The organism is Allobosea sp. Root670, from assembly GCF_001429415.1.
GTDB classification, from domain to species: Bacteria; Pseudomonadota; Alphaproteobacteria; order Rhizobiales; family Beijerinckiaceae; genus Allobosea; species Allobosea robiniae.
In genome coordinates this window covers 52,335-279,050 of the sequence record NZ_LMJU01000015.1, presented here as the reverse complement: position 1 = coordinate 279,050, position 226,716 = coordinate 52,335, and the positions used below count along the sequence as shown (strand labels likewise).

The 226,716-nt window shown below is 66.3% G+C and carries 207 protein-coding genes, 1 tRNA gene and 7 pseudogenes (2 of these 215 running past the window's edge); 99 read left to right on the top strand and 116 right to left on the bottom strand.

Annotation, left to right across the window (positions count from 1 at the left end; all coding sequences use genetic code 11):
* A protein-coding gene (gene tyrS, locus ASE61_RS13730) for a tyrosine--tRNA ligase (protein WP_061967761.1) crosses the window boundary here: on the top strand, window positions 1-530 show its end. It extends 724 nt beyond the left edge of the window; only the last 530 of its 1,254 coding nucleotides appear in the window; the start codon falls outside the window, past its left edge; the stop codon is at window positions 528-530.
* Between the two features lie 162 nt (window positions 531-692).
* Here the strand turns inward: tyrS and ASE61_RS13725 are convergent, their stop codons facing one another.
* Entirely contained in the window at window positions 693-4,097 is a 3,405-nt protein-coding gene (locus ASE61_RS13725) for a hypothetical protein (RefSeq protein ID WP_061967759.1), read from the bottom strand.
* 254 nt (window positions 4,098-4,351) lie between these two features.
* On the opposite strand from ASE61_RS13725, the gene ASE61_RS13720 reads away from it, so the two are divergent.
* Complete coding sequence (locus ASE61_RS13720) at window positions 4,352-4,816, top strand: peroxiredoxin (RefSeq protein WP_061967758.1); 465 nt, start codon at window positions 4,352-4,354, stop codon at window positions 4,814-4,816.
* A gap of 96 nt (window positions 4,817-4,912) precedes the next feature.
* Window positions 4,913-6,211: a M23 family metallopeptidase gene (locus ASE61_RS13715; protein WP_061967756.1), complete on the top strand. Its 1,299-nt coding sequence runs from the start codon at window positions 4,913-4,915 to the stop codon at window positions 6,209-6,211.
* Between the two features lie 72 nt (window positions 6,212-6,283).
* Here ASE61_RS13715 and prfB read toward each other — a convergent pair.
* From prfB to ASE61_RS13700, 3 genes are all read right to left on the bottom strand, one after another.
* A protein-coding gene (prfB, locus tag ASE61_RS13710; protein WP_113586906.1) for a peptide chain release factor 2 occupies window positions 6,284-7,412 on the bottom strand; the annotation gives its coding sequence in 2 pieces (ribosomal slippage) (window positions 6,284-7,342 and window positions 7,344-7,412; 1,128 coding nt in all).
* Window positions 7,413-7,585: 173 nt separating this feature from the next.
* Window positions 7,586-10,036 (bottom strand): penicillin-binding protein 1A, encoded by a 2,451-nt coding sequence (locus ASE61_RS13705; RefSeq protein ID WP_061967753.1) that lies wholly within the window; start codon window positions 10,034-10,036, stop codon window positions 7,586-7,588.
* 215 nt (window positions 10,037-10,251) lie between these two features.
* A complete protein-coding gene (locus ASE61_RS13700; RefSeq protein WP_082617419.1) occupies window positions 10,252-11,322 on the bottom strand; it encodes an N-acetylmuramoyl-L-alanine amidase in 1,071 nt (356 codons plus the stop codon).
* Window positions 11,323-12,170: 848 nt separating this feature from the next.
* On the opposite strand from ASE61_RS13700, the gene ASE61_RS13690 reads away from it, so the two are divergent.
* Window positions 12,171-14,930: an Rne/Rng family ribonuclease gene (locus ASE61_RS13690; RefSeq protein WP_061967749.1), complete on the top strand. Its 2,760-nt coding sequence runs from the start codon at window positions 12,171-12,173 to the stop codon at window positions 14,928-14,930.
* An 84-nt stretch (window positions 14,931-15,014) separates the two neighbouring features.
* On the opposite strand, the gene ASE61_RS13685 is transcribed toward ASE61_RS13690, so the two are convergent.
* Entirely contained in the window at window positions 15,015-17,324 is a 2,310-nt protein-coding gene (locus tag ASE61_RS13685) for a mechanosensitive ion channel family protein (protein ID WP_061967747.1), read from the bottom strand.
* Window positions 17,325-17,412: 88 nt separating this feature from the next.
* On the bottom strand, window positions 17,413-18,603 hold the full coding sequence (locus tag ASE61_RS13680; protein WP_061967746.1) for a pyridoxal phosphate-dependent aminotransferase: 1,191 nt from the start codon (window positions 18,601-18,603) through the stop codon (window positions 17,413-17,415).
* Between the two features lie 186 nt (window positions 18,604-18,789).
* Here ASE61_RS13680 and ASE61_RS13675 point away from each other — a divergent pair, with 186 nt between their 5' ends.
* The 4 genes from ASE61_RS13675 (at window position 18,790) to accC (ending at window position 22,112) form a co-directional block, all read left to right on the top strand.
* Window positions 18,790-19,596, top strand: coding sequence for a DsbA family protein (locus ASE61_RS13675; RefSeq protein ID WP_061967744.1), 807 nt, complete (start codon window positions 18,790-18,792; stop codon window positions 19,594-19,596).
* A 120-nt stretch (window positions 19,597-19,716) separates the two neighbouring features.
* On the top strand, window positions 19,717-20,172 hold the full coding sequence (gene aroQ, locus ASE61_RS13670) for a type II 3-dehydroquinate dehydratase (protein WP_061967742.1): 456 nt from the start codon (window positions 19,717-19,719) through the stop codon (window positions 20,170-20,172).
* A 72-nt stretch (window positions 20,173-20,244) separates the two neighbouring features.
* A complete protein-coding gene (gene accB, locus ASE61_RS13665) occupies window positions 20,245-20,709 on the top strand; it encodes an acetyl-CoA carboxylase biotin carboxyl carrier protein (RefSeq protein ID WP_061967741.1) in 465 nt (154 codons plus the stop codon).
* A 41-nt stretch (window positions 20,710-20,750) separates the two neighbouring features.
* On the top strand, window positions 20,751-22,112 hold the full coding sequence (gene accC, locus ASE61_RS13660; RefSeq protein ID WP_061968307.1) for an acetyl-CoA carboxylase biotin carboxylase subunit: 1,362 nt from the start codon (window positions 20,751-20,753) through the stop codon (window positions 22,110-22,112).
* 220 nt (window positions 22,113-22,332) lie between these two features.
* Here accC and ASE61_RS13655 read toward each other — a convergent pair whose 3' ends face one another.
* Window positions 22,333-23,445 (bottom strand): M20 family metallopeptidase, encoded by a 1,113-nt coding sequence (locus ASE61_RS13655; protein WP_061968305.1) that lies wholly within the window; start codon window positions 23,443-23,445, stop codon window positions 22,333-22,335.
* Window positions 23,446-23,793: 348 nt separating this feature from the next.
* On the opposite strand from ASE61_RS13655, the gene ASE61_RS13650 reads away from it, so the two are divergent.
* A tRNA-Gln gene (locus ASE61_RS13650) sits at window positions 23,794-23,867 on the top strand.
* 100 nt (window positions 23,868-23,967) lie between these two features.
* Here the strand turns inward: ASE61_RS13650 and ASE61_RS13645 are convergent.
* Window positions 23,968-24,612: a TetR/AcrR family transcriptional regulator gene (locus ASE61_RS13645; protein ID WP_244492832.1), complete on the bottom strand. Its 645-nt coding sequence runs from the start codon at window positions 24,610-24,612 to the stop codon at window positions 23,968-23,970.
* Between the two features lie 107 nt (window positions 24,613-24,719).
* Between ASE61_RS13645 and ASE61_RS13640 the strand changes: the two genes are divergently transcribed.
* The 4 genes from ASE61_RS13640 (at window position 24,720) to ASE61_RS13625 (ending at window position 29,808) form a co-directional block, all read left to right on the top strand.
* On the top strand, window positions 24,720-25,943 hold the full coding sequence (locus tag ASE61_RS13640; protein WP_061967737.1) for an efflux RND transporter periplasmic adaptor subunit: 1,224 nt from the start codon (window positions 24,720-24,722) through the stop codon (window positions 25,941-25,943).
* A gap of 4 nt (window positions 25,944-25,947) precedes the next feature.
* Window positions 25,948-29,079 carry an efflux RND transporter permease subunit gene (locus tag ASE61_RS13635; protein WP_061967736.1) on the top strand — a complete coding sequence of 1,044 codons (3,132 nt, stop codon included), beginning with the start codon at window positions 25,948-25,950 and terminating at the stop codon, window positions 29,077-29,079.
* 159 nt (window positions 29,080-29,238) lie between these two features.
* Window positions 29,239-29,505, top strand: coding sequence for a hypothetical protein (locus tag ASE61_RS13630; RefSeq protein WP_061967734.1), 267 nt, complete (start codon window positions 29,239-29,241; stop codon window positions 29,503-29,505).
* Between the two features lie 18 nt (window positions 29,506-29,523).
* Entirely contained in the window at window positions 29,524-29,808 is a 285-nt protein-coding gene (locus ASE61_RS13625) for a hypothetical protein (RefSeq protein WP_061967731.1), read from the top strand.
* Here ASE61_RS13625 and ASE61_RS13620 read toward each other — a convergent pair.
* A complete protein-coding gene (locus ASE61_RS13620; protein WP_061968303.1) occupies window positions 29,805-30,860 on the bottom strand; it encodes a sugar phosphate isomerase/epimerase family protein in 1,056 nt (351 codons plus the stop codon). The two genes, ASE61_RS13625 and ASE61_RS13620, sit on opposite strands and share 4 nt — an antisense overlap.
* Window positions 30,861-30,970: 110 nt before the next feature.
* Here ASE61_RS13620 and ASE61_RS13615 point away from each other — a divergent pair, with 110 nt between their 5' ends.
* The 5 genes from ASE61_RS13615 (at window position 30,971) to ASE61_RS13595 (ending at window position 36,990) form a co-directional block, all read left to right on the top strand.
* Window positions 30,971-32,266: an ROK family protein gene (locus tag ASE61_RS13615; RefSeq protein ID WP_200959637.1), complete on the top strand. Its 1,296-nt coding sequence runs from the start codon at window positions 30,971-30,973 to the stop codon at window positions 32,264-32,266.
* Window positions 32,263-33,771, top strand: coding sequence for a sugar ABC transporter ATP-binding protein (locus ASE61_RS13610; protein ID WP_061967729.1), 1,509 nt, complete (start codon window positions 32,263-32,265; stop codon window positions 33,769-33,771). The genes ASE61_RS13615 and ASE61_RS13610 overlap by 4 nt, the downstream gene beginning before the upstream one ends.
* On the top strand, window positions 33,758-34,771 hold the full coding sequence (locus tag ASE61_RS13605) for an ABC transporter permease (protein ID WP_156407095.1): 1,014 nt from the start codon (window positions 33,758-33,760) through the stop codon (window positions 34,769-34,771). Before ASE61_RS13610 ends, ASE61_RS13605 begins: the two co-directional genes overlap by 14 nt.
* Window positions 34,772-34,796: 25 nt before the next feature.
* Window positions 34,797-35,759 (top strand): substrate-binding domain-containing protein, encoded by a 963-nt coding sequence (locus ASE61_RS13600; protein WP_061967726.1) that lies wholly within the window; start codon window positions 34,797-34,799, stop codon window positions 35,757-35,759.
* A gap of 64 nt (window positions 35,760-35,823) precedes the next feature.
* Window positions 35,824-36,990 carry a Gfo/Idh/MocA family protein gene (locus ASE61_RS13595; protein ID WP_061967724.1) on the top strand — a complete coding sequence of 389 codons (1,167 nt, stop codon included), beginning with the start codon at window positions 35,824-35,826 and terminating at the stop codon, window positions 36,988-36,990.
* Here the strand turns inward: ASE61_RS13595 and glpK are convergent.
* Window positions 36,982-38,484: a glycerol kinase GlpK gene (gene glpK / locus ASE61_RS13590; protein WP_061967723.1), complete on the bottom strand. Its 1,503-nt coding sequence runs from the start codon at window positions 38,482-38,484 to the stop codon at window positions 36,982-36,984. The genes ASE61_RS13595 and glpK overlap by 9 nt on opposite strands.
* 218 nt (window positions 38,485-38,702) lie before the next feature.
* Between glpK and ASE61_RS13585 the strand changes: the two genes are divergently transcribed.
* From ASE61_RS13585 to ASE61_RS13575, 3 genes are read left to right on the top strand one after another with little or no spacing between them, the layout of a single operon-like run.
* Window positions 38,703-39,821, top strand: a complete 1,119-nt coding sequence (locus ASE61_RS13585; protein ID WP_413813537.1) for a Ppx/GppA phosphatase family protein — start codon at window positions 38,703-38,705, stop codon at window positions 39,819-39,821.
* A gap of 10 nt (window positions 39,822-39,831) precedes the next feature.
* Window positions 39,832-40,575 (top strand): RlmE family RNA methyltransferase, encoded by a 744-nt coding sequence (locus ASE61_RS13580; RefSeq protein WP_061967720.1) that lies wholly within the window; start codon window positions 39,832-39,834, stop codon window positions 40,573-40,575.
* Window positions 40,572-41,525, top strand: coding sequence for an aminoglycoside phosphotransferase family protein (locus ASE61_RS13575; RefSeq protein ID WP_061967718.1), 954 nt, complete (start codon window positions 40,572-40,574; stop codon window positions 41,523-41,525). Before ASE61_RS13580 ends, ASE61_RS13575 begins: the two co-directional genes overlap by 4 nt.
* A gap of 34 nt (window positions 41,526-41,559) precedes the next feature.
* Here ASE61_RS13575 and ASE61_RS13570 read toward each other — a convergent pair whose 3' ends face one another.
* The gene (locus ASE61_RS13570) at window positions 41,560-42,180 is read right to left on the bottom strand and encodes a hypothetical protein (RefSeq protein WP_061967716.1); all 621 of its coding nucleotides are present in this window, start codon (window positions 42,178-42,180) and stop codon (window positions 41,560-41,562) included.
* Between the two features lie 36 nt (window positions 42,181-42,216).
* Window positions 42,217-43,656, bottom strand: coding sequence for a DHA2 family efflux MFS transporter permease subunit (locus ASE61_RS13565; RefSeq protein ID WP_061967714.1), 1,440 nt, complete (start codon window positions 43,654-43,656; stop codon window positions 42,217-42,219).
* Between the two features lie 300 nt (window positions 43,657-43,956).
* Between ASE61_RS13565 and ASE61_RS13560 the strand changes: the two genes are divergently transcribed.
* From ASE61_RS13560 to ASE61_RS13525, 8 genes are all read left to right on the top strand, one after another.
* Window positions 43,957-44,274 (top strand): hypothetical protein, encoded by a 318-nt coding sequence (locus ASE61_RS13560; protein WP_061967712.1) that lies wholly within the window; start codon window positions 43,957-43,959, stop codon window positions 44,272-44,274.
* 184 nt (window positions 44,275-44,458) lie between these two features.
* Window positions 44,459-45,952 carry an IMP dehydrogenase gene (guaB, locus tag ASE61_RS13555; RefSeq protein WP_061967710.1) on the top strand — a complete coding sequence of 498 codons (1,494 nt, stop codon included), beginning with the start codon at window positions 44,459-44,461 and terminating at the stop codon, window positions 45,950-45,952.
* A gap of 70 nt (window positions 45,953-46,022) precedes the next feature.
* Window positions 46,023-46,433, top strand: a complete 411-nt coding sequence (locus ASE61_RS13550) for an MAPEG family protein (RefSeq protein WP_061967708.1) — start codon at window positions 46,023-46,025, stop codon at window positions 46,431-46,433.
* A 146-nt stretch (window positions 46,434-46,579) separates the two neighbouring features.
* Complete coding sequence (locus ASE61_RS26505; protein WP_061967707.1) at window positions 46,580-47,680, top strand: DUF2865 domain-containing protein; 1,101 nt, start codon at window positions 46,580-46,582, stop codon at window positions 47,678-47,680.
* A 352-nt stretch (window positions 47,681-48,032) separates the two neighbouring features.
* Window positions 48,033-49,043 carry an extracellular solute-binding protein gene (locus ASE61_RS13540; protein ID WP_156407094.1) on the top strand — a complete coding sequence of 337 codons (1,011 nt, stop codon included), beginning with the start codon at window positions 48,033-48,035 and terminating at the stop codon, window positions 49,041-49,043.
* A gap of 95 nt (window positions 49,044-49,138) precedes the next feature.
* Window positions 49,139-50,725, top strand: coding sequence for an ABC transporter permease (locus ASE61_RS13535; RefSeq protein WP_244492831.1), 1,587 nt, complete (start codon window positions 49,139-49,141; stop codon window positions 50,723-50,725).
* 96 nt (window positions 50,726-50,821) lie between these two features.
* Window positions 50,822-52,576 (top strand): AsmA family protein, encoded by a 1,755-nt coding sequence (locus tag ASE61_RS13530; RefSeq protein ID WP_061967703.1) that lies wholly within the window; start codon window positions 50,822-50,824, stop codon window positions 52,574-52,576.
* A gap of 80 nt (window positions 52,577-52,656) precedes the next feature.
* Window positions 52,657-53,835 (top strand): E22 family MetX-like putative esterase, encoded by a 1,179-nt coding sequence (locus tag ASE61_RS13525; RefSeq protein WP_061967702.1) that lies wholly within the window; start codon window positions 52,657-52,659, stop codon window positions 53,833-53,835.
* A 141-nt stretch (window positions 53,836-53,976) separates the two neighbouring features.
* On the opposite strand, the gene ASE61_RS13520 is transcribed toward ASE61_RS13525, so the two are convergent.
* From ASE61_RS13520 to ASE61_RS13510, 3 genes are all read right to left on the bottom strand, one after another.
* Entirely contained in the window at window positions 53,977-54,588 is a 612-nt protein-coding gene (locus ASE61_RS13520; RefSeq protein ID WP_061967701.1) for an ATP-dependent Clp protease proteolytic subunit, read from the bottom strand.
* A 67-nt stretch (window positions 54,589-54,655) separates the two neighbouring features.
* Window positions 54,656-55,009: an SRPBCC family protein gene (locus ASE61_RS13515; RefSeq protein WP_061967700.1), complete on the bottom strand. Its 354-nt coding sequence runs from the start codon at window positions 55,007-55,009 to the stop codon at window positions 54,656-54,658.
* Complete coding sequence (locus ASE61_RS13510) at window positions 55,006-55,320, bottom strand: ArsR/SmtB family transcription factor (RefSeq protein WP_061967699.1); 315 nt, start codon at window positions 55,318-55,320, stop codon at window positions 55,006-55,008. Before ASE61_RS13510 ends, ASE61_RS13515 begins: the two co-directional genes overlap by 4 nt.
* A gap of 340 nt (window positions 55,321-55,660) precedes the next feature.
* Here ASE61_RS13510 and ASE61_RS27175 point away from each other — a divergent pair, with 340 nt between their 5' ends.
* On the top strand, window positions 55,661-55,828 hold the full coding sequence (locus ASE61_RS27175; protein WP_244492830.1) for a hypothetical protein: 168 nt from the start codon (window positions 55,661-55,663) through the stop codon (window positions 55,826-55,828).
* Window positions 55,829-55,868: 40 nt separating this feature from the next.
* Here the strand turns inward: ASE61_RS27175 and ASE61_RS13500 are convergent, their stop codons facing one another.
* Together ASE61_RS13500 and ASE61_RS13495 are read right to left on the bottom strand one after the other, a co-directional pair.
* A complete protein-coding gene (locus ASE61_RS13500) occupies window positions 55,869-57,053 on the bottom strand; it encodes an acyltransferase family protein (RefSeq protein WP_061967696.1) in 1,185 nt (394 codons plus the stop codon).
* A gap of 234 nt (window positions 57,054-57,287) precedes the next feature.
* A complete protein-coding gene (locus tag ASE61_RS13495; RefSeq protein ID WP_061967694.1) occupies window positions 57,288-57,920 on the bottom strand; it encodes a MarC family protein in 633 nt (210 codons plus the stop codon).
* A gap of 292 nt (window positions 57,921-58,212) precedes the next feature.
* Between ASE61_RS13495 and gyrA the strand changes: the two genes are divergently transcribed.
* Both gyrA and aat read left to right on the top strand, forming a co-directional pair.
* Window positions 58,213-60,936 (top strand): DNA gyrase subunit A, encoded by a 2,724-nt coding sequence (gene gyrA, locus ASE61_RS13490; RefSeq protein ID WP_156407112.1) that lies wholly within the window; start codon window positions 58,213-58,215, stop codon window positions 60,934-60,936.
* A 292-nt stretch (window positions 60,937-61,228) separates the two neighbouring features.
* On the top strand, window positions 61,229-61,849 hold the full coding sequence (aat, locus tag ASE61_RS13485; RefSeq protein WP_244492853.1) for a leucyl/phenylalanyl-tRNA--protein transferase: 621 nt from the start codon (window positions 61,229-61,231) through the stop codon (window positions 61,847-61,849).
* A gap of 25 nt (window positions 61,850-61,874) precedes the next feature.
* On the opposite strand, the gene ASE61_RS13480 is transcribed toward aat, so the two are convergent.
* Together ASE61_RS13480 and ASE61_RS13475 are read right to left on the bottom strand one after the other, a co-directional pair.
* Window positions 61,875-62,501: a DUF2155 domain-containing protein gene (locus tag ASE61_RS13480; RefSeq protein ID WP_061967689.1), complete on the bottom strand. Its 627-nt coding sequence runs from the start codon at window positions 62,499-62,501 to the stop codon at window positions 61,875-61,877.
* Window positions 62,502-62,706: 205 nt separating this feature from the next.
* Entirely contained in the window at window positions 62,707-63,117 is a 411-nt protein-coding gene (locus ASE61_RS13475; protein WP_061967688.1) for an NADH:ubiquinone oxidoreductase subunit NDUFA12, read from the bottom strand.
* An 840-nt stretch (window positions 63,118-63,957) separates the two neighbouring features.
* Here ASE61_RS13475 and ASE61_RS13470 point away from each other — a divergent pair.
* Window positions 63,958-67,689 carry a vitamin B12-dependent ribonucleotide reductase gene (locus tag ASE61_RS13470; protein ID WP_061968298.1) on the top strand — a complete coding sequence of 1,244 codons (3,732 nt, stop codon included), beginning with the start codon at window positions 63,958-63,960 and terminating at the stop codon, window positions 67,687-67,689.
* A gap of 374 nt (window positions 67,690-68,063) precedes the next feature.
* Here the strand turns inward: ASE61_RS13470 and ASE61_RS13465 are convergent, their stop codons facing one another.
* From ASE61_RS13465 to ASE61_RS13385, 17 genes are all read right to left on the bottom strand, one after another.
* Window positions 68,064-68,510 (bottom strand): hypothetical protein, encoded by a 447-nt coding sequence (locus tag ASE61_RS13465; RefSeq protein ID WP_061967686.1) that lies wholly within the window; start codon window positions 68,508-68,510, stop codon window positions 68,064-68,066.
* Between the two features lie 41 nt (window positions 68,511-68,551).
* Complete coding sequence (locus ASE61_RS13460; RefSeq protein WP_061967684.1) at window positions 68,552-69,493, bottom strand: HlyD family secretion protein; 942 nt, start codon at window positions 69,491-69,493, stop codon at window positions 68,552-68,554.
* Window positions 69,490-69,750: a DUF3302 domain-containing protein gene (locus ASE61_RS13455; protein WP_061967682.1), complete on the bottom strand. Its 261-nt coding sequence runs from the start codon at window positions 69,748-69,750 to the stop codon at window positions 69,490-69,492. Before ASE61_RS13455 ends, ASE61_RS13460 begins: the two co-directional genes overlap by 4 nt.
* Before the next feature lie 9 nt (window positions 69,751-69,759).
* Window positions 69,760-70,794, bottom strand: coding sequence for a DUF1254 domain-containing protein (locus tag ASE61_RS13450; RefSeq protein ID WP_061967680.1), 1,035 nt, complete (start codon window positions 70,792-70,794; stop codon window positions 69,760-69,762).
* 18 nt (window positions 70,795-70,812) lie between these two features.
* Window positions 70,813-72,222 (bottom strand): DUF1254 domain-containing protein, encoded by a 1,410-nt coding sequence (locus ASE61_RS13445; protein ID WP_413813536.1) that lies wholly within the window; start codon window positions 72,220-72,222, stop codon window positions 70,813-70,815.
* A 173-nt stretch (window positions 72,223-72,395) separates the two neighbouring features.
* Window positions 72,396-73,652, bottom strand: coding sequence for a BatD family protein (locus tag ASE61_RS13440; RefSeq protein WP_061967676.1), 1,257 nt, complete (start codon window positions 73,650-73,652; stop codon window positions 72,396-72,398).
* Window positions 73,649-74,131 (bottom strand): tetratricopeptide repeat protein, encoded by a 483-nt coding sequence (locus ASE61_RS13435; protein ID WP_200959636.1) that lies wholly within the window; start codon window positions 74,129-74,131, stop codon window positions 73,649-73,651. The genes ASE61_RS13440 and ASE61_RS13435 overlap by 4 nt, the downstream gene beginning before the upstream one ends.
* A gap of 146 nt (window positions 74,132-74,277) precedes the next feature.
* The gene (locus ASE61_RS13430) at window positions 74,278-75,186 is read right to left on the bottom strand and encodes a VWA domain-containing protein (protein ID WP_244492829.1); all 909 of its coding nucleotides are present in this window, start codon (window positions 75,184-75,186) and stop codon (window positions 74,278-74,280) included.
* On the bottom strand, window positions 75,183-76,199 hold the full coding sequence (locus ASE61_RS13425) for a VWA domain-containing protein (RefSeq protein ID WP_061967670.1): 1,017 nt from the start codon (window positions 76,197-76,199) through the stop codon (window positions 75,183-75,185). Before ASE61_RS13425 ends, ASE61_RS13430 begins: the two co-directional genes overlap by 4 nt.
* 2 nt (window positions 76,200-76,201) lie before the next feature.
* Window positions 76,202-76,681, bottom strand: a complete 480-nt coding sequence (locus tag ASE61_RS13420; protein ID WP_061967668.1) for a DUF4381 domain-containing protein — start codon at window positions 76,679-76,681, stop codon at window positions 76,202-76,204.
* Window positions 76,678-77,676 carry a DUF58 domain-containing protein gene (locus ASE61_RS13415; RefSeq protein WP_061967667.1) on the bottom strand — a complete coding sequence of 333 codons (999 nt, stop codon included), beginning with the start codon at window positions 77,674-77,676 and terminating at the stop codon, window positions 76,678-76,680. Before ASE61_RS13415 ends, ASE61_RS13420 begins: the two co-directional genes overlap by 4 nt.
* 9 nt (window positions 77,677-77,685) lie before the next feature.
* Window positions 77,686-78,669: an AAA family ATPase gene (locus ASE61_RS13410; RefSeq protein ID WP_061967665.1), complete on the bottom strand. Its 984-nt coding sequence runs from the start codon at window positions 78,667-78,669 to the stop codon at window positions 77,686-77,688.
* Between the two features lie 103 nt (window positions 78,670-78,772).
* On the bottom strand, window positions 78,773-79,732 hold the full coding sequence (locus tag ASE61_RS13405; protein WP_061967663.1) for a formylglycine-generating enzyme family protein: 960 nt from the start codon (window positions 79,730-79,732) through the stop codon (window positions 78,773-78,775).
* Window positions 79,733-79,772: 40 nt separating this feature from the next.
* Entirely contained in the window at window positions 79,773-80,777 is a 1,005-nt protein-coding gene (locus tag ASE61_RS13400) for an HAD family hydrolase (protein ID WP_061967661.1), read from the bottom strand.
* Between the two features lie 71 nt (window positions 80,778-80,848).
* Window positions 80,849-82,444, bottom strand: coding sequence for an arylsulfatase (locus tag ASE61_RS13395; protein ID WP_061967659.1), 1,596 nt, complete (start codon window positions 82,442-82,444; stop codon window positions 80,849-80,851).
* 139 nt (window positions 82,445-82,583) lie between these two features.
* On the bottom strand, window positions 82,584-83,402 hold the full coding sequence (locus ASE61_RS13390; protein WP_156407093.1) for a hypothetical protein: 819 nt from the start codon (window positions 83,400-83,402) through the stop codon (window positions 82,584-82,586).
* Window positions 83,403-83,523: 121 nt separating this feature from the next.
* Complete coding sequence (locus ASE61_RS13385; protein ID WP_061967656.1) at window positions 83,524-83,769, bottom strand: hypothetical protein; 246 nt, start codon at window positions 83,767-83,769, stop codon at window positions 83,524-83,526.
* Between the two features lie 314 nt (window positions 83,770-84,083).
* Between ASE61_RS13385 and ASE61_RS13380 the strand changes: the two genes are divergently transcribed.
* Window positions 84,084-84,959 (top strand): transporter, encoded by an 876-nt coding sequence (locus ASE61_RS13380; RefSeq protein WP_244492828.1) that lies wholly within the window; start codon window positions 84,084-84,086, stop codon window positions 84,957-84,959.
* 177 nt (window positions 84,960-85,136) lie between these two features.
* Here the strand turns inward: ASE61_RS13380 and ASE61_RS13375 are convergent, their stop codons facing one another.
* On the bottom strand, window positions 85,137-85,718 hold the full coding sequence (locus tag ASE61_RS13375; protein ID WP_061967652.1) for a hypothetical protein: 582 nt from the start codon (window positions 85,716-85,718) through the stop codon (window positions 85,137-85,139).
* 716 nt (window positions 85,719-86,434) lie between these two features.
* Window positions 86,435-86,857 carry a hypothetical protein gene (locus tag ASE61_RS13370; RefSeq protein WP_162260101.1) on the bottom strand — a complete coding sequence of 141 codons (423 nt, stop codon included), beginning with the start codon at window positions 86,855-86,857 and terminating at the stop codon, window positions 86,435-86,437.
* A gap of 318 nt (window positions 86,858-87,175) precedes the next feature.
* Here ASE61_RS13370 and ASE61_RS13365 point away from each other — a divergent pair, with 318 nt between their 5' ends.
* Window positions 87,176-88,570 carry a porin gene (locus tag ASE61_RS13365; protein ID WP_162260100.1) on the top strand — a complete coding sequence of 465 codons (1,395 nt, stop codon included), beginning with the start codon at window positions 87,176-87,178 and terminating at the stop codon, window positions 88,568-88,570.
* 458 nt (window positions 88,571-89,028) lie between these two features.
* Here ASE61_RS13365 and ASE61_RS13360 read toward each other — a convergent pair whose 3' ends face one another.
* The 5 genes and pseudogenes from ASE61_RS13360 to ASE61_RS13345 all read right to left on the bottom strand — a co-directional run bounded on the left by ASE61_RS13360 (window position 89,029) and on the right by ASE61_RS13345 (window position 93,465).
* The gene (locus ASE61_RS13360; RefSeq protein WP_061967646.1) at window positions 89,029-90,342 is read right to left on the bottom strand and encodes a sensor histidine kinase; all 1,314 of its coding nucleotides are present in this window, start codon (window positions 90,340-90,342) and stop codon (window positions 89,029-89,031) included.
* Entirely contained in the window at window positions 90,339-91,079 is a 741-nt protein-coding gene (locus ASE61_RS13355; protein ID WP_061967644.1) for a response regulator, read from the bottom strand. The genes ASE61_RS13360 and ASE61_RS13355 overlap by 4 nt, the downstream gene beginning before the upstream one ends.
* A 335-nt stretch (window positions 91,080-91,414) precedes the next feature.
* Window positions 91,415-92,705, bottom strand: a pseudogene (locus ASE61_RS13350) (epoxide hydrolase family protein).
* A 142-nt stretch (window positions 92,706-92,847) separates the two neighbouring features.
* Entirely contained in the window at window positions 92,848-92,997 is a 150-nt protein-coding gene (locus ASE61_RS26500) for a hypothetical protein (RefSeq protein ID WP_156407089.1), read from the bottom strand.
* A gap of 51 nt (window positions 92,998-93,048) precedes the next feature.
* The gene (locus tag ASE61_RS13345; RefSeq protein WP_061968296.1) at window positions 93,049-93,465 is read right to left on the bottom strand and encodes an organic hydroperoxide resistance protein; all 417 of its coding nucleotides are present in this window, start codon (window positions 93,463-93,465) and stop codon (window positions 93,049-93,051) included.
* 320 nt (window positions 93,466-93,785) lie between these two features.
* Here ASE61_RS13345 and ASE61_RS13340 point away from each other — a divergent pair, with 320 nt between their 5' ends.
* Together ASE61_RS13340 and ASE61_RS13335 are read left to right on the top strand one after the other, a co-directional pair.
* Window positions 93,786-94,838 carry an alpha/beta fold hydrolase gene (locus ASE61_RS13340; RefSeq protein WP_061967643.1) on the top strand — a complete coding sequence of 351 codons (1,053 nt, stop codon included), beginning with the start codon at window positions 93,786-93,788 and terminating at the stop codon, window positions 94,836-94,838.
* Window positions 94,839-94,917: 79 nt separating this feature from the next.
* Window positions 94,918-95,373: a cytochrome P460 family protein gene (locus tag ASE61_RS13335; protein WP_061968294.1), complete on the top strand. Its 456-nt coding sequence runs from the start codon at window positions 94,918-94,920 to the stop codon at window positions 95,371-95,373.
* A 108-nt stretch (window positions 95,374-95,481) separates the two neighbouring features.
* On the opposite strand, the gene ASE61_RS13330 is transcribed toward ASE61_RS13335, so the two are convergent.
* Window positions 95,482-97,248 carry a cytochrome c biogenesis protein DipZ gene (locus ASE61_RS13330; RefSeq protein WP_061967641.1) on the bottom strand — a complete coding sequence of 589 codons (1,767 nt, stop codon included), beginning with the start codon at window positions 97,246-97,248 and terminating at the stop codon, window positions 95,482-95,484.
* 162 nt (window positions 97,249-97,410) lie between these two features.
* Complete coding sequence (locus tag ASE61_RS13325) at window positions 97,411-98,115, bottom strand: winged helix-turn-helix domain-containing protein (RefSeq protein WP_244492827.1); 705 nt, start codon at window positions 98,113-98,115, stop codon at window positions 97,411-97,413.
* Window positions 98,116-98,713: 598 nt separating this feature from the next.
* On the opposite strand from ASE61_RS13325, the gene ASE61_RS13320 reads away from it, so the two are divergent.
* Window positions 98,714-99,955, top strand: coding sequence for a Calx-beta domain-containing protein (locus ASE61_RS13320; protein ID WP_082617414.1), 1,242 nt, complete (start codon window positions 98,714-98,716; stop codon window positions 99,953-99,955).
* 95 nt (window positions 99,956-100,050) lie between these two features.
* Here the strand turns inward: ASE61_RS13320 and ASE61_RS26495 are convergent, their stop codons facing one another.
* The 4 genes and pseudogenes from ASE61_RS26495 to ASE61_RS26490 form a co-directional block, all read right to left on the bottom strand.
* Window positions 100,051-100,689 (bottom strand): hypothetical protein, encoded by a 639-nt coding sequence (locus ASE61_RS26495; protein WP_156407088.1) that lies wholly within the window; start codon window positions 100,687-100,689, stop codon window positions 100,051-100,053.
* Between the two features lie 36 nt (window positions 100,690-100,725).
* On the bottom strand, window positions 100,726-102,036 hold the full coding sequence (locus tag ASE61_RS13315; RefSeq protein WP_061967635.1) for an HlyD family type I secretion periplasmic adaptor subunit: 1,311 nt from the start codon (window positions 102,034-102,036) through the stop codon (window positions 100,726-100,728).
* Between the two features lie 6 nt (window positions 102,037-102,042).
* Complete coding sequence (locus tag ASE61_RS13310) at window positions 102,043-103,803, bottom strand: type I secretion system permease/ATPase (protein WP_162260099.1); 1,761 nt, start codon at window positions 103,801-103,803, stop codon at window positions 102,043-102,045.
* A 390-nt stretch (window positions 103,804-104,193) separates the two neighbouring features.
* A pseudogene (locus ASE61_RS26490) lies at window positions 104,194-104,448 on the bottom strand (MBL fold metallo-hydrolase); the annotation flags it as partial.
* A 318-nt stretch (window positions 104,449-104,766) separates the two neighbouring features.
* Here ASE61_RS26490 and ASE61_RS13300 point away from each other — a divergent pair.
* The 19 genes and pseudogenes from ASE61_RS13300 to ASE61_RS27580 form a co-directional block, all read left to right on the top strand.
* Entirely contained in the window at window positions 104,767-105,474 is a 708-nt protein-coding gene (locus tag ASE61_RS13300; RefSeq protein WP_061967630.1) for a Crp/Fnr family transcriptional regulator, read from the top strand.
* Window positions 105,475-105,657: 183 nt separating this feature from the next.
* Window positions 105,658-106,110 (top strand): c-type cytochrome, encoded by a 453-nt coding sequence (locus ASE61_RS13295; protein WP_061968293.1) that lies wholly within the window; start codon window positions 105,658-105,660, stop codon window positions 106,108-106,110.
* Between the two features lie 40 nt (window positions 106,111-106,150).
* Window positions 106,151-107,497 carry a nitric-oxide reductase large subunit gene (locus ASE61_RS13290; protein ID WP_061968291.1) on the top strand — a complete coding sequence of 449 codons (1,347 nt, stop codon included), beginning with the start codon at window positions 106,151-106,153 and terminating at the stop codon, window positions 107,495-107,497.
* 65 nt (window positions 107,498-107,562) lie between these two features.
* Window positions 107,563-108,384, top strand: coding sequence for a CbbQ/NirQ/NorQ/GpvN family protein (locus ASE61_RS13285; protein ID WP_061967628.1), 822 nt, complete (start codon window positions 107,563-107,565; stop codon window positions 108,382-108,384).
* A 9-nt stretch (window positions 108,385-108,393) separates the two neighbouring features.
* A complete protein-coding gene (locus ASE61_RS13280) occupies window positions 108,394-110,286 on the top strand; it encodes a nitric oxide reductase activation protein NorD (protein ID WP_061967626.1) in 1,893 nt (630 codons plus the stop codon).
* A 70-nt stretch (window positions 110,287-110,356) separates the two neighbouring features.
* A complete protein-coding gene (locus ASE61_RS26925; protein WP_089175364.1) occupies window positions 110,357-110,512 on the top strand; it encodes a hypothetical protein in 156 nt (51 codons plus the stop codon).
* Between the two features lie 103 nt (window positions 110,513-110,615).
* Window positions 110,616-110,924, top strand: a complete 309-nt coding sequence (locus ASE61_RS13275) for a DUF2249 domain-containing protein (protein WP_082617412.1) — start codon at window positions 110,616-110,618, stop codon at window positions 110,922-110,924.
* A 27-nt stretch (window positions 110,925-110,951) separates the two neighbouring features.
* The gene (locus ASE61_RS13270; protein ID WP_061967624.1) at window positions 110,952-112,349 is read left to right on the top strand and encodes a hypothetical protein; all 1,398 of its coding nucleotides are present in this window, start codon (window positions 110,952-110,954) and stop codon (window positions 112,347-112,349) included.
* Window positions 112,312-112,851, top strand: coding sequence for a DUF2249 domain-containing protein (locus ASE61_RS13265; protein WP_061967622.1), 540 nt, complete (start codon window positions 112,312-112,314; stop codon window positions 112,849-112,851). The genes ASE61_RS13270 and ASE61_RS13265 overlap by 38 nt, the downstream gene beginning before the upstream one ends.
* A complete protein-coding gene (locus tag ASE61_RS13260) occupies window positions 112,851-113,135 on the top strand; it encodes a metal-sulfur cluster assembly factor (RefSeq protein ID WP_061967620.1) in 285 nt (94 codons plus the stop codon). The genes ASE61_RS13265 and ASE61_RS13260 overlap by 1 nt, the downstream gene beginning before the upstream one ends.
* Window positions 113,136-113,248: 113 nt before the next feature.
* The gene (gene nirK / locus ASE61_RS13255; RefSeq protein WP_061967618.1) at window positions 113,249-114,376 is read left to right on the top strand and encodes a copper-containing nitrite reductase; all 1,128 of its coding nucleotides are present in this window, start codon (window positions 113,249-113,251) and stop codon (window positions 114,374-114,376) included.
* Between the two features lie 61 nt (window positions 114,377-114,437).
* Window positions 114,438-115,325, top strand: coding sequence for an SUMF1/EgtB/PvdO family nonheme iron enzyme (locus ASE61_RS13250; protein ID WP_061968290.1), 888 nt, complete (start codon window positions 114,438-114,440; stop codon window positions 115,323-115,325).
* Window positions 115,322-115,873, top strand: coding sequence for a hypothetical protein (locus ASE61_RS13245; protein ID WP_061967616.1), 552 nt, complete (start codon window positions 115,322-115,324; stop codon window positions 115,871-115,873). The genes ASE61_RS13250 and ASE61_RS13245 overlap by 4 nt, the downstream gene beginning before the upstream one ends.
* A 1-nt stretch (window position 115,874) precedes the next feature.
* Window positions 115,875-116,144: a hypothetical protein gene (locus tag ASE61_RS13240; protein ID WP_061967615.1), complete on the top strand. Its 270-nt coding sequence runs from the start codon at window positions 115,875-115,877 to the stop codon at window positions 116,142-116,144.
* Window positions 116,145-116,244: 100 nt separating this feature from the next.
* On the top strand, window positions 116,245-116,937 hold the full coding sequence (locus ASE61_RS13235; protein ID WP_061967613.1) for a Crp/Fnr family transcriptional regulator: 693 nt from the start codon (window positions 116,245-116,247) through the stop codon (window positions 116,935-116,937).
* Window positions 116,938-117,006: 69 nt separating this feature from the next.
* On the top strand, window positions 117,007-117,270 hold the full coding sequence (locus ASE61_RS13230) for a hypothetical protein (RefSeq protein WP_061967610.1): 264 nt from the start codon (window positions 117,007-117,009) through the stop codon (window positions 117,268-117,270).
* 1 nt (window position 117,271) lies between these two features.
* A complete protein-coding gene (locus tag ASE61_RS26485) occupies window positions 117,272-117,442 on the top strand; it encodes a hypothetical protein (RefSeq protein ID WP_156407087.1) in 171 nt (56 codons plus the stop codon).
* Window positions 117,439-117,504 (top strand): annotated as a pseudogene (locus ASE61_RS27585) (hypothetical protein); the annotation flags it as partial. The gene ASE61_RS26485 and the pseudogene ASE61_RS27585, both read left to right, overlap by 4 nt.
* A 31-nt stretch (window positions 117,505-117,535) precedes the next feature.
* Window positions 117,536-118,273 (top strand): annotated as a pseudogene (locus tag ASE61_RS27580) (NnrS family protein); the annotation flags it as partial.
* Window positions 118,274-118,462: 189 nt separating this feature from the next.
* Here ASE61_RS27580 and ASE61_RS13220 read toward each other — a convergent pair.
* The 6 genes from ASE61_RS13220 to ubiT all read right to left on the bottom strand — a co-directional run bounded on the left by ASE61_RS13220 (window position 118,463) and on the right by ubiT (window position 123,107).
* The gene (locus ASE61_RS13220) at window positions 118,463-119,668 is read right to left on the bottom strand and encodes an NnrS family protein (RefSeq protein ID WP_061967608.1); all 1,206 of its coding nucleotides are present in this window, start codon (window positions 119,666-119,668) and stop codon (window positions 118,463-118,465) included.
* A gap of 58 nt (window positions 119,669-119,726) precedes the next feature.
* Window positions 119,727-120,173, bottom strand: a complete 447-nt coding sequence (locus ASE61_RS13215; protein ID WP_061967606.1) for a pseudoazurin — start codon at window positions 120,171-120,173, stop codon at window positions 119,727-119,729.
* 114 nt (window positions 120,174-120,287) lie between these two features.
* Window positions 120,288-120,659 carry a hypothetical protein gene (locus tag ASE61_RS13210; protein ID WP_244492826.1) on the bottom strand — a complete coding sequence of 124 codons (372 nt, stop codon included), beginning with the start codon at window positions 120,657-120,659 and terminating at the stop codon, window positions 120,288-120,290.
* Window positions 120,660-120,686: 27 nt separating this feature from the next.
* The gene (gene ubiV / locus ASE61_RS13205; RefSeq protein WP_061967605.1) at window positions 120,687-121,592 is read right to left on the bottom strand and encodes a ubiquinone anaerobic biosynthesis protein UbiV; all 906 of its coding nucleotides are present in this window, start codon (window positions 121,590-121,592) and stop codon (window positions 120,687-120,689) included.
* 19 nt (window positions 121,593-121,611) lie between these two features.
* Window positions 121,612-122,589, bottom strand: a complete 978-nt coding sequence (gene ubiU, locus ASE61_RS13200) for a ubiquinone anaerobic biosynthesis protein UbiU (protein WP_061967603.1) — start codon at window positions 122,587-122,589, stop codon at window positions 121,612-121,614.
* Entirely contained in the window at window positions 122,580-123,107 is a 528-nt protein-coding gene (ubiT, locus tag ASE61_RS13195; protein ID WP_061967601.1) for a ubiquinone anaerobic biosynthesis accessory factor UbiT, read from the bottom strand. The genes ubiU and ubiT overlap by 10 nt, the downstream gene beginning before the upstream one ends.
* A gap of 125 nt (window positions 123,108-123,232) precedes the next feature.
* Here ubiT and ASE61_RS13190 point away from each other — a divergent pair, with 125 nt between their 5' ends.
* Window positions 123,233-124,753: a UbiD family decarboxylase gene (locus ASE61_RS13190; protein ID WP_244492825.1), complete on the top strand. Its 1,521-nt coding sequence runs from the start codon at window positions 123,233-123,235 to the stop codon at window positions 124,751-124,753.
* Window positions 124,750-125,337 (top strand): UbiX family flavin prenyltransferase, encoded by a 588-nt coding sequence (locus ASE61_RS13185; RefSeq protein WP_061967597.1) that lies wholly within the window; start codon window positions 124,750-124,752, stop codon window positions 125,335-125,337. Before ASE61_RS13190 ends, ASE61_RS13185 begins: the two co-directional genes overlap by 4 nt.
* A 105-nt stretch (window positions 125,338-125,442) precedes the next feature.
* Here the strand turns inward: ASE61_RS13185 and hemN are convergent, their stop codons facing one another.
* The gene (hemN, locus tag ASE61_RS13180) at window positions 125,443-126,786 is read right to left on the bottom strand and encodes an oxygen-independent coproporphyrinogen III oxidase (RefSeq protein WP_061967595.1); all 1,344 of its coding nucleotides are present in this window, start codon (window positions 126,784-126,786) and stop codon (window positions 125,443-125,445) included.
* 609 nt (window positions 126,787-127,395) lie between these two features.
* On the opposite strand from hemN, the gene ASE61_RS13175 reads away from it, so the two are divergent.
* The 7 genes from ASE61_RS13175 (at window position 127,396) to ASE61_RS13145 (ending at window position 133,821) form a co-directional block, all read left to right on the top strand.
* Window positions 127,396-127,641 (top strand): hypothetical protein, encoded by a 246-nt coding sequence (locus ASE61_RS13175; protein WP_061967594.1) that lies wholly within the window; start codon window positions 127,396-127,398, stop codon window positions 127,639-127,641.
* A gap of 595 nt (window positions 127,642-128,236) precedes the next feature.
* Entirely contained in the window at window positions 128,237-128,773 is a 537-nt protein-coding gene (locus tag ASE61_RS13170) for an OsmC family protein (protein ID WP_061967592.1), read from the top strand.
* A 50-nt stretch (window positions 128,774-128,823) separates the two neighbouring features.
* Window positions 128,824-129,846, top strand: a complete 1,023-nt coding sequence (locus tag ASE61_RS13165; protein WP_082617411.1) for an ABC transporter substrate-binding protein — start codon at window positions 128,824-128,826, stop codon at window positions 129,844-129,846.
* Complete coding sequence (locus ASE61_RS13160) at window positions 129,833-130,852, top strand: ABC transporter permease (RefSeq protein ID WP_082617410.1); 1,020 nt, start codon at window positions 129,833-129,835, stop codon at window positions 130,850-130,852. The genes ASE61_RS13165 and ASE61_RS13160 overlap by 14 nt, the downstream gene beginning before the upstream one ends.
* Window positions 130,846-131,652, top strand: coding sequence for an ABC transporter ATP-binding protein (locus tag ASE61_RS13155; RefSeq protein ID WP_061967590.1), 807 nt, complete (start codon window positions 130,846-130,848; stop codon window positions 131,650-131,652). The genes ASE61_RS13160 and ASE61_RS13155 overlap by 7 nt, the downstream gene beginning before the upstream one ends.
* A gap of 38 nt (window positions 131,653-131,690) precedes the next feature.
* On the top strand, window positions 131,691-132,044 hold the full coding sequence (copC, locus tag ASE61_RS13150; RefSeq protein ID WP_061967589.1) for a copper homeostasis periplasmic binding protein CopC: 354 nt from the start codon (window positions 131,691-131,693) through the stop codon (window positions 132,042-132,044).
* 178 nt (window positions 132,045-132,222) lie between these two features.
* Window positions 132,223-133,821 (top strand): CopD family protein, encoded by a 1,599-nt coding sequence (locus tag ASE61_RS13145; protein WP_156407086.1) that lies wholly within the window; start codon window positions 132,223-132,225, stop codon window positions 133,819-133,821.
* A 97-nt stretch (window positions 133,822-133,918) separates the two neighbouring features.
* Here ASE61_RS13145 and ASE61_RS26920 read toward each other — a convergent pair.
* Window positions 133,919-134,044, bottom strand: a pseudogene (locus ASE61_RS26920) (PLP-dependent transferase); the annotation flags it as partial.
* A gap of 228 nt (window positions 134,045-134,272) precedes the next feature.
* Here ASE61_RS26920 and ASE61_RS27575 point away from each other — a divergent pair.
* Both ASE61_RS27575 and ASE61_RS13135 read left to right on the top strand, forming a co-directional pair.
* The gene (locus tag ASE61_RS27575) at window positions 134,273-134,536 is read left to right on the top strand and encodes a cytochrome P460 family protein (RefSeq protein ID WP_082617446.1); all 264 of its coding nucleotides are present in this window, start codon (window positions 134,273-134,275) and stop codon (window positions 134,534-134,536) included.
* Window positions 134,537-134,604: 68 nt separating this feature from the next.
* A complete protein-coding gene (locus ASE61_RS13135; RefSeq protein ID WP_061967583.1) occupies window positions 134,605-135,150 on the top strand; it encodes an ureidoglycolate lyase in 546 nt (181 codons plus the stop codon).
* 472 nt (window positions 135,151-135,622) lie between these two features.
* On the opposite strand, the gene ASE61_RS13130 is transcribed toward ASE61_RS13135, so the two are convergent.
* Window positions 135,623-136,999 (bottom strand): PleD family two-component system response regulator, encoded by a 1,377-nt coding sequence (locus tag ASE61_RS13130; RefSeq protein WP_061967581.1) that lies wholly within the window; start codon window positions 136,997-136,999, stop codon window positions 135,623-135,625.
* 18 nt (window positions 137,000-137,017) lie between these two features.
* A complete protein-coding gene (locus ASE61_RS13125) occupies window positions 137,018-137,386 on the bottom strand; it encodes a response regulator (protein WP_061968283.1) in 369 nt (122 codons plus the stop codon).
* Between the two features lie 129 nt (window positions 137,387-137,515).
* Here ASE61_RS13125 and ASE61_RS13120 point away from each other — a divergent pair, with 129 nt between their 5' ends.
* Window positions 137,516-137,806, top strand: a complete 291-nt coding sequence (locus ASE61_RS13120; protein ID WP_061967579.1) for a DUF3572 family protein — start codon at window positions 137,516-137,518, stop codon at window positions 137,804-137,806.
* Window positions 137,803-139,152 carry a DNA polymerase IV gene (locus tag ASE61_RS13115; protein ID WP_061967577.1) on the top strand — a complete coding sequence of 450 codons (1,350 nt, stop codon included), beginning with the start codon at window positions 137,803-137,805 and terminating at the stop codon, window positions 139,150-139,152. Before ASE61_RS13120 ends, ASE61_RS13115 begins: the two co-directional genes overlap by 4 nt.
* On the opposite strand, the gene ASE61_RS13110 is transcribed toward ASE61_RS13115, so the two are convergent.
* A complete protein-coding gene (locus ASE61_RS13110; RefSeq protein WP_082617445.1) occupies window positions 139,109-139,954 on the bottom strand; it encodes a cell envelope integrity EipB family protein in 846 nt (281 codons plus the stop codon). The genes ASE61_RS13115 and ASE61_RS13110 overlap by 44 nt on opposite strands.
* Window positions 139,955-140,148: 194 nt before the next feature.
* On the opposite strand from ASE61_RS13110, the gene ASE61_RS13105 reads away from it, so the two are divergent.
* The 7 genes from ASE61_RS13105 to ASE61_RS13075 all read left to right on the top strand — a co-directional run bounded on the left by ASE61_RS13105 (window position 140,149) and on the right by ASE61_RS13075 (window position 145,369).
* Window positions 140,149-140,622, top strand: coding sequence for a RidA family protein (locus tag ASE61_RS13105; RefSeq protein WP_061967573.1), 474 nt, complete (start codon window positions 140,149-140,151; stop codon window positions 140,620-140,622).
* Window positions 140,622-141,401 carry a glycerophosphodiester phosphodiesterase family protein gene (locus ASE61_RS13100; protein WP_061967571.1) on the top strand — a complete coding sequence of 260 codons (780 nt, stop codon included), beginning with the start codon at window positions 140,622-140,624 and terminating at the stop codon, window positions 141,399-141,401. The genes ASE61_RS13105 and ASE61_RS13100 overlap by 1 nt, the downstream gene beginning before the upstream one ends.
* A complete protein-coding gene (locus ASE61_RS13095; RefSeq protein ID WP_061967569.1) occupies window positions 141,398-142,636 on the top strand; it encodes a GNAT family N-acetyltransferase in 1,239 nt (412 codons plus the stop codon). Before ASE61_RS13100 ends, ASE61_RS13095 begins: the two co-directional genes overlap by 4 nt.
* The gene (locus tag ASE61_RS13090; protein WP_061967567.1) at window positions 142,629-143,405 is read left to right on the top strand and encodes a 2'-5' RNA ligase family protein; all 777 of its coding nucleotides are present in this window, start codon (window positions 142,629-142,631) and stop codon (window positions 143,403-143,405) included. The genes ASE61_RS13095 and ASE61_RS13090 overlap by 8 nt, the downstream gene beginning before the upstream one ends.
* Before the next feature lie 89 nt (window positions 143,406-143,494).
* Window positions 143,495-143,923, top strand: coding sequence for an HIT family protein (locus ASE61_RS13085; RefSeq protein ID WP_061967566.1), 429 nt, complete (start codon window positions 143,495-143,497; stop codon window positions 143,921-143,923).
* A gap of 62 nt (window positions 143,924-143,985) precedes the next feature.
* Window positions 143,986-144,456 (top strand): carboxymuconolactone decarboxylase family protein, encoded by a 471-nt coding sequence (locus tag ASE61_RS13080; RefSeq protein WP_061967564.1) that lies wholly within the window; start codon window positions 143,986-143,988, stop codon window positions 144,454-144,456.
* A 19-nt stretch (window positions 144,457-144,475) separates the two neighbouring features.
* Window positions 144,476-145,369, top strand: coding sequence for a sigma-70 family RNA polymerase sigma factor (locus tag ASE61_RS13075; RefSeq protein WP_061968281.1), 894 nt, complete (start codon window positions 144,476-144,478; stop codon window positions 145,367-145,369).
* Here the strand turns inward: ASE61_RS13075 and ASE61_RS13070 are convergent.
* The 5 genes from ASE61_RS13070 to clpS form a co-directional block, all read right to left on the bottom strand.
* Window positions 145,366-145,728, bottom strand: a complete 363-nt coding sequence (locus ASE61_RS13070) for an AzlD domain-containing protein (RefSeq protein ID WP_061967563.1) — start codon at window positions 145,726-145,728, stop codon at window positions 145,366-145,368. The genes ASE61_RS13075 and ASE61_RS13070 overlap by 4 nt on opposite strands.
* Complete coding sequence (locus ASE61_RS13065; protein ID WP_061967561.1) at window positions 145,725-146,447, bottom strand: AzlC family ABC transporter permease; 723 nt, start codon at window positions 146,445-146,447, stop codon at window positions 145,725-145,727. Before ASE61_RS13065 ends, ASE61_RS13070 begins: the two co-directional genes overlap by 4 nt.
* A gap of 148 nt (window positions 146,448-146,595) precedes the next feature.
* Complete coding sequence (locus tag ASE61_RS13060; protein WP_061967559.1) at window positions 146,596-146,895, bottom strand: hypothetical protein; 300 nt, start codon at window positions 146,893-146,895, stop codon at window positions 146,596-146,598.
* Between the two features lie 6 nt (window positions 146,896-146,901).
* A complete protein-coding gene (clpA, locus tag ASE61_RS13055; protein WP_061967557.1) occupies window positions 146,902-149,427 on the bottom strand; it encodes an ATP-dependent Clp protease ATP-binding subunit ClpA in 2,526 nt (841 codons plus the stop codon).
* 46 nt (window positions 149,428-149,473) lie between these two features.
* The gene (gene clpS, locus ASE61_RS13050; protein WP_082617444.1) at window positions 149,474-149,833 is read right to left on the bottom strand and encodes an ATP-dependent Clp protease adapter ClpS; all 360 of its coding nucleotides are present in this window, start codon (window positions 149,831-149,833) and stop codon (window positions 149,474-149,476) included.
* Window positions 149,834-150,101: 268 nt separating this feature from the next.
* On the opposite strand from clpS, the gene kdsA reads away from it, so the two are divergent.
* Window positions 150,102-150,974, top strand: coding sequence for a 3-deoxy-8-phosphooctulonate synthase (gene kdsA, locus ASE61_RS13045; RefSeq protein ID WP_061967555.1), 873 nt, complete (start codon window positions 150,102-150,104; stop codon window positions 150,972-150,974).
* Window positions 150,967-152,190: an MFS transporter gene (locus ASE61_RS13040; RefSeq protein ID WP_082617409.1), complete on the top strand. Its 1,224-nt coding sequence runs from the start codon at window positions 150,967-150,969 to the stop codon at window positions 152,188-152,190. Before kdsA ends, ASE61_RS13040 begins: the two co-directional genes overlap by 8 nt.
* Here ASE61_RS13040 and queF read toward each other — a convergent pair.
* The gene (gene queF, locus ASE61_RS13035; protein ID WP_061967552.1) at window positions 152,175-152,630 is read right to left on the bottom strand and encodes a preQ(1) synthase; all 456 of its coding nucleotides are present in this window, start codon (window positions 152,628-152,630) and stop codon (window positions 152,175-152,177) included. The genes ASE61_RS13040 and queF overlap by 16 nt on opposite strands.
* Window positions 152,631-152,905: 275 nt before the next feature.
* On the opposite strand from queF, the gene ASE61_RS13030 reads away from it, so the two are divergent.
* Together ASE61_RS13030 and eno are read left to right on the top strand one after the other, a co-directional pair.
* Window positions 152,906-153,229 carry a hypothetical protein gene (locus ASE61_RS13030; RefSeq protein WP_061967550.1) on the top strand — a complete coding sequence of 108 codons (324 nt, stop codon included), beginning with the start codon at window positions 152,906-152,908 and terminating at the stop codon, window positions 153,227-153,229.
* A 200-nt stretch (window positions 153,230-153,429) separates the two neighbouring features.
* Window positions 153,430-154,713 (top strand): phosphopyruvate hydratase, encoded by a 1,284-nt coding sequence (gene eno, locus ASE61_RS13025; RefSeq protein ID WP_061967549.1) that lies wholly within the window; start codon window positions 153,430-153,432, stop codon window positions 154,711-154,713.
* Between the two features lie 23 nt (window positions 154,714-154,736).
* On the opposite strand, the gene ASE61_RS13020 is transcribed toward eno, so the two are convergent.
* Complete coding sequence (locus ASE61_RS13020; RefSeq protein WP_156407085.1) at window positions 154,737-155,306, bottom strand: hypothetical protein; 570 nt, start codon at window positions 155,304-155,306, stop codon at window positions 154,737-154,739.
* 219 nt (window positions 155,307-155,525) lie between these two features.
* Between ASE61_RS13020 and ASE61_RS13015 the strand changes: the two genes are divergently transcribed.
* A complete protein-coding gene (locus ASE61_RS13015) occupies window positions 155,526-156,515 on the top strand; it encodes a DMT family transporter (RefSeq protein ID WP_061967546.1) in 990 nt (329 codons plus the stop codon).
* Here the strand turns inward: ASE61_RS13015 and ASE61_RS13010 are convergent.
* The 5 genes from ASE61_RS13010 to ASE61_RS12990 all read right to left on the bottom strand — a co-directional run bounded on the left by ASE61_RS13010 (window position 156,429) and on the right by ASE61_RS12990 (window position 160,236).
* Window positions 156,429-157,214 carry a hypothetical protein gene (locus ASE61_RS13010; protein WP_061967544.1) on the bottom strand — a complete coding sequence of 262 codons (786 nt, stop codon included), beginning with the start codon at window positions 157,212-157,214 and terminating at the stop codon, window positions 156,429-156,431. The genes ASE61_RS13015 and ASE61_RS13010 overlap by 87 nt on opposite strands.
* Entirely contained in the window at window positions 157,211-158,374 is a 1,164-nt protein-coding gene (gene tgt / locus ASE61_RS13005; protein WP_061967543.1) for a tRNA guanosine(34) transglycosylase Tgt, read from the bottom strand. The genes ASE61_RS13010 and tgt overlap by 4 nt, the downstream gene beginning before the upstream one ends.
* Before the next feature lie 82 nt (window positions 158,375-158,456).
* On the bottom strand, window positions 158,457-158,813 hold the full coding sequence (locus ASE61_RS13000) for an ArsC family reductase (protein WP_082617408.1): 357 nt from the start codon (window positions 158,811-158,813) through the stop codon (window positions 158,457-158,459).
* A 12-nt stretch (window positions 158,814-158,825) separates the two neighbouring features.
* Window positions 158,826-159,533, bottom strand: coding sequence for a glutathione S-transferase N-terminal domain-containing protein (locus ASE61_RS12995; RefSeq protein WP_061967541.1), 708 nt, complete (start codon window positions 159,531-159,533; stop codon window positions 158,826-158,828).
* Window positions 159,534-159,651: 118 nt separating this feature from the next.
* Window positions 159,652-160,236, bottom strand: coding sequence for a 2'-5' RNA ligase family protein (locus tag ASE61_RS12990; protein ID WP_061967539.1), 585 nt, complete (start codon window positions 160,234-160,236; stop codon window positions 159,652-159,654).
* Between the two features lie 204 nt (window positions 160,237-160,440).
* Between ASE61_RS12990 and ASE61_RS12985 the strand changes: the two genes are divergently transcribed.
* Entirely contained in the window at window positions 160,441-161,820 is a 1,380-nt protein-coding gene (locus ASE61_RS12985) for a M20/M25/M40 family metallo-hydrolase (protein WP_061967538.1), read from the top strand.
* A 248-nt stretch (window positions 161,821-162,068) separates the two neighbouring features.
* Here ASE61_RS12985 and ASE61_RS12980 read toward each other — a convergent pair whose 3' ends face one another.
* The 3 genes from ASE61_RS12980 to ASE61_RS12970 form a co-directional block, all read right to left on the bottom strand.
* Window positions 162,069-162,851: an enoyl-CoA hydratase/isomerase family protein gene (locus ASE61_RS12980; RefSeq protein WP_061967536.1), complete on the bottom strand. Its 783-nt coding sequence runs from the start codon at window positions 162,849-162,851 to the stop codon at window positions 162,069-162,071.
* 12 nt (window positions 162,852-162,863) lie between these two features.
* Entirely contained in the window at window positions 162,864-164,057 is a 1,194-nt protein-coding gene (locus ASE61_RS12975; RefSeq protein WP_061967534.1) for a CaiB/BaiF CoA transferase family protein, read from the bottom strand.
* A gap of 150 nt (window positions 164,058-164,207) precedes the next feature.
* The gene (locus tag ASE61_RS12970; RefSeq protein WP_244492824.1) at window positions 164,208-165,524 is read right to left on the bottom strand and encodes an aspartate aminotransferase family protein; all 1,317 of its coding nucleotides are present in this window, start codon (window positions 165,522-165,524) and stop codon (window positions 164,208-164,210) included.
* A 134-nt stretch (window positions 165,525-165,658) separates the two neighbouring features.
* Here ASE61_RS12970 and ASE61_RS12965 point away from each other — a divergent pair, with 134 nt between their 5' ends.
* A complete protein-coding gene (locus ASE61_RS12965) occupies window positions 165,659-166,450 on the top strand; it encodes an IclR family transcriptional regulator (protein ID WP_061967532.1) in 792 nt (263 codons plus the stop codon).
* Between the two features lie 62 nt (window positions 166,451-166,512).
* Here the strand turns inward: ASE61_RS12965 and ASE61_RS12960 are convergent, their stop codons facing one another.
* From ASE61_RS12960 to ASE61_RS12910, 11 genes are all read right to left on the bottom strand, one after another.
* Window positions 166,513-167,460 (bottom strand): ABC transporter permease, encoded by a 948-nt coding sequence (locus tag ASE61_RS12960; protein ID WP_061967530.1) that lies wholly within the window; start codon window positions 167,458-167,460, stop codon window positions 166,513-166,515.
* Window positions 167,457-168,335, bottom strand: a complete 879-nt coding sequence (locus ASE61_RS12955) for an ABC transporter permease (RefSeq protein ID WP_061967528.1) — start codon at window positions 168,333-168,335, stop codon at window positions 167,457-167,459. Before ASE61_RS12955 ends, ASE61_RS12960 begins: the two co-directional genes overlap by 4 nt.
* 79 nt (window positions 168,336-168,414) lie before the next feature.
* Window positions 168,415-169,956, bottom strand: a complete 1,542-nt coding sequence (locus ASE61_RS12950) for an ABC transporter substrate-binding protein (protein ID WP_061967526.1) — start codon at window positions 169,954-169,956, stop codon at window positions 168,415-168,417.
* Window positions 169,957-169,988: 32 nt separating this feature from the next.
* Window positions 169,989-171,497, bottom strand: a complete 1,509-nt coding sequence (locus tag ASE61_RS12945) for a M81 family metallopeptidase (protein ID WP_244492823.1) — start codon at window positions 171,495-171,497, stop codon at window positions 169,989-169,991.
* 175 nt (window positions 171,498-171,672) lie between these two features.
* Complete coding sequence (locus ASE61_RS12940; protein WP_061967522.1) at window positions 171,673-172,635, bottom strand: ABC transporter ATP-binding protein; 963 nt, start codon at window positions 172,633-172,635, stop codon at window positions 171,673-171,675.
* Window positions 172,632-173,444, bottom strand: a complete 813-nt coding sequence (locus tag ASE61_RS12935; protein ID WP_061967520.1) for an ABC transporter ATP-binding protein — start codon at window positions 173,442-173,444, stop codon at window positions 172,632-172,634. Before ASE61_RS12935 ends, ASE61_RS12940 begins: the two co-directional genes overlap by 4 nt.
* On the bottom strand, window positions 173,441-174,295 hold the full coding sequence (locus tag ASE61_RS12930; RefSeq protein ID WP_061967519.1) for an ABC transporter permease: 855 nt from the start codon (window positions 174,293-174,295) through the stop codon (window positions 173,441-173,443). Before ASE61_RS12930 ends, ASE61_RS12935 begins: the two co-directional genes overlap by 4 nt.
* Before the next feature lie 8 nt (window positions 174,296-174,303).
* Window positions 174,304-175,245, bottom strand: coding sequence for an ABC transporter permease (locus ASE61_RS12925; RefSeq protein WP_061967517.1), 942 nt, complete (start codon window positions 175,243-175,245; stop codon window positions 174,304-174,306).
* A 34-nt stretch (window positions 175,246-175,279) separates the two neighbouring features.
* Window positions 175,280-176,884, bottom strand: coding sequence for an ABC transporter substrate-binding protein (locus ASE61_RS12920; RefSeq protein ID WP_244492822.1), 1,605 nt, complete (start codon window positions 176,882-176,884; stop codon window positions 175,280-175,282).
* 216 nt (window positions 176,885-177,100) lie between these two features.
* Window positions 177,101-178,405: an alanine racemase gene (locus ASE61_RS12915; RefSeq protein WP_061967513.1), complete on the bottom strand. Its 1,305-nt coding sequence runs from the start codon at window positions 178,403-178,405 to the stop codon at window positions 177,101-177,103.
* Complete coding sequence (locus ASE61_RS12910) at window positions 178,396-179,856, bottom strand: M81 family metallopeptidase (RefSeq protein ID WP_061967511.1); 1,461 nt, start codon at window positions 179,854-179,856, stop codon at window positions 178,396-178,398. The genes ASE61_RS12915 and ASE61_RS12910 overlap by 10 nt, the downstream gene beginning before the upstream one ends.
* A 186-nt stretch (window positions 179,857-180,042) precedes the next feature.
* On the opposite strand from ASE61_RS12910, the gene ASE61_RS12905 reads away from it, so the two are divergent.
* Both ASE61_RS12905 and ASE61_RS12900 read left to right on the top strand, forming a co-directional pair.
* Window positions 180,043-181,527, top strand: a complete 1,485-nt coding sequence (locus ASE61_RS12905; RefSeq protein WP_061968275.1) for a M81 family metallopeptidase — start codon at window positions 180,043-180,045, stop codon at window positions 181,525-181,527.
* 213 nt (window positions 181,528-181,740) lie between these two features.
* Complete coding sequence (locus tag ASE61_RS12900) at window positions 181,741-184,062, top strand: heavy metal translocating P-type ATPase (protein ID WP_061967509.1); 2,322 nt, start codon at window positions 181,741-181,743, stop codon at window positions 184,060-184,062.
* 85 nt (window positions 184,063-184,147) lie between these two features.
* Here ASE61_RS12900 and ASE61_RS12895 read toward each other — a convergent pair whose 3' ends face one another.
* Window positions 184,148-184,384, bottom strand: a complete 237-nt coding sequence (locus tag ASE61_RS12895; protein WP_156407084.1) for a hypothetical protein — start codon at window positions 184,382-184,384, stop codon at window positions 184,148-184,150.
* Between ASE61_RS12895 and ASE61_RS26475 the strand changes: the two genes are divergently transcribed.
* From ASE61_RS26475 to ASE61_RS12885, 4 genes are all read left to right on the top strand, one after another.
* Complete coding sequence (locus ASE61_RS26475; protein WP_156407083.1) at window positions 184,383-184,772, top strand: hypothetical protein; 390 nt, start codon at window positions 184,383-184,385, stop codon at window positions 184,770-184,772. The genes ASE61_RS12895 and ASE61_RS26475 overlap by 2 nt on opposite strands.
* 276 nt (window positions 184,773-185,048) lie before the next feature.
* Complete coding sequence (locus tag ASE61_RS25960; RefSeq protein ID WP_082009515.1) at window positions 185,049-185,204, top strand: DUF1127 domain-containing protein; 156 nt, start codon at window positions 185,049-185,051, stop codon at window positions 185,202-185,204.
* A gap of 184 nt (window positions 185,205-185,388) precedes the next feature.
* The gene (gene trmFO / locus ASE61_RS12890) at window positions 185,389-186,792 is read left to right on the top strand and encodes a methylenetetrahydrofolate--tRNA-(uracil(54)-C(5))-methyltransferase (FADH(2)-oxidizing) TrmFO (protein ID WP_061967506.1); all 1,404 of its coding nucleotides are present in this window, start codon (window positions 185,389-185,391) and stop codon (window positions 186,790-186,792) included.
* Between the two features lie 123 nt (window positions 186,793-186,915).
* Complete coding sequence (locus ASE61_RS12885) at window positions 186,916-188,226, top strand: MFS transporter (protein ID WP_061967504.1); 1,311 nt, start codon at window positions 186,916-186,918, stop codon at window positions 188,224-188,226.
* A 19-nt stretch (window positions 188,227-188,245) separates the two neighbouring features.
* On the opposite strand, the gene ASE61_RS12880 is transcribed toward ASE61_RS12885, so the two are convergent.
* The 5 genes from ASE61_RS12880 to yajC form a co-directional block, all read right to left on the bottom strand.
* Window positions 188,246-189,157: a phytoene/squalene synthase family protein gene (locus ASE61_RS12880; RefSeq protein ID WP_244492821.1), complete on the bottom strand. Its 912-nt coding sequence runs from the start codon at window positions 189,155-189,157 to the stop codon at window positions 188,246-188,248.
* 80 nt (window positions 189,158-189,237) lie between these two features.
* Complete coding sequence (locus ASE61_RS12875) at window positions 189,238-189,615, bottom strand: Mth938-like domain-containing protein (protein WP_244492820.1); 378 nt, start codon at window positions 189,613-189,615, stop codon at window positions 189,238-189,240.
* Between the two features lie 8 nt (window positions 189,616-189,623).
* Window positions 189,624-190,586 (bottom strand): protein translocase subunit SecF, encoded by a 963-nt coding sequence (gene secF, locus ASE61_RS12870; RefSeq protein ID WP_061968272.1) that lies wholly within the window; start codon window positions 190,584-190,586, stop codon window positions 189,624-189,626.
* A gap of 33 nt (window positions 190,587-190,619) precedes the next feature.
* Window positions 190,620-192,230, bottom strand: a complete 1,611-nt coding sequence (secD, locus tag ASE61_RS12865; RefSeq protein ID WP_061967500.1) for a protein translocase subunit SecD — start codon at window positions 192,228-192,230, stop codon at window positions 190,620-190,622.
* A gap of 61 nt (window positions 192,231-192,291) precedes the next feature.
* A complete protein-coding gene (yajC, locus tag ASE61_RS12860; protein WP_061968270.1) occupies window positions 192,292-192,567 on the bottom strand; it encodes a preprotein translocase subunit YajC in 276 nt (91 codons plus the stop codon).
* 339 nt (window positions 192,568-192,906) lie between these two features.
* Between yajC and ASE61_RS12855 the strand changes: the two genes are divergently transcribed.
* A complete protein-coding gene (locus ASE61_RS12855; RefSeq protein WP_061967498.1) occupies window positions 192,907-193,785 on the top strand; it encodes an ATP-binding protein in 879 nt (292 codons plus the stop codon).
* A 213-nt stretch (window positions 193,786-193,998) separates the two neighbouring features.
* Here the strand turns inward: ASE61_RS12855 and ASE61_RS12850 are convergent, their stop codons facing one another.
* The 16 genes and pseudogenes from ASE61_RS12850 to ASE61_RS12780 all read right to left on the bottom strand — a co-directional run bounded on the left by ASE61_RS12850 (window position 193,999) and on the right by ASE61_RS12780 (window position 210,264).
* Complete coding sequence (locus ASE61_RS12850; protein WP_061967495.1) at window positions 193,999-195,228, bottom strand: LysM peptidoglycan-binding domain-containing M23 family metallopeptidase; 1,230 nt, start codon at window positions 195,226-195,228, stop codon at window positions 193,999-194,001.
* Between the two features lie 245 nt (window positions 195,229-195,473).
* Window positions 195,474-196,136 carry a protein-L-isoaspartate O-methyltransferase family protein gene (locus tag ASE61_RS12845; RefSeq protein ID WP_061967494.1) on the bottom strand — a complete coding sequence of 221 codons (663 nt, stop codon included), beginning with the start codon at window positions 196,134-196,136 and terminating at the stop codon, window positions 195,474-195,476.
* Between the two features lie 19 nt (window positions 196,137-196,155).
* On the bottom strand, window positions 196,156-196,917 hold the full coding sequence (gene surE / locus ASE61_RS12840) for a 5'/3'-nucleotidase SurE (RefSeq protein WP_061967492.1): 762 nt from the start codon (window positions 196,915-196,917) through the stop codon (window positions 196,156-196,158).
* Between the two features lie 3 nt (window positions 196,918-196,920).
* Window positions 196,921-197,538, bottom strand: a pseudogene (gene serS, locus ASE61_RS27495) (serine--tRNA ligase); the annotation flags it as partial.
* Window positions 197,539-197,646: 108 nt separating this feature from the next.
* Window positions 197,647-198,405 (bottom strand): annotated as a pseudogene (locus ASE61_RS27490) (serine--tRNA ligase); the annotation flags it as partial.
* A 115-nt stretch (window positions 198,406-198,520) separates the two neighbouring features.
* Window positions 198,521-199,333 carry a twin-arginine translocase subunit TatC gene (tatC, locus tag ASE61_RS12830; protein ID WP_061967488.1) on the bottom strand — a complete coding sequence of 271 codons (813 nt, stop codon included), beginning with the start codon at window positions 199,331-199,333 and terminating at the stop codon, window positions 198,521-198,523.
* Window positions 199,330-200,031 (bottom strand): Sec-independent protein translocase protein TatB, encoded by a 702-nt coding sequence (gene tatB, locus ASE61_RS12825; RefSeq protein ID WP_061967486.1) that lies wholly within the window; start codon window positions 200,029-200,031, stop codon window positions 199,330-199,332. Before tatB ends, tatC begins: the two co-directional genes overlap by 4 nt.
* A gap of 47 nt (window positions 200,032-200,078) precedes the next feature.
* Window positions 200,079-200,324: a twin-arginine translocase TatA/TatE family subunit gene (locus ASE61_RS12820; RefSeq protein ID WP_061967485.1), complete on the bottom strand. Its 246-nt coding sequence runs from the start codon at window positions 200,322-200,324 to the stop codon at window positions 200,079-200,081.
* Between the two features lie 81 nt (window positions 200,325-200,405).
* Complete coding sequence (locus ASE61_RS12815) at window positions 200,406-201,512, bottom strand: ABC transporter ATP-binding protein (protein ID WP_244492819.1); 1,107 nt, start codon at window positions 201,510-201,512, stop codon at window positions 200,406-200,408.
* 46 nt (window positions 201,513-201,558) lie between these two features.
* Window positions 201,559-202,257 carry an SMC-Scp complex subunit ScpB gene (gene scpB / locus ASE61_RS12810; RefSeq protein ID WP_061967483.1) on the bottom strand — a complete coding sequence of 233 codons (699 nt, stop codon included), beginning with the start codon at window positions 202,255-202,257 and terminating at the stop codon, window positions 201,559-201,561.
* Window positions 202,254-203,081 (bottom strand): segregation and condensation protein A, encoded by an 828-nt coding sequence (locus tag ASE61_RS12805; RefSeq protein WP_061967481.1) that lies wholly within the window; start codon window positions 203,079-203,081, stop codon window positions 202,254-202,256. The genes scpB and ASE61_RS12805 overlap by 4 nt, the downstream gene beginning before the upstream one ends.
* Before the next feature lie 48 nt (window positions 203,082-203,129).
* Window positions 203,130-204,140 carry a beta-N-acetylhexosaminidase gene (nagZ, locus tag ASE61_RS12800; RefSeq protein WP_061967479.1) on the bottom strand — a complete coding sequence of 337 codons (1,011 nt, stop codon included), beginning with the start codon at window positions 204,138-204,140 and terminating at the stop codon, window positions 203,130-203,132.
* Window positions 204,141-204,273: 133 nt separating this feature from the next.
* The gene (locus tag ASE61_RS12795; RefSeq protein ID WP_061967477.1) at window positions 204,274-205,368 is read right to left on the bottom strand and encodes a TRAP transporter substrate-binding protein; all 1,095 of its coding nucleotides are present in this window, start codon (window positions 205,366-205,368) and stop codon (window positions 204,274-204,276) included.
* 184 nt (window positions 205,369-205,552) lie between these two features.
* The gene (locus tag ASE61_RS12790; protein ID WP_162260097.1) at window positions 205,553-207,121 is read right to left on the bottom strand and encodes an SPOR domain-containing protein; all 1,569 of its coding nucleotides are present in this window, start codon (window positions 207,119-207,121) and stop codon (window positions 205,553-205,555) included.
* A gap of 99 nt (window positions 207,122-207,220) precedes the next feature.
* Entirely contained in the window at window positions 207,221-208,987 is a 1,767-nt protein-coding gene (gene argS / locus ASE61_RS12785) for an arginine--tRNA ligase (RefSeq protein ID WP_061967473.1), read from the bottom strand.
* 35 nt (window positions 208,988-209,022) lie between these two features.
* A complete protein-coding gene (locus ASE61_RS12780; protein ID WP_061967471.1) occupies window positions 209,023-210,264 on the bottom strand; it encodes a deoxyguanosinetriphosphate triphosphohydrolase in 1,242 nt (413 codons plus the stop codon).
* Window positions 210,265-210,364: 100 nt separating this feature from the next.
* On the opposite strand from ASE61_RS12780, the gene ASE61_RS12775 reads away from it, so the two are divergent.
* On the top strand, window positions 210,365-210,715 hold the full coding sequence (locus ASE61_RS12775) for a HesB/IscA family protein (protein WP_061967469.1): 351 nt from the start codon (window positions 210,365-210,367) through the stop codon (window positions 210,713-210,715).
* Window positions 210,716-210,831: 116 nt separating this feature from the next.
* Here the strand turns inward: ASE61_RS12775 and ASE61_RS12770 are convergent, their stop codons facing one another.
* Window positions 210,832-211,449: a cold-shock protein gene (locus ASE61_RS12770; RefSeq protein ID WP_061967468.1), complete on the bottom strand. Its 618-nt coding sequence runs from the start codon at window positions 211,447-211,449 to the stop codon at window positions 210,832-210,834.
* A 92-nt stretch (window positions 211,450-211,541) separates the two neighbouring features.
* Window positions 211,542-212,306, bottom strand: coding sequence for an SIR2 family NAD-dependent protein deacylase (locus tag ASE61_RS12765; RefSeq protein WP_061967466.1), 765 nt, complete (start codon window positions 212,304-212,306; stop codon window positions 211,542-211,544).
* Window positions 212,307-212,412: 106 nt separating this feature from the next.
* On the opposite strand from ASE61_RS12765, the gene ASE61_RS12760 reads away from it, so the two are divergent.
* Window positions 212,413-213,597, top strand: coding sequence for an aminotransferase (locus tag ASE61_RS12760; protein WP_061967464.1), 1,185 nt, complete (start codon window positions 212,413-212,415; stop codon window positions 213,595-213,597).
* Window positions 213,598-213,727: 130 nt separating this feature from the next.
* On the opposite strand, the gene ASE61_RS12755 is transcribed toward ASE61_RS12760, so the two are convergent.
* The 3 genes from ASE61_RS12755 to ASE61_RS12745 form a co-directional block, all read right to left on the bottom strand.
* Entirely contained in the window at window positions 213,728-214,120 is a 393-nt protein-coding gene (locus ASE61_RS12755; RefSeq protein WP_061967462.1) for a hypothetical protein, read from the bottom strand.
* Between the two features lie 96 nt (window positions 214,121-214,216).
* Window positions 214,217-215,746: a UxaA family hydrolase gene (locus ASE61_RS12750; RefSeq protein WP_061967460.1), complete on the bottom strand. Its 1,530-nt coding sequence runs from the start codon at window positions 215,744-215,746 to the stop codon at window positions 214,217-214,219.
* A gap of 216 nt (window positions 215,747-215,962) precedes the next feature.
* Complete coding sequence (locus ASE61_RS12745) at window positions 215,963-219,130, bottom strand: autotransporter outer membrane beta-barrel domain-containing protein (protein WP_061967458.1); 3,168 nt, start codon at window positions 219,128-219,130, stop codon at window positions 215,963-215,965.
* Between the two features lie 580 nt (window positions 219,131-219,710).
* Between ASE61_RS12745 and ASE61_RS12740 the strand changes: the two genes are divergently transcribed.
* Entirely contained in the window at window positions 219,711-220,409 is a 699-nt protein-coding gene (locus tag ASE61_RS12740) for a L,D-transpeptidase (protein WP_061967457.1), read from the top strand.
* 92 nt (window positions 220,410-220,501) lie between these two features.
* Window positions 220,502-220,963, top strand: a complete 462-nt coding sequence (locus ASE61_RS12735) for a GNAT family N-acetyltransferase (protein ID WP_061968267.1) — start codon at window positions 220,502-220,504, stop codon at window positions 220,961-220,963.
* A gap of 104 nt (window positions 220,964-221,067) precedes the next feature.
* Here the strand turns inward: ASE61_RS12735 and ASE61_RS12730 are convergent, their stop codons facing one another.
* Window positions 221,068-221,415 (bottom strand): phasin family protein, encoded by a 348-nt coding sequence (locus ASE61_RS12730; protein WP_061967455.1) that lies wholly within the window; start codon window positions 221,413-221,415, stop codon window positions 221,068-221,070.
* A gap of 383 nt (window positions 221,416-221,798) precedes the next feature.
* Here ASE61_RS12730 and ASE61_RS12725 point away from each other — a divergent pair, with 383 nt between their 5' ends.
* On the top strand, window positions 221,799-223,346 hold the full coding sequence (locus ASE61_RS12725; protein ID WP_244492818.1) for an SPOR domain-containing protein: 1,548 nt from the start codon (window positions 221,799-221,801) through the stop codon (window positions 223,344-223,346).
* A 58-nt stretch (window positions 223,347-223,404) separates the two neighbouring features.
* Here the strand turns inward: ASE61_RS12725 and ASE61_RS12720 are convergent, their stop codons facing one another.
* Both ASE61_RS12720 and ASE61_RS12715 read right to left on the bottom strand, forming a co-directional pair.
* Entirely contained in the window at window positions 223,405-224,124 is a 720-nt protein-coding gene (locus tag ASE61_RS12720; protein WP_061967451.1) for a molecular chaperone DnaJ, read from the bottom strand.
* Window positions 224,121-224,873: a hypothetical protein gene (locus tag ASE61_RS12715; protein WP_061967449.1), complete on the bottom strand. Its 753-nt coding sequence runs from the start codon at window positions 224,871-224,873 to the stop codon at window positions 224,121-224,123. Before ASE61_RS12715 ends, ASE61_RS12720 begins: the two co-directional genes overlap by 4 nt.
* A 93-nt stretch (window positions 224,874-224,966) precedes the next feature.
* Here ASE61_RS12715 and panC point away from each other — a divergent pair, with 93 nt between their 5' ends.
* The 3 genes from panC to ASE61_RS12700 form a co-directional block, all read left to right on the top strand.
* Entirely contained in the window at window positions 224,967-225,815 is an 849-nt protein-coding gene (panC, locus tag ASE61_RS12710; RefSeq protein ID WP_413813535.1) for a pantoate--beta-alanine ligase, read from the top strand.
* A gap of 134 nt (window positions 225,816-225,949) precedes the next feature.
* On the top strand, window positions 225,950-226,402 hold the full coding sequence (locus ASE61_RS12705) for a hypothetical protein (RefSeq protein WP_061967446.1): 453 nt from the start codon (window positions 225,950-225,952) through the stop codon (window positions 226,400-226,402).
* Between the two features lie 5 nt (window positions 226,403-226,407).
* Window positions 226,408-226,716: the 5' portion of a MarR family winged helix-turn-helix transcriptional regulator gene (locus ASE61_RS12700; protein ID WP_061967444.1), read on the top strand. Its footprint extends 189 nt past the window's final position; only the first 309 of its 498 coding nucleotides appear in the window; it begins with the start codon at window positions 226,408-226,410; its stop codon lies beyond the right edge, outside the window.

Below are 226,716 nucleotides of genomic sequence, written 5' to 3'. Positions count from 1 at the left end.
ATGGCGCCGTCTGGCTCAATGCCGACGTCTTCAGCCCCTATGATTTCTGGCAGTATTTCCGCAACACCGAGGACGCCGATGTCGGCCGCTTCCTCAAGGTGTTCACGCGCTTGCCGCTGGACGAGATCGCCCGGCTCGCTGCGCTCGGCGGCGCCGAATTGAACGAGGCGAAGAAGATCCTCGCGACCGAGATCACCGCCATCGTCCATGGCCGCGAGGCGGCCGAGGCCGCTGCCGAGACCGCGCGCAAGACCTTCGAGGAAGGCGGGCTTGCCGCCGACCTGCCGAGCGTCGCGATCGCGCGGGCCGAAATCGAGCCGGGCATCGGCATGCTCACCGCCTTCGTCAAGGCGGGGCTCGTGCCCTCGACCGGCGAGGCCCGTCGTCAGGTCAAGGCCGGGGGCTTGCGCGTCAACGACGTGGTCGTGACCGATGAGCGCGCGCTGCTCGGCCTCGGCGATCTGACGTCAGAAGGCGTGATCAAGCTCTCCTTCGGCAAGAAGAAGCACATCCTGCTGCGCCCGGAGTAAGGGCGCGCCGGCGGCGCTCCTGTCATCCCGCACGCGCTGTGGCACGATAGTGCTGCTGCGCAGAGGCGGGACCGTTCCCAGGATAAGGCGCCCTCTCGTCACGCGGTCCCGTGTCAGCGGCGCACCGCTGCGTGCTGCACCGCGCACGGGATGACAGGCGCCTCAGCGCGGCTGCGTCTGCCTCGGCTTCTGCGCCGGCGCGCCGCCGAGCGGATCGACGAAGCGGCGCAGGATGCCGGGCGCCAGAGCCGAGAGCGGATTGATCGACATGGTCGGTGCGCTGGCGGCGCCGGAGATGCGGAAATTCACCGCGAAGAGCCCGCCATACTGGCTGCCGCCGCCGAGCAGCGCGCCGACGACGGGCACCTGGGCGAAGGCGTTGTTGAAGGCATAGCCGGGCACGAAGGTCCCGCCGATATCGACGCGGTCGCGGCCATAATCGACATGCCCCTGCAAGGTGAAACCGACCTGCTGGCCCCAGATCACCATGTCGGAAACGTCGAGCCGGCTGGCCGAGCGGGTGAATTCGGCCTTGAGCTTGGTGAAGGCGACCTCGCTCACGTCGATGCGCTGCTCGGCCGCGCCATCGCCCGCGAAGGCCCGCGACGACTGCGCCCCGACCACGCGGCGCAGCGCCGGCTCATCCCGGACCATGAAGTTGCGGAACAGCAGGTCGCCGCTCTGGTTCTCGCCCGGCCCCAGCGTGAGCACGAGATCGCCGCCATGGGCCTTGTTGTAGAGGTCGAGGAAGCGCAGCAGCGAGCCGCCGTTCTCCGACTGGACGACCAGTTGCCCGCCCTCGCCCTGGCGGCCCTGCCGGGCGGAAACATCGGCCTTGCCGATCCGACCCTGGAAATTGGCGGAGCGGATATCGCCCCCGCGCTTCACGAGTTTCAGCGTACCGCTGGTGATCGCCTCGCTGTTGAAGCCGGTCAGGATCGGCACGTCGAGATCGACGTCGTAATCGCCGCCCTTGGCCCCGGACTTAGCCCCCTTGCCTGACGATCCCGGGCGTTGCAGGTCCTTGATGAAGGGGCGCAAGTCGGCGACCGCGCCCCGCACCGTCAGCTTGACGACGCTGCCGTCCCGCCGTGCATCGACCTTCAGGTTGTCGCCCGGCGACAGGCGGAACTGGGAAAAACTCGCACTGTCCAGCCCGTTCTGCTTGTTCAGCTCGATCCGTCCCTTGATCAGGGCCGAGCCCGCCTCGAGCGAGAAATCCTCCAGGTCGGGGCCATCCGCATCCGCGACATAGGCGAAACCGATCTTGCCAGGCCGCCCCGACGGCTTGCTCAGCCCGGGAACGACACCGTCGAGCGCGACCTTGGCGAGGTCGATCTCGACGCGCGGCGGCTGCTCCGCGCCCTTGCCGAGCGACTTGACCACTTTCACCGGTAATGTCCCGGAAATCCCGCTATCGGTGCCGAAGCCGCGTCGCTGCCGGGCCGCGGCATCGAGCGCGAGCTGCAGGACCGCTTCGCCCTGCCCCTTGCCGTTCTGCTTGAGCTCGACCTGCGCCTTGTCGCCGCCGACCCGCGCATCGCCACGCAGCGACAGCCCGTTGCGATCGAGATTGACGGCGAAGCTGCCGGCGTCGAGCTTCTCGGTTCCCAGAAGCGTGTCGGAAGCGACGCTCGCGAGCGATCCGGTGCCGGTCACGACGACCTCGTCCGGCTTGAGGTCATCGGCAAGCGGCAGGGTGATGCCGACCTTGAGGTCGCTCGTGCCCTTGATCGCAGCCGGATCGATCTTGCCGGGGTTGAACTCCTTCAGGGCCGGAAAGGCGAAGAGCGCCGCCAGCGCATCCATCGAGCCGACCGAGCGGAAGCCGATCCGCGCCTGTGCGCGGTGCACATGGTAGTCGGGCATGGCGAAGCTACCCTCGCTCAACTCGAGCTTGCGACCACCACCGAGCTCGGCCGTTGCCTTGCCGATGGCGAGCTGGACGGTGCTGCCACCGACCCGGCCGGACACGGTCGCATCGACCAGAGGCGGCAGGCCGGGATCGGGGAGATAGCGGACGCGGTCGGCATCGATCATCACCGAGAGCGCGGCATCCGGCATGCCCTCGCCCCTGAGCAGGCGGGCGTGATCCTCCGGTGCCAGGTCGAGATCGACCGACAGCGACTTGATGCGGCCCGCCGCGAGCTGCCGCCGCAACGTGCCGTGCACATCGGGCGAAGTGAAAGCAGGCCAGATCGCGAGCAGCGCGCGGGGATCGGAATCGCTCGCCTTGATCGCGAAGCGCTGCAATGGCGAGCCGTTCACCCGCTGAACCATGGCAGACATGTCGACGGTGGCGAGCGGCCCGCGCAACGAAACGGAGTCGATGGTCACGGCATTATTGGCAGGGTCGAGCTTGACCGCGGCCTTCAGGCTGTCGATCTGGACCGGCGGATCGGCGTCGACGCCGGCAAGCTGGCCCTTGGCATCCAGCGCAATGCGCCAGCCGCCATTATCCTCGCGCAGCGAGCCCGTCGCCGAAAGCTGCGTCGCCCCGGCCTTGATCTCGCTGCGGACGATGTTGAGCTCGGACAGGTCGGCGCCGCTCGCCATCTCGATATCGGCAGAATCCAGGGCGAAGGACGAGACCGGGCTTTCGGGAAAGCGCAACGTGCCGGACCGAACCGCGATCCGGGCGGTGATAGACTTCTTGCCGTCCGGGGACTGCCGCAAGATGGCGCGCCCCTGCAGCGGCAGGCCCTCGACCAGAACGCCGCCCTTTCCAAAGGCGAGCGCGACCGCTTCCGCCGGCTCGAAGCGCAGGATATCGATATCGGCGCGCTGCGTGCCGTCGGCCTCGGTCGACAGATCGACGGCGAGCTCCTTCCAGCGCTGGCCGGTGCGCCCCTTCATCGTCATCCGCGTGCCGCGGTCGGCGATGCGGGTCAGCTTGATCTCGACATCCTCCAGCCCGGCCTTCTGGCGCCCTTCCGGGTCGACCAGCGAGAGCCGCGCCCCGTTCATGCCGGCTTCCTCGAGCGATCCGAGAATGCCGTCGCCGCGCGCCAGCGTCGAAATCGCCCCCATGATGCCGGTGAAGGCGTTCCATTGTGCCGCATCCGGGACGCTCGGCTGCGGCGGCGTCTCGGCCGGCGCCGAATCGGCGTTGACCACGAGGGCGCCGTCCTTGGTGACGCCGAGGCGGACATTGACGCCGCGCAGGTCGACCGAGACGAGCTTGATCTCGCCCCTGAGCAGTGCGAGCGGCGCATAGCCCAGAACCGCTTCCGGCGCCCGGATCACGGCGCCGCTGACATGCTGGAACGAAACCTGCCGGACGCGCAGTTGCGAATGCCCGTCGATGCGGCCGAGCTCGGCCGAGGCTGCCGTGACCTTCCAGTCCGGTCCCAGGCGCGCCTCGATGGCAGCCGTGATGCGCCCTTCCAGCCCCGACAGCGGTACGATGCCCGTGACCATGAGCGTCGCTGCCGCCCCCGCCAGCACCAGCACGGCGACCGTGACCGCGACGCAGATGGTGACGAGACCCGCCTTGGCGCGCCGCTTCACGATCGCGACATCGCAGGCTTCGCTCTCGGGCAGCGCTTCGCCTTGCCCCGCAGCCACAGCCCTTGCTTCCTGGTCTGCCAAAATCCGCGGGTCCTCTTCGGCGCCTGCGCCGGCTCGTGTCAGGGTGCGGCCGATCGCCCCTTGCCGCAATCCCTGAAGGCGGCATGCATGTCGATGCGGTCAGACGAAGCGATTCGGCAATCCGGAAACGGAATCACCCGACGATTCGCAGGTTTTTGCCGCGAGCCGTCCCGCCATGCCGGGTCACGCGCTCCATGCAGCGAGAAGGCGACGAAAGGAAGGCGGCGGCCATGGCATTGCAGGAAGGCGACAAAGCGCCGGATTTCACGCTGCCCCGCGACGGCGGTGGCGAGATCGACCTTAGCGCGCTGCGCAGCCGCAAGGTCGTGCTCTACGCCTACCCCAAGGACAACACCCCCGCCTGCACCGAGGAGGCCATCGCCTTCAATCGCCTGCGCCGGGAATTCACGGCCTGCGGCACCGAGATCATCGGCGTTTCGCCCGATTCGGCGAAGAAGCACGGCAATTTCAAACGCAAGTACGAGCTCGACTTCCCGCTCCTCGCCGACGAGACGCAGGCTCTGGCGAACGCCTACGGCATCTGGGTCGAGAAGAGCCTGTATGGCCGGAAATACATGGGGGTCGAACGCTCGACCTTCCTGATCGATGCCGAAGGGCGCCTCGCCCGGATCTGGCGCAAGGTGAAGGTTGCCGGCCACGCCGAAGAAGTGCTCGCGGCGGCCCAGAAACTTTGAAGCATCGCAGGAGCGTTGTGCGTGCCGGGATTTGCGAAAGATTAACCCTAACAATGTCTGATGAGGGTATCGGCAGCGTGATTACCGGTTCCGCGTATGCATCATCAGTCCCAGACAGCTCCCGCCCTCCCGACCGTCGGCCTGGTCTCCCACAAGACCTATACGCTGCGCCGTTCCACCATGCTCGCAGGGCTCGCCTGGCTCGCCCTGAGCACGGCCTGCAGCGGCGGCGCCGGCTGGTACATCCTCAGCAGGGATGATCTCGCCGCGAGGCTGATCGCCCGCGAGACATCGCGCCAATACGCCTATGAGGATCGGATCTCCGCGCTGCGGGCCGATATCGACCGCTACGCCAGCCGCGCCCTTCTCGATCAGGACGGTGTCGAATCGCGCGTCGACGAACTTGCCAGCCGGCAGGCCGAGATCGAATCGCGCCAGTCGCTCGTGGCGGCGCTCACCGACACGTTGCAATCCAATGGCCTGATGCCGGCCGCGAAGCTGCCGCTGCGCTCGCAGGTCATCAAGCCCGGCGAACCGATCCGCGCCTCCGGCGTGACCAGTTTCGCCCCCATCCTGCCGGGCAAGCCGACGCCCGCACCCGAGACACCTTCGCTGCGCGGCGCCGATAGCGGCTGGCAGTCCGGCGAAACACCGGCCGAGCCCCCGGCGAAGCGTGTCGATGCCGCCTTGACGAAGCTTGACGGCGCCATGGCCAGGACGTCCAACGCGCAGCTCTCGACGCTGAAGGAGATGGACGAGACCCTCGCCGTGACGCAGAAGCGCCTGCGCAGCGCGCTCGCCGAAACCGGGCTTGACGCCGATCGCCTCGCCGCACCGGCTGCCTCGGCCGGCGGCATGGGCGGCCCCTTCGTGCCGGTGAAGCTCGACCCGTCGGAGAGCCCCTTCGCGGCCACGCTCAGCGCCCTCCAGCCGCGCGTGGCGTCGGTCCTGCGCCTGCGCGGCGTGATCGAACAGTTGCCGCTCTCCCGGCCGATGGCCGGCGATCACGACTTCACCTCGAATTTCGGCTACCGCACCGATCCCTTCACCCGCGGCCTCGCCATGCATACCGGCGTCGATTTCCGGGCCGAGACCGGCTCGTCGGTCCTGGCGACCGCACCGGGCAAGGTCGTGGTGGCCGAGTACAATGGCGGCTACGGCAACATGGTCGAGGTCGAACACGCCAATGGCCTGAGCACCCGCTACGCCCATATGTCGGCGATCTCGGTCTCGACCGGGCAGATGGTCAAGGCGGGGACCGTGGTCGGCCGGGTCGGCACCACCGGTCGCTCGACCGGACCGCACCTGCATTATGAAACCCGCATCAACGACGAGCCGGTCGACCCGACCCGCTTCCTGCGTGCCGGCGGCAAGCTGTTCGCGAAAGCGCTCTGACAGGACCAGCCCGAAATGAAAAAGGCCGCGCTTCGGGCGCGGCCTTTTTTTTGTTCGCCTTGGCAGCCGAGACTAGTCGATATCCTCGACTTCAACCTCGGTGCCATAGACGCGCTGTGCCAGCGACGCCTCCATGAAGGCATCGAGATCGCCATCGAGCACCTCCGATGGCGCCGTCGAGCTGACGCCGGTGCGCAGGTCCTTCACCAGCTGGTAGGGCTGCAGCACATAGGAGCGGATCTGGTGGCCCCAGCCGATATCGGTCTTGGAGGCCTGCTCGGCATTGGCCTTGTCCTCGCGCTTCTTCAGCTCGACCTCGTAGAGGCGCGCGCGCAGCATGTCCCAGGCCTTGGCCCGGTTCTTGTGCTGTGAACGCTCCTGCTGGCAGGACACCGCGATTCCGGTCGGGATATGCGTGATGCGCACCGCCGAATCCGTCGTGTTGATGTGCTGGCCGCCGGCTCCTTGCGCGCGGTAGGTGTCGATGCGGCAGTCGGATTCGTTGACGTCGATGACGATGCGGTCGTCGACGACCGGATAGACCCAGATCGACGCAAACGATGTCTGCCGCCTGGCATTCGAGTCAAAGGGCGAGATGCGCACCAGCCGGTGCACGCCCGATTCGGTCTTCAGCCAGCCATAGGCGTTATGACCCTTGAACTGCAGCGTCGCCGACTTGATGCCGGCCGTATCGCCGTCCTGGTATTCGAGCGTCTCGACCTTGAACTTCCGCCGTTCGCCCCAGCGCCGATACATGCGCAGCAGCATCTCGGCCCAGTCCTGGCTCTCGGTGCCACCCGCGCCGGGATGAATCTCGACATAGGTGTCGAGCATGTCGGCCTCGCCCGAAAGCAAGGTCTCGACCTGCAGCCGCGCCGCTTCGTCCTGCACGGCCTTGATCGCCTGCTCGCCCTCGGTGACGGTGGCCTCGTCGCCCTCCATCTCGCCGAGTTCGATCAGCGTCAGCGCGTCGTCGAGCTCGCGCTCGAGCTTGCCGATGCCCTCGATCTGGGTTTCCAGCGAGGTGCGTTCGCGCATCAGCTTCTGCGCGGTTTCAGCATCATTCCAGAAATCGGGTCCCTCGGAGAGGGCGTTGAGTTCCGCTAGGCGGCGTTGAGCGACATCCCAGTCAAAGATGCCTCCTCAGCAGTCCGATCGACTGCTTGGCGTTATCGAGTTGCGTCTGGATTTCGGGGCGCATGATTCCGTCTGGACGTCCTTGTGGGCTGAACTTGAGCGCTGAGATAGGGGCGAAAGCCGGCGCTGTAAACGCCCGAGCGATCATCAGCTCGCCGGGTCGAGGCGACTATGATCGTCGGCCCGAAAGGAAAAACGCCCGGAGTCATCTCCGGGCGTCAAAAACCTGCTGTCAGCTCAGTAGAGCCCACCAGTGCCGGAACCGACAGCGCGGCCGCCGCCTCCCGGCCCGACATTGAGCGGCGCGCTGCCGTCGCCGGCAGCACCGATCACCGAATAGCTGTCCGGCGGCGCCGTACCCGGCTTGAAGGCTTCGAGAATGCCGCCCTCGCCGCCGGCGCGCATGCCCGTGCGGGGGTCGACGCGGATCAGCTTGATGCCGGCCGGCACGCGGAACGGCGTCGCCGGCTTGTCCTTCAGCGCCGCGCTCATGAAGTCGCGGAAGATCGGCGCGGCATACTGGCCGGCCGTCGCCGAGGTGCCCAGCGACTTCGGCTTGTCGAAGCCCATATAGACGCCGACGGCGAGGTCGGGCGAGAAGCCGACGAACCAGACGTCCTTGGCATCGTTGGTCGTGCCGGTCTTGCCGGCGAGCGGCTTGCCGACCGACTTGACCACCGTCGCCGTACCGGCGTTGACCACGCCCTCGAGGATCGAGACCATCTGGTAGGCGGTCAGCGGGTCGAGGACCTGCTCGCGGTTGTCGACCAGGCGCGGCTCCTGCTGATTGGCCCATTTCTCGGCGTTGCAGCCCTCGCAGACCCGCTGGTCGTGCCGGAAGATCGTCGAGCCCGAGCGGTCCTGGATGCGGTCGATCAGGGTCGGCCGGATTCGCTTGCCGCCATTGACCAGCATCGAATAGCCCGCGGTCATCCGCATCACGGTCGTCTCGCCGGCGCCGAGCGACATCGACAGCACCGGCTGGAGATCGTCATAGACGCCGAAGCGGCGTGCATATTCGGCGATCAGCGGCATGCCGACATCCTTGGCGAGCCGCACCGTCATCAGGTTCTTCGAGAACTGGATGCCGTAGCGCAGCGTGCGCGGCCCGGTCGATTTGCCGTCGTAGTTCTCCGGGCGCCACATGCCGAGCCCCGCCCCCTGATCGATCTCGATCGGCGCGTCCAGGATGATGCTGGACGGGGTGTAGCCGTTGTCGAGAGCGGTCGCGTAGACGAAGGGCTTGAACGAGGAGCCGGGCTGGCGCAGCGCCTGCGTCGCGCGGTTGAACTCCGACTGATCGTGGCTGAAGCCGCCGACCATCGCGAGCACGCGGCCCGAGAACGGGTCCATCGCGACGATGGCGCCGTTGACCTCGGGCAATTGCCGCAGCCGCGCATAACCCGGCCGGCTCTCCATCGGCTCGACATAGACGACATCGCCGACGGAAACGACCTGCGAGATGCGGCCGCGCCGGGTCCATTTGATGCCGTCGGCGGCGAGCGTCAGGATCTGGCGCTCCTTGTTGAGATGGCCGGCAGTATCGCGCAGTGGATGCAGGCCGAGCTTGGCGCTGTCGCCGTTGACGTCGAGCACCACCGCGAGCCGCCATGGCGCCACGTCGCCGAGCACCGGCAGTTCGCCGACCACGGCACCCCAGTCCTTGCCGCCAAGGTCGATCTTCTGGATGGCGCCGCGCCAGCCGCGCGCTTCGTCGAAGCGCACCAGCCCATCGACCAGCGCCTTGCGGGCCATCAACTGGGTCTTCGGGTCGACGGTGGCGCGGACCGAGAGGCCGCCTTCGAGCAGCTTCTTCTCGCCATAGCGATCCTGCAATTCGCGCCGGATCTCCTCGGCGAAGTAGCCGGCGGCGATGTTGTTGGGCGAAACCGTGCGTGGGTTGACGCCGAGCGGCTGCTTCTTCGCCTCTTCACCCGCCTCGCGCTTGGCATAACCGTTCTCGACCATGCGATCGATGACGTAGTTGCGACGCTCGATTGCGCGGTCGCGGTTGCGGAAGGGATGGAGGTCGGAGGGCGCCTTCGGCAGCGCTGCAAGGTAAGCAGCTTCCTGCAGGTTCAGCTCATGCACCGACTTGCCGAAATAGTTCAGTGCCGCGGCGGCGATGCCATAGCTACCCTGCCCCGGCGCCGGGGCGCCGAGATAGATTTCGTTCAGGTAGAGCTCGAGGATCTTGTCCTTCGAATAGGTCGATTCGAGCTTCAGCGCGACGAGCGCCTCGCGGATCTTGCGTTCGATCGACTGCTCGGGGCTGAGGAAGAAGTTCTTCGCGACCTGCTGGGTGATCGTCGAGGCACCCTGCGGCCGACGATTCGCGCCTCGGTTGCGGAAGTTCGAGATCGCGGCACGAACCAGACCTTCCGGATCGACGCCGATATGCTTGTAGAAATTCTTGTCCTCGGCCGAGAGATAGGCGTCGATGAGCAGCTTCGGCACGGCCTGGATCGGCAGATAAAGGCGGCGTTCGCGCGCATATTCGGCGATCAGGCTGCCGTCGCCCGCATGGACGCGCGTCATCACCGGCGGCTCGTAGTTCCTAAGCTGGGCATAGTCCGGCAGATCTTGCGAGTAATGCCAGATCAATCCGCCGGCGATGGCAGCGCCGATCACGAAAGCGATCGCACCGGCGGCGAACAACCATCCGAAGATTCGCAGAATGAACCGCATCTCAGGCCCTGGACCCCGTAATTCTCACCGGCGGGCGCCGGATCGGGGCGCTTCGCAAATCAAAGCTATAACATGACGGAGATGGCGGAACCGTGGCTTCGCGACCACATTCCGCACCATCCGGCAGTCCTCGGAACGCTACGCAGGCACGCCGCCGACGATTCGGCCGCTTCCCCATCCCTGCCGCCGATCCCGGCCGGGCGCAACCGGAGCGGCTAGTTCCGGTTCTCGGCCGCCTTGCCGACGGAAGCCCGCTCGCGGGCGAAATAATCCTCGATCGCGGAAGAAACGGCGGTCACCGCCTTGCCTCGCCATTCCGGCGAATTGAGCAGTTCGGCATCCTTCGGGCTCGACATGTAGCCGAGCTCGATCAGCACCGACGGCACATCCGGCGCGCTCAGCACCCAGAACCGTGCCGAGCGCAGCGGGACCTTGTGCATCTTGATCGAACCGCCGAGCTTCTCGACAAGATTGCGCGCGAAGACACCGGTGAAGGTCCGCGTCTCGCGCCGGGCGAGATCCTGCAGGATGCCGGCGACATCCTGCAGTTCCTCGCTGGTTTCCAGTCCTGCGGCGGCATCCGCCTCGTTTTCCTTGGCCGCAAGCCGGGCGGCCTCGGCGTCCGTCGCACGCTCCGAGCGGGTATAGACGGTGGCGCCGCGGACCTCCTGGGCCTGGGTCAGCGAATCGGCATGAATCGAGACGAACAGGTCGGCCTGCTCGCCGCGCCCGATCTGCACGCGATCGCCGAGCGAGACGAAACGGTCGTCGTCGCGGGTCATGACGACGCGATAGCGGCCGCTGGCCTCGAGCTGCTCCTTGAGTGCCTTGCCGAAGGCGAGAACCACCACCTTCTCGGCGATGGCAGCGACCGTCGCACCCGGATCGATACCGCCATGGCCGGGATCGATCACGATGGTGCGGCGCGTCTCGCCGGCAGCCTTTGCGGGCGCCGTAGCAGGAGCAACCGGTCCCGGCCTGCGCACCTTGTCGGCCTCGGCCAGGAACTCCGCCCGCGCGACCTTCTTCAATTCGATCGTCAGTTCGCCGAAGCCGCCCCGCACCGTCTTCACCTCGGCCTTCGCGATGACGGCGGGATGCGACAGGTCGATGATGATTCGGGCCTTGTCGGCGGTGAACAGGCCGTAGCGATAGCCGCTGACGAAGCCGGCGCTGCGCTTTACCGAAGGCCGGATCTGGAAATTGGTCGAGGGCAGTTCGACGATGACGCGGTCCGGAGAGACCTGCACCCAGGCATCGACCGCGACGGCCGAGGACAGCATCATCGAAAGGCTTACGGTCTCGCCGTTCTGCTCGATACGGGCGTCGGTCGCGACCGGATACTCGCTCTGCGACCGCGGCTCGGCCTTCGTCTCCGCCCGGGCCGGCGAAAAGCCGGTCGCCAGCAGGCAAGCGACGGCGAGCGCGCACCGCAGCGCCCGGGATCGCCACGGCGCATCGCAACGGCTCGAATCGGCGCGGCGGATGCACGAGAACAGGTGAAAGATCCCGCTTATTGTTACGAGGGTTTAACCATAACGGGGCTGAAATCCTAACAGCCCGTTACCATCTCTTCCCGGGACCGTGAACCGCCCTGCCGAGGGCGGCGTGAGATGCACGCGTCATGTGACTTGCAAATCACTATCACCTGTCTGTAATGGAACAGGTTGCTTGTCAGCCTGCCCGAGGGACACATCCGGATCGTGCGATCCGTCGGCGTCCGAAGCAGGCTGGGCTACCGCTCCGGACCGGAGTGGCGGCAACAAGACGACCGCAACGGATCGTCCGCAGACGGTTGGCATCGGGATTGCGTGTTTTCTGCGCCCTGCCCTGTCTTGCGAGCGTGCAAACGCGATGCGCCTGGCCGCCCGGCCGGAGCATCGCAGGTCAGGACAGATGACGGGGCATAAGACGCCGCTAGCACCATCGGTGAACCGTCCGAACCTGCGGAACCGCGCCGGGCTTTGCGCCCGGGTGGCTGTTCCGAACCGCCTTCCTGTCTCGACCGCTTCCTTCTCCCTCCTGCAACATGCCGGCTCATCCCGGTCTTTTCGCGGCGCCCCTGCCCGCGGCGGCGGACTAGCATCCGTAGCCGCGCGGCCCTGGTTGGCGGCCGCGCCAATGGAAACGACTTATGGCCAACAAGATGCTTATCGATGCCACCCACCCGGAGGAGACCCGGGTCGTGGTGGTCCGCGGGTCCCGCGTCGAAGAATTTGATTTCGAATCCGCCAGCCGCAAGCCGCTGCGCGGCAATATCTATCTCGCCAAGGTGACGCGGGTGGAGCCTTCGCTCCAGGCCGCCTTCGTCGAGTATGGCGGCAACCGCCACGGCTTCCTCGCCTTCTCCGAGATCCATCCCGACTACTACCAGATCCCGGTCGCCGACCGGCAGGCGCTGCTCGACGACGAGGCCCGTGCCGAGCGTGACGAGGAGCGCGACGAGGAGAAGCGCGAGAAGCGCGGTCGCCGCGACCGTGGCCGCCGCGGCGATCGCGACAACCGCGCCAAGAAGGCCGCCGCCGACGAGACCGTTTCGGCGGAAGTCGAAGCGACCGGCGAGGACGTCCAGGTCGAGACCGACGGCAAGGAAGCCGCCATGGTCAATGAGGGCGCGCCCGCCTTCGGTGAGTATTTCGCGCCGGATGTCGCCGAATCGACCACCGAGGACGCCGCTGCGAACGCTGCGCCGCTGACCTTCGAGACCGTCTCCGTCGACGCCGTCGAGGTTTCGGTCGAAGAGCCGGAGGGCTCGGACACCGAAGCCCGCAAGCCGTCCGAGGACGAGGGCGACGACGAGAACGGCAACGAGGAGGCCGAAGAGGCTCCCGAGCAGCTCGGCGGCGGCGACGCCCTCGACGACATGCCGGAGCGGCGCCAGCGCAGCCACCGCCGCCAGTACAAGATCCAGGAGGTGATCAAGCGCCGCCAGATCATCCTGGTCCAGGTCGTCAAGGAAGAGCGCGGCAACAAGGGCGCGGCGCTCACCACCTATCTCTCGCTGGCCGGCCGCTATTCGGTGCTGATGCCCAACACCGGCAAGGGCGGCGGCATCTCGCGCAAGATCACCAATGCCGAGGACCGCAAGCGCCTCAAGGAGATTGCGACCGAGCTCGAGGTTCCCGAGGGGATGGGCCTGATCCTGCGCACGGCCGGCGCCTCGCGCACCAAGGTCGAGATCCGGCGCGACTACGAATACCTGATGCGGATGTGGGAGAGCGTGCGCGAGCTGACGCTGGCCTCGGTCGCTCCGGCGCTGGTCTATGAGGAGGGCAACCTCGTCAAGCGCTCGATCCGCGACCTCTACAACAAGGATATCGACGAGGTTCACGTCGCCGGCGAGGAGGCCTATCGCGAGGCCAAGGACTTCATGCGCATGCTCATGCCGAGCCAGGCCAAGAGCGTGAAGGCCTATCGCGAGCAGACCCCGCTCTTCGCCTCCTTCGGCGTCGAAAGCCAGCTCGACGCGATGTTCTCGAACACGGTCACGCTGAAATCCGGCGGCTATATCGTCATCAACCAGACCGAAGCGCTGGTCGCGATCGACATCAACTCCGGCCGCTCGACCCGCGAGCACAATATCGAGGACACCGCCCTCAAGACCAATCTCGAGGCGGCGGAGGAAATCTCCCGCCAGCTGCGCCTGCGCGACCTCGCCGGCCTCATCGTGATCGATTTCATCGACATGGAGGAGAACCGCAACAACCGCGCCGTCGAGAAGAAGCTGAAGGAGTGCCTGAAGGACGACCGCGCCCGCATCCAGGTCGGCCGCATCTCGGCCTTCGGACTGCTCGAGATGTCGCGCCAGCGCATCCGCACCGGCGTGCTCGAATCGTCCTCGGTGCCCTGCCCGCACTGCGCCGGCGCCGGCATGATCCGCTCGACCTCTTCCGTCGCGCTGCAGATCCTGCGCGCGCTGGAGGAGACGCTGATCAAGAGCGCCGCACACAATCTCACCGTCCGGACCCGTCCGGAGGTGGCGCTCTATGTGCTGAACCAGAAGCGCGCCCATCTCGCCGATCTCGAGACCCGCTTCGCCATCGCGATCACGATCTCGACCGACGCGAACCTGCTGGGCACGCGCTATTTCGAGGTCGAGCGCGGCGAATTCGTCGGCAATGAGGGGCGCGTCGTCCCGACCAGCTTCAAGGCCGAGGCGATCGCGTCGGATGTCGATGACGAGGCGCTGGATGCCGCCGCGGAAGCGGCCGCTCTCGACGCCGAGACCGGCGGCACCGAGACAGCCGCCGCCGAGGCTCAGGACCAGTCCGAGCGTGGCGAGGGCGAGAATGGACGCCGTCGCCGTCGCCGTCGCCGCCGCCGGCGTGGCGGCGAGCGTGACGAGCAGGGCCAGCAGCTCGACGGCGCGCAGGGTGACGACGAAGGCGACGAGAGCGAGGAAGACGGCGACGACGCCGCCATCCCGGCCACGGCAACGGCCGAGCCGGCTGCCGAAGCCGCCGTCGAAGTCGCCCCGGAACCGGTCGTCGAGGAGCCTGCGGCCGAGCCCGCCAAGCCGAAGCGCAGCCGCGCCCGCAAGCCGAAGGCCGAGGCTGCCAAGGAGACCGAAGCCAAGACCGAGACGGTCGCGGCCGAAGTTGCTCCGATCGAGGCCGAGAAGCCCAAGCGCAGCCGCTCGCGCAAGAAGGTCGTGCCGATCACCGAGGGGGGCGAAGCCGCTGCGGACGCTGCTCCGGCTCCTGTCGAGACCAAGGCCGAGGCGCCGGTCGCTGCTCCCGAGACCGCGGCCGCCCCGGCCGAGCCCGCTCCGGCGCCGGAACCCGCCCCCGTTCGCGCACCTGCCGAGGAGCCCGTCGCGGTCGTGCTGACCGAGCCGGACCCGGACCGGCCGAAGCGTGGCGGCTGGTGGAACAGGCTCGCCGGCCGCTCCTGATCGCGCCGCCGAATTCCAACGCATGAAAGAAGCCCGCTGCATTGCGCAGCGGGCTTTTCCGTTTCACGGGTTCGGCAAATCCGCTCAGCCCGCCGCCGGCACCAGCGGGGTCGGCGGCGGCACGGTCGAGATCGCCGCAGCCGCGTGGCTCTGGGCGCCGCCCTCGCCGCCGCGCACGGTCACCGCATTCGAGGCAAAAGGCACGCGAGCATCGTTCAGGGCGCGGTAGACCCGCTTCAGCGCCTCGCGCTGCAGCATCGATGACTGGTTCGGCTTGCCGGTGAATTTCAGGCGGATGACGATGGCGCTATCGGTGATGTCGGCGACGCCCTGCATCTTCAGCGGGGCGATGAAATGCGGCCCGTACTCGGGGTCCTCCATCAGCGCGATGCCGGTCTTCTTGATCGCCTTGCGGGCCTGCTCGATATCGGCGGAATGGTCGAGGCGGACATTGAACTTGATGGTCGCCCAGTCGCGGCTGGCATTGGTCAGTGACTGGACCTGGCCGAAGGGCACGGTGTGGATCTGACCGCTCTGGTGGCGCAACTGCATCGAGCGCAGCGAAATCTTCTCGACGGTGCCCTTGAGCCGGCCGGTATCGACATATTCTCCGACCCGGAACGCATCCTCGAGCATGAAGAACACGCCCGAGACGATGTCGCGCACCAGCGCCTGGGAGCCGAAGGAGAGGGCGAGACCGAGGATGCCAAAGCCGGCGAGCAGCGGGCCGATATCGACGCCCAGCCGCGACAGCACGATGAGGATGGTGAGGCCGAGCACCGCGCCCAGAACGACGCCGCGCAAGACCGGCAGCACCGTCGCCAGCCGGCTCGGCACGCTCTCCTCATGCGGAACGTCCTCGTCGCCGGGTCCGACGACGTGTCGCCGCGGCGTATAGGCGTCGAAGAATGCATGCAGGAAGACCAGCGCCACCCAGCCGACGAAGGCGAAGATCGCGACACCGGCCGTCTGGCGCATCACGGCGGCGAACTGCGCCGAACTGACGCCGAGCAGCAAGCCGGCCCAGAGGCGCGACAGCACGAAGAAGCCGGCGGCCCATAGCACGCCGACAGCCGCCGCACGCAGGGCCGCGCCACTTGCGCGCGTCATCGGGGTGACACCTTGCTCCGCCTCGCGCCGCATCGCATGGCAGCGCAGCAGGCTGGCAACGCCGACGGCAAGGATCGGGATCAGGACGATCGCCACCTGCGTCATCGCCGAGGCCTCGGCCCAGCGCCCGCCATTCGACATCATCGCGGCGGCGCTGCTGACCATCCACAACAAGGCCGTCGTGGCGATGTAGAACCAGGCCGTACCGCTCGCGATCAGCCGCCGGATCGGGCCCGGTTCGGAGGAACCCGACAAGACCAGCGCGGCCAGATCGTGCCGCCCGTCATGGAACCACCAGATCTTGAACAGCGTGATGAGAAGGCCTGTCAGCGCAATCAGCCCCGTCACGGGCCGAGGCCCCGCGCTGACGTGATGGGAGAGCAGGATGCCAGTCACGATCAGCGGCGTCAGGATCGCGTAGACGACGAGCCGCCGGAAATGCACCTCGGCGCGCGGCAGCGGCATGATCCGCCGTTCCGGCGCGCCGGGTGCGAGCAGGAAGCGGCCGACGGCCATATAGAGCGCGCCGATCGCCGCCCCGTTCGCGCCGGTTGTGAGGGCGATATTGGCGAGATCGCTCTCCGGGAGCCAGGCATTGCGGGCGACCCGCGCCACAGCCAGAGCGATCAGAATGGTCGCGACATCCTGGAGCAGGCCCCAGGACGAGGCGATGAGGCGGGGCGTGAACTCCGGCCCCGCAGGCTGCATCTTGCGCGCGAACCAGCGGGCGCTCGCGATCCGGAAGGTGAAAGCGGCCGCGAGCGCCAGGCAGATGATTCCGAAGACGCGCCAGCCGGCGGTTGCTCCTTCGCGGCCATTGAGATTGCGCAGCCAGACACGTCCCCAGCTGTCCGGCAATTCGCCGATCGCGGGAATGGAGGCGCCGCCATATTCGACGCCGTCGATAAAGCGGTCGACGAGGGCACTGACCTCGGCCTGGAAGCCCTCCTCATCCGCCATCGACGGAGCGGGCGCGGGCTGAGCGGCGGGCTTTGCCTTGCCGGCGGGCTCCGCTGGCGCTGTCGTAACGGGCGTGGCCGTAGCGGCGCCTCCGACCCGGATCTCGACCTGCCGTCCAGGAGCGGACAGGGCATCGACCATTTTGCGGATCGCCTCGGGCGTCTCGTCGCCGCGCAGGTTGAGAACGACCGAGGATTGGCCCTGAGCCAAAGCGGGAGTGATCGGCAACAGGAACGCGAAAGCAAGCGCCAGCCAGCCGAGAAGAACGGCCCATCGGATAACGCTTCGCCGCGGGACGGATGCGCCCGGTGCAGCGACGTTCATGACAAGCCTCCACGCTATCCCACAGCGGCAGAATGTGAGGCTTCCCTGAAATCTGGCAAGCGGTTTCCGAGGCCGCGCGCGCCGTCGCTCAGCGCTTTTTCATCCAGGCGCCGATGCGCGTCACCGCCTCCTCGCATTCACCGAGCGAACCGGCAAAGGAGAGCCTGATCGTGCGCGCCCCGCGGGCCTCGTCGAAATCGAGCCCGGGCGTGATCGCGACGCCGGCTTCTTCGAGGACGCTGCGGCAGAAGGCCATGGAATCGTTCGAGTGCCGGCCGATGTCGAGATAGATGTAGAAGGCTCCGTCCACGGGCAGGAAATCGCCGAGACCGATCTCCGGCAATGCCTTCAGCAGGAAGCTGCGGTTCGCGGCATAGCCGGCCTTGATCGCCTCGCATTCCGCGGTCGCGTCGAAAGCCGCCTCGCCCGCCACCTGGCTGAGATAGGGCACCGAGATCGAGAAATTCTGCTGCAGCCGTTCGATCGTACGCACGAGGCGCTGCGGCACCACGAGCCAGCCGACGCGCCAGCCGGTCATGCAATAATACTTGGAGAAGGAGTTGACGACGATCGCGTCGGGGTCGGCGGCGAGCGCCGTCGTCGCCGGCGTCTCGTAGGTCAACCCGTGATAGATCTCGTCCGAGATGTACCAGAGCCCGAGCTTGCGGCAGCAGGCGGCGACATCGGCAATGGCTTCAGGCGTCATCACCACGCCGGTCGGGTTGGCCGGGCTCATCGTCAGCACGCCGGCAAGCGGCTTTTCGCGATGGGCGCGCTCGATCAGGTCCGGCGTCAGGGCGAAGCGCGTCTCGGGGCCAACCTCGATCGCCACCGGCTCCAGCCCGAGCGCGATCAGGATGTTGCGATAGGCCGGATAGCCCGGCGCCGTGATCGCAATCCGCGCGCCCGGCTGGAAGCAGGCGAGGAAGGCGAGGATGAAACCGCCGGACGAACCCGTCGTCACGACGACGCGCTCGGCCGCCACCGCGACGCCATAAGCATCCTGATAGTGGCGCGCGATGCGATCCCTCAGCGAATCCGTGCCAAGCGCCTGCGTATATCCGATCCGGCCGTGTTCCAGAGCCCGGCTGGCGGCAGCGCGGATCGAGGCCGGCGTCGGCGCCGAAGGCTGTCCGACCTCCATATGCACGACCGAGCCACCGCGGCGCTCGATCGCTGCCGCCTGGTTCATCACATCCATGACGATGAAGGGCGCGACGCGCTCGGCGCGTTCGGCCAGGGCGGGCAAGGCGGCGGGCACGATCAAGGGCTTCGACATCGGCTTGTCCGGTTTCGCGAGGAGGCGTGATCGCGTAGCCGAGCCGAAGGCGGCCTGCAACCATCGGCCGCGACCGCTGGCAGAGCTGTGATTTGACCTTCACCCCGCGAGGACCCACAAGCTCGCGCCCAGACGCATTGCTTCCGCCGGCGTAATCCAGGCCGGCGGCTCTGAAAGGATGACGAGATGGCTTTCCCGACCCTGACCAGCCTGGCACGCGCCTGCCTGCGGCCTGCCGCCGTCGCGCTGAGCCTCTGGCTCGCGGCCTCTGCCGCGCCGGCCATGGCGCAGGGCCAGCCGCTCTCGCCCGAGCAGCGCAAGGCGGTGACCGACCTGATCCGCGAGACGATCCTGAAGAACCCCGAGATCATCCAGGACGCCCTGATCGAGCTGGAGCGGCGCAACACGGTCGCCCAGGCCGATGCCCAGCGCAATGCGGTCGCCGCCGAGAAGGCCCGCATCACCGATCCCGCGACCTCGGTCATCATCGGCAATCCCGAGGGCGATATCACCCTGGTCGAGTTCATGGATTACAATTGCGGCTTCTGCAAAAGGGCGATGGAGGACGTTACCGCGCTCTCCAAGGCCGATCCGAAGCTGCGCGTCGTGCTCAAGGATTTCCCGATCCTCGGCCCTGATTCGGTCGAGGCCAGCCGCGTCGCCGTCGCCGCGAAGAACCAGCTCCAGGGCCCGAAATATTTCGAGTTCCACAACAAGCTGATGGCCGTGAAGGGCAAGGTCAACGCCGCCAAGGCACTCGAGATCGCCAAGGAGGCCGGTGCTGATCTCGCCCAGTTGAAGAAGGACATCGAGGCTCCCGCCACCAAGGCCGCGATCGCCGACACCGTCGCGCTCGGTGACCGTCTCGGCCTCACCGGCACGCCCGCCTTCATCATCGGCGACGAGATCGTCTTCGGCGCGGTCGGCCAGGCCGCCCTCAAGGCGAAGATCGATTCCGTGCGCCGCTGCGGCAAGACCGACTGCGCCGGCTGATCAGCCATTTCAATATGATCCAGTGGGCCGGCAGGGTGCTTCAGGCTTCCCCTGCCGGCTTTCAACGTTTATGAGGGCGGCTCCTGCCGCCCGCGCGCGGTGCCGGAATCAACGCCCCCGATGGTCGCCGTCCACGTCCTGAACGGACCCAACCTCAACCTGCTCGGAACCCGCGAGCCCGGAACCTATGGCGCGGTCACGCTGGCCGGCGTCGAGGAACGTTTGCGCCGCAGGGCCGAGGCGGCCGGCGTGGAGCTGACCTTCCGCCAGACCAATTTCGAGGGCGAGCTCGTCACCTTCATCCAGCAAGCGGGGCTGGCCGGCGCCGGCGTCGTCATCAACGCGGGCGCCTATACCCATACGTCGGTCGCCCTGCGCGACGCGATCAAGGGCGTCGATGCACTGGCGATCGAGGTCCATATTTCGAACGTACATGCGCGCGAGGAATTCCGGCACCATTCCTACATGGCGCCGGTTTGCGTCGGGGTGATCTGCGGCTTCGGCGTCGCGAGCTATGACCTGGCTTTCGACGCGATCGTGCCGCTGCTGGAAAAGCGGGCGGCGAAAGCCGCCTGAAGCCCATTGAACGGGAGGCGGCTAAGGCCGCCGCTCCCATCCGAATATCCGAAGAAGACGGTGATACCCGCCATGGCGACCAAGAGCCCGATCGACCCCGAACTTGTCCGCGAGCTCGCCGAGCTTCTGAATCAGACCGATCTCACCGAGATCGAGGTCGAGAAGGGCGATCTGCGCGTCCGCGTTGCCCGCAACATCACCGCGACCGTCCAGGTCCCGGCCGCCGTCGCCGCTCCGGCGATGGCAATGCCGGCTCCGGTCGCGGCGTCCGCCTCGGCCGAGGCCAAGCCGACCGCCGCCCATCCCGGCGCCGTGCCCTCCCCGATGGTCGGCACCGCCTATCGCCGCCCCTCGCCCGATGCCAAGCCCTTCGTCGAGATCGGCAGCGTCGTGAAGCAGGGTGAGCGCATTCTGCTGGTCGAGGCGATGAAGACCTTCAACGACATCGTCGCGCCCCGCGCCGGCAAGGTCACGGCCATCATGGTCGAGGACGGCCAGCCGGTGGAATACGGTGAGCCGCTGCTGGTGATCGAGTGAGCGTGGCGCCGCGCGCCGTCGGGTCCGATTTGGGTTTCAAGATGTTCGACAAGATCCTGATCGCCAACCGTGGAGAGATCGCGCTGCGCGTGCTGCGCGCCGCCAAGGAGCTCGGTATCGCGACCGTCGCGGTGCATTCCACCGCCGACGCCAACGCCATGCATGTGCGCCTCGCCGACGAGAGCGTCTGCATCGGCCCGCCGCCGGCCCGCGAGAGCTATCTCAACATCCCCGCCCTGATCGCGGCCTGCGAGATCACCGGCGCCGATGCGGTCCATCCCGGCTACGGCTTCCTCTCGGAGAACGCCCGCTTCGCCGAGATCCTGGAGCAGCACAACATCGCCTTCATCGGCCCCAAGGCCGAGCATATCCGCAGCATGGGCGACAAGATCGAGGCCAAGCGTACCGCCAAGCGCCTCGGCATCCCCTGCGTGCCGGGCTCCGAAGGCGGCGTCGCGGATGACCAGGAGGCGCTGAAGATCATCCGGGAGATCGGCTTCCCGGTGATCATCAAGGCCGCTTCAGGCGGCGGCGGCAAGGGCATGAAGGTCGTTCGCAGCGAGGATGAGCTGTCCGTGCTGCTCTCCACCGCCCGCAGCGAGGCCAAGGCCAATTTCGGCGACGATGCCGTCTATATCGAGAAATATCTCGAGAAGCCGCGCCATATCGAGATCCAGGTGCTCGGCGACGGTCGCGGCCATGCGATCCATCTCGGCGAACGCGACTGCTCGCTGCAGCGGCGCCACCAGAAGGTCTGGGAGGAAGGCCCCTCGCCTGCCCTCAACGCGGGCGAGCGCGACCGCATCGGCGAGGTCTGTGCCAAGGCGATGCGCGAATTGCAGTATCGCGGCGCCGGCACGATCGAGTTCCTCTACGAAGACGGCGAGTTCTACTTCATCGAGATGAACACACGCATCCAGGTCGAGCACCCGGTCACCGAGATGATCACCGGGATCGACCTCGTCAACGAGCAGATCCGCATCGCCGCCGGCGCGCCGCTCTCGCTCAAGCAATCGGACATCGTCATCGAAGGCCACGCCATCGAATGCCGGGTCAATGCCGAGCATCACGCAACCTTCCGCCCCTCGCCGGGCAAGATCGCCTCGTTCCACACGCCGGGCGGCCTTGGCGTGCGTGTCGATTCCGCCGCCTATCAGGGCTACACGATCCCGCCGCATTACGATTCGCTCGTCGGCAAGCTGATCGTCCACGGCCGCAACCGCGACGAGTGCCTGATGCGCCTGCGCCGCTCACTCGACGAGTTCGTCGTCGACGGCGTCGACACGACGCTGCCGCTGTTCCGCACGCTGGTGCGCAACCCGGACATCCTGAACGGCGACTACAACATCCACTGGCTCGAGAAATTCCTCGCCGCCGGCGGCATGGGCGAGCCGGAAGCCTGAGGCTCCGGCAGTTCCGAAACGACAAAGCCCCCCGCATCGCGAGGGGCTTTTTTTTGCATTGCTGTTCCTTCAAACCTGAAGCGCGGGTCATCCCGGGCGGAGCGAAGCGCAGACCCGGGATCCATGCCGGAGCGCTTCCAGGAAAGGTTCAGGCATGGATCCCGGGTCTCCCTACGGTCGCCCGGGATGACAGCGCGTTCCTGGAAAGCGCCACGGCGCTTCAGATCGTCTCCAGCAAGCCCTTGATCAGCGCCTGGCGCGGCGCGATCGACGAGATCAGCCCGTATTCCTGCAGCGTATGCGCGCCATCGCCATCGATGCCGAGCCCGTCCAGGGTGGGCACGCCGAGCGCCGCGGTGAAGTTGCCGTCCGAGCCGCCGCCGGTCATCGGGCAATCCTGCAGGTCGAAGCCGGCGTCAGCGGCGACCTTGCGGGCCAGCGCGAACAGCTCCGCCACCGCGGCCGACTTCTCATAGGGCGGCCGGTTCATGCCGCCGGTGATGCGCAGCGCGACATCGGGATCATGCGGCTTCAGGCTGAGGATCCGATTCTCCATCATCGTGCCGTCGGCGAGCGTGGTGACGCGGCAATCGACGCTGAACCAGGCGTGCTGCGGGATGACGTTGGCCGCCGTGCCGCCACCGACCAGCGCGACGCTGGTGGTGATGCCGCGCGCATAGTCGGTCATGCCCTCGACGGCGAGGATCTGGTGCGCAGCCTCGCGGATGGCGCTGCGTCCATCGGCATGGCGCGAGCCGGCATGGGCCGGCCGGCCCTCCAGCCTGACGTCGAAGCGGCCGACGCCCTTGCGCGCGGTCACGATCTTGCCGCCCTCGCGGGCCGGCTCGGTGACCAGCACCGCCTTCGATCCCCGGCCGATCTCCTCGATCAGCCCCCGGCTGGTCGGCGAACCGATCTCCTCGTCGGGCGTGAACAGGAAGACCATCGGCCGTTTGGCCGAGCCGGCAGCCGCGACCTGCTTGAAGGCCTGCAGGGCGAGCCAGGCGCCGCCCTTCATGTCGTAGACGCCGGGACCGTAGAGCCGGTCGCCATCGACCCTGACGGGCAGTTCCTTGGCGCTGGTCCCCACCGGATGCACCGTGTCGAGATGCGACATCACCGCGACGGCGGGCTGGCCGTTGTCGAGCCCGGCGCGCAGCACGACCATATCGCCGAGGCCGTCACGGCCGGGAATGCGCTCGACCGCGATCGGCAGCCCCGCAACATCTTTCTGGACAAGGTCCATCATGCCGTTCACGCCGGCTGGATGGCTGGTGGGACTTTCGAGCGCGACCCAGACGGAGAGCGCGGCGGCGGAATCTTGCTGTTTCATGGGGCGATGTTCACCGAAGAAGCCCTTGCCACGCAAGGCGGTTCGCATGCGTCTTGCGCAGGCCGGAAACGCAAGCCGGGGTAGCGAGCGGGCGGACGAGGTCGCAGCGGGAGGCGCAAGCCTCTCCACCTGGCCCCGTCGGCCGATGACCGGAGGTCCCCAATGGAAGCCCTGCGATGGCCTCTCGCTGCCCGCAACCGAAAACCCGCGAATTCTCCCGAGGCGGACACGTGAAGCCCTTTTCCGGTGATCGTTTCGCAGAGACGATGAATTCTGCTCTTGCCAAGCCGGATCGCATTGATTAGACCCCGGCTCACCAACGCGGCGCGGCCCAAAGCGCCCTGTCGTTGGGGGATCGTCTAACGGTAGGACCCCAGACTCTGACTCTGGTTGTCTAGGTTCGAATCCTAGTCCCCCAGCCACTCGCGTGGCTCGGCCAAGCCGAAATCACCATTTGCAAGCGGGTCAACAGGCGCGTTTCGGCCTGCCTCGATCACCGGTCGCAGGGCGCTTCCCTTCCGGTCATGAAACCGTCGCCGCGGCGCCCTCCAGGAACACGTCGAGGCAAAGCCGTGCGTGACGGGCGCGCTCCTCGACGGTCAGCAGCCGGTCGCCGGGAAAGCGCTTGATCAGCACGGAGAAGATCATGTCCATCAGCATCCGGGCCAGCGCATCGGCCGGAAAGGCGCGAAGCCTGCCCTTCGTCTGCTGAGCGACGAGCCAGTCCTCCAGAAGCCGCAGGGCCGGTTCGGAGCCCTCCTGCACGATCATCTCCCCGATCTCGCTGAAACGGTCGGAATCGGCGAGGACGAGCCTGACGAAGGCCAGCCGCTCGCGATTGTCGATCTCGTCGATATCGAGCCGGAAGATCGCAGCCAGCGCATCCGGCAGCGGCAGGTCCTCGTCGGGATCGCGCGGCAGCGCCAGCATCGAGCGCCGGTGATCGGCCACCATCACGCGGAAGAGGTCGGTCTTGGCCGGAAACAGCCGGTAGAGCGTCCGCTTCGAGACGCCGCAGCGCGCCGCAACCGCATCCATCGTCGTGGCGCCATAGCCGGCATCGAGGAACAGGTCGCGGGCGGATTGCACGATTCGCTGCCGCTCGGCCTCGTCGGAACGCGTCTTCGGGCGTCCGCGCGCCCGGGTCGACGCGGATTTTTCACTCATTTCGCAGCTTGTCTCGATCATGTCCGTCATCAAGCCGCATTCTTGGGTTTGACAGTGGCGGAAATCAAGAGATAAGAAACCCTTCAGTTTCCAAAAAGAGATTCCGCATGCCGGCCGAGCGCGCTTCTTCCTCTTCCCGCCACGCCTTGCCGAGCGCGCTGCTCCTCGCAGCGGTGCTGGCCGCCTGCAATTCCGAGAAGGCGGCGGCCCCCCCGCCGCAACCGCAGATCCAGGTCAGCGTCGTCACATTGCATCCGCAGCCCGTGGCGATCACGGCCGAGCTGCCCGGTCGCGTCTCCGCCAGCCTGATCGCCGAGATCCGGCCGCAGGTGAACGGCATCATCAAGTCGCGGCTTTTCCGCGAGGGCAGCGAGGTCAAGACCGGCGACGTGCTCTACGAGATCGACCCCTCCCCCTATCAGGCCGCTCTCGACAGCGCCGTCGCCGCCCAGCACAAGGCCGAGGCCGCCGTCGCCAATGCGCAGGTGCGGGCCGATCGCTATCGCGAACTGCTCCAGCGCAACGCCGGCAGCAAGCAGGACGCCGACGACGCCGCGGCGACGCTAGGCCAGGCCCAGGCCGATGTCGCGGCCGCCAAAGCCAATGTCGAGGCCGCCCGGATCAACCTCGCCTATACCAAGGTGACGGCGCCGATCGACGGGCGCATCGACAAGTCGGCACTGACCCAGGGCGCGCTGGTCACCGCCAACCAGGCGGCGGTACTGACCACGATCCGCAAGCTCGACCCGATCAATGTCGACGTCACCCAGTCGAGCACCAACCTGCTGAAATTCCGCAGCGACATCGCCTCGGGGCGCCTGAAATTCACCGGCCCGAATGTCGCGGTGAAGCTCAAGCTCGATACCGGCGACGCCTATGCCCAATCCGGCAAGCTCGAATTCGCCGAGGCTAACATCAACGAGACCACCGGCACCTTCAGCGTCCGCGCCGAGTTCCCCAATCCGGAGCGGCTGCTGCTGCCCGGCATGTTCGTGCGGGCGGAGATCCAGGAAGGTATCGCCGAGAACAATTTCCTGCTGCCCCAGCGCGCCGTCGGGCGCAACACCAAGGGCGAGGCGACCGCAAAATTCGTCTCGGCCGAAGGCAAGGTCGAGGAGCGCGTGCTGGTGACCCGCCGCAATATCGGCAACAACTGGCTGGTCGACAGCGGCGTCAAGGACGGCGAGCGCATCATCGTCGAGGGCGGCCAGCTCGTGCGGCCGGGACAGACCGTGACGGCGAACGAGGTCAGCGTCGACGAGGCCACCGGCGAGCTGAAATCAGCCAATCGCCGGGCCGAACTGCCGGCCGGCAACACGGCGAAGAACTGACCCCATGTCGCGCTTCTTCATCGAACGGCCGATCTTCGCCTGGGTCGTCGCCATCGTCATCATGCTGGCGGGCCTGCTCGCCCTGCGTACCCTGCCGATCTCGCAATATCCGCAGATCGCGCCGACGACCGTCCAGATCAGCGCCAACTATCCCGGCGCCGACGCGCAGACCGTCGAGAACTCGGTGACCAAGGTCATCGAGCAGGGCATGACCGGCCTCGACAACCTGCAATACATGACGGCGACCTCGACCTCGACCGGCAACGCCCAGATCACCCTGACCTTCAACAGCCAGGCCGATCCCGACGTCGCGCAGATGCAGGTGCAGAACAAGCTGCAGCTCGTCACCCGGCAATTGCCCTCGGTGGTGCAGAGCACCGGCATCTCGGTCGCCAAGGCCTCCACCGGCTTCCTGATGGTCGTCGCCTTCGTCTCGAAGGACGGGCGGATGTCGACGACGGATCTCGCCGACTACGTCGACTCGACCCTCAACGACACGCTGAAGCGCGTCGAGGGTGTCGGCACGACCCAGCTCTTCGGCGCCGGTTACGCCATGCGCATCTGGCTCGACCCGGACAAGCTGCGGAAATATGCGCTGATGCCCGCCGACATCGCCGCGGCGATCGAGGCGCAGAACACGCAGGTGTCGGCCGGCCAGCTCGGCGGCCTGCCCCAGGTCAGCGGCCAGCAGCTCAACGCCACCGTGACCGCGCTGTCGCGGCTCCAGACGGTCTCGCAATTCGAGAACATCATCCTCAAGAGCGGCGCTTCCGGCTCGATCGTCCGGCTGAACGACGTCGCCCGCGTCGAGCTCGGCGCCAAGAGCTACGACACCGTCTCGCGCTATAACGGCCAGCCGACGACCGGCCTCGCCATCAGCCTCGCGACCGGCGCCAATGCGATCGACACCGCCAAGGCGGTGACCGCGACGATCGAGCGGCTGAAGCAGACCCTGCCGGAAGGCGTCGAGGTCACCTACCCTTACGACACCACGCCCTTCGTGACGCTCTCGATCGAGAAGGTCGTGCACACGCTGTTCGAGGCGATCATCCTCGTCTTCATCGTGATGTACGTCTTCCTGCAGAACCTGCGCGCGACCTTCATCCCGATGCTGGCGGTGCCGGTCGTGCTGCTCGGCACCTTCGGCGTGCTGGCGCTGGCCGGCTACTCGATCAACACGCTGACGATGTTCGCGATGGTGCTCGCCATCGGCCTGCTCGTCGACGACGCCATCGTCGTGGTCGAGAATGTCGAGCGCGTGATGCAGGAGGAGAAGCTCTCGCCCAAGGAAGCCACCATCAAGTCGATGGGCGAGATCACCGGCGCGCTGGTCGGCATCGCTACCGTGCTCTCGGCCGTGTTCGTGCCGATGGCCTTCTTCGGCGGCTCCGTCGGCGTGATCTACCGGCAGTTCTCGGTGACGATCGTGACCGCGATGGCGCTCTCGGTCGTCGTCGCTCTGGTGCTGACGCCTGCGCTTTGCGCCACCCTGCTCAAGCCGGTCGGCGATCATGGCCCGCGCAAGGGCTTCTTCGGCTGGTTCAACCGCAATTTCGAGCGCACCACCAACGGCTACCGCTCCGGCGTCGCCGGGATGATCGGGCGGCCGCTGCGCTTCCTGCTCCTCTTCCTGGTGATCACCGGCGGCATGGTCTGGCTCTTCGCCCGCATGCCCTCCTCCTTCCTGCCCGATGAGGACCAGGGCATCCTCCTGACCAGCGTGCAGTTGCCCGTCGGCGCCACGCAGGACCGGACGCTGCGCGTGCTCGACGAGGTCCAGAAGCATTATCTCGAAAAGGAGAAGGACCTCGTCGAGGGCGTGCTGACGGTCGCCGGCTTCGGCTTCGGCGGCCAGGGCCAGAATGTCGGCCTCGCCTTCGTCAGGCTGAAGCCCTTCGCCGAGCGCGTCGGCAAGCAGGCGACGGCCCAGGCCATAGCCGGCCGCGCCATGGGTGCGTTCCGCTCGATCAAGGACGGCACGGTCTACGCTCTGGCTCCGCCGGCGATCCAGGGCTTCGGCAACACCGCAGGCTTCGATTTCTACCTGCAAGATATCGCCGGCGCCGGCCATTCGCGCCTGATGGAGGTCCGCAACCAGTTGCTCGGCCTCGCGGCGCAGAGCAAGCAGCTCACCGGCACCCGCCCGAACGGGCAGGAGGATACGCCGCAATACGCGGTCGAGATCGACCAGGAGAAGGCGAGCGCGCTGACCCTGCCGCTCGCCGCCATCAACAACACCCTGTCGACGGCCTGGGGCTCGGCCTATGTCAACGACTTCATCGACCGTGGCCGGGTGAAGTCGGTCTATGTCCAGGCGGATGCGCCCTTCCGCATGCAGCCCGGCGATATCGGGCGGTGGTATGTGCGCAACCAGGGCGGCGAGATGGTGCCGTTCTCGGCCTTCTCCAGCGGGCGCTGGGACTACGGCTCGCCACGGCTGGAGCGCTATAACGGCGCCGCCGCCGTCCAGATGCAGGGCGCAGCCGCAGCCGGCGTCAGCTCCGGCGCTGCGATGGACGAGATCGACCGCCTGATGACGCAACTGCCGAACGGCTTCAGCCATGAATGGACCGGGCTGTCCTTCCAGGAACGCCTCTCGGGCAGCCAGGCCGTGGCGCTCTACGCCCTCTCGATGCTGGTCGTGTTCCTCTGCCTCGCCGCGCTCTACGAAAGCTGGTCGGTCCCCTTCGCCGTCATGCTGTCGGTCCCGATCGGCATCTTCGGCGCCCTGCTCGCGGCGACGCTCTTCGGCCAGACCAATGACGTCTATTTCAAGGTCGGCCTGCTGACGACGATCGGCCTGGCAGCCAAGAACGCGATCCTCATCGTGGAGTTCGCGATCGAGCAGGAAGCCAAGGGCAAGGGCCTCGTCGAGGCGACGCTGGAGGCGGCCCGCCAGCGCCTGCGGCCGATCCTGATGACCTCGCTCGCCTTCGTGCTCGGCGTGACGCCTTTGGCAGTCGCCACGGGCGCTGGCTCGGGGAGTCAGAACGCGATCGGCATCGGCGTGATGGGCGGCATGATCGCCGCGACCGTCCTTGGCGTGTTCTTCGTGCCGCTGCTCTATGTCGGCGTCGTGCGCCTTGTCCGGCGCTGGCGCCGCACGGAGCCCGCGGCAGTGACCACCGCCGAATGAATGGGGGCGCGGCCGGCAACGGCTGCGCCCTCCCGAGGAAGCTGCTGGAGGCATTCCGCAATTCTCCGAATCGCGGAATGCCTCCAGCTCTCTATCCTGCCGCATTTTCTTCACGCGAACCGGTGTCCACTTCGCTCGAAAATGCTCTAGACTGACGCGATGACTGAATTCCCCCACATCATTCGCTCGCCTCTGTCGCAGTCCTTCACCCATGACGGCCTGACCGTGCGGGTGGAAATCTACAAGATCGAGGGCACCGACGGCTGGACCCTCGAACTCATCGACGAGGATGGCGGTTCGACCGTCTGGCAGGACGCTTTCGCCACCGATGCCGACGCCTTCACCGAGTTCACCGATGGTGTCGAGCAGCTCGGCCTCGACCGGCTGATCAATCCCGACGACGACGACCTCGCCACCGTGCACTGAACGGGGCGCCGCCTCACCATGCGCTATACCGACGAACTCGATGCGCTCCGGGCCGCCCGCGACGCGCTGCGCCGCCGGATCGCGGAGCGCCTTGCTCTGGAAGCTGGCGCACCTGTCGAAGGCGCGTCGCTGGAAGCCTGGCTGACCGCCGCCGACGAAGCGATCGAGACCTGGGAGAGCGAGGGCGAGGAAGCGCAGGATTCCCGCGCCTTCCGCCCGATCGGGCCGCTTCAGGACCTGCTGACGGACCATGCCGCGCTCGTCGAGCGGATCGCCGAGACGCTCGACCGGCGCCTGTCCTAGTTCAGCCCCAGCATCCGCCGCGCCAGCCCCGGATCCCCGCCGCCGGCGAAATCGTCGAAGGCCGTCTCCGTCACGCGGATGATGTGGTCGGCGATGAAGCGGGCGCCCTCTCGCGCGCCGTCCTCGGGATGCTTCAGCGCGCATTCCCATTCGAGCACGGCCCAGCCCTCGAAGCCGTATTGCGCGAGCTTGGAGAAGATCGCCTTGAAATCGACCTGCCCGTCGCCGAGCGAGCGGAAGCGCCCGGCCCGGCCGATCCAGGGCGAGAAGCCGGAATAGACGCCCTGCCGGCCGTCCGGGCGGAACTCGGCATCCTTCACATGGAAGGCGCTGATGCGCTCGTGGTAGATGTCGATGAAGGCGAGATAGTCGAGCTGCTGCAGCAGGAAATGCGAGGGATCGTAATTGATCCGGCAGCGCTGGTGCCCGCCGAGCCGGTCGAGGAAGAGCTCGAAGGTGGCGCCGTCGAAGACGTCCTCGCCGGGATGGATCTCGAAGCCGACATCGACGCCCTGCTCCTCATAGGCATCGAGGATGGGCCGCCAGCGCCGCGCCAATTCGCCGAAGGCTTCCTCGACGAGCCCCGCCGGCCGCTGCGGCCAGGGATAGAGGAAGGGCCAGGCGAGCGCGCCGGTGAAGCTGACCGAGCCGGCCAGCCCGAGCCGGCGCGAGGCTTTCGCGGCGAGCTTCATCTGCTCCACCGCCCAGGCCTGCCTCTCCTTTGGCTTGCCGCGCAGTTCCACGGGCGCGAAGACGTCGAAGGCGGCATCGTAGGCTGGATGGACCGCGACGAGTTGGCCCTGGATATGGGTCGAAAGCTCGGTGATCGTGACGCCATTCTCGCGCGCCACGCCCGCGATCTCGTCGCAGTAATCCTGAGACGCAGCCGCCTTCTCCAGATCGAAGAAGCGCTTGTCGCCGCTGGGCAATTGCACGCCGCGATAGCCGAGCCCGGCGGCCCAGGCCGTGATGCCGGTCCAGCTGTCGAACGGCGCCTTGTCGCCGGCGAACTGGGCAAGAAAGATCGCGGGGCCCTGCATCGTCGCCGGCATCGTCTGCTCCTTCATCATTGGGCGCAGCTTCGCCAAGGATCGACCGCACGTCCAGATCACGCTCGCGCGATCTCCGTCTCACCTTCAATTTAACTTCCGCCTGAATTAGGTTGAAGTTCGGTCTTGAGCCATTTCGAGACCATCCCATAGCCTGCATCGCAACGGCCACTACAAGGCCGAGCGGGAAACGACAGGAGGCTGCGATCGCCCTGCCCTGGAACAGGCTGAGCCCGGACGAGCTTGCGCTGCTCGAGGCCACCTTCTGGTCCGGGGGCGCCGCCCGCCATGCGCTCGCCGACAGCCTGCAGTTCTCGCGCAGCAAGACCAATGCGATCGCCGCCGGATTGATCGAGGAAGGCCTGCTCGACGAGGCCGGCGTCCAGCATTCCACCGGCGGCCGGCGGCCTGAAACCCTCTGCGTCCATCGCCGCATCGGCGTGCTCGTCGGCATCGATATCGGCGCGACCAGCCTCGACATCGCGCTGCTCCGCCCCGATCTCGGCATCATCGCCCGCCACGCGCAGGAAGCCGATGTTCAGGCCGGCCCCGGCCCGATCATGGCCCGCCTGCGCACTTTGTTGCCCGCAATGCTCGCCCAGAACGGTATCGCGCCGGATCGCGTGCTCGCCGTCGGCATCGGCGTGCCCGGCCCGGTCAATTTCGCCGCCGGCCAGCTCGTCAACCCGCCACTGATGCCGGGCTGGGACAGCTATGCCATCCGCGAGGACCTGCGCGAGATCACCGACGCGCCGATCTTCGTCGACAACGACGTGAACCTGATGGCGCTCGGCGTGCTCTGGCGCCAGCGCAAGCAGATCGAGAACTTCCTCGTCATCAAGGTCGGCACCGGCATCGGCTGCGGCATCGTCTGCCATGGCGAGCTGTATCGCGGCTCGAACGGTTCGGCCGGCGATATCGGCCATATCTGCGCCGATCCCGAAGGCCCGCTCTGCCGCTGCGGCAATCGCGGCTGCGTCGAGGCCATGGCCGCCGCCCCTGCCATCGTCGCGATGGGACTGGAAGCGGCCCAAGCCGGCCGCAGCCCCGCTTTGGCAGACCGTCTCGTCACGAAAGGCCAGCTCGAAGCGGCCGATATCGGCGCCGCCAGCCGCGCCGGCGATGCCGAGGCTGACGCGATCGTGCGCCGCTCCGGCCGCCTGATCGGCCAGGTGCTGGCAGCACTCGTCAATTTCTACAATCCCTCGCATATCTTCATCGGCGGCGGCGTCTCCGCGATCGGCCCGATGTTCCTCGCCGCGATCCGCCAGAGCGTGAACCAGCGCTCGCTCGCCCTCTCGACGCGCCATCTCGAGATCACCTCCGCCCCGCTCGGCCCTGAGACCGGGCTGATCGGCGCCGGCGTGCTCGCCATGCGCGAGGCGCTCCGTGCGGGAGGCCCGGCATGAGCGCTACCGCAGGCCTCGCTGTCGGTTTCGACGGCATCGTCAAGCGTTTCGGCCCGGTCGAGGTGCTGCATGGCGTCTCCTTCGATCTCGAGCCTGGCAAGGTCTACGGGCTGCTCGGCGAGAACGGCGCCGGCAAGTCGACACTGATGAAGATCCTCGCCGGCTACGAGCAGCCGAGCGAGGGGCGCGTCCTGATCGACGGCGAGCCAGCAGCCTTCGCCGGTTCGCGCGAAGCCGAGGCGAAAGGCATCGTCCTGATCCATCAGGAGTTCAACCTGGCCGATGACCTGACGATCGCCGGCAACATCTTCCTTGGGCATGAGCGCCGCAAGGGCTGGCTGCTCGACGAAGACGCGATGCGCACCGGGGCACAGACCGCCCTTGATCAGGTCGGGCTGGCGCGGGCCCCCGATACGCCGGTGCGGCGCCTGATCGTCGCCGAGAAGCAGCTCGTCGAGATCGCCAAGGCTTTGTCGCGCAAAGCCCGCCTGCTGATCATGGACGAACCGACCGCCACGCTGACGCCGTCGGAGGCCGGAAAGCTCTTCGCCTTGATCGAGCGGATGCGGGCCGAGGGCATCACCGTCATCTACATCTCGCACAAGCTCGACGAGGTCGAACGCATCACCGACGAGGTCATCGTCATGCGCGACGGCCGCTTCGTCGGCCGCGCCCCGACCGCCTCGCTCACCCGCCACGCCATGGCGACGATGATGGTCGGGCGCGAGATCGCCGATCTCTTTCCCGAGAAGATCGCTGCCGATTCCGCGTTGCCGCCGGCCCTGGCGGTCGAGAATTTTTCAGTGCCCGGCTGGGCCAGCGACATCTCGTTTACGGTGCGGCCGGGCGAAATCCTCGGCTTTGCCGGGCTGGTCGGCGCCGGGCGGACCGAGCTTTTCGAGGGCATACTCGGCCTGAGGCCGGGCGCCGGCACAATCAAACGCGACGGCAAGCTGATCCAGCTCGGTTCGCCGCGCGAGGCCACCCAACACGGGCTCGCCTATCTGAGCGAGGACCGCAAGGGCAAGGGCCTGCATATCGACTTCCCGCTGCGCCCCAATCTCACGCTGATGGCGCTGGAGCGCTACGCCAAGCCGCTGCTCGACCACGAGGCAGAGCAGCGAGCGCTGGAAGCCGCCATTGGCGAATTCGGCATCCGCGCCGGTTCGCTCGGCATGAAGGCGGCCTCGCTCTCGGGCGGCAACCAGCAGAAGCTGGCGCTCGCCAAGGTGCTGCATCCCGAACCGCGCGTACTGATCCTCGACGAGCCGACGCGCGGCGTCGATGTCGGCGCCAAGCGCGAGATCTATTTCCTGATCCAGAAGCTCGCGGCCCAGGGCCTTGCCCTTATCGTCATCTCCTCGGAGCTGATCGAACTGATCGGCCTCGCCCATCGCGTCGCGGTGATGCGCGAGGGCCGGCTGGTCGCGACGGTCGAGGGCGACGAGATGACCGAAGCGACGATGATCGCCCATGCCACAGGGACCCGCCATGTCGCAGCTTGACACCGCAGAGCGAGCCGAGGCCCGCGCCCGCGAGGCGACCGTCCCGCTCGGCGACCGCATTGCCGCCTTCGGCCCGATCATCGGCCTCGTGCTGCTCTGTGCGGCTGGCGCCACGTTGAACAGCGATTTCGCCACGCTCGACAACGCGCTGAACGTGCTCACCCGCACCGCCTTCATCGGCATCATCGCGGTCGGCATGTGTTTCGTCATCATCCTCGGCGGCATCGACCTCTCGGTCGGCTCGATGGCAGCGCTGATTGCCGGCTGCGTCATCCTCTTCATCAACTGGGCGGCCGGTGCCTTCGGCTCGCCGCTGATGGCGGTGATCGGTGGGGCTGCGCTCGCAGTCGTGCTCGGCGGCGTCTTCGGGCTGCTGCACGGCATCCTGATCGCAAAGGGCCGCATCGAGCCCTTCATCGTCACCTTAGGAACGCTCGGCATCTACCGGGCATACCTCACCTATTTCGCCGATGGTGGAGCGCTGACCCTCGACAACGCCTTGGCCGATCTCTACGCGCCGGTCTATTATGGCAGCTTCCTCGGCGTGCCGATCCCGGTCTGGGTCTTCCTGCTGGTCGCGCTGCTGGGCGCACTGGTCCTGAACCGCACGATCTTCGGCCGGCATGTCCAGGCGATCGGCTCGAACGAGACCGTGGCCCGCTACGCCGCTGTCGATGTCGAGCGCGTCAAGATCCTCACCTACATGCTGCTTGGCCTCTGCGTCGGCGTCGCCACGCTGCTCTATGTGCCGCGCCTGGGCTCGGCCTCGCCGACGACCGGCCTGCTCTGGGAGCTGGAGGCCATCGCCGCGGTCATCGTCGGCGGCGCGGCGCTCAAGGGCGGCCATGGCAGCATCACCGGCACGGTCATCGGCGCGATCCTGCTGTCGGTGATCAGCAACATCCTCAACCTGACGAGCCTGATCAGCGTCTATCTCAACGCCGCCGTGCAGGGCTTCGTCATCATCACCGTCGCGTTTTTGCAGAAAGGCCGCCGCTGAAGGCGGTCAACCAGGGAGAGAAGCGATGTCCACGCAGACCAGACGCAGCCTCATGCTCGCCACCGCCGCGGGCCTCGCCTTCGCCGCGACGAGCGCGGCAGCCGAGCCCGTCAATCTCGGCGTTTCCATTCCCGCCGCGACGCACAGCTTCATGGGCGGGATCAACTACTGGGCGAACCAGGCGAAGAAGGATCTCGAGGCCAAGCACAAGGACCTCAAGATCACCATCCGCACCGCCGCCAACGCCGTCGAGCAGGCCAACCAGCTCCAGGACCTGAGCACGGTCACCAAGATCAACGCGCTCGTCGTCTTCCCGTTCGAATCGGCGGCGCTGACCCGGCCGGTCGCCAATGTGAAGGCGAAGGGCGCCTATGTGACGGTGGTCGACCGCGGCCTGACCGACACCTCGGCGCAGGATGCCTATGTCGCCGGCGACAACACCGCCTTCGGCAAGATCCCGGCCGAGTACATCGCCAAGACGCTCGGCGGCAAAGGCAATGTCGTGGCGCTCCGCGGCATCCCGACGACGCTCGACAACGAGCGCATGGACGCCTTCAACGCCGTGCTGAAGGGCCATCCCGACATCAAGCTGCTCGACGCCAAATACGCCAACTGGAACCGCGACGACGCCTACAAGGTCACGCAGGATTTCCTGACCCGCTTCAAGGATATCGACGCCTTCTGGGCGGCCGATGACGACATGGCCTTCGGCGCGATCCGCGCCATCGACCAGGCCGGGCGCAAGGACATCAAGGTGATCTTCGGCGGCGCCGGGGCCAAAGACATGGTCAAGATCATCCTTGACGGCAAGGACCCGCGCATCCAGGCCAATGTCAGCTACTCCCCGAAATTCATCTATGAATCGATCAAGTTGACGGCGGAAGCTCGCCTGAAAGGCGAGAAGCTGCCGGCGACCACGATCATCCCCTCGGTGCTGATCGACAAGAGCAACGCCAAGGACTTCTACCACCCCGACTCGCCGTTCTGAGCGGCAGCACCCTCGGGCCGCCGCTCCGGCGGCGGCCGTATCTCCAAGAACATCAGGTCACGCGATGAACGACGAACCCGCGCCAAGGCTGCGCTATGCCATGATCGGCGGCGGCCGCGATGCCTTCATCGGCGCCGTGCACCGCCATGCCATCGCGCTCGACGGGCAGGCGGAGCTGGCTGCGGGCGCCCTCTCCTCGACGCCTGAGCGCGCCCGCGAATCCGGCCGCGCGCTGGGCATCGCCGATGCGCATAACCACGCAAGCTGGCAGGCCCTGCTCGAAGCCGAGCTCGCCCGCCCGGCCTCCGAGCGCGTCGATCTCGTCGTCATCGTCACGCCGACCGACACGCATTTCCCGATCGCGCAGGCCTTTGCGGAAGCCGGCTTCCACGTCGTCTGCGACAAGCCGCTGACCCATACCGGCGCACAGGCCACGGCACTGGTCGAGACGGTCGCCAGGCGCGGCACCGTATTCGGCGTCACCTACAACTATACCGGCTATCCGATGGTCCGGCAGGCACGCGAGATGGTGCGCTCGGACGCGCTAGGCCGCATCCGCAAGGTCGTGGTCGAGTACAATCAGGGCTGGCTCGCGACCGCGCTTGAGGCGACCGGCAACAAGCAGGCGAGCTGGCGCACCGATCCGGCCCGCAGCGGCATCGCGGGAGCGCTCGGCGATATCGGCTCCCACGCCGAGAACCTCGTCTCGTCTGTGACCGGACTTCAGATCGAGGAACTGGTCGCCGATCTCGGCGCGCTCGTGCCCGGCCGTGCGCTCGATGACGATGCCAGCATGCTGCTGCGCTTCAAGGGTGGCGCACGCGGCGTGCTCGTCGCCTCGCAGATCAATGCCGGGCTGGAGAACGATCTCCGCCTGCGCGTCTCCGGCGAGAACGGCACGCTGGAATGGCGGCAGGAGGAGCCGAACCGGCTCGTCCATTACCGCCGCGAGGGGCCGACCGAGATCTTCACGCGCGCCTCGCCCTGGCTCTGCGAATCGGCCCGCCGCGCCGGGCGCATCCCGGCAGGCCACCCCGAAGGCTTCATCGAGGCCTTCGCCAACATCTATCGCGGCGTCTTCGCCGATATCCGGGCGCGCAAGGCCGGCACGACAGCCGACCCGCTCGACGCGGACTATCCGAAGGTCGGCGACGGCGCGCGCGGCGTGCGCTTCATCGAATGCGCCGTGGCGTCCTCGGCTGAGCGGCGCTGGCTGCCCTTCTCAGGTTGAACTCAACGTCCGCCTGACGCTGTCGCGCCAGCCGGCGACCTTGCGCTTGCGCTCGCTGGCGGCCATGGCCGGCGAGAAGCGCCGTTCCAGCCGCCACATGTCGGCGAATCGATCGGGCTCCGGCAGCAGGCCGGCATCGAGCCCGGCGAGATAGGCCGCGCCGAGCGCCGTCGTCTCCAGAACAGTCGGCCTGTCGACGGGCAGGTCGAGGATGTCGGCGAGCCGCTGCATCGTCCAGTCTGAGGCGACCATGCCGCCGTCGACCCGCAGCACCGACTGCTTGCCCGCGCCGGCGTCCGGCCAGTCGGCCCGCATCGCCTCGATGAGGTCGAGCGTCTGGTAGCAGACGCTTTCCAGCGCGGCGCGTGCGAACTCGCGCGGCCCGGAATTGCGGGTCAGTCCGAATAGCGCTCCGCGCGCATGCGCGTCCCAATGCGGAGCGCCCAAGCCCACGAAGGCCGGCACCAGATAGACGTCCTGCTCGGGATCGGCAGACTCGGCCAGCGGCCCGGTCTCGCTCGCCTTTTCGATGATGCCGAGCCCGTCGCGCAGCCACTGCACCGCGGCACCGGCGATGAAGATCGAGCCTTCCAGCGCATAGGTCCGTTGGCCGTCGAGTTGGTAGGCGACGGTGCTGAGCAGGCGATGTTTCGAGCGCACCGGCGTGTCGCCCGTATTGAGCAGCGCGAAACAGCCAGTGCCATATGTCGATTTCACCATGCCGGGCGAGAAGCAGGCCTGCCCAATCGTCGCCGCCTGCTGGTCTCCGGCAATGCCGCGCACAGCGATCGGCGCCCCGAAAAGCTCCGGCGCGGTATCACCGAAATGCGCGGCGCAGTCGCGCACTTCAGGCAGCAGCGCTGCCGGGATGCCGAACAGGTCGAGCAGATCGGAATCCCAGATGCCGCGGCCGATGTCGAACAGCATGGTGCGTGCGGCATTGGTGGCGTCGGTCGCATGTACAGCCCCGCCGGTCAGCCGCCAGAGCAGGAAGCAGTCGACCGTGCCGAAGGCAAGCTCACCCGCTTCCGCACGGCGCCGGGCTCCTGGAACGTTGTCGAGCAGCCAGGCGATCTTGGTCGCGGAGAAATAGGGGTCGATGCGCAGGCCGGTCCGCTCCGCGACAAGCTCTTCATGACCGGCAGCGACGAGCGCCGCGCAGGCCTGCGCCGTGCGCCGGTCTTGCCAGACGATGGCGCGGTGGATGGCCCGGCCCGTCCGGCGGTCCCAGATCAGCGTCGTCTCGCGCTGGTTGGTGATGCCGATGCCGGCGATGTCCGCGGCGCTCGCGCCGCCCTTGGCAAGGGCCTCGCGTGCCGTGGCCAGCACGCTCTCCCAGATATCCTCCGGCTCGTGCTCGACCCAGCCCGAGGCCGGGAAATGCTGCGGGAACTCGCGCTGGGCGCTGGCCACCACGCCGAGCGACGCATCGAACAGGATCGCCCGCGAGGAGGTCGTGCCCTGGTCGATGGCGAGGATATGTCTGGCGGCCATGTCGGTTCCCTGCCCTGTCTTGCGTCAAGCCGGCGGAGACTGGCCGATCAGCCGGTTCCCGCGCAAGCGGTCCGGTGTCCGGCAAGTCTCCCAGCGGGCAAGGTTCTGCTTGGCATGTCGTCTGCCCTGTAGTTAGCTTGATCACGAAGCAGGGCCGCGCCGTGTTGCGGCCCCTGTCCGTGCTCCAGGGCATAGGACAGGTTGAGGGATTGGGATCGGTGGCGGTCGAGGACCGGCAACAACGGGACGTCACGTCAGTGGCGCCTCCGCAAAGAAGCAACGCCGATCCGCAGCGGGCCGGTGCGGTTCCGTCTGTCACGCCGTTCAGGAGCTTCGAGCAGCCCTCTGCCCCGCGTCCACCATCCGCGACCTATGCGGCGCTCGATCTCGGCACCAATAATTGCCGCCTGCTGATCGCCCGGCCGGCGCAGCACGGCTTCCGCGTTGTCGATGCCTTCTCCCGCATCGTACGCCTCGGCGAGGGCCTGGCCGCGAGCAGCCGCCTCGCCGATGCCGCGATGGACCGCGCCGTCGAGGCGCTGAAGATCTGCCGCGGCAAGATGGCGAATCGCGGCGTCACCCGCGCCCGGCTCGTCACCACCGAAGCCTGCCGCGCCGCCACCAACGGGCTGGAGTTCATCCGCCGCGTCGCGGCGGAGGCGGAACTGGCACTGGAGGTCATCGACCAGCGCACGGAAGCCGCGCTTGCCGTCTCCGGCTGCGCTGCTCTGACCGATCCGGCCGCCGAGAGCGTCATCGTCTTCGACATCGGTGGCGGCTCGACCGAGATCGTCTGGCTCGGCGGCCGCAGCGAGGCGCGCGATCCCGCCGCCCGCATCCGCGAATGGGCCTCGCTGCCAATTGGCGTCGTCACGGTCGCCGAGCGCTATGGCGGCATCGAGGTCAGCCGCGAGTTGTTCGAGCGGATGGTCGAGGATTGCGCGCAGGCGCTGGCGCCCTTCGCGAAGAAGGCGGCCGGGGCCAAGGACGCCCGCAGCTTCCACCTGCTCGGCACCTCCGGCACGGTCACGACGGTCGCCGGCATCCATCTCGACCTGCCGCGCTATGACCGGCGCGAGGTCGACGGGCTGTGGATGCATCAGCGCGACATCCTCACGGTGATCGACCGCCTGATCGAGATGGACTATGCCGCCCGGGCGGCGAATGCCTGCATCGGCCGCGAGCGCGCCGATCTGGTGCTGGCCGGCTGCGCGATCTTCGAGGCGATCCGCCGCGCGTTTCCGAGCGAGCGCGTCCGCATCGCCGATCGCGGCCTGCGCGAGGGCATCCTGCTGCGCATGATGCATGAGGACCGCGCCTGGTGGCGGCGGAAATAGGTTCGACACGATGAGCACCGGAAAATCGGGCGGCAAGACCGGCGGCAAGCCTGCCGGCGCGCGCGACATGCGCGTCAAGGTCAAGAAGGCCGGCAAGCTCAAGCATTCCTCGCAGCTCTGGCTCGAGCGCCAGCTCAACGACCCCTATGTCAAGCGGGCCAGGGAGATGGGCTACCGCTCGCGCGCGGCCTTCAAGCTCGAGGAGATGGACGACCGCTACAAGTTCCTGAAATCCGGGCAACGCCTGGTCGACCTCGGCTGCGCGCCGGGCGGCTGGTGCCAGATCGCCGCCAAGCGCATCGGGCTGGAACAGGGCAAGGGCTATATCGTCGGCATCGACCTGCTCGCCGTCGACCCGATTCCCGGCGTCGACCTGATCCAGATGGATTTCATGGCCGAGGAGGCGCCTGCCCTGCTGACGGAGCGCCTCGGCGGCCGTGCCGACGGCGTGATGTCCGACATGGCCGCCAATACCACCGGCCACAAGAAGACCGACCACCTCAAGATCATCGCGCTCGCCGAGGCCGCGATCGAATTCACGCATGACGTGCTGGCGCCGGGCGGCTTCTTCCTCGCCAAGCTGTTCCAGGGCGGCGAGAGCGCCGAACTCCTTGCCATGCTGAAGCGCGACTTCACCACAGTGCGCAACGTCAAGCCGGCGGCGAGCCGCGCCGATTCCTCCGAGCTTTACGTGCTGGCGACCGGGTATCGGCGGAAGAATATGGAAGATAGCGGGCGCGACGAAGCCGAATGACGGTCGGCCTGCCGCATTTTGCCGATATCGATGCGTTCGACGACTGGCGCGGCCAAGCGAATGACTGGCTGCCTGCGGCGCTCGATATCGCCGGCGCGGCGAGATTGCCCGTGGCCGATGTCACCGTCTTCGGCACCGGGACGAACCTCGTCATCGGCCTCGGCCCGACGCTGATCCTGAAGATCTTCCCGCCCCTGCTGCGCAGACAGTTCCTGGCGGAGCGTGCCTCGCTGGGGCAATTGGCGAACAGGCTGCCGCTGCCGGTTCCCGAGCTCGTGGCCGAAGGCGAGCGCGACGGCTGGCCCTGGCTTGCGATGACGCGGCTCGACGGCGCGCTCGGCGCGGACGTCTGGCCCGGTCTTACCGAAACCGCGAAGGAGCGGATCCTGGCCGAGATCGGCGCGACGATCGCCGCGGTTCAGGCTGTGCCACCCGGTCCGATCGCCGCGCTCGGCCCTGATTGGCCCGCCTTCATCAGCGGCCAGATCGCGCATTGCCGGGCGCGCCAGATCAGGCTCGGCCTGCCCGCGCGCTATCTCGAAGAGCTCGACGAGCTTCTGGCGGCAGCGTCGACCGCCGTTCCCCGCGACATCGACCCGGTTATCCTGACGGGCGAATACATCCCTGAGAATTTCCTGCTGGCGGAGGGTGGCGACGGCTGGCATCTCGCCGGCCTGTTCGATTTCGGCGACGTCTTCGCCGGCCTGGGGGAGTATGACCTGCTCGGTCCCAGCGCCTTCATGACCGAAGGCCAGCCCGGCCGGGTGCGCGCGCTCTTCGCAGGCTACGGCTACGGTCCGGACCGCATCGACGACGCGCTGATCCGGCGGCTGCTGATTCTCACCTTCCTGCACCGCGCCAGCGATCCGGTGGGCAAGATCGCGATCGCCGACTGGCCGTCGAAGGCGAAGACTCTGGAGCAGCTCGGCCGGATGATGTGGCCGCGCTGACGTCGACCTGCTGCCGCCGGACAGGAACCTGCCGTCACTCCGGGAAGACATCCCGGGGCAAGTGGCGCGGATCATATGTGCCCGGCGCGTTCCGCGTCACGGAAGCCCAGATCCAGAAGCCGAAGCCGCCGAGGCCGAAGAGCGGCCCAGCCACCTCGAAGAACCCGGCCCTGCCGCTCAGGCCGATGTAAAGAACCGTCAATCCGGCGCCGCCGAAAATCACGGCGGCGATCAGCGTAACGACGATCAGGAAATGGTGGCGTCCCTCGGGAATGCCGCGCCGGAACGCGATAGCACCATGCCCGCCCGCAACGAGGCGGCGGTGCAGATCCTCGATGAAGGCGATGAAGGTGGTATCGCGCTGCGGATCGTCCACGCCCCAGGGGCTGCTGGAATGGACGAAGAGCGGCCGGCCGGCGCTGAAGGTCAATTCCGCCAGGGCTTCCCACGACGAGCGCGGCCCGCCATTGACCGCCTGCAGGCGCACGCTCGTGAGATTGGTGAAGGGCCGCAAGCCCGAGCGACCGTCGAGCTCATAGGAGATGCCGTCCTCGCTGAGCGTCAGTTCGGTTTCGGCCAACTTGAGCCGGGCCGCGCCGTTGCCGACGCAGAGATTGTAGCGCGTCTCGTCCGGGGGAGCGGGCGCTGCTTGCATGCCCTGACCCTGCGGCAAGACAGGGAATCTCGCAAGCTAGTCGAGCGGCTTCTGCTCCGCAATCGCCTCGGCGGTGACCTTGCGCGCGCTGACCGGGACATGGCCGGAAACCTCGGCGCCGGCATCCGGGGCGAGCTGCATCATCCAGAACACCGATGACGCCGAGATCAGGCCGACGATCAGGAAGGCCGGCCAGAAATCCCCGGCAGCAAGCGTCGTGCCGCCATGCAGGACATGGGCGCTCTCCAGGGCGAAGGCGCCGATCGTGACGCCGATGCTCAACGAGAGCTGCTGGGCCACGCCGGACAGGCTGGTCGCGCTCGACATCTCGCGATTGGAGACGTCGGCATAGCTCAGCGCGTTGATGCCGGTGAATTGCAGCGAGCGGAAGCAGCCGCCCACCAGCAACACGGACAAGATGATCGCGTGCGGCGTCGTCGGCGTGAACAGGCCGGAGGCCGCGAGGAAGGCGGCGCCGATCACGGCGTTGACGGTCAGCACCCGCCGGAAGCCGAAGCGCGTCAGGATGGACTTCGCCAGCGTCTTCATGATCAGCGCGCCGGCCGCCGAGACGAAGGTGATCAGGCCGGACTGCAGCGCATCAAGCCCGAAGCCGAGCTGCAGCATCAGCGGCAGCAGGAACGGAATGGCCCCGATGCCGGTCCGGAAGACCGAGCCGCCGATCACGCCGGTCCGGAAGGTCGGAATCCGGAACAGCGACAGGTTGAGCACCGGATAGGGCACGCGCTGCGCATGGAACCAGTAGGCCGCCAGCGCCGCCGCGCCGCCCAGCACGCAGGCATAGGACACCGCCTCCGGCACCAGATGGCGGCCGCCCGTATTGAGCCCGAGCATCAGGCTGGCGAAGCCGAAGGAAGAGAGCAGGAAGCCGCGGATATCGAGGGGCGGAACGTCCTCCTCGCGGACATCCTCGAAGAACAGGCTCGCCAGCACTAGGCCGACGAGGCCGATCGGGATGTTGATGAGGAAGATCCAGCGCCAGTCGAAATAGGTGGTGATGAAGCCGCCGAGCGGCGGCCCGACGACAGGCCCGACCAGAGCCGGAATCGTCAGATAGGCGAGTGCCCCCACGATCTCCGACTTGCTGACGCTGCGCAGGATGACGAGGCGCCCGACCGGCACCATCATCGCCCCGCCCATGCCCTGGATGAAGCGCGCGCCGACGAAGGCGCCGAGCGAGTTGGAGACCGCGCAGAGCAACGAGCCCAGCATGAACACGCAGAGCGCCGAGCGGAAGATCGTCCGGGCGCCGAAGCGATCCGCCATCCAGCCGGAGATCGGGATGAAGACGGCGAGACTGACGAGATAGGAGGTCAGCGCCAGCTTCAGCGCGATCGGGTCCTCGCCGAGCGATTTCGCGATCACCGGCAGCGAGGTCGCGATCACCGTCGAATCGGTGTTCTCCATGAACAGCGCACAAGCGACGATCAGGGGCAGGAGTTTGGAGCGCTGCAAGACGTCGGACCTTAGGATTTCGGGCCTTCCGCGCCGCCGAATTAGGCGCGTTTGAAATCATAAGCTCGGCTATTAATGCCATGTGCACCGAGTGACGAGAGCGAAATCGCGGTTTACTGACCGATTTGCCTGCTGCCTGCGCGCTTCCGCCATGCGCCAGAATTATGGCTCGGCGGCAAGCACAACACCGCCATGCATTGACCTCACTCCTTGGGTGCCTTTGGCAGCCCCATCTCCCTGATGTCCGGCTGGAACCGGGCCGTCGCGAGGGGCGCGCGCCGTCAACCTCGGAGAAGCGCCATGATCAGCATCTCACCTGTATTCGCCGCCGCCCATCGCCTGTCCCCCGGCCTGCCCGTTCTCGGCCTCGCCCTCCTTGCCGGCTTGAGCTGGGCACCGAATCCGGCCGCAGCCGCCTCCGCTGGCTGGCAAAACGGCTGCCAGTTCAAGACGATTCCCGGAAGCGGCGGCGAAGGCCTGCGCTATGACGAATGCCTGCGGCTGGAAACCTGCCAGCAGATGGCGAATGCCGCAGGGCGGACCATCTTCGAGGCCGGCTGCTTCGGCATCGCGCCTGACGCGCCCGTCCATCCCGTAGCGGCTCGCCTGGCCCGCTGATCCGGGCGACGCTGGCGGAAACGGCGCAGCCTTTCACTCGCGCCGTTTCCGCACTGCAAAAGAATCCGTCCCGATGCACTAGCGGCCCCGCCACGCCCGTGCTAACGGGCCTCGTCAACTCGGCAATGGGCCTTTCGCCCTGCCCCTTTGAAAAGCCGGCCTCGCCCGGCGGTCGGAGTTGACGATGACGCTTTCCCTCGACGGTCTGATTCGCGACGGCCTTACCTTCGACGACGTGCTGCTCGAGCCGGGCCCGTCCGAGGTCATGCCGGCGGATGTCGACATCCGCACCAGGCTCACCCGCACCATCTCGCTGAACCTGCCGATCATCGCCTCGGCCATGGACACGGTCACCGAGGCCCGCATGGCGATCGCCATGGCGCAGGCCGGCGGCCTCGGCGTCATCCACCGCAATCTCGACGCCGACCAGCAGGCCGCCCAGGTCCGCCTCGTCAAGAAATTCGAATCGGGGATGATCGCCAACCCGATCACCATCCATCCCGACGAGACGCTGGCCGACGCGCTGGCGCTGATGAAGAACAACGGCATCTCCGGCATTCCGGTCGTCGAGCGCGGCCCGCAGGGCCACCACGGCAAGCTCGTCGGCATCCTCACCAACCGCGACGTGCGCTTCGCCGCCAACCCGGCCCAGCCGGTTTCGGAGCTGATGACCAAGGAGCGCCTGATCACGGTGCGCGAGGGCGTCAATCCCGAGGAGGCGCGCCGCCTGCTGCACCAGTTCCGCATCGAGAAGCTGCTCGTCGTCGACGATCACTATCGCTGCATCGGCCTGATCACCGTCAAGGACATGGAGAAGCAGGTCGCCCACCCGAACGCCGCCAAGGACGCACATGGCCGCCTCCTCGCCGCCGCCGCGACCACGACCGGCGACCAGGGCTTCGAGCGCTCGGAAATGCTGATCGATGCTGGCGTCGACCTGATCGTCGTCGACACCGCCCATGGCCATTCGGCCAAGGTGCTGGAAGCCGTCAGCCGGGTGAAGAAGCTCTCCAACTCCGTCCAGGTCATCGCCGGCAACGTCGCCACCGCCGGCGGGGCGCAAGCCCTGATCGATGCCGGCGCGGACGCCATCAAGATCGGCATCGGCCCGGGCTCGATCTGCACGACCCGCATCGTCGCCGGCGTCGGCGTGCCGCAGCTCACCGCGATCATGGATGCCGCCTCCGCCGGCGCGAAGGCCGGCGTCCCGGTCATCGCCGATGGCGGCATCAAGTATTCGGGCGACCTCGCCAAGGCGCTTGCGGCCGGTGCCTCCTGCGCCATGGTCGGCTCTCTGCTGGCCGGCACCGACGAGACCCCCGGCGAAACCTTCCTGTACCAGGGCCGCTCCTACAAGGCCTATCGCGGCATGGGCTCGGTCGGAGCGATGGCGCGCGGCTCGGCCGATCGCTACTTCCAGCAGGACATCAAGGATTCGCTGAAGCTCGTGCCGGAGGGCATCGAGGGCCAGGTCGCCTACAAGGGCCCGGTCTCGAACGTGCTGCACCAGCTCGCCGGGGGCCTGCGCGCCGCTATGGGCTATGTCGGCGGCAAGGACCTCGCCGACTACCAGGCCAAGGCGCGCTTCATCCGCATCACCAGCGCCGGCCTGCGCGAGAGCCACGTCCATGACGTGACCATCGTCCGCGAGAGCCCGAACTACCCGACCCGCTCTTGAGTCATCGCGGGCATTGTGCAGCACTGGCCCGACTCATTCGGGCCGGTGCGACACGAGGCGACGCGCAACCATGACTCTCAAGCTGATCTATCCGACGCTGGCGATGATCTTCTGGATCTTCGTCGTCGGCGTCGTCCTCGCCCTGCGTCGCAAGACCGCCTTCACCAGCGGCGCCGTCCGGCCCGACGAGGTCACGGTCTCGACCGAGCGCTACCCCGTCCCGGCCCGGCTTGCCGCAGCGAACTTCACCAACCAGTTCGAAACACCGGTGATCTTCTTCGCGCTCGTGATGATCGCGATGGAGACCGGCGCCACCGGCTATGTCATGGCGCTCCTGGCCTGGCTCTATGTCGCGACCCGCGTCGTCCACACCTTGGTCCATATCGGCCCCAACCCGCTGAAGCTGCGCGGCGCGATCTACGGCATCGGCGTCATCGCGCTGTTCTGCATGTGGCTAGGCGTCCTCATCTCCGTGCTCTGAGAGACCGGGCCTGCCTCGCCTCGCTCCCGTTAAGCATTCCACCCGTTTCCGCCGGCTGCGAGCCCGGAAGCGTTGAAGCTTAACGAAAAGTAAACTACACCCCGAATGGCGGCGGACGGTGGACAAGCGTAGTTTGGAGTGACGCGATGTTGCGTGTCCGTGAAGTCCCGGCGCGGGTTTTCGCCCGCGACGGTGAGGTTCTGGCTGCCGTTTCCGGCAAGACGAAGACTGCAAGGCGCAGCCCCGCGGCACGCCTCCTGGCGCTCGCCGCGCTCGGGGTCGCGCTCGGCTCCGGGGGCATCGTGCTGACGGCCTCGATGGTCCAGGCCGAGGGCGATGCCGGCGCGCGTGAATTCATCATGCAGGAAGCCGCGCGCCGCACCGAGCAGACGCGCCTGCGGAATGCCGCCTACACCTCGACACGCTATGCCCCGCAAGCCAATGCCTATGCGCCCGCCGGCCATGGCTGGCGCCTGCCGCTCATGCAGACATTGCCGGACGGTCGCCTCGCCCACCCGCCGGTCGACCTCAACCCCTTCCGCAAATCCGCCCGGAAACCGGCCGAGCGGCGGCGCAAGGTCGCGGCTACCGCGACCGCCTCGCTCGATACCGTCACCGGCGCGGCAAACCGGGCCCAGACCTTCTGCGTCCGCCTTTGCGACGGTTTCCCCGCTCCCATCGGCTATCTCCGCGCGGCCGGTGACATGAAGGCCCATGAAGCGCTGTGCCAGGCGGCGAATCCCGGTGTTCCGGTCAAGGTCTTCAGGATGGCCGCCGGCGCGACCGGCATGGCGGACGCCGTGGCGACCGACGGCAAGCGCTATGGCGCCCTGCCGATGGCCTTCAGCCACGAGAAGGCGGCCGACCCGGCCTGCCGGTCCCCCATCGTCCAGGTCGGCGAACGACGGATCTCCCTGCTGCGCGACATCACCTTGCGGCCGGGCGACAGCGTCGTGCTCGACGGCAAGGTTTCGACCTTCACCGGCGGTTCGAGTTGGCCCTATAGCCGGCGCGACTTCCGCGACTTCCGCACAGCGTCGGAACTCAGCAAGTCCCAACGCAAGCAGATCGACGAGCGGGTCGGCATTTCCCGAATGGAAGCGCAGGAGCGCAGCGTCCGCCGCCAGATGCGGGTCCGCGAGGCGCGTCTGCATGACGATACCTTCGCCAGCGACGCGATCCTGCGCGGCACGGTCGATCCGACGGCACGCGAGTCGGTCCGGCTGATCCCGCTGCCGACGCGATAAGTGTCGAGACTTTCGACGCCCCTTGTCCTTGCGGGACTTCGCGCCTCGGGGGCGCCCCGGAATGACAAGGGCTTGGGCCTGATGCGAGCCGGTATTGCGCCCCTGTTCGACAGGAAACTGACGGCCCCAGCCGCGGCAGGTCGCCTCATTCAAAAGATGTACGACCGGATCGCGTGCGAAATCTCTTCGTCTTTCCAAGGCAATGCTTGATTTATTAGAATTCGTCAAAATAAGAAGTTAGCTAGAATTCATCTAAGACATTGATATCATAGGATTACTTCATTGACGCCCCCTGCCGGGCGTTCTATCGCTCGCCCGTCGCGCTGATCGCGCCCATCGACGGAGCAGAAGAATGATCGCAAAGACCTATCTCCACGCCCTGGCGCTGTCGTCCTGCCTGCTGGCCGCCCCGGCCTTCGCGCAGGGTGTGAACCTCTACACCACCCGCGAGCCCGCCTTGCTCAACCCGGTGCTGGAAGCCTTCACCAAGGACACCGGCATCAAGGTCAACGCGGTCTTCCTGAAGGACGGCCTGCAGGAGCGCATCCGCGCCGAAGGCGCCAACAGCCCGGCCGACGTCATGCTGATGGTCGATGTCGGCGAAATCAACGCCGCGGTCGATGCCGGCATCACCCAGCCGATCAAGTCCGCGGTCGTCGACAAGACCGTCCCGGCGCAGCTTCGCCCCGACAACAACTGGGTCACGCTGACCAAGCGCGCCCGCGTCGTCGTGGTCTCGAAGGAGCGCGTCAAGCAGGACGCGATCACCTATGAGGACCTCGCCGACCCCAAGTGGAAGGGCAAGTTCTGCATCCGCGCCGGCCAGCACCCCTATAACAACGCGCTCTTCGCCGCCTATCTCGCCCATCACGGCGCAGAGAAGACCGAGACCTGGCTCAAGGCCGTGCGCGCCAACGCCGCCCGCAAGCCCGGCGGCGGCGACCGCGACGTCGCCCGCGACATCCAGTCGGGCCTGTGCGACATCGCCATCATCAACACCTACTATATCGGCCTGATGAGCCAGGCGAAGAACGAGCAGAAGGGCTGGTTCGACGCGATCACGCCACTCAAGACCACCTTCGCCGGCGGCGGCACCCATGTGAACGTCTCGGCCGCGGCACTCGCCAAGAACGCGCCAAACAAGGAGAACGCGGTCAAGCTGGTGGAGTACATGCTCGGCGACAAGGCGCAGGCCCTCTACGCGAACGGCAATTTCGAGTTCCCGGTCAACGCGGCCGTGACCGACTCCGCCGCCGTCAAGCTTCTCGGCGCCGTCACCCCGGACAAGCTGCCGCTCTCCGAGGTGGCCAAGCAGCGCAAGGCCGCGGCGAACCTCGTCGACAAGGTCGGCTTCGACAATTGAGCCTGAGCCAACCGCTCAATCAGCAGCGACGGTCGCCATTCTCGTGGCGGCCGTCGACGCGTTTTGCCTATGCGGCGATCGGAGGCGCGGCGCTCGTGCTGCTGCCGCTGCTTGCGCTCGTCGCGACCGCATTGTCCTCGCGGCAGGCGGCCGAGATCTGGCCGCATCTCGCCGCCAACGTCCTGCCGACGGCCCTCGTCCAGACCGGTCTGCTGCTGGCCGGCATCGGCACGGCCTGCGCCGTCATCGGCGTCGGCACCGCCTGGCTGGTGACGCAGTATGAGTTCCCGGGGCGGCGCTCGCTCGAATGGCTGCTGGTGCTGCCGCTGGCGCTGCCGACCTATCTGACCGCCTATATCTACGTCGAGTTCCTCGGCTTCCAGGGACCGCTCCAGAGCGCGTTGCGCGCCGCGACCGGCTGGCGCTCGCTGCGCGACTACTGGTTTCCCGATCCGCGCAACCTGCCGGGCGCGATCGCGATCATGGCGATCGTGCTCTACCCATACGTCTATCTCAGCACGCGCGCGCTGTTCAGCGTGCAGGGCGCCAGCATCGTCGAGGCCGCGCGCAATCTCGGCGCGGCGCCCGGCCGGTTGTTCTGGCGCATCGGCCTGCCGCTCGCGCGCCCGGCTTTGGCCGCCGGCCTGACCCTCGTCCTGCTGGAGACGCTGAACGATATCGGCGCCACCGAATATCTCGGCGTCCGCTCGCTGACGCTCTCGATCTATACAACCTGGGTCAATCGCGGCTCGCTGCCCGGCGCAGCCCAGATCGCCTGCGTCATGCTGCTGATCGTCTTCGCGCTGATCCTCGCCGAGAGGAAGCTGCGCGGGCAGCGCCGCTTCGCCCTGCCGGTCCGCCAGCCCCGACCGGTGACGCGCCGGCCGCTGCACGGGCGCAGCGCCGCTCTGGCCGCCCTCGCCTGCGCCCTGCCCGTGCTGTTCGGTGCCGCCTTGCCGATCGGCTATCTCCTCGCCGAAATCCTGCAGCGTGGCCTGCTGGCCCAGCTCGACGCCGCGCTGCTGCGGCTTCTCGGCAATGCATTGCTGCTCTCCGGCCTCGCATCGATCCTGGTCGTCGCGCTCGGGCTCGGCATCGCCACGGCCAGCCGCAGTGGCCGCGAGACCTGGCTGAAGCCCCTCGCCCGCATTGCCAGCCTCGGTTACGCCGTACCGGGCACCGTGCTCGCGCTCGGCCTGCTGATCCCGCTCGCGGCCTTCGACAACCTGCTGGCCGATGCCGCATCCGCCCTGTTCGGCCTCAAGCCGGGCCTGATCCTGATCGGCTCCGGCGCCGCGCTCGTCATCGCCTATACCGTGCGCTTCCTCGCCATCGGGGTCTCCGGCGTCGAGAGCGGGCTGGCGCGGGTCTCGCCGCGGATCGACGATGCAGCCCGCGCGCTTGGTGCCGCCGGGCCGGAGGTGCTGCGCCGCATTCACTGGCCGCTGGCCCGACCGGCCATCGCCGCAGCCGGGCTTCTTGTCTTCGTCGACTGCCTCAAGGAATTGCCGGCAACGCTGCTGCTGCGCCCGCTCAACGTCGACACGCTGGCGACCGTGGTTTACGGCCATGCCTCGCGCGGCGTCTTCGAGGATGGCGCGCTGGCGGCGCTGCTGATCATCCTGGCCGGGCTCTATCCAGCCTTCGTCCTGGCGAAAGCCGGCACGAATCGCGCGGGATAGCCGGCTTTCCCGCCTCGACAAGCCCTCGGCATCGGCCTAAACCCTGTGCCGCCAGGGGGCTGGCTGAATTTCGGCCCGATGCCGATTCGGAAGTCCATGACCAGACGCGCTGCGATCATCGCCTTCAGCCTCGTCGTCGCCATCGGCCTGCTCGGTTCGCGGTCGTGGGACGTTGCGTTGGGCCGTGTCCAGCGCGCAGCCGTCAGCGCGATCGAAGAGCGGACCGGCTTCGTCGTCAAGGCGATCGAGCGCGCCGAAATCGCCCTGCTCCCGCTACCCCGCATCAGCCTGTCGCAGGTCGCCTTCAGCCAGCGCGACGGTGCGCTCTCCGGCGAGGCCGTACGGGTCAAGGCGCAGTTGCGCCTTCTGCCGCTGCTGGGCGGGCGGATCAGCTTCGACCGGGTCGATCTGATCGCGCCGCGAATCGACGTCGCCGTTCCTGCCGGAAGCGACGGCGTCACCGAATGGCTCAGCACCCCGCTCGCCGAATTCGAGCGGCTGCAAAGCCAGAGCAAGATCGTCATCCGCTCAGGCTCTGTCTTCCTGCGGGCGAATGGTGCGATCCAGAGCGTCGTGCGCGATCTCGATCTCGTCATCGACGAGCGCAGCCTCAACGAGCCTCTCGCCCTGTCCGGCTCGCTCAACTGGCGCGGCGTACCGACCGAGGTGAGCCTGCTCTGGCCGATGGTCGGAGGCAGCGCCAAGACCGCTCTCTCGGCGACCTCCTCCTTGCTGAAGCTGCGCTTCGAGGGCACGCGCTCCGGCCCCGGCGCACCGGTGATCAACGGCCTGCTTGCCCTCTCTACACCTTCGCTCCCCGGGCTTTTCAGCTGGTTCGGCGAGGAATCGCGGCTGGCCTCGGCGCTCGGCACCGTTGCGGTCTCGGCCGACATCCAGGTGAAACCCCGCGAGGTCTCGTTCAACAACGCCATCGTCAGTCTCGACGGCGAGCGCCTCGACGGCGCGATCAAGCTTGCCGAGGCCGGTGGACGCTTCGCGCTGTCGGGCACGCTCGCAGGCGTGACGCTCGATCTCGGCCGGCTTGTCGATCGCCTGCCGGTCCCGGTCGTCGATGCTGCCGATACCGCGCCCTTCGACCTCGATGCCTGGACCGCGCGCGACATCGATCTGCGGATATCGGTCGACTCCGTCCGTCTGAAAGGCGCAAAGCTCACCGACGTCGCGACCTATCTTCTGGTGAAGAAGGGCCGGTTCGAAACCGGCCTGCTGCGGGCCAGCGCCTATGGCGGCAGCGTCAAGAGCCGTTTGCTCGCGGTCGGCGTTCCCGCCGGCGTCGACGTCAAGCTCCAGGCCGGCCTCGACAAGGTGAATATCGGCCAGGCTGCTTCCGACCTGCCGCAACTGGCGCGCCTCAGCGGCACCGGCGGCCTGCAGCTCACGCTCGATGGCGTCGGGCGCTCCTTCGACGAGTTGCTGGGCTCGCTCACCGGACGGGCCAACCTCGCGGCCCGGCAGGGCGAGATCGGCGGCGTCGCCTTCGGCGAACTGCTCCGCCGCGCCGAACGCAGCCCGGCCCAGGCCCTGCGCGAATGGCGGCAGGGCAAGACGCCGTTCGAGACGATCTCGGTCAACGCCGGGATCGCCGGCGGCCTTCTCGCCCTGACCGAGGCGCAGATGACCGGCTCGAACTACCGCTTCAACCTGGCCGGCAGCGCCTCGCTGCGCACCCGCAACCTCGACATGACCGCGCTGCTCACCTCGCCGAACGGCAACCTGAAACTGCCCTTCCGGCTCAAGGGCCCGATCGATGTTCCGGTCTTCGATATCGAGGCCGAGGCCTTCCTCAGCCCCGCCGGCGCCTCCCTCGTGCCGACGCTGCTCACCCGGTAGCTCCCAAGCCGCTTTCGCGCTCCCCCGAAATCCGCTCTGATGCGACCGGACCTTGTTGCGGCGGTGGGAAGGATGCGGCGATGAAGATGTGGCTCATGGGCGCTCTCGCGCTCGCAGGATGGATGACGGCAGGCATGGCCGACGCGCAGGATCTGACGGTCGAGAAGAAGGTCTTCGAGCTTCCGAGCTTCACGACCCAGAGCGGGCGCGCGCTGAAGAATGTCCGCGTCGGCTGGGAGAGCTACGGCACGCTCAACGCCGACAAATCCAACGCCGTGCTGATCTGCCATTTCTTCTCCGGCAACTCCCATGCGGCCGGCAAATACGCCGCCAGCGACGCAGCGCCGGGCTACTGGGATGCGATCATCGGCCCAGGCAAGGCGATCGACACCAACAAGTATTTCGTCCTGTCCTCGGACACGCTGGTGAACCTCAACACGGGCGACCCCAAGACCACCACGACCGGCCCGGCCTCGACCAATCCCGATACCGGCAAGCCTTATGGCCTCGACTTCCCCATCGTCACGGTGCGCGACTTCGTTGAGGTCCAGAAAGCGCTGGTCGAAAGCCTTGGTATCAGGAAGCTCGCGCTGGTCGCCGGCCCCTCGATGGGCTCGCTCCAGACTTTCGAATGGGCTGCGAGCTATCCCGAGATGGTCGCCAAGGCCATGCCGGTGATCGGCGCCGGCGAGGCCGATGCGATGCTGATCGCTTGGCTCGACGTCTGGGCCGCCCCCATCCTCGTCGACCCCAACTGGAACAATGGCGATTACTACGGCAAGGCCCCGCCACTCGCCGGCCTCGCCAAGGCGCTGACCGCTGTGACGCTGCAGGCGAACCACCAGGACTGGGCCAATGCCACCTTCGGCCGCCGCCCGGCCAAGGAGGGCGAGGAGCCCGGCAAGGCGCTCGCCAACAAGTTCCAGGTCCAGAGCGTGCTCGACAATGCCGGCATGGCCCGCGCCAAGGTCTCGGACGCCAACCATTTCCTCTATCTCGTCAAGGCGAACCAGCTCTTCACCGCCGGCGGCACTTCGCTGGCCGACGGCATGGCCAGGATCCAGGCGCCGATCCTGCTGATCACCCAGCCGAAGGACCTCGTCTTCACGCCCGACATGGTGGCAACGACGGTGAAAGCAGCGAAGGCTGCCGGGCGCGACATCACACACACCACTATCGACGGCAGCCGCGGTCATCTCGACGGCGTGATCTCGATGAAGCAGGCCGAGGGCGCGATCCGGGCTTTCCTGGAGAAGTGACCTGCCCCCCCTCGCTCACCTGAGCGGTCATCCCGGACAAGCTGCGCAGCCGCGCCGATCCGGGATCCATGCCTGAACCGTTCCGGAATGGATCCCGGGTCTTCGCTTCGCTACGCCCGGGATGACCCAAGCCTGCATGGCTCACGCCGCGGCCGGCTCCTCCATCCGGTGGACGATCCGGTCGATCAGGCCCCATTCCAGCGCCTCTTCTGCCGTCATGAAGCGGTCGCGGTCGAGCGTGCGCTCGACCTCCTCGTAAGTTCGCCCGCAATGCTCGGCATAGAGCCGGGTCAGCCGGTGCTTGGTCTGCCGCATCTCCTCGGCATGGATGAAGATATCGGAGGCCTGCCCCTGGAAGCCGCCGAGCGGCTGATGGACATGCAGGCTCGCATTGGGCAGCGCCCCACGCTCACCTGGCTCCCCGGCCATCAGCAGGAACGAGCCCATCGAGCGCGCCGTGCCCATGCACAGCGTATGCACGGGCGAGCGGATGCAGCGCATCGTGTCGTACATGGCGAAACCGCTGGTCACCACGCCACCCGGCGAATTGATGTAGAGATGGATCGGCTTCTTCGGGTTCTCGGCCTCCAGGAACAGGAGCTGGGCGCAGACCAGCGCGCTCATCGCGTCATTGACCTCGCCGTTGAGGAAGATGATCCGCTCGCGCAGCAGCCGCGAGTAGATGTCGAACGAACGCTCCCCGCGGCTCGACTGCTCGACGACCATAGGAACGAGTTGCATCGCTTCGCGCATCGGCGAACTCCAAAGTCTTGGGGAATGGATGGTGTGGTTTCGCTTCGCCTTATGCAGCAGCGCGGCCTTATGCAGCGGCGCGCATCAACGGCGGCGCATTGCTGTTCGCCGGGATCAGATCCTGTCCGACGCGGCGATCGGTCAATTCATGGATCACGTGCAGGCTGCTTCCGCCTGCCTCGCTGGCGTCGATGCGGAACGTGACCACGCTCTCCAGAAACGGCGGCTCGCTGTCGCGCATCCGATAGCGCAGCGCCTCGCCCGGCGTGACGATGCTCGGCTTGGGATCGGCCAGCTCCGCCTCGGGCAGCCAGTACTCACGCAGGCCGGGCATGCTGAGCGCGCGCCAGAGCTTCTCGGGCGGCTCGTCGAAGTGGAATTCGAGGACGAGTGGATCGGTCGCCGTGTCGTCGCCGCTCATTGATCCATCTCCTTGAGCAAGGTCCTGAGATCGTCGATCCGCGCCGGCCAGAAGGCGCGGTATTTCGTCAGCCACTGCGCGACCAGCGCGAGCCCCTCCGGGTCGACCCGGTAGTTGACGAAGCGTCCCTGCCGCTCCTCGCGAACGAGGCCCGCCCCCCGCAGGACCGCGAGATGCTGCGACATCGCCGGCTGGCTGATCGCCATGCCCTCGCGCAGCGCGCTGGCATTCAGGCTGCCCGCCGTAAGCTTGTCGAGGATGGCGCGCCGCGTTGGATCGGCCAGAGCCTTGAAGATCTCGTTCTCGATCATGCGGTGACATAAGCATTCACTTATGTGATACGCAAGAGCTTTTGTTCGGATCACCCGCCCAGGCCCGCCAGCATCACCGCCTCGTTCTCCCGGATGCGAGGCATGAGCCCTATGCTAGCCTGTCACGAGCACCGAGCAGGGCACGAAAGGGTACGCGATGAGGATGACGAGACCGGGAATTCTCCTCCTCTGCGCCGTCCTGTCGTCTCCCGCATGGGCCGCCTGTACGGAGCCGCCGGCCGGCTCGGCTCAGGCTCCTGCCCTGTCACCGCCGCTGAGCCAGGCCGTAACCGGCGCCGGCCGCCTGCAATTCCATTCAGCGCCGGACAGCGCATGCCCCATGAAGGGCGTCTTCATCATCCCGAAGGACGAGGTCATCACTTATGCGCAGACACGGGATGGCTGGTCGTCGGTGATGTATCTCAATCCCAGAACCGGCAGCGACGTCAGTGGCTGGGTCAGGTCGGCACGATTGAAGACGGTCGGGACCATGGGGCCGAGGCACTGATTGCTGCGCACGAAGCTACGAAATCTGCAATGGGTCGCGATCAGGCACCAGACCGTTCTCCATTCGCGATCTGTTCCGGGATTGGCTCTTCGTCGGACGACGCGTCCGCGCCACGCTGACCCACGACGCCGAACTGCTTGGAACGGACGTATTCGACGTCCCGCGATATCGCGGTATCCGTCTTGATGGGATGGCCTCGGATTCGATCTCGAAGCATCCTTATGGGCGCCTCAACGAAAAGGTCCGACAGCCAAGCTACGGCAAGGGAGAGCGCAATCACCGCTGCCACAGTCCAATAGGAGGCCGGAAGAAGCGCATACGCGAAAACCAGAACAACATACTGCTGCAGATAGAGCGGGAAAGACAGGTCGCCGATCCGTCGGTCGATGCGGCTCCAGGGTACTGGTAGCTTCACGGGGATGAGGATGAGGAAGATGAGCGTTAGAATGAAGAACAGGATGAAATGAACGGTGTTGTGCGCTTCGGTAAGCTGCCGCGCCGGCAAAAATGAGGGCATGCTCATTTCTGTGCAGGTCCAGAGGCATAGAGCGAACAGGGCAGCAACAATGCCGTAGCTGAGCCATGACGGTGCACGCGTAGTGAGATAGGCCGCTATCCCGAGAGCAAAGTAAGGCACGAATCCAAAGAGACCGGGCCCCTTTTGGTTCAAGGCGGCCGTGAACATGAGAGCTGCCACTATCAAAAGCGTGACATAGGACAGGCGTCGCTGATAGGCCCCGATCCACAAGGTGACACTCAGAAGGCTGTAAAAGAAAACCTCGACTCGCAAAGCCCAGACATATGGGATGAAAGGCGGTCGATCCTGGCCGTAACCCGGTAACATCATAAAGAAATTGGCGAATATATTATCTATGGATAGAATTTGATCTTCAGAATACGGCACAAGCTTATTCGGTAGAAAATTTGTAATCAGGGCCGCAGCCATGGCAATTGCGCCAATGGATAGCGCTAAAGACATCACATATTGAGGCATGATACGCAGGGCACGGTTTGCAGTGAACTGCAAAGGTCGCTTCCAATAGATATTCTCCGCAGCCTCCGTGATGACGAAACCGGAAAGAACGAAAAAGACGAGAACCGCAACTGAACCAGTTGCCCAGCTCCAGTTTGCCTGCATCTCGGCTGGCCCGACATGGCCGACATGTTGGAGGAGAACAAGCAGAGCCAGTAATGTCCTAAGCGTCCCAAACGGTCTGTAAGGCATAGCTGCCTCCCCCTGGTCCGTAATCGAGCCGATCGCACGAAAAGGTTCTTGATGGTTGGCAAGAACGCGGGCGGTTCCAGGCGGCGGGGCGGCCTCAACCCGAATGACCGGAAGGTCGATCAGAGAGCTGCAAAAGCGGTCTAGCGGATGAAGCCGGAAGAGCTCGATGCGATGCTTCGTAACGGCGAGGATGAATGACCGCCACGGGTCGGAAGCAGCCCTTCCAACCCACCCCTACCCCGCCTGCGCGGCGGCCTTGATCCCGTCGATCACGAACTGAACGGCGAGCGCCGCCAGGATCACTCCCAGCAGGCGCGTCAGCACGATATTGCCGGTGACGCCGAGCAGCTTCGCGATCGGCGTCGCCGAGAGGAACACCAGAAGGCAGGACAACACCACCAGCCCGCAGATCACAGCCAGCGTCGCCAGCAGCAGCGGGTCGCCGCCGGCGCGGCCGGCAAGCAGGATCATCGCCGTCAGCGCGCCCGGCCCCGCCATCAGCGGGATCGCCAGCGGGAAGGCCGCGACATTGCGGATATGGTCCTGGGTGATCGCGGTGTCCGCCGTCTGCTGCTTGCGCTCGGTCCGGCGCTCGAACACCATTTCGAAGGCGATCCAGAACAGCAGCAGCCCGCCCGCGATGCGGAAGGCCGGCAGCGAGACGCCGAGCGCCTTCAGCACGATGTCGCCCGCCACGGCGAAGAAGGCCATGATGCAGAAGGCGATGATCGAGGCGCGGATGGCGACCTGCCGCCGCTCGCTTTCCGACATCCCGCGCGTCAGCGACAGGAAGATCGGCGCAAGGCCCGGCGGGTCGAGCGTCACCAGCATGGTGACGAGGGCTGCGGTGGCGAATTCGACGAACATGGCGCCACATCAGCATGCCGCAAGCCCGCCGTCACGCACCAAGAAAGGCCGGAATATGGCAGCGCGCCGGAAGGCATCTGAAAATCGCCCGTAAGGCACTGAATTCGCTTGGATAATTTTTGCTTGGACAGCGCCCGCTTTTGCTGGCTTCTCCTGCCGGAATCGGATAGCCAGAAGGCTGAAAAACCAGCAGGAATCGGGACATTTTCCCTTGAGCGACGATACCGACGACAAGCGCGACAACGCCCCGGATTTCGGCGGCGACATCAAGCCGATCGCGATCACCGACGAGATGAAGAAGAGCTATCTCGATTACGCCATGAGCGTGATCGTGAGCCGCGCTCTGCCCGATGTCCGCGACGGCCTGAAGCCGGTCCATCGCCGCATCTTGTTCTCGATGCACGAGAACAAGAACGTGCCCGAGCGGCCCTATACCAAATGCGCCCGCATCGTCGGCGACACGATGGGTAAGTACCATCCGCACGGCAATCTCGCGGTCTATGACGCGCTGGTGCGCATGGCGCAGGATTTCTCGCTGCGCCTGCCGCTGATCGACGGCCAGGGCAATTTCGGCTCGATGGACGGCGACAGCGCAGCCGCCGATCGTTACACCGAGGCCCGCCTCGACAAGGCGGCGATGCCGCTGCTGGAAGACCTCGACCTCGACACTGTCGATTTCCAGCCGAACTACGACGGCAAGGAGCATGAGCCGACAGTCCTGCCGGCGCGCTATCCCAACCTGCTCGTCAACGGCGCCGGCGGCATCGCCGTCGGCATGGCCACCAACATACCCCCGCACAATCTCGGCGAGGTCATCGACGCCTGCGTCGCCTATATCGACGATCCCGAGATTTCCATCGACGACCTGATCGAGATCGTGCCGGGCCCGGATTTCCCGACCGGCGCCTCAATCATGGGCCGCAGCGGCATCCATTCGGCCTATCACACCGGCCGCGGCTCGATCGTGATGCGCTCGAAGACGCATATCGAGGAGATGCGCAAGGAGCGCGAGGCGATCGTCGTCACCGAGATTCCCTATCAGGTGAACAAGGCGACGATGGTCGAGAAGATCGCCGATCTCGTGCGCGAGAAGCGCATCGAGGGCATCTCCGACCTGCGCGACGAATCCAGCCGCGAGGGCGTGCGCGTCGTCATCGAGATCAAGCGCGACGCCGTCGCCGATGTCGTGCTGAACCAGCTCTACCGCTTCACCCCGCTGCAGACCTCCTTCGGCGCGAACATGGTCGCGCTGAACGGCGGCCGTCCGGAGGTTCTGAACCTCAAGGACTTCATTTCGGCCTTCGTCGAGTTCCGCGAGCTGGTCGTCTCGCGGCGCACGCGTTACCTCCTGAACAAGGCCCGCGAGCGCGCCCATGTGCTCTGCGGCCTCGCCACCGCCGTCGCCAATATCGACGAAGTCATCCGCCTGATCCGCACCGCACCGACGCCCGCCGCCGCGCATGAATCCCTGATGGCACGCGACTGGCCGGCCGAGGACATCGCGCCGCTGATCGCGCTGGTCGACGATCCGCGCCACCCCATCAATCCGGACGGCACCTACCGGCTCTCGGACGCGCAGGCCAAGGCGATCCTCGAGCTGCGCCTGTCGCGCCTCACCGCTCTCGGCCGCGACGAGATCGGCGACGAGCTGGAGAAGCTAGCCAAGGAGATCGCGGATTATCTCGACATCCTGCGCTCGCGCGCCCGCATCCAGTCGATCGTCAAGGAGGAGCTCGCCGAGGTGAAGGCCGCCTTCGCCACGCCGCGCCGCACCGAGATCCAGGACTGGGGCTCCGATCTCGACGACGAGGACCTGATCGCCCGCGAGGACATGGTCGTCACCGTCAGCCATGGCGGCTACATCAAGCGCGTGCCGCTTTCGACCTATCGGGCGCAGCGCCGCGGCGGCAAGGGCCGCTCCGGCATGGCGACCAAGGACGAGGATTTCGTCGCCCGTCTCTTCGTCGCCTCGACCCATACGCCGGTGCTGTTCTTCTCATCGGAAGGTCAGGTCTACAAGGAGAAGGTCTGGCGCCTGCCGCTCTCAGCACCGAACGCGCGTGGCAAGGCACTGGTCAACATGCTGCCGATCGAGGCCGGCGAGCGTATCACCACGATCATGCCGCTGCCGGAGGACGAGGCGAGCTGGGAGACGCTCGACGTGATGTTCGCGACAGCCTCGGGCGGCGTGCGGCGCAACAAGCTCTCCGACTTCGTCAACGTCAACCGCGCCGGCAAGATCGCGATGAAGCTCGACGAGGGCGACCACATCGTCGACGTGCAGATCTGCACCGAAGGCAATGACGTGCTGCTGACGACCGCCCTCGGCCAGTGCATCCGCTTCGCGGTGCCGGAGGTGCGCGTCTTCAAGGGCCGCGACTCCACCGGCGTGCGCGGCATCAACCTGGCCAAGGGCGATGAGGTGATCTCGCTCGCGATCCTGCATCATCTGGACGCCACGCCGGACGAGCGCGCTGCCTATCTCAAGCGCGCTGCGGCTGCCAGAAGGGCACTGACCGGCGAGGCCGAGGACGGTGCGGAAGCCACCGTGGCGGTCGATGCCGACGCCGAGGAGAGTGGCGGTGATATCGAGCTCGGGCTTGAGAAATACACCGCGATGGGTGCGGCCGAGCAGTTCATCCTGACCATCTCGGAGCGTGGCTACGGCAAGCGCACCTCGTCCTTCGAGTACCGGGTCACCGGGCGCGGCGGCAAGGGCATCGTCGCGATGGTCGTGAACGACCGCAACGGCAAGCTCGTCGCCTCCTTCCCGGCCCTCGACTCAGACCAGCTCATGCTCGTCACCGATGGCGGCCAGCTCATCCGCGTGCCGGTCGATGCCGGCCCGGACAACCGCATCCGCATCGCTGGGCGTTCGACGCAGGGCGTGACGGTGTTCAACACCGCCAAGGACGAGAAGGTCGTCTCGGTCGAGTGCATCAACGACGATGGTGAAGGTGACGAAGACGCCGAGGCAGGCGACGCGGCACCGGGCGCCGAGCCCGCGGAAGACTGATCTTTCAGCCTCTTGCGGCCATGGTTTCAGGCAATGTCTGAAGCCATGGTGGGGCTTGCTCGCACGGAGCGGCCTGGGCACGCGTCATTCTCGGGCAACGCGAAGCGCAGACCCGAGAATCTCCAGCGGAAGGAGGTGCCCTCCTCTCATGAGATGTTCGGGTCAGGCCCGAGCATGACGAAGCCCGTCGACCCGGCAGCCCTCGTTTGACTCAAGCCCCGCCCCGCGCTCCCATCGCCCCATGAAGGCTCGTTCCGTGCCCGTCCGCACCCCTGCGATCACGCCGGAGATCATGCTGCGCGCCTATGCCGCTGGCATCTTCCCGATGGCGGAGAGCGCCGACGATCCCGGCCTGTTCTGGGTCGAGCCGGAATTGCGCGGCATCATTCCGCTCGACGGCTTCCACCTCTCCACGCGGCTTGCCCGCACGGTGCGCTCGGACCGCTTCGAGATCAGGGTCGATACCGCCTTCGACGCCGTGATCGCGGCCTGCGCCGAGTCCAAGCCGGACCGCGCGGAAACCTGGATCAACCCGCGCATCCGCGAAATCTTCGGCGCGCTCTTCACGCTCGGCCATGTCCACACGGTCGAATGCTGGCGCGAAGGCCGGCTGGTCGGTGGCCTCTATGGCCTCTCGCTGGGCGGCGCCTTCTTCGGCGAGAGCATGTTCCATCGCGAAACCGACGCCTCGAAGGTCGCGCTGGTCCATCTCGTCGCCCGATTGAGGCATGGCGGCTATCGTTTGCTGGATACCCAGTTCCATACCGGCCATCTCGCGCAGTTCGGCACGATCGAGATTCCGCGCGACGGCTATCGCCGCCTGCTCGACGACGCCCTGCTGCATGTCGGCGACTGGCACGCCTGGCCCGTTTCAACAGCGATGAACGGCCGGGAGGCCCTCGCCCGGATCTGAGCGCCGGATCGCCTTACCGGCAGGATCAGCCGCCGCCGGCGGTCGGATCGCGGCCTGGCGAGGGATTGGTCGGGAAGAAGCGCTGGCTCGGCCGCTGCGGCTGGACCGGCACGCCACGTGGCGGCTCGACATCGATACGCCCGCCGCGCGGCGGCGAAGCGGGCTGCTGCGCGGCCGGAGGCTGGTTGGGCGTGCGGGGCCGGCGCGGGTCTTCGGCCGGTGGCGCCTCCGGCTCCTTGGGATCGACGACGAGCTCGGTGCCGCCTTTGCAGTCGGTCAGCCAGGCATCGTAGATCGCGTGCTCGACGCCGTGCAGGCCCGGGCTCGCCGCATACATCCAGCCGGTGAAGATGCGCCGGTACTCGTTCTTGACCGTGACCTCGTCGACCTCGACGAAGGCGTCGGTCTGCGGTGCCTCGGTCGGCGGGCGCGTCCAGCAGACTCGCGGTGTCAATTGAAGTGCGCCGAACTGCACGGTCTCGTCGATCGCCACCTCGAAGGAGATGATGCGGCCGGTGATCTTGTCGAGCCCGGCGAAGACCGCTGTCGGATTGCGGATGCGATCGGCCTGTGCCGGGCCCGTGGCCGCCAGCGTCGCCAGAGCGCTCGAGGCGAGGCCTGCCAGGATCGGGAAACGAAAGAACGACGGCATGCGGGCGCGAATCTCTTCGACAGCGCGGAAGGACCGCGATGGCGCGCAGTAACACGGCAATCGCAGCGGAAAAAGGGCATGGCCCCGGAAAGCTTGGGGTATGCCGGGCAAACCTCCGACTGGCAGCAAAAAGGCCACCCCGAAAGGAGCGGCCCGGTATTTCGCAAGCTCGGCTTGCAGGCCTTCTCTCAGCGGCGGCCTTCTCTCAGCGGCCGGGCGTCCAGGCCTGGTAGTCGCCGGTTGCGGCCGGGCGCTCGCCCTCCGCCAGCGTCGAGCCCTGCGGGCGATAGGCCAAAGCCGTGCCGGTCCAGTTCTGCTGGTGCGGCTGCTGCCACTCGCGCGGCTGGTAGCTTTCCTCGGAAGGGGCGACATCGACGGTATGGTGCAGCCAGCCGTTCCAGCCCGGCGGCACCTTGGAGGCTTCCGCATCGCCCTTGTAGATCACCCAGCGCCGCTGGAAGCCGAGCGCCTTGTCCTTCACCCCACCGGCGGTGCGGTAATAGACATTGCCGAACTCGTCTTCTCCCACCCGCTCGCCGAAGCGCCAGGTGTGGAAACGCGTGCCGATCGTCTGGCCGTTCCACCAGGTGAAGATCTGCAGCAGCCAGTCCTTCATCGTCCTCAAGTCCGTGCGCGCGATGCTGAAACAATCGGGCGACTTATGGCTCCCGCACTGCCTGCTGTCCAGTCCGCGATAGGCCGACAGTGCCGACCACGCGATGTTCGCCCCTGGCGGCATCGCAATCGAATGCGGCCCCTCGCCGTAGGCGCGGCTTCCCCTGCCCGACTTGCCCGCCGCGAGCCGCGGATCGGTAAATCTGTGCATCTGTGAGTCGCTCGCCACGATTCGGCCGCGATTCGGATCGGCCCGCCGCGCTGCATTCGCCGGAAGTGCTCCGAGATCAGCCACTTCCGGGGGGCTTTGAAAGCGGAGCACACGGCTGGGCCCCGGACCCACCGGATTTAGCGTCCGTCAACCATGATAGCGGGGATTTTAGGGACTGCGCTTCCTCCCGCACTGTGGCAATCTTGCCGAGCAGCCTCCGATTCCCCGGCGATTTCCGAGGCTTAGCGGGCGCCTTGCAACTTATCCCCGTAACCCACATATCTCTACCAGATGTCGTGTCCACAGGGATCGATAGACACTATTCCTTGACGCCAGGCCGGCATCTGCACTAGATTTTGACCATCGCATGACGGCCGGCGGCACCCCCTCTGGATGACTGCGAAACCCTAGTTTTCCAGTGTGTTCCGGGCCTGCCGCCGCATCCGCCATCAACAGCGGAAGCGAACGGATTTGCGCGGGCATTTTGGGCGCGTCCGGGACCATCGGCGGGGCCACACCGCCGGGACCCACAGGGCATCGAACCGAGTTTGGGCTGACATCAGGAGCCGGTGATCAACCGGCCGCGCGTGGCTTCAAGGCAAGTCCGCGGCAGATCAAGGGATGAAGATCATGCGCATCGAGCGCCGCTACACCTCCGCCGGACAGTCGCCCTATGCCGCGATCCCGTTCCGATCGGCCGTCAGCGAGATCAAGAACCCGGACGGCTCCGTCGTCTTCCGGCTGGAAGGCATCGAGGTTCCCGAGGCCTGGTCGCAGGTCGCGAGCGACGTGCTCGCGCAGAAGTATTTCCGCAAGGCCGGCGTGCCCGCGCGCCTGAAGAAGTTCGAAGAGAACGACGTCCCCTCCTTCCTCTGGCGCTCCGTCGCCGACGAGGCCGCTCTCGCCGAATTGCCTGAGGGCGAGCGCTACGCCTCCGAAATTTCCTCCAAGCAGGTCTTTGACCGCCTCGCCGGCTGCTGGACCTATTGGGGCTGGAAGGGCGGCTATTTCTCCTCCGAGGAGGATGCCGCCGCCTTCCATGACGAATTGCGCTTCATGCTCGCGACCCAGCGCGTCGCGCCGAACTCGCCGCAATGGTTCAATACCGGCCTGCACTGGGCCTATGGCATCGACGGCCCCAGCCAGGGCCATTTCTACGTCGACTTCAAGACCGGCAAGCTGGTCAAGTCGAAGTCGAGCTACGAGCATCCGCAGCCGCATGCCTGCTTCATCCAGGGCGTGCAGGACGACCTCGTCAACGAGGGCGGCATCATGGACCTTTGGGTCCGTGAGGCCCGCCTGTTCAAGTATGGTTCCGGCACCGGCTCGAACTTCTCGATGCTGCGCGGCGAAGGCGAGAAGCTCGCTGGCGGCGGCAAGTCCTCGGGCCTGATGTCCTTCCTCAAGATCGGCGACCGCGCCGCGGGCGCGATCAAGTCGGGCGGCACCACCCGCCGCGCCGCCAAGATGGTCGTGGTTGATGCCGACCATCCGGATATCGAGGCCTATATCGACTGGAAGGTGAAGGAGGAGCAGAAGGTCGCCGCCCTCGTCACCGGCTCCAAGACCGTCAAGAAGCACATGAAGGCCGTGCTCAAGGCCTGCGTGAACTGCGAAGGCGATGGCGATAGCTGCTTCGACCCCGAGCAGAACCCGGCCCTGAAGCGCGAGATCAAGCTCGCCCGCAAGGCGCTGGTGCCCGACAACTACATCAAGCGCGTCATCCAGTTCGCCAAGCAGGGCTACAAGGACATCTCCTTCGATACCTATGACACCGACTGGGATTCCGACGCCTATCTCACCGTCTCCGGCCAGAACTCGAACAACTCGGTCTCGCTGACCGACGACTTCCTGCGCGCCGTCGAGAACGACAACGACTGGGACCTGACCGGCCGCACCACCGGCAAGGTCATGAAGACCCTGAAGGCCCGCGACCTCTGGGAGAAGATCGGCTACGCCGCCTGGGCCTCGGCCGATCCCGGCCTGCACTTCAACTCGACGATGAACGACTGGCACACCTGCCCCGCTTCCGGTCGGATTCGGGCGTCCAACCCGTGCTCCGAGTACATGTTCCTCGACGACACCGCCTGCAACCTGGCCTCGGCCAACCTGCTGCAGTTCTACGATACCGAGACCAAGGCCTTCGACGTCGCGGCCTATGAGCATCTCTGCCGGCTCTGGACCGTCGTGCTCGAGATCTCGGTGACGATGGCGCAGTTCCCGAGCCGCGAGATCGCCGAACTCTCCTACGAGTACCGCACGCTCGGCCTCGGCTACGCCAATATCGGCGGCCTGCTGATGACCATGGGCCTCGGCTACGACTCAGACGAGGGCCGCGCGCTGGCCGGCGCCCTCACCGCGATCATGACCGGCGTCGCCTATGCGACCTCGGCCGAGATGGCAGGCGAGCTCGGCCCCTTCCCCGGCTACAAGAAGAACGCCAGCCACATGCTGCGCGTCATCCGCAACCACCGCACCGCCGCCCACGGCCTCGCCGACGGCTATGAGGGCCTGAGCGTCACCCCGGTTCCTCTCGACCATGCGACGCTGGCCCGCCTCGGCGGTTCGGCTGTGACCATGGCGGAGCGCTCGCGCATCGTCTGGGACGAGGCTCTCGAGCAGGGCAAGCGCTACGGCTACCGCAACGCCCAGGCGACCGTGATCGCGCCGACCGGCACGATCGGCCTCGTCATGGATTGCGACACCACCGGCATCGAGCCCGATTTCGCGCTGGTGAAGTTCAAGAAGCTCGCCGGCGGCGGCTACTTCAAGATCATCAACCGCGCCGTGCCGGATGCGCTGCGCGCACTCGGTTACCGCGAGGCCGATATCGCCGAGATCGAGGCCTATGCCGTCGGCCACGGCTCAATGAAGCAGGCGCCGGGCGTCAACCCCTCGACGCTGCGCGCCAAGGGCTTCACTGACGAGAAGATCGAGGCGGTCGAGAAGGGCTTGAAGAGCGCCTTCGACATCAAGTTCGTCTTCAACAAGTGGACGCTGGGCGAGGATTTCCTCACCGGCACGCTGAATGTCCCGGCCGAGAAGCTCAATGACATGTCGTTCGAGCTCCTGCCCTTCCTCGGCTTCAGCAAGGCCGAGATCGAAGCCGCGAACGTCCATGTCTGCGGCGCGATGACCCTGGAAGGCGCCCCGCATCTCAAGACCGAGCACTACAACGTCTTCGATTGCGCCAATCCCTGCGGTCGCATCGGCAAGCGCTATCTCTCGGTCGAGAGCCATATCCGCATGATGGCGGCGGCCCAGCCCTTCATCTCGGGCGCGATCTCCAAGACCATCAACATGCCCAACGACGCCACGGTCGAGGACTGCAAGAGCGCCTATATGCTCTCGTGGAAGCTGGCGCTGAAGGCCAACGCCCTCTATCGCGACGGCTCCAAGCTCTCGCAGCCGCTGAACTCGGCGCTGATCTCGGATGAGGACGACGAGGCCGACGACGCGGTCGAGACGCTGGTCGCCCAGCCGATGGCGGCCCGCGCGACCCAGATCTCGGAGAAGATCGTCGAGCGCATCGTCGAGCGCATCGAGCGCAAGCGCGAGCGCGAGAAGATGCCGGATCGCCGCACCGGCTACATCCAGAAGGCCACGGTCGGCGGCCACAAGGTTTATGTCCATACCGGCGAATATTCGGACGGGCGCCTCGGCGAGATCTTCATCGACATGCACAAGGAGGGCGCGGCCTTCCGGGCGATGATGAACAACTTCGCCATCGCGGTCTCGCTCGGCCTGCAATATGGCGTGCCGCTGGAGGAATATGTCGAGGCCTTCACCTTCACCCGCTTCGAGCCCTCGGGCTTCGTCGCCGGCAACCAGTCGATCAAGAACGCGACCTCGATCCTCGACTACGTCTTCCGCGAGCTCGCGATCTCCTATCTCGGCCGCAACGACCTCGCCCATGTCGACCCGAGCGAGATCGGCCATGACGTGATGGGCAGCGGCGTCGGCCAGGACAAGGCGCCGGATGCGACCGCTCCGATCACATCGACGCCGCTGGCCTCGACGGGTTTCCGCCGCGGCAAGCCGATCTCCTTCCACGCGATCCAGGGCGGCGTGGCGGCTCCGGCGGTCGAGACCGTCGCCCGCGGCGGCGCGGCCCTGACCGCACTCGCCACCATCGGCGCGACCGCGTTGAAGGAGGAGCCGGAAGCCTATGGCGAGGCAGAGATGGCCAAGCTCGGCTTCTCGGCTCCGGCAGCCCAGCCGACGGCCTCGGAGCGCCGGGCGGAGGCGATCATGAAGGGCTATGTCGGCGACTCGTGCGGCGAATGCGGCAACTTCACCCTGGTCCGCAACGGCACCTGCCTGAAGTGCAACACCTGCGGAAGTACAACCGGGTGCTCGTGAAATGGGAGGCGAAGTTCTCTCAGGACGCAGAAAGTTTGGCACCTCGAAGCGTTAGTGTGGCACCAAGCAGCACATAGATTGGCACCGGCCTGCAAGAGGCCGGCCCGCTAATCAATCGAAGAGAACGGCCGGCGAACTGCGTCGGCCGTTCCAATTCGAGGAAGTTCCATTCAAAATCGAAGCATGTCGCCGTTCAGCTCCGCGCCAACAGCAGACATCGGCTAGTGACCGGGAAGCAGACCTGGGGATAAATCCGCCAGGCTTCCAACCCTCTTTCAAGGTCCTTGGATTGCGGTCAACAAGACGGCGCGATTGCAACAGACCTGACGAGCATCGGACGCGTTGCGGCGCGATTGATTTGAACCAGACGGACGCTATTTCCAGCCGATAAGAACACCGTCCGCGCCGAGCGAGAGCTGCAAGCCCTGCCTGCGCGCCACCAATCTGAGGGTTACGCCGCTGGGGTTGCGAAGCCAGAGACGACCCCGCCCATGATCGCCAATAGCCCAGCCCTCACGAATCTGGACGTAAGCGCCCGTGAAATCCTCCCGGCGGGTCAGGCCATAGACGCTCCCTGTCGCGGTCAAGCGCGAAGCACCGATGCCGCCAATGCCCAGACCGCCCACTGTGATCCCGTAGGATCGCCCTCGATAAGTGAGAGTGCCGCCTCCGACTGCACCCGAACCGATGAAAGCGACCTGCAACTGACGGATGGAAACCTTACCTGTTTCCGGACCGAGATTTCGCTGCTGCGCTGATGCGGCGGAAGCCGACAGGAAGGCAGCCGCAAGGAAGGTCAAGGTCGCTCTGAGAAACCCCATGTTGTCTTCCCTTCCATGACGCGAATGTCGGTTACGATGAGCTAGAATGGGTTGACGTAGTTCGTGATGGCGATCTGGCGCAGCAGGACCTTCCGGATGACATGGGCCGCCTTGACCCGGTCGGTGAAGATCGCGGCATCGCCGGCGCTGCCGGCTGGCAGCATGCGGGCGAAGGCTTCGTCGTCGAGCTTCACGCGGACAACGAAGGGCGCTGCCTGGACGGATTTCGGCGCCACTGCGATGCCGGAGGTCTGGACCTGGCCTGTCGCAACGGCCTGGAGCACGCTCTCGACCTTGCCCGTCTGCACCGTTCCCGGCGCCCATTTGAAGGTGAGCTCGACCGGCTGGCCCGCCGCGACATAGCGCGCGTCGATCTGGTTGATCTCGACGCCGAGGAGGGTGTCGGCGGTATCGATGAAGGCCATCACCGGCGCCAGCGGCAGGCTGGTCACCCGCGCGCCCTTGCGCAGGGCGAGATTGGTGACATAGCCGTCGGCCGGTGCGCGCACCGTCGTCTTGTCCAGGTTCCACTTCGCGCCGGCGAGCTGGGCCTTGAGCTGCTCTACCTCGGCCTCGCGCTGCTCGACATCGAACGTCCGGCCCGTGCCGCGCGACTGGAGCTGGGTCATCTCGGCAAGGCGCGTCTCCTGAAACTTGAGTTGCGCAGCCAAGGCATCGACCTGAGCCTGGAACGGCACCGGATCGATCCGGAAAAGCACGTCGCCGGTCTTGAGCGGCGCATTGGCTGTGACCGGCACGTCGACCACCTCGCCTGCAACGTCCGGCACGATCGCGACCGAATTGCGCACGACCAGCACCGGTCCCTGCGGCGCGCCCCAGTTCATCGGGATGAACAGCCCGATCAGCAGGACGAGGAGAACAAGGACCGGCGAAACCTTCCAGAACAAGTTGAAGGGCACGACTTTGAGCTTCACCAGGATGAAAAGCAGCGCCAGATAGGTGTTGAGCAGGACAACGATCATCGCGCCGTCTCCGCATCGCCAGTGCCACGGCCCGGTTTTGCCGGCACGTCGACATAGGCCCAGATCAGCACCACCGGCCAGAGCACGAAGCCGAGGAAGAGCGTAACCCAGCCGCCGACGGCGACAGCTTCGGCCCAGGGATGGTTGCGGCGCCTGGCGACCATGCCCGGCCACATCGCCATGAAGACGGCGACGAAGACCGTACTGGCGACGAGCACCACGAGGACGATCCAGGCGAAGATGTCGAGGCCGGACATGCCAGAGGCTCACTGCACGGATTGCGGCTCTGGAAATTTCCAGCGCCCGTTCAGAACCTCTGCGCGCGGCCGGTAAAGCCGGACCGTGTAGTTCCAGCCCTTCATCACCGGCAGGCAATTCGGGATTTTGCCGTCGCAGCCGCCGAACTGGGTGTCGACGGCGCCGTCCGCGCTCTTCTTCGCGGTGATGTTGTTCAGCGAATAGGCGTTGTAGGCGTTCTTCTCGTAGTAGCCCTCGGCATTGTAGACGCTGACCGACCAGAAGGCATCGACCGGCACGGACCCGACCTTGAGCCTGTAGACGGTCGTGCCGTCATTCTTCGCGGGCGTGAAGCTCAGATAGGTCGCGTCCTTGTCGGGATTGCCGCCCCAGCCGGCGGCGGTCACGATCAGGTGGCGGATCGGATCGACCTGCCCTTTCTGGCCGAAGCCGTTCTTGAAGCCGCCTATGGTGGAGGCCAGCACCAGGAGGGCATCGCGAACCTTCTTCTGGCTGGCCTCGTCCCATTTCGGTATCTCGAACGTGCCGGAGCCCTTCTGCCCGAGCTTGAGCGCGTCCTGCAACGCATGGACCTGCTGGAGATCCTTCGGATCGTTGGGATCAACCAGCGTGCGCACGCCGACCATCGCGTAGCGGGTGCCGACCTTGGCGCGCGTCAGCGTCACCGGGCCGGGCTTGTAGGAGACGAGCGGCACATAGTGGTCTTCGTTGATGACCTGCAGCGACATGAACCGCTTGCCGGCATCGGGCAGGGTGATCGTCACCGGGCCGGCATCGAGGTCGACGACAGCCGAAGAATAGAGCGTGTCGCGATTCAGGCGGATAACGGTCTGGTTCTCGATCTCCGCCGGCATCCGCCTATGGACGAACTTGCCGAGGCCGCCGTCCTGGACGGTCCTGCTCATGTAAAGATCGGACTCGGCGCGCGGGAAGTTGTCGACCGTAACCGGAATGGCGCCGCCTGGCGCGGCGCTTTGCTGGGCGAATGCAACGCTCGCCATAGCGAGCGACAGCGCGACCTGGGATATGAGACTGACATTCATGGCCGATCTCCTCTCGATTCAGGGGGTTGCGGCCTTCTCGACGTCGGGCAGTACCCAACTCTTGTCGAACAGCGCCTTGGTCGGCGCGTAGGCGCGGAACATCAGCTCGAACTTGCGCCCCGGATCGGTGGGCACCCAATTCGTCTCTTTGCCGGCCGGCGGCTTCGGCCCGAAATAGACCTCGAGCGAACCATCGGCGTTTTTCTGCATCTCAGGGATTTGCGAGGAGCGACTGGCGCGCGGCATTCCCCGGATCAACGCATGTGTCTGCCGGTCGTAGGCCGTTACCGACCAGTATTGTTCGACCGGTGCCTTGGGCGGCACCGTCAGGCGATAGGTCCTGGCGCCGTCGAAGGCGTCGCCATCCTTGTCACGGATCGAGATCATGTAGAATTGGCCAGCGCCAAGCCGCTTGATGCCGATATAGGCGTAGCTATAGGCGAGGCCGCGCAGGTCGGTCGGATAGGCATCGGTGTCGTTGTAGCCGCCCTGCGCCGACTTGATCAGTTCGGGGGGCGCCGGGAAGGTCCAGCGGCTCGTCGGCGAGAAGAAAGGTGGCAGCCCGGCATCGTATGTCCGTTCGAGCCAATCGCGTGCCTCTTGAACGCCGGCAGTCAGCGCCGTCGTTCGCGCTTCGTCCGGTCGGTAAGGCTTGCCCTTCTCGATGCCCAGCGATTTGAGCTGGTCGATCATCGCCCGGTCGCGCGGCAGCCAGGGTTCCGTTTGCACGATCCGGTCGAGATGCGCGAAGAAGCTCGCATCGTAGCGGATCGTCGAATCGAAGCCGATGTCCTTGACGTCGTTGAACACTGTCGCGGGCGGATGTGCCGCTTGCGACAGTGGGTAAATCTTCATCCGCTTGCCATAGGCAACCGAACTGGCGACGGCGGCCTCACTGTGACTCTTCAGGTTCGAGCGAAGCAGCATGTAGCCGCCGAACGTGTCGGATTGCAGGGGAATGTAGCCGCGCGGCGGCTTGCTCTTGTAGCCCGGCGGGAGGACGAGATACTTGCCACCCTTGCCCTTGTCGGCGCCGAGCAACCCGGCATCTTCGAGGGGCATTTGCCAGATCGTGACGATATTGCCGTTGAACGAGCCTTTCGCGTCGCCGGGCGGCAAGTCGAGTACGATCGGCCCGTCTTTCGTATTGAAGAAAGCCATGAAGTAGAGCGCGTCGGGATTCGGCGTCAGCGTCTGATTCTTCGAATCAAGCGGACGGCCCCAATAGATGACCTGATGCACCTTGCCCGGTGTTTTGGTCAGCATCTCCTGCAGCATCAGATCGTAATTGACCGCCGGCATGCCCCAGATGACGGCCTCGACTGCGCGCCGTTCAACCAACCGGCGTTCAAGGTCACCAGGGGCTGGCTGCTGCGCCTGCGCGGTCGCGAAGAGCAAGGCGAAAATGGCAGTGAAGACCGCTCTCATCATGGGCTCCCACGATCGGCGTCACACGACCGCATCTGCCGAAGAGCGGTTTGCGTCTTCTCTGTCTGCGTGACGAGGAAAGCTCGCACGCGCCGTTGCCGCGTTTAAGACTGTAACGGTTACGAGAGTGAGCAGCAGGTACCGCCTGCCCTGGCACGCTGCGATAGGCGGATTCACGTCGCTGGGTTGAGCGGGGGCAATGGACCACCCGCGCTTCGATGAGACCGAGGGGCGTGCCGCCACGCCGAAACAGCACGCGCCAGCTCCCGCCCGCTTCGCCTGTTCCAGCCCCCGCCGCCGAATACCGCGCGCTCGAGTTCCGCCAGGCGTGGGGCCACGCGCGGGTCTCTGCACAAGGCCTCCCGGTCAGCCGAGGACAGGCGGCCATGCCAGATCGCGAAGGCACGATAGCTTGCGCCGGGTTCTCCGCTCCTCGCAGCTCTCCGCAACTGCCGGCGTGCGAACCATTCGGAGCCACCAAGCCCGATGACGGCCTGTCGCCAAACCGCGCGGAGGCGCTCGCGCAGCAACGCCAGCGAGAGCAGCGCGATCAGGATCAGAGCCAGTCCTCCAACCGCCCACGGCCATATGGCAGGTCTGCCGGAGCGGAAGGGTTGCGCTGCGGCCGCAACCGTGACCGTCAGCCCCGGCAGCGTTTCGGTCCTCGCCCTCTTGTCGGCGAGACTCCACCAGGGCTGCGACAGGGCCGGCAGCGCGAAAGTCCCCGACTGCTCGAAGACGTAGGTGACCTTGTCGGTGCGAAGTCCGTCCACGCTGCCGCGGTTGCTGCGATCCTCGATCACCGGCGGGTCGACATAGACCCGCACACCGTCCGGCGCCTCGAAGCGGAACTCGGCCATCCCGAGCGCCGGCACGCCCGCCGCCTGACGCCGGATCGACCTGACCACCGCATCTCCGGCGCGGAAGGAACGCTCCCGCGGCTCCGGCGACCAGCTCTCGCTCGCGCTCACGCTATCGGCGACAAGTACCGGGCCGGACGGGTCGATACCGGGAGGCACGCTGGCGGTGAAATGCGTCCCCGTGCCGGTCATCGAACCCGCGGGGTCGCCGTCCCGCGTCAGCAGCGTGATGGTCGGCGCCGGTATCGCAATTTCGCCCCCGCGCCGGGGGAAGATGACGAATTCGAAGCTCTGGCCGACATAGTCCCGACCGCCGATCCGGTCGCGGGTGGTGATCGCCTGCGTCTCGAATCTCAGGATCTGGGCCCCCGCCGCTTCCGGAACGCTGACGAGCGGCGGATGCTGCATCTCGCCGGGGAACAGCACCGCCACGTTCAGCCGAACCGGCTGGCCGATGACGATTCCGGTCGTGGGATCGAGCGTCGTGCGGATGATCGGCGGCTCGGCAGGCGTCTGCGCGAGCGCGATCATCGGGACAGCGAGCAACAGAAGCAGGAGAAGAGCTCTCACGGCGCTGCTCCCGGCTGCGTACCGAGCTGATAGGCGAACTTGGCCCGCAGGAAATCTGCCGGGCGGGTCTGCACGCGTTTCAGCCAGAGCGCACGCACCGCCTCGTCCGACATCGGGGTCGCCGCCTGGACCGTCGTGTCCTCGCCGCCGGGCTTGGTCTTGTCGAAAACGACCTGATCCGGCCGAGAGTCGGTTTGCCCGGTCTCGCCCCCCTCCGTCTTGCGGCGCTCGGCGCGGATGCGGGCGATCTCGCGGTTGCGCAGCGCTTCCGGCCAGCCCGGTCGCAGCACGAGCGACCGGTCGAAGCGCTTCAACGCCTCGTCATACTGGCCGAGCATCACCAGCGCATTGCCCTGGTCGAAGGCTGCCGCGGCCGTATCGCGCGCCGCGAAGGCTTGGGCCGCGCCTTTGAAATCTCCGGCCCTAAACAGGGCGACCCCACGCCAGAGCGGGTCGCGAAACGCCTGCGCAGCCTCCACCGTCTGGCCCCGTTGCAGAAGAAGGCGGCCGCGTTGGTCCGGGCTCAGCCACAGATCGCGAAAGCCCAGCCAGCATCCGGCCGCCAGCAAAGCCAGAGTCGCGAGAAAAGCGAGGGCCGCATAGGGCGTAAGACGGTGCGAGCGGATCATGCCACCCCCCAGCCGCGCCGGAACCAGGGCAGCGCCAGAAGCGCGAGGATCGGGACCAGCCAGTAGCCAGTCTCGCTCCAGTGATCCCCCTCGCCAGCGATGCCGGCAGCATTGTCGCCACGGTCGAGACGGCGGACGATGGCCGTGACGTCAGACTGGTTGGGCGTGGTTGGGACCACCATGCCGCCCAAGGTCTTTGCCACCTCGGCGAGCCCGGCCGACTCGGCATCGCGCAGGGCCAGGATCGTCACCGGCGGCGAACCAGCCGGCTGTGATTCCACGCTGCCCGGTAGGGTCTCATCGGCGAGGAGGAGGATCGCCCCGCCCTGACCGATGCCGGCAAGCGCGCGTCTCGCCAGAGCGAGCGCGCCGGCAAGATCGCCGCCCTGCTTCGGCATGATCTCGGGGGAGAGCGCCTTGGCAAGGTCGAGGATGACGGCGCTGTCCGGCGTCGGCGGCAGGACAAGATGCGCCGAGCCAGCATAGGCGATCAATGCCGTCGAGGCGCCCTCCCGGGCCGCCAGGATATCGGCCAGCTTCTGCCGGGCGCGGTCGAGCCGCGTCGGAGCAAGATCCTCGGTCAGCATGGACGGCGTGACCCTGAGCACGATCGCGACGGGAGGCTTGGCTTCGGCGAAGGGCGACTGTTCGCGCTGCCAGACCGGGCCGGCGATCGCAATGGCCGCGACGACGCAACCGGCGAACAGCCAATCGGCGGGAAGGATACGCGCGCGCCGGTCGTTTCCGGTCAGGAGGTAAGGCAGCAGTGCGGGATCGATGACGCGGCGCCATTGCTGCACAGGATCGGAACTGCGCCGCGCCAGCCGCCACAAAATGGCAGCCAGGATCAACGCCAGCAGCCAGAGTGGCCGTTCCAAATGGAAGGCGGCGAGCGCTTCCATCATGGCCTCGCTTCGGCAAGCGCAGCCGATCCGACAGATATTGCCCGCCGATGCCGACGGATCATAGCGAAAGCCTGCGCGAGCAAAACCAGCGTGAGCGCTGCGGCGAGCGGCACCCAGTACACATCGCGCCGCGGACGAAAGCTGACGCTGTCGATGCGGCGCGTCTCGATAGCGTCGAGCCGTTGATAGATTTGCGCGAGCCCGGCCCGATCCAGCGCGCGGAAGAAACCGCCGCCCGTCGTCGTCGCGACCTCCTTCAGCGCGGCCTCGTCGAGCTTGTCCTCGCCGGCCGCCTGCGGGTCGCCGACCGCCACCGTGTGAATGACGATGCCCTTGTCCTTCGCAACGCGGGCGGCCTCGGCCGGCGGCACCTTGCTCAGCGTGTCGTTGCCATCCGTCAGCGCGATGATGGTCTTCGCTTTGACCGTGCTTCGGGCGAACAGCCCGATGCCGAGGCCGATCGCGTCGCCGAAAGCCGTGCGCGGCCCGGCCATGCCGACGGCCGTATCACGCAGCATGGCGCGGCAGAGAGCGAGATCGGTGGTGAACGGCACGAGCGCGAAAGGCGCGTCGCCGAACACGACGACGCCGACACGGTCGCCCTTGCGGCGCGACAGGAAATCGTCGAGCACCTGCTTCACCGCCGTGAGGCGATCAGCGGTGGCCCCGGATGCATCGACGAAATCGCGCGTATCCATCGATCCCGAGAGGTCGACCAGCAGCAGCAGGTCGCGCGTCGGCAAGTCGCGATGCAAGGGCGGTTCGATCCATTGCGGCCGGGCAAGCGCCGCCATAACGAGCAGCCAGACCACCACCAGCACAACGAGGCTGCCGGGCTTGCGCCTCGCGACCACGCCGCCTGAAAAGGGCTGCCGCCCGCTGAGCCGGACCAGCCTGTCGAAGAACGGCACAGTCAGACCGGTGCGCCGTTCGGCATGCGCAGGCAACCCGAACCAGACAAGCAACGGCAGCGGCATAAGAAGCGCGATCCAGGGATAGGCGAAGCTCAGCATCGTCACGCTTCCTTCGCCGCTCGCCCGCGCTGACTGCGGAGCCAGTCCTTGGCCTGCGCGACAAGCGCGCTCTCCCCAGGCGCGCGTGCACCGGGAACGAACATGTCCGTCAGGCCCTCACCCAGATCGGCCGTCTGGATGCCGGCCGGGGTGGTCTGCCTGATGAACGCTGCCCAGCCCGGCCCTGTCAGCGACGCCACCCCTTCCCGGCCGTACGCGACGATCGCCGCGCGCTTCAGGACAGCCGAGACCGCTTCTGCCATCTCGGCTCCACCTCCGGCCAATGCATCGATCTCGGCTTCGGCGCGTCGGAGATAGGCATCGGCCCGGTAGCGCCGAAGCGCCCGCCACGCCATAACGGCCAGCATCGCCCCAACCGTCACGCCGACGATCCAGACACCGGCTGCGGGAGGCCAGAACGATATCGGCTCCGGCAAGGCCAGGTCGGCCATGTTGGCGAGATCGCCGGGGTCGCTGCTCATGGCGATCTCCCGCCGAGCCGGCTCAATCTCTGAGCCTGGCGCCGGCCGATCAGCTCGCGCAATTGCGTGGCGACGTCGCGTTCGGTCGAGATCGGCAAGACCGGAATGGCTCGATTGCGCGACAGCGCCGCGAGTCGTGCACGCCATTGCACGCGCTCTTCACTGAACCGGGACCGCAGAGTGGCAGATGATGCATCGACCTCGAGCTGCGCGGATCCGGAGCTGAAAATCGCGGGCCCGATATCCGGCAGTTCCTGCTCGAGCGGATCATGGATGAAGACGGCCAGAACGTCGTTATGGGCACACAGGCGAGTCACCAGACGATGGGTGTCGTCATCCTCGCCGGCGGCGTCGGAGATCAGGCAGATCAATCCGTCATGTGCGACCATCCGGGCCGCCGCGGCGAGCGCCTCGTTGATGCGGCCGGCTCCAGGCCCGGCCGATGAGAGAGGCTTCAGGGCTGCGTTCTGGCGGGCGATCTCCGAGAGGACACGGACCACGCCATGGTCGCGGGCCTGCGGGCTCACGGAGACGACGCCGCCATCGCCGAAGACCACGGCACCGACGCGATCCCCCAGCGAGGTCACGCGCCAGGCCGCGAGCGCCGCGACCTCCGCGGCAGCGACCGACTTCATCATCCGGCGGCTGCCGAAGAACATCGTGCTGCGCTGGTCGACGAGCAGCAGCACTGGCCGGTCGCGCTCCTCCGAATAGACCCGGACATGCGGGCTGCCGAGCCGCGCCGTCGCCAGCCAGTCGATGGTACGGGTATCGTCACCCTCGAAATAGTGCCGCAATTCCTCGAAATTCAGCCCGCGACCACGCAGGCGCGAGGCATGGCGGCCGGCGAGCAGGCTGTTCACCGGCTGGCGGGGCTGGAAGCTGAAGCCATGGGCGCGGTGCTTGAGGCGCAGCAGTTCGTCGAGGGTGACGAAGGCGCGTGCGGATGCCGCTGGCTTCGTCCCCACTCCTGACCGTTCCCGCATCAGTGCCATGTCCGGCTCCTAGATCGCGACGGCGACCTGCTTCACCACCTCGTCCAGCACCGCATCCGCATTCACGCCGTCGGCACCGGCCTCATAGGCGAGCGAGACGCGATGCCTGAGGCAATCATGCACGACCGACTGGACGTCCTCGGGCGTGACGTAATCGCGTCCCTGCAGCCAGGCATGGGTTCGCGAGCAGCGGTCGAGCGCGAGCGAGCCGCGCGGGCTCGCGCCGACCGCGATCCAGCTTTTGAGATGCTCGCCGAATTCGGCCGGCCGCCGCGTCGCGGCGATGAGCGCGACCATGTAGGTTTCGACGACGTCCTTCGTCGCGACCCGGTCGATCTCCGCCCTGGCCCGCAGAACGGCCTCCTGCGGAATCTTCGCAGGAGCTGGCGCCGGACTGCCGGAGGCGGCCGCGTTCTCGGAGCGGACCAGCCGCATCACCTTCACTTCGTCGGCGTCGGATGGGTAATCGATCCGGATATGCATCAGGAAGCGGTCCATCTGCGCTTCCGGCAGCGGATAGGTGCCTTCCTGCTCGATCGGGTTCTGGGTCGCCAGGACCATGAAGAGCGGCGGCAGGTCGTAGCGCTTGCCGGCGACGGTGACGTGCCGCTCCTCCATCGCCTCGAGCAGGGCCGACTGGACCTTGGGTGGGGCGCGGTTGATCTCGTCGGCGAGGATGAGATTGCCGAAGACGGGGCCCTTGCGGAACTCGAACTGGCCGTCGGGACGCAGGATCTCGCCGCCGGTCACGTCGGAGGGCAGCAGGTCCGGCGTGAACTGGATGCGGCTGAAATCGGATTCGAGATTCTTCGACAGACTCTTGATCGCCCGGGTCTTGGCGAGGCCGGGCAAGCCCTCCAGCAGCACGTTGCCGTCGGCGAGCAGCGCAATGACGATGCGCTCGACCACCTTTTCTTGGCCGATGATATCCTGGTTGATCCGGTTCTGGAGTTCCCGGACGGCATCGCGTGCGCTCGGTCCGGCTCCATCCATCGTCCCATTCCCGAAAACGCCGACATCTGCGTCGATCCGGAGATTTGGGCGGCAGGCCCGGCGAAGTCAGCCCTGTTACGGTTACGGTCGCACCGGCAGGTCGTCAGCCGCGCTCGCGCAGCACGCAGCGGAAGCCGACATGGCTGGTCGAGGTGTCGACCGGTTCGGCATGGCGCGCCGCCGGGCGATAGCGCCGGCAATAGCTCGGGGCGCAGAGATGCGAGCCGCCCTTCAGGACCTTGCGGGCAATGCGGATCGCCGGCTGACGCGGATCGTAGCTTTCGGCTTCCGGGCCGCCACGCGGATTCTGCGGCACGCAGCAGGCTTTCGGCGCATCGGCCTGATGGCGCACGGACCAGAAATCGGCGGTCCATTCCCAGACATTGCCGATCATGTCGTGGAGCCCGTAGCCGTTGGGCGGAAAGGCCCGGACTGGCGAGGTGCGCGCCCAGCCGTCCTCCCTGGTATTCTCGTGCGGGAAGCTGCCCTGCCAGGTATTGGCCATGTGGCGGCCATCCGGCATGAACTCGTCGCCCCAGGCGAACTCGCTGTCCTCGCGCCCGCCCCAGGCCGCGAATTCCCATTCGGCTTCGGTCGGCAGCGCCTTGCCGGCCCACGCGGCATAGGCCTCGGCATCGCGATAGGCGACGTGGACGACGGGATGATCGTCCAGGCCCTTGATCGAGGAGCCGGCGCCATAGGGCTTGCGCCAGGTCGCACCGAACCTGAACGTCCACCACTGCGCCCAGTCGTGCAGGGCGACCGGGTGCCTCGGCGGGTCGAACATCAGCGACCCCGCCCGCAGCATGTGAGGCAGGGCGCCGGGATAATCCCCGGGATCGGGGGCGAGCTCGGCGAAGGTGACATGGCCGGTCGCTTCGACGAAGCTGCGGAACTGGCTGTTGGTCACCGGCGTCGCGTCGATCCAGAAGCCGTCGACGTTGACGCGATGGCTCGGCGCTTCCTCGGCATAGTGCCGGTCGGAGCCCATCCGGAAGGTGCCGCCTTGGATGCGGACCATGCCGTCCGGAAGCAAACGCGCCTCTGCGATCGCGGCGTTCATTATGGTTTGCACTCCCTCGATCGTCCCTATGCTGCCATGGTCACGGCTTGCCGGGGAAGACCGTCTTCCAGTCGGCTTTCATGTCGACGATGGTCCAGCCCTTGGCCCGGCCCTCGTCCAGCGCCTTGTCGAGCTTGCCGATCGGCGAGCTGCGATCATAGGCCCATTCGCGCTCGGAATCGGTGTGGTGGATGATCAGCGCCAATCGTGGCCCGCTGCCCGCAGCCGTATACTGGAGCATCTGCAGGTCGCCGTCGGAATTACCGAAAGCGAGGATCGGGCGGCGGCCGATGAAGCGGTTGATGCCGACCGGCTTGCCCGGACCATCATCGACGAACTCGGCCTTCGCCTGCTTGAACAGCTCCGGCCTGCCGCTGGCATCGAGACGATAGGTGACGACGCCCGATGAGCCCACGACCTGTTCCGGCGGGATGCCATAGGTCTTCTCGGCGAAGACCCGCATGAACTCGACTCCGCCGCCCGAGACGATGAAGGTCTTGAAGCCGTTAGCTCGCAGATAGCGCAGCAATTCGACTTGCGGCTGGTAGACCATCTCGTCGTAGCGTCGCTGCTTCGTCGGATGCCGCGCCACGTCCAGCCAATTACCGACGATATTGGCGAAAGCGTCGGTCGTCATGCCGGTATGGGTCGTCATCATGGCCTGCAGCAGGCCTTTGCCATGATCGGCGGAAAGTGCCTTGAGGTCACGGGCCAGAACCGAACGGTAAGGTTCCTTGCCCTTGAGCTCGGGCTTCTCGGCGGCCAGCCGCCTGATTTCGTCGAGCGCGAACTGAAGCTGGAAATAGACCGGCTGCTCGGCCCAGAGCGTGCCGTCATTGTCGAAAGTGGCGATCCGCCTTTCGGGCGGTACGAAGTCCGGGCCGCCCTCCTGCGTGACCTTCCCGACGAAATCGAGAATGGCCTGCTTGGCCTTGCCGTCGTTCCAGGACGGGAGGGGATCGGTCTGGGCCCAGGCGGCCGAGCCCGCCCAGAGCGACAGAAGGACCACTACCCCTCTTGCAAAGTTCCCGATCAGGCAGCGCATGCCTGTCCTCCCGGTCGTCATTCTCAAGCGAAACGAGCCGGCCATGAGCCGGCTCGTCGCGTAGCGGATGATTACTTGCTCGCTTTGCTCGCGGCCTGATCGAGATTCTTCATCAGGGCGTCCACCATCTGGTCGACGCTGAAGCTCGCCGGCCGCTGGCTCGGCGGGTAGTCCTTGAAGGTGCCCAGGAAGGGAGCGACCTTGTAGACGCCGTACTGGATCAGATAGGCGTTCCGGGCGAGCCAGTCGTAATACTGGTCGGAGACGACGTCGGCCCGTTCCATCGGATCCATGCGCAGATTGAAGACCTTCGGGGCGCGCAGGCAGGTGAAGGGATTGGCCCAGACCTCGAAACCGCCGGGCTTGCGCTGTTCGCAGAACACGACCTTCCAGTTGTCGTAACGATAGGCGACGAGATTGCCGTCGTCGTTGAAGTAGAAGAACTCGTTGCGGGCCGATTTCGGCTGCTGACCGGTGAGGTAGGGCAGCTGGTTGTAGCCGTCGAGATGGACCTTGGCCTGCTTGCTGCCGAGGCTCGTGCCCTTCTGCAGCTTGTCCTTGATCTCGCCGTCGCCCGCGGCCGCGACGAGGGTCGGGAACCAGTCCAGGCCGGAGACCATCTCGTTCGAGATTTCGCCCGCCTTGATCTTGCCGGGCCAGCGGATCAACGCCGGCACACGGAAGGCACCTTCCCAGTTCGTGTCCTTCTCGGAGCGGAACTGCGTCGTCGCGGCATCCGGCCAGGACCATTGGTTAGGGCCGTTATCGGTGGCGTAGACGACGATGGTGTTGTTGGCGATCCCGAGATCGTCGAGCGCCTTCAGCAGCTTGCCGACATCGCGATCGTGTTCGACCATGCCGTCGGCGTAGTCGTTCCCGGGCATGCCGCTGATACCCTTGTTGGCTTCGCGGATATGGGTGAACACATGCATGCGCGTGGTGTTCATCCAGGTGAAGAACGGCTTGTTGGCTTTCACCTGACGCTGCATGAAGTCGATCGCCCCGGCCGTGGTCTCGTCGTCGACCGTTTCCATGCGCTTGCGGGTGAGCGGGCCGGTATCCTCGATCTTGCCGTCGGCGGAGGATTTGAGCACGCCGCGCGGCGAGCCCGACTTGACGAAATTCGTGTCGTTCTTGGGGTAGTAGGGGCCTTCCGGCTCCTCTTCGGCATTGAGGTGGTAGAGATTGCCGAAGAATTCGTCGAAGCCATGCCGCGTCGGCAGGTATTCGTCGCGGTCGCCGAGATGGTTCTTGCCGAACTGCCCGGTGGCATAGCCGAGCGGCTTCAAGGCCTCCGCGATCGTCACGTCGCGATCCTGCAGGCCGACTGTCGCTCCGGGGATGCCGACCTTGCAGAGACCCGTGCGCAGGCAGACCTGCCCGGTGATGAAGGTCGAGCGCCCGGCCGTGCAGCTGTTCTCCGCATAATAATCGGTGAACATCATGCCTTCCTTGGCGATGCGGTCGATATTCGGCGTCTTGTAGCCGACCAGGCCGTGCGAATAGGCGCTGATGTTGGATTGGCCGATATCGTCGCCGAAGATGACGAGGATGTTCGGTCTGGCCGAACTTGGCGGGCTTGGAGCGGGTTGCGCTTGCGCCGGCAGCGCCGACAGGCCCAATCCGACCACAAGGCCGACCGCGGCAAGGAATTTATGGCGTCCCATGAAACACTCCCGGTTGCGGATCCGTCGCCGGGGATTGCGTCTCTGCGAGAGCGCAAGCCTGGGTGCGCGACGCCGGAAAGTCGCATGGAGGTATCGCGCGCTTAAGGCCGTAACTGTATCGACAGCGCCCTTCCCGAGCTCAATGGGAGGCGATCACGGCCGAGATGGATTGCGCCGCGGTCTCAGCAAGATCGTCGATCAGCTCGAAGCAGGGCGTCGCCTTCGCGACAAAATCCCGGAAGTCGGAAGCCAGCACCTCGCCGTTGCGCAGATCGCTGAAACGCCAGGAATAGCGGCGCCGCTCGGCCAGCGGACGTACGGCGATGTCGAGGGAATAGGTCTCGCCGGGATGAGCGAAAAGTGCGTTGATCGAGCCGGTCGCCGCGCTGCGCTCTACCGATGGAACGACGAGCGTCTTGAAGCGGGCCTTTCGCAACAGGGGAAGCAGGGCATCGGTGAAAAGCTCACCACGCAAAGCAACTTCGGGGTCCGCCTGATCCGAGTGATCATGGATCACCACCGCCGCTAGCGTCCCGTCCACAATCTCGGCGACCATGCCTTCAAGGAGGCAATCGCGCCCATCCCGTCCGGGCAATCCGGCTGCCCAGCCGAATGTCGGCACATAACTGCCGCGCGGTATCGTGATCCTGATGCGATCGCCACTTCCCGCACCATCATAATAGGCGTTCAGCGCCGAACGCAGGCGCGTCGCCTCGATGCGAACGATGGGATCGACGGTCGGGTCGAAGCTGTCATCCCGACCGAAGACGTCGACGCCGATCGAGTAGGCTTTGATCCGGTCGGAACGCCCACCGATCGTCTGATTCACAACGAAGCTCAGGAAGCGCCTATTTCTTTCCGAGATTCTGAACGAACCGCTGGCTACCAATGCTTCGAGAGCCGAAAGTACTTCTCCAGGCGAGGGCTCCTCACCCTCGGTCAACACCTTTCCGTCCATTGCTCCGCCTCCAAAGCCTGGATCGAAAAACTATCTCTCATCAATCGTTGTAACAGTGACGCAACTATAGCGAGCTTGGCAAGCACAGACCCTCGCCACGGCATGGCCAAGAGCGACACCGTTAGGAAATCCTCTCCAGAATATCTTGTTCTGTCGCGGAAGCGAGCGCGTTGTATTCCTCCGCGCGTTCCCGGCCAACCACCGAAGGTGATTTTGCCCAATAGGCCGCTGCCTCCCAGGCGGCCTCGTAGGCTTCGCACAGTTCCGCCAGGCGGATGTCCTGGCCGTATTTCTCACGCAGCACGGCGCGCCGATCCGGCCAGCGGAGCATCAGGCGGGCAAGCCCGCGTTTTTGCGCCTGTTCCATATGAGACATCCGTCGAAGCGCTGAACGCATCCAGAGCCTATACGCCCGTAATCCTGCCCCGGATGCAGTCGATACAGTTGCAATGCCGGCCGTTACGCCCAGTCCGATTATTTACCTCCTCAACTTGACGCTACGCGCTGAATCATCGGACCGTCCGTTCTCGCGACGGGAGGGCGCAGATCATGAAGCGATTCAGGACCGCGCTTCTTGGGGCCACGGTCGCCCTGTGTGGCAGCCTGACCCATAGCCAACTTGCAGCGACGGAAGGCGGCGCAAGCCTGTTTCTCCCGGGATTGCACGGCCCCGGAGCCGGCATGCTGCCGCCACCCGGCTTCTATTTCGAGAATGACTTCTATTCTTATTCTGGACGGCTTTCGGCAGGAACCCAGACGCAGTTCGGCGGCGCCGTACTAGCCAATGTTAAAGTCGAGGCGCGGGCCAATTTCATGACCCCGACCTGGGTCACTCCTTTCCAGATATTCGGCGGCAACCTCGCTTTTGCCGTCTCCATCCCATTCGGCACGCCGCGGATCAGCGCTGGTGCCGTGATTGCGGCGCCCCGTCTTGGCCGCTCCTTCGGGCTCAGCAGCCGCGATGCCACCTTCAATCTCGGCGATCCCATCGTCTCCAGCTTTATCGGCTGGCATGCCGGCAATTTCCACTGGCAGGTCGGCGGCTCGCTGAGCATTCCGGCCGGCGCCTACCAGGAGGGCGAGCTCTCCAATCTGGCGTTCAATCGCTGGATCGGCGACGTTTTCGCGGCAGGGACCTGGCTCGACCCCAAAATCGGCCTCGACATCTCCGCTGCCGTGGGTTTCGAGATCAACGGCAAGAATAAAGACACCGACTACCGCAGCGGCAATGCCGTGCATGCCGACCTCGCGATCACGCAGTATCTCAGCAAGGAATTCTCGATCGGCGTGATCGCCTCGCATTACCAGCAGGTCAGCGGCGATGGCGGCGGCGGGGCCTCGCTCGGCTCCTACAAGGGCCGTGTCACCGCAGTCGGCGGCTCGATCGGCTATAATTTCAGCGTCGCGGGCACTCCGGTCGCCGCACATCTCAAGGTGCTACGCGAGGTCAGCGTTGAGAATCGGCCCCAGGGAACGATCGCCCTGATCAGTCTCGCCTTCCCATTGGGACATGTTCCAGCCCCCGCTGCTCCGTCTCCGGCGGTCGTCAAGCGCTGATAAATCAGTACACACGTCCGCAATAGCGTTCCGGCTGAAAACGCCCCGGGCAACGCAGGCTGCGAACTCACCCCGCCGGCATCGTCAGCCTCGCCCAGCGTGGTAATCCACGGCGCCGGCTTCCCCCTCGAACCAAGACGAGAGGAAAGCCACCGTCGAGGCGCTGGGGACGAACGTCTAGTTCAGGATGATGTAGAATGCCTCGGCGAGGGTCAGATCGACCATGTCGCCCCTCCGCAGACGCAGCAGATCGGCCTTGAGCGTGGGATCGGCAACCTTGAGCGAACGCGCGCCGAACGGGCCGACATAGCTCACGACGCTCGTGGCCGCGTCGAACCTTTCGAACCGCGCGGTCAGCGTAATCGTCCGCACGACGAACCTGTCCGGCAGGTTCTGGAATTGCGGTTCGCCGGCCGCTTCCGTGTAGGCGATCCCCGGCCTGGCCCCGCGCCTGCTGCGTCCGATATCCAAGAGCGCGCCCTCGATCCGTCGGATCTCGACCCTGTCGCCCTCGCGAAGCCGTTCGAGATTGCCGAACGCCGGTGGGACGTCGACGCGCCAGGTGTTGCCCTGCTGCTCGACGACGACCGAGCGATCGGTCCGGTCGATCGACACCACCCGGACATTCAGGCGTTCGATCTCGACCGGGCCGACCCCGGCGACGATGACGGTTTCGCTGGCGATCTCGGGATAAGGGGCGCAAGCCGCGACGCCCGCAGCGATCGAAAGCGCGACGATCAGGCTGATATGCCTTGGCATGAATACCTCCGTCTTGAATCGGCCTATTGCAGGCCGGCCTGGTTTCTCTCGCAATGGCCAGTCTTCTCAGGGTGGGCAGACGTCCCAGAAGCCCTGCGTTCGCTGCGGATTTGTGTAGAACCAGCAATAGCCGGGTGCCGGCGGTTGCGAACTGACATAGGCTCGGGCTGCCGCGGCCGTTGCGAAGCCGATTGCCGCTCCCGACACGACCGCCAGACCTGGATGCCACCAATAACCGGTTGGGCGGACCCAAGGACGGACCGGAACGGGCGCAGGCCGATAGCCGGGGCGCACAACAGCCCCACGGCCCGCAACGACATTCCCTCGTGGCCCGCGCGCGACATAACCCCTGCCGGCCACAGCACCGCGCGGCCCGCGAGCGACATAGCCGCGCCGGGCGACTACGCCGCCTCTCGGCCCGACGGCGACGCCCCGTTCAGCAAAACCCCGGCGGTATTGGGTCGGCTCGACGAACTCGGGCGCGACATTCCCCAGTCTCGATCCGATCGGCGTGAATGCCTGTGCGTCAAACGAAACGAGCGAGATCGGCAACAGCGTCACGGCCATGGCCTTCGATACAAGGCCGACGATCGACGCTGCCCGAAGGGAGCGGGCCGCGTTCGCACTCAAGAACGACATCATCCATCTCCTTCCGTCCTGATCCATCTCATCAACGAGGAAAAAGCAGAGCCAGGTTCTGTGCTGGCGGGCGGCTGTTACTTGTCGCACCTGTGATAGCTGGTCTCGACCTCCGGAAACTCCGGGTCGAAGCGCAGGACATCGCCGTCGGGCTTGAAGCGGACGGACACGGTCGACGTCTCGAAGATAACTGCAGTCTTGCAGCCGAGCAGAACGGTCAACACGTCGCCCTTCTGCTTCGAGGAGATCACATCGCAGGTGGCGTGCGCACCGCGGATGTGCTTGCCGGTCGCAATAAATCCCGACCAACCTTCGGCTGAGTGCTTGAAGACGAGTTGCCCGTTGCGTTTGGCGAAGACCTGGTCGCAGCTCGCCGCACTCGTTGCCCACGCGCCTTGCAGGCGCTCGACCGCCAGGCCCGGCTGCCCGGTGGCCGTGGCGGCGAGCGTGAGAAGCGCCAAGGCGACAGGTTTCGTACCTCGTTTCATGCTTTCATCCATTGAAGTGTCGGCCCGATCGACCTTGCCCGCATGTCGCGGCAGGCAATATCTTCGAACGAACTCCGCAGAGTCGGAAGCAGTTTGGCGGCCGTAACTGTTACACTCCAGAATGCGGATGCTCGACAGCTACCGGACGAAGACGCTCGAATTTGCAGACCCAGCCAGAAATTTCGCGGGGCCGCCGGAAACATGCGCGCTCCACCAAGCCGCTAACGCGCCGCGTAAGCGCCGACTTGCAAAGCCGGAGCGTTGGTACGCCTGATGGCGGAACCGTCAGCATTACGCAGCTCCCTTGCTCACAAGAAACGAGATCATTGGATGAGGGATCTCGAAGCAGGTTGGGGATTTCGCGGCATTCGTGGCGCTCAAACGCGACGATCAAACGAGGAGTCGATGTTCGTTCCTAAACGCATGCTGCCTGACGAGAAGCGCGTTCCGCCAGTTCGGCGCGGCGCTCTGTCGATCGCGACCAGAATGCATGCGGCAACGGCGCTTGCCGCTATCTGTATTCCCGTATTCGCAAGCCCACATGCGCTCGCGGCCAGCAAGCCCCCCCTGTTCCTGCGCAGCTGCACGATCACCCCTCCTGAACCGAGTCCGGTTTTTTCATTTCCTGCCGCCTCGAAGCCTGCTGCGGCAAGCGATGACGAAGACGATGATGAGGATGACGAAAGCCCCCACGGCTTCATATCGCCGGGGTTAGGCACCTGCGTAGCCGTCTCCGGCACGGTGAATGCGGGGCTCCAGCGCGACAGCTACAAGGCGAACGCGCTGGCCCGGGCGACCGGTCTGGTGCCGCAGGGGGCCACCAGTTTCCCGCTGAGCGCCTCCTTCCGCATCGAAACCGGGCAAACGCTTTCGGATGGACACTATCTGGCGAGCGCCTTCGAGTTCTCGATCGACACGTCCAGCGACGGTGGCAGCGAGCTCACGATGAGCGAGGCCAGCGTTACTTTCGGCGCGTTCGCCTTCGGGTTGGCGGGCTCGCGCTTTGATTTCTGGACCGGCGACGACTTCGCCTTCATCGGCCGGATTCCGAGCCGCACCGTTGCGCTGATCGGCTACGAGCGACAGCTGACCGAACAGCTTAGCCTGTCGCTGTCGGTCGAAGACACCTCCGCCGACCGGCGCACGGTGCTGCCAAACCGGGGCAATCGCGTGCCCGACGGTGTCGCGCGTTTGCTCTACGAGCAGGACGGTTTGACGTTGCACGGAGCCATCGCGGCGCGTGACGTGCCGGGCGGCGGTTCCAGCCGCGTCGGCCGGGCTGCGATCCTCGGCGCGACCTGGGAGAAGACGCTGCTGGACCGGCCGTTGACGCTGACCGCCCAGATCGCCGGGGCCGTGGACGCGGCCCCCTATATCGGTTCCAGGCTTGACCAGCGCACGGCCTTTTCGGCCCTGACCGGAGGCCTGACAACGCGCGGCTGGTCCGGCGTAGTCGCTATCGGGCGTGAATGGACGGATGAATGGTCGACCAACACCTATGTCAGCCGGTATCGGCTTTCGATTCCGACCTCTTCCGGGTTGGCCGGCTTGATTCAGATCGACCGGGTCGCGGCAAACCTGGTCTGGGCGCCGGTCGATGGACTGCGCATCGGCCTCGAAGGTTCCATCGCTTGGCAGAAGCTCGACATCGCCGGCAATGCACGCGCGGCGAGCCTTTCGGGCCGGCAAAGTTCGGCGCAGCTTTTCTTCGAACGAACCTTCTGACGACCATCCTCGATTACGCATGCGCGATTATGATCTGCAGTGTGGAAGTAATGTGTCGATCTGAACCCCGCCAGCATCGCCCTTCGAAATAAGGCAAACTTTTTACTCAGCCTTCCTCTTCGCTATCGGCCCGCCGACAAAGGCAGCAAGAGCTCGTCGCACGCACATTAGCTTCGCTAATGAGACAGCCCGAAAGCAGGCACCCTCAGAGTCCGCTTCGGGCCACAAACGCAGGTCGCTCTTCCGGGTGAGATGCGCCAAGTGCGGACATTATCAGCTTGCCTAAAAGCGGACGCGAGTGGTTCTGGCGCCCATGTTGCGCCACAGCGGACGTTAGCTTCTTGCCCGAGACGTGATAATCAATCCGGGAAAGCCGCTCGGGCTGTCGATCGCGGCAAGAATCCAAAGCGCTCGATAGCAACGCAACCGTAAACCCGATATCTGCAAGCCACCCCCCTTCATGGGATGACCACCTCCGCCACCAAACCGCCGCCAGTGCGGTTGGAGAGCCTGATCGAGCCGTCGATCGTCGCGGCCAGTTGCTGGGCGATGGCAAGCCCGAGCCCGGTTCCGCCGGTCTCGCGGTTGCGCGACTGCTCCAGACGGAAGAAGGGCTGCATGGCAGCGGCCAGCATCTCCTCGGGGATGCCGGAACCACGGTCCAGCACGGTGATCGCGATGGCGCCGCTCTCTCTTCGTTCCACGTCGATTTCTGCTGCGCCCGCGAATTTCAGGGCGTTGTCGATCAAATTCGACAGGATGCGCCGCAGTGCGTGCGGCTTGGTAGAGGCGATTCCGTCGATCCGGCCTGCAACCGAGACCGCCTTGCCGGTATCCTGATAGTCATAGGCGATGCTGTCGATGAAGGAGGCCAGATCGATGCGCGTCTTCTTCTCGCCGCTGCTGTGGGCGCTGCGCGCATAGGCGATGCCATCCTGGACCAGCCGCTCGATCTCGCGGAGATCGTTGACGAGCTTGTCCTTTTCCGGCGACTCGTCGGCCATGTCGGCGCGCAGCCGCATGCGGGTGATCGGCGTCTGCAGGTCGTGCGAGATCGCCGCGAGGATCTGCACGCGCTCTTCCAGATAATGCGCGATCCGATCGCGCATCGCGTTGAAGGCTCGGGCCGCATGGGCGATCTCGCTGGGGCCGGTTTCGCTGAGGGGGGTGCTCTTCGCGTTGGGGTCGAGCGCATCGGCGGCAGCGGCGAGTTCGCCGAGCGGGCGAACCGCCTGCCTGACCGCGAACCCGGCGCAAGCCAGCAGCAGGACCATCTGCGCCACCAGCACATAGGGCAGCCAGTCCGCCACCGGCATGATGCCGCGCGGGGTGATCTCGATGGTCAGGGGACTGCCGTCGCTCAGGCTCAGATGGGCCTGCAGGCGGCCTTCCCCGCCCGGGATCGCTTCGATCCGCAGGGGAAAGCGGGAGCCGGCGGCGCTTTCCAGCCTGGCCGCGATCTCCCGGCCATGAGGGGATTTGGTGGGCACTCCGGCAAGGCCCGGCCCTAGGGTGAGCGTGTAGTTGCCGCGGCTGAGCCATTCGAGCAGCTCGGGCCGCTCGGCAGCGGGCGTCCGGTCGAGAACCGCGATCGAGGTCGCGACATCGTTCTCCAGCGTACGGAACATCACCGCCGTCGCCGACATCGTGCGCTCCGCGTAGAGAACGCTGAAGGACAGCCCATAGGCGACGGCCAACCCTGCAAGCAGGATCAGGAACAGGCGGGCGCGCAGCGTCCGAGGCAGGAAGCGGGACGCGGCGTTGGCACTCACGACTTGGGTTCCGTGATCTCGACGGGGACCGCGAGGACATAACCCTCGCTGCGCACGGTCTTGATGTAGGTCGGCTCGCGCGCATCGTCGCCAAGCCGCTGGCGCAAGCGGCTGACCAGCAGGTCGATCGAGCGGTCGAACAGCTCGGCATCGCGCCCCTGCGTCAGGTTCAGGAGTTGATCGCGATTGAGCACGCGCTGGGGATGGTCGATGAAGACCCGCAGCAAGCGATATTCGGCGCCGCTCAGAGCCACCTCGGTTCCCTGCGCATCGAGGAGGTGGCGATGCACCGTATCGAGCCGCCAATCGCCGAAGGTCAGCAGTTGGCCGGCTTCGCTGATCTGCAGGTTCGGCGGCAGCATCCGGGTCCGCCGCAGGACGGCATTGATGCGTGCCAGCAATTCGCGGGCGGCGAACGGTTTGGAGAGATAGTCGTCGGCGCCCATTTCGAGCCCGATGACGCGATCCATCTCGTCGCTGCGCGCCGTCAGCATCAGGATCGGCGTTGCCTTGTGCCTGCCGGCCCGCAATTCACGGCAGAGCGCGAGCCCGTCCTGGCCCGGCATCATCACGTCGAGCACGATGAGGTCGACAGTGTTGGCATCGAGGAAGCTGCGCATCTGCCGCCCGTCCGCGGCGGTCGAAGTCCGCAGTCCGTTCTTTGCGAGATAGCTCGAGACCAGATCGCGGATTTCTCGGTCGTCATCGACGATCAGGATGTGGTCGACATGCTCCATGACCGAACTTTCCGCTTCCGCCGATCGGGCGGCTTCACAACAGGCGTCCCTCATAGCCGGCGGACAGGCCCCGGCGAAGCCCCCCGCGAGCGATAGCAGGGCGATGCCAGCCGACGTTCGGCATCTTCAGGAAGGGGTAGCCATGTATCTGCGATGTGTTTCTGGCCGGTTTTCCATGCATGAGCCTGTAACTGGAGGCTCCACCGACACAGTGCGATACAATTCCAGACAGCCACGAGCTGCCGTGCTGTACGGCAAAACCGGTGCCGGCACTGTGTCGGCCGGTGCCCTCTCCAGGAACAGGTGGGCGGTGCGTGCACCGCCCACCCGGCCCGTCAGCGCAGCGTCTTGAAGGCCGCCGCATCTCCTCGGCGAAGAGCTGCGGCTGCTCCCAGGCGGCGAAATGGCCGCCCTTGTCGGCCACCTTCCAGTGATCAGCTTGTGGAAGCTCTTCTCGGCCCAGCTCTTCGGCGCCGGATAGATCTCGCCGGGGAAGACCGTCACCGCGACCGGGACCTTGCTGATCTCGATGGCATTGAACGGGCCGCCACCGCCCTGCGCCGCATCCCAATAGGAACGCGAGGTCGAGGTTCCCGTGTTGGTCAGCCAGTACAGGCTGATCGCATCCAGAATCTCGTCGCGGCTGAAGACGGTTTCGGGATCCCCCTTGCTGTAGCTCCATTCGGCGAACTTCTCGTAATAGAACGCCGCCATGGCGGAGGGGGAATCCGCGAGCCCGTAGCCGAGCGTCTGCGGGCGGGTGTTCATCATCGCCGCATAGCCGAAACCCTCGTCATAGAAATAGCGCAGCCGGGCATAGGCGGCCTTTTCCTCCGCCGAGAACTGCACGGGAACCGGCTCGCGATTGCGGATCAGCTTGAGGACGTCCGGCGGGACCGTTCCGGGCATGTTGGTGTGGATGCCGAGGAGCCCCTTGGGTGCCTGCACGGCCATGACCTCGGAGATGATGGCGCCCCAATCGCCGCCCTGGGAGACGTAGCGATCATAGCCAAGGCGATGCATCAGCGCGTCCCAGGCGCGGGCGACATGGGCCGGGCCCCAATCGGTTCCGGTCGGGCGCCCCGAGAAGCCGTAATGCGGATAGGTCGGCAGGACGAGGTGGAAGGCATCCTCGGCGCGTCCGCCATGGGCCGTGGGGTCGGTCAGCGGGCCGACAACCTTCAGAAGCTCGAACAGCGAGCCCGGCCAGCCATGCGTCATGATCATCGGCAGGGCATCGGGATGCTTCGAGCGCACATGGGCAAACTGGATGTCGAGTCCGTCGATCGTGGTGACGAATTGCGGCAGGGCATTGCGCTTGGCTTCGCCCTTGCGCCAATCGTAGCCGGCGCCCCAATACTCGACCAAGGGCTTGAGCCTGGCCAGCGGAACGCCCTGCGATCGGTCGTTGACCGTTTCCTTGTCCGGCCAGCGGGTCAGCGCAATGCGGCGGCGCAGGTCGTCGATCGCCTCCTGCGGGACATCGATGCGGAAGGGCCGGATCGCCGTGGCATCTCCCGGCGCTGCGGCATGAGCCACGCCGGGAACGAGCGCGCCGACAGCGCCGGCCGCCGCCGCGCCAGCCAGCAGATGCCGGCGGGTCGGATGTGAGAATTCCGTTGTCATAGCCTAACTCCAAGGCGACGTGATGGATCGGTGCTCGCCATCGGCCAGCTCCGCTGAATGTCGGGCCGATGGCGGGAATGCTTCGCTCTCCAGCCCGTCCTTTTCGGGAGACGGGTCGGCTGGAGAGGCGGGGTTTCGTGCGCTAGCGCTGCGGGCCGGCAAGCGTCGCGAACACCGCCGGAAGCCAGGACGCGTCGCGGATATCGCTGGCATCCCAGGCGCAGGGCACGGCAGCCAGGGCCGTGATCGCCAACAGGACGAAGGCGAGCTTCCTTTTGCGATTGATGGTCATGTCATCGTCTCCCGATGCGGAGCGATCGCCCGCCTCCGCGCCATGGCTCCCTCAGGCCATGCTCAGTTCCACATGGATGTTGCCGCGCGTGGCCTTGGAGTACGGGCAGGTCTGGTGGGCCTCATCGACGAGGCTCTGCGCCAGTTCGCGGTCGAGGCCGGGAAGGCTGACGCGCAGGCGCGCCTGCAGGAAATACGCACCGTCCGTCATGCCGAGATCGACCTCGGCATCGACGGCAAGGTCCGCCGGCAGGGCGAGCTTGCGTTTACCCGCGGCCAGACCGATCGCGCCGATGAAGCAGGCCGACCAGCCGGCAGCAAACAACTGCTCCGGATTGGTGCCGGCACCGGCGCTGCCGGGAGGCGACAGCTTGATGTCGAGCTTGCCGTCGGAGCTGCGCGAAGCGCCGTCGCGGCCGCCGGTGGTGTGAACGCCGCCGGTATAGAGGACCTTCTCGATCGTGATCATGGAACGCTCCATCTCTGGCGCCGCCATGAGCGGCGGCGGGTGGGAGAGCGTTTCCCAAGCCGAGATGTCGTGATTGTTTTGCGAACGGGCCGATTTGTAACGAAGCGTGTTTCCTCGGCGCCTCGATACATTGCAGCACGGGAGGCACCGTCCGTCCGCATCGGCCTGCGATGCGGCCCCGGGGACGGGCGAGCGGTTTGTATCCGCGTGTATCGCGCCCTTTGAAACGGGCGAACGCTTACAAATCCCGCCTATGCCGACACAGCCTCGACACAGGGACCGGGCTCTTCTCTCCGCGACATTCAATCAGGAAGAGAGCCATGTCGGAACAGATCGATCAGCCCCGTCGCAGTCTCCTGAGCGCCCTCGCACTGGGAGCCACGCTCGCCCCGTTTGCCGCGATCGGCGGTGCCCGGGCCCAGGCACGTTCACCGTCTTCGGCCGCGTCGCCAGCGGCAGGCCCGAGTGCCCATACGACCTTCGCCGCGCTGAAGCAGGTCAAGGCCGGCGTGCTCGATGTCGGCTATGCCGAGGACGGCCCGGCCGATGGCCCGCCGGTTCTGCTGCTCCATGGCTGGCCCTATGACATCCACAGCTATGTCGATGTCGCGCCGATCCTGGCCAAAGCCGGATACCGGGTGCTCGTGCCGCATCTGCGCGGCTACGGTTCGACCCGCTTCCTGCCGGCAGATACACCGCGCAACGGCCAGCAGGGCGCGCTCGCCACCGACATCATCGCCTTCATGGATGCGCTGAAGATCGAGAAGGCCGTCATCGGCGGCTATGATTGGGGCGCACGCACTGCCGACATCGTCGCCGCACTCTGGCCCGAGCGCGTCAAGGCGCTGGTCTCGGTCAGCGGCTATCTCATCGGCAGCCAGGACGCGAACAAGCCGCCGCTGCCGCCCAAGGCCGAATTGCAATGGTGGTACCAGTTCTATTTCGCCACCGAGCGGGGCGCTGCCGGCTATGCGAAATACACGCACGACTTCGCCCGGCTGATCTGGGAGCTCGCTTCGCCGCAGTGGAAATTCGACGACGCCACCTTCGCGCGCTCGGCCAAGGCCTTCGACAATCCGGACCATGTCGCGATCTCGATCCACAACTACCGCTGGCGGCTCGGCCTGGCGCAGGGCGAAGCGCAGTTCGATGCGCTGGAGCAGAAGCTCGCCGGCTTCCCGAGCATCGGAGTGCCGACCATCACCATCGAGGGCGATGCCAATGGCGCCCCTCATCCGGAGCCGGCAGCCTATGCCAAGCGCTTCACCGGCAAATACGAGCACCGGCTGTTCAAGGGTGGCATCGGCCATAATCCGCCGCAGGAGGCTCCGCGGGAGTTCGCCCAGGCGATCATCGATGCCGACAGGCTCTGAGGCCGGAGCAATGGCACGAGTGAAGCCGATATCCCTGACAACCTGCGCGGCGGCGGCCTTCGGGGCCGCCGCCGTCGTCCTGTTCGGTGGGTTTGCGCAAAGCGGAACAGAGCCGAAGCCGGCCTCGCCGATCTATGGCGTCGCGATTCCCGACGCCTACCGGCAATGGGAACTGATCGCGCCGGCGCTTGAGCGCGAACCGCTCAACGAACTGCGTGCCGTCGTCGGCAACAAGACGGCGCTGGCGGCCTATCGGGCGGTGACCCTGCCCTTCCCGGACGGAGCGGTGCTGGTCAAGCTGGCCTGGAAACATATCCAGTCGCCCGAATTCGAATCCGCGCTCGTTCCGGGCATGGCGACCACCGTGCAGGTGATGGTGAAGGACTCGAAGCGCTATGCCGCGACCGGCGGCTGGGGCTTCGGCCGCTTCGTCGATGGCAAGCCCGTCGACCAGGCCCAGCACGAAACCTGCTGGGGCTGCCATGAGGCGCTGGTGAAGAACCACGACTACGTCTTCACCCGTCTCGCACCCTGATCGCGCGAGCGCGACAGCAGCTTGCCCTCCCGATACAATCAGAAGGCGCCCGGGCTTTGCTCCGGGCGCCTTCTTTTCGTGGCCGGCGATGCCGCATCGGCAATGCGGTCACCCGAAGGTGAACGCATAGGCTTCCGCTCCAGCATCGAGGAAGCGTATCTCGAAGACATGCTCCCCGACCTCGCCCGATTGGCGGACAAGCTGATAGAGCCGGGTTTCCGAGACCGTGCCATATCCGGCCGTGTCGAGATCGGCTCCGCGGTCGGCAGCGGGTGGTTTGCCATCGATCGTGACCTGGAACCGGATCGGCCGCCCGTTGGGTCCGGGTCCGAGCACCAGATGCAGGTCACGCGCGCTGAAGCGGAAGGCGATGCCGCCGCCGGCGCGGGAGAGCCGGGCGCTCTCCGCGCCGACCGTCCAGTTGCCGTCGAGCCCCCATTGATTGAGCCTGAGCTTGCCGACGCTGTAATCCTGCGGCCGGTCGCCCGTGATCCCTTCCGGCGAGGCGAAGCCCGACGCCTTGGAATAGCCGAGATAGGCTTCACCCGAACGGATATTGGCCAGGTCCGGCGCGGCCTGGGCACCGGATGCCTGCGGCGTCACGAAGTTCGACACCGCCTTGCGCTGGCCGGCAGCCTCGGCGAGGAGATCCTGGATGGCCCGGTCCGAGAGCGCTTCGCCGCCTTCGCCGAACTGGGTGTGGCGGATCCGGCCCTGCGCATCGACGAGATAGATCGCCGGCCAGTAGCTGTTGCGGAAGGCGCGCCAGATCCTAAAATCATTGTCGACGGCGATCGGATAGTCGATTCCGAACCGGGCGGCCGCCTGCCGGATGTTCTCGACCTTCTTCTCGAAGGCGAATTCCGGGGTATGGACACCGACCACGACAAGGCCCTGATCCCGATATTTCTCGGCCCAGGCGCGGACATAGGGCAAGGTGCGGATGCAGTTGATGCAGGAATAGGTCCAGAAATTGACCAGCACGACCTTGCCCCGCAGCTCATCCGCATCCAGGGGGGCTGTATTGAGCCAGCTCACCGCGCCGGCGAAACCCGGAGCCGCTCCACGATCCGGCAGCATGCTGCGATAGGGCTGGGCCGCCATTCCCGCACCGCTCGGTGCACCATTCTCGGCGACGCGCAGGGCGGCTACGCCATCATGGCCGAGACCGTCGAGGAGGCTTTGCTCGATGCCGGTGGTGGCCGCGAAGGAAAGCCTCGTGAGCAGCCCGGTGTCGAGCCCGAAGCCGATCGCCAGCACGCTTGCCAGCACCGCGACGCCGAGGCCCCGGCGGATGCGCTCGCCGAGACCCAATGCGCGCTTCACTGCCGCCAGCACCTCTCCGCCGACCCGCAGCGCGACAGCGAGCGAGGTCGCAGCGCCCGCCGCATAGGCTGCCAGCGCCAGTGCCGTTCCGGCATTGGCTCCGTGCAGGGCAGCGCCGGTCAGCACCAGACCGAGGATCGGGCCCGCACAGGGCGCCCAGAGCAGGCCGGTCGCGGCGCCGAGCAGCAGCGAACCACCAACGGATCGCGGCCCGGCGGCTCCTTCCTCGGAGAGCCGCTGTCCAAGCGCGACAAGGGGGCGGTGGAAGAATGCCGCCGCGCGCGGTGAGAGCAGGGTCACGCCGAAGACGGCCAGCAGCGCGAGCGCCGCGAAACGCCCGGCTTCGTTGGCCTGCACCACCCAGCTCCCCCCGATCGCCGCCAGACTGGCGACGACCGCGAAGGTCAGGGCCATGGCGGCCAGCATCGGCAGAGCGCTCCGGCTGAAGGATTGACCGGCGCGGGAGAAGACGAAGGGCAGGATCGGAAGGATGCAGGGGCTGAGGATGGTCAGCACGCCGGCAAAATAGGAGGCGACGAACAGGGTCATGGCAGATCCTCTGAAAGGCGGGGCCGCTGCTTGCCGCGCTCGCCGCCGTTAGGCCTGCACTCAACCGCTCCGACGTATCCCGGATGTTTTCCCCGCGGGTCGATCTGTAACCGGATGTATCCGAGTGCCGGCAGGAGGCGCCGATAAAGGATGCGCGGTCGCCTAGTGCCGGGCGGTGACGATCTCGACCGGCATGGCCAGGACATAGCCCTCGCTGCGAACGGTCTTGATGTAGGCGGGTACGCGCGCATCGTCGCGCAACCGTTGGCGCACCCGGCTGACGAGCAGGTCGATCGAGCGATCGAGCAGCTCGGCCTCGCGCCCCTGCGTCAAGTTGAGGAGCTGGTCCCGCGAGAGCACCCGCTGGGGATGATCGAGGAAGACGCGCAGCAGACGATACTCGGCACCGCTCAAGGTCACGGCCGTGCCGTCCTGGTCGAGGAGATGGCGGGCCGTGGTATCGAGCTGCCAATCGCCGAAGGCGATGATGCGGCCTGCCTCGGTCACCTGCAGATTCGGGGGCAGCATGCGCGTGCGGCGAAGCACGGCCCTGATCCGCGCGAGCAGTTCTCGTGCGACGAACGGCTTCGTCAGATAGTCGTCCGCGCCCAGCTCCAGCCCCACGATCCGATCGGTATCGTCGCTGCGCGCCGACAGGATCAGGATCGGCACCATCCTGTTTCGGCCGGACCGGAGCTCGCGGCAAAGGGTGAGGCCCTCATCGCCGAGCATCACAAGGTCGAGAATGACGAAATCGGCCTGATCCCCATCGAGGAAGGCGCGCATCTGCCGTCCGTCCGCAGCCGTGCTGGCGCGCAATCCGTTCTGCTCGCCGAGTGCATGGCCCATGATTGGGCGGGGAGGCATCGAGCCCGGCTTCATCACCGGCGCGGTGATGATCAGGGCGTCAAGCTGAAGGCTGTGATCTTGTCCGTCCGTCGAAAACCCGCGCCAGCCCCAGCTTCATCGCCTCTCCTTCGCAAAAACCGTCGAAGGCAGGCTCTCATAAGAAGCCAGTTCTGCAAGTAGTTTTTGCGAGACCGTCCGCTGCGAAAATCCCCGGCGATTATCACCCCGCCGAGCATCTCGCGGAAACGACCGTTTGTGAGACTGGTTCGCGGCAGTGGAGGCGATCGGAAACAGATGGTTCCGAACACGCTCTGGCCGACCGCGAACAGGAAACGTCGCCAGCCCCGTGTTTACAGGGGTTCGCGATGACGGACGGGACCGCGTCGGCGGGAGGGCTTTTAGGTACAGGGGGTGAGAGGGGCACAGGACGGTCCGAGGATGGTTGACCAGCTTGATCCCAAGCCTCTCCAGCTTGCCCTAACGGCGTTTACGTTGTTTCGAATTATACTAAAAAATTATTGCTTAACGTTTGGTTAAGCAATATTCATTCGAGGGGTGAACAGGTCGGCGGCGCGGCCGGGATGCACGGTTCCGTAACGTTCGAAGGGAGTGGGCCATGTCGGCCGGGGATATCAAAACCTACAATATCGTTTATCCGGGCCTTGAGCTTGAGATTAACGTGATCGACATCGGTGGTGGGCAGGTCCGCTTTGAGATCAAGTGCGTGACCGGCTCAGCCGATGTGAATGCCATTTATCATAACGATGGTGTTCCTGATGGGAACTCCACTAGTCTTGCTGGCCCGTTGAACATGAATGGCTCAGGCGTTGATTGGGATGGCGCAATTAAGTTGTCCGATCCTGGACTCGGCAAGGCTGGCTGGGACAAGCCCACCGCGCTAACCGCCGGAGAGAGCTATGTGTTCGACACGGCACTGAACTGGTCAACCCTTGACGACCTGGGCATTCGCGCAACGAGCACGAGCACCGCTGAAGGCAGCATAAAGGGTGTCGATGGCAGCGCGGAGGTCACCTACGCTCCGAAGCTCAGCGTCGCGGATGCTGCTTGCGTGATCGAAGGCAACGCTTCTGTCTTCACGATCTCGCTCGAAAAAGCCTACGACTACGACGTTTATGTCACCTATTCGACGCATGGCGGAACAGCCACCGAAGGTGACGACTACTCGGGACTCGTGAATGCGGTTGTCAAGATTCCGGCTGGTTCAACCAGCATTGATGTGCAGGTTGCCACCGTCGATGACGCTGCTGTCGAGAGCGAAGAGCATTTCTCGCTCAAGATCGATAGCGTGCGGCTTGATATTCCAGGGGCTGACATCGAGTCCGCGACTGCCTACACGGTCGATGGAACGGCAGAGGGCTGCATCCAGGATAACGACACGTCGAATGGGGGCGGTGGCGACCACCCCGAATTCTACGGTCTCTCCAAGGGCTTCTGGGGCAACAGCAACGGTTTGCAGGATTGGGACCTCAACAAAAACGCTTCGTTCGAGGCCACGTTTGGCGTCGATCGGGATTGGGATACAGAAGCTCCGTACAACAAGGGGCCGACTGTATCGGACCTCTCGTTGCTCGAAGCGCTGAATGTTCAGGGCGGCGGCCAGAACCAACTTGCATCGCAGGCCGTTGCCGCGCTGCTCAACGCTTCTGACGAGGACCTGAATTACAAGTACACCAAGGATCAGGTGATCTCGATGGTGAAGGATGCGTTCGACGGTGGCTCGGGTTGGACCGTCGATGGCCTCGCAGCGGAGTTTGAATACTGGAATGCCCACGCTGGCCCGAACGACGAAGGTCATACTTACGCGCAAAGCGTCAACCATCTTGTGTCGAACGCCTAACGTGACCTTGCTTGACTGGTAAGGGAGAGGGCCGCTTGTGCGGCCCTTTCTTCTTGATCCTTCGCTTCCGCCATCATGGCGACGGCTAGGGAAATCTAATCCGGGATGTTGGCCCGTAACGCCTCGATCTCCTCCCGCGTCTTCGAGCGCTTTTTCGAAGAATTTTTCTCGACCTGTACCGATGAGCCTGCTTCAAAAATTTGAGTAAGGGCTGCCAGCAGTGTTTTGGCCTGCTCGGTTGAAAAGCCGATCACGACAGGCTTGCTCTTCGGGTCCAGGACCAAAACGACCCGCCCGCCAACGGGGCCGACTAGAAATTCGCTTGGCTCAATTCGCACAGTCTGGGGTGATTTGCGTGCGATCGGCGTCTTCGAGCGCGATCGGGCCACTTGTCTTGGCCCAAAGAGGAGATCGCGATCATACCCGATTTCGCCATCGACCTGCGCTTCTCGACCTCCGGCGTTTACTACCTCCGTAGTCAGGTCGGGTAGTGCGGCAGCGATCCAGGTACCGTTTCTATCTGGGGTATTGGGATTTTTGTTTATGCCTTGCTCTATCTCTGCAATTGCCGCTTCCAGCCCTGCAAGCTCGCGGCTGCGCTGCTTATGAGGCAAATCCAGAGTCAATCCCGCCAACGTCTCACGTAAATGAGTATAGGCGGAATGGCGAGTCTCGACGCTTCCATGGACTGTCTTCTTAACTGCCATACGAACCAGTGAATCATATTTATTCATGAATGGGCCTCCTCGTGATGCACATGAGGAGCATAATTACTCGCGCCATACGCGAGAAAACTGCTCACGAAGCGGTTTCATCAGGTACGACAAAACAGTCCGATCCCCCTTGAGCAAGAAGACATCGGCAGGCATCCCAGGGACCAGAGAAAGTTCCTTGCCATCTCCGCCAACCGGCACGCCAACCTTGATCTTTGCGATATAGAATTTGCGCTTGTTCGCGCTGTCCTCGAACGGAGTCGGGGACACGTTGATCACCTCTCCTTCGGTATCCTGAATTTGCCTGTCGTGGAACGCGCCGAACTTCACCGTCGCCCGCTGACCAAAGCGAACCTCGTTGATATCCATGGGGTCAATCGAAGCATCCACGATGAGGCGATCCTCCAGCGGCACGATCAGCATTGCGGTCTCGCCGGGCTGGATGACGCCGCCAACCGTATGAACCGCAAGCCCATGCACGCGACCGGCCTGCGGCGCTCGAATGACGATCCGAGCCAGCCTGTCTTCAGCAGCGACCCGTTTCTCGGCAAGCTCAACCAGTTTCGCCCGCGTCTCTGAGAGCGACTTGAGCGTTTCGCTCCGAAACTCGTCGTCCAGCCTGAGCATTGCAACACGCTTTTCGGCAATCGACCCCTTGATCGACGCAATGTCGGCGATAAGTTTGCCACGCTCTCCATCCAGCCTCGTGCGATCTCTCTGCAAGGCAGTCAGCCGCGTAAGCGAGATGAGGCTCTTGCGATATAGCTCCTGGACACCCGTCAACTCGTGGTCGAGCAGGACAAGCTCGTCTGCTCGGGATTGTCGCTGTACGGTCAGTCCCTCGATTGTCGCCTCAAGCTGATTGATCTGTTCAAGTAGCTGGTCGCGGCGATTCCTGCGCAGGAGCGCGCTGCTCGCAAAAATTCTTGTTTGCCCCTGCACTGATGCCGCAGCATCAGTGTCGGAGTTCATTTGAGCTTCCAGATCGACCGGAAAACGCAGTTCGGCCACGCCATCCCGCTCGGCCAACAAACGCGCCTCGATAGCCATCAGTTCATTAATCTGTTTTCGTACGATTTGCAGATCGGCCTTCACCGAGGTGTCATCGAGCCGGATGAGCAACTCCCCTGCTTGGACGAGTGCGCCTTCTCGAACCTTGATCTCGCTGACGATGCCGCCATCCTTGTGCTGCACCTTCTTGGCATCCGTCTCCACGACGACTTGTCCCGAAGCGACGACCGCACCGGAAATTGAAGTGTATTTCGTCCAGCCCCCCAAACCGAGAACGAGCGCGAGCAAAGCAATGCCGCCGTAGCGGCCATGGCTCTGAAGAGACCGAAGAACCGAATCTTCCCATTCAGGTTTCATCTACACTCACCCGCGCTCTGGAGAGAGTTTCGTTCCCAAGGCAATGACCGTCTCATTCTGCCGAGACGCGGCGGCATGGGAGATTTGTGCAGGGAAAGGCGGAGAGGCTGAGGTGCCGTATAACCGGGACAGCACATCATCCTTCGGCCCGAAATCGACTTGCATGCCGTCATCGATCACCAGCAGCTTGTTCACTGAGCGCAAAGCGCTATGCCGGTGAGCGATCAGGACGACGATTCCACCACCTCTTCTCGTGACCAGGATCGCGTCATTGAGGGCTGCTTCTCCCTCACCGTCGAGGTTGGAATACGGCTCATCGAGCACCAGGACAAAGGGCTTCTTGTACAAAGCCCTTGCCAAGCCAATTCGCTGGCGCTGTCCAATTGATAAGCGCGTTCCCTTCGCGCCGATCGATGTATCGTAGCCTTGCGGGAGGCTCAGCACGAGCGAATGGACGCCAGCCATCCTGGCTGCCTCAATGACATCTTCATCCCGTCGCTCAGGATCGAAGCGGGAAATGTTCTCTGCGATCGTGCCGCTGAAGAGATCGACGCTCTGCGGTAAATAGCCGATGAAGGCTCCACGGGCTTCGGTTTTGTACTGATCAAGGGGAGCGCCATCGGCGCTGATGATCCCCTTCATGGGAGTCCAGGCTCCGACCAGTGCCTTCGCCAGCGAGCTTTTTCCGGCCCCGGAGCGACCAATGAGGCCAACCGCATCACCGGCTGTCAGCGCGAAGCTGATGTTGCGAAGTGTAATTTCCTGGGAGCCGGGCGGGCCGATAATCACGCCTTCGCAGGCTATCGACTGCTCGGGAAGCGGCAAATCCGTTTGAGGCTGGGGCAGGCTTTGAAGCTTTGCGGATATCTTCAGGCGGGCACGTGCGGCCATTGCCGTAACAAATGGCCTCCAGTTGGCGATTGCCGCGTCGATCGGGGCCAGGGCTCGTGAAGACAGAATGCTTGCCGCGACGATGACGCCTGCACTGATCTCCTGACGGATGGCCAGATAGGCAGCGAGGGCAAGGACGGATGACTGAAGAGCCTGTCGGCAGGCGCGTGCCGTGGATGAGAAGTTTACTGAGACATCGGATGATTTCAGGTTGGCTGAAAGGAATTCCTGATTTGCCTTTAGAAACAGTCTTTCGACTCGGCCATACAGGCCCATTGTCTCCAGTATTTCTGACCCAGAGATGCTCTCATCGATGACATTTTGCCTGACAACGGCCTTTGAATTCGAGGAGGCCACGCTGCCTCTTGTTCTCATATGACCAACGAGTGTGATGACTGCGATTATCATAGCTCCGAGTATCGTCAGATACCCGAGGAGAGGATGAAACAGGTAGATGACGATGATGTTGATCGGTATCCAAGGCAGATCGCACAAGGCCATGGCACCGGGATTACAAATAAATGAGCGGATTGTGTCGAGGTCGCGGAGCGGTGTGAGCCTGATATTTGGATCGCGCCCTTGTTGTAGCAGGGATGCATTGGCGCGGAAGGCTGAAGCAGCGACAGCATGGTCAACCATGTGACCAATTCGAGAAACCATTCTGATACGAATGGAATCGAACAAGGCTTGGAATCCAAGCAAAACGACGACTATTATGAACAGCGCAATCAGTGTCTGAACCGATTTGCTTGAAAGCACGCGGTCATAGACCTGGAGCATAAAAATTGACCCAGAAATGCTCAGGATGTTGACCGCAGCGCTGAGCGCCATGATCGCCAAAAAGGAGTTGCGCGACTTCTTCAGAATTTCCTGCAAGGGGGAATTCATAACCAGTTAGGCCCCGCCGCATTCAATTCAAAAGCGTCGCAGGCTTGGTGGCACCAGAATGGCTCGTTTCGTCTCATTTTGGCCCAAACCCCTCATTGCAAACCGTTCAGAGCAACGAGTATGCCGTGTTTATTCTCGTGGTAATTCGTCCCTTGGATGGGGCGCGGAGGCGTGGTCTTGTCGGTCCGTGCCACAATGTCTGTGTCTGCCGAATTTACGTTCTAAGCACACGGTTGGATTAAATGCTTTGCTCCACTTAGGGAAGTGAAATGCCGTGCCACGATCGAAGAAGGTCAGGACTGTGCTTCCGAGACAGCCTCACCTTCCGGCCGACGATGCCGATGCAAGTGCGTCTCGCGACCGAAGTTATCTGTCCCAACGTGAAGCTTGCAGCCGAACGCGGGTCGCCTCCTCGGGATCGTGTTCGAAACCGATATCCCATTCGGGATGGTCGAACGAGACCGGGAAGATGGCATCACCACCAAACATCAGCCTGTCGCTACCGGATGCGATGCGGACCACGCTGTGCCCCGGGGTATGGCCTCCGGTGCGCGTGACGACCACGCCCGGCGCAACCTGCTGCTCCTGCTCGAATGTGCGCAACTCGGCATAGGACGCGTCCAAGAAGCGCCTCTGTAAAGACTTCACAGGCGCTGACCCGCCCGTTTTGTGAGCTGAGTTTGATGTAGCGCAAACTGACCCGTTCGAATCCTTCGAATCCCCGCCCCTCCCGGCACGATCTTTGGTGCGATAGCTTGCCGGACAGGCGCGTGATGGAAAGCGAATCCAACGCAGATTTCGACCGCCGAGTTTGCTGCAGCGCAAACATGCCTCATACCGAATCGACTAGCTGAGGTCGTAGGCAGCGCTCCGAAGCACGGAAAGCTCGCCTTGGTTTGCCCTCGGCATCCGGCCGCCCCTGGCGGCGCCGGACATCCTGTTTACGCGGTCATGACATTCACTCCCCAGAATCTGAGAAGGCTGCCGATCTTTGCGGCGCTGTCCGAGGCGGAGCGGAGCGCTATCGCGTCGGCGGCGTCGTTGCGGCATCTGGCGAGAGACGAGTGCGCATTTTCCGAAGGAGCGCCGGTCGGCGAATTCTTCCTGATCCTGTCCGGGCATGTGAAGCTTTCGCGGGCCGGCAGGCATCGCAACGCCGTCATCCTGCGGATCGCTCATCCGGGCGAGCCTTTCGGGCCGGCTAGCGGAACGCGACGCAGGCAGACCGCCACCGCCATCGCACTGCGCGACTGCACCCTCGCCGTCTGGCCCATCGAGACCTGGGGCCGGTTCCTGCACGACATGCCGGGCCTGACCATCGGGCTACTAGAGGTTCTCGAACGCCGCCTGGCCGTCAGCCACGACAGGCTCATCGAGATGGCTTCTCTCGATGTCTCCCGCCGCATCGCCCATCTCGTCCTGCGCCTGATCGATCAGGCCGGTCGGCAGGACGACGAGGGCATTCGGGTCGATTTTCCGATCACGCGCCAGGACATCGGCGCGCTCACGGGAACCACCTTGCACAGCGCATCCCGCATTCTCACGCATTGGGAGCGGCAGCGCATCATCGGCGGCGGCAGGCGGGAACTGCTGGTTCGGAACGTAACTGCCCTGGTCAGCTTGGCCACGGCCCGCACAGGCACCCCGGATTCCTACTGATCGGCGACGCCGCACCACTCGACGCGATCGAGCCGGGATCGCCGACCTCGGCGGATTGTTTGCCCAAGCGCAAAGAGGCCGGCCGCCTTGGCCGATATGACCGGCCATCCCTGCCTGATCGGAGGGTCCAGAGCCGGCGATGCCGGCGCCGCCTCGCGGGAGGCGCAACAGAAGGGTGAACGCATGGCCGAACGTCTGACAAAGGCGGGAGCCCGAAATGTCTTTTACGGCGGATCGATCTTCTTCTTCGCCATCTTCGTCGGGCTCACGGCCCATAGCCACTGGTTCATGCGGACGAAGTCCACCGACGAGTCGACGCTCTCCCCGGCCGTCGCCCGCGGCAAGCATGTCTGGGAACGCAATTCCTGCATCAACTGCCACACGCTGCTCGGCGAGGGCGCCTATTTCGCCCCCGAGCTCGGCAATGTCTGGAAGCGCTATGGCGGCGACAAGGACCCGGCCGGCGCCCGCGAAAGCCTGAAGGCCTGGATGGCGGCCCAGCCGACCGGGATCGAGGGCCGGCGCCAGATGCCGCAATTCAACCTGACCGAGAAGGAACTCAACGATCTCGCCGATTTCCTGGAATGGACGAGCCGGATCAAGACCCAGAACTGGCCGCCCAACGATGCCGGCTGAGACATCGCGACAGGAGAGAGCCATGCCATGCTACAATACGATGAGATACCAGACCCAGAGCGTCGCGATGCTCTATTTCTACGGCGCGCTCGCCTTGTTCGCCGCGCAAGTCACCTTCGGACTAGTCGCGGGGCTGATCTATGTCCTGCCCAACACGCTGTCGGTCGTCCTGCCATTCAACATCGTGCGGATGATCCATACCAACGCCCTGGTGGTCTGGCTGCTGCTCGGCTTCATGGGCTCGACATATTACCTCTTGCCCGAGGAAGCGCAGACCGAACTCTACAGCCCGAAGCTGGCCATAGCTCAGTTCTGGATCTTCTTCATCGCCGCCGGCGTCACCGTCGTCGGCTATCTCTTTCACATCCATGAGGGGCGCGAATTCCTCGAACAGCCCTTCGCGATCAAGGTCGGCATCGTCGTCGTCGTACTGATGTTCCTGTTCAACATCACCATGACCTCGTTGAAGGGTCGCAAGACCACCGTCACCAACATCCTGCTCTTCGGCCTCTGGGGCCTGGCGATCTTCTTCCTCTTCGCCTTCTACAATCCGGCCAACCTCGCGCTCGACAAAATGTACTGGTGGTACGTCATCCACCTCTGGGTCGAGGGCGTCTGGGAACTGATCATGGCATCGGTCCTGGCCTTCCTGATGATCAAGCTCAACGGCGTCGACCGCGAGGTCGTCGAGAAGTGGCTCTACGTCATCGTCGGACTCGCCCTGTTCTCCGGCATCCTCGGCACCGGCCACCACTATTACTGGATCGGCGCGCCCGGGTACTGGCAGTGGATCGGCTCGCTGTTCTCGACGCTGGAGGTCGCCCCCTTCTTCACCATGGTGATCTTCACGTTCCAGATGACCTGGAAGGCCGGCCGCAACCATCCCAACAAGGCCGCCCTGCTCTGGTCGATCGGCTGCTCGGTGATGGCCTTCTTCGGCGCCGGCGTCTGGGGCTTCCTGCATACGCTGTCCTCGGTGAACTACTACACCCACGGCACGCAGCTCACCGCCGCCCATGGCCATCTCGCCTTCTTCGGCGCCTATGTGATGCTGAACCTTGCGATGATGGCCTATGCAATCCCCGAGCTGAAGGGCCGGGCGCCCTATAACCAGTGGCTCTCGATCGCCAGCTTCTGGCTGATGTGCACGGCCATGTCGGTGATGACCTTCGCGCTGACCTTCGCCGGCGTCGTCCAGGCCCATCTCCAGCGTGTCCTCGGCCAGAGTTTCATGGACGTGCAGGATCAGATCGCCCTGTTCTACTGGATCCGTCTCGGCTCCGGCGTGGTGGTGGTGATCTCGGCGCTGATGTTCGTCTGGGCGGTGCTGGTGCCCCGCCGGGAGCGTAGTGCGGAGCCGCACGCCCTCGCTCAGCCGGGGGAATGACACCGAAACCCGCCGGTCATCGGGCCGGCGGGCCTATGCCCTCCTGACTGTATTGGACGCCTGCAATGAACATGATCACGCGCCCGCCGATTTCCGCCTTGGCCGACACCATCGACATCCCCGCCTATACGACGTCCGGCAACGAACGCTTCCTGTTCGAGAAGGCCTGGGAGCGGCGTCTCCCGCTGCTGCTGAAGGGGCCGACCGGCTCGGGCAAGACCCGCTTCGTCGCCCATATGGCCGCCAGGCTCGGATTGCCGCTGTTCACGGTCGCCTGCCATGACGACCTTTCCGCCGCCGACCTCACCGGCCGCCACCTCCTCAAGGGCGGCGAGACCGTCTGGGTCGACGGGCCCCTGACGCGGGCCGTGCGCGAAGGCGGGCTGTGTTACCTCGACGAGATCGTCGAGGCCCGCAAGGACGTGGCGGTAGTGCTGCACCCCCTCACCGACGACCGGCGCATCCTGCCGCTGGAGCGCACCGGCGAGCTGCTGGTGGCCCCCGCCTCCTTCATGATCGCAGTCTCCTACAATCCCGGCTACCAGAACCTTCTCAAGAACCTGAAGCCCTCGACCCGCCAGCGCTTCGTCTCGATCAGCTTCGATTTTCTGCCGCGCGAACAGGAGATCGCCGTCGCCGCGCAGGAAAGCGGTCTCGACGAGGCCGCGGTCGCGCCGCTGGTGGATATCGCTCGCCGCTTACGCACGCTCAAGGGGCAAGACATCGAGGAGGGGGTCTCGACCCGCCTTGTCGTCTATGCCGCGAGCCTGATCGTCGCCGGCCTGCCCCGGCAGGAGGCCGTCATGGCCGCCATTATCGAGCCGTTGACCGACGAGCCGGAGGTCCGCGCCGGGCTGGTCGAGGTCGCCCGCGCTGTTCTCACCTAGGGGGCTGCTGTGCTGGACTTCCTCGAACTGGAAGAGACGGTCGGGCGCTTCTGGCACAGGCTGGTCGGCGACACCGCGAGCTTGCCGCACCATCCGCAGGCCGCAGTGACATTGGCAAGCGTGGCGCCGACGCTCGCCGTCTGCTTCCGCGGCTTCGGCGGCGAGCCCGGAGTCAGGATCGTCCCGGCCCGCGAGCGCGCCGCCAGCCACCGGCTCAATCTGCGCCAGCGTGTCGGCCTCGGGGAGGAAAGGTTGGCTCAGGCCGTGCGCACGCCGGATAGCCTGCAACTGCCGGCACAGATCGCGTTGTTTCCGCAGCCCGGATTGAATCGCGACCTCTATGTCTGGCTCGCTGCCGCCATGGCCGCGGTACCTCCCGCTCCCGTCATGCTGGCCGATCCGCTTCGGCGCGACCTGGCGCTGATCGCTGCAGCACGCGCGTTGGTCGCGACGGTTCTCAAGGTCTTTCCCGGCCTCGTCCCGGTCTATCGCCGGTTGGCCGATGCCCTGCTCGCCAGCCGGCGTCGCGAGGGCTTGCCAGCGACGGAGGCAAAGGTGGAGGCCTTGATCTGCGGGCTGTTGCGCGGCGAGGCGGTCGACATGTCCCCGGCGGATTGGCAGGCTGTCGCTCCCGCCGGCTATCTGCCGGCTCTCGGCGTGCCGCTCTGGCCCTTGGTGAGCGTCATTGCTCCCCTCCGCTCCCGGCGCCTCGACGAGGATCAGTCGCTACCGGCCTCGGCCAAGGCCGAGGAGCAGATGAAGGCCTATGCCGCCAGCCGTGACGAGACGGCTGAGGAATGGCGCGAGCGCAGCCCCTTCATCCTCAATCGCTTCGAGAAGATCCTGGCGATGTCGGAGATGGTCGCTGTTGATCGCCCCTCCGATGACAGCGAGGAGCACGATCCCGAGGCGGCCGACGAACTCGATGACTTGGTGCTGAGCGAGCGCAAGGGCCGGCCGGCCTCGCGTTTCCGCTTCGATCTCGACCTGCCGCCGGAGGCGATGGACGAAACCGCGCATGCTGGCGCCCTGACCTATCCGGAATGGGATTTTCGCAGTGCCTCCTACCGTGAAGATTATTGCAGGGTGCTGGCGGCCACGGCCGCGCAGGAACGTGAGCCGTCCGTGCATGACCCGGCGACGCGCGCACTGGTCCGCCAAGTCCGCCGCCAGTTCGAGGCCTTACGGCCCCTGCGCGAGCCGCAGCGCGGCCAGATCGATGGCTCCGATCTCGATCTCGACGCGGTGGTGCGCCGCCAGGCCGATCTCGCTGCTGGCGGTTCCGGCAGCGACCGCGTCCATCTGGCAAGCCGGCCGCAGGCGCACGACCTTGCAGTGACCACGCTGATGGACGTCTCGCTCTCGACCGATTCCTGGTTCGACGATCTACGCGTGCTCGATGTCGAGAAGCAGGCGCTGACCGTCTTCGCCCACGGGCTGGCCGCCTGTGGCGACCGCCACGAGATCCTGACCTTCACATCGCGGCGGCGCGATTGGGTCCGGATCGAGACGGTGAAGCGCTTCGACGAGGCGATGGGGCCGGCAGTCGAGGCTCGCATCGCCGCACTGAAGCCCGGCTACTACACCCGCATTGGCACGGCGATCCGCCATGCCGCTGCCGGCCTCAAGGCCAGGCCCGACCGGCGGAAGCTCCTGCTCGTTCTCACCGATGGCAAGCCCAACGACATCGATCATTACGAGGGTCGCTTCGCCATGGAGGACACGCGCATGGCAGTGATCGAGGCCCGCCGCGCCGGCATCTGCGTCTTCGCGGTGACCGTCGATCGCGAGTCGCGCGCCTATATCCCGCATCTCTTCGGCCGCAATGCCCATGCCGTGGTCTCGCGGCTCGACCGTCTGCCGGCGGCCCTGCCCGCTATCTACCGCGCCCTGGCGACCTGAGCATGATCCCGAAAAGTGGGAACCGGCTTTCGGATCAGATTATGCGATATCGCACTCTGAGGAGCCCGTCATGACCGATGCCCAGATGGGTCTCGTCGTCGCCACGCCCGCGATCATCGTGATGGCTTTGCTGCTCTACCGCATGGGCGTGCTGCAGAAGGGCGGCGTCGCCGTCGCGATCACGATGTCGCTGGCCATCGCCGTCCTGCTCTTCCTCGAACAATGAGGCCGACACAGCCACGCTGTTTGCGTTTCGGCAAATTGCCGCCGGGGCAGCTTCGCTAGGCTGGAGAGCCGCCCGCATCGGGGCCGCAACCGGAGCCTAATCCATGACGACCCAGCCCCTCGAACCGCTCGACGTGCGCACCATCCCGCCGATCGTGCGCCACGCCACGATCTTCGGCATCATGGAACGGCTCTCCCCCGGCGACGCCTTCAGGATCGTCAACGACCATGATCCCGCGCCGTTGCGCCGACAGATAGAGGCACGTTATCCCGGCGCCTATTCCTGGGACTACATCGTGCAGGGCCCGGAGATCTGGCAGGTCGAGATCGGTCGCAACGAAGCCGGCGACGACGGCCATGACGCCGATTGCGGCGGCCATGACGAAGGCCATTCCTGCACCTGCGGCCACTGACGCCGCCGATATCGGGAGACCGCAGCCATGCCGATGGCATCGCTATCCCGCTGGACGATGAGCTATTTCGCGGCCGCGCTGGCTTTCCTGCTCGCGGCCGAGGCTTTCGCCGTCACCGGCATCGGCTATCCCGCCGCCGGCCTCGCGGAGCCCGCGACACTCGTCCTCGTCCATCTCGTGGCGATCGGCTGGCTCAGCCTCGCCATGGCCGGCGCGCTCCTGCAATTCGTGCCGGTGTTGGTCTCCCGCCCCCTCGCCTTCCCGCGGCTCGCCTTGCCGGTGCTATTCGCGCTCGTCGCGGGCCTGATCCTGCTCTGCGCCGGCTTCGCCGCGCTGGCCGGCTGGATCGAGGCTCCGCTCGATCTGCTGCCGCTCGGCGCCGCCTTTCTCCTCACAGGCTTCTCCCTGCTCGGTCTGATGCTGGTGGCGACGCTCCTGAGCGCACGGCCGATCGCCCTGTTCGCTCGCTTCGTCCTCACCGGCCTCGCCTGCCTCGCAGTCACGGCACTGAGCGGGGCCGCCTTCACGACGCTGCTATCGGGCCGCGGCGACTGGCTCGGCACAGTGTCCTTGCTTCCGGATGGCCTGCCCTTCCACGCCCTGCTCGGCTTCGGCGGCTGGCTCGGGCTGATCGCCGTTGGCGTCAGCTATCGGCTCTTCGTCATGTTCATGATGGCACCGGAGCCGCCGATACGGCGGGTCCGGCCGGTACTGCTGTTCGCGAGCCTCGGGCTCGGCCTCGCCTTCGCCGGCCTCGTCACGCCGTTTGCCGGCATCGAGCCGGGTGCCATCTGGATCGCGGCAGCGCTCACCATGCTGATCCTCGCCGGCGTCTTCTATGGCCGCGATATCCTCGCTCTTCATCGCGCCCGCCGGCGCAAGGCGCTGGAGATCAACATGCTCGCCAGCATCCCGGCCTTCGGCGCGCTCGGCCTTGGGCTCGCACTGCTACCTATCGCCATCATCGCCCATGTCGGCGACGGCTTGATCGCGGCACTCGTCTTCCTGGTCGCCTTCGGCTGGCTCGGCGGCTTGACGCTGGCGCAGCTCGTGAAGATCGTCTCCTTCGTGACCTGGCTCGAAACCTATGCACCCCGGCTCGGGCGCGGCGCGGCACCGCGCGTCGGCGATCTCGTCGCCATGCCGCGCACCGGCTGGTGGTTCCTGCTCTATTATGGCGGCGTCGTGCTGGGCACCGCCGCGCTCGCCATCGCGGCACCGACCGGCTTCCGCCTGGCCATGGCGCTTTGCCTCGCGGGCACCGCCGGTATCGTCACCGAACTCGTCGGCATCCGCCGCTTGTCGCAGATCAAGGCCACCGACCGGCCGCCGGCGCATGAACGCCCCCGGCTGCTGGCCGCGCGGGCCGAGGAAAGGAGACCTGTCCATGTCGAAACCGGAAGCATCGCCCGTCCGAGAGCTTGATGTCCGCCCGATGCTGCGGGCCGGCGAGGAGCCATTCCAGGCGATCATGGATGCCGTCGGCGCGCTCGGGCCAGGCGAATCCTTGCGCCTCATCGCGCCGTTCCGGCCGGTGCCGCTCTTCTCGGTCATGGCCAATCGCGGCTTCGCCGCCAGCGACCATCCGCTCGACGGCGGCGACTGGGAGGTCCTGTTCTCGCCGGTCGCCGGCATGCAGGCCGATGCCGGGCTCGCTACCGGCAGCAGCCCCTCGGCGCTATCCTGGGGCGATCCCATCGAGGAGCTCGACCTCGTCGATCTCGAGCCACCCGAGCCGATGGTCCGCATCCTCGAAGCGCTCGAAGACCTGAAGCCTGGCGACGTGCTGTTCGCGCTGCTCGCCCGCGAGCCGGTCTTCCTCTTCCCGGAACTGGCCAAGCGCCAGCATGAGTGGGCCGGCAATTTCGACGCCACGGGTGCGACCTATCGCCTGCTCGTGCGCCATGGCGGTGGAGGTGCCCACTGATGAGCTCTCATCTCGAACGCCTCGTCGAGATCGCGTTGCGCGATGTGCTCGACCCCGAGATCGGCCGCAGCGTCGTCGATCTCGGCCTGATCTATGCGATCGAAGCGGCACCCGACGGCGCCGTCGCGATCACCATGACGACGACCACGCGCGGCTGCCCGCTCGCCGGCTTCCTGAAGGAAGCCGTGGCCATGGCGGCCGGAGCCGTCGAGGGTGTCAAAGCCGTCGCGGTCACGCTGACCTACGAGCCGGCCTGGGAGCCGGCGATGATCGCCGCCGAGTGACGGCTCCCGCGACGATCGTCAAAGATGTTGTGCTGCAACAAAGACCGATTTCGCCAGGCTCCTAAAGTCCTCACGACCGATAGATCAACGGTCATTGGGCAAGGAGACAAGCCATGGGCGAAGAGCTCAAACTGACCCGCCGCAGCATCCTGGCGGGAGCGGCGGCCACGGGGGCGATCGTCCAGGCCGCTTCCGCGCCGGCTCGGGCGCAGGCCGTGATGACCAAGGCCACCGCTGCCGATATCGCCAAGCTGCCGCGCATCAAGCCGAAGCTGGTCGATCCCCCCTTCGTGCATGCGCACGAGCAGGTCGCGACCGGTGGCCCGAAGGTCGTCGAATTCGAGATGACGATCCACGAGAAGAAGATCGTCCTAGACGAGGCTGGTACCGAGACCTTCGCCTTCACCTTCAACGGCACGGTGCCCGGCCCGCTGATGGTCGTGCATGAGGGCGACTATGTCGAGCTGACGCTGATCAACGCCGAAACCAACGAGCTGATGCACAATATCGACTTCCATTCGTCGACAGGTGCGCTCGGCGGTGGCGGCCTGACCGAGGTCAACCCCGGCGAGCGGGTCGTGCTGCGCTGGAAGGCCACCCGGCAGGGCGTGTTCGTCTACCACTGCGCCCCTCCCGGCATGGTGCCTTGGCACGTCACGGCGGGCATGAACGGCGCCATCATGGTGCTGCCGCGCGACGGGCTGAAGGACGGCCAGGGCAAGGCCCTGAAATATGACAAGGTCTATTATGTCGGCGAGCAGGACTTCTATGTGCCGCGCGACGAGAACGGCAAGTTCAAGCGCTATGCCAGCGTCGGCGAGTCGCATGAGGATGTCGTCAAGGCGATGCGGACGCTGACCCCGACCCATGTCGTCTTCAACGGCAAGGTCGGTGCTCTGACCGGCAAGAACGCACTCACCTCCAAAGTCGGCGAGACCGTGCTGATCGTGCATTCGCAAGCCAATCGCGACACGCGGCCTCACCTGATCGGCGGGCACGGCGACTATGTCTGGGCCACCGGCAAGTTCCGCAACCCGCCGGAGCGCGACCTGGAGACCTGGTTCATCCCAGGCGGCTGCGCGGGCGCGGCGCTCTATACCTTCCTGCAGCCGGGCATCTACGCCTATGTCAACCACAACCTGATCGAGGCCTTCGAGCTCGGCGCCGCCGGACACTTCAAGGTCGAGGGCGAGTGGAACGACGACCTGATGAAGCAGATCCTGGCCCCGGCCGGCATCTGACCAATCCCCGCCTCCCCGCCATTCGGCGGGGAGGCCCTTCTTCCCGATGGGGATTCCGATCATGGCCACCACGCTGCGCCCGACGCTGCCGGGGCTGACGACCTCGCTCGGCCTCATGCTCCTGGCCGGAGCTGCTGCCCTTCTGCTGGCCGCACCGGTTCGCCGGCCGGCTCCCGGCTCTCCGCTGCCGCAGACGGCGATCGTGCCCCCCACGGCGCTGCTGCACCGGCTCGACGGCGAATACAGCCGCGACGGCCGCCCGGTCGATGCGCCGCGTGTCACTGTCCGGATCACGCAGCCGCTCGAGATCATGCGTTATCAAGTGACGGTCGCCGACTATGCGCGCTGCATCGCCGCCGGCGCCTGCAAGCGTCTCGACAGCCCGGCAGCGCGTGGCGACCTGCCCGTCACCGGTGTGAGCCATGCCGATGCGACCGACTATGCCAACTGGCTGACGCGTGAGACCGGCGCGGTCTGGCGCCTGCCGACCGATCGGGAATGGGCCCATGCCGCCGGCTCGCGCTTCGTCGACGATGCCCGCGGTCTCGATACCGACGCCGGCAACCCGGCCCGGCGCTGGCTCGCCGATTACGAGCGCGAGGCCAATCGCAAGGCGGCGAGCGATCCCGCTCCGCGGCCGATCGGCGGCTTCGGCGCCAACGAGCAGGGCGTCTACGATATCGCCGGCAATGTCTGGGAATGGACGCAGACCTGCCTGCGCCGCGTCTCGCAGGACGCTGCCGGCCGGACCACCGGCGAGACCAGTAATTGCGGCATCTATGTCGTCGAGGGCCAGCACCGCGCGCCGATGACCTTCTTCATCCGCAACCCGAAAGCAGGCGGCTGCTCGGTGGCGACGCCGCCGGACAATCTCGGCTTCCGCCTCGTCCGCGAACCGAGCTGGCGTGACCGCCTGCCTGCCGGCCTGAATCGGTTTCTGCCAGCATGACCGTCGCAGCCGAGAGTCACAGCCGCGACGGCGCCGAGCCGGTTGCCGAAACCGGCATGGAGATCCTGCTCTGGATTCTCGTCTGGAGCGAGCTCCTCGTGTTTGGCGCGCTGCTCGGCGCTTTCCTGCTGCTCGGAGCGCTCGATCCGGCGGCTCTGGCCGCATTGCGCGAGACGCTCCATCTCCCTTTTGCAGGCGCAGCGACGGTCGCCCTCATCTCCAGCGGCTTCTTCGCGGCCAGAGCTGCGTTTGGGCGACAGCCACGTGCCAATCTCGGTGCCGCCGCTCTCGGAGGCTTGATCTTCTGCGCCCTCAAGGTCGTGGCGCTCTCCCATGAGCTGCCGCCGATAGCGGCGATGGAAGGGCGCCTCGGCGAGCTTTACATGCTCATCGTTGGCTTCCACTTCGTCCACGTCTTGTTCATCGCCGGCCTGCTGCTTCTCGTCGCCGTGCGGCCGGTTCCGAACCATGTCGCCGGCGCCACGACGATCTGGCACCTGATCGATCTGGTCTGGCTGCTGATCCTCCCCGTCATCTATCTCGGCTGACATGCGATCATCCCGTGCCCTCCCGCTCCCGGTCGTCCTCGCCGGCCTCTTCGCCGCAACGGGCCTGAGCCTGATCGCAGCGGTCGCCCTGCGTTCCGGCATTCGCGGTCCGGCTATCGCGACCCTCAGCCTCGCGAAGGTCATGCTCATTGTGCTGGGTTTCATGCGGCTGCAGCGCGAAAGCCCCAAGCTGGCCGGAGCGCTCATCGCCTATGCGACCGTCATCTGCGTGCTGGCAGGCGTCAGGATCGCGCTGGCCGGGCCATCGTGACGCACTTGAAGCACTCCAGCGATTGCGGTCTTATCTCGCATAACGCCCGCGCAAAGGTTGGACGCGGGCACTTTTCAATCCGCCCATAGGGAACAGCATCTTGGCATTGGATCGCAGCGTGCTGCGCAGCATCCCGCTATTCGCGGCCATGAGCGACGCCCAGCTCGACCGCATGACCGTGAAGGCCAGCGCACGGCGCATTCCTCAGGGCGAGGCGGTGTTCGAGCAGGGCGATCCGGCCACGGCATTCTACCTCCTGCTACATGGCCGGCTGAAGGTGACGCAGGTGACGCGCGACGGCCAGCAGATCATCGTCAGGGTCGTCCATCCCGGCGATCTGTTCGGCTTCACGCGCGCGCTCAGCCGTTCGGATTATCCGGGCACCGCGACGGCGGCAGTCGATAGCCTCGTGGCGGCCTGGCCGAGCGAATCCTGGGACAGCTTCGTCGAGGACAATCCGCATCTGGCGATGAACGCCATCCGGACCATCGGCCAACGACTCGACGAAGCTCATACCCGTATCCGCGAGATGTCGACGGAGGAGGTCGAGCGCCGCGTCGCCCATGCCGTGCTGAGGCTGATAGAGCAGGCCGGAAAACGCGATGAAGCCGGCATGCGCGTCGATTTTCCTATTTCCCGCCGCGACATCGCCGAAATGACCGGAACGACCCTTCACACGGTCTCGCGCATCCTCAGCGCCTGGGAAACGATGGGACTGGTGGAGGGCGGTCGGCAGAAGCTGTTGGTCTGCGATGCGCCTGCGCTGAAGCGGCTCGCCGAGAACGTGAAGTAGCGGGCTGACCTCGCGACCAACCCCGAGATCGTCTATTTCGACGAGCCTTTCACGGCGATCGACGTCGGATTGCGGCGCGCCCTGCAGGACCTGATCATCGCCGCTTCAGCTCGGGAAAAATTCTCCGCCCTCTTCGTCACCCACGACCTCGCAGAGGCAGTGAGGCTGGCCCATCGCATCGTCGTGCTCTCCGGCCAGCAGGAAGGTATCGTCGCAGAGCGTACGCTCGACGGCGCGCCGAGCCAGCGCGACGACCGTTCCGTATTCGAGACCGTGCAGGCCTGGATGCAAGACCCCTCCTTCGCGGACCTGTTCGATGGCGACAGGCAGTGACATGACCCGACATTCACCGGACCATCCGCTGCTCACGGAAGCGCTGAAGCTGTTCGTTCCCGTGGCCGCAGCTCATGCGGTGCTGCTGCCACTCCTTTGGGTGACGGTCTTCGCCTTCGACCTGCCCTTCGCCCGCCAGTGCCGGCCGGGCAGTGGCGCGCCCATGAGATGATCTTCGGAACTTATGGCGCAGCATTCGCCGGCTTCCTCGGCTCGGCCATGCCGGAATGGACGGACACCAAGCCCGCGCCAGGGCCGTGCGCTCCTGCTCCTGCTCGCCCTCTGGCTGCCGGGGCGGCTGATCGGCTTCCTCGGCGCCGATGCCCTGATCATCCCGGCGGCGCTGACCGACCTCGCCTTCCTCGCCCTGCTGCTGGCCTATGTCACCTGGCCGCTGATCGAACGGCGCACCACCCGCCACTGCTCCTTCGCCGTCTGGATCACGCTGTTCGCGCTGCTGGGGTTCTCGATCCGCGTGGCCTGGCTCCTGGGCGAGACGGCTTTGTCAGGGCGGCTGCTGCACGCGGCGCTCGCCGTTTTCCTGGTGTTTCTCTCGCTCGCCATCGCCCGCATCAACGTCGTGGTCGTGAACCACGCGCTGGACCCCAGCGGCGAGACGACGCATTGCCGGCCCTATCCCGGCCGCCAGAACCTGACCGCCGGGCTGGTGGGGCTCCAGCTCGTCGCCGCGCTCGCCGCCCCCAACTCCACTGTACCCGTCTGGCTCGCGCTCGCCGCGGCAGCCGCCTTCTTTGACAGGCTGGCGGAGTGGTTCATCGGCCGCGCCGTCCGCATGGAAGTCCTTGCGCTCGCAGCGGCGAACGCCAGCGGCGGCCTTGGTTTTCTGGTGCTAGGGCTGGCCGGCCTCGGCGCCCCGGTCGCCCCGGGAACCGGACTGCACCTGCTGTCCGTCGGGGCGCTCGGGCTGGCGGTGATGGCGGTCTTCGTGATTGCGGGCCTGCGCCATAGCGGGCGCGATCTCGAGTTGCCGCCAACCGCCAAGGTAGCATTGGCGCTGATGGCAGCCGCAGCGGCGATGCGCGTCCTGCCCGAGCTCGGCGTGGCGCCAGCACGCTTGGGCTGCACTATGCGCTCTCCGCCTGGCTCTGGTCAGCGTCCTTCGACACATGGCGGATGGGCTTCTGGCCGATCCTGGACGATCCGCGACGCCACGAAGGCGGCTGCGGTTGAATCAGGCGCTCTGCGCGGCGGCAGGCGCCTTCGGAGCGACGCGCGCCCCTGTGAGGACGGGCCAGTAGGCCACAGCGAAGATCAGGAAGGCCAGAGACCAGCCCAGTCCCGCGACATGCAGCAGCGCGACCGGGCCATGGCCGAACGCCGAGCAGACCCGCGCCACGGTGCCGATGACGACGAGCACACAGCAAAGCTGCGTCGCGGCGGTGGCGATCAGAGGACGGCCGGTATGCCCGAGGCTGGCGCGCGACATCACCGCGAGGGTCATCGTCCCGAAGGCGCCTGCGGTCCAGACATGGGTGCCGGCAGCGAAAGCGATAACCCCGAGGCTCGCAAGGGCCGTCAGCGCGAAGCCGATCGGCACGAAGAGATAGCCGACATGCAGGATAACCAGCAGAGGGTTGCGGCAGGTCCGATCGCCAGCCCAGCGCGCCAGCCTGAAGAGGTGAAGCCCCGCTGCCAGCATCAGCACGACGCCGGTCACGAAAGCATCTGGCACGACGACCCAGCAGATCAGCGCGACGCCGCCCCCGGCGAGTACCGCCTTGTCATACGCCCCGAAGGGAACCGGCAGACGCCCCTCGCCGCGCTGCGCCAGCCAATTGCGCGTGAAGCTCGGCACGATGCGGCCCGCGATCAGCATGGCAAGCATCAGGACGGCAGCAATCGCAAAACGACGGGAGACATCGGCGCGCCCGGTCGACCCCGCTTCGAGATGGAAGGCGAGATTCGCCGCCAGCAGAAGCGCGATCAGGACCACGACCTTGAGGTTGCGCCAGTTGCGGCCCGCCACGATCTCGCGGGCAGCGGCGGCGGCAAGCAGCAGCAGGAACAGCGCGTCGATCGCCATCGCCAGGCGCCAACCGATCAGGGCTGAGGTCGAGACTGCGAGCCGCCCGGCGAGCCATGCGAGCACGAGGACCAGAAGCGGCCGGCCAAGGACAGGCAGGCGCCCGGTCCAGTTCGGGATGGCCGTCAGGAGAAAGCCGCCAATGGCCGCCGCCTGGTAGCCGAAGAGCATTTCGTGAACATGCCAATCCACCGGCGCAAAAGCTGTCGGCACGGCGAGATGGCCGGTGACGAAAGGCAGCCAGACCAGCATCGTCAGGCCGGCCTGCAGCGCGGCCAGGAGAAAGAACGGCCGAAAGCCGTAAGACAGAAAAGCGGGCCCGTCATAGGCCCGCAGTCGCGGTATGGGTGCCATGGGCTCCCTCCTTCCCGGCCGGGAGAGAGCCGGCCGCGCCCGGTTGTCGGGGTTCGAGCTACTGCGCCTTGGCGACCTGATTGGCCTTGGCGACCAGATCGGCGAAGACCTGCTTGGCCTTGCCGGGATGTTTGGCGGCGCCGGCGGCTTCCAGGTTGGTCGGCTCGCCGACCACGATCAACGCGACCATGCCCATGCCGTAATGCGGCTTGCACTTGATGCCGTAGACGCCGGCTTCCTTGAAGGTGACATCGACCTGCTCGTTCATCTTGCCGAGGAAGGGCTCCGCGCCGGCCGGCATCATCTCGGCGATGCTCTCGGCGTTGTGGCTCTTGTCGGTGGGGACGAACTTCACGGTGTCGCCCGGCGCGATCTTCACGAGCGCAGGCTCGAACACCATGGCGCCGGCGGCGCCCTTGTTGAGCATCTTGACTTCGACCTCGGCGGCATTCGCGCCAGCGATCGCCAAAGCCATCAACGCGCCGGTTAGAACAGTCCTGAACATCTGACTTCTCCATCACCGCAGCGAACTCATCGGTTTCTCGCTGCACCGCAACACTAGCCGGATGGAGCCGGTCCGAATTTGCGATAGCGCAAAGATGGGGCGGGATTGAAAGGCCTACAGGCCGCGCAGCGCCGAAACCGCCGCATCCGCGCTGCGCGTGATCTCGACGAACAGCAGCGCGAACTCCTCGAAGACGGTTCGGTCGCTCTCAGCTTCGGTGACGGCATCGAGCTCCGACAGGAAATGCAGGATCGAGGCGATGCGCTCCTTTTGCTCGCGCGCTGCGGCGACCCGCCGGCGCGTCTCGCGTCGACGCTCCTGCTCGTCGAAGCGGGCGAGCGCCCCGTTCAGCGTTTCGCGGCAAGCGCAATCCAAATCTTCCGGACGCAGCACCCGCCGCAATCGGCAGATCAGCTGGCTCGCCGAGGTCGTCACCGCGATGGGCTCGAACGTGTGGTCGGCGTCTCCCTCATGACCGGCTTTCATGACAGGCTCCCTCCCGCTTCCCGGCGCTCAGCGCAATGCGCAGCTCTGCCCCGCATGGATATGGCCGGCCATCCCGTGCAGGAAACCGTTGGAGAACGGCACATCCGGATAGATTTCACCCAGCAGCCTCTCGGCTTCCTCCGGCTCGCTCCGCCCGTCGACGACGTCGCGGAACAATCGTGTGACCGCGACCATGTCGCAGTCCTGCGGAGAGAGGCGCAGCGAGGCAACACCGGCACGACGCAAGGCGGGAATGTCGGTCAACAGGCTGGCGCAGCTAGCCGACAGGGTCTGCACCCCGTTCACGGAGAGAAACCCGGCGCCGTCGAGCGTCTTGACGGGCATGCCGTCCGGATCCTTCTCGCAGACGAAGCGGCAATTATCCTTGGTCAGCTTGTGGGCACGCGCGTGATAGCAGCGCGCCGAGATCGCCAGCGGCACCTTGCCGAAAGCGAAGACCTCCGTCGCGAGCTGCGGCACGGCCGCCGAGATGGCCGCGACCGCGGGCAGCGGCAATTCCGGGGGCAGGCAGATGCGCGTCGCGCCGCGCTCGGCCAGGAACCCGGCGGCCGCCTCGTTGTACACGTTGACGAAGGGGCCGACCGCGAACGGCCTCGGTGCCAGCCCGCCCAGGCAGGTCAGGTCGTTGATCTCCACCTCGGCCTCGTCGCTCTCTATCAGCTCGCGGGTCTGGCGGCGTTCGCGCGGCAGCGAGATCAGGATCAGGCTGGAATGCAGCACGCGCTTGCCCGCCGCCTCCAGCCGTTCGACCACGGCGGGGATATGCTCCTGCTTGAAGGGCGCCCGCTTCGAGCAGACGGCCTCGCCGACGACCACGGCGTCGACCTGCGCCTCATCCGCGACGCGATAATGGAAATCCCGCCAGCGCTCCGGCGACCAATGATAGGGCACGGGTCCAAGGGTCAGTTGCATCGCCTGTTCCTTTGCGGGCCTAACGCCAGCCCTTGCGATAGGCGCCGACCGTGCTGGCCTGCCCTTCGGCCATGGCCGCCAGGCTGACCGCAGGTGGGCTGCGGCCTTCGTCGATCGCCGCGAGGATCTTGCGGAAGGAGCGCACCACGCCCGCGATATAGGCGCGCCCGCGCTGTCGGCCTTCGATCTTGAAGGCGGTCACGCCGGCATCGCGCAGTGCCGGCAGCATCAGGGCCGCGTCGAGGCTGACGGGCTCCTCGAAGATGTAGCCGGAGCCTTTGGGCGTGGCGAAACGCCCTTTGCACAAGGTCGGATAGCCCGCCGGCTCACCCTTGCCGAAGCTGTTGATGGTGAAGCCGCCCAGCGTGGAGAGGATGTGCCCGTCGCGCTCGGAATAGGCCACATGGCTCGCAGGCGAACAGACGCCGTTCATGTTCGGCGATTGGCCGGTGGCGTAGGAAGAGAGCGAGCATCGCCCCTCCTCCATCACGCAAAGACCGCCGAAGACGAAGACCTCCGTCTCGCAGGAGGTCTCGCGCACGATCGAGGCGATCTCCATCACGTTCAGCACGCGAGGCAGCACGACGCGTTGCGCTCCGAAGGTCTCGGCATAGAAGCGGATCGCGTCGGGATTGGCCGCGCCGGCCTGGACCGAGACATGGAGTCTCTGGCCGGGGTGCCGGCGATGCGCGTAGTCGAGCGTCGCGAGGTCGGCGAGGATCAGCGCGTCCGCGCCGGCCGCCACCGCATCGTCGATCGCCTCCTGCCAGAGGCCGAACGCCCCCGCACGCGCGAAGGTGTTGATCGCAACCAGAACCTTGACGCCACGCCTATGGGCGAAGGCGATGCCCTTGCGCAGCTCCTCGCGAGAGAAATTGAGACCCGGAAAGTTGCGCGCGTTGGTCTCGTCGCGAAAGCCGCAATAGACCGCATCGGCGCCCGCTTCGACGGCAGCTTCGAGACTGGCGGGCGTCCCGGCAGGGCAGATCAGCTCCATGTCTCGGCTCCCGAGGCGGCGGACCGCCCTTGCAGCTTTCTGCGCACCACATCGCCCAGCCTTTGGCCGAGGGGGCCGAACATTACGGCGCCGAAATCGATGCGCGCGTCGTCGATCGCGTTGCGCAGGGCCAGCGCCGCCGCGACATCGCCCTCCACCCAGAGAATCCGCGAGAAGAACAGAGCATCGCCGTCGAGCGTGCCCTCCGCCATGCCGACGAGCCCGGCCAGAGGCCCGCGGATGCAGGCATCGACGCCGGCCGGCAAGGCCCGCACGGCGTGCACCCGGGGCTGGCGCAGGCTTGGCTCCAGCACGAAGGCGAACGGCAGGTCTGTCGGATCGACGCCGAAGCGCTTGTCCGCATGCTCGCCGAGACGCCCATAGAGATCGGGATGGAGCCGCCCGATGCGATGCAGCATCAGCGCCAGCAGCGGCTGTAGCGGCGCGAGCGGCAACGGCGCGACGGCGCGCGCCAGCCCTGGCGGCAGCCTCGGCGGCGGCGGCGCCGGCCCGGTCATCTGTGGATCCGACATCGATCACCTCCGAGCCCCAATCTGGACCGGCAGCCGAAATCTTCGTTGCTCTGGCACAAAGACGATCGCTAATGAAACGGCGCATCGTCCGGCAACCGGAGCCCCTTGCCTTGCCGATCCGCACCCTGCCCCGTTTCCGCGATCTCAGCGCGTTCCTCGCCTATCTCGACGCCCACGGTCAGCTCCGGCGCATCGCCGAGCCGATCAGCGTCGTCCACGAGATCACAGAGATCCACCGTCGCGTCATCGCGGAGGATGGGCCGGCCCTGCTGTTCGAGCGCCCCCTTCTTGCCGACGGTACGGTTTCGTCCATGCCGCTGCTGACCAATCTCTTCGGCACGGTCGAACGCGTTGCCTGGGGTCTCGGGGTCGAGCGGGAGAACCTACTCCCGCTTGGCCGCGCCCTTGCCGAGCTGCGCGAGCCACGGCCGCCGCGCAGACTTGCCGAGGCGTGGAAGTCATTGCCGCTGGCGCGCGCCGCCCTGTCGATGCGGCCACGCGAAACGAAGCGCGCCCCGGTCCAGCAACGGATCTTCCGGGGCGATGCGATCGACCTGACGGCGCTGCCGGTCCAGCTCTGCTGGCCGGGCGAAGCCGCGCCGCTGATCACCTGGCCGCTGGTGCTCACGATGCCGCCGGAGCCCTCGCGGGAGGATGAAGGCAATCTCGGCGTCTATCGCATGCAGGTGCTCGGGCGGGACCGCGCGATCCTGCGCTGGCTCGCCCATCGCGGCGGCGCCCGCCACCACGAGAAATGGCGCCGGCTCGGCCGCGACATGCCCGTCGTGGTCGTGATCGGCGCGGACCCCGCCACGATCCTCTCGGCCGTTCTTCCTCTGCCTGAAACCGTTCCGGAGCTGCGCTTCTCCGGCCTGCTGCGCGGCGAGCGACCGGCGCTCGTCCCCTGTGTCAGCATTCCGCTGTCCGTCCCCGCGGATGCGGAGATCGTCATCGAGGGCCTGGTCTCGCCTGACGAGACGGCGCCGGAAGGCCCGTTCGGAGACCATACCGGCTACTACAATGCGGTCGAACCCTTCCCGGTCATGCGCGTCACCGCTGTGACGATGCGGCGGGCTCCGGTCTACCTCTCGACCTTCACCGGCCGGGCGCCGGACGAGCCCTCGCGGATCGGCGAAGCGCTGAACGTCCTGTTCCTGCCGCTCCTCCAGCGGCAGTTTCCCGAGGTGGTCGACGTCTGGCTGCCGCCGGAGGCCTGCTCCTATCGCATCGCCGTCGTCGCAATCGACAAGCGCTACCCCGGCCAGGCGCGGCGGCTGATGCTCGGCCTGTGGTCGCTGCTGCCGCAGTTCAGCTACACCAAGCTCGTGATCGTCGTCGATGGCGACATCGACCCGCGCGACTGGGCGCAAGTGATGTGGGCGGTCGCGACCCGCAGCGACGCCAGCCGCGACCTCATCACCCTCTCCGATACGCCGATCGACTATCTCGATTTCGCCTCGCCGAAGCCGGGCCTGGGCGGCAAGCTCGGCATCGACGCCACCAACAAGCTGCCGCCCGAGACTGATCGGGAATGGGGAAGGCCGATGGCAATGGCCCCAGGCGTCAGTGCACGTATCGATGCGCTCTGGCCTTCGCTCGGACTCGGACCGGGCTCAGGGAGCTCGCATTGAGCCAGCTGCACCGCGTCATTGTGGGGATCAGTGGCGCCTCGGGCGCTGCCATCGGACTCAGAGTCCTGGAGAGGCTGGCCGAGAGCGGCACGATCGAGACGCATCTGGTGATATCGCCAGCGGCCGAACGGACCCTTGCAAGCGAGGTCGACCCGGACGCTCCCGCACGGGCCCGCGCGCTGGCATCGCAATGCCATGATCACCGCGATATCGGCGCAAGCATCGCCAGCGGTTCCTTCCGCACGGCAGGCATGATCATCGCACCCTGCTCGATGCGCAGCCTTTGTGCCATCGCCTATGGTCAGCTCGGCGATCTCCTGACGCGTGCTGCCGATGTCCAGCTCAAGGAGCGGAGGCGCCTTGTGCTGGTGGCGCGAGAGAGTCCGCTACATCTCGGCCACCTGCGGGCGATGGCGCAGGTCACGGAGTTCGGCGCAATCGTCGCGCCGCCCGTTGCGGCCTTCTATCTGAAGCCGCGCGATATCGCCGAGATCGTCGACCAGATTGCCTTGCGCGCACTCGGGCTGCTCGCCCTCGAACGCGAAGCCGTCACCTCCAAAGAATGGCGCGGTGGTGAAGCGTAACGGTCGGAGGCCGCATCTCGCGCCATTGCTCATCTCATCTGCGGTCTGTCGTTACCCGCTCGCGAGCTGCGCCGTTGAGCGACTGCCATGCCGTTGGTGCGGCGCTTAGACGGCGCGGCTGTATTGCCTCGGTGCGTGATCGAGATGGGCGTCGAATGTTGATGCTACCTTGCGGACTAAAAGCCGCGCATCCTCCGGAAGCCGCAGGCGGCTGCCGTCGAAATTCACCACCCCTTCCTGCGCGAGTTTCTCAAGCGCGCAACGTGACGAGGCGAGCGCGTTGGCATGGACTGGATGGCGGGCGCAGATGGCGTCGATATCCACGTCGAGGTCACACATGACGCGCTCGATCAGCTCTGCACGCAGCATGTCTTCGGGTGTCAGCCGATACCCTCGCGCGATCGGCAACTTGCTGCCCGCAATCCGCTCGGCATAACGGCCGATCACCACCTCGTTCTGGACATAGCCCTGAGGCAGGCGCCCGATCGCCGATGCGCCGAGGCCGATCAACGCCTCGCACGGATCGGTTGTGTAGCCTTGGAAGTTGCGGTGGAGCCGCCCTTGCGACAATGCCCTGGCCATCGGATCGTCTGGACGGGCAAAATGATCGAGCCCTATGCTGACATAGCCGGCCGCAACGAGGCTGCGTGCCATGGCCTCCGCCTGTTCATGACGCGCTTCGCCATCCGGCAGGTCCTCTGTCGCGATCCGGCGCTGATGTTTCTTGAACTCCGGCACATGGGCGTAGCCGAAGATCGAGAGCCGGTCCGGCTGCATGGCCAGGCATTGCTCGACGGTTTCAAGGCAGGATCGCGCGGTCTGCTTTGGCAGACCATAGATCAGATCGAAACTGACGGAGCCGATGCCAGCGTCGCGTAGCCCGGCAACCACGGTGGAGGTCTGCTCGACGCTCTGGATGCGGTTGATCGCCTTCTGCACCTCGGGATCGAAGCTCTGCACCCCGAGACTCGCGCGATTGACGCCGGCCGCCGCCAGTGTCGCCGTCATGGCGGGCGCGAGGCGGCGCGGATCTATCTCAACCGCGATTTCCGCCTCGGGATGAACCGCGAAACGCTGGCGTAGCAGTTCGACGAGCGCTCCGAATTCCGCTGGTTCGAGGATCGTCGGCGTGCCGCCGCCGAAATGGACGTGCCGCACGTCGACAGGCGCCGCCAGCTGCTCCGCCACCAGCGCGATTTCGCCACGCAGCGCCGCGAGATAATCGATGATAGGCCCGTTGCGCAGCGCCACCGTGGTGTGACAGCCGCAATACCAGCACATCGAGCGGCAGAACGGCACATGCAGATAGAGCGACGTCGTCGTCCCGGCCGCCAGCGCCTTCAGCCAGCGTGCATAGCATGAACTGTCCACGCCCGCGTGAAAGTGGGGTGCGGTCGGGTAACTCGTGTAACGCGGGAGCCGCTCGTCTTGATATGGCGTATTCTGCATCGCGCGGCTCCGATAGGCGCTTCGGTCAACTTGTTATCTAGCCTTTCGGATGCTCGCGTTGTTTGATATCCCGCAAAGTATCGGCTCTGCAGCGCGAATGAGGGTCGCATGTTGGGGATTGATCCACAGAACTTCCTCGGCGCGGAGAGATGCACGCCGGCGGCGACGGCCGTTGGCCTGATTGAGTTGGGCGGAGGTAGCCCGCATGTTGCGCAGCAGCTAGCTCACGTCTGGATCTGCGGCTTCGTCGCCTATCATCTTGACCAATTTCAACCTACAGGTCGGCGGAACCTTGGAGGATGTAAGAGCGGAACGGCCGAAAGTCGAGATCGCTCACGGGTGATCTGCGCGATTACCCCTAAAGCGCGCATCGTCTTGCGCCATCCAAAAGTGGCAGAAGGTCGGCGACTTGCTGAAAGGATCGTCGCGCCTTCAGACCGACTGTCGCGCAGACGCGACAAGCTTCGCACGCACTACCCGGCGAAGGCCTGAGGCGAAAAACTCGGTTTCGCGGTAACCCTCAAAACCAACGTTGTAAGCGTCTGAAAAGGCTAGCTTCGACCCCTGCTTTGCCACACGAATTGTACTGCCCGGAATCGGACGTTCCCGATGTCGGGAAAGGGCCATTTCCGGGCAGTTCCGGACACTCTGGCCCAGGCGAGGCTGCGCACCATCGTCGGCGTTGGCATACCGCTCGACGCCATCGAGGGTAAAATGAAGCTGAACTGGGACAAGTCGATCAAAGATCGGCTCCGCGTCATAGCGGCTCTCGAGGAGCGAGGTGGCGAGAACGGAATAGCCATCGCCGACGTCATCCGTAGTCAACCCGACATCTTGGTCGCCATCGCGGGCTAAGTTTGAGGAGTCCGGGCGCCTAGCCAGAAGGACGCAACCTCCCCGGCTCGGGGGCCCTCCCCGCGCACAGCGGATAAGGTCGCCGCCTGCCGGTGCGAACGCAAGCCCCGGAAATCGCCACGGTCCGACATCCGGTCGATGCGGTGAAGATGTCGATCGCCTCGTCACCTCGCCGGATACAAAACAAATCATCGCGTTCTGCCGCGAAAAACGCATATTCTATTTCATTGCCAATAATAATTACCCAAGCAATAATATTGAACGCGATGACGTTTTCAGCGTCTTCGCCGCGGGATTTGCTGGAGCAGCTTGCGCCGCGTCAACAACGCTAAAAGCACCACGATGTCTCGTGGGCTCCTTTTGTTTTGGAGACGCGAATGTCCATGACGTTCAGCACAGCAGAGTTCGCAGCCGGCTCGCTCTTCCATCGACGGCTTTGACCTTCGGAGCCTGAGGACGGGCCGCCTCTCCGCGCTCCCTTCGAGCCCATCCACAGCTCAGACAAAGCAATCTCGCGCCAGCCGCAATCGCGGCTGCGTGACCGAGTGCGCGCGCCTGTCCAGATTCCTTCCTCACGCCAGACCGGGACGCCACCATGTCCAATCTCACGGAATATCTCGCCCAGAAGCGCGACGCCCTGCTGCGCCGCAAGGCTCATGCCCGCTCGGGAGAAGCCAGTCCGCTGAAGCTGCAGGCGCAAGCCCATGCCGAGGGTCGCAGCGGCGTCCGGCGCATCCGCATCCGCGACTTCCAGGTGATCAGCGACAGCCCGCCGGATTTCGCCGGCTACGATCTCGGGCCGAGCTCGCCTGAACTGCTGCTCGGCGCACTGTCGAGCTGCCTGACCCATACCTACCTGATCCAGGCCGCCGACCAGCAGATCGCTCTGGAGGATGTCTGGGTCGAGGTTCACGGCCAACTCGACCCGCGCGCCGGAACGCCCGGTCACGAGACCACGCCGATCTATCCGCACGACCTGTCCTACACCGTCAGGCTCACGACGGACGCGACCGAGCTCGACGCCTTGAATGCCACCGTCGAGCGCTTCTGCCCGATCCTGAACCTGCTCCGGCAGGGTGTCGAAGTGCGCGGCACCGTCGAGCGCGTGCCGGCCAATCGCGCGGCAGCCTGACCCTTTCCCGAATGACCATGCAGCCCCGTGCAGAGCGGCAAGGAGCGATCATGACCCAGCAGACCAATTTCCCCTCCCGCCGCACCTTGTTGCGCGGAGCCGCCGCACTTGCCGCCGCACCGCTGGCCGGTTTGGCCGGGCAACATGCTTTCGCTCAAGCCTCGCCGCTGAAGCAGCGTCAGACGATCAAGCTCGCCTGGGGCCAGACGGCCGTCTGCCAGTCGCCGATCTCGGTCGCGCTGAAGCAAGGCCTGTTCGAAAAGTACAATCTCGCGGTGGAGCCGGTGAATTTCAGCGGCCCGACCGACGCCCTGCTGCAAGCGATCGCGACCGGCCATGCCGATGGCGGCATCGGCATGGCGCTGCGCTGGCTGAAGCCGCTGGAGCAGGGCTTCGATGTCGGCCTCACCGTCGGCACTCATGGCGGCTGCATGCGCCTGCTGGTGCCCGAGGCCGCCAATATCGGCAGCCTGAAAGACCTGAAGGGCAAATCCATCGCCGTCACCGATCCGGCAAGCCCGGTGCGCAACTTCTTCGCCATCCGCCTCGCCGAGATCGGGCTCGATACCGAGAAGGACGTGAGCTGGGTGCAGTATCCGCAGGATCTGTTCGGCGAGGCGCTGAAGAAGGGCGAGGTCCAGGCGCTCGCGGGCGACGATCCGCATCTCTACCTGATCCGTGAGCGCGATAAGCTCGTCGAGCTCGCGACCAATCTCGAAGGCCAGTATGCGAAATCGACCTGCTGCGTGCTGGGCCTGCGTGGCGCCCTGATCCGCGACCAGCCCGAGGTTGCCGGGGCCGTCTCGCGCGCGATTGTCGAGGCGCAGGCCTGGACCGCGGCCAATCCCGACAAGACGGCCGAGATCTTCGCACCCTTCGTTCCGGCCAAGGTCACACCCGAGACGGTGGCCGCAATCCTGCGCAGCCACACTCATGATCATCACTCCACCGGCGCGGCGCTGCGCGACGACGTCGCGCTGTTCACCGAGCAGCTCAAGCTCGTCAACGTGATCCGCAAGAACACCGACGCCAAGGCCTTCGCGCAGAAGATCGTGCCCCATGTCCCCGTTTGAACAGACCGGCACCGCATCGGCTTTCGACCAGCCACGTCTGCAGGTCGACGGCTCGATCCTGGCACGCGGCGCGCTCGCCACTGCAGCCTGGACCGCAGTGGCGGCCTCCGTCACGCTGCTCGCCAACAAGAAGGTCGGCTTTGCCGACCCGCTCTATGTCGGCGAGACCAATGCCGGTTTCATCGGCTGGGCCGTCCTGCTGGCGCTGGCGACGGCTGTCGGGGCGCTTTGGCCGCCGCTCGGCCGGCGCCTCGGCCGGGCGGCCCCCTGGCTCGTCGTCCTCGCGCTCTTCGTCGGCATCTGGGACCTGCTGACGGCGAAGCTCGGCCTGCTGCCCGTGCCCTTCTTTGCTCCGCCATCGGCGCTGGTCGAGGTCTATGCGGAGGACTGGCCGCGGCTCGGCGAGAGCGTGCTGCATTCGCTGCGGCTGCTGGCGCTCGGCTTCCTGTTCGGCACGATCTCCGGCTTCGTGACCGGCGTGGCGATCGGCTGGTCGCGCGGGCTGGGCTACTGGGTCCATCCGGTGCTGCGTTTCCTCGGGCCGATCCCCTCGACCGCGCTCCTGCCGATGGCGTTCTTCTTCTTCCCGTCGAGCTTCTCGGCCGCGATCTTCCTGATCGCACTCGCCACCTGGTTTCCGGTCACGGTGCTGACCTGGTCCGGCGTCGCCAGCGTCGACAAGGCCTATTACGACCTAGCCCGGACGCTGGGCGCCGGCCGTGCCTTCCTGATCTTCAAGGTCGCGATCCCTGCCGCCCTGCCCCATGTCTTCGTCGGCCTGTTCATGGGGCTCGGCGCCTCGTTCTCGGTGTTGGTCGCGGCCGAGATGATGGGGGTCAAATCCGGGCTCGGCTACTATCTGCAATGGGCGCAGGGCTGGGCCGCCTATTCCAATATGTACGGCGCGCTGATCGTGATGGCGCTGATCTTCTCGAGCCTGATCACGCTGCTCTTCGCGCTGCGCGATCGTCTGCTCGGCTGGCAGAAGGATGTGGTGAAATGGTAACCGCGCAGCTCGCCGTCTCGACACAACCCGGCGCGCCTGCGTCCAACGGTGCCGAACTCACGATCGCCGGCGTCTCGCACGCCTTCGATCTCGAAGGCCGCCCGTTGCCGGTGCTCGACGACATCGATCTCGATATCCGGGCCGGCGAGTTCGTCGCCCTGCTCGGGCCGAGCGGCTGCGGCAAGTCGACCTTGCTCAGGCTGGTCGCAGGGCTCGAACAGCCCTCGCAGGGCCGCATCGCGGCGGCGGGAGAGGAGATCACCACGCCCGATCCCTCTCGCGTCGTCGTCTTCCAGGACCCGACGCTCTATCCCTGGCGCACCGTCTGGAAGAACGTCGCGCTCGGGCTCGAGGCACGCGGCCTGCTCGCCAGCCAGAAGGGTCGCGTCGACGACGCCCTGAAGACAGTCGGCCTCGCCGGTTTCGAACGGGCGTTCCCGCGTCAGCTTTCAGGCGGCATGGCCCAGCGCGCCGCACTGGCCCGCGCCCTCGTCAACGATCCCAGCGTACTCATCCTCGACGAGCCGCTCGGCAAGCTCGACTCGCTGACGCGGATCGCGATGCAAACCGAGATCGCTGAACTCTGGCGCCAGCGCGGCTTCACTACGCTGCTCGTCACCCATGACGTCGAGGAGGCCTTGTTCCTGGCCCAGCGCGTCATCGTGCTGAGCGAGCGTCCGGCCCGGATCAAGGCCGAGATCGTCAACGACCTGCCCTATCCACGCCATCGTCGCGATCCGCGCCTGGCGGAATTGCGCGGGCAGGCGCTCGCCCATCTCGGGCTCGACGCGAGCTGGTAGGCCCGCAATCTCACTTCTTTCATCGCAGGACCCTATCCATGTCTCGACGCATCGGGCTGGCGTTTGCCCTTTCTCTCGCCGCATCGCAGGCCTTCGCGCATGCGCATCTCAAGACCGCCTCTCCGGCCGATGGCGCAACGGTGGCCGCTCCGGCGGAAATCACCCTCGGCTTCACCGAGGACCTCGAAGCCAAGCTCAGCAGCATCACTGTCAAGGATGCCCGCGGTGGGGTCGTCAGCACAGCACCGGCAGAGGCCGTGCCCGGCGATCGCAAGGCGCTGAAGGTCCGGCTCAAGCCGGTTTCGGCGGGCACCTACACCGTCGAATGGGCCGCGACGTCGGTCGATACCCACCGCGTCACCGGGCAGTATCGATTCACCGTCAGGCCTTGATGTGGACGTTCTAATCGGGGCGGCGCTGCCGGCGGCCCGCTGGCTCCACCTGGCCGCCCTGCTCTCCGGCCTGGGCATCGAGGCCTTTCGCCTGCTGTCGCAAGGCCCGCTCGCCACCACGCCGGATGGCCGGCAACTGCTGCGCCGCCTGTCCTCCGGCAGCCGGTTCTCGGTCATCTTGGCGCTCGCGGGCGGGGCGGTCTGGTTCTGGCTGCAAGGCAGCTCCATGCTGGGGCGTCCCCTCGGCAGCCTCGAGAGCATTGCCGCCGTAGCGGAGACACGATTCGGCGAAGTGCTGCTGTCGCGCGCCGGCTTACTCGCCCTTGCGGGCTTGCTCCTGCGTGGCGACGGCGTTGTCCGAACAGGCGCGCTGCTTCTTATGACCATCGCGGCTCTGATGCAGGGTCTGCTCGGGCATGGAGCCGCCACCGACTTCTGGACGACAGCAGCTCTGGGCCTTCACGTCCTGGCAGCCGGCCTTTGGCTCGGCGCATTGGCCCCGCTTCTGGCCGTCTGCCGGATGCTGCCGGCCCAGGCGCCCCTGCTCGCCCGCCGTTTCACGCCGCTCGGTCTGGCTTGCGTCACCGTTCTCGCGGCGACATCCATCCTTCAGGTGCAGGTGCTGGTCGGCACCCTGCCCGGGCTGCTGGGCACCGCATACGGCCAGCTCGCGATCGCCAAGATCGCCCTGTTCGGCGGTCTCCTGCTGCTGGCTGCCGCCAACCGCTTCCGTTTCGTGCCCGCAGCCGCAACGTCAGGCTCGACGCGTACCCTCGCCCTGTCGATCGCCGCGGAAACTGGGCTCGGGCTGGCGATCGTCGCCGTCGCGGCGGCACTGGCCAATCAGCCACCCGCGGTCCATGAACAACCGACCTGGCCTTTTGCCTTCAGGCCGGTCCCGGCGCCATGGAGCGACGCCTATCTTCGCGACGGGCTGTCTCGCCTGCTTGTCCCCGCCACCATTGCCCTCGCACTTTTCGCCCTGGCGGCCGGGTTCCGAAAATTACGCTGGCCCGCCCTTCTCGCCGGGGCTGTGGCATTGGCCTTCGCCCAGATTCCGCCTTGGCGTCCCTATGTCGTCGCCGCGGTTCCGACGAGCTTCCAGCTATCTCCCACCGGCTATGGCGCACGCTCGATCGCGGCAGGGCGCGAGCTGTTCCAACGCGATTGCGCAAGCTGTCACGGCGCGGACGCGCGCGGGCGCGGCCCGGTCGCGGTCGCGCAATCCGTCTGGCCACCAGACCTCTCCGCGCCGCTGATCGCCGGGCGCCCCGGCGGCGAACTGTTCTGGTCGATCCGCCACGGCAGCGGCCCGATGCCGCCGGCTGCGCAACTGGACGATGCCGCGATCTGGTCGCTGGTCGACTTCATCCGCTTGCGTGCCGGAGCCCGCATCTTCTCGCCGCCGGAGATGCGCTGGTCCGGAGCGGCGCGGATGCCGGGTTTCGTCGCCCGTTGCGCCGACGGCACCCTCGTCACTCCCGGCAACGGAGCCCCCTTGCGTGTTTGGATCGAGGGTGACGAGCATGGGGCCGGCGCACGGGTGCAGGTCGACGATTCCGCGCGGCTATGCCCTGTCGAGGATCCCGAGCCATTGGCGGCAGCCCTGGCCGAAGTCACCGCCAGCGCTTCGGCGCCTGCGCTGGTTCTCGTCGATGCGAATGGTTGGCTACGACGCGCATTCAAGACGGAAAGCAGCGCCGCACCGGACATGGTCGCGTCCGAACTCGCCGAGATTCGCCGAAGCCCTCTGGATGGAACCGCTCTGCATCACTGATGGCCGCCCTTGTCGCCGAAGACATCCCTGAGACGCAGATCGCCGGAATTCCGGCGCGGGATGTCGGACTCCAGGCGAACGCGTGGGCACGAGATGGTCAGGAACCACCCCGATTGGCTGCGACGAGTGCTCTTTCCAGATCCGCGATCAGGTCCTCGACATCCTCGAGGCCGATCTGGAGGCGGATGAGGGTGTCCTCCGCATCGGCCTGCTTCAGCGTTCGGGCCAGGATCGGACTCCAAGGCCGACTATGCCAAGGGCGTCCACTACGCCACGGTCAATCGCGAGACCATCCGCGAGGAGCTGTTCGTCAGCCCTGAAGCCATCGAGGCCTTGAAGCCATCGAAGCCGTAAAGGTTGGCCGCCCGATGCCGAGTGGCACGGTGATCACCATGGAAGATCACCGCGACGGCAAACTCTATCGCTACCTGGTCATGGAGAAACGGACCGGCTGGGCGCCGGCCACGCGCCGGAGCTCAGGACCGGTGATTGGGAGTTCCAGTGGTTCAATCCCGACCGGAGTACGAAGGCCGGAGAGAATCTCGGCCGCTGTCGATCCTGCCATGTCGGGCAAGCCGCGAACGACTTCGTCTTCACGGCCGACCGGATGAAGGCTGCGCGGCAAGATGGTGGCCCCGAAGCCCGCCATGCCGGGAAGGTCATCGCCTGGGTCGCTCGATCATCATCCGCCATCACGCAGCTCGACAGATCGTGATGGCATGAGCCAGAACGGCAGCATCGGGCGCGCATATCCGCCCCGGATGCCGCGGGAGAAAGACCGACATGATGCCTGGCAATGAGATCAAGGGCGGGCTTCCCTCGCCTCACCCGTTGCGCGTGATCCCGGTCACGAAAATCGCCTTCGAGCCCTTCGGCTGGCTGGTGGAAACGGGCGATTCCGGCCGGGCTGCGAATAACGGGACGGCGCGCCGGCACGACGTCCACGCGCATACCGCCGCCGACGTCCCGCCAGGGTCCAGGCTCGTCACCTCGATCTTCGAAGCGACGCGGCAGCAGCCGGCTCCCGCCATCACGATGCTCGAGCGGCATGTGAATTCGGTTCAATTGATCATGCCGTTGGGTGGCGCCGGCCACATCGTCGTCGTCAGCCAAGCCGGCGCGGACGGCATGCCCGATCTTGCGACGCTCGCCGCCTTCGCCTTCGCCGCGTCGCAGGGAATGGTCTACCGCAAGGGGCTCTGGCACCATCCGATCATGGCGGTCGGCGCGGATGCCCGCTTCCTCGTCCAGTCCTGGCAGAATGGCACCGAGGCCGATTGCGAAATCCGCGCCATCGGGCCCGTGGCGCTGGCTCAGGACGCTCCCTGAGCATCCGCCAAGTATTGCGTGAAGTATTCGCGTGATGGCTGCAAGTGCCGCCTCGCAAGGCGAGGTGGCCGGCCGGCGGCGGTTCTGAGGAGGCCAGAATTCCGTCACCGACCGGCCGAGCCCTTCGGTTTCCCAGGAGATGCGGCGGACCTGAGCACCCGAGGGGCGTTTCGGAGCGATCTTTGGGATCGCTGCGTCGCACAATCTCTACAATGCGCCGCATCCGAATCAATCAAATCCGACCGATCGACCCTCTTCATCGATCGTTAACCCTACCCACTAAGCTTAAAGCTCGCGATCGCCGCCGGAGCAGCAACGCTATTCACGCATCGACTTCAGAAGCTTGCCTCAGGGACTTGAGAGAAAGCGCGAAGGCACCGTGAAAACGCTGCGCCAAGCGCTCGCTGCACATGCAAGCGCCCTCCCCGAGCGATGGCTGGAGCAGGCTTGGGCGCCCGGCGGATGCTCTGCTCTATGCCGCGCTGGCGACGATCACGCGGTTGCGGCCGCTCGCCTTGGCCCGGTAGAGCGCATCATCGGCCCGCTTCATCATGTCGGCAGAGGAGGCGTCGCCGGCGCGCCGGCTCGAGACGCCGACCGACACCGTGACCTTGATGTCGCGCGTATTGTTCTGGACCGCGAAAGGCGCGTTCTCGACGCGCTCGCGGATACGTTCGGCGACACGATAGGCGGCATCGCGCCCGGTATCGGGCAGCACCACGACAACCTCCTCGCCGCCCATGCGCGCGACGAGGTCGATGCCGCGCGTGCAGGCGCGCACGCGATCGGCGAATTCGCGCAGGACTTCGTCGCCGACATCATGGCCCCAGCTGTCGTTGACCGACTTGAAATGGTCGATGTCGAGGACCAGCAGCGACAAGGAGCGGGCGCGCAGCGCCGATTCATCGAACATCGCCGCGAGCCGGTTGTCCATGAAGCGGCGATTATGCAGCCCCGTGAGCTGGTCCATCACCGCCATTTCCATCGAGGACTGGACGCTGTCGCGCAGCCGCTCGGTGAAGCGCTTGCGGCGCACCTGGGTGCGTACGCGCGCCAGCAACTCGTTGCGGTCGATCGGACGCAGCAGGAAATCATGCGCCCCGATCTCGAGGCCACGCAGGATGCGGTCGCGGTCCTCGGTCTCGCCCATCAGCAGCACGGAGATGTTGCGCGTGCGCTCCAGCGAGCGCAATTGGCTGCACAGGCGCAGGCCGTCCTGCCCTTGCAGGTCCAGGCTGACGACGACCGCGTCGAACTCGCCTTCGGCAGCGCGTATGACGGCCTGCTGGGCATCGCTCTCGACCTCGACGGCATGGAAGGCCGAGAGCGCGCTCTGCAGCCTTTCGGCGACGTTGGGGCGGTCCTCGACCAGCAGGATGCGGCCGTTCAGGCCGGTCTCGGCCGCCGCCGTCGCCAGCGGATCGGCAATGCCCAGCCGGACGGAAGCGATGGCGCGGCTGCGCAATTCGTCGGTCATCGCCTTCAGCCGCGCTAGGCTGCGCACGCGGGCGAAGAGCGCGGTATCGTCGAGCGGCTTGGTCAGGAAGTCGTCGGCGCCGGCATCGAGCCCCTGCAGGCGATCGCGGGGCTGGTCGAGCGTGGTGACGATGATGACGGGGATATGCGCGGTCGTGGGTGCACCCTTCAGCCGCCGGCAGACGTCGAAGCCGTTCATGCCCGGCATCATCACGTCGAGCAGGACGATATCGACCTCGCCGCGCTCGCAGAGGGCAATTGCATCACGCCCGTTCGTCGCCGTGACCACGCCGAAATACTCTGCCGAAAGCTTGGCTTCGAGCAGCTTCACATTCGCGGGAATGTCGTCGACGACGAGGACGCGGGCAGTCATGGCTGTGCTTTCGCCGGCTCAGGCCGCGCCGGCATAGGTGCGGACGGTTTCCAGGAACTTCGCGACCGAGATCGGCTTGGAAAGATAGGCCTCGCAGCCGCCTTCCCGGATCCGCTCCTCGTCACCCTTCATCGCGAAGGCCGTGACCGCGACGACCGGGATGGACTTCAGGTCGTCATCCTCCTTGATCCATTTGGTGACTTCGAGCCCGGAGACCTCCGGAAGCTGGATATCCATCAGGATCAGCGCCGGATGATGCGTCCGCGCCAGCTCGATCGCCTCGATGCCATCCGACGTCTTCAGCGTCGCATAGCCATGGGCTTCGAGCAGATCGTTGAAGAGCTTCATGTTGAGCTCGTTGTCCTCGACGATCAGAACAGTCTTCATCGGGCCGCCCTTCATTTGCGCCGGGAGCGCCACACCGATGGCGGGCTTTCCAAATTGGCGGCATCATCAGATGATTGCGTAGCACGCGAGCAGTTGACGAAACGCAAACCGGATACGCGACTCCATCCCATGATACGACGCCCCACAACGGACGAGGCAGAGGCGCTCGCGCTGCAGGCTCTGGCCTTCCTGGCTTCCGAACCCGAGCGGATCGAGCCGTTTCTGAGCACGACCGGCCTCAACCCGGCCAATCTGCGCCAGGCTGCCGGCGAGCCCGGCTTCCTCGCCGCCGTGCTCGACCATATCGGCTCGAGCGATTCGCTCCTCCTGGAATTTGCCGGAAATTTAAGGCTGAATCCCGAAATCGTCGCCGATGCCAGGCGCGTCCTCGCCAGGCCGGAGCCGGACGACTTCTCTTGAGCGCGGGCGCGCCCTCGTCGCGCTGGCTCTGCCGCGACTGCCTGGCGGACCACGACGCGCTCGGCCCGCCGAAGCGCTGCCCGGCCTGCGGCTCGCCGCGATTGCTCGGCCATCCCGAGCGTGACAGCTTGAGCCTCGCCCATATCGATTGCGACGCCTTCTACGCCACGATCGAGAAGCGCGACGATCCCTCGTTGCAGGACAAGCCGGTCATCGTCGGCGGCGGCAAGCGCGGCGTGGTCTCGACCTGCTGCTACATCGCCCGCACCTATGGCGTGCGCTCGGCCATGCCGATGTTCAAGGCGCTGAAGGCCTGCCCGGAAGCCGTGGTGGTCAAGCCCAACATGGCGAAATACGTCGCGGTCGGCCGCGAGGTCCGGCAGTTGATGCGCGAGCTGACGCCGCTGGTCGAGCCGCTCTCGATCGACGAAGCCTTCCTCGACCTTTCCGGCACGGAGCGGCTGCACCATGCCAGCCCGGCGGTGACGCTGGCGCGCTTCGCGGGGCGTATCGAGGCCGAGCTCGGCATCACCATCTCGGTCGGGCTGTCCTATGCCAAGTTCCTGGCCAAGGTCGCCTCCGATCTCGACAAGCCGCGCGGCTTCTCGATCATCGGGCGGGGCGAGGCGATAGCCTTCCTCGCGGGGAAGCCGATCAGCCTGATCCCCGGCATGGGCCCCGCCGGCGTCGCGAAGCTTGCGGAAGGCGGCTTCAAGCTCATCGGCGACCTGCGCGAGGCGCCCGTCGACAAGCTTTTCAAGCTCGCCGGCAAGGACGGCCCTCGCCTCAAGAATCTCGCCAACGGCATCGATACCCGCCAGGTCACGCCCGAGCGCGAGACCAAGAGCGTCTCAAGCGAGACCACGCTCGACGTCGATCTCGCCCGCTTCGAGGAGCTGGAGCCGATCCTGTGGCGGCTCAGCGAGAAGACCTCGAAAAGGCTGAAAGCACAGGAGCTTGCCGGCCGGACCATCACCCTGAAGCTGAAGACCGCCGACTTCCAGATCATCACCCGCGCCGCCCGCCTGCCGGAACCGACGCAGCTCGCCGCCCGCCTCTTCACGGCGGGGCGCGACTTGCTGAAGCGCGAATGCAACGGGGCGCATTACCGGTTGATCGGCATCGGCGCGAGCGACTTCAGCCCACCGGAGGCCGCTGACCATGGCGATCTCGCCGACACCGCGACGCCGCGACTGAAGGCGATGGAGGGCGCGCTCGACAAGTTGCGCGCCCGCTTCGGCGACGAGGCGATCGGCAAGGGCCTGATCCTTCGCCTACCGCAGCGCCGCTCATCCGAGCCCTCTATTTCGCGCAAGGCTCCTGAGGAAGAAGATCCAGACGCGTAAGCGTGCCGCGCAGTGCGAACGAGCCATAGTCGAGCCGGATCGCGCCGGTGACGCCGTTCTCGTAGAGCTCGAAGGCGATGCTGTAGGCCGGCGTCGATTCGCCAGATCCCGCCTTGAAATAGGAGATCGTCACTGGCCAGCGCGCCATCTTCTCGAATTCGGGGCGCTGCAGCGGCTTCTCGGAAGGCTCCGCCTCGATCCGCTTTCCGATGATCGAGAGCGTGTCATAGACCTCCTTGCCGGAATTCGCACCGTCATAGAGGCGCACGCTCAGCGTCTTCTGGCCGGCGCGCGCAGCCTGGATCACGGCCTTCATCTGCGCGTTCGGGAACAGCGCGTCATTCGTCTCGCGATAGATCTCGGCCTTGGGCTGGCGCAGCTTCACCTCATAACCGCTGCCGTTCTTCTGGGCGGTGCCGTCGACGGTATCGGGCTTGGCGCCGCCCGCGGTGCTTTCGGTCTTGAAGCGGTAATTCGCGCCGTCGCCGGCCTCGAAGCTGGTGGTGCGGGCGTCGATCAGGCGTGGCCCGGCCTCGGTGCCGAGCTGCGTCACCTGCCGGAAGGACAGCGCATAGCCTTCGCAGGCGTCGCCGGTGAACTCAAAGGCGATGCGGCCCTTCGCGGTCTCGATATTCCCGGACGGTTTGCCGTTGTCGAGCACGAGATCGTAGACCGCACGATGCGGTGCGAGCACCACCCGCTCCGTCGCTGCCTGAGCCCAGGCGGGCGCCGCGGCCAGAACCAGCGCCCCCGCGAAAACCCCGCTCGCCTTCGTCGCGAGCTTCGAGACTGTTCCGTTCATGCGCCGCTTGTCCATTGTGACCTGTGCGAAATCTAGGTGCATCGCGGCAATGGCGCAAACATGGCAACGGACCCGCTCTTGAGCATCGCATCAGCCCTGCCCGCCCGACATGCCCGCATGCTTGCGAGGCCCGCCGGCTTCGGCCATGAAAGGCATGCCCGAAGGCACCCTGCCTCGCTCGCGGAGCCAAGCTCATGAACGCCGCCGACACCCGCCTCGCCGAACTCGGCATCACCCTGCCATCCCCGGCCGCGCCCATCGCCAACTATGTGCCCTATGTGATCACCGGCAACCTGCTGGTCATCTCCGGCCAGATCTGCTTCGGGCTCGACGGCAAGCTCGCGGACAAGCACAAGGGCAAACTCGGCGCCGAAATCTTCAACGAGGCCGGCCTCGAAGCCGCCCGCCTCTGCGCCATCAACGTTCTCGCGCAGGCCAAGGCCGCGCTCGGCGGCGATCTCGGCCGCATCGTGCGCTGCGTCCGCCTCGGCGGCTTCATCAATGCCACCCCGCATTTCGCCGCGCTCCCGGCGATCATGAACGGCGCCTCCGACCTGATGGTCGAGGTGCTCGGCGACAAGGGTCGCCATGCCCGCTCGACCGTGGGCGTCGCCGAATTGCCGGCCGATGCCGCCGTCGAAGTCGAAGCGATGTTCGAGATCGCCTGATGACAGCGGGAACGCTCAAGGACGCCGGCCGGCCCGATCTCGGCTGGCTGGTGGCGAAGCCGATCGCCCATCGCGGCCTGCATGATCTGGCAGCCGGCGTGATCGAGAACAGCCCCTCCGCCGCCACGGCCGCGATCGCCGGCGGCTTCGGCATCGAATGCGACGTCCAGCTCACCGCCGATGGCGAAGCGGTCGTGTTCCATGATTTCGTGCTCGACCGGCTGACGGGCGAGACGGGAGCCGTCGTCGCGCGCAAAGCTGCGGAACTCACTGCAATCACGCTCAAGGGTTCGAGCGACAAAATCCTGACGCTGTCGGCCTTCCTCGACCTGATCGGCGGGCGCGTGCCGCTCGTGGTCGAGATCAAGAGCCGCTTCGACGGCGATCTCGCCCTCACCAAGAGGACGGTCGAAGTCCTGACGGGCTACAAGAGCCATCCGATCGTGATCAAGTCCTTCGATCCCGCGATCGTGACGGCTTTGCGCGAACTCGCCCCCGAGATTCCGCGCGGCATCGTCGCGATGAACGCCTATGATTACGGCGATTACGACAAGCTCTCACCGGAGCGGAAGCATGCTCTGGCCAACCTCCTGCACTTCACCGAGAGCCGGCCGGACTTCATCTCCTGGAAGGTCACGGATCTGGAAAGTGCCGCGCCCTATCTCTGCCGCAACGCGCTGGGGCTCCCTCTGATGAGCTGGACGGTGCGCACGCCGGAAGAGCGGCAGCGGGCCGCCGCCATGGCCGACCAGATGGTCTTCGAGGGCTTTCGCCCTTGAGCGAAGCGGGGAACGGCGATCTCACCGTTCGTGTCGCGACCTCCCTCAAGGCCGTCCCCGCAGGCGCATGGAACGCCTGCGCCAATCCCCACGCACTGGCGGACGCAATCTCGGCGTCCGCCACGCCTTCGGATGCTCCCGCGCTAGACCGGGACAATCCCTTCGTCAGCCATGAATTCCTCATGGCGCTGGAGGACAGCCGCTGCATAGGCGGCCGCACCGGCTGGTCGCCGGCCTATCTCCTGGTCGAGGATGAGGCCGGCCAGCTCCTGGCCGCAGCACCCAGCTTCCTGAAGAGCCACAGCCAGGGCGAATATGTCTTCGACCATGGCTGGGCTGATGCCTATGAGCGCGCCGGCGGGCGCTATTACCCCAAGCTGTTGGTCGCGGCGCCCTTCACCCCGGCAACCGGTCCGCGCCTGCTGGTCGCGGACGGCCCGCGCGCCGATGAGGCCCGCGCCGCCCTGATCGACGGGCTGGAGGCGCTGCGGGGGCAGACTCAATCCTCCTCGGTCCATGTCACCTTCGCGCAGGAGCCGGACATCGCCGCCCTGCAACAGGCCGGCTATATCGAGCGCAACGATCTGCAGTTCCATTGGCAGAACGAGGCCTTCGGCAGCTATGACGACTTCCTCGCGACGCTGGCCTCACGCAAGCGCAAGGCGCTGAAGCGCGAACGGCGCGAAGCGCTTTCGGCCGGCATCAGTATCGATGTCCTCTCCGGCAATGATCTCACCGAGGCGGTCTGGGACGATTTCTTCTCGTTCTACGAGGATACCGGCGCGCGCAAATGGGGCCGGCCCTATCTCAACCGCGCGTTCTTCTCAGCGGTCGGCGCGGCGATGGGCGAGCGCATCGTGCTGGTGATGGCTAGGCGCGCCGGGCGCCATATCGCCGGCGCCATCAATTTCCGCGGCGCCAACACCCTCTACGGCCGCAACTGGGGCTGCATCGAGGACCATCCCTTCCTGCATTTCGAGGTCTGCTACCATCAGGCCATCGACTATGCGATCGCGCATGGCCTCGCCCGCGTCGAGGCCGGCGCGCAGGGCGAGCACAAGTTGGCGCGCGGCTATCGGCCGGTGATCACCCGCTCGCTGCACCAGATCGCCGATCCCGGCCTGCGCCGCCCCGTCGCCGCCTATCTCGCGCAGGAGCGCGAGCAGATCGCGGCAGCGCGCGAAGCGCTGGCAGCCGAAAGCCCCTTCCGCAAGACGGGCACCGCCGATGACTGACGCCCCCCTTGCAAGCCCGGTCTCCGCGACGCCCGTCTTCTGCGAGGACAACGAACTCGGCTATCGCCGCAGCCTCACCGATTTCACGAGCCCGCTGACGCTCGACGAGAGCTACCGGCTGGCGCATCTGCCATTGGTTGCCCCAGAGCATCCCGACATCATTCCCCGGCGCGAAGGCAAGTTCTACGAGATGGGCCGGCACCCGGCGGTCTACTCGCTGGTCCTGCCGTTGGAAGACCAGGCCTTGCGCGCCTCTCCAGCTTTCCTCGCGCTGGAGAACGAGCTGAAGGCGGCCCCCTTCGCCGGCAAGATCGCCTGGGACATCCTGCCGAAGCGGCAGGACCGCCTGCACGCGACAATCTGCGGCTCGCTCAGCCTCGCCGAGGCTCCGGCGATTACCGCGGAAACCCGCGAAGCCCTGCGCCGGATCGAGCCCTTCACGGTCGAGCTGCGCGGGCTCTTCTCCGGCAACGTCAATCGCGGCCGACTCTATCTCGCGGTCTATCCGGAGAAGCGCGCCGGCCTGAACACGTTGCAGCAGGTACAGGCCGCCTTCGACCGGGCGCCGGGCGACCTCTGGCTCGTCGGGCTCTACAACCTCACCGACGATCTCGATGCGACTGAGACCGCGGCGCTGGCCGACATCATCACACGCTGGTGGAACAAGCCTTTGCTCAACCTCGCCGTGACGGAGTTTCAGGTGATGGGCGCGCAAGACGACCTCGTGCTCGACGCCCATGTCGAAGCGCTGCTGCTGCTCGGCGCCTGAGGCGGGGGCATCAGCCGGTTCGCGGCCTTGACGCCCCGGCTGGCGCGCCGCAGCTTGCGCCTTCCGTTTTCGATCCTGCCGGACCCGCCATGACCGCCTATGATCCGTCCAATGTCTTCGCCAAGATCCTGCGCGGCGAACTGCCCTCCCACACCGTCTATGAGGACACTGATACCCTCGCGATCATGGACATCATGCCGCGCGCCGACGGCCATGTGCTGGTGGTCCCCAAGGCTGCCTGCCGCAATGTCTTCGATGCCCCCGCCGATGCGCTCAAGGCGGTGGCGCTGACCACCCAGAAGCTGGCGCGCGCCGTGAAGGCCGCGTTCTCGGCCGAAGGCGTCACCATCCAGCAGTTCAACGAGGCGGCCGGCGGCCAGGTCGTGTTCCATCTCCATGTTCATGTCATGCCGCGCTTCGAGGGCGTGGCACTGCGCCCGCATACCGGCGCGATGGAGAGAAACGAGGTGCTCGCCAGCAATGCCGAGAAAATCCGCGAGGCCCTGAAAAAAATCTGACGGGCCATGTCACAGCGGGGTGAGCTGCCTCGTCTTGTCGTCATCAACCGATGGAGACAATCATGAGCCAACGCCTCAACGCCTTCCAGATCGCGCCCGAAGCCTACAAGGCCATGCTGGTCCTGCAGGACTACGTCAACAAGTCGGCGCTGGAGCACAGCCTGATGGAGCTGGTGAAGATCCGCGCCTCGCAGATCAACCGCTGCGCCTATTGCCTGCACATGCATGTGCTCGACGCGCGCAAGGCCGGCGAGACCGAGGCGCGCATCAACCTGCTCAATGCCTGGGAGGAATCCGAGCTCTATACGCCGCGCGAGCGCGCCGCCCTGCGCTGGACGGAAGAGCTGACCCGCGCCTCCGAGCGCAGCCCGAGCGACGCCGCCTATGCCGAGCTCCGCGAGCATTTCAACGAGAAGGACAGCGTCGACCTGTCCTTCGCCATCGGCGCGATCAACACTTGGAACCGCGTCAATGTCGGCTTCCGCACGCGCCATCCGGCCGACCGGCCGCACAAGACCGAGGCTGCCGCCTGATGACACCAACCCGGCGCGCATGACAGGCGCGCCTGCCAGCCCTTTCGAGGCGAACCGGTCCTACCTGACCCGCCTCGCCTACCGCATGCTCGGCTCGCTCAGCGACGCCGAGGATGTGGTGCAGGATGCCTGGCTGCGCTGGCATGGCGCTGCGCCCGAGGCGATCGCGAACCCGCGCGCCTGGCTCGGGCGCGTGGTCACGCGGCTCTGCCTCGACCTGATGAAATCGGCGCGGCGCAAGCGCGAGACCTATGTCGGCGCCTGGTTGCCCGAGCCCTTGATCGAGGCCATCGGCGGCGCGCCCAGCGCCGACGAGGCGATCGACGTGCCCTATGCGCTACAGCTCGCGCTGGAACGGCTCTCGCCATTGGAGCGCGCCGCCTTCCTGCTGCACGACGTCTTCGACCTGCCCTTTTCGGAGATCGCCGATACGCTCGGGCGCAGCGAGGCGACCTGCCGGCAGCTCGTTTCACGGGCACGCCGCCATGCGAGGGAGGAGGACGGCCCGCGCCATCCGCTCTCGCCTGACGAAGTGCGTCGCTACGCCCAGGCCTTCTTCCAGGCCGCTCACAGCACCGATGCCACGATCCTGAAGAGCATGCTCGCCCATGACGCAGTGCTGCGCGCCGATGGCGGCGGCAAGGTCAATTCAGTGCTGAACCCGATCCTCGGCAGCGACAAGATCGGCCGATTCTTTGAAGGCATCGGCCGCCATGTCCAGCGGGAAGGCCGTTCGACCACACGCTATGAATTCGTGATGATCAACGGCCTGCCCGGCTATGTCAGCCTGGAGCGCGGCGAGACCGTGCAGGCCACGGCCTTCGACATCCGCGACGGGCGCGTCACCGCGGTCTACATCATCCGCAACCCCGACAAGCTCGGCCATGTCCGGCGGTTGCTGGAAGCAGCCTAACCTGCCGCGAAGAGCCAGACGCCGCCGATCAGGATCATTTCACCGGCGAGCACCGCGAGCATCATCCGGCGCTTGTCGAACAGCATGACGGCGGCCGCCGCCGCCAGCGCTGCGACGCGCACCCATCCCGGAGCCGCCGCGAGCACGCCCGGCGGCGAGACCATCAGCTTGGCAACGATCCCGGCAAGCAGCGCGGTCGCGACCGCCCTCACCCATTCGAGCAACGGCGAATCGTTGGAGAGCCCGCGCGAGAAGCCCACCGCAAGCCAGCGCCAAATCTCCGTCGGCAGCACGGCGAACAGCATCAGCGCGAGATAGGGCCAGAGCGGCCCGTCGAGCATGGCGATCGGCTGGGTCATGCCGGCTTCCGTTTCCGCCCGATGAGAAAGGCCAGGCTTCCGGCGGCGAGCCCGGCGACGATCAGGTCGAAGCCGCCGCCGATGAAGTGCTCGCAGACCGGAGCGAAGGCCAGCCCGAGGATCAGCGCGGCCACATCGCCGCGATGGCGCAGGCCTGCGATCAGCGAGACCAGGAAGAACATCGGCGTGAGGCAGAGCAGCCCTGCAGCGAACGGGATCGGAAGCGCGCCCAGCAGGTAATAACCGGCGAAGGTGCCGATCGAACTCACCACCATGCAGGTGCTGGCGAAACCGAGGAAATAGGCGACGCGCTGATGCGGGGCGATGGCCGGCAGGCGCCGCAGGCCCTCGCTCCAGGCGGTGACCGCGACGAAGTGAGCAAGGAGAAGCTGCTGCCAGATGCCCTGGCCGGGCCGACGCAGCAGCGGCAGGATCGCCATCGTCATCGGCAGGAAGCGCAGCGAGGCGAAGGCGATCGCGATCACGATCGCGCTCCAGGCGGCACCGGCTGCGATCGAGGCGAAGAACAGCACCTGCGAGGGGCCGGCCCAGACCAGGATCGTGGAGAGCACGGCGACATCGACGGGGTAGCCGACATCGCGGGCGAGCGAGCCAATGCCGATCAGCCCGAAGCCGACGATCCAGGCCGGCAGCATCAGCGCATCGCGCATGCCCGCCAGCGCGACACGCTGCCAGCTCCAGTCGGCGGATACGCTCATGAGGCCATCGGGGCGGAGTGGGTTCGACAGGGTTCCGGCCCGGAACAGTTCGAGCCCATTCCTCTATCGCTCATGCACGCGACGCTTGCCTAGCCACTGGCAGGCCGGCCGGCTCTGCATCTCCTGCAAGAGCGGCTCGCGCCGCCTCTCAGCCTTTGCCGCCCTTCATCGCGATGGCGATGATCTCGTTGGCGAAATCGATCAATTCCTTGGGGATGCCACCGACAGCCTGGACGCCCAGATAGATCAGGTAGATGAGGGCCGGCACCAGGATCCAGCCCAGCACTTCCTCGAAAATCTTGCGGCGGCGTCGGCGGCGGTCGCGCTTTTCGAACCAGCCGAGCTTTTCCTTGGCCGGGCGAGCGGGAGCCGGAGCCGGGGCCGGAGCCTCCTGAAGCACCTCGCCGCTCTCGGCGGCGAGGCTTGCGGTCTTTCGTTTGAACAGCACGGTGCCTTACGCCTTCGTCAGCGGGACCTTGGGAACGGTGCGGACGGTCTTGGCCGAGGCCTTCGCTGCGCCACCCGTCCCACCCGGAGTGCCGCCACCTTTAGGCGCTCGCCGCGGCGGAGTCTTGGTCGTTTTGCCGGTGGCAGCCGCTTTCGCGCGCGGCTTCGGCACACGCTTGGCGGTTGCCGCCTCGACATCCTTCTCCGGCTTGGGCCTGGCCGGCCCGTCCGGGAATTCGAGGCCGAGCACCTTGATGCCGGTCTCGGACTGGACGACGACGACCTTCACGGCCCCGCCGTTCTTCAGGCGCCCGAACAGCACCTCGTCGGCGAGCGGCGTCTTGATCGTCTGCTGGATCAGCCGTGCCATCGGGCGGGCGCCCATCGCCTCGTCATAGCCGTTCTCGACAAGCCATTCGCGCGCCTCGTCCGAGAGCTCGATCGTGACGTTGCGGTCGGCGAGCTGCGCCTCAAGCTGGAGTACGAACTTGTCGACGACGCGGGCGACCACCGTCTTCGGCAGGTGACCGAAGGAGATGACCGAGTCCAGCCGGTTGCGGAATTCCGGCGCGAACAGCTTGTTGATCGCCTCGGTATCGTCGCCCTCGCGCTTGGTCCGGGTGAAGCCGTAGGCGTTGCGCGCCATATCGGCGGCGCCGGCATTGGTCGTCATGATCAGGATGACGTTCCTGAAATCGACCTGCTTGCCGTTATTGTCGGTCAGCTTGCCGTGGTCCATCACCTGCAGGAGGATGTTGAACAGGTCGGGATGGGCCTTCTCGATCTCGTCGAGCAGCAGCACGCTATGCGGATGCTGGTCGATCTGGTCGGTCAGGAGCCCGCCCTGGTCGAAGCCGACATAGCCGGGCGGCGCGCCGATCAGTCGCGAGACGGTGTGGCGCTCCATGTATTCCGACATGTCGAAGCGGATCAGCTCGACGCCGAGCGAAGAGGCGAGCTGGCGCGCGACCTCGGTCTTGCCGACGCCGGTCGGCCCGGCGAAGAGGTAGCTGCCGATCGGCTTCTCGCCGTCGCGCAGGCCCGCGCGGGCGAGCTTGATCGCCGAGGACAGCGCCTCGATCGCCTTCTCCTGGCCGTAGACCGTGCGCTTCAGCGTGGTCTCGAGGTTGCGCAGCACCTCGGCATCGTCCTTCGAGACGGTCTTGGCCGGGATGCGGGCCATGGTCGCGATCGCGGCCTCGATCTCCTTGACCCCGATCGTCTTCTTGCGCTTGGCCTCGGTCACCAGCATCTGCGAGGCGCCGGTCTCGTCGATCACGTCGATCGCCTTGTCCGGCAGCTTGCGGTCATGGATGTAGCGGGCCGAGAGCTCCACCGCCGCCTTGATGGCGTCGTTGGTGTAGCGCAGCTTGTGGAACTCCTCGAAATAGGGCTTCAGTCCCTTGAGGATCTCGATCGTGTCCGGCACCGAGGGTTCGTTGACGTCGATCTTCTGGAAGCGGCGCACCAGCGCCCGGTCCTTCTCGAAATACTGGCGGTATTCCTTGTAGGTGGTCGAGCCGATGCAGCGCAGCGAGCCCGAGGCCAGCGCGGGCTTGAGCAGGTTCGAGGCGTCCATCGCGCCGCCCGAGGTCGCACCGGCGCCGATCACCGTGTGGATCTCGTCGATGAACATGATCGCCTTCGGGTGCTGCTCGATCTCCTTCATCACCTGCTTGAGGCGCTCTTCGAAATCGCCGCGATAGCGCGTGCCGGCGAGCAGCGTGCCCATGTCGAGCGAGAAGACGGTCGCGTCCTCCAGCACCTCGGGCACTTCGCCGCGCGTGATCTTGAGGGCCAAGCCCTCGGCGATCGCGGTCTTGCCGACGCCGGGGTCGCCGACCAGCAGCGGGTTGTTCTTCTGGCGACGGCACAGGATCTGGATCGTGCGCTGCACCTCGGCCTCGCGGCCGATCAGCGGATCGATGCGCCCGTCCCTCGCCTTCCGGTTGAGGTTGACGCAGTAAGCGTCGAGCGCGCTTTCCTTTTTCTTCTTGTCCTTGTCCTCGGTCTGGCCCTGCTCGGCGCGCTGCTCGCGCTGCGGTTCGCCCTCCTCCTCGGAGCCGCGGACAGGCCGGCTCTCGCTCGCGCCGGGGCGCTTGGCGATGCCGTGGCTGATGTAGTTGACCGCGTCGTAGCGGGTCATGTCCTGCTCCTGCAGGAAATAGGCGGCGTGGCTCTCGCGCTCGGCGAACATCGCGACGAGCACGTTCGCGCCGGTCACCTCTTCGCGACCGGACGACTGGACATGGATCACCGCGCGCTGGATGACGCGCTGGAAGCCGGCGGTCGGCTTGGAATCGTCACGCCCGTCGGTGACAAGATTGGTCAGTTCCGCGTCGATATAGTCGACGAGATTGCGCCTGAGCAGGTCGAGATCGACGCTGCAGGCGCGCATCACCGCGGCCGCGTCCTGGTCGTCGACCAGCGCAAGCAGGAGGTGTTCGAGGGTGGCGTATTCGTGACGGCGCTCGTTGGCCAGAGCCAGAGCCCGGTGAAGCGCCTGTTCGAGACTGCGCGAGAAACTCGGCAAGGGGCGCGCTCCTATCTGATTTCCAAAAGAACTCGATGACCCAAGACTACTTTTTCTCCATCACGCATTGCAGCGGATGCATGTGCTTGCGCGCCAGATCCATGACGAGCGTAACCTTGGTCTCGGCGACTTCGTAGGTAAAGACGCCGCATTCGCCGACGCCGTTCTGATGCACATGCATCATGATCTGCGTGGCTTCGGAGCGGTCCTTGTTGAAGAAGCGCTCCAGAACGTGAACGACGAACTCCATCGGCGTGTAGTCGTCGTTGAGCAGCAGGACACGATAGAGATTGGGCTTGCGCGTCCGCGTCCGGGTGAGGACGGCAGTGCCGCTGCCCTCGCGCCCGTTGCCTTCGCGCCCGCCGCCATCGTTCGGCGGCTGGCCGCGCCTGGGGCGGTCGGCCATGGTGAGCCCGTCGCCCGCGCGCACCGGACGCCCTGCCTGGCTTGCCCTGTCCTGGCCTGACTGCATCATTCCCGTCCGCGCCGTATCCATCGATCCTGCATCGCCACCCGAGATAGTGCTTCGCCTGTGAATTTACAGACCTCGCCCCTGCTTCGCCAGCCCGTTTGAAGGCAGGCTTGATCCATAAGCTGTCCGCAGGGCAGCCCTGACTTGACCCGGCAGGGCTCACAGACATAAGCCCGGCAGCCCGCCGGACAAGGACGCCGCCATGACTCCCAACGCCATCGTGACCATCGGCGAGGATCTCGCCCGCCCTGTGCGCTTCGGCAATGCATTGCCGCTCGCCCTGATCGCCGGACCCTGCCAGATGGAAAGCCGCGACCACGCGCTCGAATGCGCGCTGGCGCTGAAGGAGATCGCGGCGGAGCTGAATATCGGCCTCGTCTTCAAGGCCTCCTTCGACAAGGCCAACCGCACCAGCGTCAAGGGCGCCCGCGGTATGGGAATGAAGGCCGGCCTGCCCGTCTATGCCGAGATCCGCGAACGCACGGGCCTGCCGGTCGTGACCGATGTCCACGAAGCCGATCAATGCGCACCCGTGGCCGAAGTGGTCGACATCCTCCAGATCCCGGCCTTCCTCTGCCGCCAGACCGACCTGCTCGTCGCTGCCGCGAAGACCGGCCGCGTCGTCAACGTCAAGAAGGGCCAGTTCCTCGCGCCCTGGGACATGGTCAATGTCGCGGCCAAAGTGACCGAGAGCGGCAACCCGAACGTGATGCTGACCGAGCGCGGCGCCTCCTTCGGCTACAACACGCTGGTCTCCGACATGCGCGCCCTGCCGACCATGGCCGAGATCGGCGCGCCCGTGATCTTCGACGCCACCCATTCGGTGCAGCAGCCCGGCGGCAAGGGCGCCTCGACCGGCGGCCAGCGCGAATTCGTGCCGGTGCTGTCCCGCGCGGCGGTCGCCGTCGGTGTCGCCGGCCTCTTCATCGAGACCCATCCCGATCCCGACAAGGCACCGTCGGACGGCCCCAACATGGTGCCGCTATCGGAGTTCAAAGCGCTGATCGAGGAGCTTCAGGGCTTCGACCGCCTGGCCAAGTCGCGGACCGCCCCGGCGGCCGTCGCTAATGTCTGAACCCGCTTCGTCGGCAGACCCATCGACGACATCGCTACGAACGCTCGTTCTCGTCCTGGGAGCCTGTGGCTTCGCCTCGACCTTCACCATGCGGCTCATCGATCCGCTGGTGCCGACGCTCGCCGGTCATTTTGCCCGGTCGATCGCGCAGGTCGCGGTGATGGCGACGGCATTCTCCTTCTCATACGCCTTCGGGCAGCCGATCCTCGGCCCCATCGCCGACGCCGTCGGCAAAATCCGCACGATCGGCACCTGCCTCGCCCTTCTGGTCCTGCTGTCGATCGCCTGCTCCTTCGCGCCGAATTTCGAGGCCTTGCTCGCGCTGCGCGCCGCCAGCGGGATCGTCGCCGGTGGGATCATCCCGATCGCGATGGCGGCGATCGGCGATCGCGCGACCATGGCACAGCGCCAGATCACGCTCGGCCGCTTCACCGTCATCATGATCTTCGGTCAGATGGCGGGCGCCGCCTGTTCCGGCGTGATCGCCGAATATGTCGGCTGGCGGGGCGTCTTCCTGATGGCGGGCGGCATTGCCGGGCTCGCGCTCCTGATGCTTACCTTGACGATGCGGCCCCGTGCCGGCGCGGTACGTCGCCGTCCGACACTGCGGGGAGCGGTCGCCAGTTACGCGGCCGTCTTCTCGAACCCGCGCTCGAAGCTGCTCTATGCGCTGGTCATCACCGAAGGCAGCCTGATCTTCGGCATGCCTCCCTTCGTCGCCGCGATTCTGCAGGAGCGGGCCGGCATCGGCCCGTCGCTCGCCGGGTTGGTCATCGCCGGAACCGGCATCGGCGGGCTGATCTACGGTCTCTCGACCCGTATCCTGGTCGACCGGATCGGCCCCGCCCGCATGCCGATTGTCGGCGGCGTCCTGATGGCGATCGGCTATGGGCTGTTTGCGCTGCCCTTCCTGCCGTGGTGGAGCGCCGTGCCCTTCTTCGTGGTCAACGGCTTCGGCTTCTTCCTGATGCACGGCACGTTCCAGGCGCAGGCGACCGAACTCGCCCCCGAGGCCCGTGGCTCGGCCGTGTCGCTCTTCGCCTGCTCGCTTTTTGCAGGCCATGCGCTCGGCCCCGTGCTGATGGGCACAGCGCTCGCCCTGCTCGGCACGACCGGCGCCGTCAGCCTTTTTGCCGTCGGGATCGGACTGCTCGGCTTTGCCGCGCCGCGCATCCTGCCGATGCTCGGCGCGGCTGAGGCTCAGCGCCCGCGATAAGGCGCGACGCCCTGGTCGGGGAGCCAGAGGCCCTTGGGCGGCTCCCCCGTCTGCCAGAACACGTCGATCGGGATGCCGCCGCGCGGATACCAGTAGCCGCCGATGCGGAACCATTCCGGCTCGAGCAGGTCGACCAGCCGCTTGCCGATACCGACGGTGCAATCCTCGTGGAAAGCGCCGTGGTTGCGGAACGAGGCGAGATAGAGCTTCAGCGACTTCGACTCGACCAGCCATTTGCCCGGCAGATAGTCGATGACGAGGATGCCGAAATCGGGCTGTCCGGTGACCGGGCAGATCGAGGTGAATTCCGGGCAGGTGAAGCGGGCGAGATAATGCGTCCCGGCATGCGGATTGGGCACGCGGTCGAGCCGCGCCTCTTCCGGCGAGGCGGGCAAGGCGCTGCTCTGGCCGAGCTGCAAGGTCGAGGCGTCGATGGTCATGGGATGCTCCTGGATTTGGCGGGGTTCTAGAGCATCTCCGGCCGATATGGGAACTGCCGCCGTTTGCGGCATGGGAAAGCAGTCCAGCCCGGCGCCCGCAACTGTGCGAACGACCACCCGTTCGCAAATGAAGCGTTCGATGAAAGCCTCAAGTTCTGCGCAATTAAGCCGGGTTGTTTGCTTAAATATTTCCGGAATTTCCACACGCATATTTGTGCGGATAGGCAGCATGTTCCAGGTCTAACTCGCGCAATCAGAAGCCTAGACCGAACTCCATGATCATTGCCGGCATCTTGTTCCTGATCGGCCTTCTGATCGGCTTGTCCTACGGCTATCCGGCCATCATTCTCGCCAGCGCCGCGGTCACGCTCATCGCTTTCCCGACATGGATCATCCGCGGCGAGCTCGGCCTGTTCGTCGTGCTCGTCTGGATCGGATACCTCTTCGCCCTCCAGGCCGGCTTCCTGCTCGGCGGCTATCTCGGCCTGCCGGAAGAGGAACAGGACCTACCAGAGCCAGACCGGCCGCCCCGCAGCGAGGCAAAGACCCGCCCACCACAGGACGGTCAGGCCGGACCAGAACAGGACAGAGGCGAGTGAGGGTCGGCGGCGGTTAGGCATGGTCTGGAACATGATCGTTTCCCGATGGGACGAAGCGTCGGAACAACCGGTCAATCCGCAAGCCGCGCGCCATCGGGGGCCGCCCCACCGGCACCGGCCTGCCAATTGAGGCTTTCCCCGCGGCAGGCTGTTGGCTAGAAGCGCCTTATCCATTCGCCCCGCCTCTCCCGGAGCCTGCCATGACCGCGATCATCGACATCATCGGACGCCAGATCCTCGATTCCCGCGGCAATCCGACGGTCGAGGTCGATGTCGTGCTGGAAGACGGCTCGATGGGCCGCGCCGCCGTTCCGTCGGGCGCTTCGACCGGCGCGCATGAGGCGGTCGAGCTGCGCGACGGCGACAAGTCGCGCTATCTCGGCAAGGGCGTGCTCAAGGCGGTCGAGGCGGTCAACGTTTCCATCGCCGAAGCGATCGTCGCCATGGATGCCGAGGACCAGACCGCGATCGACCAGGTGATGATCGATCTCGACGGCACCCCCAACAAATCGAAGCTCGGCGCCAACGCCATCCTCGGCGTCTCGCTCGCCGTCGCCAAGGCCGCTGCAGAGGCCTCCGGCCTGCCGCTCTACCGCTATGTCGGCGGCACCTCGGCCCGCGTCCTGCCCGTGCCGATGATGAACATCGTCAATGGCGGCGCCCATGCCGACAACCCGATCGACTTCCAGGAATTCATGGTGATGCCGATCGGCGCGCCCTCCTTCGCGGAAGGCCTGCGCATGGGCTCGGAAATCTTCCACACGCTGAAGAAGAAGCTGCACGACGCCGGCCACAACACCAATGTCGGCGACGAGGGCGGCTTCGCCCCGAACATCAAGTCGGCCGAGGCCGCGCTCGATTTCGTCATGCAGGCGATCGAGACCGCCGGCTACAAGGCGGGCGAGGATGTCGCGCTGGCGCTCGACTGCGCCGCGACCGAGTTCTTCAAGGACGGCGCTTACGTCTACGAGGGCGAGCGCAAGACGCGCGATCCCAAGGCGCAGGCCAAGTACCTCGCCAAGCTCGTCGGTAATTACCCGATCGTCTCGATCGAGGACGGCATGGCCGAGGACGACTGGGAGGGCTGGAAGGCGCTGACCGATCTCGTCGGCTCGAAGTGCCAGCTCGTCGGCGACGATCTCTTCGTCACCAATGTCACGCGCCTGTCGCAGGGCATCAGGACGAAGACGGCGAACTCGATCCTGGTCAAGGTCAACCAGATCGGCTCGCTGACCGAGACCCTCGCCGCCGTCGAGATGGCGCAGCGCGCCGGCTACACCGCGGTGATGTCGCACCGCTCGGGCGAGACCGAGGATGCGACCATCGCCGACCTCGCGGTCGCCACCAATTGCGGGCAGATCAAGACCGGCTCGCTCGCCCGCTCGGACCGGACCGCGAAGTACAACCAGCTGCTGCGCATCGAGGAAGAGCTCGGCGCACAGGCCGTCTATGCCGGCCGCTCGGCGCTGAAGGCGCTGGCCTGATCGAAAGCCTCACGCTGCCGCGCTCACCAGCGCGGCAGCAGGCCGTTCGCCTGCGTCAGGGTCCATGAGCCTGCCGCCTGCATGCTTCCGGCCGCACCGGACACCGCGTCGGCGACCTTCATCACCGGCGCGACGACGAACTGGCGCAGCGATGAATCGGCGGGCTCGCCGCCAGACGATTCCGCATCCGTGACAGCCGCCGGAGGCAGGATCACCAGGGGCGCGCCGATCGCCTGCCCCTTTGTCTTGGACAGCACCGCCAGACGGCGCGGCGGCAATGTTGCCACGTTCACGGCAACACGCGCCCGGGCCTGAGCGGCACCCTGCGATGGCGTCCAATCGCCCTCCTCAGGCCAGGCAAGCGACATGGGCATCGCCAGCGCCGCAGGCGTGAGCGGACGTCCGACCTCGAAACTCCCCTCATCGACCCATCCGGTTTCCGCGAGCCGGTCGCCGATCTTGCCGTCGCGCAGCAAGGTCAGGGCTGGCGCCTTGGCACGATCGGGCGCCGCGTCGGATAGGAGAGCCGGCACCATCACCAGCAGGGCCGTCGCCGTCGCGATGCCCAGGGAGAGCAACAGGTCGCTCCCCAATCGCGCCGCCATCGTGGCCGGCGCGGGAAAATCAGATTGTCTCGACATCGGTTGCGCTCCGCATCGCTGCGCCCCTTGAACCTCACGGCGCAAGGAAGCCGTCGCGTCTGGGCACCAGCAGGGCCGAAACGGGGCGCAAATACGGTCTGCCGCCGCACGCGCGGGCGCCATGCGCGCCGGCCCGTAACCGGCCCGATCGCCCGGCGCTAGAGAGGGGCGATGGATCAGATCACCCCCGCCACGATGCTCGAGACCGATGCGAGGGTGCGCCGTCGCAAGCGCCTCGCGGCTCTGGGCATGCTGCTGGCGGTGCTGATCTACGGCTCCAATTTCGTCATCAGCCGCCACGCCGTGCTCAACGGCTTGACCCAGCACGACCTGATGGCGCTGCGCTTCGCCATCGCCGGCCTGCTGCTCCTGCCGGTCTTCCTGCGGCCGGGCCTGGCCTCCTGCGGCGGCGTCGGCTGGAAGCGCGGGTTCTGGCTCACGCTGAGCAGCGGCTTCCCGATGACCTATCTGATGCTGACCGGCCTCACCATGGCCCCCGCCGCCCATGGAGCGACGATCGGGCCGGGCACGGTGACGATGATCGGCATCATCGGCTCCGTCGTGATGTTCGGCGCCGCCCTGACCGGGCGGCTCATGATCGGCGTCGCAGGCGTGCTCGCTGGCCTGATCTGTCTCGGCATCGCCGGCAGTGCGGGCGCGAGCGCCATGACGCTGCGCGGCGACCTCTGCTTTCTCGGCGTCGGGCTGCTCTGGGGTTTCTATCCGCTGCTGATCCAGCTCTGGCAGGTCGACGGGCTGAAGGCGACGGCGATCGTCTCGGTCCTGTCGCTCATCTACCTGCCGATCTATTTCCTGTTCTATTTTCGCGGCTTCGACGTCGCGCCCTGGTGGGTTCTCGCCTTGCACGGCTTCAACCAGGGCGTGCTCAACGTCATCGTCGGCCTCTGGGTCTGGGGCTGGGCCGCGCATGTGCTCGGACCGTCCGTGGTCGGACGTTTTCCGCCGCTGATCCCGGTCACCGGTACGCTGCTGGCCATCCCGATCCTGAGCGAGATCCCCTCCTCGCTTCAGCTCGTCGGCATCGTGCTGATCATCGGCGGCCTGTTCGTGGCGTCATGGCGCCGACCGACGCGCCAGTCCAAGCAGGATCAGGTTCCAGATCACGGCAATGGCGAGGCCGAGCCCCAGCGCCGTCCATGAGCCCCAGGGCACGGCGGCGAGATGCACAGCAGCCAGCCCCAGCCCGGCACCCAGCAATCCGAGTGCGCTGCTCCCGATGACCGCCGCCGCGGCCGGGCCGCCGGCGCGCGTATGCAGAATGATGATCAGGCTCGACAGGATGATCGGCAGGCCGGCGAGGATGCCGGACCATTGCGGGCCGACGCGTTCGCTGAGGCCGGTCACGATGCCGACCAGCGCCGCGACGCAGGCCGCGCGGATCGGGATGGCATAGCGCGAAATCCCGGCCGGCGGCTTGGCGCGCACTTTGAGATAGGGCCGCACCAGCTGGTGCACGACGAACAGCGCCAGCACGGTCAACATCGTGAGCGGGAGCACAGGCAGCGCCATGCTGCGGAGAGCCAGCAGCAGCACCGTCCAGATCGCCAGCGCTCCGCCGAGGGAGGCGACCACGCCATGGCGCTGGGCCAGCAGCACATAGCTCAGCACGAAGCTGGCATGGGTGGCATTGGCATTCATCGTGCCGAGCGCGGCACCCGCGATGAAATCCGGGCCATGGTCGAGCGCCAGGAAGACGAGGACCGGTCCAAGCGAGATCGGCAAGGTCGCGATCATCGCCGCCATCAACGGCCCGGCGCGCTCGGCCAGCATCGAGCAACTCACGACCACCGAGGCCGCGAGCGCCATCTTGAGAGGCAGCAGGGCGAGGCCCGTGCTCAAGCCGGCTCGCCCCTTTCCCAGCCTTCGCGGGTCTCCGCGATGAAATCGTCGAGCCGCCCGGCAGCGATGGCCGAGCGCAGGCCTGCCATCAGATCCTGGTAATAGGCGAGGTTCACCCAGGTCAGCAGCATCTTGCCGAGCATCTCCTCGGCCTTGACGAGATGGTGCAGATAGGCGCGCGACCAGCTGTTGGCAGCCGGGCAGGAGGATTGCTCGTCGATCGGGCGCGGGTCTTCGGCGTGCTTGGCGTTCTTCAGGTTCATCCGGCCGAAGCGGGTGAAGATCTGGCCATGGCGCCCGGCCCGCGTCGGCATCACGCAATCGAACATGTCGATGCCGCGCGCCACTGATTTCACGATGTCGTCGGGCGTGCCGACGCCCATCAGGTAACGCGGCTTCTCCTGCGGCAGATGCGGCTCGACCGTCTCGATCATCGCCAGCATCACGTCCTGCGGCTCGCCGACGGCGAGACCGCCGACCGCATAGCCCTTGAGGTCCATCGCCGCGAGCTCTCGCGCACTCTCGACGCGCAGATGTGGCACGTCCCCGCCCTGCACGATGCCGAACAGTGCCCGTCCGGGATGGTCGCCGAAAGCCGTTTTGCAGCGCTCGGCCCAGCGCAGCGACAGCCGCATCGCCTTCTCCGCGACCTTCTCCTCGCAGGGCAGCGCCACGCATTCGTCGAGCTGCATCACGATGTCGGAGCCGAGCAGGTTCTGGATCTCGACCGAGCGCTCCGGCGTCAGCACATGCTTCGAGCCGTCGATATGCGAGCGGAAGGTCACGCCCTCCTCGGTCAGCTTGCGCAGATTGGCGAGCGACATCACCTGGAACCCGCCGGAATCCGTCAGGATCGGGTGCGGCCAGTTCATGAATTTGTGAAGGCCGCCGAGCTTCGCGACACGCTCTGCACCGGGCCGCAGCATCAGGTGATAGGTGTTGCCGAGCACGACATCTGCGCCGAGCGCCCTCACCTGCTCGGGATACATGCCCTTGACGGTCGCGGCGGTGCCGACCGGCATGAAGGCCGGCGTGCGGATGACGCCGCGCGGCATGCTGATCGCGCCGGTGCGCGCGGCGCCGTCGCGAGCGGCGACCTTGAAGGTGAATTCGGGTGTGGCAGCGATTTCGGGCTGCAGGGCTTGGGGCTGAACGGTCATGGCCAGCGAGGTAGAGCAGCGCGCGGGTTTAGGGAAGAGACCCGCGCGCCGGATGGCCGTTCCGCCCCGTCATGGGCGGGCTTTAGCCCTTCGGCACAGCCGCCTCGTAGATCTCCGGCTTGAAGCCGACGATCGTCTTGCCCTTTCCGAGATCGAGCACCGGCCGCTTGATCATCGAGGGCTGCGCCAGCATCAGCGCGATCGCCTTTGCGGCATCGAGCCCCTGCTTCTCGGCATCGGGGAGCGCACGGAAGGTGGTGCCGGCGCGGTTCAGCACCGTCTCCCAGCCGTGTTCCTTGACCCAACGCTCAAGCGAGGCCTTGTCCACCCCGCTCGCCTTGTAGTCGTGAAACGCAATGGCGACGCCATGGCCGTCGAGCCAGGAGCGCGCCTTCTTCATCGTGTCGCAGTTCTTGATGCCGTAGATCGTGATAGCCACGTCGCGAACCTCTCAGGCCGGACGCTTCGGGCTGTCGAGGCCGCGCTGCACGGCCGGGCGCGACAGGCAGCGCTCCAGCCAGATCGGCACATGGGTCAGCTTGGCATAGTCGACGAGCTCGCCCGCGCCATAGAACCCGACGAGATTGCGCACCCAGCCGAGGATCGCGATATCGGCGATGCTGTAGTCGTCGCCCATGATCCAGGTATGGCTCGCCAGCCGGCTCTCCAGCACGCCGAGCAGGCGCTTGCTCTCGTTGGCGTAGCGATCACGCGGGCGCTTGTCCTCGTATTCGCGGCCAGCGAATTTATGGAAGAAGCCGAGCTGGCCGAACATCGGCCCGATCGCCGCCATCTGGAAGAACACCCACTGGATGGTCTCGTAGCGGGCGGCAGGGTCCTTCGGCAGGAGCTTGCCGGTCTTCTCGGCGAGATAGAGCAGGATCGCGCCGGATTCCCACAGACCGAAGGGCTTTCCGTCCGGGCCATTGGGATCGATGATCGCGGGGATCTTGCCGTTGGGGTTCAGCGACAGGAATTCCGGCCCCCAGGTCTCGTTCTTGCCGATATCGATGAGATGCGGCTCGTAGGGGAGTTCCAGCTCCTCCAGAGCGATTGAAACCTTCACACCGTTCGGCGTCGGCAGCGAATAGAGCTGGATGCGGTCGGGATGCGCGGCGGGCCAGCGCTTGGTGATCGGGAAAGCGGAGAGATCGGCCATGACAGGCTCCGTCTGAATCGGGTGAGGCTTCGGCCGCGAACGATAGAGCCGGCCACGTTCAAAGCAACGGCGCACGGCCGCGATTGCCGCAAACCGTCCTTGCATGGCTGCATGGAGTTCAGTCGAGCGGCCAAGTGCCCAGGATTACGTACTTCCTGTTATCGATGCTCTCGATCAACACGAACTCGCGCACCTGCCAGCGCAGTTCGGGTAGATCGATCGGCTCCCGACGTTTCCGGTCATAGAAAAGCGTCACATGCGGCTGAAAGCTCGACCCATCGACCTTCAGACCGGCGTGCCGCAAGGCATCGAGGAGTGTAGCGGACAAGCTCTTGGCAGCGAGTAAATCCGCCCGCGTCGTGAGAGAAAATGCGTAGTTCGGTGCTGCTCCGAAGCTCGCCGCCTGATTGAACATGACGGCGAAAGAGGTCTTCCGGATTGCGTCGGCCACCGTGCGCGCCATCGCGATGCTCTGCCCGAAAGCCCCATCGGGAGCAGCGATGCCTCGCAACGTCACATGATACTGGTCCGGTTCGCGCAGCGGTCTCACGGGATGAAGCTGCTTGTGCAGGTGATGCGCCAAGCTCTCGATCCGTGACTTCGCTTCCGCGTCAGGAAGGAGCGCGAAGAAATAGCGGGGCGGGCGGCGGCCTTCTCGCGGCCGAAACTCTCGCCCACCATCGAGGTCGAGAACGAGCTGCATCGCCGCATAATAGAACAAATCAAGAACAAGACAAGCCACACGCTGCCCAGCGAAAATCGCAAGGCGGCCAGTCGCCGCGACAGCCCTGCCCGCGCTTGAGCACCACCGGCCCCACGTCTAGGCTGCCCGTGGTGGCCGCACGGCCGCCGCTTGCGCCCCCCGCTCGGCGGGCGGCACGGATTCCTCTCCTGTCAGGCATTGGCTATGGCTTCCTCAGACGCACTCGCCGCGGTCTTCGACCATATCGAGACCAATCGCAGCACTTTCCTCGACCGCCTCATCGCCTATCTGCGCCACCCCAGCATCAGCGCCGAGAATATCGGCATCGCCGAGGTCGGCCGGCTGCTCGTCGACATGCTCACGGAAATCGGCCTCGAAACCAGCCTGATCCCGACCGAAGGCCATCCGGTCGTCGTGGCGCGCTGGGAGAAGGCGCCGGGCAAGCGGACCGTGCTGCTCTACGGCCATTACGACGTGCAGCCGCCGGACCCGCTCGACAAATGGGTCTCGCCGCCCTTCGAGCCGACGATCCGTGACGGAAGGCTCTATGCGCGCGGCGTCGGCGACAACAAGGGCCAGCATTTCGCCCAGATCCTCGCGATCGAGTCCCATCTCAAGGTCCATGGCGAGCTACCTTGCAACGTCATCCTCGTGCTTGAGGGCGAGGAGGAGATCGGCAGCCCGAACATCGCCGGCTTCGTGCGCGCCAACCCGCATCTGCTCAAGGCCGACCTCGCCGTCACGGCCGACGGCCCGCGCCATGCCAGCGGCGCGCCCTCGATCAAGTTCGGCTCGCGCGGCGTCGTCTCCTTCGACCTGCGCTGCCGCCATGCCAGCCGCGACGTCCATTCCGGCAATTTCGGCGGCGTCGTGCCGAACCCGATCTGGACGCTGGTCCATCTGCTCGCGACCATGAAGAACCCCGAGGGCGAGATCACCATCGAGGGCCTGCACCACGACATCGAGCCGCCGACGGCGGAGGAGCTGGAGGCGGTCGCGCGCCTGCCGCTCGACATCGAGGCCTTCAAGAAGGGTGTCGGCCTCGCGCGTCTCGATGCGCCGGCCGACCGGCCCTTCTACGAGCGCCTCTGCTTCCGGCCCACGCTGACGATCAACGGCTTCCATGGCGGCTATGGCGGGCCGGGCACCAAGACCGTGCTGCCGAACGAGGCGCTGGTGAAATGCGATATCCGCCTCGTCGAGGCGCAGGAGCCGGAGGACATCCTGCGCAAGGTCAAGGCTCACGTTGAGAAGCACGCGCCGGAGGTCGAATTCATCGCCGAGGAGAAGGGCATGCAGCCCTCCAAGACCTCGATCGCCTCGCCCTATACCGCGCCGCTCCGCCGCGCCTTCGTGGCGGCTCAGGGCGAGGAGCCGCTATTGATCCCGGCCGGTTTCGGCAGCCTGCCGAACTACGTCTTCACCAAGATTTTGGGCATCCCCGCCTTCGTGACGCCCTACGCCAATCACGACGAGGCCAACCACGCCCCCAACGAGAACATGACGCTGGACTGCTTCCATAGCGGCGTTCGCACCGGCGCAGCCCTGCTGCACGAGCTCGGCCAGTTGGGGAAACGAGCCTGAGGCTGCCCCCATAGAACGACGTCATGGTCGGGCTTGTCCCGCCCATCCACGTCTTCCTTCATCAAGGGCAGCGTTCAAGGCGTGGATGCTCGCCCCAAGGGCGAGCATGACGTCGAGGGCGTCATTCTCGGGCGAAGCGGAGGCCCGAGAATCTCAGGCAGGATGAGGTTCAAGCAGCCTCTTCCGGCAGGAGATGCTCGGGTCAGGCCCGAGCATGACGCCACGGTTCCGGTGAAAACCGGCAGCCGTTACCGCCCTGTCCAGTTCGGCGTCCGCTTGCCCAGGAAGGCTTCCATGCCCTCACGGAAATCGGCGCTGGTGTAGCAGAGCGTCACCAGATCGTGGCCGTCGACACCTGCGGCAGCGGCGGCGGTCAGGCGGCGCATCGCCTCCTTGGTCGCGCGCATCGTCAAGGGCGCATGGCCGGCGATGGTTTGCGCCAGCTCGCCGGCCCGCCGCATCAGCGCCTCATGATCCGGCACCAGCTCGTTATAGAGGCCGATCCGCGCGCCCTCCTCCGCCTCGACCAGTCTGGCGGTGAAGACGATGTCCTTGACCCGCGCCGGGCCGAGAATGGCGTAGAGCCGCCCGTAATTCTCCATCGACAGGCAATTGCCGAGCGTGCGCGCGATCGGGAAGCCGAAACGTGCGGTCTGCGTCGCGATGCGCAGGTCGCAGGCGAGCCCGATCGCCGCACCGCCACCGGTGAAGGCACCGGAGATCGCGGCCAGCGTCGGCACCGGGCAGCTCTCGATCGTGCCGATCACGGTCTCGATCCGCTCCTCATAGGCCAGCGCATCCTCGGCGCCGGAGAAGGCTCGGAACTGGGCGATGTCGGTGCCGGCCGCGAAGGCCTTGTCGCCCGCCCCGGTCATGACGATGACGCGCGGATCGCCATGGGCGGCCGGGTCGCGGCAGATTTCGGCGATGCGCTCATACATGGCGAAGGTCAGCGCGTTGCGCGCCTGGGGCCGGTTGAGCGTGATCGTGCCGACCCCGCCCTCGACCGCATACAGGATTTCGTCGTTCACGCAGGCTCTCCGTCAGATCACGCCATCGGCCCGCAAGCGCGCGAGCCCGGTTTGGTCATAGCCGAGTTCGGCCAGGATCTCGTCGTTATGCGCGCCGGCCGCAGGCGTCGGCGTCGCGACATCGGCCGGCGTGCGCGACAGCGTCACCGGTTGGCCGATCAGGCGGATATCGCCGAGCTCGGGGTGGTTCAGCGGCTTGGCGATGCCGAGATGGCGCACCTGCGGGTCCTCGAACATCTCGTCGACCGCATAGATCGGTCCGGCCGGGACGCTATGGCGCTCCATCGCCTCCAGCCAATGGGCGCTGTCGGCCGCGGCGAAGACTTCCTCGATCAGTTCCCGCAGTTCCGGCCGGCGGGCGAAGCGCTTCTCCGAGCTGTCATAGCGCGCATCCAAGCCCCATTCCGGCCGCCCGATCGCCCGGCAGAACGCGCGCCATTGCTCCTCACCGCCGACACCGAGATTGATCGCGCCGTCGCGCGTGCGGTAGACACCCATCGGCGTCTGGTAGGGGTGGTCGTTGCCGGATTGCGGCGGCACCGAGCCTTCGACGAGATAACGTGCGGCCTGGAAATCCATCATCGCGATCTGGGCTTCGAGCAGCGAGGTCTGCACCCACTGCCCCTTGCCCGAGACCGCCCGCTCCTGCAGAGCGACCAGCGCGCCGACCGCGCCATAAAGCCCGGCCGAGGAATCGGCGAGCGCGATTCCCGCCCGCACTGGCCCCTGGCCGGGCAGCCCGGTGACCGACATCATCCCGCCCATGCCCTGCGCGATCTGGTCGAAGCCGGCACGCGTCCGGTACGGGCCGGACTGGCCGAAGCCGGAGATCGAGACCAGGATCAGCCGCGGATTGCGCGCATGCAGCGTCTCGAAATCGAGCCCGAGCCGCTCCTTCACGTCCGGACGGAAATTCTCGACGACGAGATCGGCCTCGTCGACGAGCGTCATCAGGATCGCCTTGCCTTCGGGCGTCTTGAGGTTCAGCGCGAGCGAGCGCTTGTTGCGATGCAGGTTCTGCATGTCGTAGCCGAGGCGCGGCCCGCTCATGTTCTCGTTGGGATCGAGCCCCGGCGGGCTCTCGACCTTGATCACGTCGGCCCCGAAATCGGCGAAGACGCGCACGCAGGTCGGCCCGGCCCGCACCCGCGTCAAATCCAGCACCTTGAGTCCGGCAAGCGCGGTGGACGGTCTCGGCTGCGGCATCGGTCTTCGCTCCCTGTTGGGGCGAACTATCCGGTACGGCGTGCGGCGCGGTCAATGGCGCCGTGCATGCTGCATGCAGGAGCGGAGCGCATGGCGAAAAGCGCCCGGCTTGAGGCCGGGCGCTGCTTGAATGCCTCTCGTTCCGGGATGCTAAGCGACAGCCCGCGCCGCGTCGCGCACGGCGGCAAGCGTCGCATCGACCACCGCCGCATCATGCTCCGACGACACGAACCAGGCGCCGCGTTCCAGCACGCGCACGCCGCGCTTGAGCAGTTCATGCGCGAAGCGGCTATAGGCGGCCTTGTCGGCGCGCGCGACGTCCCGGTAGTTCCGCGCCGGCGCATCGAGGCCAAAGGCGACGTGGAACATCAGCGGGAAGCCGGCGACCTGCGCCTTGATGCCCGCTTCCTTCAGGATCGTGCGGATGCCGTCCTGCAGGCGTTGGCCATGAACGGAACTGCGTTCGTAATGCTCCGGCGTCAGCGCCTTCTGGGTCGCGACCAGCGCCGCCATCGAGACCGGCTGGGCGTTGAAGGTGCCGCCATGCAGCACGCCGTCGGCGAAGAGGTCGAGGAGATCGGCCCGCCCCGCAATCGCCGCGACCGGGAAGCCGTTGGCGATCGCCTTCGCCATCAGGGTGAGATCAGGCGTCACGCCGAAGCGCTCCTGTGCTCCGCCTCGGCCCAGCCGGAAACCGGTGATGACCTCGTCGAAGATCAGGATCGCGCCATGCTTGCGGCAGGCGGCGAGCGCGCCTTCCAGATAGCCCGGCGCCGGCGCGATAGCGCCCTGGTTGCACATTGCCGGCTCCATAAGCACGGCCGCGACATCGCCCTTGGCGAGCCGTGCCTCCAACGCCGCGAGATCGTTCCAGCCGATGATCGAAAGCCCCTCGCCGGCCGCCGGGTCCTGGCCCTTGCTGCCGATCACCGGCGTCGGCGCTTCGTCGGGACCTGCCGCGTTCAACCCCGGCGCCGTCGACCACAGGATGTTGTCGAACCAGCCGTGATAATGCCCCTCGAACTTGACGATGGTGTGCTTGCCCGTGGCCGCGCGCGCCAATCGCATCGCCGCCTGCGCCACCTCCGAGCCGGATGAGCCGAAGCGCAGGCGCTCCGCCGAGGGAATGCGCTCGCAGATCAGTTGCGCGGCTTCCGCCTCGATCGGCATCTGGCCGGCGAAGAGGATGCCCTTCTCGGCCTGGCGCTTCACCGCCTCGATGACCGTTGCAGGGGTATGGCCGAGCACGGTCGCGCCCATGCCGCAGTAATAATCGATGATCCGGTTGCCGTCGGCGTCGATGAGATAGGCGCCCTCGCCGCGCTCGAAGACGAGCGGCCCGGGCTGCATGCCCAACCGGAAATTGCTGTTTACGCCGCCGGCGATGAAACGCGCATTCGCCGCGATCTGCCGGGCGGATTCGTCGAAGCGCAGTGCGCCCGCCTGCTGGCTGCCATTGCCTGTCACCTGCGTTGCCTCCTGCTGTTGCCCCGACCAGACCAGAGCGCCCTCACCGTGTAAAGGAACAGCGGTTTCGCCTTGCGGAATTCGATTTGGTTGGCCATGCTGGCTCGGAAGCGAGCCCGACCAGCGGAGCGGCCATGCCCAGAAAAACCGACAACCCCTATGTCGTGCAGCCCGTGATGAAGGCGCTGAAGGTGCTGGAGCTGGTCGCCCGCCATGGCCACGAGATCGCACTCACCGCCGTCAGCAAGGAGCTCAGGATCCCGAAGACGACGACCTTCCGCTATCTGCAGACGCTCGCCGCCGCCGGCTTCCTCGACCACAACCGCGCCACCGATCGCTACAATCTCGGGCCGCAATTGCGCGCCATCGCGCGTGCCGATGCCAGCGTCAGCAAGATCCGCGAACTGGCCCGGCCTGCGATGATCGAGCTGATGCAGGAGTTCAACGAGACGGTGAACCTCGCCGTGAAGGGCAATGGCAGGGTCGTCTATATCGACCTGATCGAGGCCAACCGCTCGCTCAGGATGCAGGCCCGCATCGGCGAGAGCCACCCGATGCATTCGACCGCGCTCGGCAAGGCGATCCTCGCCTTCCTGCCCGAGGCGGAGCGGCAGCGCCAGCTCGACCTGCCGCTGACCGAGCGCACCGGCCGCACCTTGCTCGAGCGCGAGGAGATCGAGCGGCAGCTTCGGCAGGTCGCGCGCACCGGCTACGCCACCGAGATGGGCGAGAACGAGGACGGCGCGATGTGCGTCGGCGTGCCGATCCTCGACGAGGACGGCTATCCGGTCGCGGCGCTCAGCGTCTCCGCGCCGCTGATGCGGATGCCGCATTCGCTGGCGGCCAAGGTCGGAACGCGGTTGCGCGAGGTCTCGGCCGGCATCTCGACCCATCTCGGCTCGCGCCCGACCGCCGATCTGCGCTGAGGTTTTTTGCTCGCGCATTTTCTTCACGCGAACCGGCATCCACTTCGCTTGAAAATGCGCCGTCATCGGTATTCGATCCGCGGGTCGATCCAGGCGTAGAGCATGTCGACCGTGAGGTTCATCAGCATATAGGCGACGAGAGTCACCAGGATGCAGCCCTGAAGCAGCGGATAGTCGCGGGTGCTGATCGCCTGGATCAGCAGGCGCCCAAGCCCCGGATAGGTGAAGACCGCCTCCGTCACCACGGCGCCGCCGATGAAACTCGCCATCGTCAGACCAACGATGGTGATGAAGGGTAGCAGCGCATTGCGCATGATGTGGAAGCCGACGATGCGGCTCTCCGGCACGCCCTTGGCGCGGGCAGTACGGACATAATCCGCCCGCGCCTCGCCGATCAGCGAAGCTCGCAGGAAGCGCGCCAACACCCCCGAGACATAGACCCCGAGCGTCAGCGCCGGCAGGATGAGGCTGCGCAGCGCATCAACAGGCGATTCCCAGAGCGGCACATAGCGCGAGGCCGAAGGCAGCAGGCGCAATTCGACGGCGAAGAGCAGGATCAACAGAATGCCGAGCCAGAAGGTCGGCACGCCGAGCGCCAGCGCGCTCCAGCCGCTGAGCAGCCGATCGAGCCAGGATTGCGGCTTGATCGCGCTGGCCACGGCAACCGGAATGCCGATAGCGAGCGCAACCAGGATGGCGCAGAGCGCGAGCTGCAGTGTCGCCGGCAAGCGCTCGCCGATCAGATGCAGAACCGGCTGGCGGCTATGCAGCGACAGGCCGAAATCACCTGTGACCGCCCGGCCGAGCCAGTCGAGATACTGCACGACCATGGGCCGGTCGAAGCCAAATTTCCGGGTCACCTCGGCGATTTCCTCGGCGGAGGCGTTCTCGCCGACGATGATCGCCACCGGCCCACCGGGCACGGCGTAGATCATCGCGAAGATCGCGAAGGAAGCGATCAGCAGGACCGGCAGCATCTGGGCGAGGCGGCGCAGGATATAGGAGGTCATCTCCGCCCCCCGACCGTCGCGCCCGAGGCATCGGTCTCGTCATGGTCGAGCAGCGCGGTCAGCGCCCGTCCGATCGTGTCGAAGGAGAGGATCGTCAACGTCAGCACGACCCCGGGCAGCACCGCATAGCTCGGCGCCTCGTAGAGATAGGACTTGCCCGTACGCAGCATCTCGCCCCAGCTCGGCGTGGGGGGCGGCACACCGACCCCGAGAAAGGCCAGCGCTGCCTCCAGCAGGATCGCGACCGAGGCCAGAACGATCGCCTGCACGACCAACGGGCTCAAGGCGTTGGGCAGGATCGTTTTGAACATGATGTAGCCGGGGCTTCCGCCGAAGCCGCGCACCGCCATGACGAAATCGAGCTGGCGCAGTGCCATCACCTGAGCCCGGGCGATGCGCGCAAAGCCCGGTATGCCGGCGATGCCGACCGCGATCAGCGCAGCGCCTTGGCTGCGGCCGAGCACCGCGATCAGCGCCATAGCGAAGAGGATGTTCGGCAGGGCGAGCAGCACGTCGATACAGCGCATCAGCAGGGAATCGCGCCAATCGCCGTAGAAGCCGGCCGCCAGTCCGATCGGCACCCCGACCAGCGCCGCGATGAAGACCGCACCGAAGGCCGTGACGAGCGAGGTACGCGCGCCATAGACGACGCGGGCGAGGATGTCGCGGCCGAGTTCATCGGTGCCGAACCAGCTTTCGGCCGAGGGCGACTTCAGCGAATCCGCGACGTTTTGCGCCAGCGGATCGAGCGGCAGCAGGCCGGCGCAGATCGCCGTCAGGGCGACCAGGCCGAGAAAGATCAGGCTCAGCGCGGCACCGCGCCGGGCGAACAGCCGGCGCAGCAGGGTGCCGAAGGCGGCCAGCGTCTCGCTCATCGCGCCGCGCCGGAGCCCGATCCCTCAGGGGCCGGCGCGGTCCAGCCGCGCCGGCGGGTTTCGACGGCGTCGCCCTCTCTCATTTGAAGCCGATCGTGCGGGCGACAAAGAGATTGTCCATATCGAGCGTGATGCCGCTGATCTTCTCGGAGGCGACGATCAGGCCGACATCATAGGAGTTGGTCGGGATGGCGAAGGCCTCGTCGACCAGGACGCGGTTGAGGTTGTCATAGGCTGCCTTGACCTCTGCGTCGCCGCCAGCCGCGGCGTCGACCTTGGCGATCGCCTCGACATAGGCCGGGTGCGGATGCGGGTCCTTCAGCACCGGGTTCTGCACGGTCCGGTAGATCGTGTTGGTCGAAACGCGCGAGGGGAACTTCTGAACATTGCCGATCGCGCCGAAGGTCGCGTCGAAATCGCCGGCGAGCTGGGCGGTGACGTATTCGGCGCCCTGCAGGACGGTGAGCTCGATCGGAATGCCGACCTTCGCCAGCGTGCCCTGCATGATCTGGCTGAGCGCAACCGCGGCTTCTTCGTTGCCATAGACCAGGAGCTTCCAGCTCTTCATTTCGGCGGGCGAGAGGCCGGAAGCAGCGAGCAGCTTCTTCGCCTTATCGAGATCATAGGCGTAGGTCTTGGTATAGGCGGCATCGAAGGCCGGGCTCGCCGGCGCCCAGGGCAAGGCCACCACCTGGCCCATGCCGGCATAGCCGACGCGCAGCATGCTCTCGCGGTCAACCAGATAGTTGAAGGCCTGGCGGAAGCTCTTGTTCCGGAAAGGGCCTCGCGTCGAGTTGATGCGGAAGACCTGCACGAGCTTGCCCGGCCCGGAAAAGACCTGGTAGCCGGCGGCCTTCAGCCGGACCGCGCTGCGCGAACCGCCATTGTAGACGATATCGATCGCACCCGATTCCAGCGCCGCGCTCGCCGAGGCATCCTCGCTGAACACCGTGAAGACGAGATCTTGCACGATAGGCTGCTTCTCGCGCCAGTATTTCGGGTTGGCCTTGAGCGTCAGGCTCTGGCCGACGGCCCGGTTCACCAGCGTGTAGGGGCCCGTACCGGCCGGCACGGTCTCGACCGTTTCGATGCCCTTTGGGTCGATCGGGATCAGGAACTGCAGGAGATCGAGGATCTGCCGTTCCGGCGCCGGCGCCTTGAAGTTGATCACGACCGTGCGCTCGTCCGGCGCCGCCCAGTCCTTGACGATCGCCATGGTCGAGAAGACGTGCTTGCCGCGCTTGGGGTCGGAGCCCTTCTGGAGCGTCGCCATCACGGCATCGGACTTGAACGGCGTGCCGCTATGGAAGGTGACGCCGTCGCGCAATTTCAGGCTGACCGACTTCTTGTCCGGCGCGATCGCCCACTCGGTGGCGAGGCTCGGCAACGGCTTTCCGTCCGGCGTGTACTCGATCAGGCTGTCATAAAGGTTCTTCATGACGTGGAAATTGACCGTCGAGAGCTGCTGCGGATCGAAATTGGCGAGCTCGCTGAGAACGCCGACGCGGAGCGTCCCGCCTTTCAGCTGTTGGGCAGCAGCGGGCCACGCCGCAGCCAGAGGCGCCGCACCCGCCAGGGCGAGGCCGGCCATACCGAATTGACGTCGCGACAGCTTTGTCATCGCTTTCCCCTTTTGTTGTGTTTGGTTTCGTCTCAGCGCGCCCCCGCTCCTGGCTGGGACGAATGCGCCCGCCAGTCGCTTATTGTCTCCAACGGATAGACCGGGCGCGGAATCCGCTGCCACGGCAGGGTGAACACGTCCGACTGCCCCGGCCCGCGCGTATCGGCGCGAACGAGCCCGGAGGCGATGCGGTCGAAATACTGGAAATTCGAGGCGGTCTTGAGCACGGCCATCTTGTAGTCGGAAAGGTCGATGCCGAAGGCCTCGTAGACATCCGGCACATTGCCCGCGACGCCGCGCAGTTCCGAGATCAGCAGCGTCACCGGCCCGACATCGAAGACCGCGACGCGGCCCATGTCGACTTCCGGCTGGTGGTTGAACTTGAGCGAGATCGAGCCGCCGCCGAGCTTGCGCACTCGCCCGGTCACCGTCAGCGGCTTGAAGAAGGCGGTCGCCGCATCGCCCCCCAGCGGCAGGGTCACCTCGGCGCCCTCGCCCGCCGCCGTCAGCGTCGCGACGGCCTTGGGCGAGATCAGCGGGATCAGGGCTTTGCTCCTGATGCCGAGCCGCAGCATCGATTCCAGCAGCAGGTTGCTGTCGCCGGCCGCGCCGCCGAAGACGGTATCGCCGGTATCGCTGACCACGACCATGCCGCGCTCGGCCGCATCAGCCTTGCGCACGGCGTCATCAATGGAGACCGCCTCACGCACCTGGAAATCATCGCGCATCGACCAGGCGAGATCAGCCAGCTCGTCGGCAAGCATCTCGGCAAGCGCCTGATCGCCATCGGTGACCACGATCGTCGACCAACCGCCCTCGGCGACATCGAGCCAGGGCTGCATCGGATAGTTCGAGGCCTGCAGGACGCGACGATCGGCCTCGATGGCACGGGCCCGGTCGAACCAGAGCTTCATCGGCCCTTTCGAGGTCAGGAACTGCTCCTGATGCGAAAGCAGCGGAATCTTCCGCCAGGCCATCACCGGCCGGGACTTCTCCGTGAGGATGCGCAGCAGCACCTCGGTGCCGACCTTACCGGTGTCGAACACGTCATGCGGCTGGGTGCGATGCCCGACGATGGCCGTGCAATTGGCCATGATCTTCTGCGTGACATTGGCGTGGTGATCGAGCCCGAGCAGGATCGGCACGTCAGGACCCAGAATCCTGCGGCAGAGCTCGGCCTGCTCACCCTCGACATCGTCGATGCCCTCGGCCGCGCAGGCGCCATGCAGATGCAGGACGAGCCCGTCGATCGGCCCCACCGTCTCAAGGCCAGCCCGGATCTTCGCCTGGAAGAAGTCGAAGGCCTCGCGCGAGATGCGCCCGCCCGCCACGGCCCAGGCGCGGATAATCGGGATCGTCTCGATGGCGAGACCGCTTTCCTTCACCGCCGCGTAATGCCCGCCGATCTGGCCGATCTCGCCGAATTGCCGGGCGATCTCCTCGCCCTCGACGAGGCCGAAAGCCTCGAAATCGGCGAGCGTCGTCAGCAACGGATTGAAGTCGTTCGTCTCCTGAACGATGTGGATCAGCGCCAGACGCACGGGCATCCTCCCGGATTGCGGCTCCGCTGATCCGGCCGATGCCGGGCGAAGCGACTTGTCGGTCTTCAGGGCATCGCGCCAGCCTGCATTTTCAGGCCAGCAGCATGGTCAAAAGCGTAGTTGCCACAGATATTTCGCGTCAAGGATTGGATGTTCCACCCAAAGGAACACGCAATCAGGCGGCAATTTCGGTCCGGCTCTTCGGCCAATAGCGGCAGGAGACGCCGTGCCCCGGCGCGACCTCGTGCCATTCGCGCGTCCCGTCCTGCGCATGATCGACACCATGGACGCAAGCGCCGCCATCGCCGTCGAGGAAGCGCAGATCAGGCGGCGGGCGCCGCAAACGCTCGCGCTGGAGCACGGGATCGGGTACCGGCACCGCATCGAGCAGGAGCTGCGTGTAAGGGTGCGCCGGGCTGTCATAGACCTGTGCGGCGCTGCCCATCTCGACGATGCGCCCGCGGAACATCACGGCGACGCGATGCGCCATCTCGCGGACGATCGCGAGGTCATGCGCGATGAAGAGATAGGACAGGCCGAGCTTCTCCTGCAGCGATTGCAGCAGCGTGACGATCTGCGCCTGCGTGCGCACGTCGAGAGCGGAGACCGGCTCGTCGCAGACGACGAAATCGGGATTGACCGCCAGGGCGCGGGCGATGACGACGCGCTGTCGCTGCCCGCCGGAAAATTCGTGCGGATAGCGCTGCATCACCAACGGATCGAGACTGACCAGCTCCAGCAGTTCTTCGACGCGCTCGCGGATGCGGTTCGCCGGCACCGTGCCATGGACCTGCAAGGGCTCGCTCAGGATCTGCCCGATCGTCATTCGCGGATGCAGGCTGGAATAAGGGTTCTGCAGCACGAACTGCATATGCCGCCGCATCCGGCGCAACTCGCCGGAACGCATCGTCGTCAGTTCCTGACCGAGGAGCCTGACCGAGCCTTCGCTCGTCTTCTGGAGCTGGAGGATGGCGCGCCCGGCCGTGGTCTTGCCCGAGCCGGACTGGCCGACGAGCCCGAGCGTCTGGCCGGGAGCGATATCGAAGGAGACCCGCTCGACCGCCTTGACCGGCGACGCGCCGCGCCGCGCCGGGAACAGCACCGAAAGATCGCGGACCTGAAGCAGCGGCTCCGTCATCGCACCGCCCCCGCCCCTTGCAGCCGCGGCACGGCATCGAGCAGCGCCCGCGTATAGGCGTGCTGCGGCCGCGCGAAGACATCGTCGACCGGGCCGGCCTCGACGATCTCGCCGCGATACATCACGTTCACCCGGTCAACCATGCCGGCGACGACGCCGAAATCATGGGTGATCAGCATCAGCGCCATGCCGCGTTCCTCCCGGAGCCGCAGCAGCAACCGCAGAATCTGCGCCTGCACGGTGACGTCGAGCGCCGTCGTCGGCTCGTCGGCGATCAGCAGGTCGGGTTCGCAGGAGATCGCGATGGCGATCATCACGCGCTGGCGCTGACCGCCCGAGAACTGGTGCGGGAAATCGTCGACGCGCCGCGCCGGATCGGGAATGCCGACGAGATCGAGCAATTCGACACTGCGCTCGCGCGCTGCCTTGGCGGACAGGCCGAGATGGCGGCGCAGCATGTCGCCCATCTGCGCGCCGATGCTCATCACCGGGTTGAGCGACGTCATCGGGTCCTGGAAGACCATGGCGATGCGCCGGCCGCGCAGGTCGCGCATCTCGTCCTCGCCGAGCCCGAGCAGCTCCTGCCCCCAGAAGGCGACGGAGCCGCCGAGCCCGATCGAAGCGCCCTCCGGCGCCAATCGCATCAGCGCCTTGGCAGTAACGCTCTTGCCGCAGCCGGATTCGCCGACGAAGCCGACCGCCTCGTCGGCGTTGATATCGAAGGAGATGCCGCGCACCGCCTGGATCACCTCGCGGCGGGTCGTCACGGTCGCGGTGAGGTCGCTCACCCTGAGCAGCGAGCCAGTCATCGCACGCTCCCCACGTCGAGAACCTCGCGCAAGCCATTGGCGATGATGATGAAGGTCAGCGTCGCGAAGACGATGGCCAGCGCCGGGCCAACCACGGTCAGCGGCGCGAGCTCCATGAACTGGCGGGCTTCCGAGAGCATGCCGCCCCAGTTCGGATCGGGCGGCGGCGGGCCAAGGCCGAGGAAAGAGAGCGCCGTCACCGTGAAGATGGTCTGTGACAGCGTCAGGCTGGTCGCAACGAGGATGGGCGAGACCACGATCGGCAGGATATGGCGCAGCACGAGACGCATCTCGCTCATGCCGACGCTGCGGGCCGCCTCGACATGGTCCCATTGCTTGACGCTGAGCACCGGCGCCCGCACCACCCGCGCCATGGCCGGCGTATAGACGATGGCGATGGTCAGGATCAGGTTCGGCACACTCGGCCCCAGCGCCGCGACCACCGCGATCGCCAGCAGCAGCACCGGGAAAGCGAAGACGACATCGAGCAGCCGCATGATGATCTCGTCGGTGCGCCCGCCGAGATAACCCGCCGCGAGCCCGAGGATCAGTCCGGCCACCAGCGCGACCAGCACGGCCGAGACCGTTATGAGCAGCGTCGTGCGGCCGCCGACGATCAACCGGCTCAGCACATCGCGACCGATCGAATCCGTGCCGAGCCAATGGGCGGCGCTGGCCGGCGCCAGCGAATCCGGCGAGGTCACCGAAGGATCATAGGGCGCGACCAGCGGCGCGAAGATCGTCAGCACCAGCATCGCGGCCAGCATGGCGAGGCCGACGCCAAGCAGGAGCCAGCCCTGCGTGATGCCCGCCCCCTTCCGCTCCGCCACGACCGGCGCGCTGTCCTGCATCGCGCCGCTCACATCTGCACCCGTGCATCGACGCGGGCATAGGCGATGTCGATCATCGTGTTGACCAGCACGACGATGCCCGCGGCGACCAGAACGATCGCCTGGATCACCGGGTAGTCGCGGCTGTTGATGGAATCGAACAGGTACTGCCCCATACCGGGAATGGCGAAGATGGTCTCGACCAGGATGCTGCCGCCGAGCAGCGCCGCGATCTTGAGGCCCGCGGCGGTGATGACAGGCGTCAGCGCATTGCGCATCAGGTAGTCGCGCAGGATCGCCGCCGGCGTCAGGCCCTTGGCCCGGGCGACCATGACGAAATCCTGGCTGGCGACCTCGAGCACGGCGGCGCGGGTGTTCTCGGCAATGGTCACGGAGACCGCGAGCGCCAGCGCGATGGCCGGCAGCAGCAGGCTTGCGAGATTGCCGAGCGGGCTTTCGAGGAAGGGCGTGTAGCCGAGCACCGTGATCTCCGGGAAATAGAGCCCGAACAGCAGCACGATCAGCGTCGCCACGACATAGTTCGGCACCGCCAGCATCAGCCCGTTCCAGAGCCGGACCAGCCAGTCTGTCGCGCCACGCAAACGCGCGGCGGCAAGCCCGGAGGCGACGCCCATCACGGCCGCGATGACCGCGGCGAGAAGCGTGAGCTGGATGGTCACGATAAGCCTGTTCAGCAACTCGCCGAGCACCGGCTGCCGGGTGACGAATGACTTCCCGAAATCGCCGGTCAGCGCCGCCCCGAGCCAGCTCAGGTATTGCGCCATCAGCGGCTGGTCGAGGCCGAGGTCGCGCCGAATCGTCGCCAGAACCTCCGGCGCCACGCTCTGCGAGCCCGCCGCCGCGATGGCGAAATCGCCGGGAATGGCGCGCATCAGCATGAAGGCGACGAAGGAGACGCCGAGCAGGATCGCAGCCATCCAGGCCAGGCGCCCGAGGACGAAACGCGTCATCGGCAGACCTCCGCCGGGCGGCGGCAGGCCGGGCCTATTTCTTCAGCCATGTCGTACGCACGAAGGAGCGGATATTCGCGGCGAGCGGTACATAGTCCTGGACGTAGTTCCACCAGATCTCCCAGCGCAGCGGGTACTGGTAGATCTGGATGACATAGGCGTTCTCGGCGATGCGCTTCTGGATATCGAGGTTCTTGGCCGCGCGCTTGGGAATGTCGAGCTCGGCCCGCGCCTCCAAAATCATCTTGTCGAGCTCCGGATCGTTCGAGCCCATTCCCTTGCCGTAGCCGCTGGTCGAGGTGATGTACTGGAACACGCCGTCCGGATCCGGTGTCCAGGACAGCGCGACCGAAAGCAGTGTCGGCCAGTCACCGCTCGCCCATTTGGCCAGGAGCGGCGCGGTCTCCATCGGCACCAGCTTCACGGTGATGCCCGCCGCCTGCCATTGCTGCTGCAGGATCTGCGCACAGGCAACGTCGAGCGGATTGGCCGCGACGATGATATAATCGCCGAGGTCGATCCCGTTGGGATAGCCGGCCTCGGCCAGCAGCGCCTTCGCCGCCGCCGGATCGTGCTTGTAATAGGGCAGTTCGCTCACGCCGTCATAGCCGCCGACCTGGCTTTCCGGGATCATCGCACCGATCTTGCCGGAGCCGCCGAGCACGGTGTCGAGGCAGGCCTTGCGATCCGTCGCGAGGCTGAGCGCCCGACGCACCTTCACGTCGTTCAGGGGCTTCGCCTTCATGTTCAGCCAGATCGGGAAGGTGCGCGAGGTCTGGCCCGGTGCCGAGACGAAATTCCGCGAGGCGCGCGAAATCGCGGTCGCCACCTTCGGGTCCTTCACCCAGGTCATGTCGATGGCGCGCGAGCGCAAAGCCGAGGTCAGCGTCGCCTGGTCCTTGTAGAACTTGAAGATCACCTTCGCGAGATAGGGCTCGCCCTTCTCGTAATAGCCATCGAAGCGCGTCAGCGAGAATTGCTGGTTCGGCTGATAGGCCTCGAAGGCGAAGGGGCCGGTGCCGACCGGCTGTGTGGCGAGGTTCTCGACCCCGACCGGCACGATCGCACCGTTCGGATTGCTGGCGAGATTGCTGAGGAAGGCCGCATCGGTGGCGTTGAGCTGGAATTTCACGGTGAACGGATCGACCACCGTCACCGACTCGATGCTCGAATAGAGCGGCCTGAGCCGGCTGCCCGTGGCCGGGTTCATGATCCGATCGAAGGTGTTCTTGACGTCGGCGGCAGAGAAATCCTTGCCGTTATGGAATTTCACGCCCTGCCGGAGCTTGAAGACATAGGTCTTCGGATCGGGCTGCTCGTAGCCGGTCGCCAGGTCCGGCTCGATCTTCATCTCGGCATTCCAGCGCAGCAGGCCGGAATAGAGCAGGCTGGTGAAATCATAGGATGAGAAGGCGTTGACCGTCACCGGGTCGAGCCCGATCGGGTCGGCATCGGCGCCGATCGTCAACGTGCCGCCGGCGACCGGGGTCTGGCCTTGAGCCAAGGCGAGGCCGCTCCACAGGCCGGGCGCCGCCAACGCCGCACCGCCCGCCGTCAGCAACTGCAGCAGGCTGCGCCGCTGCAGGCCCTGGACAGCGGCGTCGGTCTCGTCGGTCATCGGGAATGACGGTGTCGTCACGAACAATCCTCCCAGCATCCTGCTTGCCGGCCGATCCCGGCCGCTTCTGCGCGAGACAGGGGCCGGCCTGCGCCGTGCATCCCGTCATCGCTGCCCGGCCCGTCTCGTCCGCGTCGCGGATGGCGGGCCTTCCCTCTGTAAGATGCAGGCTAGGAACGGCCTGAATTCACGTCAAGGATTACAGGTTTCATCAGAAGGAACAGATTCGGAAGCGCGTCAGAAGAAGGTCCGGATTGCGCCCGTGACGTTCCAGTCGTCATCGACCAGCATCAGCACGGTCCATTTGTCGAAGGTCAGACAGGGATGGGCGATGCCGAAGGCCACCATATCGCCGACCTGGAGCGGGCTCTCGTCCGGCGTGCCGAGATGGCAGTGCTGGTCGTTGAGCGCCAGGACCGTATGGCCCGCCGGCATCGGCTCCGGCCGGGCCATCGCCCCGCCCGGCCGATACCAGCGCAGCGGCACCGGCAAGGCGGAATCATAGGTGACGTCGCGCTTGCCGAGCGTGAGCAGGCTGCGCCCGCGCTCCGGCCGCGACTGCACATAGGCCCAGACCTCGAGGGCGGGTTCGAGCCCGCCGGGCGGCAGATTCAGGCTGGTCTCCAGCATGATCCGGCGGAAAGAGGCGGAATAACCGAGATCGTCATGCGTCAGATAGCAGCCGGAGCGCAGCACCTTGAGGAGCGGGCGCCCGAGGCTCGCCGCATTGAATTTTTCGCCGACGCGGTCGAACAGCGCGGTTCCGCCGGCGCTCAGGACCAGCGGCTCGGGGCCGAGCAGGCCCTCGGCACTCGCGGCCGCCGCGACGGCGATCACCTCGTCGAGCAGCTTATCCGCGCCGGCACTGTCGCTATGCAGGCCCTCGAAGCATTCGAAACCGGAAAGCCGCAGGCCCGGCGCGCCCGCAACGGCCCGCGCCACGGCCAGCGCTTCTTCCCGCGTCCGGGCGCCGGTGCGCCCGCCCATGAAACCGATCTCGACGAAAACACGCAGCGGATTGGCACCCGCATGCCCCTTGGCGGCTTCCGCCAGCAAGCCGACCCCGGCGACGCTGTCGGCAAGGCAATAGAGCTCGAACCCCGGCTGCTGCAACGCCTCGAAACAACAGGCGATCTCCTGCCGCCCGATCGGCTGGTTGGCGAGGATCACGCGCTTCACGCCGAAATGCCGGGCGACGGCCAATTGCTGCATCGTCGCGACCGTGATCGCCCAGGCGCCATCGGCGATCTGCAGATCGAAGAGCTGTGGCGCCATCGTCGTCTTGCCATGCGGCGCGATCTTGAGATCGTTGGCCGCGCTGAAGGCGCTCATCCAGGCGCTGTTGGCCTTGAGCACGCTCTCGCGGATCACGGCGAGCGGCATCGGCATGTCGCCAGCGAGCACGTTCCAGCCCTGCTTGCCGACATCGTCGAGCCGCAGCGACGCACCCGGCGGCAGCCCCTTCGCCAGCACGTCGAGACGCTGGTCCTCGATCTCGCGGAGCGACAGGCGCGGAAGCGGGGCGGAAGCAGTCACAGCCATGGGTTCGGGTCCAGCGGAGAGAAGGGGCGCTTCACCTTGGTATAGGGGATCTTGCTCGCATCCGGCGGATAAGGTCCACCGCTGTCGAGATAAAGCACTTGTGCCGCGATCGGCGCGAAGGCGGCGTGGAAATGGTTGGAGGATTTCACCACCACGACCTTCTTGGCGCTGAGATCAATGCCCAGATTGGTGAAGACCGGCGGGCTGAAGGTCTGCGCCCGCGTAGAGGCCAGCACGATATCGAGCTGGCCGATCCGGATCGCCACGGCAGGGCCGAGCGAAACCCAGCTCTGCTCGAACGGGATCAGCAGGTCCTCGGTCGTGCCGACGACTTTCACCACCGCATCGATCGGCCGGCCTGAAGACGGCGCCGCCTTGCCGATGAAGCGCAAGGGAATCTCAGAGCCGACACCGGCCGCCCGGCACAGGCTCACCGCCACCGGGTCCCACAGAGCCCCGATCGCCGCCGGGATTTCCGGATGCCGCAGCAGCGCCTCGACCATCACCGAGGAATCGCCCGCGACGCCGCCGCCCGGATTGTCCCAGCGATCGGCCAGCACCACCGGCTTGCCAGGCTCGGCCAGTGCGAGCGCGGCCGCAATGCCCTCCTCCGGCTTGTAGTGCTTCGGCGAGCCGCCCTGCCCCCAGCGCAGGATTTCGAGGCCGAGCTGCTTCGCCAGCGCCGCCGCCTTCGCCTCATCGCCATCGGCGATGACCAGCACCTTGGTCCCGACATCGGCGACATCCGCCGCCTGGAAGCCATGCGCGACCGAGATCGAGAGGATGCCGTCCTTCCCCTCCATCGCCATCAGCCGGTCGACGAAGCTGCGGCCGGGCTCGCGGCTGGTCATGAAGGCGGCGAGCCCGCGGCAATCGAACACAGCGCTGACCGGCTTCACTTGCCTGCGAGCCGTCTTCAGGCAGAGCTCCAGCAGATCCTCGGCCCGCGCCAGGAAATCCGTATGCGGGAATTCCTTGAAGGCGACGATGATGTCGGCGCCCGCGACCATCTCAGCGGTGAGATGGCAATGCATGTCGAGTTCGGCTCCGATGACGCAATCCGGTCCGGCCAGCGCCCTCACCCGCGCGATCAGGTCACCCTCGCAATCGTCATAGCCACGCGCCACCATCGAGCCGTGCAGGCCGAGCAGCACGATATCGACCGGTAGCGCCGCCTTGAGTTGGCCGAGGATCTCGTCGCGCAGGCTCTCATAACCTTCCTGCGAGACGAGGCCAGCCGGCTCGGCCCAGGTCGCCGTGCCCTCGACCAGCTCGTAGCCCTCGCTGGCGGCGCGGCGGCGTGCCGCGACGGTCGGCGCCGAGCACAGGGTCGGCGTATCCGGGTGTGTGCCGGGCGGACAGTAGAAGGCGCCCTCGAAGGCGCTGCGATCGACGAAGAGCGGCGCGAACGTATTGGTTTCCGTCGCCAGCGACGCAGTGAAGACGCGCATCCGCATGCTCTCTCGGTCTGAGGCGGCAGCCGCCCCTTCGGACCGCCGACCCGCCCATGAAACCGGGACGGGATGCGGACTGTCAAAGCGTCCGCGTTCCTTGCAATGGAACAATGCAGGCTTGATCTGGAACAGATCGGCGGCCGAGATGCGCAGGCTTCGCAAGCCTGGGAGATTCAACCGATCATGTCCCGCCGCCGCATCCTGCTGGGATCGCTCTTCCACGAGACCCACAGCTTCGTCGACGAAGAGACGACGCTCGCCGATTTCACCATCCGCAAGGGCGGCGAGCTTTTGGCCCGCCGTGGCGACGGTTCGACCATCGACGGTTTCCTCGAGGTTGCGGAAACCGAGGGCTGGGATGTCCTGCCGACGATCGATTACGGCGCCTTGCCGGCCGGCACGGTCGCTCATGCGGTCTTCGAACGCTTCCTCGCGGAATTCGATGCGGGGCTGAGAGCGGCCCTCGCGGATGGCGGCCTCGACGGCATCTGGCTTGCGCTGCACGGCGCGATGGTCACGACCGCCTGCCTCGACCCGGAAGGCGCGCTGCTGGCCCATATCCGCTCGGTGCCCGGCTGCGAAACCCTGCCGATCTTCGCCGTCTTTGACCTGCACGCCAATTTCACCGCTTCCATGGCGCAGCATGCCAACGCTCTCGTCGCCTATCGCGAGAATCCCCACACGGACGCCCGCGAATCCGCCGTCCGCTCCGCGAGATTGCTGGCGAGGTCGCTCGCGAGCGGGGAGCTGCCGCGCATGCTCTCCTGCAACGCCCCCGTGATCTGGCCGCCGACCGGCACCGGCACGGCCGACCGGCCGATGCGCGACCTTGAAGCGCTGGCGCGCGGGATCGAGCAGGAGAATCCGGCGATCTGGGTCGCCAGCGTCGTCGGCGGCTATTCCTTCTCCGATGTGCCCGAGGCCGGCGTCGCCTTCGCGATTGCCTTCACCGGCCCGGAGGCTCCCGCCCGCGAAGCGCTGGAGCGCCTCACCGCGACTGCAATCGAACTTCGCGAATCCGGCTTGCCGGCGGAATGGGACATCGACGAGGCCGTCGCGGAGATCCTGCGCTCGGAAGGCGGCCCCTATATCGTGGTCGAGCCGGCCGACAATATCGGCGGCGGCGCGCCGGGCGACGCGACCTCGGTGCTGCGCGCCTTCCTACGCCATGGCGTCGAGAATTGCGCCGTCGCCATCGCGGACCCCGCCGCCGTTGCCGCCATGGCCGGCGCCAGGCCCGGCGAGACCCGGAAGCTCTCGATCGGCGGCAAGGGCAGCGCCATCGCTGAAGGGCCGGTCGAGATCGAGGCGCGCTTCATCAGCGCCAGCGACGGCGAATTCGCGCTGGAGGACCTGAATAGCCATCTCGCCGCCGCGCAGGGCTCGCATTTCAGCATGGGGCCCTGCGTGGTCGTGCAGGTCGCGGGCGTCACGGTGCTGCTGAGCAGCCGCAAGACGCCGCCCTTCGACCTCGGCCAGCTCCGCTCGCAGGGCATCGAGCCGGAGACGCTGAAAGCGATCGGCGTGAAGGCTGCGGTCGCGCATCGGCGCGCCTACGACAAGATCGCCAAGGGCAGCTTCACTGTGGCGACGCCCGGCCCCTGCACCAGCCGGATCACCGGCCTGCCCTATAAGCGCCTGCGCCGGCCGGTATTTCCGCTGGATTGAGGCCGCCCTCACGCCGTCATTCTCGGGCGAAGCGCAGCGCAGACCCGAGAATCTCATGACGAGAGGGCGCAAGGAGCCTCCTCCGGCCTGAGAAGCTCGGGTCAAGCCCGAGCATGACAGCCATGCCCTCCAAGTGCATTTTCCCTCTTGAACCTGAAGTGGCTACAGCTTGTAGAGAGGTGTCCCGTAGCGAAAGAGAGACGGAGACACCTCATGGCCGCCCATCCCGAAACTGCCAGCAAAACCCTGTCCTGGAAGGTCGGCGGCATGGATTGCGCGAGCTGCGCGGCGAAGATTCGCGGCGCGGTGGAGCGCCTGCCCGGTGTCAGCGACGTCAGACTCTCGGTGATGTCGGAGACGCTGACGCTCGCGCTCGGTGCCGGCGCGACCACGCCGGAGACGATCGAGAAACGCGTCAACGGCCTCGGCTACACCACTGCCGCGCTGGCGACACCGGCCACCGCGCACCCCGCGCCGGAACAGGACGCCTGCGGCTGCGGCCATGACCATGGCGGCCATGCACATGACCATGATCACAAGCACGATCATTCCGGCCACGACCATGCCGGCCATGACCACGCCCCGAAAGGCGCCAAGCCCGCCTACACTACAAAGGATGACGGCCACGGCCTGCCCGGCCATGTCCATGAGGCCACACCCGATGGCGCGAGCTGGTACCAGACGGCCAAGGGCCGGCTCGTCATTGCCACCGGCCTGTTCCTCGGCGCCGCCTATGCTGCCGGCCTGATCTGGCCGGGCATCGGCCACTGGGCCTTCATCCTGGCCTGCGTCGTCGGCGTCGCCCCCGTGGCGAGGCGCGCCTTCGCCGCGGCCCGCGCCGGCATCCCCTTCACCATCGAGATGCTGATGACGATCGCCGCCATCGGCGCGCTCTTCATCGGCGCGGCCGAAGAAGCGGCGCTGGTCGTCTTCCTCTTCGCGGTCGGCGAGGTGCTGGAAGGCGTCGCGGCCGACCGCGCCCGTGCCTCGATCCGCGCGCTCGGCGACCTCGTGCCCAAGACGGCCATCGTCGAGGAAAACGGCGCGACCCGTCAGGTCGACGCGGCGAGCCTCAGGATCGGGCAGGTCGTGCTGGTCCGCCCCGGCGACCGCATCCCGGCCGATGGCGAGATCACCGACGGCATCTCCGGCATCGACGAGAGCCCGGTCACCGGCGAATCCGTGCCGAAGACCAAGGGCGTCGGCGAGCCCGTCTATGCCGGCTCGGTCAATCGCGAGGCGGCGCTGCGCGTGCGCGTCGACAAGGCGGCCGAGGACAACACCATCGCCCGCATCATCCGTCTGGTCGAGGAGGCGCAGGAGGCCCGCGCCCCGACCGAGCGCTTCATCGACCGCTTCTCGCGCTGGTACATGCCGGCGATCGTCGGGCTTGCGGTGCTGGTCGCGCTGGTGCCCCCGCTCCTGCTCGGCGCCGAATGGTCGGTCTGGATCTACCGGGCGCTGGCGCTGCTCTTGATCGGCTGCCCCTGCGCGCTGGTCATCTCGGTTCCCGCCGCGATCGCCGCCGCCTTGTCGGCCGGCGCCCGCCAGGGCCTGCTGATGAAGGGCGGCGTCGTCATCGAGACAGCCGCCAAGACGGGGCTGGTCGCCTTCGACAAGACGGGAACCCTCACCCAGGGCAAGCCACGCGTCACCGATGTCGTCGCCCTCACCGGCAGCGAGGCGGAGGTCCTGGCCTTCGCCGCCGCGGTCGAACACGGCTCGTCGCATCCGCTGGCCGAGGCGGTGCTGGAGCGCACCCGCACCGACGGCATCGCCTACAAGCCGGCGACTGAGGCAGCTGCACTGGCTGGCCAGGGCGTCACCGGCAAGGTCGACGGCCGTGCGGTCTTCGTCGGCGCCCCGCGCCATGCCGAAAGCCGTGCGCCCTTCGACAAGCGGGCGCGGATCACGGCCGAGGAGCTGGAGGCCGCCGGCAAGACGGTCGCCGCCGTCATCGTCGACGGCGCGCTCGCCGGCTTCATTGCGCTCCGCGACGAGCCGCGCGAGGACGCGGCCGCAGCCATCGCCGAGCTCAAGGCGATGGGCATCCGCTCGACCATGCTGACCGGCGACAATGCCCGCACCGGCGCCGCCATCGCGGCGGGCCTCGGCATGGAGCACAAGGCCGAACTGATGCCCGACGACAAGGTCGCCGCGATCAAGGCCTTCTCAGGCGAGACCGCCGTGATGATGGTCGGCGACGGCATCAACGACGCGCCCGCGCTGGCTGCCGCCAGCATCGGCATCGCCATGGGATCGGGCACCGATGTCGCGCTGGAGACCGCCGATGGCGCCGTGCTGAAGAGCCGCGTGCGCGATGTCGCGGCGATGATCCGGCTGGCACGGGCGGCGATGGGCAATATCCGCACGAATATCGCCATCGCGCTTGGGCTGAAGGCCGTGTTCCTCGTGACCAGCGTGCTCGGCTATACCGGCCTCTGGGTCGCGATCCTTGCCGATACCGGCGCGACCGTGATCGTCACCGCCAATGCGCTGCGGCTGCTGCGCTTCGATGCGGGTAAGGCGAGCTGACGGCGAAAAGGTTGCATGCGCTTGTCATTCCGGGGCGCGCCGCAGGCGCGAAGCCCCGGAATGACAAGATGACTGGAAGCGTCTGTCAGACCCGGATGTCGGCGAGCGCGCCGGTCTTGTTCGCGTTCTCGCCCTTGGCTTCCATCTGCTTGAGCATCTCGTCGCGGATCTTGGTCATGACGTCGGCCTTGGCCTGGGCGTCGAGCTTGTTGAACTCGTCCTCGCTCATGCCGAGCTTGGCGAGGATCGCGGCCTGAACCCGCTCCTCCGGCGACATCCGCGCAATCTTCAGGAATTCGTCCTCGATCGAGGACGGTGCCATGACCGAGGCGCTGTTGCTGTTGTCCGCGCTGCTGTCGTTCTGTGCCGCCGGCTTCACCGGATTCGTGAATGGCAGGCTGATCGGCCGGTTCGTGATCGGGTTCGACATGGCTTGCTCCTTTGAGCAAACTGCCAGGCAAGCTTCGGGCCGCCGGGGCCGCTTCACGAAACCGCCCGAGAATCAGCCGTTTACAGGGAGGGCGGCACGATTCGTGGCCATACTGTCCATGGAATTCGGCAAGATCTGCCCGGCAAACGCTGCCGGATGCCGATTGCTTCGTGGCGAAAATGCGCTCCTTCAATCGTCCGAAAATACCGCCGAACCGATCTCCGCTGCAACGCAAAAGTGCCCCGGTGCACTCGCTCACCATTTAGCAGTTGCAACATGACTATTTTATAGGCAATCATTGAGTGTTCTCACGTCGCGTCGATCGCGTGAGCAATTATTAGGCTGCCGATTTCCGCAATTTTGCCGCAAGCGTTACGTTCAGCGCAGAACGATCCCAGGAAAATGACCGGAACCTTAACTCGTCATGCATTGATTGCATATCGGAGCTGATCGCGTGCCCCTGTTGGAAGCAGGCTGTCCGGTTTATATGCAGTGCACAACGAAATTGTCGCTGTGGGCACCGCCCCGGTCCGGAATACTCGCAAGGAAGACCACCATGTTCGTCACCATGATCGCCGCTAAAATCCGCGCCTACCTCCGCTATCGCGAGACCGTTCGCGAGCTCTCCCGTCTGACCGACCGCGAGCTCGACGATCTCGGCCTGTCGCGCTCGGAGATCTCCTTCATCGCGCGTTCGCACGCCGCGGCCTGAAGGCTTGAGAATGAGAACCGCCGCGCATCGGGCGCGGCGCGTTCCGTGTAGTTTCTCCTGAGGCTCGTGATTCCCCTCCCCTCGAGCTTCGGTCGAAGAGCGAATGCCCGCCTCACGGCGGGCATTTTGCATTTCAGGCCGCCTGTCCCTTGACCTGCGCCCCGGCTGCGGACACATCCCAGCCATGGAACCCGTTCACATCATCGGCGGCGGTCTCGCCGGCTCCGAAGCCGCCTGGCAGATCGCCGAGGCCGGCGTCCCCGTCGTCATCCACGAGATGCGCCCCGTCCGCGGCACTGACGCCCACAAGACCGAGGGGCTTGCCGAGCTCGTCTGCTCGAACTCCTTCCGCTCCGACGATTCCTCCAGCAATGCCGTCGGCCAGCTCCATTGGGAGATGCGCCGGCTGAACTCGCTGATCATGGCCAAGGGCGATGCCCATCAGGTGCCGGCCGGCGGCGCGCTCGCGGTGGATCGTGACGGCTTCTCGCAGGCCGTCACCGCGGCGCTCGAAGCCCATCCCCTCGTCACCATCGATCGCGGCGAGATCGCCGGCCTCCCGCCGGCCGAATGGAACAACGTCATCATCGCCACCGGCCCTCTGACCTCGCCGGCTTTGGCCGAGGGCCTGCAATCACTGACCGGTGAAGGAGCGCTCGCCTTCTTCGACGCCATCGCGCCGATCGTCCATTTCGATTCGGTCGACATGGATCAGGCCTGGTTCCAGTCGCGCTACGACAAGGCCGGCCCCGGCGGCACCGGCGCCGACTACATCAACTGCCCGCTCGACCGCGACCAGTACGAGGCCTTCATCGACGCGCTGCTCGCCGCCGAGAAAACCGAGTTCAAGGAATGGGAGGGCACGCCCTATTTCGACGGCTGCCTGCCGATCGAGGTGATGGCCGAGCGTGGCCGTGAGACCTTGCGCTGGGGACCGATGAAGCCCGTCGGCCTGACCAACAAGCATAACCCGACGGTGAAGGCTTATGCCGTGGTGCAGCTCCGGCAGGACAACGCGCTCGGCACCCTGTTCAACATGACCGGTTTCCAGACCAAGCTGAAATATGGCGAGCAGGCTGCGATCTTCCGGATGATTCCCGGTCTTCAGAACGCCGAATTCGCGCGGCTCGGCGGCATCCACCGCAATACCTACCTGAACTCGCCGAATCTGCTCGATGGCCGTCTGCGCCTCAAGGCCGACCAGCGCCTGCGCTTCGCCGGCCAGATCACCGGTTGCGAAGGCTATGTCGAGAGCGCCGCCACCGGCTTGCTCGCCGGCCGCATGGCCGCCGCCGAGCGTCTCGGCCGTGACCTGCCCCTCCCTCCCGCGACGACGGCACTCGGCGCGCTGGTCAACCACATCACCGGTGGCCACATCGTCACCATCGACGAGGGACCGCGCTCGTTCCAGCCGATGAACATCAATTTCGGTCTGTTCCCGCCGATCGAAGGCGTCGCGACCACCGGCCCCGATGGCAAGCGCCTGAAAGGCCCGGCCAAGACCGTCGCCCGCAAGCAGGCCCTGACGGCCCGTGCCAAGGCCGAGATGGAGCGCTGGGCCACCGCTCCGGAAGCCAACGCGGGCTGATCGCGCCATGCACAGAACGGTTGCCGGAAGGACCATCGCATAGAAGCCAAGCTCTCTGCGCATGGGCCGAGCTGCGATTGTCGATTACAGGTCTCCGACAAGAATCCGGAGGCCCCAGGAACCATGGCAACCACGACAGCAACAGCCGGCGGCGCAAGCCAGGCGAATATCCGCAAGGCAGTGACCGCGGCGACGGTCGGCACCGTGATCGAATGGTACGACTACGCCCTCTATGGCGCGGCGTCCGGCCTGATCATCAACAAGCTGTTCTTCCCCAATCTCTCCCCGACGACCGGTGTGCTCGCCGCCTTCGCGACCTTCGCCGTCGGCTATTTCGCCCGGCCCGTCGGCGGCATCGTGATCTCGCATATTGGCGACAAGTTCGGCCGCAAGCCGGCGCTGATCCTGACCATCACGCTGATGGGCCTCGCCACCGTGCTGATGGGCCTGCTGCCGACCTATGAGACGATCGGCATCATGGCGCCGGTCCTGCTGGTGCTGATGCGACTGATCCAGGGCTTCGGCGCGGGCGCCGAGCTCGCCGGCGCGATCGTGCTGGTGGCCGAATACGCACCGGCCAACAAGCGCGCCTTCTATACCGGCCTGCCCAACGCCGCGACGCTCGTTGGCATCATGCTGGCGACGCTGTCCTTCCTCGCGATCTCCTATCTGCCGGAACAGACCCTGCTCGGCTGGGCCTGGCGCGTACCGTTCCTGCTCTCCGGCGTGCTGTTCTTCGTCGCGCTCTATATCCGCAAGCATCTCGATGAGACGCCGGAATATGTCGAGGCGATGGCCCGTGCCGAGGAGCGCAGGCACGAGCAGTCGGTCCCGCTCGGCCAGCTCTTCCGGGAGAGCCCGAAGGAAGTGCTGTTCGGCTTCCTGTCGGTGACCGCCCACAACGCCAACGCCTATATCCTCAGCGCCTTCTCGCTGAGCTACCTGATCAACACGGTCGGCATGAGCCGGACGGACGCGCTGATCGCCGTCACCATCGGCTCGCTCTTCGGCATCGTCGGCGTCGGCTTCATGGGCGCGCTGGCCGACAAGGTCGGCGCGGCAGCGGTCTATATCTTCGGTTCGCTGGTGATCGGTGTCTTCGCCTTCCCGCTGTTCTGGCTGTTCGACACCGGCAGCCTGCTCTGGTGCACGATCGGCATCGCGCTCGGCTACGGCCTCGGCTTCGGCTCGACCTCGGGCGCACAGGGCGCCTTCCTGACGAACCTGTTCCCGACGCGTTATCGCTTCTCGGGGCTGGCGATGTCGCGGGAACTCAACGGCGTGCTCGTCGCCGGTCCGACGCCCTTCATCGCGCAGGCGCTGGTTGGCGCTGCCGGCGGACGGCCGACCTATGTCGCGCTCTACATCATCGGCTGCTGCGTGCTCTCGATCGCGGCGATCCTGATCATCCGGAGCCGCTCGGTCCACGTCTGACAGGCCGAAGGCGTCGCGGTCAGCGGGACCGCGACGCCCGCCACAGCACCCACTGCCGGCGCCAGGCCGGCAGGGTGATGATGGTGCGGTAGGGATCGTATCCCCCGACCTCCATCCGCTTGAGATAGGGCTCGACCAGCGCCACCGGCAGGAAGGCCGGCTTCAGCCCGGACGGAATCGACTCACTCAGGCTGGTGAGCTTCTTCAGGTGCCCGCGCGCGATCTCGCGCAATTCCTTGAGTGTATAGAGCACGCCCGGCCCGCCGCGCCCGCGCACGATGTCGTCGCGCGTCACGCCGTTGCGGGCGAGGATATCCGCCGGCAGATAGACCTGCCCCTCGGCCGCGTGCCATGGGAAGGCACGCATCAGCCCGGTCAGCGCATAGGCGACGCCGGCATGGCCGCAGGCCGTCGCGCCGCCGGGGTCGCGCCCACCGGCGAGGATGATGCAGGCCAGGCGGATCACCGCGCTCGCCGTCTCGCCGGCATAACCTTCCAGGTCGCGCAGCGACGGCATCGGATCGTCGTAGAGATCGAAGATGCGCGCATCGATCAGCGCCGTCAGCGGCGCGACGGGCAGGCGATAGCGTTTGACCGTGTCGAGCAGGGCCGCGGCGACCGGATGTCCTTGAGTCTCGCCGCCTGCCTGACCTTCGAGCACGTCGCGCCACCATTGCAGCCGGACCTCGCCCGGCAGCGGCTCGCTCACCAGTGCCCGGACCCGCGCGATCTCGAGGCTGAAGGCATAGAGCGCATAGAGCGCCGCCCGGCGGTCCTCGGGCGCGTAGAGACCCGCGATATAGCGATCCTGATCCTGTTCGCGGACGAGCTCCGCGCAATGGGCATAAGCCTCCGGCAGGCGCGCCGGCGCGATCTCCCTGCGGTCGTCGGTATCGGTCTGCGGCATCGTCCCGCCTCGGCCCGTCGTCATGTGGCCGCCTTCAATCTAGGGCAAGCGCCCTGCCCCCGCTACGCGTCGTCGGCATGCCCGGTTTCCCGAATCGCCATTCGTCAGTCGACCGCGATCAAAGCCGCAGCCACGCGCCGATCCTCGCCCACCAGAACATTGTAGGTCCGCGCCGCGGCTCCGGTCGCCATGCCTTCCACAGTGATTCCGGCCTGCCTCAGCGGATCACGCAGAGCGGGCGGAATGAAGGCGATATCCGCGCCTGTGCCGATCAGCAGGAAATCGATCGTCCCGGCCTCGTCGAGCACCGGTTGCAGGCTCTCGATCGTCACCTCGGAAAAGCGCGTCACCGGCCAGATGCGGATACCGATCGGCGTCGCGATGATCGAGCCCTTGTGGCTCATCTCGGCGAAGCGGAACCCGCCCGCGCCGATGGCGTCGAGCGGGAAACGGCCGGGAACGAAGCCCTCGAAGCGGGGCACGGCCGCGATCAGGCCTTGGCCTTGGCAGCGGAAGCCTTGGCGACGCGCGCCGCCTCCTGCGCTTCCTCACGGGCGCCGGCCGAGCGGACGTCCATGTAGAGCAGCACCGGCGTCGAGATGAACATCGCCGAATAGGTGCAGACCACGACGCCGAACAGCATGACCAGCGCGAATCCCTCGATCGCCGTACCGCCGAACAGCACGAGCGCCAGCAGCGACAGGAAGGTCGTGGTCGCCGTCATCGCCGTGCGCGACAGCGTCGAGTTCACCGAGAGGTCGAGCAGCTCGGCGACCGGCATGGTCTTGTAGCGGCGCAGCAATTCGCGCGTGCGGTCGAACACCACCACGGTCTCGTTCAGCGAATAGCCGACGATGGTCAGGATCGCCGCGATCGAGGTCAGGTTGAATTCGAGCTGCGTGATCAGGAAGAAGCCGATGGTCAGCACGATGTCGTGCAGCGTGCCGAGGATCGCGCCGATCGCGAGCGGCATCTCGAAGCGGAACCAGAGATAGATCAGCACGCCGACGATCGCGAGCACGACGCCGAGCGTACCGGCCTGCACCAGCTCGCCCGAAACGCGCGGACCGACCGTCTCGACGCGGCGGAAGTCATAGCTGGAGGCGAAGGCCTCGCGAGCCTTGACGACGACCGCCTGCTGCGCCGTCTCGCCGCCCGGCTGCATGCCGAAACGCATCGAGACCTCGCCGCCCGAGCCGAATTCCTGCACCTCGGCCTCGCCGAAGCCGAGCCCGTTGGCGGTATGGCGGATCTGGGCGATGTCGACGGCCTGTCCCTTCGTCTGCATCTCGATCAGGGTACCGCCCTTGAAGTCGATGCCGAAATTCAGGCCGACCGTCAGGAAGAGCGCGAGGACGAGGATCGAATAGGCAGCCGACAGCGGATAGCTGAAGCGGCGGAACCAGACGAATTTGAACTTGGTGTTGTCGGGAACGATACGAAGCAGGCGCATGCGCATGGCCAATCTCCTGAGGGGTTGGCAGCGTCAGAACGGGAGGTGCTTGGGCTTGGCCCAGCGGTACCAGATCGCGATCAGCATCCGGGTCAGCGTCACCGCCGTGATGACGGTGGTGAGGATGCCGAGAATGAAGACGACCGCGAAGCCGCGCACCGGACCGGAGCCGAGCGAGAACAGCGCCACGGCCGCGATCAGCATGGTGACGTTGGAGTCGATGATCGTGGCGAAGGCGCGCTGGAAGCCCGCTTCGAGCGCCGAGACGAGGCTGCGGCCCTGATGCTCCTCCTCGCGCATGCGCTCGTAGATCAGCACGTTCGAGTCGACCGCGGTGCCGATGGTCAGCACGATGCCGGCGATGCCGGGCAGCGTCATCGTCGCGCCGAGGAAGGACATCAGGCCGAAGATCAGGCCGACATGGACGAGCAGCGCGATGCTCGCGATCATGCCGAAGATGCCATAGGTCGCCAGCATGTAGATCACCACCAGCACGGTCGCGATCAGGGTCGCCATCTTGCCGGCCTGGATCGAGTCGGCGCCGAGGCCGGGGCCGACGGTACGCTCTTCGACGATCGTCATCCGGGCGGGCAGCGCGCCGGCGCGCAGCAGGATCGCCAGGTTGTTGACCTGCTCGACCGTGAAGTTGCCGGAAATCTGGCCGGAGCCGCCCGTGATCGGCGACTGGATCACCGGCGACGAGATCACCTTGTTGTCGAGCACGATCGCCAGCGGGCGGCCGAGATTCTCGGTGGTGATCTGGCCGAAGCGCTGGGCGCCGCGAATGTTGAAGCGGAAATTGACGATCGGCGTGCCCGAGCGCGAATCGAAGGCCGGCTGCGCGTCGATCAGGTCGGCGCCCTCGACCGAGGGCTGGCGCAGGACCGGCACCATCTGGCCGCCCGCATCCTGCGACGGCAGCATGTCGATATCGGCGCTGTTGGCGTCGCCGACGAGGCGGAATTCGAGCTTCGCGGTCTGGCCGAGGATATCCTTCAGCTTCTGCGGGTCCTGCAGGCCCGGCACCTGCACCAGGATGCGGTCGAGCCCCTGGCGCTGGATGTTCGGCTCGGTCGTGCCGAGCGCGTCGACGCGCCGGCGCAGCACTTCCATCGCCTGCTCGACGGCGCGGCGAATGCGCTCGTTGGAGCCGGCTTCCGTGACCGTGAGCTGGATCAGCCCGTCGGGCTGCTCGGCGATGATGATCGACTGGTTACCGGAGGGGCCGAAGGCGCCGAGCGTGCCGATCGGCTGGGCGAGCTCCCGCAGCTTGGGCAGAACGCGCCCGCGCTCGGCTGCATCGGGAACGCGGACCTGTACGCCGCGGGGCGTCGTCTGGATGCCGCCCTGGGGTGCGGCGCGCTCCTCGCGCAGGATGCGGCGAACGTCGTCGCGCAGCTGGACGACCTGGCTGCGCACCAGCTCGGCCCGGTCGATTTCCAGCAGGACGTGGGAGCCGCCCTGCAAATCAAGGCCGAGCACCACCGCATGGATCGGCAGCAAAGCGCGCGGAATCCAGGACGGCGCGTTGGTTTCGATGGCCTTGCGCGTCTCAGGCGACAAGAGGTTCGGCACGGCGAGCCCGCAGCCGACGAACAGCACGAGCAGGACGAGGATGACCTTGCGGGCCTGGAGACGAAGCATCTGCGTGAACAGCCTTGTTATCGCGCCTCAGGCCCCGGTGCGGAGCCTGACCGTGGCATTCTCAGTTCTTGACCGGCTCGCTCTTGGAGCGGACGTCCTGGATCATGCCGCGCACGATGCGCACGCGCACGCCGTCGGCGATCTCGACTTCCAGCTCGCCGTCGTCGACGACCTTCGAGACCTTCGCGATCATGCCGCCCGAGGTGACGACCGTGTCGCCGCGGCGCACGTTCTTGATCAGCTCCTGATGGCTCTTCGCCCGGCGCTGCTGCGGCCGGATGATCAGGAACCACATGATGACGAAGATCAGCAGGAAGGGCACGAGCTGGATCAGCATGTCGGTGCCGCCACCGGCTCCTGTCGCCTGGGCGAAAGCGGGGGTGATCACGAATACACTCCTCTGGTACGGCGGCGGCACGCCGCCGACCGCAGGTCTCTAGACAGAAAGACGCGGCAAAACCATCGCCCGGTCGGAAAATCGCGCGGACTATAGCCAGCAACGCCGTGAAATCAATCGGACGCGCCCGGTCGCCCGCACGCAGCCCCTCACCTATGGGTTGGCCGCCATTCGCGCAATGCCCCTTGCGCGCGATCCACGGCGTGGTTTAGCTAGCGGCGAGAACCGTACCGGACGGTACGGTACGGTTCAACGGCACGAAACGAAGGCACGGATGCCATGACCACGACCGCTCCCGACCAGACGCTGGCTACGCTACTGCGCATCGCCGATGCCCTGGAGCGCATCGCCCCGCCCCGGCGCAAGCCCGCCGACCTCAAGGCCGCCGACGCCTTCGTCTGGCAGGCGGCGGGTTGCGAGCTCGTGCCGGTGCCGAAAGTCAACCGCGTCGGGCTTTCGCTTTTGCGCGGCGTCGATCGTGTCCGCGACACGCTGGCCGAGAATACCGAGCGCTTTGCCAAAGGCCTGCCGGCCAACAACGTGCTGCTCTGGGGCGCACGCGGCATGGGCAAGTCCTCGCTGGTCAAGGCGGTTCATGCCGACACCAACCAGCGCCTCGCCAGGGAAATGCTGCCGCTGAAGCTGATCGAAATCCACCGCGAGGACATCGAGAGCCTGCCGGCGCTGATGAGCCAGCTGCGCAACGATCCCCACCGCGCCATCGTCTTCTGCGACGATCTGTCCTTCGACAGCGACGACACCTCCTACAAGTCGTTGAAGGCGGTGCTCGACGGCGGCGTCGAAGGGCGACCGGACAATGTCGTGTTCTATGCCACCTCGAATCGCCGCCACCTGCTGCCGCGCGACATGATGGACAACGAGCGCTCGACCTCGATCAATCCGGGCGAGGCGATCGAGGAGAAGGTTTCGCTCTCGGACCGATTCGGTCTGTGGCTCGGCTTCCACAAATGCAGCCAGGACGAGTATCTCGAGATGATCAACGGCTATGCCAGCCATTTTGGTCTGAACGTCGCTGCCGATGAATTGCGCCGTGACGCGCTGGAGTGGTCGACGACGCGCGGCTCGCGCTCCGGCCGCACCGCCTGGCAGTACATCCAGGATCTGGCAGGCCGGCTGGGCAAGCGGCTGGAGGGTTAGCGCTCCACGCCATATTCGGGCGAAGCGTAGCGAAGACCCGAGAATCTCGTTCCGGAAGAGGCGCCCTTTTCTGCACGAGATGCCCGGGTCAAGCCCGGGCATGACGAGGCCGAGCAAACGAAAAACGGGGCCGCCCTTTTCTAGGGCAGCCCCGTTCTTTTCGATCGGGAGGGTCTCGCGGAACCGATCGAAGGCTGAAACGTCGTCCGCAGCTCAGTTGTTCAGATAAGGCGTCGGATCGACCGGGGCAGAGCCCTTGCGCAGCTCGAAATGCAGCTGCGGCGAGGAGACATTGCCGGTCTGGCCCGAGCTGGCGACGACCTGGCCGCGCTTGACGGCGTCGCCGCGCTTCACCTTGAGCTCGCCGTTATGGGCATAGGCCGAGACATAGCCGTTCGGGTGGCGGATCAGGACGAGATTGCCGTAGCCCTTCAGCTCGCTGCCGGCATAGGCGACCGTGCCGCCCTCGGCCGCCTTGATCGGCGTGCCCTCGGGAACCGCGATATTGATGCCCTCGTTGCCGCCCTTGCCGCTATAGCCGGAGATCACGCGGCCACGAGCCGGCCAGCGGAAATCCGCCTTGTCGGACGCAGAGGTCGCCTCGGTCTCCTGCTTCGGAATGCTGGCGGTGGTCTTCGGCTCGGCGACGGGCTCGGACCGGGGGATCGCGCTCGCCTTCGGCTCGGCCGCAGGTGCGCTGGCCACGACGACAGGCTTGGCCGGCTTCGCTTCGGGCACCGGCTTCACGGCGGCGACCGTGGCAGCAGGCTTGGCCGCCGGCGTCGGCAGAGCCGCGGTCTTGCGGGCAGCCGCCTTGGCCTTGGCCTCGGCGGCGAAGCGGGCGCGCGATTCCTTCATGGCCTGGGCGTCGGCCGTGGCTTTTGCCCGGGCTTCCGCCGCGGCACTGGCCTTCTCCTCGGCGACGGCCCTGGCCTGCGCCCTGGAATCGGCGGCCGGCGAAGCGGAGCGCGTGGCGGCAGACGGCCCGGCAACGAAGCGCTGGGTCTCGGCCGGAGCCTGGGCAACCTGACGAGCGGGAGCCGCTGAAGCAGCCGCGTTGTAGACGGGAATGGTGATCCGCGTGCCGGGAGCGACATTCGCGTTGCTCAGCCCGTTCGCCGACATGATCGCGGCGCGCGGCACGCCGTAGCGCGACGAGATCGTATCGAGGGACTCGCCCTGGGCGAGCACGACCGGCGTACCGCCCTGCGCGGACCAGCCGGCAGCACTGCCCGAGACGGCCTGCGGCGGCGCGGCATTCAGCGCGACGGCCGATTGCGGCGGCGGCAGCGGCTGCGACCGGACGACGGGCGCGGGATTGACCGGCTGCAGCGGCGCGCTCGCCACCCGCCCGATCGAGCCGGTGGTGGCCGGATCGCGGAAAGGCGTCGGAGCCTGGGCCGACTTGAACGGACTGTCGAAGGGCGTGTCGGTGAAACGCATCGCGTCCGACGAGCATGCACTGACGCTGAGAGCGAACAGGCACACCGTCGACAACCGACGAAGGGTGCGGGGATTGATCGATCCGGCTTGGCTACGCATGAACTGAGTACTCGCGAACGACGCAACTCGATGACGGAGATTAAAGTCCCGTTGAGGTTACGAAAGCGTTTCGCTCAGCCCGCCGTCTTCATTTTTTTGGATTTTTCGAATGGGCCTGCGTGCAAGCCATTGGCATGGCCGCAGTCTCACAAGGCTCGCGAGCGGCCCGGAATCAGCGGCGGCAGGCGCAGGACCGGCCCGGTCGCATGGTCGAACTGTCCATCGTCGAGATGGGTGACCACCACCCGCCGCGCCGCGCCCTCGACGCGCAGCGCACCGACCAGGCGCCCGCCGGGCGAGAGTCGCGCCAGCAGTGCCTCGGGCACCGCCTGGGTGACGCCGTTGACGAGAATGCGGTCGAAGCGGCCGAGCGTCCGGTCGGGCTGGAACCCGTCGGCATGGCGCAGGTCGACGGCTCCGCCGAAGCCGCTATCGGAGACGCGCTCATGCGCAGCCAATGCCAGCGACCGATAACGCTCCAGCGAAACGACCTCGCCGCCCATGGCGGCGAGCAGGGCCGAGACGTAGCCGGAGCCGGTCCCGACTTCGAGCACGCGTGCGCCCGGCTGCATGTCGAGCGCCACGAGCAGGTTGGCGACGGTGTGCGGAGCCGTCATCGTCTGGCCGCAAGGCAGCGGCACGGACACGTCCTGCCGGGCGAGATCGGCGAAGCGAGCCGGCGCGAAGCGGTCCCGCGGCACCCGCTCCATCGCGCGCAGCAGCGCGAGATCGCGCACGCCCCGCGCGCGGAGCGAAAGCAGGAAGGCGACGGTACGCTCGCCTTCGCTGGCCGGCGCGTCCTCGCTCATGCCCCTCCCCGCTTCCCGCTCAGGCGAACAGTCGCGCGAAGCGCGTCAGCGTCGGCTCATGCGTCAGGTCGAGTTCCAGCGGCGTGATCGAGATGCGTTTCTCCGCCAGCGCCTTCAGGTCGGTGCCGTTGGCCGGCTCCTTGCCGCTGCGCTGGAAGGCGATCCAGTAATAGGGATTGCCGCGGCCGTCCTTGCGCGGTTCGAGCTGCACGATCTCCTGGTCGCGCCGCCCCTGCACCGTGACGGCGACGCCCTCGACCTCATCCGGCCCGGCATTGGGGAAGTTGAGGTTGAACAGCACGCCCTCCGGAATGCCCTCATCCAGCAGGCGCCGGATGATGCCCGGCGCGTGGCTTTCGGCGCAGTCCCAGCGGATCGAATCGCGATTGCCCGGCATATAGGCCTGGCTCACCGCGATCGAGGGCACGCCGAGCAGCGTACCTTCCATGGCGGCGGCGATGGTACCGGAATAGGTCACGTCCTCGGCAACGTTCGAGCCCCGGTTGACGCCGGAGAGCACGAGATCGGGCCGCGCCTCCTTCATGACGGCGCGCACCGCCATGATCACGCAATCGGTCGGCGTGCCCTGCACGGCGAAGCGCTTCTCCTCGATCTGGCGCAGACGCAGCGGATTGGACAGCGACAGCGAATGCGCGACGCCCGACTGGTCGGTCTCGGGCGCCACGACCCAGACATCGTCGGAAAGCTGGCGCGCGATGCGCTCCAGCACGGCCAGGCCCTCGGCATGGATGCCGTCATCATTGGTGACGAGGATACGCATGTCTCAGGCCGCCTTCTCGATCCGCGTCACGCCGCGCATATAGGGCACCAGCACGTCGGGCACGGTGATCGAGCCGTCGGCGTTCTGGTAGTTCTCCATCACCGCGATCAGCGCGCGGCCGACCGCCGTGCCCGAGCCGTTGAGGGTGTGCACGAAGAACGGCCCCTTTCCGTCCTTGGTCTTGTAGCGGGCGTTCATCCGCCGCGCCTGGAAATCGCCGCAGACAGAGCAGGACGAGATCTCGCGATAGGTCTTCTGGCCGGGCAGCCAGGCCTCGATGTCCCAGGTCTTCTGCGAAGCGAAGCCCATGTCGCCGGTGCACAAAGTCATCACGCGATAATGCAGGTCGAGCTTCTTCAGCACGGCCTCGGCGCAGGCGAGCATGCGCTCATGCTCCTCGCGCGACTTCTCCGGCGCCGTGATCGAGACGAGCTCGACCTTCTCGAACTGGTGCTGGCGCAGCATGCCGCGGGTATCGCGCCCGGCCGAGCCGGCTTCGGCGCGGAAGCACGGTGTCAGCGCAGTGAATCGAAGCGGCAGCTCCTCCTCGGAGAGGATTGATTCCCTTGCCAGATTGGTCAGCGGCACCTCGGCGGTGGGGATGAGCCAACGACGCTGGCTTTTTTCAGAGAAGCGCCAAGCATCGATTGCTGCTCCGAAGCCCTGCCCCCAGAGAACTCTGCGCCTTTCCTCTTCTTCGGCTGCAGAGAGCATCATGAGAGACGTTCTTCCCAGTCGTTCCGCAAATGGCTTTGACGCTTCCAGAGCTATTTGCAGACGGTCATCATCGGTAGTTCTGCTCAACGCCTGAAATTGATCATCTTCAAACTTCGGCAACTGCGCCGTGCCGAACATCGCATCGTCGCGCACGAGGAGTGGCGGATTGACCTCGGTATAACCGTGCTCTTCCGTGTGCGTGTCGAGCATGAACTGCCCGATCGCCCGCGACAGCCGCGCGATCTGGCTCTGCAGGACGACGAAGCGCGAGCCGGAGAGCTTCGCCGCTTTCTCGAAATCCATCTGGCCGAGCGCCTCGCCCAGCTCGAAATGCTGCTTGGGATCGTTGACGCCCTTGAGCAGCCCGCGCTCCTCCGGCTTCACGCCATGGACATGCAGCACGACATTGCCGTGCTCGTCGGCACCCTCCGGCACGTCGTCGAAGGGAGCGTTCGGGATCGCCGCGAGCTTCTCGTCGAGCGCGTCCTTGGCGGCCTTCTCCTCGGCCTCCAGCGCAGGCTGCTGCTCCTTGAGCGCTGCGACCTCGGCCTTCAGCGTGTCGGCGAGCGCGACATCCTTCGCGCCCATCGCCTTGCCGATGTCCTTGGAGAGCGCGTTGCGGCGCTCCTGCGTGGCCTGCGCCTTGGCGATCGACGAGCGGCGGACATCATCGAGTTCGAGCAGCGAGGACGACAGCGGCGCCAGGCCTCTGCGTTCAAGCCCCTTGTCGAACGCCGCAGCGTTCTCGCGAATCCATCTGATGTCGTACATCGTCGTCCGGCCATGCCATCGCTGCGGAATGCAGCGATGGATGCTCTAGACCGGGATCGCGCGCGAGGGAACCACCGTTGTCGCCATCTCCGCCGTCAATCCGGGCGGAGATCGACTACTCCGCCGCGTCCTCCTCGGCCTTCGCCGCTTCGCTCTTCTTCTCGACCCGGCGCACCGAGAACACCGAGAGCTCGTAGAGCAGCATCATCGGGATCGCGAGCATCAGTTGCGAGATCACGTCCGGCGGCGTCAGCACCGCCGCCACGACGAAGACGAAGACGATGGCGTAGCGGCGCTTTTCCTTGAGAAACTTCGAATCGATGATGCCGGCCTGCCCGAGCAGCGTCAGGATCACCGGCAGCTGGAAGGCGATGCCGAAGGCGAAGATCAGCGTCATGATCAGCGAGAGATATTCGCTGACCTTCGGCAGGAGCGCGATGCCGGCCTGGGTCTCGGTCGCGGCCTGCTGCATGCCGAGCGAGAACTTCATCAGCACCGGCATGGCGAAGAAGAACACCAGCGTGGCGCCGAGCGTGAAGAACACCGGCGTCGCGATCAGATAGGGCGCGAAGGCGGCCTTCTCGTTCTTGTAGAGGCCGGGCGCCACGAACTTGTAGATCTGCGTCGCGATCACCGGAAAAGCGAAGAAACCGGCGCCGAAGGCCGCCACCTTGATATGGGTGAAGAGCAGTTCGAGCGGGCCGGTATAGATCAACTGCGCATTGGCGGCGCTGCCGGCGGCCCAGACATAGGGCAGCACCAGAATGTTGTAGATCTGCGTCGAGAAGCCGAAGCAGATGAAGAACATGATCAGGAAGGCGATCAGCGACTTGATCAGGCGAGAGCGCAATTCGACCAGATGCTCGATGAGCGGCGCGCGCGAGGCCTCGATCTCGTCCTCGCCCGCACGAGGATTGGCGACGCTCATGCGGAATTCTCCTCGCCCTTGGCGGTCTTGCGCTTGCGGGCGGCAGGCTTGGCGGGCTCAGTCGGCGTGGCAACAACCGCGGTCTTCGGCTTGCGCGCAGCAGCGACAGCCTTCGGAGGCTTGGCCGGCACGGTTGCGACAGGCGCCGGAGCCGGTGCTTCGACGGCGGCCGGCCCTTCGGCGGCCTTGGCGCTGCGCTTGCGGGCAGGCTTCGCCGGGCTCGGCTCGACCACGGCAACCGAAGCGACCGGCGCTTCCCCAACCGGGGCAGCAGGCTCGGCCGCGGCCTTGCGGGTCCGCTTCGGCTTGCCAGACGGCTTCGGCGCATCAGTGCCGATCTCGACGGGCGGCAGCGGCTCCGGCTGCGGCAGCGCGGCGAGCTTGGCCTCGGCCTCCTTCAGCGCAGCCTCGTCAGGCTTCGGGGTTTCGAAGTCCTTGAGGGAATCGATCGGCTTGAAGTCGCTGTTGAGCGCACTCGACACCGACCCGCCGACATCCTCGACCTGCTTCTTCAGGTCGGAGAGTTCGGCCTCGCGCATCGCCTCGTTGAACTGTCCCTGGAATTCCGACGCCATGCGTCGCACCCGGGCAACCGTCTGACCGACGGTACGCAGGGCTTTGGGCAGGTCCTTCGGGCCGATCACCACGAGCGCTACCGCTCCGATCAGCACCATCTCGCTCCAGGCGATGTCGAACATCGACGGCTCGTCCTCTCAAGCCTACACCCCAGAGGGGTGCAGCGGCATCAGGCCTTGTGCTCGGCCTTGGCCTGGGCCTGGGCGGCAGCGTTGTCGGCCTTCGTCTGGTCGATCACCTTGGGATCGACGTTCGTCGCGGTCGGCGTCGCCTCGTCATCCTCGGCCATGCCCTTCTTGAACGATTTGATGCCCTTGGCGACGTCGCCCATCAACTCGGAAACCTTGCCGCGTCCAAACAGCAGCATCACGATGACGCCGACGACGATCCAGTGCCAAATGCTCACGCCACCCATGGCGAAACTCCTCCGAAATTGCGTCGACCGGGGAATGGCCCCAACCAAATCCTTGTCCGGTCGATCGTTCGGCGGCGGAACCTATTGATCCGCGGCCGGAAACACAAGGACTTCGTCCGACGGAATCTCGACCCCGATTTCGTCGCCCACCGCGATCTCGCCGGAGAGCGGCGCGCGAACCGACAAGGCCCGATCGAAGCCGTCCACCATCACCTGCAGATGGTCGGCCTCCCCGAGGAAGCGCCGGCCCGTCAACCGTCCGCGCAGGTAATACCCCTTCGGCACGATGCGGACGCGATGCGGCCGGATGCAGGCGACCGCCATCATTCCCTCCGCGATGCCCGGTGCCGCGAAGCGGCCGAACGGCGTATCGACGGCACCGTCGGAAACCCGGCCCTCGACCTCGGTTAGATCGCAGAAAAATCGGGCGGCAAAGAGGCTGCCAGGCTGTCGGTAGAGCTCCTCGCCCGTGCCGATCTGGACGATCCGCCCTGCCCGCATCAGCACGATCCGGTCGGCTATGCGCATCGCGTCCTCGGGATCATGCGTGACGATGATCGAGGTAGCGCCGGTCTCCTCCAGCAGCGCAGCGGTCTCGTCGCGCACCACGTCGCGCAGGCGCCGGTCGAGATTGGAGAAGGGTTCGTCCATCAGCAGCACGCCCGGCCGCGGCGCGATCGCGCGCGCCAGCGCCACGCGCTGCTGCTCACCGCCCGAGAGCATGTGCGGATAGGAATCGGCGAGTTCCGCGAGCCCGACCCGTCCCAGCGCCCGCAAGGCGGTCGCATCGGCAGCAGCAGGCGCCTGGCCGCGCAGGCCGAAGCGGACGTTGTCGCGCACGCTGAGATGCGGAAACAGCGCATAGTCCTGGAAGACGAAACCGACGCCGCGATGCTCGGGTTCGATGAAGCGATCAGGGTTGGAGACATCGCGCCCTTCCAGCAGGACGCGGCCGGCGCTCGGCCGCTCGACCCCGGCGGCGAGCCTGAGCAGCGTCGTCTTGCCGCAGCCGGATTGGCCCAGAAGCGCGACGATCTCGCCGGGTTTGACGGAGAGCGAGACATGCGACAGCGCCGTCACCGCGCCGAAGCGCTGCGTCACGTTCTCGAAGCCGAGCGCCATCGGGATCGCCGCGCCGGCCGTGCCGCGCCGGCCCCAGCCGAGCCATCCTGATTTGGTTTCCGCCAAGGTCGATACCGCTCCGGCCATTCCACCCCGGCCGGCGGCCGGGTCCTTACCCCTGTTGCGGTCCGCCCTCGCCGTCGTCAAGCGGGCTGAACAGATCGCCGAGCGGGTCCTCGTCGTCACGCAAGGACGGATCGTCGTCGGGCACCGGCACCGCAAGGTCGCGCGTCAGGCGCCCTTCGATGAAGCCCGTGCCCTTCAATTCCTCCAGCCCCGGCAGGTCGTCGATGCGGTCGAGCCCGAAATGGTCGAGGAAGCCCGGCGTCGTGCCGTAGGTGATCGGACGGCCCGGCGAGCGCCGTCGTCCGCGCAGGCGGACCCAGCCCGCCTCCAGCAGGATGTCGAGCGTGCCCTTGGCGGTGGCGACGCCACGGATCTCCTCGATCTCGGCCCGCGTCACCGGCTGGTGATAGGCGATGATCGACAGCACTTCGAGTGCGGCCCGCGACAGGCGCCTCGGAGGCTCGGCCTCGGCCGCGAGGAGATAGCCGAGGTCCGGCGCCGTGCGAAAGGCCCAGCCACCCGCGATCTGGCGCAGATTGACCCCGCGCAAGGCGTAGCTCTCGACGAGCCCGGCCAGCACCTGTTCGATCACGATACCGGCGGGAATCGCCCGGCCGAGCACCTCGGCGGTCAGCGGCGTGGCCGAGGCGAAGAGCAAGGCCTCGACCACGCGAACAGCCTGCGAAAAGGCTTCCGCCCCGCCATCGGCCTCGGCATCCTCGGGTTCGACCGACGCCCCGGTCATGAAGCGTCCTTGGCGAAGGGCAGCCCTTCCGGCCTGGCCGAGCGACGGCGCACCTCGATCGGCGCGAAGGCATTGTCCTGCCTGAGGTCGAGGACCCCTTCCCTCACCATCTCGAGCATCGCCGACAGCGCGGAGGCCTGCACCGTCGCCCGCATCTCCCGCACGGGCAGGCCGTGCGAGGCCATGTACCGCGTCAGATAGCTGTCGAGTTCCGTCCAGTCGCCGGCCTCGCCGACCAGCCGCTGCAGGGCCTCGCGCGCCTCGACCAGGGACCAGACGACGCGGTGCCCGACCGAGATATGGCCCTGCACCCGCTTCTGCCGCTGTTGGGCATAGGCTGCGAGCAGGTCGTAGAGCTCGGCCTCCCAGACCGGCCGGGCGCCAGCCACGACCTCCTCAGGCGCACCGCGGGCGAACACGTCCTGCCCCAGCCGCTCGCGGGCGGAAAGCTTGTTCGCGGCGGCGCGGATCGCCTCCAGCCGGCGCAGGCGCAAGGCGAGCGCGGTCGCAAGGTCGGCCGCGCTCGGCTCCTCGCCCTTGGGTGGCTCCGGCAGCAGCAGACGTGATTTCAGATAGGCGAGCCAGGCCGCCATCACGAGATAGTCGGCGGCAAGTTCGAGCCTCAGCGCCCGCGCCTCCTCGACGAAGGCGAGATATTGCTCGGCAAGAGCCAGGATGGAGATGCGGTGCAGATCGACCTTCTGCCGGCGCGCGAGATCGAGCAGCAGGTCGAGCGGCCCTTCATAGCCGTCGACATCGACGACGAGCGAAGGCTCGCCCGCGCGCTCGGTGCGGTCTTCCTCGAATGGCAACTCGGCCGTCATCGAAGGCCCTGCCCCAACTGTCATCCCCGAAGATGCAGATTCGGCCGTTCAGGCGCTCAACGCAAGCGCGCTCGCGATCTCGGCGCGCACGGCCTCCAGATCGACCGGCTCCGGCTCGTGCCGGATGCGGCCCAGCGCAGCGGCGGCGCGGCGCGCACGCGCGCCCGTCATCTCAGGCACGGCGCCGGCGACAGCGATCATCTCGTCCATGATGCCGTGGCAATGCAGGATGACGTCGACGCCGGCCCGGATCGCGGCCCGCGACTTCGCCTCGAACGAGCCCGACAGCGCTTTCATCGAGATGTCGTCGGTCATGATCAGGCCGTCGAAGCCGAGTTCGTCGCGCATGATCTGGCGCACGATCTTGCGGGAGATCGTCGCCGGGTTCTTGGCGTCGAGCGCGGTGAAGACGAGATGCGCCGTCATCGCCAGCGGCATGTCTGCGAGATGCCGGAACGGCCGGAAATCATGCGCCCGGAGCTCGTCCAGCGAGGCATCGACGATCGGCAGGTCGTGATGGCTGTCGGCCCGCGCGCGACCATGGCCGGGCATATGCTTGATGACCGGCAGCACGCCGCCCGCGATCAGTCCCTCGGCGGCCGCCCGGCCGAGCCGTGCGACATGATCGGGGTCGTGGGCATAGGCGCGATCGCCGATCACATCGTGGCTGCCGGCGACAGGCACGTCGAGCACCGGCAGGCAGTCGACATCGATGCCGACTTGTCTCAGGTCATGTGCCATCAGGCGGGCCGAGAGACGGACGATCTCGCGTTGGCGGATGGGATCGTTGATTGTCAGGAAGGCGCGGGCCGACGGATATTTCGGCCAGTTCGGCGGCCCCATGCGCTGCACGCGGCCGCCCTCCTGATCGATCAGGATCGGCGCGTGCCAGCCGACAGTCTCGCGCATCTCCGCGGTCAGTGCCGCGACCTGCTCGGGCGACTGCGTATTGCGCTTGAAGACGATGAAGCCCCAGGGCCGGGCGTCGCGGAAGAAGGCCCGCTCGTCCGCAGTGAGGCTCGTGCCGAGGCAGCCGGCGATGAAGGCGCGCGATGTCATGACATCGGGTTAGAAAGCGGGATGGGCGCGGTCAAGCGCTGCCGTCATTGCGAGGAGCGAAGCGACGAAGCAATCCAGGGGTCGTAGAGCTCTGCCGCCCTGGATTGCTTCGCTGCGCTCGCAATGACGGTGGTTACTTCACCTGCTGGTAGTTCTGCGCGTTGAACGCGTCGAACGGCAGCTCGGCGATGCGGAACCAGAGCTGCTCCTTCTTCCAGTACGGCAGGAAGGAATCGTAGAAGGTCTTGAAGTTGGCATTGCTGGCGGCGAGCTCGCCATACATGGCGAAGGCCTCCTTGAACGCCGCCGCCATCACCTCCTGCGGGAAGGGACGCAGCTCCGCGCCGGTGCCGGCGAGGCGAATCAGCGCGTCGGGATTGTTGTGGTCGTACTTGGCCAGGCAGTTCATGTTGGCCTCGGCGCAGGCGGCCTCGACGATCGCCTTGTAGGAAGCCGGCAGCTCGTTCCACTTGTCCTGGTTGGCGAGGAAGCTGACATTGGCGTTCCCCTCCCAGAAGCCGGGGTAGTAGTAGTATTTGGCGACCTTCGCGAAGCCGAGCTTCTCGTCGTCATAGGGGCCGGAGAACTCGACGGCATCGAGCGTGCCGCGCTCCAGCGCCGGGTAGATGTCGGCGCCGCCGATCGTCTGCGGCACGACGCCGAGACGCGCCATGATCCGCCCGCCGAGGCCGGCGATACGGAACTTCAGGCCCTTCAGGTCCTCCAGCGACTTGATCTCCTTGCGGAACCAGCCGCCCATCTGCGCGCCGGTATTGCCTGAGGGAATCGTGTGGACGTTGAAGCCCTTCATGAAGGCCCGGCAGAGCTCGAGGCCGCCACCCTGGTAGAGCCAGGCATTCTGCTGGCGGGCATTGAAGCCGAAGGGCAGCGAGGTCTCGAAGGCGAAGGCCGGGTCCTTGCCGATATAGAAGCTCGCCAGCGTATGGCTGCACTCGACGGTGCCGTTCTGCACGGCGTCGAGCGCCTGCAGGGCCGGCACGATCTCGCCCGGCGCGAAGACCTGGATCTGGAAGTTGTTGTCGGTCGCCTCGGCCACGCGCTTCGCGACATGGGTCGAGATGCCGAACAGAGTGTCGAGACTCTTCGGGTAGCTGGAGGTCAGGCGCCAATTGATCTTGGGCTGCGACTGCGCGATGGCGGGCGCGGCGATGGTAGCGCTTCCGGCCGCGCCGGCGGCAGCGACCTTGACGAACTTGCGGCGATCCATGGGTTACCTCCAGCATTCGGCCAGCCTGCCCTCCTGGAACAGACCACTCGTTGTTGGGGAGGCTACTCGCACGGCCTAACGCATGAAACAAGCGTGGCGTCACACCCTGTCATGCATCTGATTCAAACGAAAACGGCGGCACCCACCGGGTGCCGCCGCTGATATCCGACGCTGATCGTTCGGATCAGTTCTTGGCGATGAAGCACTGTCCGCCGGCAGCCTGGAGCTGCGTGCACATCGAGGTCGCATCCTCGCGGGAATAAGGCCCGACGCGCAGGCGGAAGACGGTCTTGCCGCCCGCCAGCTCGGTCTTGCGGATGATCGGCGACTGCCCGGTGAGCTGTTGCGGATATTTGCGCTGGAGCGCCGCGAAGGTGGCGCGGGCCTCGGCATCGCTGCCCGGCGCGCCGAGCTGCACGACGAAGTCGCCGGTGCCGGCGCGGACAGCTGCGGTCGCCGGAGCCGGCGGCACGGCGTCCGGAGCAGCGCTGGCGAGACGGGTCGGCGCGGCAGGCGTGGTCGCGGCCGGCGGCGTCGTCGCCCGTTCCTGAACCTTCGGTGCCGCGGCAGCCGGTGCGGGGCGCGGCGCCGGCTGCGCCGCCAGGCTGGCGAGCGAGCGGGTAGGCGCCGAGCCGGTCGCGATCGGCTGGTTGCTATCGACGGCGATCGGGTTCTGTGCCGGCGTGCCGTCGGGACGGATCGAGACGGTACGAACCTTGCGCGGCTCGCCGAGGCCCGGCACCGGCGGGGTCGGTGTCAGGGCCGGCTCCAGCGGAGCGATGCTGCGCTCGGGCGCGCCCGGAGCCGCGGCGAGTGCCGTTCCGGCGCCGGAGGTCGGGCCGGGCACGACCACGCGCGGCGGCATCGAGCGGGCCGCCTGCTGGACATCGATCGGCTGCTCCTCGTTGTTCACGACCTTGCTCTGCGCCGGTGGGGCGTCAGGATTGCGATCGTAGATCTGCTTGTTCTGGTTCGGGATCTCCGCGCCGCCCGGATTGACCGGCTCGACCTTGACCGGCCCGGCATCGGCCGCGATCACCGGTGGCCGGCCGTCCTTCGAGACGGAGCCGCCCCGCCACGTGAACGCAGCGCCGACACCGACGAGGCCGACGGCGATGACCGCTGCGGCAGCCCAGAGTCCCTTGCGCGAACGGCGCGGCTCCAGGTCGGGCATGTCGTCTTCGCCGTATTCCGGCGCTGGCATGCCCTGCTGGGCGTGGCCATAGTCATAGGCAGGCTCTTCCGGCGCATAGGCGGCCGGCGCCGGGCGGTACGGCGCGCCCTGGTCGAGGTCGCGCGGCGGGGCCGCCCCCTGAAGCACGGCCGGGCGCGCATAGGGCAGCGGCTCAGGCAGATCGAAATCGGGTTCGAAATCATCCTGGGGAGCAGGCTGAGCCGGCGGCGGAGGCGGAGGCGCAGCTTCCGCCCGCTTCGGCTCGGTGCGTCGCAGCAGCGCCTCGAACTCGTCGAGCGCGCCGCGCATTTCGGCTGGAGGCGCGCTCATTTCGGGAGCGGCCGGCGCCGGCTGCTGCGGGACGACCTCGAAGCTCGGCTCCTGGCGCGGCGCAGGGCGCGGCGGCTGGCGCCGCTCGGCGAAAATGTCCTTGAGCGGATCTTCCTGCCCGACGATGCGGGTCAGTTCCGCAAGCGGATCGGCCTGCTGCCCCGGGCGGGGCGTCTGCCCTGCTCCGCGCAGCTGGCGCTCGAGATCTTCGAGATCGAGCGCGAAACGATTCCTAGCTGGCTCACTCATGGTATGATCCATTCCAGCACAAGCCGCTTCCTCCTATGGAAGAACCGGGAACTCTGTGCGGTCAACCTGACCTTGTGCGCGCCAGCGGAAAAACCTCCGTCAGCGCATCTCTTCCGGCGCCGCAACTCCGGCGACAGCCAGACCGGAAGCAAGAACGCTGCGCACCGCATGCACAAACGCCAACCTCGCCAAGGTCGACTTTCGATCAGTTTGATTAACGAACCGTAATTGCGGCGAGTCTTTGCCCTTGTTCCAGAGCGAGTGGAAAGCGCTCGCCAGTTCATGGACGAAGAATGCCACGCGATGCGGCTCGTGCGCGGCCGCCGCACCTTCGATGATTCGCGGATAGGCCGCGATCGTCTTGATGATGCCGACTTCGGCCTCGTCGACGAGGATCGAGAGATCGGCCCCTGCCAGCGCCGCCGGCGACAGGTCGAGATCGGGATAGACCTCGCGCGCCTGCCGGAAGATCGAGGCGCAGCGCGCATGCGCGTACTGGACGTAGAAGACCGGATTGTCCTTCGACTGCTCGACCACCTTGCCGAGATCGAAATCCAGCGTCGCGTCGTTCTTGCGGAAGATCATCATGAAGCGCACCGCATCGCGGCCGACCTCGTCGATGACCTCGCGCAGCGTGACGAAATCGCCGGAGCGCTTCGACATGCGCACCTGCTCGCCGTTGCGCAGCAGCCGCACGAGCTGACAGAGCTTGACGTCGAGCGAGCCCTGCCCGTTCGTGACGGCCTTCACGGCCGCCTGCATGCGCTTGACATAGCCGCCATGGTCGGCGCCCCAGACGTCGATCATCTCGGGGAAGCCGCGCACGAACTTGGAGCGGTGATAGGCGATGTCATTGGCGAAATAGGTGTAGCTGCCATCCGATTTCAGCAGCGGCCGGTCGACATCGTCGCCGAATTTGGTGGCGCGGAACAGGGTCTGCTCGCGGTCTTCCCAGTCCTCGTCCTTCTGGCCCTTCGGCGGCGGCAGGCGCCCTTCATAGACAAGGTCGCGCGAGCGCAGGTCCTCGATGGTCTGGTGCACCGCGTTGGAATTGCCGTCCCGGCCCTGCAGCGAGCGTTCCGAGAAGAAGAGCTCGTGGACAACGCCGAGCGCAGCGAGATCGTCGCGGATCATCGCCATCATGCCGTCGATCGCCGCCTGCCGGACGAGCGGGAGCCAGTCCCACTCGGCCTTGTCGCGCAGGGCATCGCCATACTGCTCGGCAAGCGCCTTGCCGACCGAGACCAGGTAATCGCCGGGATAAAGCCCTTCGGGGATCGGGCCGATATCCTCGCCCAGCGCCTCGCGGTAGCGCAGGAAGGCGGAGCGGGCGAGCACGTCGACCTGCGCGCCGGCATCGTTGATGTAGTATTCGCGGGTGACGTCATGGCCGGCGAAGGCGAGCAGGCTCGCCAGTGCATCGCCGAACACGGCGCCGCGGCCATGGCCCACATGCATCGGCCCGGTCGGGTTGGCCGAGACATACTCGACATTGACCCTCGGCTCGGGCTTCGGCGCGCCGCGCCCGTAATCCAGCCCCGCCTCGATCGCGGTCTTCAGCACCGCCGTGAACACGGCCGGCTGCAAAGTCAGATTGATGAAACCGGGGCCGGCGATCTCCGCCTTGGTGATCTCCGGATCCCTGGACAATTCCTCGACCAGCAGCGTGGCCAGCGCGCGCGGGTTGGTGCCGGCATCCTTGGCCAGCACCATCGCGGCATTGGTGGCGAGATCGCCATGAGCCGGGTCCTTGGTCGGCTCGACCACGACGCGCGCGAGATTGAGGCCGGCCGGAAGCGCGCCTCGCTCGGCGAGGGCCGAGAGCGCAGCGTGAAGACGGGCGGAATAGATCTCGAACAGGTTCATTGCGGCCACGATTGCGGATGGGGAGCCGCCCGGCCCTATCGCAGCGAGGGGGTGGCGTCAAACAGCCGGCGGTGCTCGTCGAGCGCGTACCAGTCGGTCATCCCGGCGATATAGTCGGCAATACGCCGCGCGCGGCGGTGTTCGTCGAGCGGATCGCAACCCGCCGCCCATTCCTCCGGCATGGCTCCGGGATCGGCGCTGAAGCGCTGGAACAGCTCGCGCACGACCTGCGCCGCATCGGCCCGGATCGGCGCGATACGCGGATGGCGATACATGTTCGGGTAGAGGAAGCCCTTGATGTCGCGGTCGGCCGCTTCGATCACCGGCGAGAAGGCGATAACGGGTGCATCGGCCCTCCGGATCGCATCGGCATCATCTGGCGCCAGCGCCGCGAGACGTCTCTGCGATTCCGCGATCACGTCCTCGACGAAGCGCGTGATCACCCGTCGCACCAACTCGTTCGTCGCCCTCGCCCGCTCCAGCCCGGGATGCAAGCGCTCGATCTCGTCGAGCAGTTCGGCGAGGAACGGCACCGCCCTGAGCTCGGCATGGCCGAACAGCCCGGCGCGCAGGCCGTCGTCGATGTCATGGGCGTTATAGGCGATGTCGTCCGCCAGCGCCGCGGCCTGCGCCTCGGCCGAGGCATAGCTGTCGAGCCAGAGGTCCTGGCGCTGCTGGTACTCGACGATCGCGACGGGGATGCCTGACTTCACATAGCGCGCCGTCGGCTTTCCCTCGTGGTCGAGCAGCGGACCGTTATGCTTGACCAGTCCTTCGAGCGTCTCCCAGCTCAGGTTAAGCCCGTCGAAATCTGCATAGCGCCGCTCCAGCCGGGTCACGATCCTGAGCGTCTGGGCGTTGTGGTCGAAGCCGCCGAAACCGGCCATGCATTCTTCCAGCGCATCCTCGCCGGTATGGCCGAAGGGCGTGTGGCCGAGGTCATGCGCCAGCGCCAGGGCCTCGGCCAGGTCCTCGTCGAGGCCGAGCGCACGCGCCAGGGCGCGGGCGATCTGCGCCACCTCGATCGTATGGGTCAGGCGGGTCCGATAGTGGTCGCCCTCATGCGAGACGAAGACCTGCGTCTTGTGCTTCAGCCGGCGGAAGGCGGTCGAATGGATGATGCGGTCGCGGTCGCGCTGGAACTCGCCGCGCGTCGCCGAGGCCGGCTCCGCCACGAGGCGCCCGCGGCTCGTGCTGGAGCGGCAGGCATAGGGCGCGCGCCAGCGCTCTCCGGGCTCGTGGCCGGCGGGCGGGGTCGGGCTCTGTGGATAGGGCATGGCAGCCTCGTTGCGACCCCATGCTTGTAGAGCCGCTGTCGGGCCATTACCTTTCCGGGTAACCAGGGTGCAAGGCGCATCTGCCCAAGGAGCCCCGAATATGTCGACCGATCTCGCGGTCAATCCACGCGGCATCGCGGTGACCGCAAATGCCGCGAAACGCATTCTCTCGGTGATGGCGAGCGAAGCGCCGGGCGCGATGCTGCGTGTCAGCGTCGCCGGCGGCGGCTGCTCAGGCTTCCAGTACATCTTCGATATCGATCAGGAAAAAGCTCCTGACGATCTCATGATCGAACGCGACGGTGCCAAGGTGCTGATCGACGAGACCTCGCTCGACCTGCTCGAAGGCTGCACCATCGATTTTGTCGACGACCTGATCGGCCAGTCCTTTCGGATCACCAACCCGAACGCGACGAGTTCCTGCGGCTGCGGCACGTCCTTTGGGATTTGATGGCCGCCGATCGACGGGCGTCTTGCCTAGGCTTGCCCCGCGGATGACGCCAAGCCTGCGTGGCAAAAAGAAAAGGCGCCCACGGGGCGCCTTTTTCATTCAACCGAGCCGGAAAGTTAATGCGCCGCCGTCGCGGCCACATCCTGCTCCAGATGGATTTCCGCGGCCATAAGGCCCTTCGGCCCCGGCCCATAGCGCACCAGCACGGTCTGGCCCGGCACCAGTTCGACGAGCCCGTAGCGGCGCAGCGTCTCCATATGCACGAAGATGTCCGGCGCGCCCTCGCCCTTCGAGACGAAGCCGAAACCGCGCAGGCGGTTGAACCACTTCACCACCATGCGCTCGAGCCCGCTCGTCGGCGATACCGCGACATTGGTGCGCGCCATCGGCATCTCGGACGGATGGCGTCCCGAGGAGGTATCGATCGACAGCACGCGCACCGCCTGGCGGCCTCGCGGCTTCTCGACGGCTTCGAGCACGATGCGAGCGCCTTCGGCTATCGTGTTGAATCCATCGCGCTTCAGGATCGTGACATGGAGCAGAACATCGGCGCCGCCCGCCTCCGGAACGACGAAGCCATAGCCCTTGGAGACGTCGAACCACTTGACGTAGCCGGTGACCTCGACCGGCACTTCCGGCGCGTGATCGCCCGCCCCATCGAGCCGCACGACGCGATTGAGTGACTGGATGGGACCCATCGGTGGCCGCCCGCTCTCACCGAATTCGTCGGACATGTGCCGCTCACCCCCACGCACAACGCTTGATTCGCGCTGTCACGATACCATTGCTGCGGATTCAGGAAACAGCCCCCGAAAAATCGTCCACATCATCCGGGTCTGGAAGCGAGCCTTCCCAGCACCGCCCCGCTCTCGGCGCGGATGACGAGATCGGCCACCGGATCGAGCTCCGTCGGCTCGCGGTTGAGGATGACGAGCTTGGCGCCCTGTCGCTTGGCGATCACCGGCAGCGTCGCGGCCGGATAGACCACGAGCGACGAGCCGACGACGAGGAAGAGGTCGCATTCCAGCGCGAATCCCTGCGCCCGCTTCATCGCCTCCTGCGGCATCGCCTGCCCGAAGGAGATCGTCGCCGATTTCACCGGTCCGGCGCAGATCGTGCAGGCGGGCGGCTCGACGGTGGCCTCGAAAACCGGCCGGATCGCCGCCAGCTCATGCCGCCAGCCACAGTTCAGACAGGTCGCATAGGTGCCGTTGCCGTGCAGCTCGATCACCTTGTCCTCGGGCACGCCGGAAGCCTGGTGCAGACCGTCGATATTCTGGGTGACGATGGCGGGCGAACGCCCCTCCGCCACCAGCCGGGCCAGCGCCTGATGGCCGCTGTTCGGCGCGGCGCCGCGATAATGGTCGTCCATCGTGAACTTGCGGCGCCAGGCCTCGATACGGACCTCGCGGCTCTCGACGAAGGCATCGTAGGGGATCGGCTTGTTGACCATCCAGGGCGAACCGGGCGTGCGGAAATCCGGCACGCCGGACTCAGTCGAGATGCCGGCGCCAGTGAAGCTGACGATGCTGTCCGCCTCGTCGAGCAGTTCCTGCAGCGCAGCAATGGCATCCTCGGTCTCGTCCTGCATGCATTCGCCCGATCGCTGGATTGGAAGTGCTCCAGATATGGCGCGGGTTTGCTGCGCTTCCAAGGCGATTGACGCCAGCGCACGCACGCCGCAAATCAGAGAGACCATGCCGACGACCGCCAGCGCCTCGCTCAATCCCGATCTCATCGATACCGGCACGCCGCCGATCCCGGAGGCGCAAGGCTGGGCCCGCGCCTATGGCGGCGCCCGCGGCCCGCTGATCGATCTCTCGCAGGCGGTGCCCGGCGCCCCGCCCCCGCCCGCTCTGCTCGAAAAGCTCGCCATTGCGGCGGCCGAGCCCGGCAACACGCGCTATGGCGGCATCACCGGCGATGCGAGCTTGCGCGAGGCTTATGCCGCCGAGATCTCCCGCATCTACGGCACGACCTTCAAGCCGACCGAGGTCGCGATCACCTCGGGCTGCAACCAGGCCTATGTCGTGACGATGATGGCGCTGGCGCGGGCTGGCGACAACGTGCTGCTACCGACGCCCTGGTACTTCAACCATGAGATGACGCTGACCATGCTCGGCGTCGAGGCCCGCCCGCTGCCCTGCGCGCCGGAAGCCGGCTTCGTGCCGGATGCCGCGACCGCCGAGGCGCTGATCGACGAGCGCACCCGCGCCATCGTGCTGGTCACGCCCAACAACCCGACCGGCGCGGTCTATCCGCCGGAGACCATCGCTGCCTTTGCCGCGCTCTGCGCAAGGCGGGGCATCTGGCTCGTGCTCGACGAGACCTATCGCGATTTCCTGCCCGCGGACGTTGCGAAGCCGCATGAAGTCTTCGCCACAACGAGCTGGCAGGATTCGGTGATCGGCCTCTACAGCTTCTCGAAGGCCTATGCGATTCCGGGCTGGCGCCTCGGCGCGATCACGGCCGGCGAGCCGGCGCTCGCCCAGATCGGCAAGGTGCTCGACTGCGTGCAGATCAGCCCGGTTCGGGCCGGCCAGGCCGCCGTGACCTGGGGTATCGACGGCATCCGCGACTGGCGCGAGCGCAACCGCGCCGAGATCAATGCCCGCGCCGATCTCTTCCGCCAGGCGATGGCACCGCTCAACGGCTGGCGCGTGCTCTCGGCCGGCGCCTATTTCGCCTATGTCGCGCATCCCTTCGCGGGCGTGAAGGCGGCCGAGGTGGCGCGCCGCCTCGTCGCGGATTGCGGCGTGCTCGCCCTGCCCGGCCCGTATTTCGGCCCGGGGCAGGAGAACCACCTGCGCATCGCCATCGCCAATGTCGCGGCGGACAGGATCGAAGGGCTGCGCGAGCGGCTGACAGGCTTTTCGCTCTGACCGACAGGCCAGCCGCGCCGTCATGCTCGCCCTTGTGGCGAGCATCTACGTCTTGAACACGAGCCTCGACCAGCGAAGACGTGGATGGTCGGGACGAGCCCGACCATGACGCGAGAATGGGTCGCAGGCTTTACCGGAACAGCGCCGCGTAACGATCGCGATAGGCCCAGACCAGCATTGAGCCCAGCACCACGAGAATGACCGCGACCGGCAGGCCCTGCGGGTTGATCGTGGCGTGGAACAGCACGATCACCGCCATCACAGGCGCGATCAGCGCCAGGCCGAAGGCCGGCACGACATTCGCGATCAGGCTGAGCGCGCCGGTGAGATTAACCGCCTTCAGGAAGGGCCAGAGGAAGCCGGAATCCTGCAGGGCCGTCTCGAACACGACGCCACGCGGGCTGGTCGGCGGATGGATCAGGTTCATGCCCGTAGCGAGCCACCAGAAGCCGTCGACGGCGCTGATGAGGAAGATCACCCCGAGCAGGACGCGCGGGATGGTGACGAGAAAAAAGGTCTTCATGGAGATCCGAGCCGACAAAAGAAATGGCCCCGGCAGCGCCGGAGCCATCCTTGGTCGCCTCGACCGCGCGCCGGGTTCAATCGGCGCGCTGAAAAACTACATCGTCGCGCCGATCTGCCAGGGCACGAACTCGGCATCGCCATAACCCATCTCTTCCGACTTGGAGTGCTCGCCCGAAGCGACGCGCAGCAGGTAGTCGAAGATCTCGCGACCCTTCTCCTCCAGCGTCACGCCGTCGAGCACATCGCCGCAATTGATGTCCATGTCGTCGGTCTGCTTCAGATACATCGGCGTGTTGGTCGCGAGCTTGACCGAGGGCGTCGGCTTGCAGCCATAAGCCGAGCCGCGACCCGTGGTGAAGGCGAGGATATTGGCGCCGCCCGCCACCTGGCCTGTCGCCGAGACCGGGTCGTAGCCGGGGGTATCCATGTAGACGAAGCCCTTCGCCTTCACCGGCTCGGCATAGTGATAGACCGCCGAGAGCGTCTTGGTGCCACCCTTGGCCGCCGCGCCCAGCGACTTCTCCAGGATCGTGGTGAGCCCGCCCGCCTTGTTCCCCGGCGAGGGGTTGTTGTTCATGCTCATCCGGGCGCGCGCGGTGTAATCCTCCCACCACTTGATGATGCCGACGAGCTTCTCGCCGACCTCGCGCGTCGCCGCGCGGCGCGTCAGCAGGTGCTCGGCGCCATAGATTTCGGGCGTCTCGGAGAGGATCGCCGTGCCGCCATGCTCGACGAGAATGTCGACGGCCGCGCCCAGCGCCGGATTGGCGGTGATGCCGGAATAGCCGTCCGAGCCGCCGCATTGCAGCGCCAGCATCAGTTCGGAAGCCGGCACCGTCTCGCGCACCGCCTTGTTGGCGACCGGCAGCATCACCTTCAGCGCATCGATGCCGGCGGCGACCGCCTTCTTGGTGCCACCGGTCTCCTGGATCGTCAGGGTGCGGAAGACGTCGCTTTCCGTGACGCCATAAGCTTCCTTCATGCGGCTGATCTGGAAGCCCTCGCAGCCGAGGCCGACAACGAGCACCGCCGCCATGTTAGGATTGCAGGCATAGCCCCAGGTGGTGCGCTTCAGCACCTCGAAGCTCTCGCCGTTGTAGTCGATGCCGCAGCCGGTGCCGTGGGTCAGCGCGATCACGCCGTCGACATTGGGATAGTCGGCCAGCAGCCCGGAGCGCTTCACCTCCTCGGCCATGAAGCGCGCGGCCGAGGCCGAGCAGTTCACCGAGGTCAGGATGCCCACATAGTTGCGCGTGCCGGCCTTGCCGTTGGCACGGCGAAACCCTTCGAAGGTCGCCTGCTGCTCGACCGGCAGAACGAATTCAGGCTTGGCCTCCTCGGCGAAGGCGTAGTCGCGATCGAAGGCGTGGAAGCCGGTATTGTGCTCGTGCACCCAATCGCCCGGCACGATATCGGCCGTAGCGAAGCCGATGATCTGGCCGAACTTGCGGATCGGCTGGTCCTTGGCGATCGGCACGATCGCCATCTTGTGCCCGCGCGGGATGCGCTTCAGCGCCTCGACCCCGGCCGCCGTCACGCCGAGATCGACGGGATCGACCGCGACGACGACGTTGTCGGCAGCGTTGAGCTTGAGCGTGCGGGGCGGCGCGGATTTGTCGAGCATGGCGGAAACCGGAACCTCTCGGCGCCGCGACGGCGGCGCACGCCTCTAGAGATGCCCCCAACCGCCGGTGTTTTCAATCGGTTCAAATCAGGAAACGGCCATGCGCCGCCGTGTACGGGACGAAAAGCCGCCGGCCTGGGCACAGCCTGATTTCGACCCTCGCGTGCCCACGCTGGAATTCACGCTCTGCAGAGCACGACCTTCAGCTTGAGATGCCTACCAGGTGACGCGCAGGCCAAGGTTGCCCTGGATGCTGTGACCCTTGTCATCGCCGAGCGCGGTCGTATAGCCGCCCGCGGCATAGAGACTGACGTTGGAGGTTACTTTAGCGACGATCCCGCCGCCGATCTCGAGGGACGAGCCCCGGAATCGGGTCGGGATCACATCGACCGCGTCGAACGTGACTTTGTCGGTGCGGCTGAAATTGTGCCAGAGATTGGCGGTGAGATAGGGTTGGATCTGCGAGGAACCGATCAGGAAGCTCGTCTGCAGGCGGGCGCCGATACGGCCGGTGAAGCTGTCGCCATCATCGAAGGAGACTGCGGAAAACCGGTCCCGGGTTCGGTCCAGCGAGAGGTGTTGCCAGATCAGTTGCGCCTGTGGCTCCAGCACGAAGCCTGTGCCGAGAGCCAGCGGATAGCCGCCTTCCACCGAGGCGGTGACGGCCGAGCCGCCGATATCGGCGCGCACCCCACGGTCCGAGCCGCCGCTGCCATCGAGCCAGCTATGCATCACGACCGTGTCCAGATACCAGCCTGACGGGCCGACATGCGTCCAGTAGGCGCCCAGGCTGTTCGAATCGAGATCGAGCTTGCCAACCTTGCTGCGGAGCTGACCGAGTGCGAAGCCCCGAATATCGCCCTCGGCGCGGGCAAATCCGTAAAACAGACCGAAGCTGTCGCGATGCCCGCTCGCCCGATCGATGGCAAGGAGATCGAGGCCGGTCTGGAGACCCCAGATACGGCCGTTGAACTCGGGGTCGACGGTGCCGGACCAGCGCTGATCCATGCGCTCGCCGAAGACGCGCCCCCAACCCGCCGAGAAGCTCCCCTGACCGCTAAGCAGGCTCTGCTCGCCCCTGCGCTGATGGAACGTCCCGAGCGTCGCCAGGCCGAGACGGCGTGCCGTGGCCGGAATGGCCGCATAGACAGGGACCTCCGGCCGGTAGAGCGGGACCGGTGCCGAACCGGCGGGCGGCGCCGGCGGCAACGAAGGGCTCCCCGGAGCGGCGACCGGCGGCGTCAAACCCGGAGCCGCCGGCTCGATCTGGTTGCGCAGATACCAGTTCTGTGTCGAGCCCGCCGTCGCGCCGCCGTGGAACAGGACATACTCATAAGCGCCGGCCGCGACCGGCCCCGCCAGCGCGAAGGCCCCTGCATTCGTGGTTGCGCCGTTGATGGCATCGACCACCAGGATACCGTTGCCTGTCGTGGTGGCTCCGGGTCCGCCGACATTGGTGATCGCAAGCCGCGACGTGCCGCTCGCAGTGCCGCCATCGATCACGAGCCGATCCGAGGGCGATCCATCCGTGCCCAGGAAGGTGTTCAGCGCGACGGTGCCGCTCTGGCCGATATAGTTCGAGACCGTCAGCGTATTGCCGATCCCGCTGCCGCCGACCTGTGCCAGGCCGGCATTGGTGAGCGTGCCGCCGATGGTGAAATTGCCCTTGGCGCTCCCGGCGAAAGCCGCCACGGCATCGGCCACCGCGATCCGGCCGTTGTTGCTGACCGATCCCGCCACGCTGCCATAGCCGCCGAGCGTCGCGCCGGATGCGACGGAGACGGCCCCGCCGCCGGAGAGTGCAGCCGCCGGGTTGGCCGCATTGCCGACGGCCAGGGTTCCGGCGGAGACGGTCGTTGTGCCGGAATAGGGATTGTTTGCCGTCAGCACCGTCGTGCCCGAGCCGGTCTGGGCGAGCGCGCCCGTGCCCGAGACCGTGCCCGCGAACGTGAGGATGTCGGAACGGTTGAAAGCAAGCCTGCCACTGTTGCTGACATTGCCGAGAATGCTGCCGCTGGCCCCTCCCGCACCGAGCTGAAGCGTGCCCTGGGTGATGGTGGTGCCGCCCGAATAGCTGTTGGACCCGGTCAGGATCGTCGTGCCCGCCCCGGTCTTCTCGACCGCGCCGGTGCCGCTGATCGTCCCGGCATAGGTTGCGACATCCGGCTGCGTGAAGCGAACGAGGCCGTTATTCGTCACCGCCGGGGTGATTCCCTGCGCCGGGCCTTCGAGCGTGCCGGCCGGATCGACGATCATCCGGCCGGCATAGGCGTTGTTGTTGCCGATGAGGCGCAGCGTGCCCTGCTGCACTGTCGCCACCTGGATATCGGTCAGCGAGCCATCGAGGGTCCACGTTCCCGGCTCGATCTTGTTCAGAACCTCGAAGCCGGTGATCGAGCTCGCGCTGACGGAGGCGGGGCCGTTCCCGGCAAGTACCAGCAGGTCGGTGCCGTCGCCGCCTGTAATGCGCTGCGTCGGAGAAATCGTGCCGGCGCCCAGGTTTCGCAGTGTCACCGTGTCGTTGTCGGTGCCCATATCGATCAGGCCGCCGATCGTGCCGCCGCCCTGCCACAGAAAGGTATCCGCACCGGTGCTCATCCGGATCTCGCCGCCGATCGCGCCGCCGGTCACGGTGACGCTGTCGGTGCCGCCGCTGACACTGACATTGCCGCCGATCGAGCCGCCCGAGATCGTGATCGTGTCATTGCCGAAGCCGGTCACCAGATTGCCGTTGATCCGGCCGCCGGACATGTCGAAGACGTTGTTGTCGAGCTTCATGTCGACGCGGCCGATGGTGCCGCCGGTCATGATGGCGACGTCGCCGTCCTCGAAGGCGCCGACGATCGTGCCGCCGGACATGAAGAAGGTGTCGCGCTGGTCGCCCTGGGCGAGCGAGCCGATGCTGCCCCCGGTCATGATGAAGCTGTCGATGCCGCTCCCCTGGCTGACCGCGCCGCCGACCGTGCCGGCGTTGATCTCGAAACGGTCGGCGCCAGGGCCGGTCGTGACGCCGCCGGTGATTGTCGCGGTGCTGCCCGCCGGGAATGTGATCAGGCTGGTGCCGATCGTGTTGAGATAGCTCGCGATACTGCCGCCGGCGATGACGACCGTCTTGGTTCCTGCTCCCCCCGTGATGCCGGCGCTGTAGGTGCCGCCGTTGACGGTGAGAAGGTCGTCGCCGGCCTGGAGGTCGACCGGGGCGAGCGTCGGATCGGGCGGGCCCGCATCGCAGACGACGGCATCGTTGCCTGCGGATGTTGCGCCGCATCCTGCTGCGGCCGTGCCCGACAGCATTGCCGTGGCGAGCAACGAGGTGGTTGACAGCCAGGCAAAAGAGCGTGCGCGGTTGAGATTGGGCAATTCCCTGTCCCCTTCGCGTCGCATGCCGGATAACCGATCATCGCGTTCGGTATCCGCACGACTCACCGATCATTATCAGCCAATATTGGGAGGGTCTTTTTCTCCAGTCCAGCGCCGAATTTTGCGCATACTTAAGCCCGGGTGCAACAATTCAAATCAAAACCACTGGAATAAACCGCCCCAACTTGACCCATGGTAATATACCGTTGCTCATCGGAGAGCCGGAGCAAACTATTGCTTAGCGGCGCCATGGCTAAGCGCGCACGAACCTCAACTCGGATCACGATGTTGGCTCGGCCGGATATCCATGCTGTCTCGCGACGTTCGTCGGATGTCGTTTCCCGGGCCGTGCCGGCAAGCAGCTGCTTTCGGCGCTGGGATGCCAAGGCCGGCGATCGGGTTGGGTGAGACCCAGCGAGACGCGATCGCCCTGCCAAGCCGCGTGGACACGATCGGCTCCGGCGCAGCGCCAGTCCTGCGCAGCGAAGGCTCGCGCTTGCCAGCCGTCTCGTCTGACGGCAATCTCGGGTTGGTTAAGACATTCGACAGGTGTATGCGGGAGCATCGCCTCGTGCGGCAGTCAGGACATGGGAAGTCCAAAATCATGATCATCGATGGTAGGAATGCCGGTGTCGGCGAGGTGGCTTCGTTCGGGCGCCGGTCGGGGCTTGTCGACCGCCGCTCGTTTCTGGTCGGTTCGGCCGTCAGCCTCGGCGCGCTGGGGCTCGGCGGCTGCGCCGGCGACGGCATGAGCCTCGCCGAAGCGCAGCAGATGTACGGACCCGTACCCGACAAGAAATTCGCGATCCCGGCCGCGGACGTCACCAAGGTCGATCGGAAATACTGGCGCCGCACCGTCCGCTACGAGAGCAAGGAAGAGCCCGGCACCATCATCGTCGATCCGGCCAATTACTACGTCTATCGCATCGAGGGCGACGGAAACGCCACCCGCTACGGCGCCAATGTCGGCCGCGACGGCTTCCGCTGGAACGGCGACGCCTATGTCGGGCGCAAATCCGAATGGGCGACCTGGACGCCCCCGCCGGAAATGATCAAGCGCCAGCCCGAGGCCGCCAAATACGCCCGCGGCATGCCGGGAGGTCTCGACAACCCGCTCGGAGCCCGTACGCTGCATCTCTATCAGAACGGCAAATACACGCTCTACACGATCTATGCCTCGAGCGACGAGGAATCGATCGGCTCCGGCATCACCAGCGGCTGCGTCGGCCTGCTGAGCCAGGACATGATCGATCTCTACGATCAGACGCCGGTGAAAACGAAGGTCGTCGTCCTTCCGGCTTGAGGCCTGAGACCTCAGGCACATCCTGCTGCATTGAAAACCCCGGCCCTCGGCCGGGGTTTTTCATGAGCGGCGGGATCGTCTATCCCTGTGGCATGACCGAACTCGTCATTCGCCCAGCGGAGCAGGCCGACCTGCCCGCGCTTCTGGATCTCTACCGCCACCTCGTTCCGGACGACGCGCGCTGCCCGGATGACGAGGCGGCGGATATTCTGGGCCGGCTACGGAATTTTGAGGGCAGTGCCGTCCTGATCGGCCTCCTCGGCACCGATCTGGTCGCAAGCTGCACCGTGATCGTCATCCCGAACCCGACCCGGGGCGGCACGCCCTATGCGCTGATCGAGAATGTCGTTACCGACGCCGGCCATCGCAACCGCGGGCTGGGAAAGGCAATCCTGAAGGCTGCTCTCGATCGTGCCTGGGCTGCCGGATGCTACAAGGTGATGCTGATGACGGGCTCGAAGAAGCCGGCCACGCTGGCCTTCTACGAGGCGGCCGGCTTCGAGCAATCCAAGACAGGCTTTCAGGCCAGGCGGCTTCCCGTGCGCGCCGAATAGGAAGCAATACCGCCAACGAAAAACCCCGGCCTTGCGGGCCGGGGCTCTCAAAAACGCAACTGAACTCACGTAAGCTCTGGCAGCCTTCCGGCCGCCGGCTGAAATCACGCCTTCGAAGCGGCCGGGACGGCCTTCGAGACGATGCCTTCGAACGGCTTGTAGGCGTCCTTGGCGAGAGCGGTGTAGAGCTCGCCCATCTTGGTGAGCTGGGCAACGGCGCCCTCGAACGAGGTCTTGACGAAATCGGCCTGGATCTCGAGGGCCTTGTCGAAGGTCTTCACGCCAGCGAGCTTCTCGAGCGTGGCGGTGCCGGCCTCGAAGGACTTCTTGGCATAGTCGGTGGTCTCGACGGCGATCGTCTGGACGCCCTTCGAGGTGGCGCCGAAAGCCTTCAGGGCGGCGTCGACGTTGTCCTTGGAAGCCTTCTGGATGGTCTCGAACTGCTGGATCATGGGTCGTCTCCTCGGCACTCTGCGGTGCCGCCTCAGGTGATAGGCCGGATCGGCCCGATATGTCGCCCCAAGGTCGTGTGACCGTGATCACCACCGGGGACTGACCGCATATTGTGCATTGCAGCATGAATGTCAAGAGAACGCTGCAATGCACCAAACGCAGATCGTTCCGTTAGCAACCGTTCAAGTTTTAACGGCTCCGTAACCGCATCCGCCTAACCTCTCCAACTGTGTCCCCTGCGCCACGATGAGCCAGGCGCGGGATCGGCCCATGGTTGCGAGTTCGAGGCGGGTTCATGTTGTCTGGTTGCGTTGGGTTGCGGCGGTCGCGTCTGCGAACCGTTGCGGGTCTGGTCGGTGTCGCCGCCATTGCGGCCACGATCGTGTCCTCTCCTGCGGAGGCGCGCAAGCGCCGTCACGCAGGCGGCGGCTATACCCCTCCTTATGCCGCGATGGTGGTCGACGCGAAGACCGGCCGCACGCTGCATGCGGTCAACGAGGATGCCGCCCGCATTCCGGCCTCGCTGACCAAGGTCATGACGCTCTACATGCTGTTCGAGCAGATGGAGCGCGGCCGCTTCAGCATGGATTCCGAGCTCAAGGTCTCGTCCTATGCGGCCTCGCAGCCGCCGACCAAGCTCGGCCTGCGCGCCGGCTCGACCATCGCGGTCGAGGACGCGATCAAGAGCATGATCACGCTTTCCGCCAACGATTCCTCGGTCGTCGTCGCAGAGAACATCGCCGGTTCCGAAGAGGCTTTCGCCGACCAGATGACGCGCAAGGCCCGCTCGCTCGGCATGGGCTCCACCCGCTTCTACAACCCGCACGGCCTGCCCCATTCCCCGCCGAACATCACGACGGCGCGCGACCTCACGATCCTCGCTCGCGCCATCCAGGAGCGCTTCCCGAAATACTACCCGCTCTTCTCGATGCGGGCGTTCCAGTACGGCAGCCGCACCATCCGCGGCCATAACCGTCTGCTCGGCAAGGTCGAGGGCGTCGACGGCATCAAGACCGGCTACACCCGCGCCTCCGGCTTCAACCTGATGACCTCGGCCAGGTCGGAAGGCCGGCACGTCGTCTCGGTCGTGCTCGGCGGTCGGTCCGGCGCCTCGCGCGACAAGATCATGACCGATCTCGTGCTTGCCAGCCTGCCCCGCGCCTCGACCAGCGGCCGCGCCTCGGTGATGGTCGCCGAGGCTCCGGCGCCGGAAGAGCGGCCGCGCTCGCTTCCCATCCAGCAGGCCGCCGCCGAGCCGGCGCCGATCCCGGTGCCGCGCCCGCGCCAGCAGGCTGAAGAGCCGCAGGCCCTCCCGGCCGCCGCCCGCGCCTATGCCCCGATGCCGACCACCACGCCGATCGCGCCGCCGCGCCCGATCGCGGTCGCCGGTGGCAGGCCACTGCAGATCTCCGGCATGCGCCCCGTCGCTGCCACGACGACGCCGTCCGCCATGCGCTGGTCGATCGGCGCCCAGCCGGCCGACGCGAAGGTCCTGCGCCCGCCGGCGAATGTCGACGTCACCTCCTCGATCGCCAAGGTGCCCGAGCCGGTCGCCGAGCCGGTCAAGATCGCCGAAGCCAAGGCCGAGGCCCCGGTTGCCCGCAAGGCTGAAGCGGCCCCCGCCAGGATGCAGGCTCCGGAGCCGGCGCCGGTCCTGTCGCACCAGGCCGCCGTCATCGCCTCCGGCAAATGGGTGATCCAGCTCGGTGCCACCGATGACGAGGGCAAGGCCAAGGAAATCCTGGCTCGTGCCAAGGCAAAGGCCTCGGCCTCGCTCGCCAGCGCCTCGCCCTTCACCGAGAAGGTCGAGAAGGGCGGCTCCACCCTGTTCCGGGCACGTTTCGCCGGCTTCGACGACTCGAAGGATGCGCAGAACGCCTGCAACAAGCTGAAGCGCGGCGGCTTCTCCTGCTTCGCCACGCGCAGCTGAACGAGGACCAGGGAAAGGAGTTCACGAGATGTCGCAGACCCACTCCCAGAGCCCGTCCCTATCGCTGCTTCATAAGGACGTCCTTGGCCTGGTTGACGCGAGCGGCAAGGCCGCTGGTGCCACCGGCATCCGGGTGGATGCGCTTCATCAGGGCCCGGTGGGCTTCGCGGACCGCCTCCTCGCCCGCCCCCGCCTGAAGCCCCAGGATATCGTAGGCCTCCTGCTGCGACATCGCGCCCGCGCCCGGCGCGCCGCCCTGCCCCGCGTCTCCGTCACGCTGAGCGTCTTCACGCCAGCCGGGCGACCGGCGGTCGAGATATGCCTCTAGCAGCCGCGCTCCGTCCGGATCGCGGGTGAGGCAGTCGCGCATCAGCGCGGCGAGATCGTCCGCGCCCAGGCTGTCGAGCGCCCGCCCGGCATAGGGGCCGGCCGTGACGCGGCCACTCATCCCGCCGCTGTCGTGGTCGAGCTCCATCTCCAGCAGGGTGGATCTGACCTTCGAGGTCGCGCCCGCGGTCGGGCCGGCCCGATCGGCCCAGGGAAAGCGGATGCCGCCCGGCCCGGTCGCGCTCCAGCCGAGCAGCCAGGCGCCGACACCGCCGAGGAAGATCGCCATGTCCATCCGGCCGCGCACCATCAGGAGCCCGGCCACGCCGAGCGCGACGACACCACCGCCGGTCTTCGCCAGCCGCGCCAGCACCTTGGGATTCGATCCGGCAAAGAGCTTCGCCAGCCACCAGACCAGGATCAGCACGGCAACGCCGTAAAGCAGGCTCACCGGTGGCCTCCATCCATGGCAGCGATCAACCCTTTCACCGCCGTATTCGAGCCGGCGAGCCGCAGCATCGCCTCGCGTCCGCCGGCGGCATAGGCCGCTGCACCGCGCAGGAGGTCGAGCAGCGAACCCGGCGCATTCACGTCGAAGCGGGCATGGGCGCCGCCGGTCAATCGCGCGATCGTCGCAAAGGCGCCGCTGGCCGCCGGATCATGCCCTTCCTGGAAGACGAAGCCGCGGATCCCGCGCAGGCCGAGCTCTCCCGCAAGCGCTGCCAGCGCATCGACATCCTCCTCCATCGCATCGCCGACATAGACGAAGGCCCGCACCGGCACGGCCTTCGCCTCGTCGCGGACATGGCGCAGCACGCGGGCGATCTGGGTCTGCCCGCCCTCGCAGGCGATACCGCGCATCAGCCCGGTCAAGCGCGCGGGCTCGCCGACCCAGCCCGACGCGCGGCATTCGCCGATGCCCCGGAAATAGACGAGCTGCACCGCGAGCCCGCCGCCAGATTCCGATGTCCTGGAGGTGACCTCGAACATCCGCGCCTGCAGCGAGCAGGCGAGGTCCCAAGTCGGCTGGCGGCTCATCGTGGCGTCGAGCGCGAAGACCAGTCGCCCCGCCTGCCCGCTCGCCAGCGGCGCAAGCTGCTTCGCCGCACCGAGGAAACGGTCGATCTCGCCCGGCTGCGAATGCGTCGCCGGCGCGGTCGCTCCCGCCTTGCCGACCTCACGGTCCTTCCTCTCGCTCATCGACCCCTTCGATCCGTCTGAATCATCCCCTGGCCCTGATATTGGCCATGGCGGCCGCATTTGCTACCCGTGCGCCGAACGGAGGATGCGCGAGTGACTGGAATCACGATCTTCGAGACGGTTGCCGCGATGCGCGAGGCCGTCGCCGGCTGGCACGCTGCCGGCGAAAAGGTCGCGCTGGTGCCGACCATGGGCGCGCTGCACGAGGGCCATATCGCGCTGGTCACGGAAGGCCAGCGCCATGCGAAGCGCGTCATCGTCACGATCTTCGTCAACCCAACGCAATTCGCCCCGCATGAGGACTTCAAGAAATACCCGCGCACCTTCGACGACGATTGCGCCAAGCTCGTCGCGGCCGGTGCCGATGCGGTCTTCTTTCCCGCCGTCGAGGAAATGTACCCGGCCGGCTTCGCGACCCGCGTCCTGCTTCTGGGCCCCGCTGCCGTCGGACTGGAGGACCGCTTCCGCCCGACGCATTTCGAGGGCGTCGCGACGATCTGCTGCAAGCTCTTCACGCAGTCGCGCGCCGACCATGCGATCTTCGGCGAGAAGGACTACCAGCAGCTCAAGGTCGTGACCCGCATGGCCGCTGATCTCGACCTCGGCATCGACGTCATTCCGCTCCCGACGATCCGCGAGGCCGACGGCCTCGCCATGTCCTCGCGCAACCGCTATCTCTCGAAGGAGCACCGGGCATTGGCGCCCCTGCTGCATCAGGTGATGCAGGATCTGGCCGCCCGCCTCCGCAACCGCGACGACCTGCTCAAGGCGGTCACCGAGGCCCAGAACGCGATCATCACCGCCGGCTTCGAGCTCGACTACCTGGAAGCGCGCCATGCCGAGACGCTGGCACCCGTCGCCTCGCTGGCGGATGGGCCGATCCGCCTGATCCTCGCCGCCCGCATCGGCAGCACGCGCCTGCTCGACAATATTCCCGTCTAGCGGCGGCAACGCCACTCTTCGCCGGCTCGCGGAAGCAGGAGAGCCTTTGCCGATTTATCTTGATGATCAAGATAAATCGGGCCAGTATCGGCAAAACCCTTTCAAGTGACCGACACAGGACGGAGGCAACGCCCATGGAGGTGCTCATCGGCACGGCGATCCTGGCAGCGGCGATCGGCATCGGCGGCGGGCTTTACGAGTTCGCCGTGCTCGATCCGGCCTGGCCGCACCGCCCGTCTCTGGTGCAGCCCCAGCGTGGCGGAGTGTCCCGCAAACGCTTCTGGATATCGGCGCATGCCGTGTTCGAGCTTCTGCTGATCGCCGCGCTGGTGGCGGCCTGGCAGGCAGCCGGCATTCGGCAATGGCTTCTGACCGCGCTCGCCATCCATGCGGCGATGCGCATCTGGTCGGCGCTGGACTTCATCCCCAAGGCCCTCGCCTTCGAACGCGCGAGGGCTGACCACGTATCGCTCGAAGCGGCGCGGCGCTGGACCAGACGGAGCCGCCTGCGAATGCCCCTCGATCTCGCGACGCTGGCAGCCTTGCTCATGGCGTTCCGGACAGCGCTCCACGGCACCGGCATCTGACCGCCATGTCGGATCGCGACAAGGACGCGCTCTTGCGGCAGCTCGGTGAGGCCGTCAGGCGCATGGGCGCGCAGAGCGTGCTCAGCGGCGCCGCCATGGCCAGGCATGTCGGGCTGCACCCGACTGATCTGGAGGTGCTCGACCTCGTCTTCCTGCGCGAAACCGTCACGGCCGGCGAGCTCGCGGCCGCCACCGGCCTGACCTCGGGCTCGGTCACGGCGCTCATCGATCGACTGGAACGGCGTGGCTATGTCACCCGCCGCAGGGACGCAGCCGATCGGAGGCGGGTACTGATCAGCGTCGTGCGGGCAGCG

Excerpts from the sequence above, each read along its gene's own strand:
- ASE61_RS13365 (WP_162260100.1), top strand. The coding sequence starts at position 87,176 with ATGAGGGATCTCGAAGCAGGTTGGGGATTTCGCGGCATTCGTGGCGCT.
- ASE61_RS12775 (WP_061967469.1), top strand. The coding sequence starts at position 210,365 with ATGTCGACCGATCTCGCGGTCAATCCACGCGGCATCGCGGTGACCGCA.
- ASE61_RS13070 (WP_061967563.1), bottom strand. The coding sequence starts at position 145,728 with ATGACCCAGCCGATCGCCATGCTCGACGGGCCGCTCTGGCCCTATCTC.
- guaB (WP_061967710.1), top strand. The coding sequence starts at position 44,459 with ATGACGCTTTCCCTCGACGGTCTGATTCGCGACGGCCTTACCTTCGAC.
- ASE61_RS26505 (WP_061967707.1), top strand. The coding sequence starts at position 46,580 with ATGTTGCGTGTCCGTGAAGTCCCGGCGCGGGTTTTCGCCCGCGACGGT.
- ASE61_RS13090 (WP_061967567.1), top strand. The coding sequence starts at position 142,629 with ATGACTGACGCCCCCCTTGCAAGCCCGGTCTCCGCGACGCCCGTCTTC.
- ASE61_RS13155 (WP_061967590.1), top strand. The coding sequence starts at position 130,846 with ATGGTAACCGCGCAGCTCGCCGTCTCGACACAACCCGGCGCGCCTGCG.
- ASE61_RS13030 (WP_061967550.1), top strand. The coding sequence starts at position 152,906 with ATGATCATTGCCGGCATCTTGTTCCTGATCGGCCTTCTGATCGGCTTG.
- clpS (WP_082617444.1), bottom strand. The coding sequence starts at position 149,833 with ATGGCCGACCGCCCCAGGCGCGGCCAGCCGCCGAACGATGGCGGCGGG.
- ASE61_RS13680 (WP_061967746.1), bottom strand. The coding sequence starts at position 18,603 with ATGTCGAAGCCCTTGATCGTGCCCGCCGCCTTGCCCGCCCTGGCCGAA.
- ASE61_RS13685 (WP_061967747.1), bottom strand. The coding sequence starts at position 17,324 with ATGAACGTCGCTGCACCGGGCGCATCCGTCCCGCGGCGAAGCGTTATC.
- ASE61_RS13315 (WP_061967635.1), bottom strand. The coding sequence starts at position 102,036 with ATGAAACCTGAATGGGAAGATTCGGTTCTTCGGTCTCTTCAGAGCCAT.
- ASE61_RS13420 (WP_061967668.1), bottom strand. The coding sequence starts at position 76,681 with ATGAGCAGCGACCCCGGCGATCTCGCCAACATGGCCGACCTGGCCTTG.
- ASE61_RS13075 (WP_061968281.1), top strand. The coding sequence starts at position 144,476 with ATGACAGGCGCGCCTGCCAGCCCTTTCGAGGCGAACCGGTCCTACCTG.
- glpK (WP_061967723.1), bottom strand. The coding sequence starts at position 38,484 with ATGGCCGCCAGACATATCCTCGCCATCGACCAGGGCACGACCTCCTCG.
- ASE61_RS12955 (WP_061967528.1), bottom strand. The coding sequence starts at position 168,335 with ATGAGCGAGACGCTGGCCGCCTTCGGCACCCTGCTGCGCCGGCTGTTC.
- surE (WP_061967492.1), bottom strand. The coding sequence starts at position 196,917 with ATGCGTATCCTCGTCACCAATGATGACGGCATCCATGCCGAGGGCCTG.
- ASE61_RS12885 (WP_061967504.1), top strand. The coding sequence starts at position 186,916 with ATGGCAACCACGACAGCAACAGCCGGCGGCGCAAGCCAGGCGAATATC.
- ASE61_RS13635 (WP_061967736.1), top strand. The coding sequence starts at position 25,948 with ATGTCGCGCTTCTTCATCGAACGGCCGATCTTCGCCTGGGTCGTCGCC.
- ASE61_RS13175 (WP_061967594.1), top strand. The coding sequence starts at position 127,396 with ATGTCGGGAAAGGGCCATTTCCGGGCAGTTCCGGACACTCTGGCCCAG.
- ASE61_RS13625 (WP_061967731.1), top strand. The coding sequence starts at position 29,524 with ATGCGCTATACCGACGAACTCGATGCGCTCCGGGCCGCCCGCGACGCG.
- ASE61_RS12805 (WP_061967481.1), bottom strand. The coding sequence starts at position 203,081 with ATGACGGCCGAGTTGCCATTCGAGGAAGACCGCACCGAGCGCGCGGGC.
- ASE61_RS13460 (WP_061967684.1), bottom strand. The coding sequence starts at position 69,493 with ATGATCGTTGTCCTGCTCAACACCTATCTGGCGCTGCTTTTCATCCTG.
- ASE61_RS13120 (WP_061967579.1), top strand. The coding sequence starts at position 137,516 with ATGATACGACGCCCCACAACGGACGAGGCAGAGGCGCTCGCGCTGCAG.
- ASE61_RS13445 (WP_413813536.1), bottom strand. The coding sequence starts at position 72,222 with ATGAGAGCGGTCTTCACTGCCATTTTCGCCTTGCTCTTCGCGACCGCG.
- ubiT (WP_061967601.1), bottom strand. The coding sequence starts at position 123,107 with ATGACCGGGCCGGCGCCGCCGCCGCCGAGGCTGCCGCCAGGGCTGGCG.
- queF (WP_061967552.1), bottom strand. The coding sequence starts at position 152,630 with ATGACCATCGACGCCTCGACCTTGCAGCTCGGCCAGAGCAGCGCCTTG.
- ASE61_RS13265 (WP_061967622.1), top strand. The coding sequence starts at position 112,312 with ATGTCGAAACCGGAAGCATCGCCCGTCCGAGAGCTTGATGTCCGCCCG.
- ASE61_RS26925 (WP_089175364.1), top strand. The coding sequence starts at position 110,357 with ATGACCGATGCCCAGATGGGTCTCGTCGTCGCCACGCCCGCGATCATC.
- ASE61_RS13015 (WP_061967546.1), top strand. The coding sequence starts at position 155,526 with ATGGATCAGATCACCCCCGCCACGATGCTCGAGACCGATGCGAGGGTG.
- ASE61_RS13515 (WP_061967700.1), bottom strand. The coding sequence starts at position 55,009 with ATGAGCGGCGACGACACGGCGACCGATCCACTCGTCCTCGAATTCCAC.
- ASE61_RS13290 (WP_061968291.1), top strand. The coding sequence starts at position 106,151 with ATGAGATACCAGACCCAGAGCGTCGCGATGCTCTATTTCTACGGCGCG.
- accB (WP_061967741.1), top strand. The coding sequence starts at position 20,245 with ATGGCGACCAAGAGCCCGATCGACCCCGAACTTGTCCGCGAGCTCGCC.
- ASE61_RS12780 (WP_061967471.1), bottom strand. The coding sequence starts at position 210,264 with ATGCCCTATCCACAGAGCCCGACCCCGCCCGCCGGCCACGAGCCCGGA.
- hemN (WP_061967595.1), bottom strand. The coding sequence starts at position 126,786 with ATGCAGAATACGCCATATCAAGACGAGCGGCTCCCGCGTTACACGAGT.
- ASE61_RS13215 (WP_061967606.1), bottom strand. The coding sequence starts at position 120,173 with ATGTTCAGGACTGTTCTAACCGGCGCGTTGATGGCTTTGGCGATCGCT.
- ASE61_RS12880 (WP_244492821.1), bottom strand. The coding sequence starts at position 189,157 with ATGACGACGGGCCGAGGCGGGACGATGCCGCAGACCGATACCGACGAC.
- ASE61_RS13575 (WP_061967718.1), top strand. The coding sequence starts at position 40,572 with ATGACGGTCGGCCTGCCGCATTTTGCCGATATCGATGCGTTCGACGAC.
- ASE61_RS12735 (WP_061968267.1), top strand. The coding sequence starts at position 220,502 with ATGACCGAACTCGTCATTCGCCCAGCGGAGCAGGCCGACCTGCCCGCG.
- ubiU (WP_061967603.1), bottom strand. The coding sequence starts at position 122,589 with ATGGAGCTGATCTGCCCTGCCGGGACGCCCGCCAGTCTCGAAGCTGCC.
- ASE61_RS12900 (WP_061967509.1), top strand. The coding sequence starts at position 181,741 with ATGGCCGCCCATCCCGAAACTGCCAGCAAAACCCTGTCCTGGAAGGTC.
- ASE61_RS13320 (WP_082617414.1), top strand. The coding sequence starts at position 98,714 with ATGTCGGCCGGGGATATCAAAACCTACAATATCGTTTATCCGGGCCTT.
- ASE61_RS13285 (WP_061967628.1), top strand. The coding sequence starts at position 107,563 with ATGAACATGATCACGCGCCCGCCGATTTCCGCCTTGGCCGACACCATC.
- ASE61_RS12845 (WP_061967494.1), bottom strand. The coding sequence starts at position 196,136 with ATGAGCGAGGACGCGCCGGCCAGCGAAGGCGAGCGTACCGTCGCCTTC.
- ASE61_RS13655 (WP_061968305.1), bottom strand. The coding sequence starts at position 23,445 with ATGAAACAGCAAGATTCCGCCGCCGCGCTCTCCGTCTGGGTCGCGCTC.
- ASE61_RS12930 (WP_061967519.1), bottom strand. The coding sequence starts at position 174,295 with ATGCAGGACAGCGCGCCGGTCGTGGCGGAGCGGAAGGGGGCGGGCATC.
- ASE61_RS13295 (WP_061968293.1), top strand. The coding sequence starts at position 105,658 with ATGGCCGAACGTCTGACAAAGGCGGGAGCCCGAAATGTCTTTTACGGC.
- ASE61_RS13245 (WP_061967616.1), top strand. The coding sequence starts at position 115,322 with ATGACCGTCGCAGCCGAGAGTCACAGCCGCGACGGCGCCGAGCCGGTT.
- ASE61_RS13580 (WP_061967720.1), top strand. The coding sequence starts at position 39,832 with ATGAGCACCGGAAAATCGGGCGGCAAGACCGGCGGCAAGCCTGCCGGC.
- ASE61_RS12705 (WP_061967446.1), top strand. The coding sequence starts at position 225,950 with ATGGAGGTGCTCATCGGCACGGCGATCCTGGCAGCGGCGATCGGCATC.
- ASE61_RS13640 (WP_061967737.1), top strand. The coding sequence starts at position 24,720 with ATGCCGGCCGAGCGCGCTTCTTCCTCTTCCCGCCACGCCTTGCCGAGC.
- ASE61_RS12755 (WP_061967462.1), bottom strand. The coding sequence starts at position 214,120 with ATGAAGACCTTTTTTCTCGTCACCATCCCGCGCGTCCTGCTCGGGGTG.
- copC (WP_061967589.1), top strand. The coding sequence starts at position 131,691 with ATGTCTCGACGCATCGGGCTGGCGTTTGCCCTTTCTCTCGCCGCATCG.
- ASE61_RS13220 (WP_061967608.1), bottom strand. The coding sequence starts at position 119,668 with ATGGCACCCATACCGCGACTGCGGGCCTATGACGGGCCCGCTTTTCTG.
- ASE61_RS12925 (WP_061967517.1), bottom strand. The coding sequence starts at position 175,245 with ATGACGCGTTTCGTCCTCGGGCGCCTGGCCTGGATGGCTGCGATCCTG.
- trmFO (WP_061967506.1), top strand. The coding sequence starts at position 185,389 with ATGGAACCCGTTCACATCATCGGCGGCGGTCTCGCCGGCTCCGAAGCC.
- ASE61_RS13160 (WP_082617410.1), top strand. The coding sequence starts at position 129,833 with ATGTCCCCGTTTGAACAGACCGGCACCGCATCGGCTTTCGACCAGCCA.
- ASE61_RS13130 (WP_061967581.1), bottom strand. The coding sequence starts at position 136,999 with ATGACTGCCCGCGTCCTCGTCGTCGACGACATTCCCGCGAATGTGAAG.
- ASE61_RS12910 (WP_061967511.1), bottom strand. The coding sequence starts at position 179,856 with ATGCGCGTCTTCACTGCGTCGCTGGCGACGGAAACCAATACGTTCGCG.
- scpB (WP_061967483.1), bottom strand. The coding sequence starts at position 202,257 with ATGACCGGGGCGTCGGTCGAACCCGAGGATGCCGAGGCCGATGGCGGG.
- ASE61_RS13530 (WP_061967703.1), top strand. The coding sequence starts at position 50,822 with ATGACCAGACGCGCTGCGATCATCGCCTTCAGCCTCGTCGTCGCCATC.
- ASE61_RS12895 (WP_156407084.1), bottom strand. The coding sequence starts at position 184,384 with ATGGCACCGTCCTCGATCGAGGACGAATTCCTGAAGATTGCGCGGATG.
- ASE61_RS13450 (WP_061967680.1), bottom strand. The coding sequence starts at position 70,794 with ATGAATGTCAGTCTCATATCCCAGGTCGCGCTGTCGCTCGCTATGGCG.
- ASE61_RS12765 (WP_061967466.1), bottom strand. The coding sequence starts at position 212,306 with ATGCAGGACGAGACCGAGGATGCCATTGCTGCGCTGCAGGAACTGCTC.
- ASE61_RS13250 (WP_061968290.1), top strand. The coding sequence starts at position 114,438 with ATGGCCACCACGCTGCGCCCGACGCTGCCGGGGCTGACGACCTCGCTC.
- ubiV (WP_061967605.1), bottom strand. The coding sequence starts at position 121,592 with ATGCAACTGACCCTTGGACCCGTGCCCTATCATTGGTCGCCGGAGCGC.
- yajC (WP_061968270.1), bottom strand. The coding sequence starts at position 192,567 with ATGCTGATCCAGCTCGTGCCCTTCCTGCTGATCTTCGTCATCATGTGG.
- ASE61_RS13700 (WP_082617419.1), bottom strand. The coding sequence starts at position 11,322 with ATGATGCTGTCCTCGGCCGTCGCGGTCGATGCCTGGGTGCAGGTCTCT.
- ASE61_RS13125 (WP_061968283.1), bottom strand. The coding sequence starts at position 137,386 with ATGAAGACTGTTCTGATCGTCGAGGACAACGAGCTCAACATGAAGCTC.
- ASE61_RS12730 (WP_061967455.1), bottom strand. The coding sequence starts at position 221,415 with ATGATCCAGCAGTTCGAGACCATCCAGAAGGCTTCCAAGGACAACGTC.
- ASE61_RS13715 (WP_061967756.1), top strand. The coding sequence starts at position 4,913 with ATGCATCATCAGTCCCAGACAGCTCCCGCCCTCCCGACCGTCGGCCTG.
- ASE61_RS13610 (WP_061967729.1), top strand. The coding sequence starts at position 32,263 with ATGAGCGCTACCGCAGGCCTCGCTGTCGGTTTCGACGGCATCGTCAAG.
- ASE61_RS13110 (WP_082617445.1), bottom strand. The coding sequence starts at position 139,954 with ATGAACGGAACAGTCTCGAAGCTCGCGACGAAGGCGAGCGGGGTTTTC.
- secF (WP_061968272.1), bottom strand. The coding sequence starts at position 190,586 with ATGCGCCTGCTTCGTATCGTTCCCGACAACACCAAGTTCAAATTCGTC.
- ASE61_RS13560 (WP_061967712.1), top strand. The coding sequence starts at position 43,957 with ATGATCAGCATCTCACCTGTATTCGCCGCCGCCCATCGCCTGTCCCCC.
- ASE61_RS13400 (WP_061967661.1), bottom strand. The coding sequence starts at position 80,777 with ATGCGCTGCCTGATCGGGAACTTTGCAAGAGGGGTAGTGGTCCTTCTG.
- ASE61_RS12745 (WP_061967458.1), bottom strand. The coding sequence starts at position 219,130 with ATGCGACGCGAAGGGGACAGGGAATTGCCCAATCTCAACCGCGCACGC.
- ASE61_RS13345 (WP_061968296.1), bottom strand. The coding sequence starts at position 93,465 with ATGATCACGATCGAGAAGGTCCTCTATACCGGCGGCGTTCACACCACC.
- ASE61_RS26495 (WP_156407088.1), bottom strand. The coding sequence starts at position 100,689 with ATGAATAAATATGATTCACTGGTTCGTATGGCAGTTAAGAAGACAGTC.
- ASE61_RS13380 (WP_244492828.1), top strand. The coding sequence starts at position 84,084 with ATGCTGCCGCCACCCGGCTTCTATTTCGAGAATGACTTCTATTCTTAT.
- secD (WP_061967500.1), bottom strand. The coding sequence starts at position 192,230 with ATGCTTCGTCTCCAGGCCCGCAAGGTCATCCTCGTCCTGCTCGTGCTG.
- ASE61_RS13065 (WP_061967561.1), bottom strand. The coding sequence starts at position 146,447 with ATGAGCGTATCCGCCGACTGGAGCTGGCAGCGTGTCGCGCTGGCGGGC.
- ASE61_RS13570 (WP_061967716.1), bottom strand. The coding sequence starts at position 42,180 with ATGCAAGCAGCGCCCGCTCCCCCGGACGAGACGCGCTACAATCTCTGC.
- argS (WP_061967473.1), bottom strand. The coding sequence starts at position 208,987 with ATGAACCTGTTCGAGATCTATTCCGCCCGTCTTCACGCTGCGCTCTCG.
- ASE61_RS13470 (WP_061968298.1), top strand. The coding sequence starts at position 63,958 with ATGCGCATCGAGCGCCGCTACACCTCCGCCGGACAGTCGCCCTATGCC.
- ASE61_RS12750 (WP_061967460.1), bottom strand. The coding sequence starts at position 215,746 with ATGCTCGACAAATCCGCGCCGCCCCGCACGCTCAAGCTCAACGCTGCC.
- ASE61_RS13135 (WP_061967583.1), top strand. The coding sequence starts at position 134,605 with ATGATGCCTGGCAATGAGATCAAGGGCGGGCTTCCCTCGCCTCACCCG.
- ASE61_RS12965 (WP_061967532.1), top strand. The coding sequence starts at position 165,659 with ATGCCCAGAAAAACCGACAACCCCTATGTCGTGCAGCCCGTGATGAAG.
- ASE61_RS12790 (WP_162260097.1), bottom strand. The coding sequence starts at position 207,121 with ATGAGTGAGCCAGCTAGGAATCGTTTCGCGCTCGATCTCGAAGATCTC.
- ASE61_RS12850 (WP_061967495.1), bottom strand. The coding sequence starts at position 195,228 with ATGCGTTTCACCGACACGCCCTTCGACAGTCCGTTCAAGTCGGCCCAG.
- ASE61_RS13455 (WP_061967682.1), bottom strand. The coding sequence starts at position 69,750 with ATGTCCGGCCTCGACATCTTCGCCTGGATCGTCCTCGTGGTGCTCGTC.
- ASE61_RS13630 (WP_061967734.1), top strand. The coding sequence starts at position 29,239 with ATGACTGAATTCCCCCACATCATTCGCTCGCCTCTGTCGCAGTCCTTC.
- ASE61_RS13495 (WP_061967694.1), bottom strand. The coding sequence starts at position 57,920 with ATGTTCGTCGAATTCGCCACCGCAGCCCTCGTCACCATGCTGGTGACG.
- ASE61_RS13330 (WP_061967641.1), bottom strand. The coding sequence starts at position 97,248 with ATGACCCTGTTCGTCGCCTCCTATTTTGCCGGCGTGCTGACCATCCTC.
- ASE61_RS12905 (WP_061968275.1), top strand. The coding sequence starts at position 180,043 with ATGTCCCGCCGCCGCATCCTGCTGGGATCGCTCTTCCACGAGACCCAC.
- nirK (WP_061967618.1), top strand. The coding sequence starts at position 113,249 with ATGGGCGAAGAGCTCAAACTGACCCGCCGCAGCATCCTGGCGGGAGCG.
- tatB (WP_061967486.1), bottom strand. The coding sequence starts at position 200,031 with ATGTTCGACATCGCCTGGAGCGAGATGGTGCTGATCGGAGCGGTAGCG.
- ASE61_RS13085 (WP_061967566.1), top strand. The coding sequence starts at position 143,495 with ATGACCGCCTATGATCCGTCCAATGTCTTCGCCAAGATCCTGCGCGGC.
- ASE61_RS13105 (WP_061967573.1), top strand. The coding sequence starts at position 140,149 with ATGAACGCCGCCGACACCCGCCTCGCCGAACTCGGCATCACCCTGCCA.
- ASE61_RS13475 (WP_061967688.1), bottom strand. The coding sequence starts at position 63,117 with ATGAAGGACTGGCTGCTGCAGATCTTCACCTGGTGGAACGGCCAGACG.
- ASE61_RS13500 (WP_061967696.1), bottom strand. The coding sequence starts at position 57,053 with ATGCCTTACAGACCGTTTGGGACGCTTAGGACATTACTGGCTCTGCTT.
- ASE61_RS13525 (WP_061967702.1), top strand. The coding sequence starts at position 52,657 with ATGAAGATGTGGCTCATGGGCGCTCTCGCGCTCGCAGGATGGATGACG.
- ASE61_RS13410 (WP_061967665.1), bottom strand. The coding sequence starts at position 78,669 with ATGGATGGAGCCGGACCGAGCGCACGCGATGCCGTCCGGGAACTCCAG.
- ASE61_RS12760 (WP_061967464.1), top strand. The coding sequence starts at position 212,413 with ATGCCGACGACCGCCAGCGCCTCGCTCAATCCCGATCTCATCGATACC.
- kdsA (WP_061967555.1), top strand. The coding sequence starts at position 150,102 with ATGACTCCCAACGCCATCGTGACCATCGGCGAGGATCTCGCCCGCCCT.
- ASE61_RS12855 (WP_061967498.1), top strand. The coding sequence starts at position 192,907 with ATGACCACGACCGCTCCCGACCAGACGCTGGCTACGCTACTGCGCATC.
- ASE61_RS12995 (WP_061967541.1), bottom strand. The coding sequence starts at position 159,533 with ATGGCCGATCTCTCCGCTTTCCCGATCACCAAGCGCTGGCCCGCCGCG.
- ASE61_RS13520 (WP_061967701.1), bottom strand. The coding sequence starts at position 54,588 with ATGCGCGAAGCGATGCAACTCGTTCCTATGGTCGTCGAGCAGTCGAGC.
- ASE61_RS13395 (WP_061967659.1), bottom strand. The coding sequence starts at position 82,444 with ATGGGACGCCATAAATTCCTTGCCGCGGTCGGCCTTGTGGTCGGATTG.
- ASE61_RS12975 (WP_061967534.1), bottom strand. The coding sequence starts at position 164,057 with ATGCCGCAGCCGAGACCGTCCACCGCGCTTGCCGGACTCAAGGTGCTG.
- ASE61_RS13275 (WP_082617412.1), top strand. The coding sequence starts at position 110,616 with ATGACGACCCAGCCCCTCGAACCGCTCGACGTGCGCACCATCCCGCCG.
- ASE61_RS13375 (WP_061967652.1), bottom strand. The coding sequence starts at position 85,718 with ATGCCAAGGCATATCAGCCTGATCGTCGCGCTTTCGATCGCTGCGGGC.
- ASE61_RS13605 (WP_156407095.1), top strand. The coding sequence starts at position 33,758 with ATGTCGCAGCTTGACACCGCAGAGCGAGCCGAGGCCCGCGCCCGCGAG.
- ASE61_RS13550 (WP_061967708.1), top strand. The coding sequence starts at position 46,023 with ATGACTCTCAAGCTGATCTATCCGACGCTGGCGATGATCTTCTGGATC.
- ASE61_RS12950 (WP_061967526.1), bottom strand. The coding sequence starts at position 169,956 with ATGACAAAGCTGTCGCGACGTCAATTCGGTATGGCCGGCCTCGCCCTG.
- ASE61_RS13540 (WP_156407094.1), top strand. The coding sequence starts at position 48,033 with ATGATCGCAAAGACCTATCTCCACGCCCTGGCGCTGTCGTCCTGCCTG.
- ASE61_RS13270 (WP_061967624.1), top strand. The coding sequence starts at position 110,952 with ATGCCGATGGCATCGCTATCCCGCTGGACGATGAGCTATTTCGCGGCC.
- ASE61_RS13385 (WP_061967656.1), bottom strand. The coding sequence starts at position 83,769 with ATGGAACAGGCGCAAAAACGCGGGCTTGCCCGCCTGATGCTCCGCTGG.
- ASE61_RS25960 (WP_082009515.1), top strand. The coding sequence starts at position 185,049 with ATGTTCGTCACCATGATCGCCGCTAAAATCCGCGCCTACCTCCGCTAT.
- tgt (WP_061967543.1), bottom strand. The coding sequence starts at position 158,374 with ATGACCGTTCAGCCCCAAGCCCTGCAGCCCGAAATCGCTGCCACACCC.
- ASE61_RS13040 (WP_082617409.1), top strand. The coding sequence starts at position 150,967 with ATGTCTGAACCCGCTTCGTCGGCAGACCCATCGACGACATCGCTACGA.
- ASE61_RS13370 (WP_162260101.1), bottom strand. The coding sequence starts at position 86,857 with ATGGATGAAAGCATGAAACGAGGTACGAAACCTGTCGCCTTGGCGCTT.
- ASE61_RS12935 (WP_061967520.1), bottom strand. The coding sequence starts at position 173,444 with ATGACTGGCTCGCTGCTCAGGGTGAGCGACCTCACCGCGACCGTGACG.
- ASE61_RS26485 (WP_156407087.1), top strand. The coding sequence starts at position 117,272 with ATGACCCGACATTCACCGGACCATCCGCTGCTCACGGAAGCGCTGAAG.
- ASE61_RS13340 (WP_061967643.1), top strand. The coding sequence starts at position 93,786 with ATGTCGGAACAGATCGATCAGCCCCGTCGCAGTCTCCTGAGCGCCCTC.
- ASE61_RS13690 (WP_061967749.1), top strand. The coding sequence starts at position 12,171 with ATGGCCAACAAGATGCTTATCGATGCCACCCACCCGGAGGAGACCCGG.
- ASE61_RS13510 (WP_061967699.1), bottom strand. The coding sequence starts at position 55,320 with ATGATCGAGAACGAGATCTTCAAGGCTCTGGCCGATCCAACGCGGCGC.
- ASE61_RS13355 (WP_061967644.1), bottom strand. The coding sequence starts at position 91,079 with ATGGAGCATGTCGACCACATCCTGATCGTCGATGACGACCGAGAAATC.
- ASE61_RS12715 (WP_061967449.1), bottom strand. The coding sequence starts at position 224,873 with ATGAGCGAGAGGAAGGACCGTGAGGTCGGCAAGGCGGGAGCGACCGCG.
- ASE61_RS27175 (WP_244492830.1), top strand. The coding sequence starts at position 55,661 with ATGAAGGGCGTCTTCATCATCCCGAAGGACGAGGTCATCACTTATGCG.
- ASE61_RS13595 (WP_061967724.1), top strand. The coding sequence starts at position 35,824 with ATGAACGACGAACCCGCGCCAAGGCTGCGCTATGCCATGATCGGCGGC.
- ASE61_RS12820 (WP_061967485.1), bottom strand. The coding sequence starts at position 200,324 with ATGGGTGGCGTGAGCATTTGGCACTGGATCGTCGTCGGCGTCATCGTG.
- ASE61_RS26500 (WP_156407089.1), bottom strand. The coding sequence starts at position 92,997 with ATGACCATCAATCGCAAAAGGAAGCTCGCCTTCGTCCTGTTGGCGATC.
- ASE61_RS13080 (WP_061967564.1), top strand. The coding sequence starts at position 143,986 with ATGAGCCAACGCCTCAACGCCTTCCAGATCGCGCCCGAAGCCTACAAG.
- ASE61_RS13705 (WP_061967753.1), bottom strand. The coding sequence starts at position 10,036 with ATGCGGTTCATTCTGCGAATCTTCGGATGGTTGTTCGCCGCCGGTGCG.
- tatC (WP_061967488.1), bottom strand. The coding sequence starts at position 199,333 with ATGAGCGTCGCCAATCCTCGTGCGGGCGAGGACGAGATCGAGGCCTCG.
- ASE61_RS13645 (WP_244492832.1), bottom strand. The coding sequence starts at position 24,612 with ATGAGTGAAAAATCCGCGTCGACCCGGGCGCGCGGACGCCCGAAGACG.
- ASE61_RS12915 (WP_061967513.1), bottom strand. The coding sequence starts at position 178,405 with ATGGCTGTGACTGCTTCCGCCCCGCTTCCGCGCCTGTCGCTCCGCGAG.
- ASE61_RS13240 (WP_061967615.1), top strand. The coding sequence starts at position 115,875 with ATGCGATCATCCCGTGCCCTCCCGCTCCCGGTCGTCCTCGCCGGCCTC.
- ASE61_RS13415 (WP_061967667.1), bottom strand. The coding sequence starts at position 77,676 with ATGGCACTGATGCGGGAACGGTCAGGAGTGGGGACGAAGCCAGCGGCA.
- ASE61_RS13620 (WP_061968303.1), bottom strand. The coding sequence starts at position 30,860 with ATGCCGGCGACGATGCAGGGCCCCGCGATCTTTCTTGCCCAGTTCGCC.
- ASE61_RS13260 (WP_061967620.1), top strand. The coding sequence starts at position 112,851 with ATGAGCTCTCATCTCGAACGCCTCGTCGAGATCGCGTTGCGCGATGTG.
- ASE61_RS13600 (WP_061967726.1), top strand. The coding sequence starts at position 34,797 with ATGTCCACGCAGACCAGACGCAGCCTCATGCTCGCCACCGCCGCGGGC.
- ASE61_RS12985 (WP_061967538.1), top strand. The coding sequence starts at position 160,441 with ATGGCTTCCTCAGACGCACTCGCCGCGGTCTTCGACCATATCGAGACC.
- ASE61_RS13425 (WP_061967670.1), bottom strand. The coding sequence starts at position 76,199 with ATGCTGAGCTTCGCCTATCCCTGGATCGCGCTTCTTATGCCGCTGCCG.
- ASE61_RS13300 (WP_061967630.1), top strand. The coding sequence starts at position 104,767 with ATGACATTCACTCCCCAGAATCTGAGAAGGCTGCCGATCTTTGCGGCG.
- ASE61_RS13480 (WP_061967689.1), bottom strand. The coding sequence starts at position 62,501 with ATGCCGTCGTTCTTTCGTTTCCCGATCCTGGCAGGCCTCGCCTCGAGC.
- ASE61_RS13325 (WP_244492827.1), bottom strand. The coding sequence starts at position 98,115 with ATGCCTCCCCGCCCAATCATGGGCCATGCACTCGGCGAGCAGAACGGA.
- ASE61_RS13170 (WP_061967592.1), top strand. The coding sequence starts at position 128,237 with ATGTCCAATCTCACGGAATATCTCGCCCAGAAGCGCGACGCCCTGCTG.
- gyrA (WP_156407112.1), top strand. The coding sequence starts at position 58,213 with ATGAAGAAGAGCTATCTCGATTACGCCATGAGCGTGATCGTGAGCCGC.
- nagZ (WP_061967479.1), bottom strand. The coding sequence starts at position 204,140 with ATGACATCGCGCGCCTTCATCGCCGGCTGCCTCGGCACGAGCCTCACT.
- accC (WP_061968307.1), top strand. The coding sequence starts at position 20,751 with ATGTTCGACAAGATCCTGATCGCCAACCGTGGAGAGATCGCGCTGCGC.
- aroQ (WP_061967742.1), top strand. The coding sequence starts at position 19,717 with ATGGTCGCCGTCCACGTCCTGAACGGACCCAACCTCAACCTGCTCGGA.
- ASE61_RS12770 (WP_061967468.1), bottom strand. The coding sequence starts at position 211,449 with ATGTCCGACGAATTCGGTGAGAGCGGGCGGCCACCGATGGGTCCCATC.
- ASE61_RS12990 (WP_061967539.1), bottom strand. The coding sequence starts at position 160,236 with ATGCAGCTCGTTCTCGACCTCGATGGTGGGCGAGAGTTTCGGCCGCGA.
- ASE61_RS12740 (WP_061967457.1), top strand. The coding sequence starts at position 219,711 with ATGATCATCGATGGTAGGAATGCCGGTGTCGGCGAGGTGGCTTCGTTC.
- eno (WP_061967549.1), top strand. The coding sequence starts at position 153,430 with ATGACCGCGATCATCGACATCATCGGACGCCAGATCCTCGATTCCCGC.
- ASE61_RS13675 (WP_061967744.1), top strand. The coding sequence starts at position 18,790 with ATGGCTTTCCCGACCCTGACCAGCCTGGCACGCGCCTGCCTGCGGCCT.
- ASE61_RS13165 (WP_082617411.1), top strand. The coding sequence starts at position 128,824 with ATGACCCAGCAGACCAATTTCCCCTCCCGCCGCACCTTGTTGCGCGGA.
- ASE61_RS13100 (WP_061967571.1), top strand. The coding sequence starts at position 140,622 with ATGACAGCGGGAACGCTCAAGGACGCCGGCCGGCCCGATCTCGGCTGG.
- ASE61_RS13210 (WP_244492826.1), bottom strand. The coding sequence starts at position 120,659 with ATGAAAGCCGGTCATGAGGGAGACGCCGACCACACGTTCGAGCCCATC.
- ASE61_RS13430 (WP_244492829.1), bottom strand. The coding sequence starts at position 75,186 with ATGATGGAAGCGCTCGCCGCCTTCCATTTGGAACGGCCACTCTGGCTG.
- ASE61_RS13465 (WP_061967686.1), bottom strand. The coding sequence starts at position 68,510 with ATGGGGTTTCTCAGAGCGACCTTGACCTTCCTTGCGGCTGCCTTCCTG.
- ASE61_RS13390 (WP_156407093.1), bottom strand. The coding sequence starts at position 83,402 with ATGGACGGAAAGGTGTTGACCGAGGGTGAGGAGCCCTCGCCTGGAGAA.
- ASE61_RS13405 (WP_061967663.1), bottom strand. The coding sequence starts at position 79,732 with ATGAACGCCGCGATCGCAGAGGCGCGTTTGCTTCCGGACGGCATGGTC.
- aat (WP_244492853.1), top strand. The coding sequence starts at position 61,229 with ATGCTGCGCGCCTATGCCGCTGGCATCTTCCCGATGGCGGAGAGCGCC.
- ASE61_RS26475 (WP_156407083.1), top strand. The coding sequence starts at position 184,383 with ATGACCGAGGCGCTGTTGCTGTTGTCCGCGCTGCTGTCGTTCTGTGCC.
- ASE61_RS13720 (WP_061967758.1), top strand. The coding sequence starts at position 4,352 with ATGGCATTGCAGGAAGGCGACAAAGCGCCGGATTTCACGCTGCCCCGC.
- ASE61_RS12795 (WP_061967477.1), bottom strand. The coding sequence starts at position 205,368 with ATGGATCGCCGCAAGTTCGTCAAGGTCGCTGCCGCCGGCGCGGCCGGA.
- ASE61_RS12960 (WP_061967530.1), bottom strand. The coding sequence starts at position 167,460 with ATGACCTCCTATATCCTGCGCCGCCTCGCCCAGATGCTGCCGGTCCTG.
- ASE61_RS12940 (WP_061967522.1), bottom strand. The coding sequence starts at position 172,635 with ATGACGGAGCCGCTGCTTCAGGTCCGCGATCTTTCGGTGCTGTTCCCG.